Raw genomic sequence first — 163,565 nt, forward strand, 5'->3', positions numbered from 1 at the left:
GCGTTCCTGGACAGCTGGCGCTTCGTGCGCAATGCCCAGCCGGCGCAAGCAGAGATCCTGTCAGTCCGCTACGTCTACAAAAGCCGCACCGACTCCACCACCAAGCGCACCGTGGAAAACGGCGACTACTATCCCACTGTCCTCTACCAGGACGCGGCTGGCGACTGGTGGCAGGCAGAGACGCATCTGCCGGTGTTCTTCACCCCCGAAGTGGGCCAGACATTCGAAATCCTTTATCACGAGGAGAACCGCGGCTGGGTGCAGGAGCGGCACGGCTTTTTCACCACCTGGATGGTGCCGCTGATTATGGCTGGGCTGGGCATTGCCGGTGCCTTTGGAATGCGGTTTGCCCTGCGGTCGATGTCACGCGCCGATGCCAAGCGGCTGGCGGCCAAAGGCGGCTCAAGCTGACCGGCTCCCCCTTCAGTGTGAAGCAAGGCCAGGATGCCGCCGTGCTTCGCCAGCGCCCGCCTGCGAACGAATCTTGATTGCCGGCCCGTGCGGATGTATCTGACAGCCATGACCCTCGTATTGGCGCAAAAGATCGAACTGCAAGACCGCGCGCGGCTGCGCGAGCGGTTCTTTGGCGCCGCCCGCACGGTCCTGGCGCGCCTATAAGGTGCTTGCCCAGCCCAAAGCCAGCATACCCAATACATTACGGGAGAGGACCCATGTCCCCCAAGACACTCTATGACAAGATCTGGGATGCGCATGTTGCGCATGAAGCAGAGGACGGCACCTGCCTGCTCTATATCGACCGCCACCTGGTCCATGAAGTGACCAGCCCGCAGGCTTTTGAAGGCCTGCGCATGGCCGGCCGCAAGGTGCACGCGCCCGAGAAGACCATCGCCGTGCCGGACCACAACGTGCCGACCACGCTCGACCGCGCCAAGGGCATCGAGAACGAGGAAAGCCGCATCCAGGTCGAAGCGCTCGACAAGAACGCCAAGGAATTCGGCGTGCATTACTACCCGGTGGATGACATCCGCCAGGGCATCGTGCACATCGTCGGCCCGGAACAGGGCTGGACCCTGCCCGGCATGACTGTGGTCTGCGGCGACAGCCACACCGCCACCCACGGCGCGTTCGGCGCGCTGGCGCATGGCATCGGCACCTCGGAGGTGGAGCACGTGCTGGCCACCCAGACGCTGATCCAGAAGAAGTCCAAGAACATGAAGGTGGAGATCACCGGCAAGCTGAAGCCGGGTGTCACCGCCAAGGACATCACCCTGGCAGTGATCGGCGAGACCGGCACCGCCGGCGGCACCGGCTATGTCATCGAATACTGCGGCGAAGCGATCCGCGATCTGTCGATGGAAGGCCGGATGACCGTCTGCAACATGGCAATCGAAGGCGGCGCCCGCGCCGGTCTGATCGCGCCGGACGAAACCACCTTTGAATACGTCAAAGGCCGCCCGCACGCTCCGAAAGGCGCCCAGTGGGAAGCCGCGCTGAACTGGTGGAAGACCCTCTTCACCGACGAAGGCGCGCATTTCGACAAGGTCGTCACCCTGAAGGGCGAGGACATCGAGCCGGTCGTGACCTGGGGCACCTCGCCCGAGGACGTGCTGCCGATCACCGGTGTGGTGCCGAACCCAGAGGATTTCTCTGGTGGCAAGATCGAGGCGGCCCGCCGCTCGATCGAGTACATGGGCCTCACCCCCGGCCAGAAGCTGACTGACATCGAGATCGACACCGTGTTCATCGGCTCCTGCACTAACGGCCGTATCGAAGACCTGCGCGCCGTGGCCGAGGTTGTGAAGGGCAAGAAGATCAAGGACGGCATGCGCGCCATGATCGTTCCGGGTTCCGGCCTGGTCCGCGCTCAGGCAGAAGAAGAAGGCCTGGCCGAGATCTTTGAGGCTGCCGGTTTCGAGTGGCGCCTTGCAGGCTGCTCGATGTGCCTGGCGATGAACCCCGACCAGCTGGCCCCGGAGGAGCGTTGCGCCGCAACCTCGAACCGCAACTTCGAAGGCCGCCAGGGCTACAAGGGCCGCACCCATCTGGTGTCGCCTGCGATGGCCGCTGCCGCAGCACTGACCGGCCGGCTGACGGATGTGCGTGAGCTGATCTGAGCCTGAGGGGCCAACGATGCCGTCCAGCCCTTCCCTTCCCGCAGTCGCAAGCCTGTGGATCGGTGACAGCCTGAACTGGCTGCACGAACTGTCCTTGGCCAGTTTCGTGCAGCGCGGCCATGAGGTTGTGCTGTTCCACACCGGGCCTTCGGCACCGCCGGTTCCGGCGGGTGTCCGCACCTGTCCGGCGGCGGAAATCTGGGACCCTGCCAAGGCAGGGCACGGGGAAGCGCCGGCCTCGATGCTGTCGGATCTGTTCCGTCTTTACCTGCTGAAGCAGACGGACATGATCTGGATCGACACCGATATGCTCTGCTGCCGGCCGTTGCCGGACGCGGACTATCACGTCGGTTATGAGCCGACACGGTCGATCAATGGCGCGGTGCTGCGGCTGCCGAAAGGCTCCGCAACGCTGAACCATCTGCTGGACTGGTTCGAGGACCCGGAGTTCGTGCCGCCCTGGCTGGGCCGCAAGATCCGCAAGGAAGTGGAAGCCGCGCCGCCCGGCAAGCGCCTGCTGACAGCCTTTGAGCTGCAGCGCCCGTCGCTTGGCCCCAGGGCGCTGGACTACACGCTGAACCTGACCGGAGAGGTCGAACACGTGCGCGAGCCGGACGTGTTCTACCCGATCCGCGGGGTTCTGACCGACGTGCTGTTCAGCGGCAGCTGCCAGGAAGACGGCTGGCTGACCGAAAACACACTGGCCGTTCATCTCTATGCATCCATGGTGCGCCGCTACCACAAGGCGCACCGGCCCGAAAAACACAGCTTCATCGCACGCCACGCGCAGGAGATCGGCTTCGATCTCAGTGGTTTGAAGCACCAGAAACAAGGAAACGAGTAATGGAAAAGTTCCAGAAACTGCAGGGTATCGCCGCCCCGATGCCGCTGGTGAACATCGACACCGACATGATCATCCCCAAGGTGTTCCTGAAATCCATCCAGCGCACCGGCTTCGGCAAGAACCTGTTCGACGAGATGCGTTATAACCGCGACGGCACCGAGATCGAGGATTTCGTGCTGAACAAACCGCAGTACCGCAACGCCGAGATCCTGGTGGCGGGCGACAACTTCGGCTGCGGCTCCAGCCGTGAGCACGCGCCCTGGGCGATTGCCGATTTCGGCATCAAGTGCATCATCTCCACCTCTTTCGCCGACATCTTCTTCAACAACAGCTTCAAGAACGGCATCCTGCCGATCGTGCTGCCGCAGGAGCAGGTCGACATCCTGATGGCCGACGCGGAAAAGGGCGAAAACGCCCGCATGACCGTCGACCTGGAAGCGCAGGAGATCACCACCTCCGACGGCGAAGTGATCCCGTTCGAAGTGGACGCATTCAAGAAGCACTGCCTGCTGAACGGCCTCGATGACATCGGCCTGACCATGGAAAAGGCCGACTCGATCAAGACTTTCGAGGACAAGGCTGCGCAGGAACGCCCCTGGGTCTGATCCCGGCCTCAGCTGAAACACCTGGAAACCGCCCTGCCCGGGGCGGTTTTCTTTTTGCCCGCCAGATTCGCGCCGCATTTCCGCCGCAATTGCCCGACCTCTGCTGGCTTGTACGCTCGGCAGGTGGACACACACCATCTGGTACAAGCCGTACCAACCCCCTCAAATCCAACCGAAAGGCTGATGCATTCCGGCACCAGTCCGGCCCTGAAAATGGCCCCGCCCCTGCCGCAGCCACTTGAGCGGAAAGCCGCCAGCCTGCCACAATGGGGCAAAAATGAGGCAGAGCACCCCGGACCACTTCGCGGGGGGCTTCAAATCCGGACCCAAGAGGCAAAACGCCCGTGCCGGTTTGAAGGGAATGAATAACGTGTTTGCACGCATCACAGGCGCGGCGTTCCGCGGCATACTGGTGGCCATGCTGTTTGCGATGCCGACGCTGATTCTGCCGGCATCCGCCACCGATTCGCCAGAGATCATCCTGTTTTTCGCGCTCCTGGGCTCAGCCCTGGCGTTCAGCGAATACGCCTCGCATTTCCCCAGCTTCGTCGAATTCCGCAATGCCCCGCCCATCAACCGGATGCGCTTTGCAGCGGCAGCGGCCACCGTTGGCGCGCTCAGCCTGCTGGCGGCGCATCCGCAGGCCCCGACCGGACTGACGGCCCTGGTGCAGCGGCTGGGAAGCTGGCTGGGCGGCCAGCTCGATTTTGCCTACTCTCCAGTGCAGCTGACAGTACTGATGATGCCGCCGCAGGTGCCGGAAACTGTGGTGCTGATGGTGCGGGATGCTGCCGGGCTCGCCAGTGCGGTTGCGGCAATCGCAATTGCAGTCTTTGCGCTCGTCATCCGGGTCGGCCACTGGCCGGTGGGCAGCGGCGCCTTCAACGTCTGGGTCAACCTGCCGCTGTTTGATCCCACCACCGGCGGCGACGTCGTGCAGCGGCTGCAGCGCGACGGGCGCGTCAACATCATTGGCGGCGTACTGCTGCCCTTTGCCCTGCCTGCCGCGGTCAAGCTGGCTTCAGGCCAGGTGGACTCGGGCATGCTGGCCGCGCCGCATATGCTGATCTGGGTGATAAGCGCCTGGGCGCTGGTGCCTGCCTCGATGATCATGCGGGGCATGGCAATGCTGCGGATCGCCGGTCTGATCGCACAGAAACGCCGTGCCGCCTGTGTTGATCCTGACGAGGCCCTGCAAACCGCATGAGGAGGCTGGCAGCAGGTCTCCTCATGATCCTTGCCGCCGGAGCGGGCTGGGCAGAGACGCTGCGCATTGCCACCTTCAACACGGAACTGTCGCGTGACGGGCCAGGCCTGTTGCTGCGCGATATCATCCGCGACGGCGACCCTCAGGTTACCGCTGTGGTGCAGGTGATCGCCGCCGCGCAGCCGGATGTGCTGGCGCTGCAAGGCATCGACTGGGACTACGAAGGCCAGGCGCTGGCGGCGCTGTCCGCGCGGCTGGCGGATCATGGGCTGGATTACCCCTACCGCGTTGCACTGCAGCCCAATTCCGGCCTGCCGCCCCCTGCCCCGCTGGACATGGATGGCAATGGCAAAGCCGGTGAGCCGCGCGACAACCAGGGCTATGGCCGGTTCCGCGGCCAGGGCGGCATCGCGCTGCTGTCCCGGCTGTCGGTAGATCATGACGGCATCCGCGACTTTTCTGCTCTGCTGTGGAAGGATCTGGCGGGTGCCCTGCTGCCGCAGCACCCGGATGGCAGCCCCTTTCCCTCCGCCGAAGCGCAGGCCGCGCAACGCTTGTCCGCTACAGCTCATTGGCTGGTGCCGCTGCTTCTGCCGGATGGCAGCCGCCTGAACGTGATGACCTTCCATGCCACACCGCCGCTGTTCGATGGGCCGGAAGACCGCAACGGCAGGCGTAATCACGACGAAATCCGCCTGTGGCAGCTGCTGCTGGATGGCGTATTTGGCGCGGCACCCGAACCCCCCTTTGTCATTGCGGGCGACGCCAATCTCGACCCGGAGCGCGGCGAAGGGCGCAGTGAAGCGATCCGCAGCCTGCTGGCGGACCCGCGACTGCAGGATCCTCTGCCGCAGAACCCCGAAGCAGGCACCGCAACGGTGGAATGGCAAAGCGCGGACCGCATGCGGGTGGACTATGTGCTGCCCTCTGCCGGGCTGACCGTGACCGGCCGCGGCGTGGCCTGGCCGGACGGCCCGGATGCCCCTGCAGCAACCGCCAGCCGCCACCGGCTGGTCTGGGTGGATTTGCTGCTGGACTGACCCCATCGCCACAACTTCGTTACGCGGGCGAATCCTCATCTTTCCCCTTTATTTCCAAGGGCTGTTATTGACCCTGCCCCGCTGTCCCGCTACGCCCTTGCCAGCTGTTTTTAGGAGGATCCCCATGCCCAACCCATCGATTCTGATTCTGCCCGGCGACGGGATCGGCCCCGAAGTCATGACCGAGGTGCGCAAGATCATCACCTGGTTCGGCGACAAGCGCGGCCTGCAGTTCGATGTGAGCGAGGATCTGGTCGGTGGCGCGGCCTATGACAAGCACGGCAAACCGCTGGCAGACGAGACCATGGCCAAGGCCCAGGACGTCGACGCGGTTCTGCTCGGCGCCGTTGGCGGCCCGGCTTATGACGATCTGGACTTCTCTGTAAAGCCCGAGCGCGGCCTGCTGCGCCTGCGCAAGGAAATGGATCTCTACTCCAACCTGCGCCCGGCCCAGTGTTTTGACGCGCTGGCGGATTTCTCCTCGCTGAAGAAGGACATCGTCGCCGGCCTCGACATCATGATCGTGCGCGAGCTGACCTCCGGCGTCTACTTCGGCGAGCCGCGCGGCATCTTCGAGGAAGGCAACGAGCGCGTCGGCATCAACACCCAGCGTTATACCGAGAGCGAGATCGAGCGCGCAGCCCGTTCCGCGTTCGAGCTGGCGATGCGCCGCAACAAGAAGGTCTGCTCGATGGAGAAGGCCAACGTGATGGAATCCGGCATCCTGTGGCGCGAGGTGGTGACCCGCGTTGCCGCCGATTACCCCGAGGTCGAGCTGAGCCACATGTACGCCGACAACGGCGCCATGCAGCTGGTGCGCGCACCCAAGCAGTTCGACGTCATTCTGACCGACAACCTGTTCGGCGACATCCTGTCCGACTGTGCCGCGATGCTGACCGGTTCGCTGGGCATGCTGCCCTCCGCGTCTCTCGGCGCGCCGATGGAAAACGGCCGCCCCAAGGCGCTTTATGAACCCGTGCACGGCTCTGCGCCGGACATCGCGGGCCAAGGCAAGGCCAACCCGATCGCCTGCATCCTGAGCTTTGCCATGGCGCTGCGCTACAGCTTCGATCAGGGCGCCGAGGCTGACCGGCTGGAAGCCGCGGTCGAGAAGGTTCTGGCCGACGGCGTGCGCACAGCGGACCTGCTGGCCAGCGAAGGCGTGGAGCCGGTCTCCACCAGCCAGATGGGCGACGCAGTGATTGCTGCGCTGGACGCAAGCCTCTGATTTTCATCCGCTAATCCGCGGCAAACCAAAGCCCCGCCCGGTCTCCGGCGCGGGGCTTTTTTGTGGATTTCCGAACCCGGCCAAAGACGCAAAAAAGATTTCCCGAAAACCGCATCTTTCTGTGGAATCGCCCTTGTCAAACCCCGCGCCCTGAGCTATTTCGCCCTCCACGGTCGGAGTGTAGCTCAGCCTGGTAGAGCACTGTCTTCGGGAGGCAGGGGTCGGAGGTTCGAATCCTCTCACTCCGACCAATAAAACAAGGCGCCCTAGGGCGCCTTTTTTGTTTTTGTAGACCTACCTGCAACGATATTCGCAACGTTTCGAATGGCATCTGTGCGCAGTTTGTTCGCAGCTTGTTAGATTCGCGCGGAACGAATCCACTTCAAATTCCCAGGTCCATGATCCCGGCGGCGTTCTTAAGCGCATCTGGACTGTAGGAGCGATAGACATTCTCAAGCGTCTCGCGTGAGGTAGAGAAATAGGCAGTGGCATCCTCCAGCGTCATGCCGCGCATGAAGGCCCAGGTCACGGCGGTATGCTTCAGAGTGTGCGGTGTAACATCTTCAAGTTCAGCGCGCCTCGCAGCAGCGCGAAATGCCTTGTCGATACGGTCGATCGGTGCACCCTTGAAGGACACTACGTGGCTCCCCTCCGGCGCCCAGGACTTCATCTCTTCCAGGAGAGTAGTCGGCACCCTCACCACGCCCTTACGCTTCTTGGTTTCGGCTTCCGCCTTTCCGAGGAAATGGATCACGCCGTTTTCGAGATCGACCCAGCCGCTATCGAGCGAAGGCATCCATTTCAGCCGTGTGATCGCGGTTTTCCGGCGTCCAGTGTAAAGTGCGATCTTGATGAACCGCCGCACATGGGGTGCGGAAACCACCAGCAGGCGCTGCACCTCTTCCTCGGTCAGCCAGCGGTCTTTCGGGGCACCTTTTTCCGGCAGGGTCACGATCGGTGCGTGCGTAATCTTGCGCGACGCCGCTGCGTATTTCAAAGCAGCATTCAGCGTGCCCATTTCGCGCCGCACTGTTGAAGGCGCACACTTTCTCCAAACGGCGTAACCATTACACCTGTCGACGTCGATCTCAGACACCTTCAGATCGCCCCAATAGGGCGAGAGGGCCTGAATAGAATAGACCAGACGCTCCTTGTCACCAACCGTCTTCACCTTGGCCTCACCATAGTGCACCAGGATCTCTCCGACAGTTATGTCACGCGGCTCGTAAACACGATTATCCTGCCGTTTCTTCTGTGCGATGTAATCGCTCAGGGCTTCTTCTGCCTCCTTATGAAATCCATCACCGAAACCTGTCCGGATCTGCTGTCCTCCATCGAGGATGATCCAGGCGCCATCGTCTTTGCGCTGGAAAAGGCGGGCTGGTTTTCGTTTGCGTGGCATGTCGATATGAACCTCTCAAGTTCGTCGCGTGTCATGTAGTAGCGCTGGCCGATCTTGGTCGCGTTGATTTTGCCGTGGTGGATCATCGTGCGCACTGTCCTGGGCTTGACAGTGCTGTGAAGAGCTGACGCAAAGTCCTCGATGGTCAGCAGTGCTTCATTGGGGTTCATTATGTTCTCCTCAGGGGAGGAAAGTTCATCAATGGTGTCTGGATATGGACGGCGCGGATACTCATCTTTGGAACTGCTCCAGTTTTTTGTCTAACAGATCAGTTTATAGCGATTGCGAAGCCGGATGCGCTTTGGATTCGGAGGAAAAATCGCAACCACATGAAATTAAATAAAAAAATGTTCCGCAAAGTCAGCAATCCCCCGACACCAAGACCTTGACATAGCTGTTCTCGGAGGTGCTTCTGCCGCCCAGCTTGGCCTGTCTCGCAGAAGGCGGATGGTGCGTGTCTCGTGTTTGCGGCCGCCCTGCAACGGGCCGAGGTTTGGTTGGCGGTATTGGCGCTAGCGCACAGTGTTGGCAGCAACCTGGTGCGTGCATACAGATGGACCGACGTGGTCGAGAAGCGGCGCGTTAAAGTTGAAGACCTTCGGTTATCCGGTTATCCGGTTTCTAGCTACTTTAGTGCCTCACCACTTCGAACCCGTTTCGTAGGATAGCAGGAACAACGGGTTTCTGCTCACACATTCCAAGATACAGCCCACCGTTTTCAATCTTCTACTTCAAGAAACACATTTGGTGGGTTTAGTAGAAATCTTCTTTTCTATTGCCGTGCTCCATGTGCCAACATATTTCATCTAAATACCCTTGCCGCGTCGCAGATTTATACGCTGCTTGCGCATTGCGCTTAAATTCCGTTCGAGTCTTATAGTTCAAAGCTTCTTCATGAAGGTCGTCCAGCGTCCACTTTTTCTGCGGAGGGTGCATGTGAGCACACACTTCATCGAGAAGTCCGTTTCTCATAGCTGCCCTGTAGGCCCTAGTATTCCCTCTTTTGAATGCGTTCCGCGTATCGAATTGCGAGGAAGCATCTAACAACTTTTCGATGGTCCACTTAACCGTCAAAAATTCATCTCCTTTAGTTTCCCTTAATGAAGAAGATTTTCTTTCTAGACCAGGCTCTGAAACAATGTGCCTATTTGGTCTTAACCCGCCCCCCTCGTGGCCCTCTGCGCCCTCCGGAAAAAGTGCCGAGTCGCCTGCTCTCGCGCCTCGCTATCGCTGAGCACGATACTCTTCATCTCGTTGTCCTTCTGGAACAGTCGGATCATGCCCTGCAGGAACGCCTGTGAGAACGCGGTGTAAACCACGTCTGCCGGATTGTTTTGGATCATTTGCATCATGTCACCATCGAGGATCTCGCGGTTCACCTGCTCGAAGCGTAGAAAGTCTTCCTGGGTGAATTGGGTTCCGTGGCGCTCATTAAAGGAGTCGATGATTTCTGACAGCGAGCGCTGCTCTTCCTCGGTGTAGCTGTTGGCGCCGAACTCAGTGATCGGCTGCAGCTTGCTGGTGTCCTCGCCGGTCAGCGAAGCCGATCCGGCGCTGGTCTGGTCGACCCGGAACGCCTTGAGGTCGAGCATGTCCTCGGTGATGTCGATCTCACCCGGGCGTTCGCGCGAGGGTAACAGTCGCGACAGCCAGGAGACGTAGGTATAGAGCTTCTCCAGTCCGGTATCCTCCAACCGGATGATCTGTGCCACGAAGCTGTAGAAGCGCATGAAGCTCTTCAGGAGCTGCCGGAACTCCTCTTGGCTGGCCTCATCCTCGTCCAGCTCGAACCGCTTCACTGCCTGACGCACGAGGCCTTCCAGGCGGATCCGGTCCTGGCTTGTCAGGTTGCCGACGAAGAAGATTTCAGCGAAGGCCTCGACCTCGGCAGGGTCGATGTAAGCCGCCGCCTCGATCCGCTGTGCCAGGTCATAAATCTGGTTGGGGTCGGACCGGCTTTCCAACTCAGTGACCGCGAAGAAAGGCGCGAAGGCGGTTTTGATGTCGTCCGCGGTGTTGCGGAAGTCGAGAACGAAGGTCTTGTCTTTACCAGCCCTAGTTCGGTTCAAGCGCGACAGGGTCTGCACCGCCTGTAGCCCATCGAGCTTACGATCGACATACATAGCGCAGAGCTTTGGCTGGTCAAATCCGGTCTGGTATTTTTCGGCCACTACCAGGATCTGGAACTCAGATCCGTCAAAGCGATTGGGCAACTCGGTCTCGGGGAATCCGTTAGCCTCTGCCTCTGTCCAGGAGACGCCATCGACCTCCAACACATCCGAGAAGGCAACCAGGGCCTTCAGGTCGGTGTAACCCTGCTTCCCGATGTAACGACCCAGCCCTTGCCAATAGCGCAGTGCGTGCTCACGGCTCTGTGTCACCACCATCGCCTTGGCCTGGCCGTTCAGTTCCTTCTGCACATGGGTCCGGAAGTGCTCGACGATGATCTCGACCTTCTGATCGATCGCCGTCGGGTGCAACGAGGCGTAGCGCGCCACTTGGCGCTGAGCGCGGCGGCTCTCAAAGTCTGGGTCGTCCTCGATGGCCTTCTCCAGCTCGCAGTAGGCCTCGTAGGTCATGTAATTCTGCAGCACGTCGAGGATGAAGCCTTCCTCGATCGCCTGGCGCATTGAGTAGAGGTGGAACGGGTGCGGCAGGCCATCCGGGCCAGTCACACCGAACCGCTCCAGGGTGACGTTCCTGGGCGTCGCGGTGAAGGCCAGGAAGCTGATATTCGGCTGCGGCCCTCTCGCGCGCTGGTATTCGAGGATCTTGTCCTCGACATCATCGCTGCCGCCCTCTTCCCGGGTCAGCGCGTCGCTCATCGCCTGGGCGGATTTGCCCGACTGCGAGGAATGGGCCTCGTCGATGATCACGGCAAAACGACGGTCGCCCTGGCCGGAGAGTTCCTTCAGGTGTTCGGTGCCGAATTTTTGGATCGTGGTGATGATGATCCGAGCGCCGGATTTGATCGCCTCCTTGAGGTCGCGGGATGTGCCGTCAATCTTCTTCACCACGCCCTTGGTTTTCTCGAAGGCGGCGACGGTGGCTTGCAGCTGGCGGTCCAGAACGATCCGGTCGGTGACGATGATCGCGGTGTCGAAGACAGGCTTGTCGGCCTCGTCATGCAGGTTGATGATTTGGTGCGCGGTCCAAGCGATGGTGTTCGACTTGCCCGAGCCCGCCGAATGCTGGATCAGGTAGTTCTTGCCGGCCCCATATGATTTGGCATCGGCAAGGATCTTGCGCACCGCATCCATCTGCTGGAACCGGGGGAAAATCATCACCTCGCGCCCGTCGCCCTTCTCCAAGTGGATGAAACGACCGATCAGTTCGAGCCAGACCGCACGCGAGAAAATCGCCTTGTCTCGGGGTTGGTCGGCATAGAGATAGGCGATGGGAAATTCGCCTTCGATGTCCGGGTTGCCGGCCCCACCGTCGGCACCGCGGTTGAAGGGCAGAAAGAACGTCTTGCCGTTCATCAGCCGCGTTGTCATTGACACCAACGTCTGATCCAGCGCGAAATGCACCAGCGCACCGCGCTTGAAGGTCAACAGCGGCTCTCCGCTTGGCGAGCGGTCCATGCGATACTGCTTCTCTGAATTGCGGATGTTCTGGCCGGTGAGCGTGTTCTTCACCTCCAGCGTTGCCACCGGCAGCCCGTTCACGAACAGCACGATGTCGATAGCGTTTTCGTTCTTCGTCGAATACCGCACCTGGCGCATAACAGACAGGATGTTGGCCTCGTAGGCGCTCAACAGCTCAGCGTTCAGGCCCGAAGCGGGGCGGAAATAGCAGAGCGAGAAGTGAATGTTCGGCACTAGCTTGATGCCCTCGCGTAGCACCTCCAGAGTGCCTCGGGCAGCCAGAGCCTGTTCCAGCCGCTTGAAGAACTCAGCCTCAGCACTGGCACTGTATTGCGCCTGCAGAGCCGCCCAGGCGTCTGGCTGGGTGGCCTTGATAAAATCGAGGACCAGGTCGCGATCCAGGGCTGACGGGCGGTCGTAGGCATCCGGTGAGCGCCCCACATAGCCCTGTCCGGAAACGAGCTGCGAGACGATCCGTTCTTCGACGACGATCTCCTTGTGGAGTGAGTGGGCTGAGTGGGTATCGGTCATCCCTGTCGGTCCTTCTCCACCTTCTCAAACTGTCTAAAATGAAATCCTAGAAACTCTGGCGCCAGCTTGTGGTCAACCTCCTTGCCCGACAACTTGGCATACCCTGTGTCCTTCAGATCGTCGGAGATGCGAACCTTCCCTGACCCAGGATGAATGGACCAAAGATAGGCGTCGAACAGCTTGTGGAGATCACTGCGCAAAAGGAGACCGTTGTCGGGCGCCTCGAACACCGGATCGCCGTTGTGTGGCACCACGTGGGCTGCCTCCAACGCCTCTGGCGCCGTGCTTCGCGAGATCACGCATCGACCACGATGGCGCTCCATCTGCGCCTCTCTGAAGCGCTGTTGATGTGGGCGAAGCTTTCGCAATCCTAGCCGTCGTTCTTCGGAGACAGCAAGAAGGTCTTCCGCGTGGCGCCTTATCGCAGCGTTCCGGCCATTAGTGTATTTTTGCTGCTCTTCCTCCGGGATCCGCGCCGAGCGCTCCTCGACCACTCGGATGAAATCGTCGTAGTCGGCATCCTCGATCAGATACACCTGGTAGTGCCGACGTGACCGGGCGTAGTCGAGCAGACGGGAGCCGGTTTCACCTTCTCCTAGATCGCGAAATCCGAATTTGCGAGGCAGGAGTTCGACATTGGTCAAAGGGACTGCCAAGTGCTCTCCGGTATCCTTCTGCTCGCCTGCGATCGCCCTGGCGGTCAGCCCCCAACCCCGGCCAAACTGGTCGTCTTCGTGTGTCCAGATCCAAAGCTCGTCACCGGACTGGATCTGTGGCGCTTCCTGACTGAGGCCGGGCTCGGCTCTGAGTGGCCCGGCGAGCGGAGTCAAAACGTCGCCTCCCTCCCATTCTTCGGCGTTGGCTGGCCGACAGATTTCACCTGGACAGTGCAGCACGCCGTTCACTTTTAGTAAGAACCGGTTCTTCAGTCGCCCCCTGAGAGCTTCCAATGTCTCTCCTTTGCGCTCTCGGTTTTCGCGCGTCCGTTCCGACATACCAGAAGACCGTCCTTCGTCAGAAGGAGACGAGGTATGTGTTTCGACGAGACTGATGAAGTCGGGATAGTCGTCGCCTTCGACCAAATAGGTTGTATGCTTACGGTAGGTTTTCAGGAAATCGAACAACCGGCTGCCACTGGGCTCTTGGCCCAGATCCTTGTAACCAAACGGGCGTGGAAAGAGTTCGGTGTTGCGCAGCGTAATATACAGCCTGTCACCTTCCACCCGCTGGGGTCCCGCAGTCGCCTTCGCGGTTATGCCCCGGCCATCGCCGTATTCTTTCGCTTCATGTGCCCACAGCCACAACTCATCACCTTCGGAGATCGGTGGTGCGTTCTGGATTTTCCCCTCCCTGGCCAGCGCCGGGGCACGCGTGTGTATGCACAGTTCACCTCCGACCCACTGCTCTAGGTTCTGTGGCCGGCACACGCCGTTCGGAAAGGCTATCGCGCCATTGGTCTTGATCACATATCGCTTCATCCACCCACCTCCTCCTCGATCCGGTCGAGCGTGCCGTCGGTTGCACCCTGGTTGCCGTAGGTGATCACGTCGATCTGGCCGGTGACGGCGGCGGTGATCAGGGCCGCGCGGTATTCTCGGAGGCGTTCAATGGAGACCAACGTTTTGTGACATATTGAGCCGGATTTCTTGTGCTCCTCTTCGATCCGGTCAACAATCTGTGCTTGCTGCGCCAGGGGAGGAACGGGAAATTGCATAGAAAACAGCTGGTCTGACCGTAGCTTCTTCGTTCCATGCGCGGCCTCTTCCACAAATGACATAAGCACGGAGTTGAAGCCTTGAAGCATCCTTTGAAGATATTTTCCGCTGACGGCTTTCTCGTTCGGGACGAGGGCCTTCATATCTTGGTTGATCGTCGCATCAACCAAGAGACGGCACACGGGAACAGTCCGAGCGAGTATCATCCCGCGCACCACAATCAACACCGCTTCGCTAGGGACACGTGATAGAGCTGACCCTGCGATGGCAGCATTCGAGACATGGTCAGGCACGTCAGCTATTTCATCAGTCTTCATGTCTTTAGGAGAGACCCAAGGAATTTCACCCTCCCAAAATTCTTCGCGGTCCTTTAAAGGCGTAGCTCCTCCAATTACTGAAACAAGGTGTTTTAGTGGGATCATGTGCCACCCCGCCGGCAGGTCATTAAGCCACCTTTGATCATCAGATCGAACGACCTTCGCACCACCAAGAACTGCTTCTTGCAATGCCGCCAAATTTCGATTTTTTGTCACCTCCACTAACCGCTGCTTCTTCTCGATGAGCTGGTCGATGCGGGCGGTCTCGCGGTCGAGGAAATCCGCAGTTGCCTTTTGGGTGGCTAGATCCGGCAGTATGACGGGGATCGTCCTCAGCGCATCGTGCTCCAGGTCCCATTGGTTCACCCTGACGCCTTTCGAAATTCGCTGATAGAGAGCGATGTAGGGCTGGCTCCGCAACAGGTAGTGAAGGAACTGATCGTGCTCTTCGCTGAGTGGATGATATACGTAGTATGCTGGACTCACGATGCCTTGGTGCCTAGAAACCGCTATCGAACCCTGCCACGCTTTCATCTTGTTTGTTACGAGCGAGCCTTCGAGAACGCGTTGATAGCTCGAAAGGTCTTCAGACTCCTTGTTGAAGTTGTCATCGCGAGAAGATTTGGGCACGACACCGTGATCTCTGTAGACGGAGAGCAATTCCTCATCGGGAAAACCGGTTTCTTTGACACGCCGGAACAGTGACCAAAATGGGATTGTGTTCCAGCCTTTCGGTGCTGTGATACCCAAAGCAAATTCCGAAGAGATCATGGCGCCACCCTCCAAGCCGTGCGCGTGCGCCAGTCCTTCGGGAAGCCCATGCTGGCTGGATCGGCCAGGAGGCAGCCGTCGATCAGAGCGACGAGCCGCTTCTTCCATTCGTTCCCCGGCGCAATGATCGACAACAGGTAGTCGAGCATGACCAGGGTGTTGTGTAGCTGGCGCTCGTCTGAATCTCGCATAGCGACAGGTAGCTTCCCTGGGGATCTCGGAACGGTCATCGTCAAAGTGAAGCGTTTATTCCACAGTCTTCCGTGGTGCGCGCAGATGTTGCGAACATGGCTAATATGATGCGCAAATGAACACAGGGCTTTCTCATCGAGACCGAATGGCTTTGCAATGGCCTGGCGATCTGCACGCAGCTTGAGATTGCTGATCCATTTCGAGAGCCTGCCACACGAAATGATCTCAGCGGTCATCCAAATGGGTGGCAAATGCGGGTTGGTGTATTTGTTTCGATAGTGCTCGGCGAATGTGTCGCGCGATTGCTCAAAGTCGTCGGTCAAGCTCGCCACATCCTTCGCATGGAAATCTCTGCGCTGATACAAACCTTGGTCCAAGTATCCATGTGGCTCGTATTTCATCGCCATGTGGTGCGCCCAAAGAGCTCTTAGTGCCACCTCTACGCGCTCGATCGCGTCCAGCACCAAGAGACGCAGTTCGCGATCGAAGATATAAAGCGTTAGGACATCCTCAAAGCTGGTTCCTGCCCGGAATGCGTGGTCGCCATCTTCTTCTGCGGGCACCTCGAACGGCAGCCAATAGGCGCGCAGTCGGTAGTAAGAAATGAAGTTTAGATAGTGACCGGCGCGCGATTCGTCGTCCACGGACATGCCACGACGCTTCAACAACTTGATTTGATCTGGGATTGAGGTGGAGGCTTTTTCGAACTTCATGCAGCGACGCCTCGCTGCAAATTCGACGCCCTAAAAACAAGTAACCCGCCGGGGTGCGCAGTGCGGAACCGAGGTTCCGTCCGAGGCGTGGCGGGTCTTGTTGCAAAAAGATATAGGGCGAGTTTCCTACCAAAGCAATAAGAAACCAAACGGGCGAGTGAGGAAATCATTCGACTACCTCCTTCAGCAACCCGGCGATCTCGGCCTCCAGCGCCTTCAGCTCGGCGTCGATCTCCTCCAGCGGCCGGGGCGGGACGTAGGTGTAGAAATAGCGATTGAAGTTGATCTCGTAGCCCACGCGGCCGACCTTACCGTCGGTGGCGTCGCAATGGCTCTTATCCACCCAGGCATCAGGCACGAAAGGCGTGACCTCGCGCGCTACATAGTCCCGCCAGTCCTCACCCAGCGGCACCAGTTCATGATCGCGCAGACTGGTGTCTGGTTCTGGGTTGCCGTCCTTATCGCGACAGATCGCGGCCTCATCGTCACGTTCACCCAGGGTCGCAATGATCGCCTTGATCACTGGCGCACCGATCTTGACACCTTCGGCCTTCAGGGCGACCTTGAGCGCCTTCAGAAAGGCCTCACGGTCCATCCAGGCGCCTACCCCTATCAGGGCGGCCAGAGCGGCCCTGATAGCCTCCTGCGCGACTGTATCGAGCCTCTGAACCGGCTTGGCCTCGAACACAGCCTCCAGCGCCTCCTCGGTCACCTCTAAACGCAGTTTCAATGGCCGCTCGACCCGGATCTCGCGATAGCCGAAGTCGGTGGTGTCGAAGATCTTGGACACATCCTCCCAGCCGGAGTTGCCGTTCAGCATGTCGTGGTAGATCTCGGCAATTTCGCGCGTGGCGTCCTCGGGGATCTCGCGGCGCTTGGAGCCGAGCGACTTGCGCATCGAGCGCCAAAACCGCTCGCCACTGGCGTCGATCAGCTGCACCTTGCCCTGGCGTGCGATGTCCTTGCGATTGGTCAGGAGCCAGACATAGGTCTGGATGCCGGTGTTGTAGAAGAGGTCTGTCGGCAGGGCGATGATCGCTTCGACCCAGTCGTTCTCTAGCATCCAGCGGCGGACCTCGCTCTCGCCCGATCCCGCACCGCCTGTGAAGAGTGGCGAGCCGTTCATGACGATGCCGATACGCGAGCCCTGGAGGTCGTCGCGCATCTTGGAAATCATGTGCTGCAGGAATAGGAGCTGGCCATCCGAGATGCGCGGCAGCCCGGCGCCGAAGCGACCGTCATAGCCCAGCGTCGCGGCCTCTTCCTTGATCGGGTCCTGGTATTTCTTCCAATCCACGCCATAGGGCGGATTCGAAAGCATGTAGTGAAACTGCTTACCTTTGTGCGCATCCTGGGTGAGCGTGTTGCCGAAGGCGATATTCTCGGGATCATGGCCGGTGACCAGCATGTCGGATTTGCAGATCGCAAAGGATTCCGGGTTCAGCTCCTGACCGAACAGTTCCACCCGGATGCCGGGGTTGAGCTGCTTCATCTCCTCCTCTGTGATCGCCAGCATACCACCAGTGCCGCAGGCTGGGTCGTAAACCTGCCGGATCACACCTGCGCCAGTCAGCGCGTCGGCATCGTTGACGAGGAGAAGCGAGACGATCAGCCGGATCACCTCGCGTGGGGTGAAGTGTTCCCCTGCTGTCTCATTGGAGATTTCCGAGAAGCGCCGGATGAGATCCTCGAAGAGGTAGCCCATCTCTATATTACTGACGTGGTCCGGATGCAGATCGACCTGAGAAAAGCGCTCAAACACCTGCCAGAGGATACCGGCGTCGTTCAGGCGCTTGAGTTGGTCCGTGAACAGGAATTTGTCGAGGAAGATGTCGCGGACGTTGGGCGAGAACTTCGTAATGAAGTCCGTGAGGTTCTTGTGGATGTCACTCGCCTGCTGTTGCCGCATCGTCGCGAAAGTGAAGCGGCTGGTGTTGTAGGCGCTGATACCATCGCCACTGGCCGCATAGAGGATCTGCGACCGGGCGATCTCGTCCATGTCGTCCGGGAGAGTGTCAGCGAGGGAGAGCACGGCATCCTTGGTCGGCGCCAGGATGCAATCGAGACGACGCAACACCACGAAAGGCAGCACGACCTTACCGTATTCGGACTGCTTGAAATCGCCCCGGAGAAGTTCGGCAATCGACCAGACGAAACTGCCCAAACTCTTGACGTCGTTATTGCTCATCACTGCCTCAAATTGTTTTCCCGCATAGGATGTTATGGCGAGGCCGCGAGCGCAAGCACGATTGCAGCGAATGCGCGTCAGAACTTCCCGAATCCCGGATGATCCTTGTAGACGTCCGCGACAGGTGTGTCTTCGCCAAGTGCCACTTCATGAACGGCGCCACCACCCTGGTCGTTCGCCGGTCTCGCCTGGGACGCATCCCACGCCCAGTTCGGCGCAATGACGACCGGTTCCTCTTCCATCTCCTTGCGAAGCAAAAGTTCCTCTTCCGCACGTTTGAGAGGTTTCCGGATGCTGCCTTCCGTCCAGGGACGGCGCTCGTCACGTTTCTCGCTTTTGAGATTATGAGGTCCGGAGCGGTTCACCAGTTCCACCTTCTCCCGAGGGGTCATCTTCTCCCAGCCGGGCGTGCGTTCGATAAAATCTGCGAGTTCCTGTGCTTTACGGTCAGCTCTCGCCGCATTGGAGATCGCCCCCTTGCGCTGTGCAAAAGGAAGGTTGGTCCTGTTCCCCAGCTTGACACCACGCTTTTTCGCGCGCGCCATGCCGTCGCGCGCCCGACCAGCAATTTCGTCACGATCACGCTGTGCGTCGTGGAGTAGACGTTCGAGGCTCTTGCGCCCTACACGGCGACGTTCTGCGATGGAGATCACCGACACGTTGCTTTCAAAAATGTCTTCCAACACGGCCGGGTGACGTGCGAGGCGATCTACACTGGGCACTAGGATCGCTGCGTTCTTCTCCTTGGCGATCCGGAGCGCGCGCCGCAGCCCAGGACGATACAGATGACCCTGAGCACCGGCAGCAGAGCAATCGTCTTCTTCGATCGTCAACCGGTTCAACTTCTTCTCATCACAGAAACCACGCACCACATAGGCCTGCTCTTCCAAACTACCACCTTCCTGTGCCTGTCTAGGGGTAGAAACACGGATGTAACCAACAACGTCCTGCAAGGGGTGTCTTCTTCTTGTGTGTTTGTATTTTGTGATGGGCGTAAAGGCCTTATATTGTTACGCATATCATGTGTTCACTACTAAAGCATAGAAATTAGTAGTGAGCGGCGATCTAAGCAATGCAAATGAACTCTGGAGGCGACGGCAAGGTAGGTTGTTCGCCCCACATCAGCGCTGCGCCAGGCGAGCTATGGCGCTCTCAGGCAGCGTCCGTGTCTGTTTTCAACACCTGACAGCGCTGACGCCAAAGGCCCGCCCTGAGCGCCCTCAGAGAGCCTCCAGACAGCAAGACCTCATCCCTGCAGGACTGTCAGAATACGTTCAAGCTCGGAGACTGAGGCGATCCGGAAGCAGATCAGGTCCGCGTTTTCCAACTCGCGCATCGACTTCAGGGCCGAGTGGCGCCCATAGATCGGTTTTCCGTTTGAGCCCTTATTGGCGAACAGCGCTGAGGCTGGTGATGATTGGAAATGCAGCCCCGGCTCAGCAATCAGACCGAGGGCACGCTTGTGCGCCACCCAGAAGTTGACTGGGGTCTTCGGCCCTTTTTCAAACATCACCTCGACCCTGTCGCCATTCTTGCAGCGCAACAGATACCGCGCCGCGAGTTTTCCCTGGTGGCCCGAAGGGTGCTCGATCGCAACCGCTTCAAGACGCTCCAGGCATGCCTTCTTCAACTCTTCCCGATCCATCATGCTGGCTCCCGTTCAGTAAGCGACAACAGTCGTTGTCGGACAAGCCGTTCCCGGCCACGCACGAACTCGGGTAGCATGGAGGCAGTCCAAAGATCCGGCGCGTGCTCAATCAAGTGTCGGTCGCGGTATGCATCACTGCGGCCGGTGATCCATGACTCGAACGGCAGATCGCCTTTCTCGATATTCTCCTGAGCCGGCAGCAGTTGCAGATTGCCAAGTAAATCGACGGAACCAGTGATTTCCCGGATGCGATGTTCGGGCAGATTCATCCCCATCAGAATGCGACGCGCGGCCCTGGCCTTGGGGATGATGTGATCGACATGGTAGATCGTGCCACCCCAATCGAGATCATCGTATAACAGCGACAGGGCGAGGAAGATCTTGGGTTTGCCATATTTCAACTCCAGCAGATCCTCGACGCCACGCTCGTCCAGCTTGGTCATGCGTCCGCCGATCGCCAGCGAGTGATAGAGCTGTTCCTCCGGGAAGTTGCGACTTACATGGCTCGCATCCTTCAATGTCGTGCGCGCGATGGAAATGGTCCTGTCTGATGTTCCGGCGAACACGCCCATCAGCAGGCTGTTGAGAAGCCAGCGCTGAACGGCCCGGGCGTTCTGTCGGTCGAACTCTGACGAACCTCGCAATGTCACGCCCGGCGCGTGGAACAGATACCAGGTGATCGGCAGCACGGCATTCAACGAGGTGAGGTTTTCCGCCGAGATGCCCAATCCGTTCAGGAAACGGAAAGTCCGCTCGATCGCATCCCTGACGGTCGGCCATTTCTGCTCGATCTCGGCGATCGATTGCGTCGTGAAGTTGGACACGTTGTATTTCACGTCGTAGCCACACAGAACGAGGCAGGCCTTCAACACGAAGTCCTTGGTGATCTTGTTGTCGGCGCCAAGGCCATTGTTGATGTGGTCGACAAATCCGAACACCACATCTCGGGCCGAACCGCTTTGCCATTTCGACGTGATCATCGACATCATGAGATCGGACTTCGACAGCTTGGTCCCGCCATCATTGGCACGCACGAAGATGTCCAGAACGCGATCAACGGAGAGGCTGGCCTCAGTGTAGTAGTTGATCACCTCTTCAGCCCAGATGACCTCATGAAGGCGCCGCAGTGTCGTTGTAATGAGCTCGCGCTCAAAGGCAGTCACCCCATGGTGCAGCTTCGCGACTGTATCCTCGATCAGATTGTTCAGTTGCTCTTCTGTGCGATAGTTCAGCATGTCGCCCAGCCGAAACCAATGCCGCCGATAGTCGTTGCGCGGCGGCACCGCATGAAAGCGCAGGCCGTAGCTGACACCAAGATCCGCGCCTTCCTCCTCGTAGTCACCTGAAGGATCCTGAAGCAGGTCCAGGTAAAGGGTCTTTTCCGTCCATGCATCTGCGCTGGAGCGCCGTTTGTATTTCGCCTTCTCGGAAAAGGTGCCGCGAAGAGCGATCAGCAGCGATGTGATGCGTTGCTGACCATCCAGCACCAGCGTGACGTCCCGGCCATCGGCGGAAGCAGTCGGGTTCAGCATCCCCGGCTTCCAGTTCTCGATGAAGTTGTAGATCTTCAACTCCCGCTTAAGGTCATCATCGACGGCCCAGAACATGAAGGAGCTGATCGGGTAGCCCTTCATCAGCGAGTCGACTAGGGTGATGACCTGGTCCGCAGCCCAGACATAGGGCCGCTGGATGGCTGGTAGGAAATACCGGCTGTTCACGTCAGCGAGAAGGTCACCGATCGTGATGGTGGCGTAGCTCATGGATCACCTGTTGTTGTCGCTGCTTCGACTACCGTGCGAGGGAAGTCGGAGGCAGCACGTGGGAAATTGGATTGATGTGAAATGCCGGATGTGGGGGATTACCAGCCCCAGGCAGGAGCCGTGAGGCAACTAAGTGTTTTCATTTACTCGATATTTCCTTCGTTCGGATTCGTTCTTTTCGAGCAACTAGAACAACTGTTCGTGGCGGCATGTCAACCCATGCGGGATGGCTATCCGCATGGATCGGCAGAACGAACACCTTGTGGCAGCTTTCGCAGCCGCGCTCGTGGAGCAGCGCGAAAAAGCACGCCTGACGCAGGAAGAGCTTGCCGAACGAGCCGATGTTTCGGCGCGCTTCATCTCGTTTCTGGAAACCGGCCGCCGACAACCATCGCTCTCGGCCTTGCACGCCCTAAGCAAGGGCCTGGACATGAGCATGTTGGACCTGGTTGCCGAGGTGGAGCGTCAGTTGAAGCAGATACCGGATAGTAGCCAAACCGGTGTTGATAACGATTAGTGCCCCGATTGATCGGAATGCGGTGTAAATGACGTGGCCGCTTGGCTTAGGAACATGCAGACTGCCCGGATGAAGCTACGAAACAGGGTCGCAGCCAATATTCGAGATATTCGCTCGACCAAGGCGCTGAACCAAGAAGCAGCCGCGCGCATCGCACATGTTGACCGTGCGCATGTCGGCAAGATCGAGAATGCACGACATGCCGCTTCACTTGCCACTCTCGAAGGAATCGCAAACGCGCTGGACGTGGATCCAACGAAGTTATTCGGGCCCCGCGAATGCGAAAAAGTATTAGCGAAGAGGGATGACCCAAACTTTCGCCCGTCCCAGTCCGGTCAGGCAACCACAACAACCGCAAAGCAACGTGAAGAGACGTGCGGCAACGGGAGGTTTCATTTGTCCGGATGTGGCGGAGCCAGAACGCACCCCCGCTGAAGCCCCGGTAGAAAGGCGAAAGGGCGCACGGCCAGCCTCGTGGCAAAAGCTGGCGGCGCGCCCCTTGCGGCTCAACGAGCTAGTTCCGAGCTTAGATGATAGCGAGGACCCGGACTTCCTTGATCAGGACCCCAACCTGGTATTCGACCTCGTCGCCGACCTGGGCATCGATCAGAGCCTGGCCGAGAGGTGTGCGAACCCCGACCTGGCCGTTCTCGAGATCATTACCCTCCTTAACGAGGGTGAAGGCGAGCTTGCGTCCCTCCTCGGAGAGGTTCTCGATCCTGACGTAGCTGCCGAGACCGATCGTGGGGACCGCGGTTTCGAGCACCACGCGAGTCGCGGTAGAGGTCTCCCGCTTGACGACCAGGTCGTCGGGGGCCGCGTCGCTCCCTGCATCCTCCTCAGCTTCGCCCTGCGCACGGCTGCAGAGCTCGCCCTGGAAGGAGTTCCCCTGTGCTGCCCTTCTCAGGGAAGGGCTCGGGGCCACGGCGCATTCGGGCTCCTCCGCGATCCGGGTCAGAAAGGCGACCGGGCTGTCTTCCTCGACCTGGTTTCTGGGGGGGCCGGATGCCTTTGCGCGCTCGAGCGCGGCATCGATTGCCTCGCGCAGGCGCTCGACTTGGGTGCGGGGGTCGTTGAACCAATCCGTCGACCAGATCCGGTGGAAGTGCCAGCCGAGATCCTCGAGAACCTCCTGACGAAGCCGGTCGCGATCACGGCTCGACTTGGAGGAGTGGTAGCTCGCGCCGTCGCATTCGACGCCGAGGATGTAGCCGTAGGGCCAATCCGGGTGGCGCACGCCGATATCGATCCGGTAGCCGGCGGCGCCGACCTGGGGCACCGCCTCGCAGCCCATCGCCTCGATCTGCTTGGCCACGTAGTCCTCGAAGGGGCTTTCGGTCTCACCGCCGCTCTGCGCGCGGTCCGGCACCCGGCCCGAGCCGCAATATTCGAGCCAGGCCCGGAACATGTGCACGCCGCGGTTCTTGCTCTCGTCGACGAGGATGTCGGTGGGTTTGAGCGAGGTGAAGGTCACGATCTTCCGCTTGGCCCGGGTGAAGAGCACGTTGAGGCGGCGATGGCCGTGGCTCGAGTTGATCGGGCCGAAGCGCTGGTGCGGGCGTCCGCCCGCCTTCTCGGCTCCGTAGAGCGTCGAGATGAACATTACGTCGCGCTCGTCACCCTGGATCGTCTCGAGGTTCTTGACGAAGAATTCCTCGAGCGCATCGTTGCGCTCCTCCCAGTTACGGACGTAGTCCTCGACATGCTGGTTGCGTTCGCGCTCCCGCTCGAACTCCTCGAGAATGAGCTCCTTCTGGTCGGTGTTCATCGTGCAGACGCCGAGCGAGAGGTCGGGATATTCCCGCATGTGGCGGAGCACAGCGGCAACCACCGCGCGTGCCTCCGTCTCGTTGGTCTTGCCGCGATAGGTCCCGCCGGTCTCGACGAGGTGGACACCGAACTCGGAATCGTCCTCCCTGGCGGACGGGAAGATCGTGAGCTTGCCATCATACATCCACTCGTTCGAGAATGCGATCAGGGCTGAGTGGCGCGAGCGGTAGTGCCAGCGCAGCTGGCGCACCGGCCGGAAAGTCATGTTCGCCATGTCGAGGATGCTCTCGCTGTCCTCGCGCAGGTCCTCATCGGTATCGGAATCGTCCAGCATCTTCTTGAAGAAGCTGGTCGGCGGCAACTGCTTGGTGTCGCCCACGACGACCGCCTGGCGGCCGCGGCTGAGCGCGCCGACGGCGTTCTCGGGCGTCATCTGGGAGGCCTCGTCGATCACCACGAGATCGAAGGCCAGCCCGTCATGGAGATACTGTGCTACCGCGAGCGGCGACATCATCCAGCAGGGCTTGAGCTCGAGAAGCGCCCGGCCAGCACGCCGAGTGAGGTCCCGCACACCGATGCGGTTCCGCTTCTTTCCCATTTCATTGCGGATAAGGCTCATGTCGCTAAACTTCGACTTCAGACCGACATTGGTGCCGCCAGGTGGCCGGGCGTCGGCGATAAGCTGGTTGCGCACGACCCCGCGCGACATCGCGATGAGCTCCCGGTCCTTCTCTGCGATCTCCGCCCGAATACGGTCGAAATCCTCACCGTCATAGCCTTGCAAGCGGTCGGCATCGATCTCGAAGGCGCGATCGGCCATCGCCTTGGCGATGATGGCCCGCGCGATCGGCCCTAGGCGTTCGGGGTCGAATGTGTCGCCCTCGTGGAGAACCCAGTCGACGAGCGTGCCGAAACCGTGCTCGCGCAGCGTTTCTTCACTCCGGCGCAGTCGAGCGCGCTCCATCAGCGAGGACGGGTCGCTCGCCGCGTGCCGGAGGTCGTCGGTGCGAGCCGCGAGCACAGCGGCTCCCCTTGCTTCCTCGGGCAGATCGAGAAGCTCGCCGAAGGTGGCGGCCTCAGCCGAGATCGCCTCATGCCGCTCCCTGAACTCGACCAGCGCGTCAAGAAGGGTCAGAGCCCTTCCGGACTTCAGAATCGAGATCGCCAGGGCCGGATCGGGCGCCGCGACAAGCGTCTCGGCGAGACTGCATTCCAGCGTGAGCGTGTCGGTCTGGGTGCTCACGCCCCGGAACCGGTCGCCAATGATCGTCGATGCCGACGAGGCCTCAATCGCCTCGGTCAGTTCGCTCTCGCGGCGCTTGCGCTTGAGCGTCTCGTCGATTTCGTCGAGCGGGACACTCAAGCGCTGCCCGAAGAGAGCGATATGACCCTTGGCCTCCTCGAGCCGCGTCTTCTCGAGATCGAGCGCCTCCCGCAGCGACGCCTCCTCACGCTCGAGCTCTTCGAGGGATTGCTCAGGCACGTGAACGAGTGCCGCGAGGTCTTCGAGATCCGCGATGTCGCCGCCCTCGAGCGTAGCACGCAGCATCTCGTCCTGCCCGGCGATTTCCGCGCAGGTGGTATAAAAGCTCGCGATCTCTGAAATCGTTGCAGGCACAGTCGCCATGCCGCGGAAATGCTCGCCGAATGCTACCTTGAGCGCGTCATCGGCTTCGAACGCCCGGCGTTTCTCGAGCCAGTCGGCATATGTCCGCAGTCGGTCGGCCATGGTCTCCCGCGTTTCGCCCGCCTGTCCGCCGAGCGTGCCGACGTAGACGTTACGAGCGCTCTTGTAGTCGCTCGACATGAACCGGAACATGCCGGCATCGGCGATCCTGCGCGCCGCCTGCAACAAGCTGGCGGGATCATGTTTGTCGGCCTGGGGCAGAGCCTGTCGGATACGGCCGAGTGCCTCCGAAAGCTCTGCGTGCCGCTTCTGGAACCGCGCCGCCGCGGTGCCGACTTGGCGCATGGGATCGGTCTTGCGCAGTGCCAAGACGGCGTCGGGGGCATCGAGGATGCGCGCCACGTCCGCCTTGAGCTCGGAGAGAGGCTTCTGCGTGCTCTCGGCCCAGTTCGCCGGAAGAGCGCGTGCGGCATCGAGCGCCTTCTCTGTCCAGGCAAGCCTGTTTTCGCACTGGGCGATGCGCTCGCGATGGGCGGCCGGGTCGAGGATGTCGCCGTTCCGGGATGCGAACTCTCTCGCCTCGGAGAGGCGGCCGTCGAGATTCCAGCCCTCAGGGTCGGGCAGCGCGCGCGCCAGCCGTGCCAGGACCGTCTGGCGCTCCTGGACCTGGCCGCAGAGGTCTCGCACAGCGCGCCGACGGCCCGGGTCGGAGAGGGTCTCCACGAGGGCCGGATCGAGAGCATCGCCATGTTCGGTCATCGCGGTGAGCAGAACCTCGAGGCCAGCGAGATCGACCTCGAAGACGGAGGCGCCGAGAAGCGGCGCGAGCTCCGAGACGCGTGCATTGCGCTCGAAAGTATCGAGATCGTCGGCGAGGTGACCCGCGCGGTCGCAGGTGTCCTCCGCGTCGTCGCGGCTGAGGATAGCGGCCCGGGCGTCGAGCCAGAGCGCTGGCATGCGGTTGATCTTGCCGAGCCGCTCGGAAAAGGCTTTGGCATCGGCGACGAGGGCGTCGATCCGTGCCGGGCCGAGGGCTTCCGGGGAGGCGAGCCGGATGCGGCGCACTTCGCGCGGGATCTGCTCGCGGATCTCGCTCGTGGCGATGCCGTGACCGATGACGTCGTAGACGGAATATCCCGAGGTGCCGAAATCGGCGCCGAGGGCATCGAGGTAGTCTTGCAGGGACTGCCGGCGGCGCTCAAGCGCATCCTGGCGGCTGGCGAAGTTGCGGCGGACGCGGTCGTCGGGTCGCTCGATCCCCAGCCGTTCCTCGAGACTCTGGTAGACTTTGTCGCGTGTGCCGCGCCCCGCTTGGAGGGGCAGGATGAACTCGCCGAGTTCGACGGCCTCGAGGCGGTTACGGACGACATCAAGCGCGGTGAGCTTCTCGGCGACGAAGAGGACCTTCTTGCCGCCGGCCAGCGCCGCGGCGATCAGGTTCACGATGGTCTGGCTCTTGCCCGACCCCGGCGGCCCCTCGATGCTGAGGTGCTCACCGTTGGCTACGTCGACGAGTGCCGAGAACTGGGAAGCGTCGGCGTCCATCACCAGGTGCGGCACCTTGCGGGCGACCTCCAGGGTATCGGTGCCGTAGACCTCAGCATAGGTGCTCTCGCCGGAGCCCGTTGTGACTAGGAGAGACTTTACAATCGGATTCTCGGCCAGCGGCCGCGTCGTCGGGTCGAGGTCGTGATACATGGCAATCTTCGAGGACGGAAAGATGCCAAAGGCGACTTCGCGACGAACCTTCCAGTCCCACCCCTTAGGCGCAGCCTCGGCGACCTCGGCGAAATAATCCTCGATTGAACCGGATTCGTAACCCGGAAGCTCGAGACGGTGCTCGGCGGAGAGCTTCTGCTTGAGCGTGGTGTTGACGAGAACGCGGCCTTCGCCACAGATCTTGAATTGTGCGCCCTGCGGCGATTTTTTCCTCTCGATCCGGATCTCGAGAAGGAGGAGGGGGCTGACGTATTTTTCCCGCTCGCCCGAGTTTTTCCATTCGAGGAAACCGAATGCAGCGTGGAGCACGTTGACACCGGTTTCCCGTTCGAAACCACGCCCCTTTTCAAGCAATCCCTTCGCAACGCGGCTGAGCTTGTCGGGAAGCATCAGCGTCTGGATATCGGTGTCGTTGTGCCGCCCATCTTCGTGTTCGTCTTCGGGATAGGGGAGCGCGAAACCCGGCGAGATGCCGTGGGCCCGCGCATGTTCCGCGAGTGAGGGGCTTTCCTTCGTCTGCCGCTCAGGCAGGCCGAGGACCGCGCGCACACGGTCCTTGAGGGCGCGCTCGATCTTCAGTTCCTTCTCGGCATAGGACTTCGTTTCGGGGTCAAGCGCCTCAAGCTCGTCCAGGTAGGTCTGGTCCTCGTTCCGCGCAAGGTGCAACGCGTCAAGGAACTCGTCGGTCTGTTCGTCAGGCAGCTCCTCCTCGAGCGGCGGCAGCGAAACGAGGCGCATGGCCGTGCCGTTGGTAAGGTTGAAACGGAGTATATCAGGCAACTCGTCGACGACGCGGAGAACATTCGTCGAGTTCGGCTTGAACTTGATGTTGATGAGTGGATTGCTGCGGGAGGAGTCCAGCAGACGTTTTCGAAGTTCCTCCAGGCGATCCGCGGCGAGCTGGATGGTCTCGGGACTGGAAAGCGGGTCATAGGAAGTTTCAGTATAACTTGTGTCTGGCATGTATCCTCCGCATGACTTTCCGGTTGATCCGGGCGTCGCCATTTCGCCTCAACCTATGGCACAAAATTTCCGGCGACAATGCTCTCGTGATACCGGACGCCGGTGAGGCGATAACGGAAGGCAATCTCGAAAACGCACGAGCTCTAAGTCAAATTCTTTGCGTTCTTGGGCGAGACGAACGACGTCACTGCGTTTCTTTTCAAACCGGGATCGGCAGTTCATGTTCTTCCCGGAAAAGCCACGGAGAGCCGGTCATGGCAGAGGCACGGAACGAGCCATTCAATGGGGGCATTTCCTTCTGAGAGAGTATGGCGTGACGGGAGAGGCGACGACCGTGTCGGTCCTGATCACACTGCTCCAGCCGCAGCCGTGGGACTGGGCGCAGGCACCGAGTTGGATGCCGGACTCGAGGAATGGATGATCTGTAGTGGTTCAGACTTGCTAAGGCGCTCGCTGAAAGTGCGACGATTGTCATAGCCCCCCCGTTTAGCAAGAAGCACTAGATGCCAGCTAAAGAGACGCTGAGCGATTATGGCACCCCGTGAATTGGTATGGGAGCTTCCGAGGTCAGGATGCTGGCGGCCCCAGAAAGCATCCCCCTCAAGAACATCGAAATTTTCTAGGACTTCGAGTTCTCCATTGTTATGTGCGGTGGCTCCTACCGGGATACAGATCCATTCCTCACCGCGGATCAGACCATTCCGTATGTCGGCAGCGACTGCAGTGCGTCCTCTTCGTCATTTCTGATAATCTCGCGTGCCCGTTTCACCGGAATCCGTGAACGGGAGACAGTCCATTCCTTGCCATGGAGGGTCCGGAGGCCTTTCTCATTCAGGAGCCTAGCGACCTGCGCGTAGGTGGGGGCGAAAGGATCATCAAGGCCACGCAGCACATCTGCGATCCGGCGGACATGCTCACAGGCATTGTTGGAATTTGCGGCAACTCCAAGCGGCTGGGCATCTGTGAGGATCTCAGGATTGCCGAACACGGCTCCTTCTGCACGTTTTCTATCCATACCCTTCTTTGTCGCCCGGGAGATCTCCCCCGCGACCCGTTCATCATGAGCATGGATTGCAGCACGTGAAGCTTCAGCCATCATGTTCAATTTCTTCACGCAGATGACCCTGTCGAGATCCGAAAGCACGGTCCGCAGCTGGTCTTCAAACCCGGCAAACCGAGACAGGCGATCCCAGTCCCAAACGAAAAGATCCGCACCTGCACGAACTGCGAGATCAAGCGCGTTTTTCAATCCCTTACGGCTGTGAAAGCTCTTCTTGCCCACACCAGAGGCGACATCTTCGAAGATCTCGACCAAAGTGTAACCTGCGTGCTCGGCAAAGGTCCGGATAGCAGCCTTCTGGGCCTCCAGGCTGATACCGCTCTCTCCCTGGCCGACCGTGGAAACACGGACATAGCCGACCGCCAACTTTCCGAGATCCATCTTCCTGTTCACCACGTCGTCCACCTTCCTGCTCATATGCTTCCTCGTCCTCCTGTGCTGTAGGTTCATGTAGCTGTATGTAGATATAGCAAGGTAGCTACTGGGATGACGTGAATACCTATCCGATCCCCCCAAGGAAGTCGCACAGCGGCCAGACCGGTGTGACTTCCAAGGGGTGTTGGGTGAAAGGCGAGCGGTGGCGTAAGCTGCGGTAGCAACGGGAGGATGCGCCCCTAGGGCGGAGAGGGCGCAATCGCAGTGGCGCGCCGCCAATGCTCCTCTGGACGATTATGCCAACAGCCACATCCAGCGCCAATCAACGAAGTGGATACCACCCAATTACATGTCCGCAATCGTGAACCGCTGCACCCCGAACTGACTCTTCACTGGTCTACTACCTTGCCGGTATGTCCATGCGTTCTCAGGCGCGTTGTGCACGTCTCTGAGCGTGATCCTCATTCTTTTGCAGATCGATACTCATCGCCCGATGTTCGAGTGACCTGCGCGTGTCTCTGCCACTTGGTAAGAATGTGGCGACATGCAAGGACCATGTTCCTCAGCATAAAAGGGTTCTAGCGACCTTACCGTTCTTCGGGTTTCCGGAAGCACCTTGTTTTATTGGGCTTGTCAGCCGCCAAGGTTTACATTCAGTCCGAAAAAACGAGATTTCGGCCCAGATTTGTCAACTTAAGGTAAACATAGAGACAACCTTTCGGCCTGAAACAGAGAGAGTTCGAGGTCCACAGGTTGACATGGTGCCTGCTCGGGGCCGGTTTATGTCAACCTTTGTCAACCTAGATGGAAACCCTAAACAGGGATCCGGCGAGGCGCGCCTGTCGAGCCATTCCTTGTCGGCATTCCAATGTTACTTCCTTCCCATCCTCTCCAAGACGCACACGGCCTCTTCAATGGGGGCACAGGTCAGAGCATGACCTATCCGAAATCCAAGTCCAGATCAGCTCCACCACAACGTCAACCTGATGGGACAAGGCGTAATAATCCACCCGTGGCGTTGCCGGTTTGTTACAGCAGTTCCCCGACACGGGCCCAGAAGCCCGACTTCCGAAAATGCCGGGTGCGCAGGTCGGCTAGATAATCGTCATGCGGAGAAACGACGCCATAATCCTCAATCCGCGCTGCCAACTCGACACAGTCAACCAGGTGACGGGCGGCGTGCTTGTAGCGGCTGGATCGGGCATCGTTCAGGGTAAAATCGATCATCGCGCGTAACAGGCACGTTGCTGCCAGCGGGTGGCGCTCGGATAATGCATCGGCCGCCGGGGAAAGGTATTCGTAGTGATTGCCGTCGAGCTCCTCAGACCGCTCCAGGATCAGCGCCGCCGCCCGGTCGTGGGCTGGCCATTGAATCAGGAAGCTCAGCGCGAGCAGCAGATCGGGATGGCGCCCGGCGTGGTCCAGCGCCCGGTCCTCGGCCTCGACATCCTCGAAGTCCGGCAGACGTTTTAAAAAGGCGCGCAGGTCATCCGTCGAGAGTTGGCGTTCGAATTCCGACCAGCGCTGTTCCTGTGCTTCCTCGCCCCGGCCGAGCCCCTCAAGCACTTCAAGCCGAGTGTGGTGCCAGTCCTGCGGCACCCAGCGTCGACCATCGGTTTCGGCTGCCTCCAATATTTCGAGTGCCTCTTCAGCCCGGTCCGCCGCCAGGAGCCGGGTCGCGATGCTGGCTGCGATCCCTGGAAGCCGACGGGTCTTGGCGTCGTAACGGGCTAAGTAAGCGTCCACATCGCCTTGGGCGTCGGCGATGTCCCTCAGCGCCATATCGACCGTGCTCTTGCGCGACGTTTCGGCGATTTCCCGGGCGTAGACCGGCCCGTCCGATCCCCAGCCAATGATGTCTTCCTCGTCCTTGGCGGGCTGGGTAACCGGAGCTTGGTCCAGGGCCTCGACAAGAGTCTTCAAGTGGGCCAGCCCGGTCTCCCCCAGCACCGGAACCAGGGTGGCGATCAGATCGTCATACTGGCCGTAGCCATTGTCCTGCAGAGCGGTGAACATCCGGTCTGCCAGTATGTCCGGGGCGGGTGACGCGGCAGCAGCGATCTCTGCGAGATTCTCCACGGCCGTGTGGAACACATGGATCACCGTGCCGCTGGAATCGTCGCACCGACCAAAGACCGGATTGGCCAGCGCCAAGAACCGCCACATGAGGTCGAGCGCTTCCGCCGGATCGTCCAGCATCACCTTCTCGACGATGGCGTGTCTCTGGGCATCAAGATCCTTGATCAGGGCACGCCGCTTGCGCCAATCGACAAAACTCTGCGCCCGCCCGATCTGAGTGATCCGCTTGCGGATCTCGCGCGCGGCTTCCTTCGGGCTGAACGTGCCTGCCAGCTCCAGACGCAGTCGGCGTTTGGCGGTGGCATCACCGGAGCTAATCTCGATCAGAAGTTCGGCCAACCGCGCCGCTCCGAGCGTTTCGAGGTTCTTCGCGTTCAGCGTCTTCTTTGATGCCATGCTCTCCTGGCTCCCTGCCTTGCCGCCGCCTGGAACTCTCTTTGAACTACGAGGGCGCGACAAGGCCAAATCACGCTATGCGCGGCCATGCCGGTCGGCCCGGCGACTGCTCCTACGCAAAACGCGCCGCAGAAGCTGCACATGGCGCAAGGTGGGAGCCGGGTCGCTGCCGACGCTCAAATCGCGCAGGAAGCGCAGCCAGGCGCGCTCGTTGGTTGTCAGGGCAATCTGCTCGTTCATCATGCCGGCCTCCCGAAGATTTTCCGGATTGTCGTCTGTGACCTGCAGGTTAGCCGAGGATCGCTATTGCCGGAGGCGCTCCGGATCTCCCGGAGCCAGCCGCGCTCGTTCCTAGTCACGGGCTCACCGAACACTTCCGTGACTGCCTCAGCGGCCGTCCGGCCAATCGCCTGCTCCAAGGCGAGCTGCATCACGAATGCAGGATCCGCTTCCAGCGCAAGTGCCAGAGTCGGCACGCGATCCAACGCCACCTTGGAGCGGCCCTGCTTGATCATCGTGATCATGTTCTGGTTCACGTATCCAGCCTGCACGGCGATCTCTGCCTGACTTTTCTTCGATTTCAGTTCCAGAACCCGGCGTTCTACATAGTTTGCCAGCCGGGTATCTTCATGCGGTTTCCTATTCATCGCTACCCTCTCAGAAGTGACGCAGCATGCGCTGCATGTCTTCGATATAGCGACAGTGAATGTGGGGATGTGTGGCGGGACAAAGGTTACTGTCTCCGCCAAGTTTCCAGCGGAATGTCGATCATAGTCGGCGCACGAGCAGAAAAAATTCTTCCTAGTTGATGATCTTTAGGAGTCCCCTCCGGGCTGCAGCGGTGCTTTGCGGATTGATGCAGCCCGCCTCAATACCACCTCTTGCTAACAACCGGCCTTAGTGACACTGTCGCCCGGTTTTTTTATGGTGCGAGAGGTTAGGAGATGGTCCCCCGGAACAGGTTCGTGGAACTCCTGCGTGATCGCCAAGTCACGCAACTCCTGCATTTCACACAGGTGTCGAACCTCCCCAGCATTCTAGAACATGGTCTGGTTCCGCGATCGATCCTTGATGACAACAAGGTTAATTACGCTTGGAGTGATCCTTGGCGGCTCGACGATCAGCTGAACTCAATCAGTTTATCGGTCACCTGCTTCAACTGGAAAATGTTCAGCGCAGTTCGCAAGCGGATAAACCATGCCGATTGGGCCGTTCTGGCGATCGACGCGATGATCCTGCCTGGAGCAAAGTGCCGGTTCTACGCCCGAAATGCCGCCTCAGGCGAATATACTCGCTCGAACAAGAGTTATCGAAGTGTATTCGCCTTTGAGGAGATGTTTGAGGATCGCAGCCCCTACGGGTCATTCAAAGGTAGCTCATACCGCACGGAGAGTAACCTCCAGAGCAACATGACGACAAATCCCCAAGCGGAGATCCTCTATGAAGGGGTCATACCGATCCACTCCATAACAGAAGCCTGGGTCGAGGACGAGACGCTCGGCACGGAATTGGACCGTTACTTTGTCAAAGAGGTCGGTCACGAGATTGACGTGCTGATCGGACCTTTTGAGCCCCGTCACTCAAACCGATATACGAGTTGGGGCTGACTTCAGGCCTCCACATCACGCCTGTTTTCGACTCCATCTCTCAGAGCTTTACAGGTTGGTAGTCCGGGGGCTGGCCCCGTCCGGCGACGAGCTTAAGTCTAGGGGCATGCTTGCTGGCAGGGCCTCTACCGCTAGCCAGACAACACTTGTCCGCAATGAACCGCGACGTTAGACGACGGGCTGCATTCCTGATCGAGGCGCCCGCCCAGGGCCGACCGGACAAACTGCGTGATGATTACGAAGATGCACTCTCTCGTGGTCCGAAGTGGCGCTCGAGGATCGAGACCAACCTGAGCCGCATACCGGGGTCACAGCGCGTGCTGGATGCTGTCCGCTCTGATTGAGGCGAATAAGGGTCCGCAAAGAAACCGCAATGTTATTCCGGAACTGACGGCCACTGAAACACAATGGCCGACGCCCAAAGCCCTTATTTCTTGGGTTTTCATCCTGGGCACTCGCCTTCGGGAGGCAGGGGTCGGAGGTTCGAATCCTCTCACTCCGACCAATAAAACAAGGCGCCTCAGGGCGCCTTTTTTGTTGTCTGGGCCATGATGCCCGCCGCCGGGGCATTACACGGCACAGGCCGGGTTCCGGGCTATCACAATCATCCCGGCGCTGGACCGCTCTTGCCTTCCGGCAGATGCAGCCGGATGCCCAGGCTGAAACCTTCCGGCGGTTTGTCCAGAATAGACAGCCTGCCCCCCATCAGATCCGCCAGCTCGTAACAGATCGACAACCCCAGGCCGGAACCGCCCGCGTGCTGGGACACAGCACTATCGAGCTGAGTGAACCTTTCGAACACCCGGCCGCGGTCTTCTGCGGCGATGCCGGGGCCAGTGTCCAGAACGGTGATGCTGACAGGCAAATCCGCCGCCGCATCCTGTTCCAGCGAGATGCAGACACTGCCCCCGGAGGAAAACTTCACCGCATTGTCGATCAGGTTGTTCACCACCTGGGTGACTTTCGGCAGGTCAAGCACCAGCTGGTCCGGCAGATCATCCGCCGAGGACACCCAGGTCCGCAGGGGTTTGCCATAGCGGATGGCAGAGGCTTGCAACGCCTCCCGCCATTGCGCCACCAGATCCGCGCTCCCCTCAGGTCTAGGAGTATACTCCATCGCGTCAGAGTCGATGCGCGCCGTTTCCAGCACATTGACCAGCTGGGACATCAGCATTTCGGCGGCCCGGTGTCCGACATCCGCCCGTTCCCGGGTTTTCTCAGAAGCCGTTTCATCAGTCTTGATCAGGTGCAGCAAGCCGAGGATCACATTCAGCGGCGTGCGGATCTCGTGGCTCATGGTTGCAAGAAAGGCCGTGCGGGCCTCGACGGCAGTGTTCGCGCGTGTCACCTCTGCGGCCAGACCGGTAATCGCCGCCGCAAGCTCCGCTTCCCGGGCCTTCAGCGCGGTGAGGTCATTGTGCGCCCCCAGCATGCGAACCGGCTTGCCCGCCGCGTCCCGGATCGCCAGACCGCGGCAGCGCACGGTCACCATATGACCATCAGCATGCCGGTAGCGGACAATCTGGTCATAGGGGTGGCCCGGGTCCTCCAGGTGCTTGTGGAAGTTATCCAGCGCCAGTGCCAGGTCGTCTGGATGAATCAGGTCCTGCCATTCGGAAGCAAAATGCTGCTTTGCCTTCGGGTCCAGTCCGAACAGGCGCCAGAATTCCGGACTCATCCATTCGTGTTCAGGGTTTTCCAGATCCCAGTACCAAAGCCCGTCCAGCGACCCGATCTGCAGGAAGTCAAAAATGGCGTCATCGCTTTTGACGAGATCGTACAGCTCGCGTTTGAGGTAATGCATTTCCGCCTGCCCTTCCGGCCATGAAGCCCTGCAGCGCCATGACGCGCCACCCTAAGCAATGGCAGATTCACCGGTCGCTTTCCAGTTCAATCAGCAGGCGAGTGGCCGGCGGCACGGCCCGCCTCAGGCCGCTTTCATCGCTGAGCGTTTCAGCTGCTTCCACAGCACATCCAGCGTCTGCTTGGTGCTGCGCGGGTCGCGGTACAGGCGGATTTCCAGATCGGTGCCCAGCCGTTCGTCCACAATAGCAAACCGGCCGGAGGCGATTTCCTCTCGGCACAGGCTGAGGGGCAGCCAGCCCATGCCGAACCCCTCCTGGATCATCGCCTTGACGCTGTTGGCCAGTGCGTTCTGATTGACGACAAATACCTTCTGCCCGGGCAGCAGCTGGGTAAGGGCAAATTCCTGCACCGAGCGCAGCGCCGACACCGCGCCATAGGACAGCAGCGGCACCGCATCCTTGCTGCCGGTCTTGAAGGCAAACTCTGCCGCGCCGTCCGGGGTGGTGCGGGAGACCGGCACATAACGGTCGGTGGACAGCGTCAGGTATTCGAAATTGGCAACCTCCAGCGGCCCCAGGAAATCCATCGACGGGTGCCAGTAAGTCAGGATCACATCGCAATAGCCCTGCTGCAGCGCGCTGACGAACTGGTCGGCGGCCCAGGAAGTGGAATTGAGGTCAGTGTCGACCCCGCCCTCGCTGGCGAGCGGCGCAATCAAAGCCTTGTAGTGGGTCATGTAGAGCGACTGCGAGGCGGCAAAGCGGATCACATTCTCGCCCGCCGCGTCGATGGTCTGGCAGCGTTCGATGGTCTCCTCGTAGGTGCGCAGCATGATGCGCGACTGCGACAGGAACACTTCCCCGGCCGGCGTCAGAGTCAGCGGCAGAGTCTCGCGGTTGATCAGCCGCACGCCGATCTCATTCTCCAGCGCCCGGATCCGGCGCGAAAAGGCCGGCTGGCTAACATTGCGCTCTTCGGCCGCGCGCGAGAAGTTCTTGCACGCGACCAAAGCCTCGAAGTCCTTGAGCCAGATGATATCCAACTGGGCGTCCCGTCTTAACCGGCGGCCACCGCATCCAGCCTGTCTTCTTCGACGGCATGGCACGCAACCATGCTGCCGTCGGGCTGGTGAATGGCCTTGGGCTTTTCACTCTTGCATCGTGCGTCCGCAAAGGCGCAGCGGCTTTGGAACGGGCAGCCTTTCGGCAGGTTAATCGGCGTCGGGATCTCGCCCTTGAGGCGGATGTGGTTCGGCCGGTCGTCCTTCAGCTGCGGCACCGCGGACAGCAAGGCCCGAGTATAAGGGTGTTTGGGGTTGGAGAACAATGTCGCGGTGTCCGCAACCTCGCAAACCGACCCAAGGTAAAGAACCGCGACGCGGGTGCCGAAATGCTCCACAACGCTCAGATCGTGGGTGATGAACAGATAGGTGAGGCCGCGGCTTTCCTTGGCTTCCAGCATCAGGTTCAGCACCTGCGCCTGGATCGACACGTCCAGCGCGCTGATCGGCTCATCCGCGATGATGAACTCCGGATCCACTGTCAGCGCGCGGGCGATGGCGATCCGCTGGCGCTGGCCGCCGGAGAATTCGTGCGGGTAGCGCTTGGCCCAGCTGGGGTCGACGCCCACCGACAGCATCACCTCGGTCACCTTGTCGCGCACCTCCGCCGCCGAGGCGCTGGGATAGTGGTGGCGCACCGGCTCCTCCAGCGCCTGCCGGATGGTCATGCGCGGGTTGAGCGAGGCATAGGGGTTCTGGAAGATCATCTGGATCTTCTTGCGCAGCGGCTGCATGCCGCCGCGCGACAGGTTGTCGATGCGCTGGCCGCCATAGTGGATTTCTCCTGCCGTCGGGGTCAGCAGCCCGGCCACCAGCCGCGCCACGGTGGACTTGCCGCAGCCCGACTCGCCCACCACGCACAGCGCCTCGCCCTTGCGGGCCTCCAGCGAGATGTTGTTCACCGCATGGACCGAGCGGCTCTCGCGCACGATCTTGCCCTTCCTGAACTTCAGGGTTTCCAGAAAACCGTGGTCGAGATCGAACCGTTTTTCCAGATTCCGGATCTCCAGCAGCGGGCGGCCTGTCTTTGCGTCGCTCATGCCCGTGCCTCCTGACGGTCTTCATCGCTGTGCAAGCGCTGCACCTCGTGGCAGGCCACTGCGACCTCGCCGTATTGCACGATTTCCGGCACCCGGCTGCGGCACAGGTCCGTGGCGTATTTGCAGCGCGGGTTGAAGGCGCAGCCAGCGGGTATGCTGGCCAGGCCAGGCATATTGCCCGGGATCTGCTTCAGCCGCTGGCCCGGCACCGTCTGCTGCGGCAGCGCGTTGATCAGGCCCTGGGTATAGGGGTGCTGCGGGTCGTTGATGATCTCGCGGGTGCGCCCGGATTCGATGATCCGGCCCGCATACATCACCAGCGTGCGCTCGGTCATCTGGCTGACCACGCCCAGGTCGTGGGTGATCAGGATCAGCCCCACCTGGTTGGACTGGCACAGCTCCAGCATCAGCTCCATGATGTCGGCCTGGATGGTCACATCCAGCGCGGTGGTCGGCTCATCCGCGATGATCAGCTGCGGATCAAGCAGCAGCGCAATCGCGATGATGATCCGCTGCCGCATGCCGCCCGACAGCTCGTGCGGGTATTGTTCCAGCCGCTCCTCCGGCGACGGGATATAGACCTCGCGCAGCTTGACGATGGCGATCTGGCGCGCCTCCTCGCGGCTCAGCTTGCGGTGCGCCATCAGCGTCTCGATCATCTGCTGGCCGATGGTCAGCACCGGGTTCAGCGTCACCATCGGATCCTGGAAGATCATCGCCATCCGGTTGCCGCGCAGATTGCGCAGGCGCTTGTCATTCATCTGAACGACGTCTTCGCCCTCGAACAGGATCTTGCCGCTGTCGATGTAGCCAGGACGGCTAAGGAGATTCATCAGCGAAAACCCGGTGATCGACTTGCCGGCGCCGCTTTCGCCGACGATGCCAAGGCGCTCGCCCTTGGCCAGGTCGAAGGAAATGCCGTTGAGGGCAGTGACCGTCTGGTCGCGCATGGCGAATTTGACGGTGAGGTCGCGAACGGAAAGAAGGCTCATCGCGTTACCCCTTGTAGAGTTTCGGGTTCAGGACGTCACGCATCCAGTCGCCCAGCAGGTTGATGACAAGAACCAGCACCACCAGCACCACGCCGGGAATGGCGGTGATCCACCAACTGCCGGAGAAGATGTAGTCGAAGCCGGAAGAGATCAGCGAGCCCAGCGACGGCTGGCTCGGCGGCATGCCCAGGCCCAGGAAGCTGAGCGACGCCTCGGAGATGATCGCGTTGGCGACCTGCACGGTGGAGATCACAAAGATCGGCGACAGCGAGTTCGGCAGGATGTGCCGCACCATGATCCGCATGGGGCCGAAACCCAGCACCCGGGCGCTGTCGACATATTCCTTCTTCTTTTCGGCCAGCACAGTGGCGCGGACAGTGCGGGCGTATTGCGGCCATTCCGCCACCCCGATCACTGCGATCAGGAACACCACCGCATATTTGTTGAAGGTGTCGGTTCCGAACATCGCCTGCGTCACCGCCAGGAAGATGATCGCCACCATCAGGGTCGAGAACGACAGCTGGATGTCAGCAAGCCGCATCAGCAGGCTGTCCAGGCGGCCGCCCACGTAACCGGCGATCAGACCGATGGAAATGCCCAGGAAGGCTTGCAGCGCTACGGCGCAAATGCCGATCAGCAGCGACAGGCGGGTCCCGTACAGGATGGTGGACCACAGGTCGCGGCCCTGGTCGTCGGTACCCAGCACAAACTCCGGCAGCGAGCCGCTTACCCAGGCAGGCGGGTATTCCGAGTTCATGATGTCGATCTGCGCCGGATCATAGGGATCATAAGGCGCGATCACCGGCGCCAGGAAGGAGGCGAGTGCGATCAGCAGGAACACGATCATGCTCACCACCGCCACCGGATTGCGGCGGAAGCTGTAGCCCATGTTGGAGTTCCAGATCTTGGACCAGCGCGAGGGTTCGGATTTCGGGTTCAGCGTTTCGGTGCTCATGCGCCCATCCTCGCAATATTCACGGTCGGGTTCACCAGCCCGTAGATCAGGTCGACGATGGTGTTGGTGACCACGAAGATGAAGCCGACAACAATCAGGTAGGCCACGATCAGCGGGGTATCGACGCGGTTCACCGCCTCAAGGAACATGAAGCCCATGCCCGGCCACTGGAACACCGTCTCGGTCAGGATGGTGTAGGCGACCATGGTGCCGATCTGCACACCGCCCACGGTGATCACCGGCAGCAGCGTGTTCTTGAGCGCATGCACAAAATAGATGCGCCACGGGTTGATGCCCTTGGCCTTGGCGTATTTGACGTATTCGGACTGCAGCACTTCCATCATCTCGGCCCGGATCAGGCGGACAAACAGCGGCAGCATGATGGAGGCCAGCGCGATCGAGGGCAGGATGATATGCATCCAGCCGTCGGCAGTGGCAAAATTGGTCTCCCAATAGCCCCAGACATGCACGGTGTCGCCGCGCCCGTAGGAGGGGAACCAGCCGTATTCCACCGAGAACACAAAGATCATCAGGATGGCGGTCAGGAACACCGGGATCGAGATGCCGACAATCGACAGGCCCATGATGATGCGGCTCAGGATGCTGTCCGGCTTGATCGCGGTATAGACACCCAGCGGCACCGAGAAGCCGACGATGATCAGCGTGGCGCCGAACACCAGCTCCAGCGTCGCGGGCAGCTTCTTCAGGATCACGTCCAGCGCCGGCTCCTTGAAGAAATAGGAGGTGCCCAGATCGCCCTGCAGCGCATTGCCTGCAAACCGCAGATATTGCGTCACGAAGCTGTCGTTCAGCCCCATTTCGTCGCGCAGCTGCTGGCGCACTTCTTCCGAGACCGACTGCCCGACCAGCTCGCGCAGCGGGTCGCCCAAGTTGCCCTGGATGGCAAAGGCAATCAGCGAGATGACGAACATCACGGCAATCGCCTGAATGACTCGCTTCGCGAGATAGGCAAACATCGTCCTGACCTTTGTAGAGTTTAATGACAGCGCAGGCTTGTGCGTCCTGGCGGGGGCGCGGATCCTGCAGGTGCAGCCTTGGCGGCCGCTTGTTATTCAAAAGGTCCGGGCCGGCCGGGGGAGACCGGCCCGGGTTTTTCAGTGCTTAGCTGCCGGTCTCGACAACCAGGTCACCGAAGTAGGGGAAGTTCAGCGCGTTCACGATGTCCGCCGAGTTCATGCCGGACTTGGAACCCCATGCCAGGTTCTGCCAGTGCAGCGGGATAAAGGCCGCTTCATCATACAGGATGCCTTCCAGCTTCTGCAGCATTTCCGCACGCTTGGCCGGATCGGTTTCCGCGTTGGCCTGGTTCATCAGCGCGTCGGCTTCCTCGTTGCAGTAGTTGCCCGAGTTATACTGGCCGTTGCCGGTTGCTTCATCCGGGCAGGCGGTCAGGAACTGGTGGAAGTTGGCGGAGTCCTCGGTGTCCGCATGCCAGCCGATCATCATCATATCCGCTGCGCGCTCGTCGAAAGTCGGCCAGTACTGCGCCTTGGGCATGGTCTGCAGGTCAACCTTGATGTTGATCTGCGCCAGCATCGAAGCCACCGCCTGGGCGATCTTGTCGTCGTTCACATAGCGGTTGTTCGGCGCCATCATGGTGATCGAGAAGCCGTCGGCATAGCCTGCCTCAGCCATCAGCGCCTTGGCTTTCTCCAGGTCGAAGCGCGGGGCCAGGGCTTCGTTGTAACCCAGGTAGCCGGCCGGGCTGGCCTGTGCGCCCACGGTGCCAAAGCCGCGCATGATGCGGTCAACGATGCCTGCGTTGTTGACAGCATAGTCGATTGCCTGGCGGACACGGGCGTCCTTGAAGGCTTCGACACGGTTCTGGTTCATCTGGAAGGTGATGATACGGGTGCCGGGCATGGTGATCAGATCAACGCCCTCGGCCTCTTCCACGCGCTTCAGGTCGGTCGGCGGAACCGGCGCGATAAAGTCCACATCGCCGGACAGCAGGGCCGCCACGCGGGTCGGGTCTTCCTTGATCGGGGTCAGAACGATCTTGTCGACATTGCCTGCATCGGCGTCCCAGTAGCCGTCGAAACGGTCGAACACGACGCGCACGCCCTGCTCACGCTCGGAAACCACAAACGGGCCGGTGCCGGAAATGTTGCGAGAGGCAAAGCTGTCACCGTGCTTGACGATCTCGGACTTGTCTTTGCCGTCCTCGGTGGTGCCGGTGTAGAACGCGCTGTCCATCGGGAAGATGTAGGTCGCGGTGTGCAGGACCAGCGGATAGGGCTCCGCGGTCTTGAGATCGAAGGTCATGTCGTCAACGACTTCGACATCGGTGAACGGTGCGAAGATCGCCTTGAAGTCGTCGCTTGCCTTCAGACGGTCAAAGGTCCAGTCGACATCCTTGGCAGTCAGCGCGTTGCCGCTGTGGAAGGTGACGCCGCTGCGCAGCTTGAAGCGCATGGTGGTGTCGTCGATCTGTTCCCAGCTTTCGGCCAGGCGCGGTTCGAACTGCAGGTCCTTGGTCCAGCGCACCAGCGGGTCAAAGACCATGTGCGACAGCTGCAGCGTGCCGCCGGACAGCTGTTCATGCGGATCCAGCGACACCGGGTCGGCGTCATAGGCAACCCGCACGGTGGTTTCGGCATAGGCAACCGGTGCCATCGCCACCACTGCAGCAGCCGCCAGGCTTCTGACAAATTTCGTCATTAGGCATACTCCCCTGTGATTATGCCGCAAACGCTAGCCTGCGGTGCGCGAACTGTGAAATGCCGATATCGCATAGGGTATGCAGGAAGCACATCGGAGCCATGCACTATTGGAATATCCCTATCCACCCAAAGGCTTAGACTTCAGCCTTACCCCCATGCACACAACCGCCGCGTGCCAGCCTTCCCAAGGGCACACCTCTGCCTCGGCGGAAGCAGGCCGCTGCCGGACGCGCACAAGACCTCTCCCGCAGGCGTGCATTTCAGAGATGTTCGGGCCGCCGCGGCTTCAGAGCCCGGCAATCACATCCGGACTACGCCGGGCGGCTCAGGCAGGTTTCCATTTCCGCCTGCATGCTCTCGATGGAGCTGCACAGCTGGGCAGTGAACGCCTTGGAGGTCAGCGATTGCGTTGCATAGCCCGGGGTCAGAATCGACACACCCGTTCCGATTCGCGGGCGGAACCGGCGAATCGCTAAATCGGCCGTGGTCTGGCGCTGCTGCAGGCAGCTGTAGGCGGTGATCATGTCGCAGATCATGTAGCACATGCCAGCCGCAACAAACTGCAGGCCGGGCGCCCAGGTGCGCAGCTCCAGCCGTTTCCGGAACCGGCAGCCGCTCCTTTGAAACGCAGCCTCTGTCCGGGCCGTCAGCGGGTGCTGATCGAACAGCACCGCCATCGGCTGCCCGTCCAGATCCTGCGGCGTGATCTCCCCAGCCGCCGCCAGCGGGTCGCTGGCGGGCATCACGCAGACGCATTCGAGATCGAAATCCATCTGCCGGACAGACGGGCGCGGCGCCGGTGTTTCGGCAAAGCCGATGTCGAATTGCTGCGAGGCAATCAGATCCTCGATCACATCCGAAGACCGCATGATTAGGGAGACCTCAAGCTCATCCTTGCCTTGCAGAAAATCCGTTAGAATCCGCGGCATAAACAGCCCGGCCGCCGCCGGGTGGCAGGCGACACGCAGCTTGCCGGCCTCGTGGCTGCGGATCTTGCTCACCGTGCGCTCGATCCGCTCGATGCGCTCCAGCACGGTTTCGCACTCCTCGAGAAAGAACTGCGCTTCCGGCGTCGGGATCAGCTTGCCTTGCTCGCGCACAAACAGGCGGAACCCCAGTTCACCCTCCAGCGTCGAGATCATCGTGCTGACCGCGGGCTGGGTGCGCCCGACGGTGCGCGCGGCCTGCGAGATGGAGCCGCTGCGCATGACCTCGCGGAAGGTGAATATCTGGCGGATCGAGAAGTTCATAGCACGGGTATTAAAGCAATTGATGGAGTCACAGATATTTTCAAATTGATCTTATGCCCTTTGTCCAGCCAAATCCGCCAAACCCGGTGAGGGGACGCCGGAAGGAGGACCGATGGACACATTCTCGAAATACTTGCTGACCGGGCTGATCTGTCTGGTGGCCCTGGGCCAGTTCGTCCAGGTGGTCACCCGCTATCTTTTGCAGATCCCGGTGATGGGGCTGGAGGAGACCATGCTCTACCCGACCATCTGGCTCTATATCCTCGGCGCAGTGAATGCCTCGCGCGAGGATACCCACATCCGCGCCAACGTGCTGGAGATCGCCATCAAGACAGAGCGCGGCCACACCGTGCTGGCGGTCATCGGTGAAATCATCAGCCTGACCGTCGGCCTGTGGCTGCTGAGCTGGGCCTGGGAATACACCCTCTATGCCTGGCGGGTCTGGAAAGAGAGCCCGACGCTCTACCTGCCCACATTCTATTCCGAAGCAGCACTGGTGGCCGGGCTGGCCCTGATGATGCTCTACACCGCGGTGCACCTGCTGCGCCACGTCAATGCCCTGCGCCCCGGAGCCGCAAAATGATCGAGATCGCCCTTCTTGCCATCACCGTCCTGGTGCTGACGCTGACCCTTGGCGTGCCGCTGCCCTACTGCTTCGGCGCCGCCCTGATGATCATGTATTTCCTCGGCGATGTGACCATGAAAGGCATGATGCTGTGGGGATCCCAGCAACTGGGCAACCCGGTGCTGCTGGCCATTCCGCTGTTCGTCCTGGCGGGCACCATCATGTCAGCCAGCGGTATCGCCGCCTCGCTTTTGAACTTCGTCAATGCCTTCATCGGCCACATCCGCGGCGGCCTGGGCGTTGTGGCGGCGGTCAGCTGCGCCATCATCGGCGCGATCTCCGGCTCCGGCCTGACCGGCATCGCCGCCATCGGCCCGTTGCTGATCCCCGAGATGGAAAAGCGCGGCTACCCTCGGGAATACGCCACCGCGCTGATTGCTAACTCCTCGATCCTGGGCCTGCTGATCCCGCCGTCGGTCACCATGATCGTCTATGGCTGGGTCACCGACACCTCGATCCTCGCCTGCTTCCTGGCGACCCTGGGACCGGGCCTGCTGATCATGTTCAACTTCTCGGCCATGAACCTGTGGATGAGCCGCAAGTTCAACCTGGTGCTGGATGACGCGCCCGGCTTCTCGCAGCTGGCAGGCGATGTGGCGAAGAAGGGCTTCAACGCCACCCCGGCGCTACTGATGCCGGTGATCATCCTGGGCGGCATCTACGGCGGCATCATGACCCCGACCGAAGCCGCGGCCCTGTCGGTGATCTATGCGCTGCCGGTCGGCTTCTTCATCTACAAGGGCCTCAAGTGGAACAGCTTCCTCGAGGCGGGCAAGGAAGCCGCGACCGCCGTGGGCGCGATCATGGTGATGATCCTGTTCTCGCTGATCCTCAGCCAGATGTTCGTCTATGAAGCGATCCCGCAAAAGATGGTCAGCGCGATCTTCGAGATCACCGAGAACAAGGTGCTGCTGCTGATCTTCATCAACATCCTGCTGTTCCTGGTCGGCATGGTCGTGAACGACGTCACCGCCATCATCCTGATCGCGCCGCTGCTGCTGCCGCTGATGCAGGCAATCGGCGTCACCCCGGTGCAGTTCGCCGCAATCATGGGCGTGAACACCGCGATGGGCGGCGTCACCCCGCCCTATGCCTCGATCCTCTACCTTGGCGCGCGGATCGGCAACGTGAAGGTCACCAAGGTGATCCCGCCCGCGATGATCCTGATCCTGACAGGCTATGTGCCGGTGGTCTTCCTGACCTCGCTATGGCCCGACCTGTCGCTCTTTCTGCCGCGTTTCTTCGGCTACTGAACACACCTGACACCTTAAGGAGGAGACTACCCATGAAACACTTTCTGACCGGCACCGCTGCTGCTGCCCTGATGTCGCTGGCGGGCCTCGCATCGGCCGCAGACCTGAAGATGAGCCACGTGCGCCCCCAGGACACCACCATCGACAAAGAGCTGCGCGCCTTCGCAGCCCAAGTGGATGAGACCACTGGCGGCGATGTGTCGATCAACATCTTCCCGGCTTCCGCCCTGGGCGATTACACCACCGTGCAGGAACGCATCAGCGTCGGCGCCATCGACATGGCGACCCAGCCCGCCGCGGCCGCCGCGGACCGCCGGATGCAGATCAGCTCGTTCCCCTATCTGGCCAACAACTGGGCCGAGGCGCGCGCGATTTATGGTCCGGACGGCCCGGTGCGCAACGTGATGGCAGAGCTTTACGCCGAGCAGGACATCACCATGCTGGCAGCCTATCCGGTGTATTTCGGCGGCGTCTCGCTGAACACCGATCCGGTCAACCTGGGCGACCCGTCGCAGGCAAACGGCATCAAGGTCCGTGTGCCCGGCATCAAGAGCTTCCAGCTGACTGGCGAGGCACTGGGCTACATCCCCTCGCCGATCCCCTTCTCTGAAGCCTTCACCGCGATCCAGACCGGCGTGGTTGACGGTGTGATCGGCTCCGGCGCCGAAGGCTACTACGCCTCGTTCCGCGATGTGACCAAGGCCTATGTGCCCGCCAACACCCACTTTGAAGTCTGGTACATGATCATCTCCAACGGTTCGCTGGCCGAGCTGGATGCAGAGGACCAGGAGGCGCTGAAAGCGGCCGCGGCTGACTTCGAGGCGCAGCGCTGGACCGTCGCAGAAGAGGACCAGGGCAAATGGGAACAGCGTCTGGCCGACGACCTGGGCGCCAAGGTCATCGCACTGAGTGATGAGGAACTGGGCGCGATGGCTGCAAAGGTGCGCAGCGACGTCTGGCCGGTGGTTCTGGAAGACGTTGGCGCCGATTGGGGCCAGGGCATTCTTGACCAGATCGGCAAGTAATCCCGCATCCAAGACAGGGGCGGCCGCGTGCCGCCCCGCAACCGCAGCAAACCCCGGAGAAACGGCAGGATGGAAGCAGACTATGCAGTGATCGGCGGCGGCGTTGTCGGCCTCTCCGTGGCCTGGGGGCTGCTCAGGCGCGGCAAGCGCGTCACGGTTCTGGACGGCGACGACGGATCGTTCCGGGCCAGCCGCGGCAACTTCGGCCTGGTCTGGGTCCAGTCCAAGGGCATGAAACAGCCGCGCTATGCCAGCTGGAGTCAGCAGTCCGCGGCCGCCTGGGCAGGTTTTGCCGCTGAGCTGGAAGACGGCACCGGCCGCTCCGTCGGGCTGCAACAGAACGGCGGCTATGACCTGCATTTCTCCGAAGAGACGCTTTACGCCACCGTCGCGCAATACGACGCGCTGAAGGACAAGCTGGGCGGCAACTACCCTTACGAGGTTCTGGGCCGCAACGCGCTGAGCCGCGAGGAGCCGCATATCGGGCCCAAGGTGACCGGCGCGATCCTGCATCACCAGGACGGCCACGCAAACCCGCTGCGCCTGCTGGTTTCGCTGGCAGAGGATGTCCGGCGGCTGGGCGGCAAAGTCCTGAACGGCAAAACAGTCACCGCGGTTGCCAAACCGGATGCTTTCACCGTCCACTGCAGCGACGGCACTGTGGTCACGGCTGACAGGGTTGTGCTGTCCGCGGGCCTCGGCGCGATGGAGCTTGGCCCCAAGCTGGGCTTCAAGGCGCCGGTGCGGCCGCAGCGCGGCCAGGTGCTGATTACCGAGAAGCTGCCGAAACTGATCAACCGCCCCTCGCTGATTGCCCGTCAGGTGGATGAGGGCGGCATTCAGATCGGCGCCACCAACGAAGAGGTCGGGCTGGACGACGGTGTGACGCAGCCGGGCCTGTCAGGTTTGGCTGCCGAGGCCATCGCGGCCTATCCGGCTCTGGCCAAGGCGCAGCTGGTGCGCAGCTGGGGCGCGCTGCGCATCCTGTCGCCCGACGGCCTGCCGATCTATCAGGAAAGCCCGGAAATGCCGGGCGCCTACCTTGTCACCTGCCACAGCGGCATCACCCTGGCCGCGGCCCACGCGCTGTTCCTGCCGGACTGGCTGGAAGGCACCGCGGCCGCCCCTGATCTGGAGGTGTTCAGTGAAGACCGATTCCCCGTTTCTTGAGCTGGAGGACGGCGCCCCCCGCGTACGGGTCTGGTTCGACGGCCAGCCGCTGGACCTGCCCGCAGGCGCCAACCTGGCCGCCGCGCTGCTGACCGCCGGCGTGCAGGTGTTCCGCCACACGCCGGTTTCCGGCGCGCCGCGGGCGCCGTTCTGCATGATGGGCGCCTGTTTCGAATGCCTGGTGGAGACCGGCGGCCGCGTGCAGCAGGCCTGCATGCTGGAAGTGGAAGACGGTATGCGGATTGACCGCCCGCATGAAACGGAGGCTGGCAATGCAACGGTGTGATCTGGCCATCATCGGCGCCGGTCCTGCCGGCATGGCCGCGGCCGCCGAAGCCGCGCGGGCCGGCCTTAGCGTGGCGCTTCTGGACGAGCAGACCCGTCCCGGCGGGCAGATTTACCGCGACGTGGACCGCGCCACCGGTCCGCGCGGTGCCATCCTTGGCCAGGAGTACCTGCATGGTATGACCCTGACGGAAGGCCTTCACCAGGCAGGGATCAGCCATCTGTCCGGCGCCGTTGTCTGGGCCATTGAGGGCAGTTTCCGCATCTCCTTCACCCGCAATGGCCGCGGCGAGCAGGTGGAGGCCGAGCGGGTGATCCTGGCAACCGGCGCGCTGGAGCGCCCGATGCCCATCCCCGGCTGGACCCTGCCCGGAGTAATGACCGCAGGCGCCGCGCAGATCCTGCTGAAGCAGTCCGGCGTGCTGCCGCGCCGCGCGGTGCTCGCCGGGAGCGGGCCGCTGCTCTATCTGATCGCGGCGCAGATGGTGCGCGCCGGCACGCCGCCGCTGGCACTGATCGAAACCCAGACCGCGGCCAGCCCGCTGGCAGCTGGCCGCCACCTGCCCGGAGCGCTGCGCGGCTGGCGCTACCTGGCCAAGGGAATGAAGATGCTGGCGGAGATCAAGCACGCCGGCGTGCCCCGTTATACCGGTGCAACCGGGCTCGCAGTGGCGGGCAGCACCCGGGCCGAAGCGGTGACCTTCCGCAGCAAGGGGCGGGATCACCGCATCGCCTGCGACACCGTCCTGCTGCATCACGGGGTGGTGCCGAACACCCAAGCCGCCCGTTCGATCGGTGTGCCGCATGTCTGGTCTCAGGCGCAGCAGTGTTTTGTGCCCGAAACCGGCAGATGGGGCGAAACCGCCAAGGACGGCGTCCTGATCGCCGGGGACGGCGCTGGCATCAGCGGCGCCATAGCCGCTGAATATGCCGGCCGCATCGCTGCGCTGAAAGCGGCAGAGGAGCTGGGCCGGATCACCGCGCCGGAGCGCGACCGCCTGGCCGCCCCGCTGTTCAGCCGGCGCAGCCGGGAAACCGCCGTGCGGCCGTTTCTGGATGCGGCCTACCCGCCCTACGGCGCAGCTCTGCGGCCCGCGGACAGCACCATCGTCTGCCGCTGCGAGGAAGTCACCGCGGGTGACATCCGCAGCTATGCCAAGCTCGGCTGCCTCGGCCCGAACCAGGCCAAAGCTTTCGGGCGGGCCGGCATGGGTCCCTGCCAGGGCCGCTATTGCGGGCTGACGGTGACTGCGCTTCTGGCCGCAGCCAATGGGCAGACCCCGGACGAAACCGGCTATTACCGGATCCGACCGCCGATTAAGCCCGTGACACTGGGTGAACTGGCCGCGATGGACGCCCCATCTGCCAATGCTGCTGAATAGGAGAACATAATGATCGAACGGATCGACACCGGCACCCGCATGAGCAAGATCGTGAAACACAACGGCGTGGCCTATCTCTGCGGCCAGGTTGGTGACGGGGCAGATGTGACCGCGCAGACCCGCGACTGCCTGTCCCGGGTCGAGGCGTTGCTGGAAAAGGCCGGGTCCTCACCGCAGCAGATCCTGCAGGCGGTTGTCTGGCTCGCCGACATGGAGGACTTCGCCGAGATGAACGCGGTCTGGGACGCCTGGGTGCCGCAAGGCCACGCCCCGGCCCGGGCCTGCGGCGAAGCCAGACTCGCCCGGCCGGACCTGAAGGTGGAAATCATCGTGACGGCTGCCTGCGGCTAAGCGATCCCTGCGGCCCCTGCTGACTCAGTTTGCGAATGCGCTCGGAAGCGCGGGCTGGAGATCCCCCCGGCCCTCGCATCGGCGGCCTGCTGTCCCCTGCTGCCCGTCGCCGCAGCAGGCCGAACAGCCGTTCAGGCGCATTGCCCTGACGCAGCAGGGAAAGCGCCCGCATCAGGCAGAACACCCTGGCATCCGATCGTGCTGCCATCGCTTTGTTACCTCCAGGGGATGGCACGAAAGAGTCATCTCAAGATTAATTTGAGTATCAGCTTCAATTCTTGCGGAAAGAGTGTTTCGCGCCCGCAGCTAACTTCCGCTTCCCATCCAACGTATTGGTACAGGTGCGGGCAATCAGCAGTTCTGATTACGTCCGTTTTGGCCCTCGAGCGGCCGAATCGAATGCGGTGTCCAAGCTAGGCAGCGATGGCAGCAAAGGGTTCGATCCGCCGGTCCGCTGCATCGGGCACGAGTGGCTGCGCAGGGAACAGCCGTCTTTCGCCGCGCCGGAAACGAACTCATCCTGTTCGGGTCACAGCGCCAATTGGCTGCGCGGGGACAAACGGCAGCTTTCCGCACTTGCAGTTCTTGCCACACCCGTTTTGCAAGGCGGCAAAGGGGGCGTTCGAACCGGCCCCCCGCCGGCTCCTCAGTCTTGCTCCCGCGCTCAGGCTGGATGGCAGATGGTATTTGGAGCAGCCCAGACGCTGCCCCACATCTACCCGTTCTCATGGGTGCATGGCACGTCAGCCTGCAATCAGATACAGGCCGCTAACGATGGCGAACAGCAGCACCGCAACTCTCAGGCCAGGACCGCCGATCCGGCTGTGTGTCATCCGAGAAAGCGCGCTGCCCAGCATGACGGCAGGGAACAGGTACACTGCGGCCAGCAGCTGCACGGTTTCCATCCGTCCGGCAAGGGCGAGGATGATCAGGGAAATCACTTCACCAGCGAGGAAGCAAATCGCCACGGTCGAGCGCAGCACCGGGGCCGCAGCGTGCTGGTAGAGCAACGCCAGCGGCGGGCCACCGATCCCAGTGGAGGTTTCGGTAACCCCGGTGAAGAGACCAACGCCCAAAGCCGCCGGGCGGGTGGGGTCAAAGCGCGGCGCAAGAAGCGCGGCCCCAGCGGCGATAATGGTGAACCAGCCGACCGCCAGGTCAAGCTGCCGTCCGCTCAGCACCACCAGCAGCCAGAGCCCCGCAAAAGTCCCGGCGAACCGGCCCAGCGTGATCCAGCCGGCGCCGTTCCAGTCGACCTCTTCACGCTCGCGCCAAGCCACGTGGCTGTTGAGCGGCAGCATCAGGATCAGCAGCGTGACCGGCAGCAGCGAGGGCTCCACCAGTCCCAGGACCGGTGCCACGATCAGCGCAAAGCCGATACCCAGCGCGCCCTGGATGAAGGCCGCGGCAAATACCACGGCCGACAGGATCAGCATAACCTCGAAAGTCACTTTGGTTCTGCCTGTTCCTGCAGCGCACGCGCCCTGTGGCTGGAAGAGACCGGATGGACGCGCTGGATGCCTGCGCCGTCGATGGCAGCGTCAGACAGCGCGCGTACCTCGGCCATCAGCGCCTTGGCGTTCCAGTCCAGCGGCCAGCCTTGCCAGAGCCGCAGCGCGCCTTGCGTGAAGACCGCATCGATCTGGTCCCGGCTGCCATAGCGGACCAGTTCCCAGATCAGGTCGTGCGAGGGGGTGAACTCCGGCCGGTCGAGATCGACGAGGAGGAAGTCCGCCGCCAGCCCCGGTGCGATATCGCCCGTGACCGCGCCCAGCCCCGCCGCATCTGCGGCGCGGGCGGTGGCGGCGTCGAGCCAGAGCCAGCCGCCGCCGCAGGAGCTGTCGCCGGTGGCGAGGCCAAATCCCGCCCGCTGCAGGCTTTCGCCCGCATCCATCAGGCGGAACCCGTCGGCGCGGGTGCCGTCGGTGCCCAGGCCAAAGCGGATGCCAAGCGCCTCCATCTGCAGGGCGGGCGCTATCGCGTTGCCCTTCCAGACGCTGGCGACGGGGTTGTAGGCCACCGCCGTGCCGCTGTCGCGCAACAGGTTCAGCTCCTGCGGGGTGACAAGGGTGGAATGGGCGATCAGCACATGCGGCCCCAATGCGCCGATGGACGCGAGATGCTCCAGCGGACGCTGGCCGCGCGCCACAAGCGAGCGCTCCACGGCCACCAGATGCTCGTTCACGTGGGATTGGAACACCACGCTCGCTTCGGCGGACAGGCTTGAAACGCTGGCCAGCATGCCGTCGGTGGCGGCTTCGGGAATAGAGACCGCCAGCGAGGGATGGATCAGCGGATCGCTTTCCCAGGCTGCCAGATGCTGCTCCGCACGGGCCAGGATGGTGGTCTGATCCTCCACATTGGCGGTGCCGCCCAAGTCATTGCAGATGTAGCCGACCACGCTGCGCAGGCCCGTCTCCCGGGCTGCGGACGCCAGGGCGCCGATGCAGCCGTCCGATCGGGTGCCGGCATCCACCGCTGTGGTGAACCCGCCGCGGAGACACTCCAGCGCTGCCAGCTTGGCCGAAAGATAGACCAAGCGTTCATTCAGGCTGGCTTCCAGCGGCACCCATATGCGGCGGAAGATCTCCGAAGGCTCGCCAAAAACCAGCGACTTGCCCAGCGACTGGGTCAGATGGGTGTGGGTGTCGATAAATCCCGGCATCATCAGGTGATCCGGCAGGCGCAGCGGGTCCAGCTCGGGGTGCCGGGCGCAAAGCGCCTCGGCGTTGTCGATGTCCTGGAAGCGGCCCTCGCGGACGAGAACGCCCAGGCCGGTCCGGCACTCCCCCTGATGGAGGAGCTTTCCGGGCAGAAGGAGGAGGTCGCCGCCGGCGGCGAGGCGGTTCTTGAGGGCGGTCATTTGCTTGCCTCCGCTTCGACGGTGATGGCTTCGGGTTCACCGGGGCGGTCTGTGCGCCCCACGTGCACAAAAAGCGCATTCACCACCGCGGCCGTGATCGTGCCCATGGCCAGACCGTTGCCAAGGATCATCTGCGACCACTTCGGAAACTGGCTGTAGAGATCCGGGATCAGGGTCGGCAGCAACCCCATGGTGAGCGCGGCGGCGAGCGTGTACATGTTGCCGTGGTCGCGCAGGTCGACGCGGCGCAGCATATCGATGCCGATCACCCCGATAATGGCAAAAACGATGACTGCGGTGCCGCCCACGACCGGGCCGGGCAAGGCAGAGGCCAGACGGCTGACCGGTGCAAAGATGGCAATCAGGATCAGGATCACGCCGGCAGCAGCGGTCACATAACGCGATTTCACGTTGGTGGCGCGCACGATACCGATGTTTTCGCCGGAGGTGATGATCAGCGAGGTGCCGAACAGGCCGCCGATCAGCGAGGTGATGGCGTCCCCACGGATGGTGGCCGGAACGATGTTCTGCGCATTGCCGCTGCGGCCAGCGATCTCGGCGGTGGCCAGCGTCTGGCCGGTGGCTTCGGCCATGGAGATAATCGAGAAGATGATCAGCGGCAGCGAGGCGAAGATGTCGAACTTGGGCATACCGTAAGGCAGAAGCTGCGGCACCGCGATGACCGGACCAGTGAACAGGCCGGTGATCTGCGCCTCACCGACGGTGAGCGCGATCAGCGTACCGCCGACGAGACCCAGCATGACAGCCAGCCGTTGCAGCGTACCTGAGAGAAAGCGGGCGCAGAGAATGGTCAGCAGTATGGTCGCGCCTGCAAGTGCGATCTTGATCGGATCGGCAAAGCCTTCCGTGCCCGGCTTGCCGGTGATGGTGCCGCCGAAGATCTTCACCAGCTTGACCGACACCAGCAGCAGCATGGTGCCCACCACGATCGGCGGGAAGAACACGATCAACCGTCTGAAGACTGGCAGCGCGGCGAAGTAGAACAGCGCCGTCATGATCACCGCCCCCACCGCGGTCTGCACGTCCGTCTGCACGGCGATTGCCATGAAGATGAAGATCGGCGCCCCGCCAGGCACCATGATGAAGGGCAGTCGGGCGCCAAAGCCGCGCGGGCCGAAGCTTTGCAGCAGCGTGCCGAAGCCGCAGACCAGGAAAGTGGCGCTGATCAGCGCAACCGTCAGGGCCTCGTCGAAGTTGAGGGCGCGCGACACCAGGAACACCGCGGTGATCGGCGACGCTGCCATCACCAGCACATGTTGCAGCCCGTAAACGGCAAGACTGCGCGGCGGCAGCATTTCATCCGCGGGGTCGCGGGTATGCGTTTGCGTGTCTGTTGACATTGTTTTCCTCCCTTAAGGGCCCGCCATCCCACGGGCAAAACCGGAACAAACCGTAAGAAAATGACATGCAAACCGATTTGCATGATTGTTTGGCTTAGCACGGAAATTGATTCGTGCAAACCGATTTGCTAAACAGTTTGCGCCGGCCTGGCCGGGCACAAGGATGAGGCAGCGATGAAGAAACCGACAATTAGCGATCTAGCGCAGGCGGCGGGCGTTTCGAAAACCACAGTTTCCCATGCCTTTAGCGGGCGCCGCCATGTGGACCCTGAAACCCGGGAACGCATCGAGAAAATCGCTCAGGAGATCGGCTACAGGCCGAACCGCGCAGCGCAACATCTGCGCACCGGGCGGACCGGGATGATCGCGCTTGCGTCGTCGATGCCCTTTTCGGTCGCGGCAGGTCCATCGCGGCTCGGCTTTCTGATGGAGATCGCGGCCACCGCGGCAGTGGCATCATTGACCCGGAACATGGCACTTTGCCTGATCCCGCCGTTTCAGTCCGGGACACAGCTGGATGCTATCACACCGGATGGCGTTATCCTGGTCGAACCCTTCCAGGATGATCCGCTGGTGCAGTATTTCACAGGCCTTGGGGTGCCAGTTGTATCTGTAGGATGCGTGCCCGGACGTGAGGACATTCCGCACGTCGATCTGAACTCCGGCGCGACCGCCCGGATGGTGCTGGAGCACTTGCGCGCCTCTGGTGCGTCCCGCATCGGTCTGGTCACAGGCGCGCAGCGGCGCAACTCCTACCTTGAAACGGAGGCTACCTACCGGATGTTTTGCGTTGAGACGGGCATCGAGCCTGCCTGCCTGCAGCTGGACGAAACCGGAGGCGAGGATCTTGCCTCAGAAGCCGTCGCCGGCTTTCTGTCCCGCCGCGGAGACCTTGACGCACTGTATGTGCCTGTAGACGCCTTCGCCTCCGGCGCAGTCACCGCAGCGGCAGCCAAAGGTCTGAAAATCCCGCAAAACATCAGGCTCGCAACCCGCTACGACGGGCTGCGAGCCAAGCTCTCCCAGCCCCCCCTGACCGCCGTGGAATTGCATCTGGAGGCCATTGCCGACCAAGCCGTCGGGTTACTGATGTCTGCAATTGACGGTGGAATTGCCGAGCCTGTCAGTGCGCCGCAACCACAATTGGTGCTGCGTGAGTCCACAGCGGGCTGAGCAGGGCACTTCCATGGCAGCTTAACACATGGCTGATGGCAGTCTGCTTTTCAAAGCGCCTTTACAGCCTGCCCCTCAGCGAAAGAACCTGCGTCCCTGCGGTCGGAAAAGTCATTCGTTGCCATGGGCCCTTCGCACTAAACATTAGGATCTTCTCGTAACAGCCCCGGATTGTCTCGCTTGAAAGCCGGGGGCCATCTGAAAGTATTGTGACTGTTCGGATTGGATGCAGCACTCAGCAGATTGGACACTCTGACGGCTTACGCTGCATTCGTTCTGTACGGCCGGTCCAGGATGACCAAATTCCGAGACTTCAACTCGTGCCCTGGCTCTACCCTGATGCCGACTGAACCTGCATCAGCATGGAAACAGGATCGCACCCAAGCGCAAATCAGTTGGCGGGCAAGCTTCGCAGCACGCCAATTTTTACAAAAATTTCAATGAATAATGGCGGAGACGATGGGAGACGATCCCACTTTCAATGATCTCAATAATTTCAACGACTTATCTCCCAATGGTGGTACATTCGCGGGTCAAAGCCGACATGTACCACATCTGTAGGGGTAAGTGGCGGCTGCCGTGATCTGTGGTCAAAGCCGAGGAACCGATGTGATGAAACCACGAATGACTGTGTCGTCGTCCACCTTTATTCGGCAAACAACTTCGAACCGCTCACCAGGTTTGTTGCTCGCTTTGATGAACTTCACCGCATCATTTTGTTCATCTGCTTCCGGTGGGGTGCAAAAAGCCCAAACGTCTTCGATGTAGAAAGGAACTTCTGCCGGGTAACCAAAATAGCGGCGGGTTTCTCTTTCATTCGGCACGTCGACTAAAATAGCCCTCATGCCGTTCTTGTATGAGATCGAGAAGGCACCCGGCGGCATCTCAGGTCGCGTGTGTAAATCTGCTCGGTAATAGTCGTATGCAACATAGCCAATAAGCGCGACCACAGCCGCAATCAAGGCTCTGCCAATCCATTTCCACATAAGATTACCCTTAGAGTTGTGTCGGCACAGAAACAGACAAAAGAAGTGGATGTCAAATCCATAGATCACACTTTGGACCGGCCACAGCTTCTAACTCGGTGGCAATCACCGCAGCTGGGTTGAGTTTATTGGAAAGCGTAAGGAACTCTTCCCCTCTATCAAATGAACTGAGGCAGCCGCGAAAGGAACAGATGAGAGGAAGAACGCGATATCAACCTTTCTGCAGGTGCGAGAGATTGACGACCTAGCAATGCCGAGCTTCCACACATTCTCGATCGGCCTGACCCCATAGTATTCCACAGCCTCCGCCTCGCCTACTTCACCTACTGACGCTCCCATGGAAGTTTGTCTCGTACTCGGTAAACACAGGGAGACAGCGGCCACGTGTTCCCGCAGCAGGCGGTTGCTTAGCCCACTGCTTGGAGCCTCTCCAAGACCCTCTTGACCTGTGACGCCTGCCACCTGCCACCACGGGCTGTAGGGACACCCGAAGCGTTGAGGGCTTCAGCGATCTGGCGCAGCGATGCCCCCTGCGCTCTGAGGGGCTGAACAGTCTGGGCCACCTTCTCTGCCCTGGCCCTGGCATTCGCCTTCACCACCTCGTTGCGCTTCATGGTCTTGTCGCGGAGACCGCCCAGCTTCACGCCCTTGGCCTTAGCCTCGGCCAGTGCTGCCTTGGTCCGTGCGGAAATGAACTCTCGCTCCTGCTCAGCCAGAGCGGCGTAGATGTGGAGCTGGAACTTATCGGCGGAGGGCATCGAGGCCACCCGCAGCTTCACCTTGGGGTCATCCATCAGGGTGGCGATGAAGGACACCTTGCGGCTGAGGCGGTCCAGCTTGGCAACCAGCAGCTCGGCCCCGGTCTTCCTGACCAGCTCCAGCGCCGCTGCAAGCTGTGGCCTTTCATCGTGCTTGCCGCTCAGATGGTCCTCGAACTCCCCGATCACCTCGTATGGCTCTTCGGAGAAGTTCTCCAGGAACAGTGCAATGTCCCGGTGCTGCGCTTCCAGGCCAAGGCCGGACTTCCCCTGCTCCTCAGTGCTGACGCGGCGGTAGATGACATAGCGCTTCATGTGGTCGTCCCTCCCTCAATCCGACTTAGGGACGCCTATCACCATCGTGTTGCAATCGTCAAGGTTGGTTGTGTGTGTTACGGATGGAGCGGATAGACGCACCAGATTTAAGTGCTGGCGCAGAGGGCAGCCGCTTGTTCCGGGGGGTATGGGGTGTGTCAGAGTGCGGGTAGGCGAAGAAATAAACCACTGTGGTTCGAAGTTTTTCCCTAAACCGTGAAGAAACCCATGTCCTCAATATCCAACGTGGAACATACAAGAAGGAGCAGTTCATGCCACCAGAACAAGACACCATCAAGATCAAGACGGGACCCCTGCAAGGTGAGGCCACTGGCAAGCATGGCATTGTGGCCCTGGTCGTGATCGTCATCGTGATCTTCGTCCCCCTGTGGGATGGTATCGGACGGTTGTGGGGCGCAAAGTGAAGAACGCCCCTATGGGGGAGATTACGCTTCCATGTGATATTGGTGAGGCGCTCAGATATTTGCAGTGTGAAACTTCTTGCGTCAGAACGGCAGGTCGTCGCCCTCGATTTCGGCCTGCGTCATCTTCCGGTATCCGAGGGCGTCTGCCGCAATCTCGAACCTGCTGCGCCCCATGACCTCCTCCACGACCTCAAGAGCCATATCCGGGTCTCTTTGGGCTGCGAGAGACAAGTGAGCGCGTATCTGCTCAAGGAGCTTGGCCCGCATAGCCACGCGTCGTTCTTCTCGCTGGGCCTCGTCCCATTCACCGGCGTTACCCTTATCCATAACCATGGCCATGCCCCAGGTGTCCGGCAGTGCTTCACCTGCCTGTTCCAGTCTTCTCATCGTCGATCTCATGTTTCTCACCTGACGCAAGCTGACAGGTCCTTCGGCTATCCGCTTCGCAGTCAGCTCGGGGTAGTCCCGCACCATCCTCCAGGCCCAGTTTGATTTCTCCTCCTGGGTCATCTGGAGCCTTTGCTTCCCGTTGTCGGACATGGCCAGGAACTGGGCGTTCTCCTCGGGGCCGCTGTGGATCACCACAGGCACACCCTTCGTCCAGTTGGCCCTCCTGTAGGCTTCGAGACGGTGGTGGCCGTCCACGACAATGAGCTGCCCCCTGTCGTCTACCCAGGCTGTGAGAGGGTCGAGGGTTTCACCTCGGCTCAGGACATGCACAAGCGCTTCGGCGTGTGCGTTATCCAACTTCACGGTGCGGTGCTGGAACAGGTCTGGGTCAGCTTCGAGCTTGTTGAGCGGGACACGCGTGTGGCGGGGCTTCTCATCACCTTTGTTTCTGCGGGTCATTCGGCTCCTCCGCTGAGAAGCGGCAGGGTGCAAATACACCCCCCAAGGCTTGCACCCCCTGCTACGCCCGCGCTGTGGCTATCCCAGGGGCTATGACGCCCTTGCGTACTGTTCATCATGTCTGTGTTCTCTTGTTTCTGCTGGTTCCATTGTGCTGGTCCCGGCGTCGGCCCTGCCTCAGGCTCCTTGAAGCGTCATCGCCCCATCATCGAGAACCCAAGGCAGAAGCCGCAGGACCAGCAGAAGACCTGCCTGCGCGTGGTGCCACAGCCGTCGCCGTGAGCGCATGGGGGCAGGTTCTTCAATGGTGGCACCAAATAGATGGTGGAACCCAATGGCACTGGAGGCATCAGCTTCGTCCAGAGGACACCGCCTGCATACAGGCGAGGTGCCTTTCCCCCTCCTCCTAGAACCTGTCCAAGTACCCTTGTCCCTTGAACTCTTCCCAGATTGCCGCCTGACCCTCGCGGAGATGTCGCTCCTCCAATCCGTGGTCATAGATGTCAGCCGCGTCCTGCTTGCCCTGCCAACCGCCAAGCTCCCGAATGCGATCCTCAGCGACGCCTGCACGGCGGGCAGTGGTGCGCCATGTGTGCCGGAACGAATGGAGAGCCAGCCTCCCATCGCTTTCCTTGCCCAGCACCTCACGCCGATAGCGGGTGAACCACTGCGAGACCGAGTTTGCTTTCCCAGTGGACGGCTTCAGCGGCCAGTCGGGGAACAGCCGCCGTTCCCCTTCAGGAGTTTCTTTCTGGCTCTCAGTCACGGTAGTCACACGCTGGGCCAGCAGCTTCTGGCATTCTTCGACCACCGGGATGAACCGCCGGGCATTTTGGGTCTTCCCTTTAGGGATGTCGAAACCCGAACCATCGAGGCGAACATGCCGAAGTTGCAAGGCACCGATCTCGTCAGCCCTACAGCCCGTCGCCAGAGCTAGGCGCATGATGTCACCCTGACGGCTCCCCCACACGGAGAAGCCCTCCAGAAGTTTTCCGACCTCGTTTGCCGTAAACGCCTCGCGCCCCTCGTCCCTCTTTGCGGCCTTCTTCTTCGGAGTACCAGCGGCCTCGGCCTCCCACGGGTTACGAATAGGCTTGCCACTCCGGGACTGCAGGTATCGCTTGTCGGTGATTGCCCACGCCCACAGCCCTTTGAGCAGGGTCATGTGCTTGTTCACTGTCGCAGGCTGAAGACCCACGATCACTGGCAGGTAGTGCATTTTGAAGTCAAACGCCTTCTTCGGTGTCACATCTTGCAGCGTAGGCTGGTCACCGCCCAAGAAGGCAATCAGGTGCTTGATGGTGGACTGGACGTTTAAGGCAGTGGTTCGAGCAAGCGGGTCAAAACCGTAGGGGTTCCCTTCGCTTCGCTCCTCCAGATACAACTCCACTGCTTTGCTGATAGCGACCGCCCCCCGGAAGACTACCGCAGCGAACCGTTCAACTTCCTCCTTGTGACCTGCTCGCGCAGCTCGATCCAGTTCGTTGGTTAGGACGTGATCCACTCCATCAAGGTCATCGGTAGTCGCTCTCAGGTCTTGCCACTCCAACGCGCTGTCGTGCGACAGGTCCAAGATACGCCCAGCGCCGCGATGGCCTTTGGCTCGCCTCATCTCGTCCTCGAGCTGACGCACCTGCCCCAAGCAGGTATCGCGCTGCCGCAGTGCCTCAGCATGGACCCTCGTGCCTAGCCCAAGCTTGATTTCCTTGCCGAACGGCTTGCCCGTCCACGGGTTCTTCGTCCCGACCAAGACGTCGGGCGTGATCATCCTGAAGGTGTAGCCTCTGCCACGCGGCTTCATCAGATGCCGCATGTCAGGCTTCCCCACTAGGGGTGAAGTGATTGGGTTGCTCATGTGGTCCATCATGTACCTCAGGGGCAAACGGACCACAGTCATTTTCCACCTGAAAAATCAAACACTTAGGTGTGATGGCGGAGACGATGGGATTCGAACCCACGAAACCTTGCGGTTTACTCCCTTAGCAGGGGAGCGCCTTCGACCACTCGGCCACGTCTCCGTTGACCCGTCTATCAGCGCAAGCACACGGAATGCAAGGTGAAATTTCGCTTTTTCTGACAAAACGCACCGGCGGCCCCAACCACTTGAAATAGAGCCGAAAGGTCAGGAATTTTGATGGCTGCGGGCGAGATTTGATCGTCGCCCTAAGCATGTATTTCCTGATCGCCCGCCTGCCTTCAGATCACCGCGAGGCGCTAACCTCGGTGCTCAATCTCCTGAACATGCCCTGAGCGCCAGTCCACATCGTGACAGGATTCCGCGTTTCGTTACACGAACCAACCTCCTCCTGAGAAATAAGGTCTGACTATGTGCATCAACCATCAAACGTCACAGTCGGCAGATGAAAGGCGCGTGTCCTTGAAAGGGCAAGCAATGGTGCTGAACACCGATTTGCGGGACCCGCGATCAGAGGTTGCCAGGAGCTGACTGCAGAGTGCGGATCCCTACCGCTTTCCCAGCAAGCGCAGGTCACTTGCACGCCTGCTGCCGACCGCCCAGCAGGGCAGACGGGGCGATTGGTGTCGTCAGGCCTTCAGCCGCCAGGCGTCTTCTGCAGGCAGCTCCGTGCCATCCCAATCCGGTTCCGGCGCAGCTGCTGCATTGGTGCGGAAGGCGGCAAGCGCGCCAGCCATGGCCCGCGCCTCCTTGGACAGCCCCTGGCTGGAGGAAGTGACCTCCTCGAACAAACCTGCGTTGCGGGTTGTGGCGTCGTCCAGATTGGCCATCGCCGAGTTAATTTCCTGCAGGCTGCCGGATTGTTCCGACGACGCTTGGGAAATGGATTTCATCAGGTCGGCCGCGCTGGCAACGGACTCGGAGATTTCACCGATCGCCGCGCGGGTCTGCTCGACCAGGTCGGCGCCCAGCTCGACATTTTGACCGGCTTCATCGACCAAGGCGGCAATTTCCGTCGCCGCTTCCTTGGAACGGTGCGCCAGAGTACGGACCTCGGAAGCAACAACCGCGAAACCCTTGCCGACGGTGCCTGCGCGCGCGGCCTCTACGCCGGCGTTCAGTGCCAGCAGGTTGGTCTGCTGGGCGATCGCCTCGATCATGCCGATGATGCGGGAGATCTTCTCGGAGCTTTCCTTGATCGCCTCCATGGCGCCATAGGTCCGCTTCACCACCTCGATGCTGCCGGTTGCGTTGCGGCGGGCAGCTTCGACAGAAGCCGAGGCTTCGCTCGAGGCTTGGGCGGTGCCAGCGATCGACACCGAGAGCTGGTTCACCGCAGCGGCGGTGCCGGCCAGGGTTTGCGCAGTGCGCTCAGAGCGTTCCGACAGATCGTGGGAGGCGGTGGAAATTTCGGCGCTTACTCCGGCAATGGACTGGCCATTGGCGCTGAGGCTGCGGACCGAGGCTTCGAGCTTTTCCAGCGCCGCGTTGAAATCGTCGCGCAGTTTGGCATAACCCTCGCCCATCTCCTCGTGGATGCGGATGGTCAGGTCGCCCTGGGACAGCCGCTCCAACCCGTCGCCGATGGCGGTCACAGCGGCAGTCTGTTCGGCCAGCCGGGCATTGCGCTCCTCTGCCGAGGCCGCCTCGACCTCCGCCTTTTCCACCAGCCCGTCGCGGAACACCGCCAGAGCCATTGCTATCCGGCGGATTTCGTCGCTGGAGCGGTCGTAGCCTTCGACCGGGCGCAGGTTGCCTGCCGCCAGCCGCTCCGTTGTGCCGCTGATATCCGCCAGCGGGCGCAGGATCAGGATCCGGGTCAGGATCAGAGCCGCCACGAATACCCCGGCAGAGACTGCAGCCAAAATCTGCAGCTGCCGCTGGGCCGCTGTCACATCAACCGCCAGCCCGTTTGCAATCGAGGCGATTTCCAGCTGGCTTTCGTTGCCAAGCGCTGTTGCGCGGCGGGCAAATTGCAGAACCGCTTCCACCGTGGCCTCGGATGCGAACGCCGCTTCGGCCGCCGCCTCCAGCGATGCAACCTTGAATACCGGCAGACCCTGGGTGGGGTCGGCCAGCGCAATCATGCCCTCCAGCTCCTGCGCAAAAACACCGCCGCCGAACCCGGTGTAGCCCTGAAGTGCAGCCGCCGCTTCCTGCAGCGGCGCTGCAGCGGCCTTGGCGGCCTCAATGCTATGGGCTGCAGCCACGTCCAGCGCGGCAACCTGGAATGCGCTGATCCAACCGTTGATCTCCAGCAGCCGAAGCAGCACGCCAACCTGATTATCGAGAAGCCCTTGAATCGCAGTGCGGTTGTCCGCGCTTGCCTGGGTCGCAGCCACCGACAGGGTGAACACCATCCGCTCCATTGCCTGGGTCAGCGGGCGGACGCTGGCATTGCGGGCGCTCAGCACTTCTTTACGGCTGTCCTTCAGCTCTTTGCGGCTGGCCGTCAGGGTATAACGGAACAGCTCAACCCCTTCGGTCACTTTCTTGGCGCGGAACGCGTCTAGACCCAGTTCCTCAAGCCGGCCCATCACTGGCTCCAGCCGTTTCAGGGCGTCCTTGGCCATCTTCTTGAGCGCCCGCTTGGTCGGCACATCGCGCACATGACCCAAGGCTAGCGCGGCGCCGGACAGGATGCTGATGTCGGCACGCGCCTCCAGCAGGGTCTGCAGGCTGCCGAACTGCTGGTCCACCAGATTGTTCAGAACCTCATCAACCTGGATGATTGTCTCCTCTCCACCGCCCATCAGGCTGTCGCGCGCCTCAGCTGCCACCTGCACGAGCTGTTCCTGCACCGCCTGGCTGAGGGTCTGCAGGTCGGCTGTCTGGGTGTCGATCCAGGCTTGGTTACGGAACGCGGCCTGGCGCGCGGCTATCAGATTGCTGAGCCGGTCGGAGGCTGCCTCAGCCTCAGGCGCGAACTGGGCCTGTTCCGCGGCCGGAAGTTCCGACACGCTTCCTTCGAGCCTCGCAACCGCTGCTTCGGCGGTTTGCTCCGCCGCGGCCAGTTCCTCAACCGAACTGGCCTGCAGAACGCCGATCATCGCGTTCTTGGCCTGGCTTGCGGCGTTGACCATATGGCTGCTGAGCTCGAGCTGCGGGACCTTTTCGCCGGTCAGAACCTCCATCTGGCGACCGGCCTGGGCGAATACCAAGGTGACAAGAGTGCCGCCAACTGCCGCCGTCGCACCCATCGCCATCAGGATCAGGGTGATCTTGGCACCGATACTGGAGAACAGCCGGAACCTGCGTTTCGCTGGAAGGTCTTTCTTCGAACTCATTCTTTCACCCAAGTCTTCTGCCCTATTTCCGCGCCCGGACCGGGCGCAATACCGACCCGGCTGCCGGCGCAGACAGCCCAGGCAATTCAAGTGGTGCCGCCTCCGTTCATGCGCAAGAAAGGCCGCTTCTCACTTACAGAAGGGCCGCAACACGTAAAAAAAGGATGAGAGCGCCGCAGAATTTGCTGCGGATTTTAGCGAACCGCTTGCGCAAGAAATCGGAGCCGCAGGCCCGGCCTGCGGCTCCTATCCGGCGGTCGCCCAGCGCTACCGAACTGCGGGCAGGTCCGTCAGGGATTACTCAGGCACACCGGCCTGCCGCAGGGCGCTGGCCCATTCCTGGCCTGCCGGGCTCATCGCGGCCGGGTTGTCGCGCTGGAACTGCGAAAGGCAGAATTCCGGCGCCGCCTCCAGCAGCTTCCGGACGGTACTGCGCGCCTCTGCGTCCTGGCCCGACATCTGCAGCGCAATCGCTTTGGAACGCAGCGGGACCGGAAACGCGCCCTTGGCCTGCAGCGAACGGTTGGCCAGCTCAATGGCGCGGCCATAGTTGCGCGCCGACAGGTTCGCCAGCGCCGACAGCGCGTCGAAGTAATAGCACTGCGGCCCAAGCGGGGTCAGCCGCCGGGCGGCATCGGTCATCTGCACCGCCTCATCAGCCATGTCCTGGTAGGCCAGCGTAGCGCCTTTCAGCAGCAGCGCCAGCGCCTCGTTCGGATTGTCGCGCAGCGCTAGATCATAGGCGTCCAGAGCCTGGTCGAAACGGAAAGTCAGATGGCTGGAAATCAGCCCCTTCAGAGTGTGGGCCAGGGAAAATCCTGGCGCGGCCTCGATCGCGGCCTCAGCCATCTGGCAGGCGAGGCGGCAGTCATCCTCGCGGTTGCGGGACAGGCCCCGCTCGACCCGCATCACATGCCAGAACCCCATCCAGGTCAGCGGCAGCGCGTGGCCCGGCTCACGCTCCAGCAGATGCGTCAGGATGCTGTAGGCCTGCTGGAATTTCTGCACGTCCATTTCCTGCATCAGGGATATTGACGCCATCAGAAGGGTGTGGCTTTCCAAATCCCGCAGAGGTTTGAAATCCGCCAGCCGCACGGCCTCCCCTGCGGCGGTCTGGCCGATTTGCAGAGTGGCGTTGCGCAAGACAGAGCTGCGGCCCTCCATCAGATTGTCCAGGGAGCCTTCGAAGCTGCGCGACCAGATCACCTTTTCCCGCAACGCATCATGCAGGTCTATCTCGGCATGGAAACGGCCGCCGCCGCAGGTGACGGTCCCAGACACCAGATAGTCTGCACCGGCTACCGAGGAGACCTCAGCCGGACGGACGGTTTCGGCTTTGAACTGGCGGGAAGCCATGTAGGAGGTGACGGAGAACGCCCAGCTGCGCGACAGATAGCGGGACAGTTCCTCTGATATCAGCGAACCCAGCGGCGCCGTTGCCTCCCCAGGGGAGCGGTGCGCGAAGGGCAGCACCGCAATGGAGGGCAGCAGCCCGTCCAGGATCACCCGGCCCGGCGGCGTGCCTGCCCGGGGGGCCGGGGCTGCAGGCCTGCGCGAGAGGTCAGCCCGCGCCTCCTCCAGCCAGGCGTTGAACACGGCTTCATGCGGCAGCTCAAACCCTTCCATGAAAACCGCGGAGCCGGTGCCGCTGTCCAGGTCGACCCGGGTCAGGTCAAGGATAACCCGCTCCCGGTTGGCATAGAGAAGGCTGGCGGCGTCCGGCCCCAAGTGCCGCCGCAGTGTCGACAGGGCGGTGCGCAGGCTGGCCTTGGCCTGCTCCGGCTGCGCCAGGCACCACAGTGTTTTTTCCAGAAAGGCCCGTGTCCGGATGCCGCCCTCGGCTGTGGACAGCAGCGCCATCAGCGCCTGGTGCTTGGCCCCAAGCTGCACGCCCTTTCCATCCGCTTGAAACACGCCAAAGGCACCAAACCGGCGGATCTTAAGAAAAACTGTCATCTGCAACCCCACTTTACGCTTGTTATATTCGTTATTAAACCATCGTTATTATGCACACCTATAGGTTGTTATGCAATTACAGATTGATTCAATTTGCAGGTACAGCCGCGAGGATGCAGCGCAGAGCGGGCATCAATCAAGGAATTTAAGCATTAATAACAATATACTGGATGGTTGAGAACGAGATTTACCAACGCTCTCCGCCGCCGCAAAACCATTTCTCAAACTGCAATAATGCAATAAATTACACGTAAAAAGAGCAATAAGCTCACGTCAAACCTGCCTGTCGCCTGGTAACAAAACCCGAAACTTTCAGGCGACCCGAAAATGGCGGCCGGGCCTGATGGTCCGGAACGGGCGCCTGGCTATGCCAGCCCTTGCTCCATGCAAGCAACGCGCAACGCGGCGCAGAACCGCGCCGCGGCAGCCGATTGCTGGTGCTCCAGCCGAACACACAGACCGACGGGACCAAGGGTGCTGCCGGTGTCCAGTGGAAGCACAGCCATCGAGCCCGCATCGAGGTCCGGCCGCACCACGCCCTGGCTGATGAACCAGATGGCCCTATGCGCCAGCACAAAGCGGCGCCCGAAACTGGAAGACACGGTTTCGACCGGAAACCGGGGCAGTGCCAGCCCCTGTTCCAGGAACATCCGCTCCACCAGCGGCCGGATGACAGAGCCCTCGGACGGCATCAGAACCGGGTGGTCCTCAAAGGCCGCGGGCGGCATCCGGACGACGCCGGCCAGCGGGTGATCCCGAGCGGCGACGGCAACCACCCGCTCCCGGTAGAGCGGGTCGAACCCGATCCCGGCCATGGTTTCCGGCGCAGGCATCCGCCCCACCACCACATCCAGCTTGCCCCGGCGCAGCTGGTCGATCAGGTACTGGTTGTCACCGGACATCACCATGAACCGGCCTGGCGTGCCGTTTCTACGCAACTCTGCCAGCGTGTCCGGCACCAGATCCGCCGCCGCGGTGGGCAAGGCGCCGATGGCAACCATAGGCCCGTCGGCCTCGTCCAGGCCGCGCAGCAGCGCCACCCCGTCGCGGGCCAGCGCCAGGCTGCGTCCGGCATGGTCGCGGAACAGCTCCCCATAGCTGCTGAGCCGGATGCCGCGGCCCTGCTTTTCCACCAGCGGCTTGCCGCAGACCGCCTCCAGCTCGCGCAGCGCCCGGGTGACCGCAGGCTGGGTCATGCCCAGCGCTTCTGCGGCCTGGGTGACACTCATCTTGCGGGCCACTTCGACGAAGACCTCCAGATGGCGCAGCTTCAAAGATGACGAAAGTCGCATATCGCATTGGTTATTGGTTCATGCCTGATTGAGGATTATACAGATCACTTGCGGTATGCGATACTCCTTCGGAACAGGGAGGCTGGAATGACGCAAGACCGTTACGACCGCGGCATGCAGGTGCGCCGCCAGGTGCTGGGCGATACCCATGTGGACCGGGTGGAGGCTGCCAAGACCGCGCTGGACCAGCCGTTTCAGGATCTGATCACCGAAGGCGCCTGGGGCACGGTCTGGGCCTCGGACCGGATCTCGTTGCGGGAACGTTCAATGCTGACGCTGGCGCTGCTGGCGGCCACCGGCAATTTTGACGAGATCCCGATGCATATCCGCGCCACCGCCCGCACCGGCGCCAGCCGGAAAGACGTGCTGGAGGCCTTCCAGCATGTAGCCATCTATGCCGGGGTGCCGCGGGCCAACCGCGCGCTGAAACTGGCCAAACAGACCTATGCCGAAATGGAAAGCGAGGGAGGGGAAACCCCATGACCAAGCCACCGCAGCCAGGGGAGTTCTATCAGAGGGACCGGCGCTGGCATCCGCCCGCGCTGTCGCGGGATTACAAGACCTCGGTCGCCCGCTCGCCGCAGTTCCCGCTGATCAGCCTGGAAAACACCGCCAGCGAGATCACCGGGCCGGTGTTCGGCCACAACGACATCAGTGCCACCGACAACGACCTGCTGACGAATTTCGCCCAGCCCGGCGAAAACCCGATCGGCGAGCGGATCATCGTGCATGGCCGGGTGCTGGATGAAAATGCGCGGCCTGTCCCTAACACGCTGGTGGAGATCTGGCAGGCCAATGCCTCCGGCCGCTACCGGCACAAGAAGGACACTTACCTCGGCGCGCTGGACCCAAATTTCGGCGGCTGCGGCCGGACCCTGACGGATGAGAGCGGCTATTACTATTTCCGCACCGTGAAACCCGGTGCCTACCCCTGGCGCAACTGGGTGAACGACTGGCGGCCCGCGCATATCCATGTCTCGGTCTTTGGCACCGGTTTTGCGCAGCGGCTGATTACCCAGCTGTATTTCGAGGGTGACCCGCTGATTGCGCGCTGCCCGATCGTAAACACCATCCCGGACCCGGAGGCGGTGGAAATGCTGATTGCCCGGCTCGACATGAACGCCACCATTCCGCTGGACACCATCGCCTATCGCTTTGACATCGTGCTGCGCGGGCGGCGGTCTACCCTGTTTGAAAACCGGCTGGAGGGGAACTGATGCGCCAGAAGCTGGAGTACCTGAAGGAGACCCCCTCGCAGACCGCAGGGCCCTATGTCCATATCGGCCTGGCCCCCGGCGCGGCGGGGTTTGAGATCTACGATCAGGAGCTCGGCTGGGACATTGCCGGGCCCAACGCCAGGGGCGAACGCATCCGGGTCGAAGGCATAGTGACTGACGGCACCGGTTCGCCGGTCAAGGACGTGCTGCTGGAGGCCTGGCAGGCCAATGCGGACGGCATCTATGCCCACCCGGAGCATCCAGGCGAGGTGGAGGACGGTTTTCGCGGCTGGGGCCGGGTGATCACCGATTTCGAAACCGGCGAATGGGGATTTGACACGGTGAAGCCCGGGCCGGTGATGGGCCGCAACGGGCAGATGATGGCCCCCCATATCAACCTGTGGATCGTGGCGCGCGGCATCAACGTGGGGCTGAACACGCGGATCTACTTTGAGGATGAAGCCGCGGCCAATGCTGCCGACCCGGTGCTGAATGTGATAGAGTGGGAGCGCCGCCGCGCCACCCTGATCGCCAGGCGCGAGCTGCGGGAGGCTGTGGTCGGTTACCGGTTCGACATCCGCCTGCAGGGCGAAGATGAAACCGTGTTTTTCGACATCTGAAGGGGAATTCCATGAACAAACCCTGCATCATCTGCGTGGCCATCACCGGCTCGGTCCCGACCAAGGAAAATAACCCGGCGGTGCCTGTCACCATCGCGGAACAGATCGAAAGCACCCAGGAGGCGTTCGAGGCCGGCGCCGCGATTGCCCATTGCCACGTGCGCAATGACGACCAGACGCCGACCTCGGATCCGGAAAGGTTCGCGCGGCTGATGGAAGGCTTGCAAAAGCACTGCCCCGGCATGATCATCCAGCTGTCGACCGGCGGCCGCTCCGGCGCGGGCCGTGAACGCGGCGGCATGCTGCCGCTCAAGCCCGACATGGCGTCGCTGTCGGTTGGGTCCAACAATTTCCCTACACGGGTCTATGAGAACTCCCCGGACCTGGTGGACTGGCTGGCCTCGGAGATGCGCACCTATGAGGTAAAGCCGGAGATCGAGGCCTTTGACCTGTCGCACATCCACCAGGCGGTGAAAATGAACCGCGAGGGGCGCATCCCCGGCACGCTTTATGTGCAGTTCGTGATGGGGGTAAAAAACGCGATGCCGGTCGACAAAGATGTGTTCGATTACTACGTCAAGACCATGCAGCGGCTGGCGCCGGAGGCCCAGTGGTGCGGCGCCGGTGTCGGGCCGGGGCAGATCCTGGTCAACGAATGGTCGATCGCCGCGGGCGGCCATACCCGCACCGGGCTGGAGGACAACATGCGGCTGGACCGGGACACCCTGGCACCCTCCAACGCCGCGCTGGTGAAACGGGCGGTAGAGCTGTGTGAAAAATACGAGCGCCCCGTCGCCACCTGGCAGCAGGCCCGCGAGATCCTGGAGCTGCGCCCCGCCTGAGGCCGCAAGGCGGCCCGTCAGGGCCGCCGCGGGCGCGGGAGCGCCCCGCTCTCTTTGCTGGTCAGATCATCCCTCGCCAGACAGGTCTTTGAGGATCGGGCAGTCCGGGCGGCTGTCGCCCGCGCAGCTGTTGACCAGCTCGCCAAGCGTGTCGTGCATCGCCTGAAGATCTGCGATCTTCTCCTCGATCTTGGCCAGATGTTCCTGCGCCAGCTGTTTCACATCAGCACTAGCGCGGCTTTCGTCCTCGTAAAGCGCCATCAGGGTACGGCAGTCCTCGATGGTGAAGCCCAGCGCCCGGGCGCGGCCCAGGAAGGCCAGCTTGTGCAGGTCGGTCTCGGCAAAGCAGCGGTAGCCGTTGGCGCTGCGGTGCGGCTTGATCAGGCCGATGTCCTCGTAATAGCGGATCGTCTTGGCCGGAAGCCCTGAGCGGCTGGAAACGTCCCCGATGTTCATGCGCGCGCCTCCTGCTTGCTATCCGCCTTGGGTGCCTGTGCGGCCTGATCCTCATCTATGGCTGGTTTCAGGCGGCGCAAGCGCAGCGCGTTCGACAGCACAAAGACGCTCGACAGCGCCATGGCGCCTGCCGCCAGCGCAGGCGACAGCAGCGGGCCGCCAAAGGGATAGAGCAGGCCCGCCGCCACCGGGATCAGCAGCACGTTGTAGCCAAAGGCCCAGCCCAGGTTCTGGCGGATGTTGCGCATGGTGGCACGGCTGACGGTCAGCGCGTTGACCACTCCGCGCAGATCGCCGGAGACCAGCACCACATCCGCGGCCTCGATCGCCACGTCGGTGCCGGTGCCGATGGCGATGCCCGCATCCGCCGCCGCCAGCGCCGGGGCGTCATTGATGCCATCGCCGACGAAGGCCAGCGTGCCATGTTCCGCCTGCAGCTCCTGCAGCGCCTTTACCTTGTCCGCAGGCAGGCATTCGGCCTTAACCGCGTCAATGCCCAGCCGCCTGGCAATCGCCTGCGCCGTCGCGGCCGCATCGCCGGTGATCATGGCCACCTTCAACCCCTGCTCATGGAACGCCTTGATCGCTGCCGGGGTGCCCGGCTTGATCGGGTCCGCCACCGCAATCACCGCCGCAAGCCGGCCGTCAACGGCAGCATAGAGCGGGGTTTCACCGCGTTCAGCCAGCCGCGCGCCTTCCGCCTCCAGCGCGCCAAGAGCAATGCCTTCGCGCGCCATCAGACGGGCGGCACCGGCCAGCACCACGCGGCCTTCGACCTCTGCCCGCAGGCCGTAGCCCGGGATCGCCTCAAAGGCTTCAGCCTTGGGCAGCCCCTTCCCTGCCGCCGCCGTGATGGCCCGGGCAATCGGGTGTTCGGACTGCGCCTCGGCGGCGCCGACTAGGCGCAGCACCTCTTCGCGGGTGAAGCCATCGGCGCAGATCAATTCGGTCAGCGCCGGGCTGCCCTCGGTCAATGTGCCTGTCTTGTCGAGCGCCACCACCTCGACCTCCTGCAGCCGCTGCAGCGCGTCGCCCTTGCGGAACAGCACCCCCATCTGGGCAGCACGGCCGATACCCACCATGATCGAGGTCGGCGTTGCCAGCCCCATGGCGCAGGGGCAGGCGATGATCAGCACCGAGACGCCGGCCACCAGTGCCAGCGGCAGCGACGGCGCCGGGCCGAACAGCGACCAGGCCAGCACGGTCAGCGCAGCCACCGCAATGACGGCAGGCACGAACCACAGGGTGATCCGGTCGACCAGCCCCTGCACCGGCAGCTTGGCGCCCTGCGCCTGCTCCACCACGCGGATGATCTGCGCCAGCACGGTGTCGCGCCCCACACGGGTTGCGCGGAATTCCAGCGCGGCGTTGCCGTTGATGGTGCCCGCCGTCACCTCATCGCCGCGGGACTTGGCAACCGGCACCGGCTCGCCGGAAATCATGCTTTCGTCGACGTAGGAGCTGCCTAAGGTGATCTCGCCGTCCACTGCGATCCGCTCGCCCGGACGGACCCGGATCAGGTCGCCGGTGCCGATCTCCTCCACCGGGGTTTCGATAGCATCGCCGCCGGAGACCACCATGGCGGTCTTGGGCTGCAATCCCGCCAGCTTGTGAATCGCGGCGCCGGTGCGGCCCTTGGCACGGGCCTCCAGGAAGCGGCCCGTGAGGATCAGCACCACGATGACCGCTGCGGCCTCGTAATAGACATTGGCGGTGCCTGCGGGCAGCAGCCGGGGTGCGAAGGTGGAGATCACAGAAAATCCATAGGCAGCGGAAGTCCCCAGGGCCACCAGTGCGTTCATATCGGGTGCACCACGGAACAGCGCCGGGAAGCCACTGGTATAGAACTGCCGCCCTGGTCCCGCCAGTACAGCGGTGGCCAGAGCGAACTGCAGCAAGTAGCTGTTCTGCATGCCAATATTTTCCGCCACCCAGTGGTGCAGCGCCGGGATCACATGGCCGCCCATCTCGATCAGGAACACCGGCAGCGTCAGCAACGCGGCGATCATCACCTGATGGCCCAATGCGGAGATCTCATCCGCCTTGCGCCGGCTGGCTTGTTCTGCCTCATCCTCCGCCGCGCCGCTGAGGCGGGCAGGATAGCCGGTCTCTGTCACTGTGCGGGCCAAATCCGCGGCCCGGGCCATGCCTGTCAGGTAGCGGATCTGCGCAGTTTCATTGGCTAGGTTTACGCTGGCCGACAGCACCCCCGGCACCGCCAGCAGCGCCTTTTCCACCCGGCCAACGCAGGAGGCGCAGCTCATGCCGCTGATCACCAGCGAGGCCTGCGATTCCGCGGCCGGATACCCGGCAGCGGCCAGGGTGCCGGTCAGATCCGTCAGAGGCACCCCCGCCGCGGCCTCCACCTGACCGGTGGCATTGGCCAGATTGACAGAAGCCGCTTGAACGCCTTCGACCCCCGCCAGGGCGCGCTCAGCCCGGCCGGCGCAGCCTGCGCATCTGAGGCCGGTGATCTGCAAGGAAATTTGGGTCGTATCTGACATCGGAATTCCGCCGGAATCTGTTCCTTTGACAGTGGATATGAGGGTTCCAGCGAGGGGAAGGTCAAGGGGTGGCAGCGAAATTCCTTCCCGAAACTGGAAGCCTGAAGGCAAGCTGCTGGAAATCGGAGGATTTTCATTGTGCCGGGATGGCGCGGACCGCCGTTCAGCTGTCGCATTCGGGGCAAAGCCCGGCAGCCCACCCCTGATAGGGTGCCGAGGCAAAGCTTGCGCGTGCCAGCCCCCAAATGTAACGCTGGGTCCGTCAGACCCGCGGCCCGCCGCAGGCACAGAATTCACCCGGGCTCGCCAATCAGGGCCCGAACCCGCAGATAGAACGAAGGACCAGTCGCATGATCAAGACCCGCGCTGCCGTTGCGGTTGCCCCCGGCAAACCGCTGGAAATCATGGAAGTGAACCTGGAAGGCCCGAAGGCGGGCGAGGTTCTGGTGGAAATCAAGGCAACCGGCCTGTGCCACACCGACGAATTCACCCGCTCCGGCGACGACCCGGAAGGCATCTTCCCGGCGATCCTGGGCCATGAGGGCGCAGGCGTCGTGGTCGAGGTTGGCGAAGGCGTCACCTCGCTGAAGCCGGGCGACCACGTGATCCCGCTCTACACGCCTGAGTGCCGCGAGTGCGACTACTGCCTCAACCCCAAGACCAACCTGTGCCAGGCGATCCGCTCGACCCAAGGCCAGGGCCTGCTGCCCGACGGCACCACCCGCTTCTCGATGCTGGACGGCACCCCGATCCACCACTACATGGGCTGCTCGACCTTCGCCAACCACACCGTGGTGCCGGAAATCGCGCTGGCGAAGATCCGTGAGGACGCGCCCTTCGACAAGGTCTGCTACATCGGCTGCGGCGTCACCACCGGCATCGGCGCTGTGATCAACACCGCCAAGGTGGAAATCGGCTCCCGCGCGGTTGTGTTCGGCCTCGGCGGCATCGGCCTCAACGTGATCCAGGGCCTGCGGCTGGCCGGTGCCGACCAGATCGTCGGCGTCGACCTGAACCCGGGCAAGGTGGAGATGGCCAAGCATTTCGGCATGACCGATTTCGTCAACCCGGCGGAGGTCGAGGGCGACCTGGTGGCGCATCTGGTGGAGCTCACCGGCGGCGGCGCGGATTACACATTTGACGCCACCGGCAACGTGCAGGTGATGCGCACCGCGCTGGAATGCGCGCACAAGGGCTGGGGTGAATCGATCATCATCGGCGTGGCGCCGGCGGGGGCCGAGATTTCCACCCGCCCGTTCCAGCTGGTCACCGGCCGCAGCTGGCGCGGCACCGCCTTCGGCGGCGCGAGCGGCAGAACCGACGTGCCGAAGATCGTCGACTGGTACATGGACGGCAAGATCGAGATTGACCCGATGATCACCCACAAGCTGACGCTGGATCAGATCAACGAAGGCTTTGACCTGATGCACGAAGGCAAATCGATCCGCGCCGTGGTGGAATTCTGATCCCGGGATTCATGTGAAACACGGAAAACGCAGGCCCTTGGCCTGCGTTTTCTTTTTTGCTGGTGAGACGGAACAGCCCTGCTGTCAGCTTTCGGTTGTCGCCTCCACCGCGTCCAGCCTGACGTCGTAACCCCAGAGCCGGCGCAGGTGCTTCAACACCTCTTCCTGGTCATCCTCGTCCAGATGGATGCCGTCGCGCACGGTGTGGGTCAGCTTCAGCTCCCGGTCGCCGCGCAGGTCGGCATCGGTGACCTGAATGTCCGGCTCCAGATAGGCAAGGTCGTACTGTTTCGCCAGGTCGCGGCGGATCGCCTTGTAACCGGCCCGGTTGTGGATCTGGCTGACTACCAGATTGGGCAGCTCCGCGTCATTGGTCAGGGTGAACAGCTTGAACTTGCGGATCAGGTTCGGCGACAGGAACTGCTGGATGAAGCTCTCATCGCGGTAGTTCGCCCAGGCATCCCGCAGCACCCCGCGCCAGTCCGGATTGCCGGCGAAATCCGGGAACCACTCGCGGTCTTCATCGGTCGGATTCTGGCAGATGCGTCGGATGTCTTGCATCATCGCAAAGCCCAGCGCATAGGGGTTGATGCCAGAATAGCGCGGATCGTCATATTCAGGCTGCATCACCACATTGGTGTGGCTGTGCAGCATTTCCATATAGGCGCCTTGCGTGATCTGGCCCTGCTCGTAGAGCTTGTTGATGATGTAATAGTGCACAAAGGTCGCGCAGCCTTCGTTCATCACCTTGGTCTGTTTCTGCGGGTACAGATACTGCGCCAGCATCCGCACGATGCGCAGGATCTCGCATTGCCAGGGCTCCAGCACCGGACTGTGCTTCTCCAGGAAGTACAAGATGTTTTCCTGCGGCAGGTTCATCATCTTGCGCCGCGCGCTGTAGTCGGCGTCCTCCACCAGCTCCAGCTTGTCCCGGCCCAGCGTCGAGTCGGTCCAGATGTCCAGCACGCTATGGCCGCTTTCGTAGCCCTCCCGCACCTTCTGCATCGCCACCAGCTCCTCGCTGGTGGGCTTGGGCGGGCGGCCGTACCGGAACACCCCTTGGGATTGCAGCGCATGGGCGGCGTCCAGCACCTCTTCCACGGCCATCGGGCCATAGCGCTCCTCGCAGGCGGCAATGTAGTTTTTGGCAAAGGCTAGGTAATCATGGATGCCCGCGGCATCTGTCCATTGCTGGAACAGATAATTGTTCTTGAAGAAATGATTATGACCAAAGGCCGCATGCGCCATTACCAGCGTCTGCATCGCCATGGTGTTTTCTTCCATGTTGTAGCTGATGCAGGGGTTGGAGTTGATGACAATTTCGTAGGCCAGCCCCTGGCGCCCGGTGCGATAGAGCGCCTCGTCGCGGGCGAAATGCTTGCCGAAGGACCAGTGCTGGTACATCAGCGGCAGGCCGACGCAGGAATAGGCGTCCAGCATCTGCTCGGCCGAGATGATCTCGATCTGATTGGGATAGACGTCCAGCCCAAGATCTTCGAGCGCGATCTCCTCGATCGCGTCGCGCGCCTTTTCCATCAGTTCAAAAGTCCACTCAGGCCCGTCAAACAGCGGCTCGCGCGCCTTTTCAGCTGCCTGCATACTGCGCCCCTTTCACCTTGGGGAGGAAGAACTCCCGGAAAATCGGATAGATATGACCCGGCTGCGAGACCCGCTGCATTTCGAAATGCTGCGCCTGCGCTTTTACCTCTCGGTAGTTCTGCCACAGGTCTTCGCCTGCTTCAGGATTGTTCAGCAGCATCTCCGCCGCCTCATCGACGATTTCCACATAAGCGTAGAACTGGCTGACCGGCAGCAGGTCGTTCAAAAGCAGGTTTTTGCAGCGCACCGAGTCATTGCCGAAGTTTTCGCCGTCCGAGGCCTGGGCGCCGTAGATGTTCCACTCATCCGGCGGATAACGCTCCTCGATGATCTCCTTCATCTTCTCCAGCGCGGTGGAGACGATGGTTCCGCCGGTTTCGCGGGCATAGAAGAAAGTTTCCTCATCCACTTCCTGGGCGTGGTGAGTATGGCGCACGAACACCAGCTCGGTATGCTCATAGCAGCGTTCCAAGAACAGATGCAGCAGCAGGAAGAAACGTTTGGCCAAATCCTTCTCGCGCTCCTGCATGGAACCGGAGACGTCCATCAGGCAGAACACCACTGCGCGGGAGTTGCGGATCTTTTCCGGCACGAAAGTGTCATAGCGCAGATCCAGCGGATCGATGTAGCCAACCACCTTGCGCTTGCGGATGATGCCCTCCAGCCGCTTCTTCAGCGACTCCAGGAATTCCTCCTGCGGCGGGGTGCGCTCATCCAGCGCTTCCAGCTCCGCAATCTGCTCTTCCAGCTCGCGCTGAGATTTGGTGGTCGGGCGCTGCAGGGCGATGCGGCGGCCCAGCGAATTGCGCATGGTGCGCACGAGGTTCAGGTTGTTGGGCGTGCCCGCGGTGGTCAGGCCAGCGCGGCGGGTGCCAATGGTTTCGGTTTCCACAGTGGCCTTTTCCACCAGGTCCGGCAGCTCCAATCCCTCAAACAGGATTTCCAGGTATTCCTCCTGGGTCAGGGTGAAGGAAAACTCATCCTCGCCATCGCCGTCCTCGGAGGCCTTGCGGCCGCCCTGCCCGGTGCCGCCCTGCGGCCGTTTGATGGTGTCGCCGACAACAAATTCCTTGTTGCCGGGCAGCACGTGGCGGCGCAGCCCCCCCTTGGAGGAATGAAAGAACCGCGGTTCCTTCAGCCCCCGTGACGGGATCGTGACCTTTTCGCCTTCGTCCGGGACACCGCTTCCGCCTTGGATCGACTTCCCCCGGACCGACTGATCGACGCGCTCCTTAATATTCTCCCGGGCCCGCCGCAGGAACCGCTGGCGGTTCCCGAGGCTCTTGCCCTTCGGATTGGCGCGCCTGTCGATGAAATGATGCATGTTCCACAGCGCTCCTCTTTAGCCCGCCTTGTTGACGCGCATGTACCATTCGACCAGGCGCCGCACCTGGCGGTCGGTATAGCCGTGGCCGCGCATCCGCTCGACGAACTCCTGGTGCTTGCTTTCGGTCTTGCTGTCCTTCTTGGATCCGAAGGAGATCACCGGCAGCAGTTCCTCCACCTGGCTGAACATGTGCTTCTCAATCACATCGCGCAGCTTCTCGTAGGAATTCCAGGCCGGGTTGGAGCCGGTGTTGGCACGGTGGCGCAGGGCGAATTTGACCACCTCATTGCGGAAGTCCTTGGGATTCGCGATGCCGACCGGCTTCTCGATTTTCGAAAGCTCCGCATCCAGAACCTCGCGGTTGTAGAGCTGGCCGGTATCCGGATCCTTGTAGTCCTGCTCCTCGATCCAGGCATCGGCGTAGGAGATATAACGGTCGAATACATTCTGGCCGTATTCGGTATAACTTTCGAGGTACGCCTTTTGGATCTCGTTACCGATGAACTCCTCATAGCGCGGCGCCAGCTCGGTCTTGATGAACTCCAGATACTTCTGTTCTGTCTCCTGCGGGAACTGCTCGCGCTTGATCATCTGCTCCAGCACATACATCAGATGCACCGGGTCCGCCGCCACCTCGTTGGTGTCAAAATTGAAGGTGGTGGACAGAACCTTGAAGGCGAAGCGGGTGGAGATGCCGTTCATCCCCTCGTCTACACCGGCGCGGTCCTGGTATTCCTGCACCGTCTTGGCCTTGGGGTCGGTGTCTTTCAGGCTTTCGCCGTCATAGACCCGCATCTTGGAATAGAGGTTGGAGTTTTCATGCGGCTTCAGGCGGGTCAGCACCGAGAAGCGGCTGAGAATCTTCAGCGTTTCCGGCGCGCAGGGCGCATTGCGCAGCTCGCTGTTCTCGATCAGCTTTTCATAAATTGAAGTTTCATCGGAGACCCGCAGGCAGTAGGGCACCTTGATGATCGACACCCGGTCGATGAAAGCCTCGTTGTTCTTGTTGTTCTTGAAGGACTGCCACTCGGACTCATTCGAGTGCGCCAGGATCAGGCCGCTGAAGGGGATGGCGCCGAAGCTTTCGGTGCCCATGTAGTTGCCTTCCTGGGTCGCCGTCAGCAGCGGGTGCAGCATCTTGATCGGCGCCTTGAACATCTCGACGAATTCCAAGATGCCCTGGGTCGACCGGTTCAGGCCGCCGGAGAAGCTGTAGGCATCCGGGTTGTCCTGGCTGAAATGCTCCAGCTGGCGGATGTCGACCTTACCCACAAGAGTGGAGATGTCCTGGTTGTTCTCATCGCCCGGCTCGACCTTGGCCACACAGATGCGGCGCAGGCGCGACGGGTACAGGCGGACAACCGTGAACTTGTTGATATCGCCATCGAATTCATCCAGCCGCTGCACCGCCCAAGGCGACATCAGACCTGGCAGCCGGTGCTGGGCAATGCCGTATTCCTCTTCAAGCACCTTGCCCATGCGGACCGGGTCAAAGAGGCCCAGCGGGCTTTCGAAGATCGGCGAGATCTGATTGCCGGCTTTCAGCACATAGATCGGCTGATCCTCGACCAGACGCTTCAGGCGTTCCGCCAGGGAAGACTTGCCGCCGCCGACCGGGCCAAGCAGGTAGAGGATCTGCTTGCGCTCCTCCAACCCTTGCGCCGCGTGGCGGAAGTAGCCAACGATCCGTTCGATCGTGTCTTCCATGCCGTAGAAATCGTGGAAGGCGCTGTAGCGCTTGATCGTGCGGTTCTGAAAGATCGGACCGAGCCGGGAGTCCTTGGAGGTGTCAACCAGCTCTTCCTGGCCGATTGCCTTCAGCATCCTCTCGGCGACGTTTGCGTACAGGCTTGGATCGTCACGGCAGGCGTTCAAATAGTCCTGCAGCGGCATCTCCTGCTCGCGCGTTTCGCCGTACTGCTCTGCAAAAAGTTCGGCAATGTCTTTCATCTTGGATCAAGCCTCCTGGTTAACTCGCGCCGTTCCTCCTGGCGTTTAAGATCGCGCGCAGACAGAGAGCCCAGCACGTGGGCATGGATGTCCGCGTCAGTGTTGAGTTCTGATTTCTGCTCGGCGCCGCTACTGGCGTCATACGTCCGGCTGGCCGCTCTTGGCGGCGGCCTGCGCCCGGAAACCAGGGCTATCGGCGTCGTGTTACTTACTCTCGAGCTTACACCAATTACGAACTTCTTACTATCTGAAAGTGGTGTACTTTTAATTAATTGCCAGAAACTTTTGCGGGAAATTTTCTTCACATCGCGGCGATCACCATAGCCGCACCGCCCTTCTGCATCGCGGCATTTCAAGGGCTTCAGCATCAAACCAACCGCGAAACCAAAACTTCACAGGCAGCTTTCTTCTATCCCCGCCGCCCCCGCGCGGACGCTTTGCTGAGCGGGCTCTCCCGCGCGCGCTCCACAGGGCCGCCGGGTGAGGTTGCGGCAGACGCAGCATCACAGCCCCATAAAAAGCCTTAGAAAATCTGCGGCAACCAGGACACGGTTAGTAACAAAATTACCTCAAATGCGGCGCTCACATACTGGACAGGACAGCTAAAATTGTCACATTGTGGCCTCAAAATGGCCGCAAAAGACGGCCGCTGGGCAAAATACAGGCAACGAAACCATACGCCGATGGCCGAATTCCGGGCCGCGGCACATTATAGATGGGCGGTAAATTTATGAGCACGGTCGCATATATCACCCGCGATATGGCGGGCACTACGCAGCATGGAAATTTTTCCGAAGGCACCCCGGCGCGTATTGATGCAAGCCACTCCAAGGACATTTCACTCAATCTCAGCCCAGCTGACGTCGAGAGCTATTCCCGGCAAGGCAGCAACCTGCACATCACCCTGGCAAACGGCCAGGAGCTGGTGCTGGAAAATTACTATTCCTTTGGCGCAACAGGCGGCAAGAACCTGTTCCTGAGCCAGGAAGGCCAGTTCATCGAAGTGGTGCTGGAGGACAAGTCCGGCGGTATGCTGTTTGCCACTTACGAGCCGCTCGACCTGGCCGGCAAGTGGAGCGCCTATGACGAGATGGTGTTTCTCGACGTCGACCGGATCGAACCGGTTGTGGCACCGCTGGCTGCGCCCCTGTTCGGCGGCCTGGGCGCGGCTGGAGCCGCAGCGGGCGTCGTCGGTGCCGCGGCGATTGCCACCGGCGGCAGCGGGGATGGCGACGGCGGCGGTGGCGGCGGTAGCAGCGGCAACAATGGCAATACCTTTGTGACCATCGACAGCGGGCTGGCAGGCGGAGACGATACGATCAGTGCAGCCGAAGCAGCGGCCGGAGTGACCCTGACCGGCACCGCTGAGGCGGGTTCCACAGTGGAAGTCACTTTTCAGGGTGTGACCCGCACCGTGACAGCCACCGATGAAGGAACCTGGAGCGCGGACTTCGCCTCTTCGGAAGTAACCGGCGGCGAGTACGACGCGCCGATCAGCGTCACATCGACGAACGCTTCTGGCGACACGGCAACAGCCGCCTCCACCATCCGCATCGACACCGAAACCGCGGTTGCGATTGATGATGGCCAGGCCGGCGGCGATGACATGATCAATGGCGCAGAGGCCGCGGGCGGGGTGACCCTGACCGGCACCGCCGAAGCCGGGGCAACCGTGGAAGTGACTTTCCAGGGGGTGACCCGCACGGTGACCGCCACCGACGGCGGCACCTGGAGCGCCGATTTTGCCGCCTCGGAAATCCTGTCTGGCGAATACGATGCAGAAGTGACGGCCACGGCAACCGACGCCTTTGGCAACACCGAAACGGCCACCGGCACGATCCGGGTGGACACCACCACCACCGTAGACATCGATTCCGGCCAGTCGGGCGGCGACGACATCGTCAACAACGCCGAAGCCGCAGCAGGCCTGACACTCACCGGCACCGGAGAGGCCGGCGCGACAGTCAGCGTCACAGTTGAAGGCGTCACCCGGACTGCCACGGTGGATTCCGATGGCAATTGGGCGGCAGAGTTCGAAGCGGGCTCCCTGCCCGCCGGTGAATATGACACAACGATCAGCGTCACCTCGACTGACGAAGCGGGCAATACCGCAACCGCCACGGCGGATCTGCATGTGGACACGCTGGTCGATCCGCTCACCGTGGAAACCGCAAGCGTCGAGGGCGATGGCATCGTCAACGCAAGCGAGCGCAGCGACGGGGTCACCCTGACCGGCACCGTGGAGCCGGGCTCAACCGTGGTGGTGCAGCTGGGCGATGCCACCGAAACTGCGGCCGTGGACGCTGACGGCAACTGGAGCGTGGACTTTGCCGCCTCTGGCATTGCCGAGGGCAGCTATGAGGCGGACATCACCGTCACCGCCACCGACGCTGTCGGCAACACCTCGGAAATCACCGACACATTGACTATCGACACTGAAGTTGTGCCGTTCGAAGCGGACAGCATTGCCGATGATGACATCGTCAACATCGCCGAGCGCGCAGCTGGGCTGACCCTGACCGGCACAGTGGAGGCCGGCTCAACGGTCGACATCACCATCGAAGGCGTGACCCGGGCCGCAACCGTCGATGCCGACGGCAACTGGAGCGTGGAGTTCGACGCGGACGACCTGCCGGAGGGCACCTACAGCAGCCAGGCAGAGATCACCGCGACCGACCCGGCTGGCAATACCGCGACCCTGACTGAGACCTTTGAGGTCGATACCGAATACGATGCGCCGAATGTTGGCAGCGTCATCAGCACCGGTTCCGGCGTCACAGGTTTCTTCAGCGACAACTACGAGGACAGCGACACCACCCATGAGCTGACCAGCGGCGGCGCGGTGGAGGATGTCACCGGCACTGAAACAGACCTCGGCGGCGGCAGCACTTTCTTCAGTTTCGACGAAACGGTGCCGGACGGATCGCATCTGGTGGTCAACCGCGTTGATGATGCAGGCAACAGCTCTGGCACCATGATTGTGTTCGAAGATGGCGCCGATGCCACGGTGCTGGATCACGCAGGCCTGTCGCAGTTCAACATCGACGAGCTGAACCTGGTACACGCGGACAATGTCGATCTGACTCTGACCGAAGCCGATATCAACGCGCTGTCCGGCAACGCTGACACACTGACGGTGCATGGCGGCTCGGACGACACGCTGACCATCACCGGCGCAACGGCCAGCGGCACCCAGACGGTCGACGGCGAGACCTACGACGTTTACACCCTGGGCGACGACGGCACCACGATCCTGGTCGATGAAGACGTCAACACCGTGATCTGATCTACCGGCCCGGTGGCTTCTGCTGCCGGGCCCAAAATATCAAAAGCCTGGAACAAAAGGGCAAAGGGCAAAGGGCAAAGGGCAGGATGCAACCGGGACGCTTTCTTTGCGCCATCGCAACGATGTGCAGCCTTTCGGCCTGCGCACCGGAACCCTTTGGCGATGCGGAAGCCAGCGGCCCGCACGGCAATTTCACACAAACGGGCGAGACCACCTCCGAAGTGATCAGCGCCCTGATGGAGCGCCGCTCGCTGCTAGCGGAGGACAGCGCCTACGGGCAGGTGGCCGCAGCCGCCATTGCCGCCTCCTCCCGCGCAGCCGAGGCAGAACTGATCAGCGCCAAGCTGCGGGCGGAGGCTGCGTCCAAGAATTGGTTTCCGACGCTGGGTCCTTCTGTCAGCCTGACTGACCTGGGCGATCTGGTGGCCGGGCTGCTGATCGAGCAGGTGCTGTTCGACAACGGCCGCCGCAAGGCAGAGCGCGAGTTTGCCGCCGCCGATGTGGAGGTCGCCGCCGTAAGCCTGTCGCAGGACATGAACAGCCGGGTGGAAATCGCCGTCGGGCTTTATGCCGCTGCCCTGCGCGGCGATGAGAAGGCTGCCTATGGCGACCGCGCACTGCGCCGGATGCAAGAGTTCCGCCGCATCGTGCAGGGCCGGGTCGATGGCGGCGTCTCCGACCGCGCCGACCTCAATGTGGTGGACAGCAAGATCAGCGGCATCCGCACCGCTACCGCCACTGCCCGGGACGCCGCTGCCACCGCACGCGCTGAGTTGCAGGCGATGACAGGGCAGGCTTTCGGCCAGAAGCCTTCGCATCTGTCTATCAGCACACCGCCCGAACAGGGGCAATTCCTGTCCGTGCTCAAGGCTGAAGCCGAAGCGGAGCGCACCATTGCCCAGGCCAAGTCCGGCCGCGCCGGGCTGCTGCCGCAAATCTCCGCCGCAGGCAATGTGACCACTGACGGCTCTGGCGCCGGGATCACCCTGGGGGTTGGCCAGCCGCTGGGGCTGGGCACGCCAGCCGCCATCCAGGCGCTTGAGGCCTCCAAAGAGGCCGCGACGCGCCAAGTCGGCGAAGCAGAAGAGGCCGCCCGCCGCGCCTACAGCCGCCAGGTGCAGCAGATTGCGTCGTACCAGCGGCAGGAGGGCGAGACCGCCGTGCTGGTGCGCCGCAGCCGCGAGACCTACGAGCTGTTCCTGAAGCAGTTCGAGGCGGGCCAGCGTCCGGTGATGGAGGTTATCCAGGTCTATGAGGAACTGGTGCGCCGCGAGCAGGCCCATATCGACGCGAAATACGAGGTGGTGCTGATCCAGCTGGCACTGGCACGCGACCTTGGGCTTCTGGCTGATGGGGACAAGATTTGACCGACACCACGCAAAAGCCGCCCAGCCCGATGCCCGCCGCCGGCAAGAAGCCGGTGCTGCGGGCCGTGCCTGTTTCCGGCCCGCAGGCCGCACCGCAAGGCAGGATGCAGCCAGCCAACACCCCTGCCCCGGCACCCAGCCCTAGTGCCAAGCTGAAGCCAAAGACAAGCAACCGGCCCAAGCCCCAGGATCCCCAGCCCGAAGTCGGCTCGCTGCTGGAAGGGGCGGCAGCCCGCATCCAGCACCGGGCCAGCCTGATTGCGACCCTTGCTGCGCTGAAGGGCAGCGAGGTGGCGGTCAGCGACGTCGCAGCCTTCCTGTGGAAGGAAACGCCGGGGGACCTGTCTCTCCACACGCTGACCAAGGCGCTGCAATCTACCGGGTTGCAGCCCAAGGTGCTGGAAAAACAAAACCTTGCCCCAGCTTTGTGGCCCGCGCTAGCGATCATGTCCGGCGGCCAGTGCGTGCTGGTGCTGGGCCAGGCCGACGATGTGCTGACCATCTATGACACTTCCTGCCCGGATAACCGCACCGAGGTGCCGCTGACGGAATTCAGCCCTTACTTCACCGGCACCGTGCTGTCGGCCCGCCCCTCGCTCAGCCAAATGGCGGCCAAGCACACACCGCAGATCGACCCCGGGCACTGGTTCTGGAGCGAGTTCCCGAAGTACCGCCGCCAGGTGGGCGAGATCATGCTGGGCTCGCTGGTGGCCAATATTCTGGCCGTCTCCGTCGCGCTGTTCTCCTTGCAGGTCTATGACCGGGTGGTGCCGCATCAGTCGCACGCCACCCTGTGGGTGCTGGCGGTGGGGGCCTTTCTGGCGATTGCGCTGGAGGCGATGCTGAAACTGGCCCGTGCCCGGCTGACCGATGCGGCCGGCCGCCAGATTGAGCTGTCAGTGCAGCACAACCTGATGCGCCGCCTGATCGGTATGCGCTCCGACAAGAAACCGCTGCCGCCCTCCGGCCTGTTTGCAGCGATGCGAGATTTCGGCTCGGTGCGGGAGTTTTTCACTTCCTCCACCATCTCGACGCTGGCGGACATCCCCTTTATCGCGGTGTTCCTGCTGCTGGTGGCTTCGATTGCCGGGCCGGTTGTCTGGGTGATCATCGCAGGCGGCATCCTGATGCTTCTGCCTGCCTATTTCATGCAGAAGAAGATGATCGCCTATACCCGCCAGACGCAAGGAGCGAACGCCAAGGCCGGGCGGCTGCTGCATGAGGTTGTGACCGAGCTCGACACAGTAAAGACCCAGCGCGGCGAGGAGCGCGTGCTGCGGTTGTGGGATGAGCTGAACACGCTGTCGTCGCACTCCGCGACCGAACAGCGCAAGCTTTCCAGCGCCCTTACCTACTGGTCGCAGGGGGTGCAGCAGGCGACCTATATCACCGCAGTGGTGCTGGGCACGCTCCTGGTATTCGCCGGTGAATTCACCGTCGGCACCATCATCGCAACCGGCATCCTGACCAGCCGGACACTGGCGCCGCTAACGCAGTTTGCCGCCACGCTGGCACGCTGGAGCAACGTAAAGGCGGCGCTGGAAGGGCTGGATGCCATTGCCCAGGCGCCGCAGGAGAAAGAGAAAGAACGCACCTACCTGCGCCGCCAGAAGATCGAAGGCCGGTTTGAGCTGCGCGAGATCCTATTCCGCTATGAGGATGACGCGGCACCGACGCTGGATGTGCAGGCGGTGGCGGTAACTCCGGGCCAGCGGGTTGCCGTGCTGGGCGTCAACGGCTCTGGTAAATCCACCCTGCTTAAGCTGCTGTCCGGCCTCTATGCCCCCGACCGGGGCCGCATCCTGCTGGACGGAACCGACATGGCGCAGATCGACCCGCGCGACCTGCGCGCGAATATCGGCTACCTCAGCCAGGACGTGCGGCTGTTTGCCGGCTCCTTGCGCGACAACCTGAACCTCAACCAACTGGAGCGTGACGACGACCGGCTGATGGAGGCGCTGGAGTTTGCCGGCCTCGGCGCCCATGTCCGCAACCACCACAAGGGTCTGGACCTGGAGATCAGCGACGGCGGCCATGGCCTATCGATCGGGCAGCGCCAGTCGATCGGCTGGGCGCGGCTGTGGCTGCAAAATCCCTCTGTCGTGCTGCTGGATGAACCCACCGCGGCGCTGGACCAGACGCTGGAACGCACTCTGGTCAGCCGCCTGGAAAGCTGGCTGGAGGGACGCACCGCGGTGATCGCCACCCACCGGATGCCGATCCTGTCGCTAACCAACCGCACCCTGATCCTGCAGTCGGGCCGGATGGTCGTGGATGGCCCGCGCGACCAGGTTCTGGCGCATCTGGCCGCAGGAGAGGGCAAATGACCATGGCGCTTCAAGATCCCTACGGCGATGCGCAGACGCCGCGCAGCGCCAGCCGTATCATCTATCTGGCGCTGGCCGCCGTGCTCACCTTCCTGATCTGGGCCGCCTTTGCCTCCATCGACGAGATCGTGCGCGGCGAGGGCCAGGTGGTCTCCTCCTCGCGTGCGCAGATCGTTCAAAACCTTGAGGGCGGCATCCTGGCGGAACTGCATGTGCGTCAGGGCGATATTGTCACCGCAGGGCAGGTGCTCGCCAAGCTGCAGGACACCAAGTTCCGCACTGCTGCGGATGAGCTGCAAAACCAGATCGATGCGCTGGAGATCCGGCGCCACCGGCTGGAAGCGCAAATGAAGGGCGCCTTTGAATTCGCCGTGCCGGACATGCTGGCACAGCGCTCCCCCGGCATCCTGGCTTCCGAGCGCGGCTTGCTTACCGCGCGGCAAACGGACTTTGCAAGCCGCCGCGACAGCGCCCGGCAAGTCATGGATCAGCTGAATGCGGAGCTCGCCAATATGGAGAAGCTCTTCAAGCAGAAGATCGTGGCGCTGATTGAAGTGAACAAGGTCCGCAAGGCGGCCACCGACGCCCGCGCGAAATATAACGAAATCGGAACCCAGGCGGAACTGGAGCAGGCCGAAGAATACGCCCAGACCCTGCGGGAGATCACCACCCTGCGGCAGGAGCAGCGGCTGGCGGTGGACCAGCTGAACCGTACCATCATCACCTCCCCCATGGCGGGGATCGTGAACAGCCTGGCCGTGACCACCATCGGTGGCGTGATCCGCCCCGGCGAGGAGATCCTGGAGATTATCCCGCTGGGTGAAGAGTTGTTTGTCGAGGCGCGGGTGAAGCCGGAAGACATCGCCAGTGTGCAGCCTGGCCAGGACGCCACCATTAAGCTCTCGGCCTATGACTATACCATCTACGGCTCGCTGCGCGGCAAGGTGGATTTCGTCTCGGCCGATACCTTCGAGGATGAGCGCAACCCGCGCGCCGAGCCCTACTACCGGGTAACGGTGCGGGTAGACAAATCCGGTTTCACCGAACGCCAGCAGTCGATCGAGATCCGCCCCGGCATGCGGGCCACGGCTGAACTTCAGACCGGTTCCAAGACTGTGCTGCAATATCTGCTGAAACCGCTCTACAAATCCCGCGAGGCGCTGCGCGAGCCCTAAAGAAGCAAGAGGCCGCTCCAGTCCGGAACGGCCCCTCGGCTTTGACATGCGGAAAACGGCGGATCAGCCGGCCCGGCGGATCAGATCGCTGAGCGTCGCATCCAGAGCGGTGCCGATCGACACCCGGCGGCTGCCCATGGCAGCCTTGGCTGAAATCACCGAAACAAGCCGCGGCGCCTGGCCTGGGCGCAGTTCCAGCACCGGCGATCCCGAGGCCCCGAAGTCCACCAGGCAGGACATCACCAGGGTGCGGCTTTTGCGGGCGAGAACGCTGCAAGAGCGTTTCAGCCTGGGCCGTGTCGCGTGATGCTGCGTATAAGACAGCACATCCAGGGTATCGCCCCTCTCGGCCCCCCAATCCATCGCCAGCGGCGCTATCTGGCGGCTGCTGATCGGCCGGTCCAAGCGCAGAACCGCCAGATCGCTGCCGACCTGATGGGCGCCGGACGGGCGGTATTGATATTGCGGATGCAAAACAGCTTTCGCCACTTGCCGCAGCGCAACAGCCCGGCGCCCGGACAGTCCGGCCTCAAACCAGATGCTCTGCGGATCAACCCTGGCGCCTGTCCTGGGATCGAACAGACAATGCGCGGCAGTCAGCACCAGATTGGGTGCAACCAGCGCTCCGGTGCACATGTTTTTGTTGGCAATGTTCAGCCGTCCGACGGCTTCCAGCCCCTGTATCGTTTCGGCGCGTGCCTGCGGCTCATCCGCAGCCGCGCCTATAGGCATGCCCAGGGACAGGCATGCCGCAATTGCAGCAATAGTCAGTCTCATAACCCACTCCAGCTTCCCACATGGGCATCGTCATTCAGGCGTGCGGCTGGAATGAGACCCAAAGTTGCCGGGCTGAGACCAAAAGGTGGACAGAATACGGCAGTGTTAACAATTCTCTAACCCCCCGGTTATTGATGCTTAACCATGGCAAAAAAGCCTGCCGCTTGGCCAGGAAAAGTAAACAAACCGTAAATATTTTTCCAACCCGCGAACAACAAAAGAGAACTTTGGTTTCAATTTCAGGCAGAATCCCGATTTGGAGGCTCCGGTCTGTCGCGATTCGAAGCCATCCAGGCCGCAAAAGGTTAACGAATCCAACCCGTCCTGCCGGAGCGCTTGCCTGCAGCTGTTAACCAGCCCTGCACTCCTGATCAGGCCAATTCCTTAACGCGGGTTTAGCCAACGGCCGCCCAGACAGGACACCGCCGCCGGAAGATTACAATCAATATGAGATTTTTTTCGGGCACCGGCCCATCATTAACGGATCGCAAATCAATCTGACGTTGTATCAGGCAGAATCTCATTTTTCCGTCCGCAGCACCTGAGCGGCGGATGCCTGCCGGAGGTATTAAGGTGAAAATGTTCCGCAACCTGAAATTGGCACACAAACTGCCCCTGCTGGTCGTCGGCACTGCTCTGACGGTAACCATCGTCCTGATTTCCTTCAGCAGCAGCTATTTCCGCCGCAGCGTTGTTCATGATGCCGGGGTTGTCCTGCAGTCCCTGATCGGCGACCGCGAAGCGGCGCTGGAAGCCTATTTGAAGTCAATCGAAGCCGCAGTCCTGACGGTTTCTTCTGTTCCTTCTACCGCCAAGGCGATGAAAGATATGGGTGTAACCTGGGACAGCCGCGGCGGCAGCGGGCAGAAAGAGGTCAGCAATCTGTCGATGTTTGCCTCAGCAGCCTCTCCTTATGACATCCACTTCGAACGCAACCACCCGGCCTTCGAAAAGATGATGGAGCGGCTGGGCTTTTACGATATTTTCCTGATCTCCCCTGAGGGCGACGTGATCTTCTCCGTCGCCAAGGAAGCAGACTACGCCTCCAGCCTCACAGCCGGGCCTTATAAGGAGTCTGGTCTGGCGCAAGCTTTCCGCCTGGCCGCGGAGGGAGAGAAGGAACACGTCTATTTCTCCGACATAGCACCCTATGCACCCAGTGCGGACGCTCCCGCAGCCTTTGCGGCAACCCGTATCCTGGACAGCGGCGGACGCTACATCGGCGTCTTTGCACTGCAGGTTGCAATCGACGAAATCGCTGCGATCACCTCCAGTTTCGAAGGCGATCTGAAGACGCTTGACGTGTACCTTGCCGGGCAGGACCTCAAGGCCCGCACTCCCTCGCGTCTCGAAGGTGGCCATGGGCTGCTGGACGACTTGCCGGCGCTGCCTCATATCCAACGTGCCTTTGCTTCCCTTTCGGTCTCGTCAAGTGAGGCGCCGGCGAACACTGATGCCACCTTCTACCCATCCGTCATCAAGGACAACGGGCGCGAAGTCACAGCAGTTTCTGCGCCTGTCAGTTTCCGCAATGTGCAGTGGGCATTGGTCGCAGAGCTTGACCGGACAGAGGTTCTGGCTCCGGCCACGTCCCAGAGGCAGATCATGATCCTGATCTCCTTGGTCTGCGCAGCGCTGGTCTCTTTCTTCGGCTGGCTGTTTGCGCGGTCGATCACCAGGCCGATCGACCGGATCTGCACCGACATGGAGGCGGTGTCCTCCGGCGATCTCGATACCGAGGTGGAGGCGGCAAGCCGCACCGACGAAATCGGCAAGATCGGCAGGACCCTGGTCTCCATGCAGGACGACCTGAAGCTGGCCCGCGCCGCCGAGGAGGAGCGCGCCGAGATGCAGCGCCAGCAGCAGCAGGTGGTCGAAAGCCTGAGCGCCGGCCTGGTGCAGCTCGCCGACGGCGATTTCTCGCAGCCGATCACCTCTGCCTTCCCGGAGGAATACGAGCAGCTGCGGCAGAACTTCAACAGCACCGTCAGCAACCTCAGCGGCACCGTGCAGCAGGTGATCGAGGCCTCCGGCAGCATCCGCAACGGCGCCGCCGAGATCAGCCAGGCCTCCGACGACCTGTCGCACCGCACCGAAAGCCAGGCGGCGACGCTGGAGCAGACCGCCGCGGCGCTGGATGAGCTGACGGCATCGGTGAAATCCGCCGCCGACGGCGCCCGCAGCGTCGAGGCGACCATGGCCGCGGCCCGCACCGAGGCGGAAAACAACCGCGAAGTGGTGCAGAGCGCGGTCTCGGCGATGACCGAGATTGAGCAGTCCTCGAACCACATCAGCCAGATCATTTCGGTGATCGACGACATCGCCTTCCAGACCAACCTGCTGGCGCTCAATGCGGGCGTCGAGGCAGCGCGGGCGGGCGAGGCCGGCAAGGGCTTTGCGGTGGTCGCCAGCGAGGTGCGGGCGCTGGCGCAGCGCTCCTCGGACGCGGCGATGGAGATCAAGACGCTGATCTCCGACAGCTCCAAACAGGTGGAGCGCGGCGTCGACCTGGTCGGCAAGGCGGGCGAGGCGCTGCAGAGCATCGTCGAGCAGGTGACCCATATCTCGCAGCTGGTCTCCGGCATTGCCGAAGGCGCGGCGGAGCAGTCCACCGGCCTCAACGAGATCAACACCGGCGTCACCCAGCTGGATCAGGTGACCCAGCAGAACGCGGCGATGGTCGAGGAAGCCACCGCGGCGGGCCACATGCTGAACACCGACGCGGGCAAGCTGGCCGAGCTGGTGGCGCATTTCCGGGTCTCCGGCGGCACCCTGTCCGCCCGCCCGGCGCCGGCAGCAGCCCCCGCCCCGGCGGCCAAGCCGGCGCCCTCGGCGCATGGCGGGGGCAACTGGGAGATCGAGGCCAGCCCGGCGCCTGCGGCCAGCAGCGGCAATGCCGCCCGCGATCTCTGGCAGGACTTCTGAACACTCACCGGAGGCGCCGCGGAAAACGGCGGCGCCTTCAGACCGTGCCCCGCGGCGGCAGGAATGCCGCCACAAAGGAATGGCGCCAGGCTCCCGCAAATATCGCAGCACACCGCCCGCTTGCTGCCCGGTTCCGCGGCAGCTGCCTTGGTCGCGCTCCCTATGGAAGCCGCATCGCGCGGCACCAAATTGCTGCAATCAGCCTCTAATTTTCGGCAAACTTGGAACGCCTTAGACACCGATCCAAGTGGCGGCCGGCACCGTGAAGCTTCCGGGAAATTACAGAGGCTTGCGTGTCAGCAGCGCAAAATCCTCCGGCCCCTTCGCGCAACTCAGTTTTCATTAATGATATCCCCTCAGATAATAAATCAATGCGCGTATCGGCCTAAATAATTCTGCCCTTGCGTGTCTTGCTTCGGATGCCTCCATTCCAGGAGCCGTGCCAATTCAAAGGGGTAACAGGATGAGTAACAATCGTTTTCCAGAAGCGGCTGCAACGCCCTTTTTGCAGCCCGTGATCCTCAACATCCTTTCAGTGGATGATGACGAGATAGACAGGCTGCGCCTGAAGAAGCTGTGCCGCAAGGCTGGAATGGAGGCCGAGTTCTTTGAGGCCGCCAATCTGGGTGAAATGCGCAGGCTTCTGGACAAGGAACGGTTCGACCTGGTGTTTCTGGACCACAACCTGGGCATGGACACCGGCCTGGATGCCCTGAAGCTGCTTATGGCCCACGAAGAACAGGTGCAGGCGGTTCCGATCATGCTGACAAGCGTCACCAGCTATCAGACCGCCGTCAACGCCATGCGCCGCGGTTGCGCCGACTATATCGTCAAGGAAGAGCTGTCCGTGGACGCGCTGATCAAGTCGATTGCCTCTGCGATCGAACGGCGGGCGCTTTACGGCCAGCTGTCCAGCGCGCGGGCGTCGGAGAAGGAGCTGAAACGGATCTTCCAGCGCTTCATCGTCGGCTGCGGTCCGGACCTGCGGCTGCTGCTGAGCCGCACACTGGCAGGTGTCCGGGTCGTAAAATCGCAGGCACGGCAGGATGAGGGAATATCGCCTTCCGTGCTGTCGGATGTGACGATGCTCGAACGCAGCTGTAAGGATCTGGTGGCGTTCATGGATGATCTAGATAGCGTGATCGAAGACACCCGCGAAGTGACCGCCCGGGTTTCCCCGAACCTGCTGCAGTAGCGGCCCGGCCGGGTTCTGCCCATGGCCGCCGGAAACGGCAGAACCAGCATCCGTGCCATGCAGCACCGAACCAGCCGGCAGAAAGGAGTTTGAAGATTATGCAGAATACCCGAACCGCCAGCCGGTCGGCCTTGAACATCATTCTTGTGGAAGACGATGACGGCGACGCCAAAGCCCTGAACCGGGCCTTTGAACGGGCCAGAATTGCCAATCCGGTCACCCGGTTTGTGGACGGTGTTGAGGCGCTGGCTTATCTGCGGGGCGAAATGAGCCAGGTGCCTCCGCCTCATTTCGTGGTGCTGAGCGACATTAATATGCCGCGCAAGAACGGAATTGAGCTGCTGCGCGAAATCCGCGCCGATCCGGTACTGCACAACATACTGTTCATTGTGCTGACTACCTCGGACGACGAGCGGGACATCTCCGAAGCTTATGCCAACAATGTTGCGGGCTACATTCTGAAATCCAAGGCAGGCGAGATGTTTGCCGACCTCATGTCAACGCTCGACAACTACTGGCGCATTGTCGAGCTGCCCGAAATTCACATCAAACAGGTGACTGATGGCAGCACTCAACATCCTGCTCATTGACGATGACGGCGGCGACGGGAAGCTGATGCTCCGGCTGCTGAAGCAGCACCATCCGGACGCCAGGATCAGTGAGGCCGACAGCGGTGAAAGTGCGCTTGGCTTTGCCGGGTCTCCTGCGGACATCATCTTTCTGGATCACTTGCTGCCCGATGGCACCGGGCTCGACCTGATCACCCGGCTCAAGGAGGCCTGGCCGCAGGCCGTGCTGTTCATGACAACTGGCCACGGGGACGAGGAGATTGCCAAAAGCGTCATCCTGGCTGGGGCCAGCGATTACATCCCCAAGTCGGCTCTGAGCGCGGAGGCGCTGAAGCGGATGATTGCAAACGGTCTGAAAGTCGCTGACATGCGCTGGCGGATTCAGGAGCAGCAAAACGAGCTCCGGCTGTTTTCGGACGTGCTGGTCCACGACATCCGGGCCCCGCTGCGGGCCATCAAATTCCTGAGCGACCAGATCCAGGAGGAATATGAGGAGGGCGACCTGGAGGAGGTTTCCCGGCAATTCGATCTGATGAAAAAGTCGGTGAACAAAACGTCCGAGCTGATTGAACGGCTGGCAAGCCATATCAACCCGCACAGCGACGGCCGGGCGGAGCGTGTCTCTGTCGACAGCCTGTTCGACAGCTTGCGCGCGGTTCTGGCGCAGGATCTGGCGGAATCCGGTGCCCGGATCGACTGGCAGTCCGGCGGGCTGAGTGTGCTGTGCTTCCCGCCCGATATCGTCCAGCTGCTGCAGAATTTGATCAGTAATGCCATCAAGTACAGCGGCGGCGGGATCCCAGAAATCTCTGTGACCGCCGAACCTGCCCAGTCTGGGGTGATGATTTCTGTTGCCGACAATGGCATTGGAGTGCCGCCGGAGTACCGGGAGAAGATCTTCGAGCCCTTCAAGCGGCTGCAGCGTGGCAGCGAGCAGCCGGGCACCGGTCTGGGCTTGGCGACCTGCGCCAAAATCGCCAAACGCCACAAAGGCCTGATCTGGTGCGATCCGCAAACGAAAACCGGCACCACGATCCGGTTCACGATCAGCCTGGACCCGCTGCCTGCCCGCGAGACAGCCTGAAGGCGCGTGCTGTCATGGGCGGAATGCTTTCGTCATTCCAGCCTTGCGGAATATCACTGAAGCGACCTATCCGCTGGAGGTGTTGCCTGCCTCATCTGCCGCCGGGACGTAAGTGATCTAAGAACCCAGTGCACCTGGGCTATTGGGGAATATGCGCGGCTGCACACTTCGACATGGGTGCGGCCACCGTCGCTGCCCTTCACGCTGACAGGCCTTGCGCAGACGCTACCCTTCCAACGAGACCCAAAGCACACGGGCGTCTTCCGCACTGACGGAGACGCAACCATGGCCCATGCCGCTGTCGTAATAGACGGAATCCCCAGCCCCCATGCGCAACGGCCGGTAGTGCTCGGTGTAGAGGATCAGTTCACCGCTCAGCACGAACATGAACTCCTCCCCTTGGTGGCGCACCCAATTGTCGAACTCGGTCACATCGCGCGCCTTGATGGTGCTGATATAAGGCACCATGCGCTTGCTGGTCAGTTCGCTGCACAACAGCTCGTGATCATAGGTCGAGGTTTCCTTATGCTCGCCTGCCCCTGTGCGGGTGAAATCCCTGCGCCCGGTCACGCCGCTTTGGCTGGACTGCACAAACAGCTGCGGTGTTTCCAGTTCCAGCGTCTGCATCAGGCGGCGGATGATCTCGAAACTGGGCCGGGTCTGGTTGTTCTCGATCTTGGACAAAGTAGACCTGCCGATGGCCGCAGCCTTGGCCGCTTCCTCCAGCGTCAGCCCCTTTTCCTTGCGGGCATCCCGAATCATTTTACCCAGCACTTCCCCGTCCGGGGCTTCTACCACATCGGGGCCGAGCCCTGTTTCTTCTGAGGGAATTGGTTCCATTTCTGCGAATTCTCCTGATCCGCAAACAGCTTAGCTTTGATGTATCTGCGGGTCAAAATTTCCAGGACCGTACTTTTTGTTTGCAATAGGGAAAAAGTTTCCTATAGGAGACGCAACGTCGTATACGACTGAATACGTGCCGGTCCTGAACCGCTTTTCAGAGGAGAAACCACATGAGCGCATATGATCTGATCGTGATCGGAGCTGGCCCGGGCGGTTATGTCGCAGCAATCCGCGCCGCGCAGCTGGGCATGAAGGTGGCCTGCGTCGAAGGCCGCGGCTCCCTTGGCGGCACCTGCCTCAACGTCGGCTGCATCCCCTCCAAGGCGCTGCTGACCTCCTCCAGCAAATATGCCGAACTGTCCCATCTGGCCGCGCATGGCATCGCTGTTGAGGGTGCCAGCCTGGACCTGGGCGCGCTGATGGCGCGCAAAGACAAGATCGTTGGCGACCTAACCAAGGGTATCGCCTTCCTGTTCAAGAAAAACGGTGTCGACCACATCGAAGGTTGGGCCAGCTTTCCAGCACCTGGCCAAGTCAAGGTGGGTGACGACAGCTACACCGCGAAGAACATTTTGATTGCCACCGGATCGGAACCCGCCACCCTCCCAGGAGTGGAGATCGACGAGGTGGACGTGCTGAGCAGCACCGGCGCGCTGGCCCTCAAAGCCGCGCCAAAGCATCTGGTGGTGATCGGCGCTGGCGTGATCGGGCTTGAACTCGGTCAGGTTTGGTCACGCCTCGGATCCAAGGTGACGGTAGTGGAATACCTCGACCGTATCCTGCCCGGCATCGACGGCGAGATCGCCAAACTGTCCCAGCGGGCGCTGAGCAAGCGCGGGCTGAAGTTCCAGTTGGGCCGCGCGCTGAAGGCCATTGAAACGGGCGAAAACGGCCTGACCCTGACGCTGGACCGCGTGGGCAAGGACAAGGAAGAGCAGATCGAGGCCGACAAGGTGCTGGTCGCCATCGGGCGCCGCCCGGTCACCCGCGGCCTGGGTCTGGAAGACCTGGGCGTCTCCATCAACACCCGCGGCTTCATCGAGGTGGATGAAACCTTCCAGACCTCCGTCCCCGGTATCTTTGCAATCGGCGACTGCGTGCCTGGCCCGATGCTGGCCCACAAAGCCGAGGAAGACGGTGTTGCCTGCGTCGAGATCATGGCAGGCGAGCATGGCCATGTGGATTACAACACCGTCCCCGGCGTGGTTTACACCGACCCGGAGGTCGCGTCTGTTGGCCAGACCGAGGAAGCATTGAAAGAGGCCGGCGCCGAGTACATAACCGGCAAGTTTGCCTTCATGGCAAACTCCCGTGCCCGCTCCACCGGTGAAACCGACGGTGCGGTGAAGGTACTGGCTACGCCGGAGGGCAAGATCCTCGGCGCCCATATCTGCGGCGCGCATGGCGGCGACCTGATCGCTGAGCTGGTTCTGGCGATGACCAAAGGCGCCACCGTTGAGGAGGTGGCCCGCACCTGCCACGCGCACCCAGCGATGGGCGAGGCGGTCAAGGAAGCCTGCCTCGACGCGCTTGGCCGCGCCATTCACGCCTGATCCGGAGATCCGCCAGATGACGATCCAGCTGCGCCCCCGCCACCCGGAAAAGGCCCACAAAGCCGACAGCGCTGTTCCGCGCAAACCCAAGTGGATCCGCAAGAAAAAGATCGAGAGCGCGGAGTATTACGAAACACGCAAGCTGATGCGGGAGCACGATCTGGCAACCGTCTGCGAAGAGGCCGCCTGCCCCAACATCGGCGAGTGCTGGTCGAAGCGCCACGCCACCATGATGATCATGGGCGAGATCTGCACCCGCGGCTGCTCTTTCTGCAACGTGACCACCGGCAAGCCGGACACTCTGGATGCGTTTGAGCCGGGCCGGGTGGCAGCGGCGGTCAAGAAGCTGGGCCTGCGCCATATTGTGATCACCTCCGTAGACCGCGATGATCTGGCGGACGGCGGCGCGGAACACATTGCCCAGACCATCCGCGCCACCCGCCACCAGAATCCTGGCACCACCATTGAGGTGCTGACTCCGGATTTCCTGGGCAAGGGTGCGGCGGCTGATGCGGTGTTTGAGGCTGCCCCCGACGTTTTCAACCACAACCTGGAAACCGTGCCGCGGCTCTACCCGCGTGTGCGCCCCGGCGCGCGCTACTACACCTCGCTGCGGCTGCTGGATGACGCCAAGCGCGCCAACCCGCAATTGTTCACCAAGTCCGGCATCATGGTCGGCCTGGGCGAGACTTTGGACGACGTGCGCCAGGTGATGGACGACCTGCGCGCAGCCCAGGTCGATTTCCTGACCGTAGGCCAGTACCTGCAGCCCACCCCCAAACACCACCCGATCGACCGCTTCTGGTCGCCGGAGGAGTTTGCGCAGCTGGAACAGATCGCGCGCTCCAAGGGCTTTTTGCATGTGTCAGCGACACCGCTGACCCGCTCTTCGTTCCACGCGGATGAAGATTTTGCCGCCCTGAAAGAGGCCCGTCAGATGGCTTTGGCAAAGGGCATTTAACCTTAACGCAAGCGGGAGGAGACCCATGGAAGCGTTAAATTCAATCGTAGGAGCCGTAAACGGCGTGGTTTGGGGGCCGATGATGCTGGTCCTCATTCTCGGCGTCGGCTTCTTCCTTCAGGTTGGTCTGAAATTCATGCCGATCCGGAAACTGGGCATGGGCTTTGGCCTGATGTTCAAAGGCCGTGAAGGCACCGGCGAAGGCCAAATCACTCCGTTCAACGCGCTGATGACCGCGCTGTCGGCCACCATCGGCACCGGCAACATCGCAGGTGTTGCCACCGCTGTGTTCCTTGGCGGCCCCGGCGCGCTGTTCTGGATGTGGATGACCGCGCTGGTCGGCATGGCCACCAAGTATTCCGAGGCCGTCTGCGCTGTAAAATACCGTGAGCGCGACGAAGAAGGCAACTATGTCGGCGGCCCGATGTATTACATCAAGAACGGCCTCGGCGCGAAATGGGCCTGGCTGGGCGTTGCCTTTGCCGTGTTTGGCTCCATCGCAGCCTTTGGCATCGGCAACGGTGTGCAGGCGAATGGCGTAGCACAGGTCCTGGAAACCAACTTCGGCTTCAACACCTCCATCACCGGCGTTGTTCTGATGGTGCTGACCGGCGCCGTGATCCTGGGCGGCATCACCCGCATTGGCGCGGTGGCTGGTAAGCTGGTTCCGTTCATGGCGGTCAGCTACATCATCGCCGGCCTGATCGTCCTGGTCATCAACGCAGACGCCATCGGCACCGCGTTCAGCCTGGTGTTCACCCATGCCTTCACCCCCTCCGCAGCCGAAGGCGGCTTTGCCGGTGCGGCGGTCTGGGCCGCGATCCGCTTTGGTGTGGCCCGCGGTGTGTTCTCGAACGAGGCCGGCCTGGGTTCCGCGCCAATCGCGCACGCGGCGGCTGAGACCAAAGGCCCGGTCAACCAGGGCCTGATCGCCATGCTGGGCACCTTCATCGACACAATCATCGTCTGCTCGATCACCGGCCTGGCGATCATCGCCTCCGGCGCCTGGACCTCGGGAGAATCCGGTGCGGCGCTGACCTCGCTGGCGTTCGAAACTTCACTGCCAGGCTTTGGCGGCTACCTGATCGCCATTGCGCTGTCGATCTTTGCCTTCACCACCATCCTCGGTTGGTCCTATTATGGCGAGAAGTGCATGGAGTTCCTGTTCGGTGTGAAGGTCATGCTGCCCTACCGCATCCTGTGGATCATCGCGATCTATTTCGGTGCCACCGCCGACCTGGGCTTCATCTGGCTGCTGGCTGACACACTGAACGCTATGATGGCCATCCCGAACCTGATCGCCCTGGCACTGCTGAGCCCAATCGTCTTCAAGGTGACGAAAGAGTTCTTTGCCACTGGCGGCAAATCTGAAGAAGCCGGCCAGGCTGCCGAATAAGCTCTCCGGGAGGGCGCACCCCGCGCCCTCCCCCACCCCGAAACCATAATAATTCAAAGGCTGCACAGGATGACCGACGCACCCAAACGCACCCCGCTTTATGACCTGCACGTCGAGCTAGGCGGTAAGATGGTCGATTTCGCCGGCTGGGAAATGCCGGTCCAGTACCCCATGGGCATCATGGGCGAGCACAAGCAGTGCCGTGAAAAGGCTGCACTGTTTGACGTCTCTCACATGGGCCAGGTGATCCTGCGCGGCGACAATGTGGGCGAGAAGCTGGAAGCGCTCTGCCCGCAGGCCTATGCCACCCTGAAAGAAGGTAAAGCGCGCTACGGCTTCTTCACCAACGAGGCCGGCGGCATCATGGATGACCTGATCGTCTCCAATGCAGGCGACCACTACTTCGTGGTGGTGAATGCAGCCCTGCGCCATCAAGACATCCCTCACATGCAGGCCAACCTGGACGGCGTCGATGTTACTGAGATCTTCGACCGCGCGCTGGTTGCCGTGCAGGGCCCCAAGGCCGAGGACGTTGTGGGCGAACTGTGCCCTACCGCCCGTGAGCTGAAGTTCATGGAAACCACCATTGCCGAGATCGGCGGTGTCGAATGCCGCATCTCGCGCCTGGGCTACACCGGCGAGGACGGCTACGAGATCTCGATCCCGGAAACCGACGCGATCCGCGTGTCGAAGCTGTTCCTGGCCCATGACGACTGCGAGCCCGCAGGCCTGGGTGCCCGCGACAGCCTGCGCCTGGAGGCAGGCCTCTGCCTCTATGGCAACGACATCGACCAGTCGACCTCGCCGATCGAGGCATCTTTGTCTTGGGCGATCCAGAAACGCCGCAAGGAAGAAGGCGGCTTCCCCGGTGCCGCCCGTATCCAGAAAGAGCTGGCCGAAGGCGCCGCAAAGAAACTGGTCGGCATCAAGCCCGAAGGCCGCGCCCCCGCCCGCCAAGGCGTTGAAATCCAAAGCGAAAGCGGCGATACTCTGGGCGCCATCACCTCGGGCAGCTTCGGCCCCACCGTCGGCGGCCCGGTCGCCATGGGCTATGTTGCGGCAGATCAAGGCGCCGTCGGCACCAAGGTGAACCTCATCATCCGCGGCAAGGCGCAGCCGGCTGAAATTGTCGCCCTGCCCTTCGTTACTCAGAACTACAAACGCTAAGACATCATCAGGAGAGTCGAAAATGGCCACCTATTACTCTGAAGAGCATGAATGGATCACCGTCGAAGGTGACGTGGCAACTCTGGGCATCACCCAGCACGCTGCCGACCAGCTGGGCGAAGTTGTCTTCGTCGAGCAGCGTGAAGCGGGGGAAGAGTTCGAAAAAGGCGGCGAGATCGGAGTCATCGAGTCGGTGAAGGCCGCCTCCGAAATCTACGCGCCCCTGGACGGTGAAGTGGTTGAGGTGAACGAAACCCTGGCCGACAACCCCGGCGCCCTGAACGAAAGCCCGGAAGGCGACGCCTGGATCTACAAGATCAAGATCTCCGACGCCTCCCAGCTGGAAGATCTGATGGATCTGGACGGCTACAAAGCCCTGATCGGCTAAGCACCCCTTCCCCGCCGGAACTGCCCGGCGGGGTCCATTGCCCCAGACAAGGACCCATGTAATGGCCTTCAAACTTACCGATTACGAAGCCTATGACTTCGCCAACCGGCGCCATATCGGCCCGTCTCCGACCGAGATGCGGGATATGCTGCAGGTGATCGGCTTCAAGACCCTGGACGAGCTGATCGACGCGACCGTGCCGCCCGCCATCCGCCAGAAAGAGGCGCTGGACTGGGGCCCGGCGATGACCGAGCGTGACGCCCTCTTCCACATGAAGCAGGTGGCCTCCAGGAACAAGGTGCTGACCTCGCTGATCGGCCAGGGCTACTATGGCACCACCACCCCGGCGCCGATCCTGCGTAACATCCTGGAAAACCCGGCCTGGTACACCGCCTATACCCCCTATCAGCCCGAAATTTCCCAGGGCCGTCTTGAGGCGCTGCTGAACTTCCAGACCATGGTCAGCGACCTGACCGGCCTGGACATCGCCAACGCTTCGCTGCTCGATGAAGCCACCGCCGCTGCCGAAGCCATGGCAATGGCGCACCGCGGCTCGCGCTCTAAGGCGAACAACGCAGCCTTCTTCGTCGACAAGAACTGCCACCCGCAGACCGTTGCCGTAATCCAGACCCGTGCAGAGCCCCTGGGTATCGACGTTGTGGTTGCGGATCCCGACGATCTGGATCCGGGCGCAGTCTTCGGCGCGATCTTCCAGTACCCCGGCACCTACGGCCATGTGCGCGATTTCACCAAGGAAATTGAAGCCATTCATGAGCACAAGGGCATCGCCGTTGTGGCCGCCGACATCCTGGCGCTGGCGCTACTGAAGTCGCCCGGCGAGATGGGCGCGGACATCGCCATCGGCTCCACCCAGCGCTTTGGCGTTCCGATGGGATTTGGCGGCCCGCACGCTGCCTATATGGCAACCACCGACAAGCTGAAGCGCGCCATGCCCGGCCGCATCATCGGCGTGTCGGTCGATGCCCGCGGCAACAAGGCCTACCGCTTGGCGCTGCAGACCCGCGAACAGCACATCCGCCGCGAGAAAGCCAACTCCAACGTCTGTACCGCACAGGCGCTGCTGGCTGTCATCGCGTCGATGTACGCGGTCTACCACGGCCCCGACGGCATCAAGGCAATTGCCCAGTCGGTGCACCGCAAGACCTCGCGCCTGGCCGCCGGGTTGGAAGAGCACGGCTTCAAGGTGCAGCCGGAAGTCTTCTTCGACACCATCACCGTCGAGGTCGGTCCGCTGCAGAAAACCGTCATGGAAGCAGCGGTTGCCCGCGGCGTGAACCTGCGCAAGATCGGCGACAGCCACATCGGCATCTCGCTGGACGAGCAGACCCGCCCGGAAACCATCGAAGCGGTCTGGGGTGCCTTCGGCATCGAGAAGAAAGACGACAGCGTCAAGAACCGCGCCTACCGCCTGCCCGACTATGCGCTGCGTGAAAGCGAGTATCTGACTCACCCGATCTTCCACAAGAACCGGGCCGAGGCAGAGATCACCCGCTACATGCGCCGCCTGGCCGACCGCGATCTGGCGCTGGACCGTGCAATGATCCCGCTGGGGTCCTGCACCATGAAGCTGAACGCGACCATCGAGATGATCCCGGTCACCTGGCCGGAATTCGGCAACCTGCACCCCTTCTGCCCGGAAGACCAGGCGCAGGGCTACCACCAGATGATCGCCGATCTGAACGACAAGCTCTGCCAGATCACCGGCTATGACGCGATCTCCCAGCAGCCGAACTCCGGTGCGCAGGGCGAATACGCAGGCCTCTTGACCATCCGCAACTACCACGCGGCCCGGGGCGAAGCGCACCGCAATATCTGCCTGATCCCGACCTCCGCGCACGGCACCAACCCGGCGTCGGCACAGATGGTGGGCTACAAGGTGGTTCCGGTGAAATCGGACGACAGCGGCAACATCGACGTCGCCGACTTCCGCGCCAAAGCCGAGGAGCATTCCGCGAACCTCGCGGCCTGCATGATCACCTACCCGTCGACCCACGGCGTGTTCGAGGAAACCGTGCAGGAAGTCTGCCAGATCACCCATGATCACGGCGGCCAGGTCTATATCGACGGCGCCAACATGAACGCCATGGTGGGCCTGGCCCAGCCGGGCAAGATCGGTGGCGACGTTTCGCACCTGAACCTGCACAAGACCTTCTGCATTCCGCATGGCGGCGGCGGCCCCGGCATGGGTCCGATCGGCGTCAAGGCGCACCTGGAAGAGCACCTGCCCGGCCACCCGGAATACGGCACTGCAGTGGGTCCGGTTTCGGCGGCTCCGTTCGGCTCCCCCTCGATCCTGCCGGTCAGCTGGGCTTACTGCCTGCTGATGGGCGGCGAAGGCCTGACCCAGGCGACCAAGGTTGCGATCCTGAACGCGAACTACATCGCGGCGCGTCTGAAAGAGGCTTACAAGATCCTCTACACCTCGGAAACGGGCCGTGTGGCGCATGAATGCATCCTGGACACCCGTCCGCTGGATGACGAAGGCAACGTCACCGTTGACGACATCGCCAAGCGCCTGGTCGACTCGGGCTTCCATGCCCCGACCATGTCTTGGCCGGTGGCCGGCACGCTGATGGTGGAGCCGACCGAGTCCGAGCCCAAGGACGAGCTGGACCGCTTCTGCGATGCCATGCTGTCGATCCGTCAGGAGGCTCAGGACATCATCGAGGGCAAGATCGATGCGCAGAACAACCCGCTCAAGCACGCGCCGCACACGGTGCGCGACCTGGTCGGCGAATGGGACCGTCCCTACAGCCGCGAGCAGGCCTGCTTCCCGCCGGGCAACCTCGGCGTCGACAAATACTGGCCGGTGGTGAACCGGGTGGACAACGCCTATGGCGACCGTCACCTGGTCTGCACCTGCCCGCCGATGTCGGACTACGAAGAAGAGTAAGCCCAGGACTTCCTGGCTTACTGCCCCGCCGGTGCGTCCGGCGGGGCATCCCCGCAGCCCCTCCTGTAACGCTGCATCCCTGCATGTCCCGCTCAGAGGAGAGAATGATGTCCCGTCTCGAACCGCTGACCGTGCCAGCTTCCCGGCAAACCGCTGACAGCGCGGCCCTGGCCCGCTTCCACGATGTCGAAATCATTCTGCCGCAGCCGGACTCGCCCGCCGCGGCCCAGATGATCTGCGAAGTCTTCCGCGCCGCCAACGATCTGTTCCCCGACAGCGGCTACCGCACCGCCGTGCGCAACCTGGCATCGCAGATGCGCACTGTGCCGGAAGACTGGAACCCTAAAACCGTGATCTTCCTCGGCGGCATTTCCAGCCGCTGGCCGCTGAACTCCGGCGAAAAAGCCAGCCTGCAACGGATCTGCCGCCAGGCGCAGCGCTGTCTGTTCGCCGGCAGCGCCATTTTCCTGCTGCCGGAAACCGGCCTGAACGCCGCGGTAAAGACTGCGGTGCATACGAATTTTGCCGCCGTAGCGGAAGAGGAGCAGATGATCTGCGCCCCGGCTGGCACCCTGACCACCACGTCGGGCCGCATCAGCACCGCCGTCAGCAGCTTTGCCGCCCTGCGGCTGCTGGCCAATTTCCTGCGCGCCGACCGCGGCGCCTTCATTGCAGATGCGGTCTGCGATTATCTGGGCCTCGCCTTTGGCCCCGCCTCGGAACAGTCGAAGGTCTCTTTGCAGCTGCGCCAGACCGCCGGCGGCGACGCGCTGGTAGTCAAGATCCTCGACCTAATGCAACAGAACCTGGAAGAGCCCCTGTTGATCCGCGATATCGCCCAGCAGGCCGGAGTGTCGCCGCGCAAACTGGAGCGCCGCTTCCAGCAGAAGGCGCAGACCAGCCCGCTGGCGGCCTACCGCAAGCTTCGGATTGAGAAGGCGCGCCAGCTTTTACTGCACACCACTCTGCCGCTGGCCGAGATTGTGGCCGCCACCGGCTTCGGATCCCGCAGCAGCCTGACGGAATGGTTCAAGCGCGAGTACAAGACCAGTCCGCAGGCCTTCCGCAAGCAGTATTATGCGGACCGCCATCCGGCTGGCTCGCTGGCCTGACAGCAGCCGGTTCAGGCAACGCAAAAGGCGGCCCCTTCGGGCCGCCTTTGTTGTGTCAGGGCGGTGCGGTTCAGTTTCCGGAACCGCTGTCCTCACCGTCGCCCGACAGGGCGTTCGGGTCAAAGACGTTGCCGAAGCCGGAGCTATTGCCCTGCGGCTCCTGCTCTGCTTCAGATTCTGCCTCACCCTCGCCCGACAGGCTGCCCGGGGCAAACACTCCGCCAAAGCCGGAGTTGTTGCCGGAGCCTGCTGTCGGAGCGGTCTGGGCCGGGGCGGCCTCACCCTGTTCTTCCAGTTGCTGCTGGCGGCGCAGTTCGCGCTGGCGGCGCAGCTCCTTGATCCGCTCCTCGGTCTCCAGGCGCTTCTGCTCCTGCACATTGGCGATACACTGCTGCGGGCTGTAGACCGTCGCGGTACCGACAACTGCCACCGTCGCACAGGCCACAACCACCAGTGCCACCGCCGCCACATTGGAGCTGAGGAAGCCCGGCAGCCGCAGCTTGCCGCTTTCCAGCTCTTCCACGGTTGCTTTCTTGCGCGCCTCGGCAACCAGCTGCTTGCGGCGGATGCTGGCCTCGTTGAACAACGCCGCAAACACCGTCAGCACCACGATGATAAAGGCCAGGGCCGAAATCGCCGGAGTGATGCCATAGCGGACCTTTTGCGCCAGTTCGATGGTGAGCGTCGGATACTCGCCGAAGGTGAAAGTGGTGGTGTTGTAGTTCTCGAAGCTCGCGAGGAACGCCAGCACCGCAGCCGAGGCAATCGCAGGCCGCATGAACGGCAGCAGCACCTTTCGGAAGGCCTGGGCATGGGTCGCGCCAAGGTCCAGCGCAGCCTCTGTCAGCGCGATGTCATAACGCTGGAGACGCGCCACCAGCACCAGCATGCAGTAGCTGGCGATGAAGGTAGACTGGCCGATGATGGTCAGGAACAGCCCATTGGACAGGAAGCTGTCGGCACCAAGGCCCAGCATCCGGTTAATCCGGTCCCAGAACACCAGGGTCGAGATCCCCAGCACCACACCGGGGATGAGGATCGGCGCGATGATGATGGTATAATAGGTCGCGCGCAGCTTGGGCCAGATCTGGGTGAGCATCAGCGCCCCCGCCAGGCCCATCGCCACCGACAAGACCACCGTGCCCGCCCCCACCAGGATCGAGTTCCAGATGCCGTTCAGAATCCGCTCGTCCTGGAAAAGGGCCGAGAACCATTCAAACGTCAGGCACTCCCAGGGAGTCATCCGCGGGAAAGAGGGTGAGTTGAAGGCGGTTGCCGACATGATCACCAAGGGGCCCAGCAGATAGGCAAAGAAGATCGCCAGATAAACCCAGAGGCTCAGGCGCATAAAGGTGAAGTTCTTCATTTGCCGATATCCCCCATGTTCACCTTGAACAGGCGCATGACGGCCAGCACCAAGAGAATGCAGGTGACCAGCAGCACCACCGCATAGGCTGCGCCCTGCGGCCAGTCTGAGTTGTCATTGAACTGCTGGTAGATCAGCTGAGTGAACCACAGGGACGAAGGCCCGCCGAGGATCTGCGGCGCTGCCAGGGCACCGGCCGACAGCATGAACACCATGGTGCAGCCCGAGGAGATCCCAGGCTTGGCATAGGGAATGACCACCCGCCGGTGGATCATCGGCCAGCTTGCCCCCATGTCCCGAGCGGCCTCGATCTGGTTGCGGTCCAGGCTCTCGATCACGTTGTAGATCGGGAAGATCATTAGCAGGATGTAGGCATACCCAAGGCCCGCATAGAGCGCGATGTCGTTGCGGATGAAGTCGAAGGGCGTGTCGAATATCCCCAGCCCCACCAGCATATTGTTCAGCACCCCGGTCTCGCCAAAGATGATACGCAGCGCAAAGGCCCGCAGAATCTCGTTGATCCAGTAGGGGATGATCAGCATCAGCGCGAAGATGCGGATGTGATTGCCCTTGGTCTGGGCAAGGTAATAGGCGATGGGATAACACAGGATCAGGTTGAAGATGGTGACGCAGACCGCCGCCACCAGGGTGCGGAAGAACACCTTGAGGTCGACCGCGTTATAGTCCTGGCTGCCGCCCTCGGGGCCGTAGATCAGGTACTTATAATTCTCCAGCGTGTAGACATCCTTGGGCCCGCCGATCTCCGGCGGCGGCAGGTTGGGCCGGAACGAGAAGTCGAGCATCGACAGCTGCGGCAGGATGATGAGGCCGATGGTCCAGAACAGGACCAGCCCCAGCATCAGGCTGCCCATGCCGGTGCCGTTGCGTTTGAAAAACTCCCTCAGGAAGCTTGGCATGGCTTGGGCCTCCTTATTCCGCGGCCAGCTCACCCGCGGGCACGATGACGGCGTTGTTCGCCTCGTATTCCAGGGTGATGTTCTGGCCGGTATGGTCCTCGAAAGACTGGCCCAGGTTCGGGATAGAGACCTTCAGCTCCTTGCCGCCCTCGCCCTCCATGAAGATGTTGAAGACATTGCCTTCGAACTCTTCGTGGTTGACCTTGGCCGTCACGAAATGATCGCCAGAGGCACCCTGAGGTGCCAGAGCAAAGGCCTCGGGGCGGATGAACATCATCGCCTCGTCGCCTTCCTTCATTTTGCCCTGGTTGGCGGTGGAGATCCGGGCCACCAATTCGCCCGAACGGTTGGTCGCGATCAGCGCCTCATTGCCCATGACACGCTTGACGCGGCCGCGGAAGACATTGTTTTCGCCAACAAAGGAGGCGGCAAAGGCGGTGGAGGGATCGTTGTAGATGGTCTTGCCATCGGCGATCTGGTCGATCACGCCCGCCTTCATCACCGCGATGCTGTCGGACATGGTCAGCGCCTCGCCCTGGTCATGGGTGATGTAGATGAAGGTGATGCCGACCCGCTGCTGGATCTCGCGCAGCTCGGTCCGCATGTGCTGGCGCAGCTTGAGGTCCAGCGCCGACAGCGGCTCATCCAGCAAGAGCACATCCGGCTCGGCGCAAAGCGCCCGCGCGATCGCCACCCGCTGGCGCTGGCCGCCAGACAGCTCGCTCGGCAGCTTGTCGCCCTGGCCGGGCAGCGCGATCATGTCCAACAGTTCATCGGCGCGCTTCCTGCGCTCCTTGGCCGAGGCGCCCTTGATCTCCATCGAGAAGGTGATGTTCTCCCAGATCTTCATCAGCGGGAACAGCGCCAGGTTCTGAAAGATCAGCGCCGTGGGGCGCTTGTTCGGCCCGATCCCCTTCATGTCGTTGCCACCGATCAGCACCTTGCCGTCGCTTGGCTCCAGAAAGCCCGAAACCGTGCGCAGAATCGTCGTCTTGCCGCAGCCCGACGGGCCCAGGAAGGAGAAGAAATCCCCCCCATTGATGTTCACATTGGCATCGCGCACGGCGACAAAGTCACCGAAGCGGATCCAGAGGTTCTCGAGATCAACGCCGACCCCAGCACTCATTTGGCTTCTCCCTAGGGTACAGGTCCCCATTCCGGTGGCATGCCACCGGCCCCGCTAGGCCTGCTTCCTATTTCTATTCGTATGTGATTGCGCCGGACGGCACATGACTGGCCCCCGGAAAAATCCCGGGGGCCAAGTGTTTCAGGCGCTTAGGCTTCAAGCGCTCTTGAATTTGTTGACGAACTCAGTGCGCACGTCGGCATACCAGGGCGCCTCGGCCGGCCAGGGGTTCAGGTTGGCCAGTGAATTGCCAGGATAGGCCTCTGCAAAGTTTTTCTTGTAGACATCTCCCGAGAAGCTGTCGGCACCCAGCACCGGCGAATTGTAGCCGTGGCTGTCAATCGCTTTGCCTGCCGGCTCCTGCTCGTAGGCATAGGAGATGAAGGCGTAGACCTGCTCTTCGTTCTGCGCACCCACTGGCATCGACATGCCGTCGACCCAGGCCATTGCCCCTTCGACCGGCGCTTGGTAATGCACCGGCTCGCCGGCGGATTTCAGGGCCAGCGGCGGGCCGTCCCAGGTCTGGCCGACCACCACGCCTTCGTTCAGCAGGCCGTTCTTCTGAGTGTCAGCATCGTTCCAGATCAGCTTGATCCGGTCCTTGCGCGCCACGCACCAGTCGGTGACCTGGCCCCAGACCTTGCGCATAGTTTCCTCGTCGTCATAGGCGGCCCAGATCGAACCCGGCTCCATTTCGCCCGAGGCTTCCATATAAAGGCCTGCACCCAGCATCATCGAATGTGCCCGGCCCATGGTTTTGCCGGCATTCTCTTCCGACCAGACATCGCCATAAGACGGCGCATCACCTTCCGGCAGCCACAAGTCGGTGCGGTAAGCGATGCCCTCGGTGCCCCAGATGTGCGGCAGCCAGTGCACGCCTGCACCGCCGAAGTTCCAGGCATCGGTGCCGATCTTGGCCATCGCCGGGTTCACTGCGTCGATGTTGACCTTGCTCATGTCGAAAGGCTTCAGCAGTTCCAGCGGCCCCCACTGCAGCGAGCGGTTGTTGGTCGGCGAAACGATGTCAAAGCCCTGGCCTTTGGTGGCCTTCATCTTGTTGATGATTTCTTCGTTCGACCCGATGCCGGTGTAGTTTACCTTGATGCCGGTCTTGGCTTCAAAGCCCGAAATGAACTCCGGTGGCAGATAGTCCGACCACATCAGGATGTTGATCTCGCCCGAAGACGCCAGCGCGCTTTTCGAGTAGAGCGGCGCCGCCAGTGCAGCGGCGCCGGCACTCTTCAAAATGCTCCGCCGCGTCAGCTTACCAGTGTTTGTCATTGATCCAATTCTCCCTTTGGACTGCAAATTGTTATTCTTGTTGTTTCAACGGTGAAACCTTGCGAAGGCTTGCCCGCATCCAACAGTGACAGTTTTAGAAAACGATAAGACCAGATTACCCATCAACCTGCGCAACATGGTGCCAGTTTTGGCACAGTTTGAGAACTCCCGCGACAAAATGCGATGAGAAACTATTCCTTTAGCAGCACTGTGCGCGCAGCGGCGCGGGCCGTCAACGCTCCTGCGCCTCCAGCCGGCACAAAGCTGTAACGTCAGGCAGGTAAAACATCGTGACTCAGCTGGGTGTTAACAGACGCCCCCGCAGGTAAAGGCGCATCGGGCGGCCGCCGTTGCCGTTGTTGCTCCTGCTGCCGCGCGTTCCAGCGGCATCCTCGCAATTGGCTCAATCGCGCTTTCGATTTTTTGCGAAATGCATTCCTCCGTCTTGCCGCCGCTGCCATCCCGCCGCTTAGTCAATAGGGAACTGTCAGGAGGCCCGTTTCATGAAATCGCGCACCAAGGTTGTGGTCATTGGCGGCGGCATTGCCGGCTGTTCCACCCTCTACCACCTCACCCAGGAAGGCTGGAGCGACGTCGTTCTGGTAGAACGCAACGAATTGACCAGCGGTACCACCTGGCACTCGGCAGCGCAGGTCACGAACTTCGGCATGAACCAGACCATGGTCGGTTTGAAAAGCCATTCTATCGCGCTCTACAAAAAGCTGGCTGAAAACCCTGAATATCCGATCAACTACCATCACGGCGATGGCGGCATCAGGCTCGCCGACACGCCGGAGCAGATGCAGGGATACCGCCACTTCGCCTCGATGGCGCGCGGCATGGAGGTGCATTTTGAGGTGATCGACGCGGCAGAATGCGCCCGCCGTCACCCGCTGATTTCAACGGACAATCTGGTGGGTGGTTTGTGGGACCCGCTGGATGGCGACATCGACCCGGCACAGCTGTGCCAAGCGCTGGCCTATCACGCGCGCAAGGCGGGCTCCGAAGTCTATCGCAACACGCCGGTCACTGCCCTCACCCAGCACAAGGACGACACCTGGACCGTGCACACGGAACACGGGGACATCGACTGCGATATCGTGGTGAACGCCTGCGGTTACCGGGTGAATGAGGTCGGCGCGATGATGGGTGTGCACCACCCGGTCGCCTCGATGGAGCACCAGTATTTCCTGACCGAAGACATCCAGAGCATCATCGACGCAGGCCGCCGGATGCCGCTGATCCGCTGCCCAATCTCCGACTACTACTGCCGTCAGGAAAAGAACGGGCTGCTGATCGGCTTCTACGAGCAGGACTGCAAGACCTGGGGCATGGACGGGATCGACCCGAACTTTGTGAACGCCCTTTGCCCCGATGACCTCGAACGGGTGATGGACGTGCTGGAAGGCGCGTTCGAGAGGATGCCCGCGCTGCGCGAAACCGGCATCCGCTCGATTGTGAATGGGCCCATCACCTATACCATCGACGGCGCGCCTCTGATCGGCCCGATCCCGGGCAAGCGCAACGCTTTCTGCGCCATCGGCTTGCGCGCAGGCCTGGGAGAAGGCGGCGGCCACGGCTGGCTCTTGGCGCAGATGATCGTGCATGGCGAGGCCTGCTATGACACCTGGTGCGTCGACCCTCGCCGCTTCACCACCCACACCAACGTGGAGTTAACTGCGCTGAAGGCCATCGAGGACTACCAGAACGAATTCCGCTTCCACTTCCCGTATGAGCACCGTCCGGCGGGCCGCCCGGCCAAGACCACGCCGCTGACGCCGGTGCTGGCGGCAGAAGGCGCCGAGTTTACAGTTGTTAACGGCTGGGAGCGTGTGGAGTACATCAAGCCATCGCCAGAGTTCCATCCTTCGCTCAGCTTCACCTTCGACGAGGCCTTCGACGTGGTCGCGGCGGAAGTGAAGAACGTGCAGGAGAACGTAGGCCTGACCGAGGTCAACGGTTTCAACCGGTTTGAAATCACCGGCGCCGACCGCCACAGCTTCCTTGATCGCATGTTCTGCGGCACCGTCACCAAACGCGCAAACCGCGTGGGTCTTGGATACCTGCTGAACCACCATGGCATGATCAAGTGTGAGGCCACCGTGGCCAACCTCCCCGCCTCGGACCGCGGGCCGGAACGGGTCTGGTACGGCTCGGCCGCCGCCAGCGAATTCCACGACATGGACTGGCTGCAAGGCCAGATCCGCGCGGATGAGGACGTTCAGGTCCGCCCCCTCACCAATGACCAAACCATTCTGGTCCTGGCCGGTCCCCGGGCTCGGGACGTGCTTTCTGTCTGCGCCCGGGGCGATTGGTCGGCTGAGGCCTTCCCCTGGCTGTCGGTACGCGAATGCTTCATTGGCTTTGCCCCGGCCACGGTGATGGGCGTCAGCTTCTCTGGCGAGCTGGCGTATGAGATCCACGTCCCCAACGCCTCGCTCTACGCCGCCTATCTGGCACTGCGGAAGGCCGGTGAGGGGCACGGGCTCAAACTCTTCGGCGCCCGCGCGGTCGAATCGATGCGGATGGAGAAAGGCTTCCTGCACTGGAAGGCCGACCTGATCACCGAGTTCGATCCGTTCGAGACTGGGCTGGACCGGTTCGTGAAGCTTGAAAAGGGCGACTTCATCGGCCGCGACGCTCTGCTGAAACGCCAGCCCGAAGGCGCCCGCAAGAAGCTGGTGACGCTGCAGATCGACGCCACCCACGCCCCAGCCCACGGCGGTGCCTCACTGATGCAAGGCGACAAGGTTGTAGGCACCGTGACCTCGGGCGATTGGGGCCACCGGGTGGACAAGAACCTGGCCTATGCCTTTGTGGAGTCGGAGCTGGCGGCGGAGGGCAGCACCATGCAGCTCGACCTCTGCGGCGATCTGGTTGGTGCAACGGTCATCGCCCCCTCTCCCTATGATCCCGGCTTCGACCGCATCCGCGGCTGAGCTCTTCCCTAACAACAAAACGCCCGGGGCCTTCCCCGGGCGTTTTCTTCGCTTAACTCACCGTCTTCCTTGCGAAACTAAGCGTCAGATCAGCTGCGGCCCTTCCACGGCACCAGCCAGTTCTCGGCCTTGCGCATCAGGATGTCGATGCCATAGCCGATGATGCCGATCAGCACGATGCCCATGATCACGATATCGGTCAGCTGGAACTTGGACGCGGCAATGATCATCATTCCCGCGCCCTTTTGCGCGGCAACCAGCTCGGCAGCCACAACCGTGCCCCAGCAGACGCCCATTGCAACCCGCGCGCCGGTGAAGATTTCCGGTAGCGAGTTCGGCACGATGACATGGCGCATGATCTGCCACTTGGAGGCGCCCAACGAATAGGCCGCGTGGATTTTCGAGATGTTCACCCCGGACACCCCGGCCCGCGCCGCAATCGTCATGATCCAGAGCGCCGCCAGGAAGAGCAGAACGATTTTGCCGGTCTCCCAGATGCCAAACCAGATGATGACCAGCGGGATCAGCGCCAAAGGCGGCACCGGACGCATGAACTCGACAATCGGATCGAACCAGCCGCGGAACCAGCCGCTGAGGCCCATTGCATAGCCGAGCGGAATCCCGACGATGGCACCGGTCACAAAGCCCGCCACAACGCGCAAAAGCGACCAGCCAAGGTGCTGCCACAGCGAGAAGTTCTGATAGCCCTCATTGGCGATCTCAAAGAACCGAGACACCACGGTTTCCGGGGCCGGCAGCCAGATCGGGTTCATTTGCATGCCGCTGTCCGGGGTAAAGCTGATTGCGCCCTTTCCGGTCAGCGTCACGGTGCCGTCTCCTGTGTCGACCGCGCCGCCAATCGCAATCGGCTCACCATTGATCGCCACGATCTTTGCGCCGTCCCGGCGTTTGGCCTCGTCATTCTTGTCAAACAGCAGCGTGGTAGACCGCCCGGCCTGTGCTGCCAGCGCATCATTCGAGGCAAAGCCGCTGCCGCCCTCGACTTCGAACTTCTGGACATCTTCGCCAAATCCGAAAACCCGCACAGTGACATCTGCGTCATCCGTGGCGCCATCGGCGTCTTCCAGCGTGTAGGTGAAGGTGGTCTCGCCGGTGAACGGCCCTGGCACGTGGATCGGGAACAGTTTGGAGCCTGTGAAAGCCGCCCAGATCACAAAGATCACCAGAACCGAGATGATCGAAGCTGCCCGGTCCGGGCTCACGGCGCTTTCGTCGCCGAAGGTTACGGTCTTGAGGCTGGTGAAATCCTGACGCGACTGCATCCCCTTGCGGATGATCTGCACTAGGAAGAAGGCGCCGGCAAACAGCGCGATATAGAACAGAAGAACGCTCATGCCACTTGCTCCGTCCGGCCCATGATCTCCTCTTCCATCTCCCAGATCATCGAGAGGATCTCATCGCGGGTTTCGGCAAAGCCTTCAGATTTCTTGACGTCGCGCAGGTCGGCATTCACGCCGCGCTCTGCAAAGGGCAGGTTGTATTCGCGGTGGATACGGCCGGGCCGCGGCGCCATCACGATCAGCCGCTCGCCCAGAAGCAACGCCTCCTCAACGGAGTGGGTGATCAGGATGATAGTCTTGCCGGTCTCTTTCCAAAGCTTCAGCACCAAGCCCTGCATCTTCTCGCGCGTCAGCGCATCCAGCGCGCCCAGCGGTTCGTCCATCAGGATCACGTCCGGCTCATTGGCCAGGCAGCGGGCCAGTGCCACACGCTGCTGCATGCCGCCCGACAGCTCATAGACCGCCTTTTCCTTGAAGTCCTGAAGGCCAACAATTTCCAGCAGATGGTTGGAAATTTTCTCCCGCTCTGCCCGGCCCATGCCCTTCATCCGGGGGCCGAATTCGACATTGTCGCGCACGTTCATCCATTCGAAAAGCGCGCCTTTCTGGAAGACCATGCCGCGCTCGGCGTCAGGGCCGGTCACCACATGGCCATTTAGCTCCACCTTGCCTTCGGTAGGAGCCAGAAACCCGGCGAGGATGTTCAGCAACGTGGTCTTGCCGCAGCCTGACGGGCCCAGCACCGACAGCAACTCCCCCGCCTGCAAATTCAAAGAAACGTCTTTCAGCGCCTGAACCGAACTGCCGTTGGGCAGGTCAAAACGCATGGAGACACTCTTGATGTCCAGTCCCGACATCGCTTCCCCTTCCTGTTAGCACCCGTTTGCAGCCGGCCTGCAACGGCGGATGCGGACGGCCCGGAATCCGGGCCGCCCGTCTTTGCCAGTTCGTTCTGGCTCAGTTCAACGCAGCTGCCAGCGGTCCGCTGTCCACAGCGCCGTCATAGGAATCCAGCGCAGCCTCGATGCTTCCTGCGTTCACGAACACATCCGCCACGCCTTTCATGAAGCTCTGAGCGCCGCCGCCCAGCCATTTCTCGGACAGCTGGTCCTCAGCGGAGGGGAAGCTGAAGGTGGCGATTGTGGCCTCGGCATCGGCCAGATCCATACCCGCATCCTTGGCAATTACCGGCAGCATCTCGTCCTTGCTTTCGCCCGCATTCCACATTGCGTTGGCATCTGCGGTCACCTTCAGGAATTTGCTCAGAAGGGCGCCCTCATCGGCGATAAAGCCCGCCGGCGCGCTGGTCACGTCGAACACCAGAATGCCCAGCTCTTCCTTCTCGGCGCCTGTCAGCAGCACATTGCCGTGCTCCAGCATCCGCCGCAGCGCACCGCCCCAGCCGCAGACCATATCCAGGTTGCCCTGGGCAAATGCCGCCGCACCATCCGCAGGTGCCATGTCGACGATCTCCATCGAGCCGACATCAACACCGAAATGCGCCATCTGCGACAGGAAGCCGTAATGCGCAGCGGTGCCGATCGGCACACCCACTTTCTTGCCAGTCAGCTCGCCGGCGTTGTCCTTGTCGATTTCCAGCGCTTCAGCCACCACGCAGTTGTCGTTGTCGGAGTAGCTGACCGCCACATCCACCGTCTGGATGTCCTGGCCGGCAGAGGTCGCAACCACAAAGGGCGGCACACCTTGGCTTACCGCAATCTGCACATCGCCCGAGGCCATTGCCGCAGACATCGCTGTACCGGTGTCAAAGGAGACCCAGTTGATCTTGACTCCCATTTCTTCTTCGTAAGTGCCATTGGCCTTGGCAAACTGGAACGGCATCGGCCATTCCAGGAAATAGGCCACTGTGATTTCATCCAGGGCCGAGGCCTGTGTCGCTGAAAGCGCAGCAGCGGCTGCGCAGGCTGTTGAAAGCAGATACTTTTTGATCATATTAATCGTTCTCCCAGTTGTCACGCCTGGCTCGTTCTATGCGGGCCTTAAGGCTCTGATTTTTGCACGGCAAACCTTATCCGGGAAGAGAATTCGCTGTAGAATAAAATTACTCCTGCAGAGAAAGTAAAACTCAGTTTCGATTTTATCGCATGTATTGGCGCATTTCTGTGGATAGCATATGCAAACCGCTAGGGAGGGCCGAAAATGCAAAAGACGCTGAGTCTGCGCTGGCTGGAAGTTTTCCAGCTGATCTCGAAGTCCGGGTCGATACAAAAGGTCGCGGCGGAAACCGGGCTCTCGATCAGTACTGTGTCCAACCATCTTCGCAGTCTTGAAAACGCGCTTGGCGTAGACTTGGTGGACCACACCCGGCGCCCGATGGGGTTGACCCCCGCAGGGGTGGTCTTTGCCCGTTATGTCTACGACGGACTGATGACGCTAAGGCGCGGCGAGGCGGAAATGCGTTCCGGCAGCTGGCAGCATGCTACCGACCTGCGCATGGCGCTGCTGGATGATTTTGACAATGAGGTCGGCCCGGAACTGTTCCAGTTCCTCTCCACTGCTCTGCCGCGCTGCAGTTTCCGGCACTACACCCGCCCCAGCCACGAGATCATCGAAAAGCTGCAGGCGCAGAAGCTGGACGCAGGCGTTGCCACCCGCCCGTCAGGGCTGCTGCCCGATCTGATCGAATACCCGCTGATGCGCGACCCGTTCATTCTAGTGGTGCCGGCAGGCTACACAGGCAGCGTCGATGAACTGACCAAACACGGAGCACCGTTGCCCTTCTTACGCTATTCCCGCGATCACACCATCGGCAAGCAGATCGAGACCCAGCTGACCCGGCTCAAAATCGCGCTGGCCAACAGGTTTGAGCTGGAATGCAACCAGTCGATCATCGGCCTAGTGTCCGAGGGAAGCGGCTGGACCGTCACCACCGCCGCCAGCTACCACCGCGCCCAGCGCTTCCACGAAAAAGTCAAAGTGGTGCGCTTCCCGGGGAAAAGCTTTGCCCGAACAGTGTCTCTGTTCACCACCAGCGTCTATCCCGCTGCCACGTCGCAGCTGATTCACGAGGCCCTGCAGAAGTCCCTGCGGCATCACTTTACCGACCCGATCATCCAGCGCTTTCCTTGGCTGGGCGAGGAATTCCGGACTCTGCCCTCAGGCGCAGGCTGACCGCTAGGGCAATTAGAAACAAACATCCGTGTTTTTCGAAACCCTTGGGTCGCGGCTTGACCGTCCGGCCCGCCAGCCGCTGTCTTAGGCGCAAACCGCGCCGTGCGCTTCCCGCGCATCCGGCAGCTGTTCGAGGAGCTTGGACCCATGGCAATCACCTATCTGAAACAGGCACCGGCGCGCCCCGCCGCTGAAAGCAGCGACATCCGTGACACAGTCGCCGTGATGCTCGCCAACATCCAGCGCGAAGGCGAGGAAGCGGTACGCCGCTATGCGGAAAAGCTGGACGGCTGGACCGGCCCGATCGTGGTGACAGACGCCCAGCGCCGGGCCGCCTGCAACCGGGTTTCGCAGCAGACCAAGGAAGACATCCGGTTCGCACACGCCAATATCCGCCGCTTTGCCGAGGCGCAAAAGGCCACGATGGGTGAATGCGAAGTGGAAGTGATCCCCGGCCTGATCGCGGGCCAGAAGCAGATTCCGGTGTCCAGTGCCGGCTGCTATGTGCCGGGCGGCCGCTACAGTCATATCGCCAGCGCGCTGATGACTATCACCACCGCCAAGGTGGCCGGCGTGCCCCATATCACCGCGGTCTCCCCGCCGCGCCCCGGCAGCGGCATTCCCGACGCCATCATCTATGCCATGGACCTGTGCGGTGCCGACTTGATCCTGAACCTGGGTGGGGTGCAGGGCATTGCCGCCATGGCCCAGGGCCTTTTCAGCGCCCAGCCAGCCGACATCCTGGTCGGGCCTGGCAACTCCTATGTGGCAGAGGCCAAGCGGATGCTGTTCGGCGAGGTCGGCATCGACATGTTTGCAGGCCCCACCGACTCTCTGGTCATCGCCGACCACACCGCCGATGTGGAAACCGTCGCCTGGGATCTGGTCAGCCAGGCCGAACACGGCGCCGACAGTCCGGTCTGGCTGGTCACCACCAGCGAGAGCTTGGCCAAGGGCGTCATGGCCCGCGCGCAGGCGCTGATTGACCGGCTACCGGAACCCAACCTCTCTGCCGCCCACCGCGCTTGGCACGAACGCGCTGAGGTGGTTCTCTGCGGCAGCCGGGAAGAAGCCGCTCTGGTGGCTGACCGCTACGCCCCCGAACATCTGCAGGTGCAGGCCGAGGATCTCGACTGGTGGCTGAACCGTCTCACCGCCTATGGCTCGCTGTTTCTGGGCAAGGAGACCACAGTGTCCTTCGGCGACAAGACCTCAGGCCCCAACCACGTGCTGCCCACCAGCGGTGCTGCGCGCTATACCGGCGGGCTGTCGGTGCACAAGTTCACAAAGACCGTCACTTGGCAGCGCTGCAACACCGCTGCCTCGCATGAGCTGGCCCAGCGCACAGCCCGCATCAGCCGGATGGAAGGGATGGAAGGCCACGCTATCGCCGCTGAGATGCGGCTTCAGCCGGAGACCGCCTGAGGCAATACGTCGAACCGCTCAGGACGGCGTCTCCAGCCTTTGGTCCAGATCAACCGGCCCCAGCACTGCATCATCGGGAATCCCCTCGAACCCGGCGACAGAGCCACCATAGCGCTCAGCAAACCGCGCGGCGTCCTCAGGCGAAGCAAAGGGGACGACTTCCGGCGCCCCCATGCCGCCGGCGACGTTGGAGCCGACCACGAAATGCGCCTGCCTGGCTTCGATCCAATTCTTGGTGCCAGGATGTTCCCAGCTTGGTGCCGCGCCCATGTCGCTCACGTAGATGGCGGTGATTTCCGCATCGCGCTCCGGGCTTTTCACGTAGGCCGCCAGATCGCGCACCTGGGCAAAGAACAGCGGTGCCGGGAAGCCGTCCAGATGGATCTGCCCCTTCGGGCCGCCATGTTCAGCGACATTCATCTGGCAGAAGTAACTGAGCGCCACTTCGGTCAGCTCCACCGGCGCAGGCGGCGCCTTGGCCTCCTCCTCCTGGCAGGCAGACAGCACCAATGCGGCAGCAAGGATCAGGCGTTTCATGGCTCCACCCTCCGGAATGCGGCGCAGGCCAGCAGGAATCCCAGCGCAGGCCACAGCAGGAGCGACAGCGGAGCGGCCCAGCTTGGCAACGCACTGGCTGCCCCTGCCATGCCGCTGGACAAGGCCACACTTTCCGAGGCCGCTACATTCCACAGCCGGAACGCATCCGCCGGGTTCGCAACCATCACCCACGGGAAAATCTTCTGGGTGAATACCCCGCCGCTGTCCATCACTACGGCCCCAAGCAGGCCAAGGTCATAGAGCACCACAAACACCAGCCATACGCCTGCCGAAAGGCCGGCCGCGGCCGTGGCTCCGCTGGAGAGCGCCGACAAAGCATAGCCCAGCACCAGGAACACCGCGCCCAACAGGATTGAGGTCAGCACCAGCCGCCCCAGCGCCAGCAGGCTCTCGGGACCGGCGCCGCCAAACCAGGCGGCCACGGCTCCGGCTGCGCCAAAACCGATGCACATGGCGACAGCCAAGGCGGCCAGATGCGCCATCAGCTTGCCCAAGAGAATCTCGGCCCGTCCCGCCGGATAGGCCAGGAGCAGGGCAAGGCTGCCCCGATCCCGGTCGCCCGCCACCGCGTCAAACCCCATCATCAGCGCCAGAAGCGGCGCCAGGTAGACCGACAGGGTAGTCATCGAGGCGACCGAGACCGTCAGCATGTCCACCCCCAGCGTCCCCGTCGGCGCGGATCCGGCAAAGGACAGCGCCAGCGCAAACGCCAGCATGATCAGCGTCGCCATTACCAGCCAGCGGTTGCGGCCCAGGATCAGCATCTCGGCACGAGCAATGGCAAAGGCACGTCTCATTTTCGGTCCTCCCCTGAATAATGGCGATAGAGGTCTTCCAGCCGCGGCGGCACCATGTCGATGTCAGCAACGGCGTCACCCATAGCTGCGATCTTGCGCAGCTCGGCCATCTTGTCTTGCGGCGAGCAAAGGATCTCAACCGAGGCACCGTTGATCCGCCGCCCGCCGGTTTCAACAGCAATCCGGTCGGCGTGCGCGCCGCTGGCCTGGACCCTCAGCTTGACCGGCAGCCCGGCCTGGGCCGACAGGCCGGCCAGCGTGTCATCCGCCACCTTCACGCCCTTGCGCAGGATGGCGATGCGATCAGTGCGCGCCTCCACCTCTGTCAGCGCGTGGGAGGCGATCAGCACCGCCGCGCCCTGTTCGGCCAGTTCATTGATGATGGCGTAAAGGTCTTGGCGCGAGATCGGGTCCAGCCCGCTGGTAGGTTCATCCAGCAGCGCCAGCTTCGGGCGGCCCAGCAGCACCTGCGCCAGCCCCAGCCGCTGCCGCATCCCCTTGGAATAAGCGCCGATACGGCGGTGCATTGCCTCGCCCAGCCCGACCCGTTCCAAGAGGCCTTCGATGTCCGCGCGCTCACCCGCAAGGCGGGCAAACAGCGCCAGCTGTTCATGCCCCGTCAGAGCCGGGTGAAAGCTGACTGCCTCCGGCAGAAACGCGGTGGCGCCGCGCGCCGCGGCACTGCCGGGGGCTGCCCCGCAGATGCGGATGCTGCCGCCCTCATGCCGGATCAGGCCCAGCACCGCCTTGATCATTGTCGACTTGCCCGCGCCGTTGTGGCCCAAGAGCGCCAGCCGCTCGCCCGGCGCGATGTCCAGGTCGACGCCATGCAGCACCTGTGTCCTGCCGCGGAACTTGTCCAGCGCGCGGATTTGCAGCGGGCTGATTGCGTTATCCATCTTGTTCAACCTTTCTGGCGGCCCCGGGCCGCTCTGGCCGCATCAGCGGGTGGCTGTCGATCACCCCGCCGGGCAGCAGCGCGGGAAACGCCGACTGCGACCAGCGCACCAGCTGCACCGCGGGCGATCCCATCAGCAGCTTCGCCGCCGGCTGGGTCCACAGCACGTGGTCCATGCTGTCATTCGGACGGTAGGGCGCATCGGAGATGCCATCCCCGTCCACATCAAAACCTGCGAAATCGGACCAGTAGTTGCCCTGGCCTTCCTCGCTCCATTCCACCCATTTTGTGGAGACAAACTTCACCTGATGCCGGTTGCCGACAAAGGCATTGCCAACCATCCGGTTGCCATCGCTGCCCGCGGTGAAATGAATCCCGATGCCGCAGCCCTCGAACCAGTTGCCCGAGAAATCATTCTTGTGTGCGTTATAGAGGAAGGTGCATTTGTCCTTGGCGCCCTTCACATAGTTGCCGCGCACCTCGCCCTGGTTGGCATAGTTCAGCATCACCCCGTGATCGCGGTCATTCAGCGAGACATTCCCGGTCACCTTGACCCGTTTCGAGAACATCACCGCATAGCCCAGGTGATTGCCGATCGAGACGTTGCCCGACACCTCGGAATTGTCGGCATACATGTAATGCACGGCAAAACGCAGGTCGCGGAAAGTGTTGTTGATGAAGCTGTTCTTCTTGGAACTGTTCACAAAGATCCCGTCGCGGCCAAAGCGGATGTCATTGCCGTCCACCACCGCGCCCGGCGCGTTCCAGACATAGACCCCGTTGCCGCGGGCATTCATGTGCCGGTCCAGACGCCCTTCGATCCGGTTGCCCTGCACCAGGCTTTTCCGGGCGCCGTGAATATCCACGCCGTACAGGTTGCCCAGCAGCACGTTGTTCAGGATCTGCGACGCCTTTGCGGTCTTGGTCAGCTTAATGCCGCTGTCGATCTCCTGATGCGAGGAGCCGGAGCCAACAACGGTCAGGTTCTGAACGGTTACGCCCGGCCCGGTCACGGTGATCACCGATCCCTTGCCCTGCCCGTCCAGTGTGGCGTGGCCCTGCCCGTCCAGAATGACAGGCCGGTCCAGCACCAGGGTTTCGGCATAGTCGCCAGGGGCGAGGCGGAGGGTGTCGCCATCCGCCGCCTGCGCCAGTGTTTCAGAAATGGCCCCTGCCCGGTTGGGGACATCCCAATCCGCCGCCCAGGCGGGCGCCAGGCCGGCAAGGGCCGTAACCAGGGATATGGGCAGGAGCCGTTTCATGGTTACGCGCTCCGCGGCTCGACCAGCATCCGGCCGCGCATTTCCATGTGAAGCGCGTGGCAGAACCACTGGCAGTAGTACCAATGCACGCCCGGACGTTCGGCGATGAACGTGACCGAGGCGGTTGCCAGCGGCCCGACCTCCATTGCGATACCGAAGTTCGACAGGCAGAAGCCGTGGGTCAGGTCGTCAATATCATCCAGGTTGGTGACATAGACGGTGACTTCGTCGCCCTGCTTGACGGTGAACTTCTCAAGGCTGAAGTTCGGCGCCTGGCTGGACATGTAGACCCTTACCTTGTCGCCGTCGCGCACGATGGTGTCTTGATAGTCGTCCAGATCGACGCCATCCGCCTCTGCCTGCTTACGCGCGTCTTCCCACATCGGGTCGTTGCGGTCCCAGACGCTGGCCGGGTTCACCTTGGAGCGGTGCACGATGATGGAGTCATGCGGCTCGGCAAAGGTCGGGCCGTCGTGCACCACCTTCATCTTGTCGCCGGAGATGTCGATCAGCTGCTCGTTCTCGGGCTTCAGCGGACCGACGTTCAGGAACCGGTCCTTGGAAAACTTGTTCATCGAGATCAGCCACTTGCCGTCCGCCTCGGCGGTTTCGCCCATGGAGGTGGAGTTGTGGCCCGGCTGATACTGCACATCGACCTTGTCCATGATCGGGTCCACATCGGCGCCCGCAAAGGCCTCGATCGCTTTGGCGATGTCCCATTTCACCACCTGGCTGTCCAGGAACAGGGTGGTGTAGGCATAGCCGCGGTTGTCGAATGCGGTGTGGAGCGGCCCCAGGCCCAGCTGCGGTTCCGCCACAATGGCCGAGCGCGGGTCGGCATCCGCATCAAACAGCGCGTCCAGCTTCTCGACATCGATCACCGAGACGGTCGGCGACAGCTTGCCGTTTACGCAGACGTGTTTTTTGTCCGGTGCGGTGTTGATGCCGTGCGGCGAGTTCGGGATCGGAATGTAGCGGGTCAGCTTGCCTGGCGCGCCCTTGCGGCCGTCAACCACCTTGGCGCCGTTCAGCTCCTCATACTCGCCTGCCTCAATCGCTGCCTCGATGGCTGCGATGTTGAAGACAACCACGTGGTCCAGCTCGTTCTCGGTCATCTCGGCAAGGGTCATGCCCATTTCCGAGTTGTAAGAGGTCGAGTAGGCGTATTTGCCCTGATAGTCACAGTCGGTGTTGTCCAGGTTGCCCGAGACGATCACCTGCCAGGCGACTTCCATGGTGTCGCCGTCGATAGCGGAGAAGATGTTCACGTATTGCGACGGATCATCCAGGATCTGGCCGTCGTTGACCAGCGGTGCCTCGTGCTCGCCGTTGGCAAAGACATAGCCGGTGCGCGGGAACTTCTGCGGACGCAGGCCGTGGATGTCTTTGGCGTTCGGGATCTCGATGATCTTGTCGCACTTCATCACGTCGCAGCGCACGCGGGCGACGCGGGTGTTGGCCTTGTCGTTCATGAACAGGTAGCGGCCGTCATAAGTGCCGTCGGTGAACGACATATGCGGGTGGTGCAGGTCGCCGTTATCGTAGGTTTCTTTGCCGTTTGCGGCCAGGAATTCCTTGGTGTCCGGCAGCAGGCCCTCGGTCAGGATCTTCTTGGACTCGTTGGTCTGGCCCCAGCCGGTGGCCGAGCAGCGGTTGAACACCGGGATCCGCATCAGCTCACGCATCGACGGCACGCCCAGAATGCGCAGCTCGCCGGTCTGGCCCGAGGACCAGAAACCATAATATTCATCCAGCTCGCCCGGCTCCAGATTGACGCCCGCGGCCTGGGCCGGCTTAGCACCCAGCAGAGTGGAACCGGCGCCGGTGGCCGCCAGTACGGCACCGGAGGCAGTGGCCCCCAGAAGGCCGCGGCGGGTGACGGGCAGTTTGTTTTTCAGGTCTTCAGACATGATGTCCTCCTTCAGGAAACTTTGATCCTGTTCGCGTTGGGGTGATTGGCAGGCGGGCGGCCCAGAGTGACGTCCGGGGCCGGGCTGCCGGTCTTGGCCCGGCGTTTCAGCTGTTTGATGACAACCGGGCATTTGGCTTCGGATTGATACAAAACCTGGCAATGCAGGCAGTTCACGCATTCGTTCGGGTTGATCTCACCTGTCGGGTGGATGGCCTGAACTGGGCACTCGTTGGCGCAGGTCTGGCAGGGGCTGCCGCATTCCTTGTAGCGGCGCAGCCAGTCAAACATGCGCACCCGGGCCGGGATCGCCAGCGCGGCGCCCAGCGGACACAGGTAGCGGCAATAGAACCGTTCAATGAACAGCCCGGCCAGCAGCAGCACCACAGCAAAGACCACAAACGGCCAGTCGCGCATGAACTTCAGGATGATCGCGGTCTTGAACGGCTCCACCTCGGCAAAGGTCTCCGCCAGCGGGATCGAGACCATCGAGATGCCGAACAGACCAAGGAAGATCATGTATTTTGCAGGCCACAGACGCTCATGCAGGCCCCACGGCAGGGTGATCTGCGGCACCTTGAAGGCACGGGCGATCTTGTTGGTCAGCTCCTGCAAGGCACCAAACGGGCACAGCCAGCCGCAATAGGCTCCCCGGCCCCAAAACAGCAGTGCTGCGGCAACAGCAAACCATTGGATGAAGACCAGCGGATCCAGCAGGAAGGCATCCCAGGAGAAACCGCTGCGCAAGGACCCAGCCAGCGCCATCAGGTTCACCACGCTCAGCTGTGCATTGGCGTACCAGCCCAGGAACACCAGGGTGACGGTCAGGTATCCGACGCGGAACCAGTAGAAAGTGCGCGCATTCACGGTCGCCTGGAACTGGAAGAAAAACACCCCCGTCAGCACCAGCAGCATCACGCCCAGCACACCGATCTCGACGGTGCGGTCCTTCCAGATCCGCTGCCACAGGGCGGCCTTGGCGGCAGCCTCGCCGGTATCGTCCTCCACCACTTTGGGCGCAGGTGCGGCGGGCAGAAGGTACTGCTCCGGCAGCTTGTAGCCCAGGTCAAAAGTCAGGAACGCCCGCTCCAGCGCGCCCACGGACCGCTGCACCAAGAGCTGCAGGCGGAACGGCTCAGCCGGATCGAATTCCGCATCCGCCGGGATTTTGAACAGGTCCAGCTCACCGAAGCTGGGGCTATCCGCAGTGGCCAGCTCGCCCAGCCGCTTGTGCTGGCGGTCGAAGAAGCGCACCGAAGCATCGCCTTGGATCAGCTGGATGCGGTCAAAGATACCGCCTCGGACATAGCCGGAGCCCTTGAAGCTGTAGCTGCCCCGTCCTAGCACCAGAATGGCGTGCTCGCCCTTGTCCAGCCAGGCCTTGAGGTTCTGGTACTCCGCTTCGCCCAGCAGCGACTTGCCAATCGAGGGCACGGAAACCAGCGCCATTTGCATGTCGATGAAGGTCTCATCCGGCGCGCCGCGCTCACGCCGCCGGATCGCACGCTGATCGCCGGTGGCTTCAAATGCCGCGTTGATCTGGCCAACGTCCAGCGTCATCCGCCGCACAGAGCCGTCGCCCGCCAAGTTGGTCCAATCCGCAACCTCCTCGCGGGCCATGTCGACCTCGCGCTTCGGCCCGTCCGGCTGCACCGGAGACAGCCCGCCCAGCCCCAGCGCGCGGGCCACTTTTATGCCGGCCCGGACCAAGCTGTCGTCGATAACCATGATGGTCACCGTCGCACCCGAGATGATGTCGAGATCATGAGCATCGCCGCCTGCCGCCGCTTCGGCCTTCAGGTCCAGCCCGGCATAGCTTTCGGTCAGCTTGACCATCTTGGAATTGGGGATGCCGATCAGCACGATGGGTTCGGAGTGCTTGACCAGCTTCACGCCCGTCAGCACCGCATTGGTGTCAATCGCCGCTACTACATGGATCGGCTTGCCGCTGTATCCGGTGGTGCCGACAAAATCGGAGGTCAGGAAGGCATAGGCGACCGTTTCGCCTGCCTTCAGCACCGGCGCCACCGGCACATCGCTGCGCACTGGGCCGAACGCCTCGGCGCCGGGCACCAGATCACCGGGAGTCAGTTCTGTCAGGAAGGAGTCGAGGCTGTCTGCCTCAGCCGCCGCGGCAAAAAGGGCGGCGAATGTCATCACAAGGGCTGTCAGCCAGCCCCGGAAGGCGCGTGTCAGAACCATGGCGCCTCTCCTTTGTCTTGAGTGGCTGCCACGGACGCGCGGAATGCGCGTTCGGATTCTATCTCTGTCACCAGCGGAGGCCCGCGGCCGTCATGCCAGTATTGCGCAGGATTCGGCTGCACCGCGGTTCCTGCAGGCAATAGCACGGTGCAATCTGCCGCCCTGCTGATGCCGGATGGCTGCAGGCTTACCGGCCCTGCCCCATTCTCTGCAGCGCAGAGGGCGCATGTACTGCACTTGGGGCAATCCTGCTTTTCTTCGCTGCCCTCGGCAGCGACTTGAATCTCCACCACGCCGAATTCGCCGCAAATCTCGATCCACTCGCCACCAGCTGCGGCCTGCCCCGCACCAGGGAAGGCCACCTGCAGCACCAGCATGAAAACCGCGCACATTCCCGCCAGCCGCCGGGCAAACCCGGCGCGACAAGCAGAAGATGTGAAAAGGGTGCGCGGCATCTGTTACAAGATTCTCTTGCTGTATTCGCCGCCGACACTAGAGGGAACGTCAGTGCCGTTATTTGATGTATGTCAGATAAACCTGATTTTTCTGAACGTTCTCCGGCCGCCCTTAGAACAGACTAACCCTCCGGCATTTCAGCCTTTCTCAAGCCGCCGGAAGGCCAGGGCAATCACGCCGGCAATCGCCATATAGACCAGCGCCAGCAGCAACAGCGGTTCATAGACGATGAACGTATCGGCCCGCACGCGCGAAGATACCGCATAGATTTCCATCACCGTGATCGTCGCCACCAGCGGCGTCGCCTTCAGCTGCAGGATGGTCTCGCCGCCCAGGGTCGGCAGCACGTTGCGCACAGCCTGCGGCAGCCAGATCCGGCGGAACATGGTGAAGCGCGGCATGCCAAAGGATTTCGCGGCTTCCAGCTGCCCCTTGGCCACGCCGGAAAACGCGCCCCGCATAACCTCCCCCTCATAGCCCGCATAAGACAGGGTCAGCGCCAGCACCGCGTAGGGCCAGGCCTGACGCAGATAGGGCCACAGTTCAGAGGAGCGGATCCAAGGAAACTGCGGAAACAGCGAGCCCAGCCCGTAATAGAGCAGCCAGATTTGCAGCAGCAGCGGCGTGCCGCGGATGATAGTGCAGAAAGTGCGCGCCGGGATCGACAGGTACCAAGGGCCAACCGCCTGCGCCAATCCCAGTGGCACAGCCAGCAGGAAGCCCAGAAAGGTCGAGACCGCCAGGATCCAGATCGTGGCCCACAGCCCCTCCAGCGCCAGGGGCGCGTATTTCGGGATCCAGTCCCAGCGCAGCGCAAAGGCGCACCACATCACCAGCGCCGCAAAGACCAGCATCATCACGATGCGGTGAGGCTGCATCAGGTCCTTCAGGCTGATCATCGCGCGCTCCCCTTCAGCGAGGGCTGGCCGCGCCGTGCCCATTTTTCAACCCGTGCAAAGACCGCACCGGAGCACAAAGTCACCACCAGATACAGAAATCCCGCCGCCAGGAAGAAGGTGAAATAGGCCCGCGTGCTGCTCGCCGCCTGACGGGTTTCCAGGGTCAGCTCATTAAAGCCGACCACCGCCAGCAGCGCCGTGTCCTTGGTGGCAATCAGCCACAGGTTCGCCAGCCCCGGCACCGCAAAGCTCATCATCGCCGGGATCGTCACCCGCCGCATGATCATGAAGGCGGGCATGCCATAGGATTTCGCCGCCTCGATCTGACCCACAGGCACCGCCTTGATAGCACCGCGCAGCACTTCGGTGGCATAGGCTCCTTGCACCACACCCAGCACCCAGATTCCGGCCGCAACGCCGTTGATTTCGATCCGGCCGCCGCCCATCGCCTCAGAGATCTTGTTGATGATATCGCTGCCCACGTAGTAGAGGATCAGGATCAGCACCAATTCCGGCACTGCCCGGATCACCGTGGTGTAAATGGCGAGAAGATCACGCGTGACCTTCCCGCCGTAGAGTTTGCCATAGGCTCCGAACAGCCCGATCACCAGCCCCAGCCCAAAAGCGCCAAAGGCGATCTGCAGGGAGTTGGCAAGCCCGCGCAGCAGGTTGCCCCCCCAGCCCGACAGCGACAGCAGCTCCGCGCTGGCGCCGAGGCCCAGCAGTTCGAACAGTCCGGTCACGTCAGCGCCTTAGTAGATGCTGGTGGTGAAATATTTGGCAGTGATCTTCTCGTGGGTGCCGTCGGCCAGAATCGCCGCGATACCCTTGTTCAGCGCCTCGCGCAGCGCGTCGTCACCCTTGCGCACCCCAGCACCCACACCGCGGCCCAGGATCGCCGGGTCATCCGCCACCGCGCCCTTGATCTCGCAGCAGCCGCCGGTGTCGGATCCGACGAAATCCGCCATTGCGATGCTGTCCGCCTGTGTCGCGTCGATACGTCCCGCAAACAGATCCTGGTTGGCCTCATCCTGGGTCTGGTAAACCTTCAGCTCGGCATCCTTGAAGTATTCCTGCGCATAGGCTTGGTGGATGGTCGAGGCCTGGATGCCGACAATCTTGCCCGCCAGAGATTCCGGCGTCGGCGCAATGTCCATCGACTTGTCCGCCACGATCACCGCCGGGGTGTTGTAATAGGGATCAGAGAAATCGATTGTCTTCATCCGCTCCTCGGTGATCGACATAGAGGCCATGATGGCGTCGATCTGCTGGCCGGTCAGCGACGGAATGATGCCGTCCCAGGCCACCGGCGTGATCACGCAGTCCAGTTCAGCCGCGGCGCAGACGGCGCCAATCACCTCGACCTCCCAGCCGACCCAGTTGCCGGAGCTGTCGAGCGACGCAAACGGCGGATAGGGTTCGGCAGCGATGCCGATTTTCACCTGTTCAGCAGCAGCCGCGCCAGCGGACAGAGCGGCAGCCGCGGTTGCCGCGGCAAGCAATGCTTTCAATTTCATCTTCTTCTCCCAGTTGGTTTTTATTTTGGTGGTAGTGGATCAGGCGACCGAGCTCAGGAATTGCTTCAGCCGGTCTGATTGCGGATTGCCAAAGACCTCGGCAGGCGGCCCCTGCTCTTCGATGCGGCCCTGGTAAAGGTAGACAACGTGGTTTGCGACTTCGCGCGCGAATTTCATCTCATGGGTCACCAGCAGCATGGTGCGCCCCTCGGCGGCCAGGTCGCGGATCACCGTCAGCACCTCGCCTACCAGTTCCGGGTCCAGCGCCGAGGTCGGTTCGTCAAACAGCATCGCCGACGGGTCTACCGCCAGCGCCCGCGCAATCGCCGCCCGCTGCTGCTGCCCGCCGGACAGATAGGCAGGATAGGTGTCCTCCTTGCCGCCCAGCCCCACCCGGTTCAGCAGTTCGTGCGCCCGCGCGACGGCCTCGGCCTTGGGCACCTTTAGCACATGCACCGGCACCTCGATCACGTTTTCCAGCAGCGTTCGATGGGTCCACAGGTTGAACTGCTGGAAAACCATCGCCAGCTTGGTCCGGATGCGTTCGATCTGCTTCTGGTTTGCCGGGCTGCCATCACCTCGCATCACCACTTCCTCGCCGCCGATCACGATCTTGCCCGAGCTCGGTGTCTCCAGGAAATTGATGCAGCGCAGCATGGTGGATTTGCCGGACCCGGAGCCGCCGATGATCGCCACCACATCCCCCTGATGCGCGGTCAGATCAACACCCTTCAGCACTTCCAGATTGCCGAACGACTTGTGCAGATCCTCGACCCGGATCGCCTCCCGGCGCGTATCGGTTTCCGGAGCTGATGCGGCTGCTGCGGCTGTGTCCATCTTTGCGTCTTCCCGAATTTTCCGATTGCAGTAAGCCGCGACTCGAGTAATTATGCAAGTGTATAATTTCTCCGCCAGCACAAAAACAGGAGCTGAGGTGACCGACGAGCGCCGCAAATTCAAACGCGAATCCGCCGAAGCCCGGAAGGAAGCGCTGATTCTCGCCACGCTGGAACTGGTGGCGGAGAACGGTGTGCGCGGTGCTACGGTGCGGGGCATTGCCGAGCGCGCCGACGTCACCCAGGGGCTGATCCGGCATTACTTCAGCTCCAAGGAAGAGCTGATCATCGCCGCCTACGAGCACCACATGACCGCCATGACCGATCAGACATTTGCCCCCGCGGCGGGGGTGGACGGTACAGCACTGGCTAGGCTCACCGCCTTTGTGAATGCCTCGCTGACGCCGCCGGTTGTGGATCCGCGGTCCATCGCGCTTTGGGCCAGTTTCCTCAACAAGGTGCAGCAGGACCCGCAGATGAAGGCCACGCACGAACGCACCTATGCCTATTTCCGCGACTTTCTGGAGGGGCTGATCGCCGCCGCGCTGGAAGAAGCCGGCCGCCCCGCCGCTCCTGCCCGGCTGCGCCAACTGGCGATTGCCTGCAATGCGGTGATCGACGGGCTGTGGCTGGAGGGCGGCGCCCTTCCGGACGCCTTTGCGCCGGGTGAACTGGCAGACATCGGACGGCAGTCGGTTGCCGCAATCACAGGTTTGAATTTGGAGCAGGAGGCTGAAAAGACATGAGGCTGACAGCAATCACTGAACGGCTGGCCGGACTGGGCGGCGGCAAATGGGAAGTGCACGCAAAGGCCCGGCAGATGGCCGCAGCCGGTGCCGACCTGGTGGAGATGACCATCGGCGAGCCGGACGTCCCGACCCCGCCGGAGCTGGTGGAAGCCGCCGCGCAGGCGATGCACGCAGGCCGCACCGGCTATTCCGACGGCCGCGGCGAGGCGCATCTGCGTGCCGCATTGGCTGAATCCTACAGCACCAGCCGCGGGCGGGATTTCGGGCCGGAAAATTTCCTCTGCTTCCCCGGCACCCAGACCGCGCTGTACGCAGTGCTGCAGGGCGTTGCCGAACCCGGTACCGAAGTGCTGGTAGGCGATCCGATGTATGCCACCTACGAGGGCGTGATCCGCGCCTCTGGAGCGGATATGGTGCCGGTACCACTGCGCCCGGAAGCCGGGTTCCGGATGCAGGCCAACGATATTGCCGCCCGCATCACCCCGCGCAGCCGCGCCATCCTGCTCACCACCCCGCACAACCCGACCGGCGCCATCCTGACGCCGCAGGACCTGCGGGAAATCGGCGAGCTCGCAGTGCAGCATGACCTCTGGATCATCTCCGACGAGGTCTATGAGCACTTGGTGTTTGAGGGTGCGGAATTTGTCTCGCCGCTCTCCGATCCAGCACTGGCCGACCGGGTCATCGCGGTCTCCTCGATCTCCAAGTCCCACGCCGCACCGGGTTTCCGCAGCGGCTGGTGCGCCGGGCCAGAGGCCTTCTGCTCCGCCCTGCTGCCGGTCTCGGAAACCATGCTGTTCGGCAACCAGCCCTTCATCGCCGACATGACCGAAAGGGCGGTGCACGAGGGTTCCTCTGTCGCCGCAGGCATGACCGCCCGATTTGCCGCCCGCGCTGCCCTGCTGGAACAGCGCCTGCATGGCGAGACCCGGCTGCACGTCCACCGCCCCGAGGCAGGCATGTTTGCCCTGATTGAGGTATCCTCAACCGGAATGGACGGCGACGTCTATGCCTGGGACATGCTGAACAGCGGCGTTGCCGTTATGCCCGGCTCCGCCTTCGGCGAAGGCCTCAAGGACTGGGTGCGCGTTGCCCTGACAATTGATGACACCAGCTTTGCGACCGCCCTCGACCGGATCGTGGCGCACGCGAACCCCAAGGCACGAGGCGCAGCATGACCCGCAAGACAGTTGGCGAAGCCCTGGTCGCTGGGCTGAAGGCACGCGGCGTTTCCTGCGTGTTCGGCATCCCCGGCGTGCACACGGTAGAGCTTTACCGCGGCCTGGCTGCCTCCGGCATCCGCCACGTCACTCCCCGTCACGAGCAGGGCGCAGGTTTCATGGCCGACGGCTATGCAAGGGTCTCTGGCCAGCCGGGTGTGGCATTTGTCATCACCGGCCCCGGCCTCACCAACACGCTGACCCCGATGGCCCAGGCCCGCGCGGATTCGGTGCCGATGCTGGTGGTGTCCGGCGTCAATGCCAGCGGCACCTTGGGCAAGGGCCACGGCCACCTGCATGAGCTGCCGGATCAGCACGCGCTGGCGAAAACCGTGGCACTGATCTCGGCACACGTTGCACAGCCAGAAGAGCTGGAGGCCGCGCTGGACCGCGCCTTTGCCCCCTTCTCCGCCGGCCGTCCAGGTCCCACACACGTCCAGATCCCGCTGGACGTGGCAGGCACCACCTCCCAGAACGGCCCCGAAGTTTCGGTCCCCGCCCAGCCGCCGCTCGACCCGGCTCAGATCTCTGTAGCGGCAGGCCGGCTTTCTGCGGCAAGCAAAGTGGTGATCCTTGGCGGCGGCGGTGCCAAAGGCGCTGGCAGGGACTTGCAAGCACTTTCCGAACGCCTCGACGCGCCGGTGGTGCAGACAGTCAACGCCCGCGGGTTGATGCACGGTCACCCGCTGACCGTCCCCGCCAGCCCCAGCCTTCGGGCTGTGCGCGCGCTGATCGGCGACGCCGATTGCGTTCTGGCGCTGGGGACGGAGCTGGGGCCGACCGACTACGACATGTACGCCACTGGCAGCATGCCAGCCATGGCCGGGCTGATCCGGGTCGACATCTGCCAGGACCAACTGGCCCGCCGCGAAACGGAGCTCGCCATCCACAGCCGGGCGGAGGACGCCATCTCCGCCCTGCTCGCTGCCCTGCCCGCACACCAGAAGCATAGCCGGGGCGCGGCGCGCGCTGAGCACACACGCGCTGCTGCCTTTGAAGAGATCGGAGCGGACTACCGTGCCCAGGTCGAGGTGCTGAACGCCATGCGCGCCGCAGTACCAAATGCTCTAATGGTGGGAGATTCCACTCAGCCGATTTATGCCGGCAACCTCTACTACGACCACGACCGCCCCGGCGGCTGGTTCAATGCCGCCACCGGCTACGGCGCGCTCGGCTACGGCATCCCCGCAGCCATCGGCGCAGCAATTGCAGCCCCCGACACCCCGGTGATCTGCATCGCGGGCGACGGCGGCGCCCAATTCTCCCTGCCGGAGATCATGGCCGCCGTGGACGAAAACCTGCCCATCACCTTCATGATCTGGAACAACCGCGGCTACGGCGAAATTGCCAATTCGATGCAGGACGTCGGCGTCCCCGTCGTGGGCTGCGATCCCACCCCGCCGGAGTTCGGCCCCGTAGCCGCCTCTTTTGGAATTCCTTACTCCCGCGTGCCGATGGAGCCTCAGGCAGTTGCCGCCGCACTGCGGGAAACCAGCAAAAGCGGCACACCCTCCATCCTCGAAATCGACATCACCGGACCCGCTCCGGACCAGGAGTAACCCCTATGCGAAACCCCACCTTTGAATTCACCCGCGCCATCACCCGCCGCCCCGCCTCAACCATCGCTGCCGGCCTGCGCGCCGAGGACGTCGGCAACCCCAACCTCAGCAGCATGCTGCAGGCCCACGCCGCCTATGCCGCCGCACTGCGCAGCACCGGCGCCGAGGTGATCGAGCTGGAGCCGCTGGAGGCCTTCCCCGACGCCCAGTTTGTCGAGGACACTGCCCTCTGCCTGCCGCAGGGCGCCATCCTGATGCGCCCCGGCGCGCCGTCGCGGCTGGGCGAGGTTGCGGAAATGGCTCCCACCCTGCGCGCCTGCTACGACGACGTCCGCGAAATCACCGGCCCCGGCCATATCGAAGGCGGCGACATCCTGGTGACCGGCAAGGAGATCCTGGTCGGCCGTTCCGACCGCACGGATGCCGCCGGCGTTGCCGAATTGGCGGAGATCGCTGCTGAATGGGGCCACTCCCTGCGTGAGGTTTTCACCCCAGAGGGCGTGTTGCATTTCAAAACTGACTGCTCACTGATGGACGCCGAGACAATCCTGTCAACCAAACGTCTTGACGCCTCCGGCTGTTTCGAAGGCTACCGGGTGCTGCATGTGGCCGAGGGCGAGGAAGCCGCTGCCAACGCCATTCGCTTCAACAATCTGGTGCTGATGGCCGCCGGCTTCCCCCGTACCGCCGAAATGCTGGACAAGGCCGGATACCAGATCGTCGAGATCGACAACACTGACTGCGCCAAACTGGACGGCGGCATGTCCTGCCTGTCGCTGCGGTTCTGATTCCCCGGCAAGACCCGTTTACCTGTTCCCGAAGACTCCCGCGGCCGGAAAGACCAAACCAAGCCGCTGAGTGAAGAACGGGCAAAACAAAATAATCCGCCCCTCTTCTTTGGATCAGGACTCATTTACCATATGCTACCAGGGCTGCGAGTCTGACTAGACCACGCGATCGCGGTACTTGTTCAAGATCGCAGATATCGCTGCCTTGGTTTCCGGCGGAAGCGCGGGCTGTTCCAGCTCTGCCAGCATCTCCTTGATGTCATCGTCAATGCGCGCCAGCAGGTCCTGATCCGCAAGCCCGGCGTTGCTGAGGGGAATGTTCGGGCCGAAATAGCGGGAGTTCCAGACCTGCGTCCGGCAGTTGTCGACGGTGTGCTGATGGGCGAGGAAATTGCCGGTGGGGCCGACCTCACGGATCAGGTCGACGGCCATCTGATCGGCCGAGATTTCCAGGCCCTGCCACATCTTGCGCAGCAACCCCGCAAGGTCGTCGCACAGCAGCAGGGCATGCAGCGAATAAGTGAGGCCCTGGTCGAGCGAACCCATGTAATCGATCGTGGCCGGGCGGTTGTAGAACATCTGCGTCATGTTCGAGGAGATCTCCCAGACTGCATCCTGATTGAAACGGCGGGCAACGGAACAGCCGCCGATCCCTGTCAGTGACGGAAACCCCAGCGAGCGGCGCACCTGGCACATCGCCATGTCGCCGACGGATGTCTGGGAAAAACTGCCGATGGCGCCGGTGGCCGGCTCCATGAAATTCACGTCAGAGCTGCCCACGCAGAAACTGCCCTCGGCAGCCAGCTGTCCAAGGACGATGGCAGCAAAGTCCGTCATCAGTGCATGGGTGATACAGCCGGCCAGGGTGATGGGCGACGACGCACCGCCAATCGGCAGGGTGCCGACACTCACCGGGATGCCCGCCCGGGCGGCGGTAATGATCTGGTCCGAATGGATCCGCGCAAGGTTCACCGGCAGTGGGGTGATCAGATGCAGGAAATATGACTTCTGCCGGAGCGCCTGGTGCGATCCGCGCAGCGCGGCCGCCATCTCTATCACCGCATCCAGCGAGGAGGGGTGTTCGCAAAGGTATTCCAGCGGCTTGGTGGTGTTTTCCATAAGGCAGGCAAATTCGTCGATCTCGCCGAACTGGTTCGACTTTTCGACGTTCTTCACTGCAATGCAAACGCCGTCGACATGCGGCAGTTTGTCTGCAACCCGGGTGATCAGGGCCAGGTCCTCGCGGGTCGAGGGGCGCGGCTCGCCGGTTTCCTCGTCATAGACTGCGATGCAAGTCATGCCGGGCATGAACCAGGTGTGATCGCAGTCAATTGAAATGGGGTTTTCGCCGTTGCGATCCCATAGCGTGGCGGAGCGGGCGGCGGTTTCCAGCGCCCTGCGGGTGACGGTCTCCGGGATCGTTACGATGCCCTCATCCGACAGCGTGCAGCCGGCACCGCGCAACAGGGTGTCCGCTTCGCCGCCAGGTTCGAACACCACGCCGGAGGTGGCCAGCAACTCAATCGCCGTGTCCACGACTCGGTCCACCTGCGCCTGCGTAAGCGGCGCGTAGGCAGGCGTGGCCAGCGAGTGCGGGCCCTTGCTGACAGGTGCTGCAACGGAGGCGGCGTGTCTTCTGCGGCTTCTGGCGCGGCGCATTTGCTTCTCCTCTCGATGTTTGAGTGATCGCTCAAACTTGATGCCAGTTCCCTGTCTTGTCCAGCCGTGAATTCAGTTTCCTGCAAAATTTTTTATTTGAGCGCTCAAATAAACTGTGCTACTTTTTCTTGCCAGAGGGAAGGAGACCCAGATGAAGGACGACGTGCTGTTTCAGTCTGATCCCAGGGCGGGCCGTACCGGATTGCCCGCGTGGAGTTATACCAATCCTGAGCTTCTGGAGGAGGAAAAGGAGCTTCTGTTCCGGCGGCACTGGCAATTGGTTTGCCATGTGAACGATGTGCCGGAGCCCGGCGATTTCATGGCCGCGGATTTCACCGGCGAGCGGGCCCTGGTGGTGCGGGGAAAAGACGGCCAGGTGCGCGCCTTTCACAACCTGTGCCGCCACCGCGGCAGCCGTGTCGTGGCGGAGGACAAGGGCCATTGCAAGAACGCCATTATCTGCCCCTTCCACGGCTGGGCCTTCAATCTGGACGGCACGCTGCGCGGAGCGGCACGGCCGGAGACGCTGCCGGAGCTGGATCCGGTGGAATGGGGCCTGAAGCCGGTGGAGATGGACATCTGGCACGGGTTTGTCTTTGTCCGCTTCAAGCCAGGGCCGCAGCCCGCAGTGTCCGAGGTAATGGCGCAATTCGAGGAAGAGGTAGGTCCCTACGGTCTGGCGGATCTTGTGCCGGACGGCAACGGGATCGGCACCACGGAGATTGCCGCCAACTGGAAATGCGTCCGCGACGTGGACAACGAGGGCTACCATGTGCCGCTGGCGCACCCCGGCTTGCATGACTTGTTTGGCAGCAACTATGACGACCAGCCCTTCAGCCATGGCGCCGCGCGGTCCTTTGGCGGCTTCCGCCCCGGTGACGGGCGGATGTGGAGCGTACGCAATTACAAGAAACTGCTGCCTAGGACCGAGGGGCTGGACGATGAGCATCAGGCAGCCTGGCTCTATTTGGGACTGTTCCCCAACCTGGTGTTCGGTATTTACCCGGACTCGGTGATCTTCTACCACGAGTTCCCGGTGGAAAACGGCCGCACCATTCAGCGCGCCGCCTGCTACAAGCGCCGGGCAGAGGACCGGCAGCTGCGCGCCGCACGCTATCTTAGCGGACGGATCGACCGGATCACCTCGAAGGAGGATGAGCAGCTGATCGAATGGTGCTGGGAGGCGGCCTTCTCCAGCGGCTATGATGGCGTGATCCTGTCGGATCTGGAGCACGGCGTGCGCAGCTACCATGATGAGCTGCGCAAGCTGTTCCCGATTCTGGAACAGGATGAGCCGGAGCCAAGCCAGCTGAAGGTCCGTAATGCTGAATTGCTTGCGCAGCTTGACAAGGCATGAATGAAGGGCGCCGCCAATTGTTTGGCGGCGCCCTGACAACGGGGCAGGAGGATCCAGGAATGTTAACAGGAGAGAGGCGTCAGGGCCTCGCTTTGATCAGCCCGACATTGCTCTATTCGCTGCTGATGCTGGCCGCACCGCTGGTGATGGTGCTGACCTTCAGCTTCTGGACCCAGAACTACCTGGAGCTAGACACCACGCTGACGCTGGACAACTACCGGGAAGCTTGGAGCAAGCCTATCTACAGCACCTTGATTTTCCGCTCGTTGAAGATCTCGCTGATCGTCACGTTCGTGACCGTGGTTCTGGCCTTTCCGATTGCCTATTACCTGTCCTTCCACGTCAAACAGCGTAAAGCGCTGTGGCTGTTCCTGATCACCGTGCCGTTCTGGACCAGTTATCTGCTGCGGGTGTTTCTGTGGAAGGTGATCCTGGGCTACAACGGCGTGCTCAATACCGCGCTGAAGGGACTGGGCTTCATCGAAGAGCCACTGACCTTTCTGCTGTACAACGCCAACGCGGTGGTGCTGACGCTGGCCCATGCCTGGGCGCCGTTCGCGATCCTCCCGATCTTCGTGGCGCTTGAGAAAATCGACCGCTCGCTGCTGGAGGCCGCCGAGGATCTGGGCGACGGGCCGGTGCGGCGGTTCTTCCGGATCACCCTGCCGCTGGCGATGCCCGGCGTGATTGCTTCCACCTTGATCGTATTGATCCCGACCGTGGGCGACTTCATCACCCCGAAGCTGGTTGGAGGCACTGATGGGCTGATGATCGCCAACATGATCCAGATCCAGTTCGGCAAGGCAAACAACGCGCCGCTGGGCGCTGCGCTGGCGCTGTCCTCGATGCTGATCGTCGCCGGGATCAGTGCGGTCATCTTCCTGCTTGGCAAACGGTTTGGAGGCAAAGTTCAATGAAGTCCGCTCTGAAGGCTTTTCCGTCCAAATGGCTGGCCGTCTACGCGGTTGCCTACATGGTATTCCTTTATGCGCCGGTGATCCTGCTGCCAGTGTTCGCCTTCAATGATGCCACGGTCATCTCGTTTCCGCTGACCGGCTTCACAGCGAAGTGGTTCGAAGTGCTATGGCAGACCGAAGCGTTGCATGGGGCAGTGCGCAATTCGCTAATTGTCGGCCTTTCCTCGGCGGTGCTGAGCACCGTGCTGGGGGCTTGCGCTGCGCGGGCGGCTGCCCGCTACCGGTTTCCGCTCAAGCGCGGCATCATGAGCTTTATCATGCTGCCGCTGGTACTGCCGGAAATCATCGTGGCGGTAGCGCTGCTGGTGCTGCTGATGCAGTTGGGCATGCCGCTGTCTCTGGTGACCGTGGTTCTGGGTCACGTGCTGATCTGCACGCCGTTTTCCATTGCGATCCTCAGCTCGGCTTTCACGGGGCTGGACCAAAGCCTCGAGGAAGCGTCGTTTGACCTTGGGGAAACCCGCTGGGGCACATTCCGGCGCGTGATCCTGCCTTTGGTGATGCCGGGGGTGGTGTCCAGCCTGCTGATCACCTTCACCATTTCCCTGGATGAATTCATCATCGCCTTCTTCCTGACCGGGACCGAGGTCACCCTTCCGGTCTACATTTGGAGCCAGTTGCGCTTCCCTGGAAAGCTGCCGTCGGTGATGGCGCTGGGAACGATCCTGCTGGCCCTGTCCGTCCTGCTCCTGATCCTGGCCGAGTGGTTCCGCCGCCGCGCCGCGCGGAAACAGGGTATCGAAGCTTCAGCCACCGGAGGATTTGCCTGACATGGCCAGCCCATCTCCCAAGCCCATCATCGACCTTGCAGGCGTCACCAAGACCTTCGGAAGCTTCCAGGCTTTGAAAGGTATCGATGCAACCATCAACGAGGGCGAGTTCTTCTCGCTGCTGGGGCCCTCGGGCTGCGGCAAGACAACCCTGCTGCGGATGATCGCCGGGTTCGAGACACCGACGGGTGGCACCATCGTGATCGCAGGCCAGGACATGGCAGGCGTCCCCGCCAACCGGCGCCCCACCAATATGGTGTTTCAGTCCTATGCGATCTTTCCGCATCTCAGCGTGGCAGAAAACGTCGGCTACGGACTGAAGACCCGCAGGCTGCCCAAGGCGGAGATCGCGCGGGAAGTGGAACTGGCGCTGCAAATGGTGGATCTGGGCGGGCTGGGGTCCCGTGCTGCACATGAGCTGTCGGGCGGTCAACGTCAGCGGGTTGCGCTGGCGCGGGCGCTGGTGATGAAGCCTAAGGTGGTGCTGCTGGACGAACCCTTGTCGGCGCTCGACAAGAAGCTGCGCGACCAGATGCAGGTGGAGCTGCGCCAGCTGCAGCAGCGGCTCGGCATCACCTTCATCCTGGTGACCCACGACCAGGAGGAGGCGCTGACCATGTCGGACCGGATTGCAGTAATGTTCGATGGCCGGATTGCACAGCTCGCCACGCCCGAGGAACTGTACCGCCGCCCGATCGACAAACGCGTGGCTTCCTTCATCGGGGTGATGAATTTCCTTGACGCCCGCGCCAAGGGCGGCATGAACGGCCACCTGGCGCTGGACATCCCGGCGCTCGGCAATATCGAACTGCCGTCGGCGCAGGTCCCCGAGGGGCTGGATTTGCGGAAATTGGAAACTATCGGCATCCGTCCGGAAATGCTGACCATCCTGTTTGACGGCAGCGAGCAGACCGAACAGGTCGCGACGGGCACGGTGACCGGCACCGCCTACTATGGCGACATGACCTATTACAGCGTGCGCCTGCCCGGCCACGGCGAAGATGTGACAATCTCAATGCGCAACACCGCCGGCCGGTCCATTGTGCCGCCCGGCAGCGAGGTGCCGGTGGGCTGGGGTGCGGACTCCATCGTACTGTTCCAGTAAGGCAGGACCCTTACCCCCTGCCCCTTCAACCTGGCCGACAACAGCAAGAAAGCACCCCGCCAATCGGCGGGGCGCTCTACTTCAGGAATACCCGCCCGGGATCAGAAACCGGCCTTGATCAGCTCGAATTCAGCAATCATTTTCTCGCGCAATTCAGACGGCACCGGCGCCTGCCACAGGGTTTTGGTCTTCAGGTCTTCGCTGATCTGCAGACCCATTGCGGCCAGGTCTTCGGTGTTCATTTCAGCCATAGCCTTGGCATTTCCGTGACCATACCCCCAGCTGTTCACGAGATAATTGGCCGTCTTCGGGTCCAGCCAGGCATTGATGAAGTCATAGAATTTGTCTTCAGAGCCAGGCGCATCGGCAAGCTTTGCATAGCCGCAGACCCAGCTGGACGCGCCTTCTGCGGTGTCGCGCTTGATCGCAATCGGATGGCCTTCATAGCTCATCGTCGAGTAGGTCTCGTTCCAGGCCCAGGCCAGGTAGACTTCGCCGCTTTGCATCAGCTGCGCCAGCGAGGCGCCGTCGGACCAGTAGGTGCGCACGTTCTTATGAACCGCGCGCAGGAAATCCGAGGCCGCCTGGAACTGTGCGTCCGTGGCATTGGTCCAGTCCTTGACCCCGGTGGCCAGGAAACCCAGCGCGTAGGCGTCGTCGACATTGTCCCCTATCGAGATCCGCCCCTGGTGCTTGGGATCCGCAAAGGCCTGCAAGCTGGCGACATCCGCATCGCTTAGGTGCTCCGTGTGATAGGTGACGGCCGTGTTGCCCCAGTCGGCCGGGATAAAGTAGTTTTGCCCGTCTTTGGTATAGGCCTCGATGTCGCGGAAGCTCGGCTCCAGCTCATCCCAGCGCTCGATCCGGGCGGTGTCGAGCGGTGCCAGTAGCCCGGCCTCGATCCATTTCGGCACCGATTGCGAGCATGGGTGCACAACATCGGCGCGGAACCCCGAACGCAGTTTCTGAAAGGCTTCTTCCTCATCCCCGAAGAAAGCGAATGTCGGTCCGTCCCCATGCTCTGCGATATAGTTAGAGAAGAACTCAGGATCCTCGTAGCCGGCCCAGTCGAAAACCGTCAGGTCCGCATCAGCAGCCAGGCCTGCACCTGCCTGAAGCGACAGAACCATGCCAAGCGCAGTGGCTGTTTTCAAAATATTCATGAAAGTCTCCCTGTTGCCGCGGCCCTGTTTTCCCGCCTTTTGCCCTCTCCGGCACGGTCCCGGCCGTGGTAGGAAAAGGTTAGGAGGGAAACCGGCTTGACACAAGAATTATTTGAGCGCTCAATCAAAGTATGAAACGGAAACTGCCTACCGAAGGGTAATGACTGATGCGCGATCCCCGCCATGACATCCTGTTCCAGCCGCTGAAAATCGGTCCCGTGGAAACCAAGAACCGGTTTTACCAAGTACCCCATTGCGCGGGCATGGGCTGGCGGCGGCCGCAAACAGTTGCCGCCATGCGCGGGATGAAGGCGGAAGGCGGCTGGGGGGTGGTGAATACCGAGTTCTGCTCGATCCACCCAACCTCGGACAACGACTATTACCCCTATGCTGCGCTGTGGGATAAGGACGACATCCGCGCCAACCGTCTGATGACCAATGCGGTGCATGAACATGGTGCGCTGGCCGGGGTGGAGCTGTGGATCGGCGGCGGCATGGTAACCAATTTCGGCACCCGCCTGGCACCCTTGGGCATGCGCAACCGGCCGCAGACGGACGCCACCGTGCTGCACCCTGGGCAGGCGCGAAAGATCGACCGCGAGGACATCCGCAACATCCGCAAATGGCACCGCGACGCCGCGCTGCGGGCGGTCGAGGCCGGGTTTGACATCGTTTATGTCTACGCCACCCATGGCTATCTCCTGTCGGAGTTCCTCGACCCGGTCAACAACACCCGCAGCGATGAATACGGCGGCAGCCTGGAAAACCGGGTGCGGCTGGTGCGCGAGCTGATCGAGGAAACCAAAGAGGCCGTCGGCCACAAATGCGCCGTCGCCACCCGCTTCAGCGTCGGGCTTGGGGATGCGGAAAGTTATGACGCCTTTGCCATGCTGGCGGATCTGCCGGACCTTTGGGATCTGGTGGTGCCGGATTATGGCGTCGAGATGGGGGCGAGCCGGTTTGTGAAAGAGGCGTCATTCACTGATTGCATCGCGCACGCGAAATCATTGACCTGCAAGCCTGTCGTGGCGGTGGGACGGTACACCTCGCCCGACACCATGGCGCAGGTGATCCGCCAGGACGGGCAGGACCTGATCGGCGCGGCGCGGCCCTCCATTGCAGATCCATTTCTACCCAAGAAGATCGAAGAGGGGCGCAGCGAGGACATCCGCGAATGCATCGGCTGCAACATCTGCTACGCGCACGACTCGCTGGGGGTGCCGCTGCGCTGCACCCAGAACCCGACCATGGGTGAGGAATGGCGCCACGGCTGGCATCCGGAGAAATCCGGGCGCAGCGAAAGGCCGGAAAAGGTGCTGGTCGTCGGCGCAGGCCCCGCCGGGCTGGAGGCCGCCCGGGTGCTAGGCGAACGCGGCCATTCGGTGATGCTGGCAGAGGCCAGCCGGACCCTGGGCGGGCGTGTCACCCGAGAATCCCGGCTGCCGGGGATGAGCGAATGGGCCCGTGTGCGCGACTGGCGCGTCGGGCAGATCGACAAGCTGCCCAATGTGGAGGTCTACCCCGAAAGCCCGCTGGACGCCTATGATGTGCTGGATCTCGGCGTTGCCCATGTGATTGCTGCCACTGGCGCGGTCTGGGCAACGGATACCATCGGGCGCCACTCCGACACAGGCCTGGAGGAAGAAATGCCCGGCATGATCGTGTCTGCTGAAACTGTGCTGAACGGCGATCCGCTCAAAGCTGATCATGTGGTGATCTATGACGACGACCATTACTACCTCGGCTCGGTGCTGGCGCTGCAACTGCGCAAGGAGGGGCACCGGGTCACCCTGGTGACGCCCGCAGGCCGCCCCTGCGACTGGGGACAGTGGACCACGGAGGTCTACCAGTCGAACGCTGCCCTGATCGAGGCAGGGGTCGCAGTGGTGCCCAACCGGATGCTGATTGCCGCGCAGAACGGCGAAGCTGTTCTGTCCTGCATGTTCTCGGGCGCCCGCAGCACCTTTGCCTGCGACGCCATCATCCCCCTCACCCGGCGTCTGCCGGTTCTGGGGCTATACGACGGGCTGAAGGCGATGGGAGACGGGCTGCAGGAGGCCGGTATTAAATCGGTGGCCCGGATCGGCGATGCCGAAGCTCCGAATATCATCGCCGCCGCCGTGCAATGCGGCTACCGCGCGGCGATGGAGCTGGGCCAGGATATTGATATTGCCAAGAAATACGGACGGCGGGAGCATACCGTGTAAGGGAGAAGCCCTCAAAAAATACCGGTTTCGCGGCAGTGTCCGCGGAACTGGAAAATTTTCCATAGTGAACTGGGAGAGGAGTGGCACACCGCTTGTTGTGCGGTGTGTGGCGGCGGCCGCATGCCCGGCGGCAGGGCAGCGCCAGAAACAAAAAGGGCGGGCACCGGAACCCCCTTGGCGCCCGCCAGTTCGGGAAGGGTGACGGGAGCCTGTGCCCCCCTCCAGCCTCACGCTGCCAGCTGTGCCTCCACCCGCTGGATGGCACGCTCCAGGATATCGAACATCTCGTCGATTTGCTCGAGGGTGATGATCAGCGGTGGCGAGAACACTGCCATGTTGATCAGCGGGCGGACGATTAAGCCCATCTCCTCGCAGGCGGCATCAATCATCGAGCCGAGCTTGCGTTCGGCTTCCAGATCCTCGGCCTGGCACTCGATACAGCCCAGCAGGCCCTCGCCGCGGGCGTCACCAACAATATCGAACCTCATCAGATCGCGCAGGCGCGCCTGGAAATGCGGTGTGACAGCGCGGACATGCTCCAGAATGCCTTCGCGCTTGATGATCTCAATGTTCTTCAGCGCCGCAATGCAGGACACCGGATGGCCCGAATAGGTATACCCGTTGGTGTAGGAGGAGGAGGTGCCCAGATGGCTCATCTGCTCCATCACCCGGTCGGAGATGATACAGGCCCCCAGCGGCAGGTAGCCGGAAGTCAGCCCCTTGGCGCAGGTGATCATGTCTGGCTGGATGCCAAAGACCTCCTCGGAGGCGAACCAGTGGCCGAGGCGGCCGAAGCCGGTCACCACCTCATCGGAGATATAGAGGATGTCATTGGCCCGGCACAGCTCCCAGGTGCGCTTGTGGTAACCGGGCGCGGGCACGATAACCCCGCCCGAGGACAGGATCGGCTCAGCGATGAAGGCACCGATATTGTCCGCGCCGATCTCCGCAATGGCAGCCTCCAGATCCGCGACCTTGGCATCGCACCAGTCCGCGACGCTCATGCCTGCGGGGCGGCGGTACGGGTTCACGTCGGGCAGGAAATGCACCAGCCGGGTCTCGAAATCGAAATGGCTCTGGTCGCGCTCCTTACCGGTCACCGAATGGGCCAGGTAGGTCGAGCCGTGGTAGCCCTTCTCGCGGGCGATGATCTTCTTCTTGTCCGGCTGGCCGCGGCGGTTGTTCATGTACTGCATGGTGCGCAGCGCGGTATCCACCGCGGTCGAGCCGCCGGTGGTGAAGAAGACATTGTTCAGGTCTCCCGGCGCCATTTCGGCGATCTTCTTGGCCAGCACTGCCGAGGGCTCGGTGGTGTTGGTGAAGGGGGAGGTATAGGGCAGCTTCATCACCTGCGCGGCGATGGCATCGGCCATTTCCCGGCTGCCATAGCCGATCTGGGTGCACCACATGCCGCCCGGCCCGTCGATGTAGCGCTTGCCGGCAGCGTCCCACAGGTGGATGCCGTCGGCGCTCTCCATCAGCATGTTGTCGTAGCCGCGCCAGTCGTCCATGGCCATCCAGGGGTGCAGCTGATGGGTGCGGTCCCATTCATGCAGGGTGTCCGGGCTTGGTTCATTTGCGAAGCTGTTAGGGGTCATCTTGGTCATAGCGGTACCTGTTACGGATTAGAACGGGCGCGGCGGGGTTGCCCGCGCGCGGCTGTTGATAAAGAAGGGCTTGTCTTCAATGGTGACCGGCACCAGCCGCTTGTTCCAATGGCCTTCCTCGTTGACATAGATTTCGGCCCACAGGTCATCGGTGATGCCGTCGCCAAACGGCGCCTTGAACTCGGCCAGCGCAATGTTGCGCTTGGTGGTGGGGGACCAGACGCCAGAGGTCACATGCCCCACCTCTTTCTTTTTCTTGTGGTATATCAGCGCGCCATCCGCCGACTTGAAGCCGCCGATCTCGATCTTGCGCAGGTGGTAGCGCAGGCCGTTCTTTTGCTGGTCCAGCAGCGCCCGGCGGCCGTTGAAGTGGCCCTTTCTGAAATCCACCATCTTGCCGAACCCCAGCTCCAGCGGGCTGCGGCCGCGGCCCAGCCGCATGGCCGTGTGCACCGGCTGGAAGTCGAAGCCCGCGGCGATGAACCCGGCCTCGATCCGGCAGATGTTGAGCGCGTCGAACCCGATCGCCTTCAGCCCCCAGGGGCCGCCTGCCGTCCAAAGCCGATCCCACAGCTCCAGCGCCTTGCCGTTCTGCACCCACAGCTCATAACCCAGATCGCCGGTGAAGCCAGTGCGCGAAACCCACAGATCCGGCTCTATCTCGCGCCAGTCAAAGGGTTTCATCTCCGCGACTGCCTGCAGGCCCGCGTCCTGCAGCAGCGAGAACGACGTGGGGCCTTGCAGCGACAGCGCCGCAATCTCATGGCTCTCGTCTGTGATCTCCGCGTCAAAGCCCCAGGCGGTGTCCAGCAGCCACGTGTACATCGGCTCCTGGCAGCACAGGCGGAAGTCCGTCTCTGAGAAGCGGAACAGGGTGCCGTCGTCGATCACCATGCCTTCTTCATCGCACCACAGGACATATCCGACCCGCCCGTCACGCAGCTTGGCGGCATCGCGCGTCACCAGCCGGTTCACCACCCGCAGCGCATCCGGCCCGGCGATGCGGTACTTGTGCATGGGTGAAATGTCGAACAGGGTGGCCTGATTGCGGATCGCGAAATACTCGAACTCCACCGTGTCCAGCATCGCGGGTGAGACATATCCGGCCCAATTGGTCCAGCTCTTGGCCGTGCTGAGCGCTTGCAGCCGAGGCTGGAACGGGGTTTCAATCAGGCCGATGGGTACATGTTTGGTCATCAGAGAACCCCGTCTTTCAGCAGTTGCATGGCGCTGTTGCGGCCGGCCAGCCCGGTCACGTCGCCGCCCGGATGGGCCCCTGCGCCGCAGAGGTAATAGCCCTCGGGGCCGAAGCGGTAATGCGCCATACCGTTGGCGGGCCGCACCGTCAGGATCTGGTCGACGCCCATTTCCGCATGGTGCCAGTGGCCGCCCGGCGCACCGGTCCGCGCCTCGATGCAGGCAGGGCTGAGCACTTGACTTTCCGTGACCAGTGCACCGATGCCCGGCGCATATTTCTCCAGCGTTGCGATTGTGACGGCTGCCAGCCGTTCACGGGCGGCCTCATCCCAGCCACCCTCCAGCCCGTAGGGAACGGAGCTGACCACAGCCGACAGCACGTGCTGCCCGCCGCCCGCCACTTCTGGATCTGTCAGGCTCGGAATGACGGCCTCGATCACCGGGTTTGCGGGCATTTCGCCGTATTTCGCCGGGTTGAAGGCGCGCTCCACATAGGTGGCGCTGGGGGCAATCAGCAGCCGGCCTGCCGCCAGTTCCAGGCGGAGCCCGGTAAATTCGGGCGCCGCGCTCAGAACCAGATTCACCTTGGCGGCGGCGCCCTTGCAGCGCTGGTTTCGCATCCGCCGCACCGCTTCCACGTCGTAATGCTCCGTACCCGCCAGCATCATCGCGGGCATCGGTCCGGTGTTGCTCAGTACCGCCCGGGCGGAAAGCACGGTGCCGTCCTCCAGCACCACGCCTGCAGCGCGGTCGTTTTCGGTCAATACCCGGGCCACGCCGGTACCGGTGCGGATTTCGGCCCCGGCGGCACGGGCTGCCGCCTCAAACGCTGCCGCAACCGCGCCCATGCCGCCCATCGGCAGCTGCGCGCCGCCGCCCTGCCCCAGCCGGTACATCAGTGTGAACACGGTCCCGGGCGAGCGCGGCCCTGCAAAGGCGCCGCGCACCGCATCCGCCGCCAGCGCGCCCGCCAGCGGTCCGTCCTCGAGGTCGTCCAGGATCAGGTCATAGGCGTTTGACAGCAGCACGCGGAGAAACTCGCGCATGTCCTTCTTGCCCATCCGCTTCAGATCCAGCCCCAGCTTGGCCAGCCCGGCAAGCTCCGTCAGAGTGCCCAGGCTGGCCAGCCCGTCCTCAAGCGAGGGCGGGGACTTGGTTGAAAGCTGCCCCAGCAGCCCGGCAAACAGCGTCAGGCGGCGCATCATTTCGTCAAAGGCTGCGGCCTCCGCGTGAGGCCGGCCGTCTGCCAGCTCCGCCCTGCCGCTGCGGATCACAGTATGATTGCCGTCTTGCGACAGCGAAACGGCGGGCAGGTCCCGCACCTCCAGCGGAACTTTTGCGGTGCCAAGGCCCAGTTCCCTCTTCACCTTGGGATGCAGGTTATACAGCAGATGCGCGATTTCCGGCGCCTGTACCCCGTTTGCAAGTGTGGTGTTGCAGGCCATGCCGCCGACGGTTGCGTTCTTCTCGATCACGCAGACGGATTTGCCCTTGCGGGCCAGTGTCGCAGCAGCGGCAAGCCCGTTGTGGCCGGCGCCGATGACTATTGCGTCGTAGGTTGCTGTGGTCATCATTCGCTCCTCAGGCCGCATAACCGGTCATATTGCCGCCCCGGCCGATGTTGCGCAGGATTTCCCGGGCCGCGTTTGCGCCCGGCGCCGCCATCACCCCACCGCCCGGATGGGCGGAAGAGCCGACGATGTACATGCCGTCAATTGGAGTGTCGTATTGCGCGTAGCCCGGCACCGGGCGGTTGAAGAGCAGCTGGTCAAAGGTCAGCTCGCCCTGGAAGATGTTGCCTTCGGTCAGGCCCACTTCCTGCTCGATGTCCCAGGGCGTGCGAACCTCTGCATGCACGGTCTTGCTGCGGATGTCAGGACAAGCCTGCTCCAGCTTATCAAAGACGCAATCAGCAAAGGCGCCGCGGGTCTGGCCGTTCCAGTTGGTGCCCGTGCGCACGCCGCCGACCTCTAGGTCATAGGGCGCGTACTGCACAAAGACGGTCATCATGTGCTTGCCCGGCGGCGCCATGGTCGGGTCGATCTGGCTAGGGATCAGCATGTCGAAGTACGGATTCTGCGACCAGCGCCCCTCCTTCCAGTCGTCATAGGCGCGCTCCAGCTCGTTCAGGCTTTCGGCGCAATGCAGATCGCCGCGCAGGAAGGGAGCGCCTTTGGGTGCGGCGGGGAAATCCGGCAGCGCATCCAGCGCGATGTTCAACTTGCCCGAGGAGCCGCGTATCTTGAACCGCTTGACCGCCTTCACGAAGTCGCCAGGCAGGTGCCGCTCGCCGGTATGCTGCAGGAAAGTGCGTTTCACATCCATGTTGGAGGCAACGATGGGCGCGTGGTATTCGTCGCCGTTGTCCAGCGCCACCCCGGTCACCCGGCCATTGCTCACCAGAAAACGGTCGACGCCGGAGCCGGTGGCAATTGTGCCGCCCGCCTCCTCGAAACAGGCCCCCAGCGCGTTGGAGATCGCCCCCATGCCGCCGCGGGCAAAGCCCCAGGCCCCGATCGCGCCGTCGACATCGCCCATGTAGTGATGCAACAGCACATAGGCCGTGCCCGGCGAATAGACCCCCAGCCCGGTACCGATGATCCCGGCCCCGGCAATATGCGCCTTGATCAGGTCATTTTCGAAATGCTCGTCCAGAAAATCGCCGATCGACATCGACCAGAAGCGCAGCGTCTCGCCCAGCTCCTTCTTGCCCAGCCCGTGCGCCTGTTTGATCAGGAACAAGAGTTCGCCGATGTCGCGCGGTTTCAGTGAGGTCGGGTCCGGTGCATTGCGCAGCAGGAAGGGCCGGATGAAGCGGCACTGGCGTATTACCGTCTGGCTGAAGCGGTCATAGGCATCCGCATCATGGGCGCTGTGGCGGGAGACTTCCCGGCGCAGTGCGTCATGGTCGGACATATAGGCAAAGTAATCACCATCGCGGCTGAAGCTAGCGCCGCCTTCGTAGGGGATCACCTGCAGCCCGTACTTCGGCAGCTCCAGGTCGCGCACGATTTCGCGGCGCAGCAGCGAACAGACATAGGAGCAGTTTGAGTAAGTCCAACCCTCGTGCAGCGACCGGCTCACCGCTGCACCGCCGATCCAGTCATTCTTTTCCACCACCAGAACCTTCAGCCCGGCTTTGGCCAGGTAGCAAGCCGCAGTCAGCCCATTGTGCCCGGCCCCCGCCACGATGGCGTCATATCTGTCGTGCTGCCCCATGAATCTCTCCTGGTCCGGCTGCTGTTGCTAGGAGCCTAGTGGAGAAGATTTTTCTGGTAAAGTTTTTTTGAGCGCTCAAATAAAAATAATCAAGCTGACAGGCGCAGCGAATTATGGAACAAGGAGGAAAATTGAAGCTTGGATTTGTCATGGTGGCATCGCAGGGCAGCGGCAGGAAGCCGCGCAAGGAACGCAAGGAAAACGCCGACATGCGGCGGCGGCAGATTCTGGATGCAACGCTGAAATCAATTGTTGCCAACGGCTTGGCCAAGACGACGCTGGCTACCGTGGCCAATGAGGCCGGGCTGTCCCAAGGCGTTGCCGTCTTCTACTTCAAGTCCAAGACCGGCATTCTGACTGAGGCGCTGCGGGATCAGTACCAGACGTATGAGGCGCACTGGCAGGCGGCGCTGGACAAGGCGCCCGGGGATCCCGCGGCCCGGCTGCGCACGATCATCGAGGCGGATTTCAGCCCCAAGATTTGCAACCCCAGCGCGCTCGCCATCTGGTTTGCATTCTTCGGAGAGCAAAATTTCGTCCCGCAGTATGCCGAGATTACCAGCGAGTATGAGGAGATACGGTCCAAGATGCTCAGCAGAATCTGCCACCAGCTTGCACCGGACAATCCTGGCAAGGCGGAAATGGCAGGAGGCTGGATTGACTCGCTGACTGACGGCTACTGGCAAAAGCTGCACCTGTTTCCGCACATTTACAGCCGCGAAGGGGCGCTGGAGCAAACGCTGCATTTCCTGCAAACACTGTTTCCCGGCCATGCGGAGGCGTTTCAGGTAAAAGCTGGCGGTTGAGCCAGTTAAAAGCCCTGCAAGCCTCTCAAATTACAAGCAGGGCAATCGAAGAATGAGCGTTTGCGGCTGATTGACGGATCCTGCGTTCGTCTCCGGCACAGATATTGCAGCCGCGTCCGATGCCACTAATAAGGTCGGCAATCTGACGGAAATTTCAGTTTTTCATGGCATTCGGCAGTTTGAGTCGGACGGCACATAACTCTTCCATCCAGGTTCTTCTAAGCCAATGATATTGGTACAGAATGAATTCCGCTGTGCCGGCCCAGGCGGCACAGCGGAGAATGCTTCAGATGCCGCTTTGAGACAATCTGGCCTCGTCTGCCCGCGATGCGCGGATGCTGTCGCGCAGGATTGCCTTGATCAGGGCAATGCACATCAGCGCCATCACCAGCGAGAACGGCAGGGCGCCGATCACCATCGCGGTCTGGATCGCCTTCAGCCCGCCAACCAGCAGAAGCGCTGCGACCACCAGGCCCAGGGCCACGCCCCAGAAGACGATATGCGGGCGCGCCTTGGGGCCTTCGTCGCCGGCCGCGTTGATGGTGTTCACGATCAGCACGGCCGAATCCGCCGAAGTGACCAGATAGGTCATCAGCAGAACCACGATCACCACTGCCATCATCCAGCCCAGCACATCGCCGAGCATGAAGTTGGTCATGGCGAAAATCTTGTCGCCGTCCGATGCGCCGAAGATCACGCCATCGGCGCCGCCGGTCATTTCCAGGTCAATGGCTGTGCCGCCGGCAAAGGCAAACCAGACGAAGCACATGATGGCCGGCACGATCACCGCGCCCAGGACAAACTCGCGGATGGTGCGGCCGCGCGAGATCCGGGCCAGGAACAGGCCGACAAAGGGGGCAAAGGCTACCCACCAGGCCCAGTAGAACACCGACCAGCCGCCCTGCCAGCCTTCCAGCTTGTCTGCAGCGCCGCCGCTGCCGTCGCCGCGGTAGACGGTAAACAGCATCTCCGGCAGGGCCATGACGTATTCCCACAGCCCGACAAACAGGGCTCGGATGCCAAAGCCGGTGGCCCCGAACAGCAGGAAGAAGGCTAGCAGTAAGATCGAAAGCCCCATGTTGAGGTTCGACAGCCATTTGATCCCTTTGCCGACCCCGGAGAGTGCGGAGAGGGTGGAAGCGCCCATGATGATCAGCAGCGCAACGATAATGCCGGTCACCGAGGCGGTGCCCTCATCGTTCAGCAGCCAGCCGCCGACGCCGATCCGCGCCATGCCGGCCACGAATTGCTCGACCCCGAAGCCAAGCGTCTGGGCAACGCCCAGGATGGTGGCAATCACAGCAACAATGTCGATCAGATGCCCGGTCCAGCCCGACAGGCGGCTGCCGAACAGCGGCGTCAGCGAGGAACGGATGGTCAGCGGCAGCCCGCGGCGGTAGGCAAAGAACCCCAGCGCCAGCCCGGCAATCGCATAAGAGGCCCAGGCCGAGAAGCCCCAGTGCAGATAGGACCATTTATAAGCGTTGAGCACATTGTCGGCACCCGCAGCGGTGGCCAGCCCTTGGATCACGTCCGGATTGTTCTGAAAGTGATAGACCGGCTCAGCCACCGCCCAGGTCAGCATGCCGACCCCGATCCCGGCGCCGAACATCATCGAGAACCAGGAGAAATTCGAAAACTCAGGCACGTCGCCGTCCTGCCCGATCTTCAACCGGCCGGCAGCGGGCCACAGCGCCAGGCCGATGCAGACCAGCACAAAAGCGGCCATCACATAGATGTACCAGGAGGCGAAGTGGGACAGGATGAAGCTGTTGAAACCCGACAATACCGATCCAGCGTTCTCCGGGAAGGCCACAGCCCAAAGAACCAGCCCGCCAACCGCAAGCTTGCCGGTGACGGTCACGTCCACGCTGAAACCCGAATAGAAGCCCTTGTCGGCCGTTTTGATTGGAAGATCCCGCAATGGCTCTTCCAGGATCCGGTTTCCGTTAGACATATTTCATCCTCCTTGCTGGTATCATTTTTTTGATTTTGGGGAAGCGGGGGGGCGTCTGGCCGTGAAGGCGGCCTTCTTCAGGCCGCCCTGCTGGTGGTATGTCAGGCGTCGAGCGCCACTGCGCCCTTGGGCCAGCTGCAACAGGCCAGCACATAGCCGGCCTCGGCTTCGCCCGGCTGCAGCCCGCCCATGTCCTGCATTTCGACCTGGCCCTGAGTCAGCACCACCTTGCAGTTGCCGCAGACCCCCTGCTGGCAGGCGGAATCAATCCAGACACCGGCGTTCAGCGCCGCTTCCAGCAGCGTTTCGCCCTCGGCGCAGTGGCCGCTCTTGCCGCTCAGCGAAAAGAACACTTCGCCGCCGGTGCCGGTGGCTTCCTCGATGGTGATCTTCTCGCCAAAGCTTTCTTCGTGAACCGCGGCAAACGGGATTTCGCCGGCAACCGCACGGGCCGCTTTCATAAACCCCTCCGGGCCGCACATGAAGATGCTGCGCTCGGCGTGGTCCGGTACCAGCCGCTGCATCAGCCCTGCCGATATCTGCCCGGTTTCGCCGTCAAAGGCGGGATCATCCGCCGAATCCACCACCAGATGCACGGTCACGTTCCGGAACCGCTTGCCCAGGAACTCCAGCTGGTCGCGGAAAATGATGTCTTTCGGGGAGCGGGCGAAATGCACAAAGACCACATCCTTGGGAAGGGTCACATCGGTGATGTACTGAAGCATCGACATCACCGGGGTGACACCGGAGCCGCCCGACAGCAGCAGAGGCTTTTCGCAGGGGATATCGATCCAGTTGAAGCTGCCGGTAATGTCGGCAATTTCGATTTCGGCACCGGGCCGGACCTCATCGTTCAGGTAGTTCGACACCAGCCCGCCCGGCACCCGCTTGACGGTGACCTGGATATTGTGCGGGCGGGTCGGGGTGGAGGAGATCGAATAGGCGCGCACATGGGTTTTGCCGCCGATCCGGAAACTGAAGGTCACGTACTGCCCCGGCTTGAAATCAAAGCTGCGGCTCTGGGTGTCCTCGAAGACAAAGGTCTTGCTGTCGTGCGTCTCTTCGATCACGGCCTTGCAGATCAGCGTTGCCGGCCCGCCCGAATAGCAGGGCTGAGAGTTTGCTGAGCTCAGGGAAAACGGGCTTTCGGTAGCGATGAGCATGGTACGGGGACCTCCACGATTGAATTCGTGGGAAGATACCCGGCACCCGTCCCGGAAAAATGCATCAGAAATGCCTCTTTAATCGAAATTGTCGATGGTACGTGTCTGAATCAACTTCTGAAAGAGTGAGATAGCCTGCGCTGCAAGCGGATCATGGCGTTTGCGGCTGTGGACGATGGAGTAAAGCGGCTGCGGTATGACCGGCGCCCCTTCGACCAGCTGCAGGCCGGGGACGGTTTCCATCAGGCCGGGCACAGACAAGCTGGGCAGATAGGCGGTGCCGCCATCTGCTTTCAAGAAGTCCACCGCCAGATCATCGCTGCCAACCACCGTCTGGACATGCACCAGATTCGGAAACAGTTCATCGTGCTGGCGGTCGAAATAGGAGGTGTAGGCCACCTTGATATAGCGGGTCCAATCCACCTCGAGGAACCTGCTGCAATCGGTTGACAGCATCACATAGTTTTCCGAGCCGAACTCGGCCACATGCACGTCCGGGTACTGCTGCGGTGCGAACACGATTCCGATGTCTGCTTCTCCCGTCAGAATATCACGCTGAATTTGCTGTGAAAAATTCGCCTCAAGATAGAGGTCCAGTTTCGGCACCTGCGCCCGGATCTGCTTGGCCCAGTCCACCAGAACGGATTGCGCCAGGCTGAACTGGACCGAAACCCTGAGCCGCGGGCGGCTGAGCCCCGGCCCCGCCGAAACATCGCGCTTGGCGAGGCTCCATGCCGCCAGCAACGACCGGCAATGTGTTTCGAACCGCCGCCCCGCGGCAGTCGGATCAGCCCCGCCGCGGCCGCGTTCGAAAAGGCGTGTGCCCAGTTCGTCCTCCAGCTGCCGGATCCGGGCGCTGACGGTGGACTGGGTGACATTCAGCCTCTCGGCGGTGCGGTTGAAGTTCCGGGTTTCCAGAACATCCATGTAGGTGAGAAGCAGCTGCCGGTTCATTCAATCATTATTTCCGATTAAAAGAGGTATATCAATTGCATTTATTCGCCGATCCCCGGTTCTTATCAAGGCCGCGCAGACATTGCCCACAGCCCGTCCGGCTTGGACAAGCGAGAGGAGAAGCGCATGTTTATTGTCGATTGCGACTGCCACAACTACTGGTGCAGCGCCACGGTCCTGGAACCGTATATGGAAGGCCTTTTCAAGGACATGTTCGTCCGCGGCGAGCGCACCGGCCCGCGCGGCGCCTTCCCGCACGGCCACCGCCCCTGGTTCCATCCCGAAGGCTTTGCCCGCCATGACGTCAACCCGGTCGAGGAAGACGACAACTACCTGATCATGAAGGAAAAGCACCTCGACAAATACAATATCGACGTGGCGATCCTGACCGGCGACGAGCCGATCGAAGCCTCCACTCTGGCCAACCCCCATTACGCCAACGCGCTGTGCAAGGCCTACAACGACTACATGATCGACTATTGGCTGCCCAAGGACGACCGATTCTGGGGCTCGATCGTGGTGGCACCCCAGGACCCGCATCTGGCCGCTGCCGAAATCCGCCGCGTGGGCAGCCATCCGCGCATCGTGCAGGTGCTGGTCAGCCACGGCGCCGCGCGCCCCTACGGCGACCCGTTCTACCACCCGATCTATGAAGCCTGCGCCGAGATGGGCCTGCCGTTTGCCATGCACCTGGGCGGCCAGGGCGGCATCAACTCGACCCCGATCGGGGCCGGCCCCTCGACCTTCTTCTGGGAAACCCACGCCATCCTGCCGCAGACTGCGATGACCCATATGGCGAGCCTGATCGCCAATGGCGTGTTCGAGAAATGGCCGTCCCTGAAGGTGGTTGTGATCGAATGCGGCGTTGCTTGGGTGCCGTCGGTGCTGTGGCGGCTGGACGCAAACTACAAGGCACTGCGCAAGGAAACGCCGTGGCTCAAGCGGCTGCCGTCGGAATACTTCAAGGACCACTTCCGCTTCTCGACCCAGCCGCTGGAGCAGCCGGAGAACATCCAGCACCTGTGGGCGACGCTGGAAGCGATGGACGGCGAGAACACCCTGATGTTCGCCTCGGACTACCCGCATTGGGACTATGACGACGTGAACAAGCTGCATGTGCCGCCGGCATGGCGCGAGAAGATCTTCGGCCTTAACGCGCTGGACGTCTACACCCGCCTGCCGCGCCCGGCAGCGCAGGCCGCTGAATAAGGAGACCCTGACATGACTACCAAGCATTTTGCCTGCAAGGCAGACGAGGTTCCGCAGGGCGCGGCCAAGATCGTCACCGTCTCCAACATGCCGATCGGCGTGTTCCGGCTGGAGGACGGCTTCCATGCGCTGCTGAACATCTGCCCGCACAAGGGTGCGGCGCTGTGCGAAGGGCCGGTCTGCGGCACCACCAAGGAAACCGATTCAACCGAGTTCGTCTATGACCGCGCGGGCGAGATCGTCCGCTGCGCCTGGCACGGCTGGGAGTTCGACATCCGCTCGGGCGAGTTCCTGGTGGACCCCTCGGTGAAGACCCGCCGTTTCGACGTCTCCGTCGAAGGCGGCGACCTCTACGTCCACATCTGACCATCAGGAGCGCCAGCATGACGCAATACCCGTGCCAGCCCGAAGCCTCCCACTATATCGGCGGGGCCTACCTGGAAGACGCCGCTGGCGCTCCGTTCGACTGCATCAACCCGGCAACGGGTGAAGTGATCGCCCGTTTGAATGGCGCCTCCCCGTCCATAATCGAACGGGCTGTGGCCTGCGCACGCGATGCGCAGGCCATTTGGGCCGCGACGCCGCCCGCCGAACGCGGCCGCGTGCTGCGCCGGGCCGCGGATATCATCCGGGCCCGGAACGAAGAACTGTCGGTTCTGGAAACCCTGAATACCGGCAAGCCAATTTCCGAAACCCGGGTGGCTGATGCCGCGAGCGGCGCCGACTGCCTGGAGTATTTCGGCTGCCAGGCCGCCACATTGACTGCCGACCACATCCCGCTGGGCGGCGACTGGGCCTATACGCTGCGCGAACCGCTGGGCGTCTGCCTCGGCATCGGCGCCTGGAACTATCCGATCCAGATTGCCTGCTGGAAGGCCGCCCCGGCGCTGGCCTGCGGCAACGCGATGATCTTCAAGCCCTCCGAACTCACGCCGCTGACCGCGCTGAAACTGGCGGAAATCCTGACTAAGGCCGGCGCCCCGCCGGGCCTGTTCAATGTGGTGCAAGGTCAGCGCGACACCGGCGCCGCGCTGACCACCCACCCCGGTATCGACAAGGTGTCGCTCACCGGCTCGGTGCCCACCGGCCGGGCGGTGGCCGCGGCCGCCGCTGGGCAGATGAAGCACATCACCATGGAGCTTGGCGGTAAATCCCCGCTGCTGGTCTTTGATGACGCCGACATCGACAGCGCTGTGTCGGGCGCCATTCTCGGCAATTTCTATTCCACCGGCCAGATCTGCTCCAACGCCACCCGCGTGTTCGTGCAGAAGGGAATCAAGGAGGCTTTCCTGGCCCGCCTCGCCGAACGTACTGCAAAGATTCGGATCGGCGACCCGATGGATCCCGGCACGCAGATTGGACCACTGGTAAGCGCCGCGCAGGCCGACAAGGTGAACAGCTACATCACTGCCGCCGAGGGCGAGGGCGCCACCCGCGTCACCCTGCCGCTGCCGCTGCCCGAAGGCCCGGCCTGGGTCAGCCCGGTGGTTTTTGCCGACGTGATCGACGGCATGGCCATCGCCCGCGAAGAAATTTTCGGCCCGGTGATGTCGGTGCTGGATTTCGACAGTGAAGATGAGGCTGTGGCCCGCGCCAACAGCACCGAGTTCGGCCTTGCTGCCGGGGTTTTCACCCGTGATCTCGCCCGCGGCCACCGTGTTGTGTCGCGCCTCAAGGCGGGCACCTGCTGGATCAATGCCTATAACCTGACTCCAATCGAAATGCCCTTCGGGGGTGTCGGCCAATCCGGCATCGGGCGGGAAAACGCCCGTGCGGCGATCGAGCACTTCAGTCAGCTGAAGTCCGTTTACGTTGCCATGTCTCCCTTCGAAAACGACTACTGAGCAGAGACTGCAATGCTGGCACAGCTGAACCGCGCCGCCTTCGGGCGGCCCTCTCCCCTGTTGTCGTATACCCGCTCCCTCTACCCCGGCGTCGCGCTGGCGGCGGTGATCGGGCTGGCGGCGCTGTTCCTGTCGGAGCATTACAGCGCGCCGGTCATGCTGCTGGCACTGCTGATCGGCATGGTCTTCAACCCGCTGGCCGAGGAGGCGGCTGTGGCACCGGGCATCACCTTCTCTTCCAAACCGCTGCTGCGCGCCGGGGTGGCCCTGCTGGGGGTGCGGGTCAGCCTGAGCGATATCGCCTCTCTCGGCGTGGCGGGCTTTGGCGCCATTGCCGGGCTTCTGGGCGGCACCATCCTGCTGGGCCTGCTGCTGTCGCGCCGGGATTGGCAATCCGGCGTTCTGACCGGCGGCGCGGTGGCAATCTGCGGCGCTTCGGCGGCGCTGGCGATTTCGGCCTGCCTTCCTAAGAGCAAGGCATTGGAGCAGGAGACGCTGTTCACGGTGGTCGCGGTCACCGCCCTGTCGACGCTGGCGATGATCGTCTATCCGGTAGCGCTGGTGCAGTTTGGCTTCAGCGAGGCGCAAACGGCCTTTGTCCTGGGGGCCTCAATCCATGACGTCGCACAGGTCGTCGGTGCCGGGCTGACGGTTTCGGAAGAAACTGCGGAATTGGCCACTTTGGTAAAAATGGTCCGGGTCAGCCTGCTGCCGCTTGTGCTCTGCGTTCTGATCCTGACCGTCTCGGCAGCGGGCAAACGGGACAGGACGCAAAAGATCCCGGTGCCCGGGTTCCTGATTGTCTTCTTTGCCCTTGCCATTCTGGCTAACGCTCGGGTGCTAAACGAGGAAATGGCAGATTTTGCCGCGGGCGCGTCCAAATGGCTGCTGATCATTGCGATTTCGGCTCTCGGCGCCAAGACTTCGCTGCGCAGCCTTGCCAGCGCAGGCGGCGCAAAGGTGATCCGGATCGGCGGGCTGACACTGGCGCTGTTGGCAGCTTCTGCCCTATGCGCCTGCTTTCTGCCCGGTCTTTTCTGATCTTTCTGCGGCTCGCAACATTTCTGCTTGGTTCGGTCCGCATCCACGGTCAGGACTGAGGCTTGGCGGATCAGGATACTGTTCGTGCAGGCGCCTTCCGCATTGGATGAGCCAGGGCAAAGATCTCCTCCACCGGCGGAAGGCCAAAGATACGGTCAGGATATTGCGCCACCAGCCCGCCGAAACGGCTTTGCGCGCCGGCGCGCAGCCCGTCATGGTCAACACCGGGAATGATGCCTCCTGCATCAAGATGCGGCCGTCGACCACAACCGTCCGCACGTCGCGGCCGGAGCCGTTCAGGAGAGCTCTCTGGACTGGATCAATGACCTGCCCGATGGCCGGATCATCCAGGCCAATGACGGTGATGTCCGCCCGCGCCCCGGGGGAGCCTGATCTGACTGGTCCGGTTTGATTGTTAATGCATGGCTGGCCTTTGGCCCATCGGGACGATGGTTTCTGAGCAATTTGCCGAAGATCGACTGGCCGCTCGGAGACCGGGTATACGATTCCGACCGGTTCAGAGAAGCGTTGAAAGACAAAGGGATACGCGCGTGATCCCGGGCCGGCAGCAGCGCAAGATCACAGTTCGATAGTAAAAGCTCCGCCAAAAGCGGCTCAATCGGGCCGAAACCATGTTCGGCAGGCTCAAGGACTAGCGGCGTGCGGCAACCCGCTACGGCAGACACCCCAAGGTCTTCGTCTCCGCCATCGCACTCGCAGCACTGTTATCTACAAGCTTGGAAACACAATGTGTCCAGAGCCCAGGTCAACTGTTCTGGCTTTCGCAGGCTCATTTGGATGACAGAAACATGATTGGCAGCAACGGTGCTTGTTGGCCCCCGACGCGCCCCGGATACCCGTGTGTCCTAAACCCGTACGAGTTCCCGGTCCTTCAAGTGATACTCTTTAGGGGCAACCTGTGCGCGGAACTCCGGGTCGTGGCTGACCAGCAGGATCGCCTGGTCCAACCCCTTCAGGATTTCTGTCAGCCGCGCGTAGTTGCTTGGGTCCAGCGCGTTCGTCGGCTCATCAAGAATGAGCACGTCCGGCTCCATGGCCAGCACCGTGGCCAGTGTCACCAGCCGTTTCTCGCCACCCGACAGCTTGTGAGTGACCCGGTCGCGCAGGTGCATCAGCCCCAGGCGGGACAGCACAGCGTCAACGATGGCCAGGGCCTCCTGCTTGGACTTGCCCAGGTTCAGCGGGCCGAAGGCCACATCCTCGGCCACTGTCGGGCAGAAAAGCTGGTCATCGGCGTCCTGAAAGACAAAACCTACGCGGCGGCGCATCTCATGAAAATCCGCTTCGCTGCTGCAAGGTTTTCCAAATGCCGCGACGGTACCGCTGGCCGGGGCAATCAGCCCCATGATGATTTTCAGGAGCGTCGATTTTCCGGCTCCGTTCGGTCCGACGATCGACAGCCGCTCCCCCGCGTTTAGCTGCATCGACACGCCTTCCAGAACCGGGTCCAGCCCCGGATAGGCAAAGTGGATGTTGTTCAGATCAAGAAGCAGCATAGATGGCCTCGGCCCAGATCAGGGCAGCAAGAGCGGCGGTAAGAGCCGCGGCAAACAACAGGTCGGACCTGCCCAGGCGGAAGTCTTCCAGCAGGATGATGCGGCCGGAGAACCCCCGGCACTTCATCGCTGCCAGAATGCGTTCCGACCGCTCGATGGCGCGCACCAGCATCATACCCACCAGATAGCCGTAGCTGCGGTAGGTGTGCCAGTTTGTTCCGGGGCGGAAACCGCGCAGTTTCATCGACGTGCGCAGACGCTGGTATTCCTCGCGCAGGACATCGATGTAGCGGATGGTGAACATCATCAGATGCACCAGCCGTTCCGGCGTCTTGAGGGCAAACAGCGCATGCCCCATGGTCACGGGTTCCATAGACCCAACCAGCGTCATGACCGCCAGGATGACGGCATTTGCAGTCAGGGCAATCTCGGCCGCGCGCCGCAGGCCTTCCCAGCTTGCTTCCAGCCCCCAAACGGAAAAGACCGGTGTGCCGGGTATGGTGAACGGCAGCAGCACCAGCATGAAGATGATGAAACTGTCCATCATCGCCATCCGTTTCAGCGTTTTCCGGGGCGGCAGGCCGGAGTAGGCCAGCAGCCACATCGACAGGCCAAGCGCGGCCGACAGCACCCAAAGATTGCTGAGGGAGACCACCACCACAGCATAGACCGCGGTCATCACGATGCGCATCCGAGGATCAAGCGTGGTAACTTTGGCCCGGAAGGCGCCGATGCCGCTGAGCGGTTTTTCGTCGCCAGTCAGAACATAGGTCATTCGATGCTGCCGATCTTGCGCCGTGCGGCGATGTAGAAGCCCAGCCCGAACAGGCCAAAGATGTAGCCGATGCCGCCAAGCACCGACTGAAAATCCGACTTGTTCTTGAACGCGGTCAGCTCCTGCCGGAGCGGGCGCAATTCATTGCGCATCATGGCGGCAAGCTCAGCGCGGGCTTGGTCGGACAGGCCTGCAGCCGTGGCAGCCGACGGGATTGCAGCGGTGCTGGCCGCTGCAGGCGCCGCTGCGCTCGGGCTTTGCCCCATGATCTGTGCGACCTCTGCGGCGTCCATGATTGCCTCGGCGACATGGCCGGCGCCAAGGTCGCCGCGAAAGATATGCGTCACTGGCTCTGACGGGGTGAACAGAAAGAAACCGTCGGTGTCTGTCCTGGTTTCGCCCAGTTTGCCGCCAGCTTGGTCAAAAACCTCTATCAGCAAGTCCGGCGCCATTTCACCATTGGAAAAGCCAACCTCGCCCTCAATGTCCGATCCCGAGGGAAACACAGCGGAAATCACGTTGTGCGCCAATGCCGGCAGCGGCGCCAGCAGGGCGAGGATCAAAACGCAGGAGCGGATCATGCCAAGCTTCCTTTCGTGTCACCAAACAGCTCGGGCTTGACCCGCCGGGCCAGGAAAATGGCGGCGCCGGTCAGCAGCGCTTCGATGACCATCACCGGGATGTGGGAAAAAAACACAAGCTTGGCTGCCAGGATAAATTCATCGCCTGACAGCATCAGAGAAACTGCGACAGCGAGGGTCGTGGCAGCAATCGCTGCGCCGCCGCCGATGCCGCCCCAGATCGCTCCCTGCAGGGGAGAGCCGCGCGCCACCAGCGGCCGGAACATCAGCCCAACGAGAACTGCAGGCAATGCGATATTGACGGCGTTAACACCCAGGACAGTCAGTCCGCCAAAGCCAAAGAACACCGCTTGCAGCAGCAGGCCGACAAACAGGGCCGGAAACGCGGCCCAGCCCAGGACAAGCCCCGCCAGCCCGTTCAGGATCAGGTGAACCGAACTGGGGCCGATCGGGACATGGATCAGCGAGGCCACAAAGAAACTGGCCGACAGAACCCCCGCCGCCGGAATTCGCTCCAGCGGCAGGCTGCGCAGACCCATCGCAATACCGCCGACGGCGGCAACCGCGCCGCCGATCACAACCGGGTTCGACAGTGCGCCGTCTACGATATGCATCGGTCTACTTTCACTTGAGCTCTTCAGCACGGATCCACAGCACAGCATCCTGGCTGAGTTCCTTGCCGTCGTGCTCGGTCGCCGGACCGGAACCCAAGGCCGCAAAGCCCCAGTAGCCTGCCTTCGGAATGCCGAAGGAGAACACGCCGTTCTGGTCGGCGATGGCAACAATCGCGCCGCCCGGCATTTCACCCACGGAGGGGCTGGTGGTGGAGAATTTCTCCAGGTCCGGTTCAGCCGCCATGAATTCGACTTCGATTTCGGCACCGGGAACCGGCTTGCCGTCTGCCAGAACCTGACCGGAGAAGGTGGAGCCGACGATCACGTTGTAGGGCTTGTTCAGCGGCAGGATCTCGGTGGCCAGGCCCACCGGCTGGTCCCAGTCGGTGGGCAGAGTATTCCGGTTCAGCACCACCTTGGAGATCTGCTGGATGTAAATGTCTTCGCTTTCCTCGTAATAGGGCGAGGGCACGGTCACCACGACATAGTCGCCGGAGCGTTTCACCGGCACGGACGCCTTGTAGGCCGAAGCTTCGTTCTCAGCACCCTTGAAGGTGGCGGGCTCCAGGCGGTCCGACAGGTCGGTCTTTTCGCCCTTGTGGATCATGAAGAATTCTTCCGGCGTGCCCATGTCCATGGCGTGGCCATTGGACATCGGATGCCAGAAGACCAGGCCCATCGGCACGTCGCCCGGCTTCTCGATCAGCGCGCTTTCGGTGTAGTTCAGCTGGAAATGCGCCGACGCGGCGGCCGGCAGGGAAACGGCCAGGGCTGCGGCCAGATAGTTCAGTTTCATTTCGTCCTCATTCGACGACGCAGGCACACCTGCAATCAGGAATGAACAACGGGGAGTAGCGGCACGGAAACGCCTGAACGGCACACGCGCCAGACGCGCACCCCGGCGTCCGGTGGAAAAGGGCAGAACCCCCGCAAGCGGAGCCTCAGTCCTCGCGTCCGGCAGGTCTCCTGACTCGCGGGTCCTGGTTCGGCTGGCCTTCCCGGGGATGTTCCCAGTGGCGTTTTCAGCGTCACTCACCGCTCACAGTTGCGGGGGCAGTCACGGATTTGGTCCCTTTTGGGTACGCCGCACCGTGTTCCCTATTTCTTCCGCTGCGCATTGAAACACTCGCGGAACCGGTCACCTTGGCTGAATGACAAAACGGAATTTCCGAGTCAAGAGAATCGTCTTCAGGACATCAGCGGGTTTGGCGTGGAAGATTTTGGCTGCGGCTGCGCTGCGCTGATCAACAGACGGGCATGTTTCGATCAAAGGATCAAGCAATGGCCGCTGCCTTTCGCAACTTGTTGAGTGCTTTATCAATCGTCATCACACAAAACATGGCAAAGCGGCTTTGGCGTTATGGATGCCAGCCCGGGACCATTTGTACTCAGGTGGCGAATTCTCCCGCTTGACAGAATGAGTTCAGTTTGCCTAAGTCCCGGCCATTCTGGTCCGGCTGGGAGACCACCCGGTTAAAAGGGAACACGGTGAGGTGTAGCCAACAGGCGCCGAATCCGTGACTGCCCCCGCAACTGTGAGCGGAGAGCAATGCTGCGATATGCCACTGCCCCGAGGGGCGGGAAGGCGCGGCAAAGCCTCGACCCGCGAGTCAGGAGACCTGCCAGGATGATCACCCTGTCCGGGTGCGGGGCGCGCCAAGGACAACGGACTTCCGTAGTGGTGGCAGTTTTCACCGTCTGCGGGGGCAATGCCTTCCAAAGACCCAAATTTTGAACGTGCTGCCCGGCATGGGCAGCCGCTTGGCCTGTGCTTGCTGCGCGGGCCGGGAGGAATGGAATATGCGCAAGGCAAGCCTGTCCCTGGCCGCGGCCCTGGCCGCCGCACCTGTAATCGCAACCGCCCAGGATGACGAGGTCACCGATCTGGGAGAGATCATCGTCTCCGGCGGCTTTACGCCGGTCGAGGCCCAGAAGTACGGCCGCTCAGCCACTGTCGTAACCAGCGAAGAAATCGAGAAACGCGGCATCACAACCGTTCAGGACGCGCTGCGTTCAGTGCCCGGCCTGATGGTGAGCGGCTCCGGCGACAGCTTTACCCAGGTCCGCATCCGCGGCGCAGAAGCCAATCACACGCTGATCCTGATCGACGGCGTCGAAGCCTCGGGCGGTGACAGCGAGTACATTCTGTCCGGCCTGGACACTGCCAATATCGAGCGGATCGAAGTCCTGCGCGGCCCGCAATCGGTGTTCTACGGCTCCAACGCTTCGGCCGGTGTGATCAACATCATCACCAAGTCCGGCGGCATCGGCACGGAATACGGCGGCAGCGTGGAAGCGGGGTCCGACGGCTACCGGGCCTCGGCCCGGGTTTCGTCGCGGACCGAACGCGGCGGTATCGCCTTCAGCTTCGCCCATGACAATGACGACGGCTATGACACCTCGGGCGATGGCGGTGAAGAAGACGGCATCCGCCGCAATACACTGCAACTGAAAGGCGACTATCTGGTTACCGACCGGCTGAAGCTTGGCTTCAACTTCCGCACCTCGGATGAACGCTATGACAGCGACCGCACCTCCTTCACCGCAACGGATGCGGCCAGCTATTGGAGTGCCCCATCTGAATTGGCCCACCGTTATGTTTAGGAAACGGAGGACTGAGAATGGCGAACAAGCGACACAAGCCTGAGGAAATAGTTCAGAAGCTGCGGCAGGTTGATGTGCTTGTCGGCCA

General features: G+C 62.1%; 130 protein-coding genes, 2 tRNA genes, 2 pseudogenes and 2 riboswitches (1 of these 136 only partly in view). Of the genes and pseudogenes, 60 read left to right on the forward strand and 74 right to left on the reverse strand.

The genetic code is table 11. The features are described 5' to 3' along the window. The 9 genes from AB1A62_RS06150 to AB1A62_RS06190 all read left to right on the forward strand — a co-directional run. Positions 1-411, forward strand: partial view of a DUF3592 domain-containing protein gene (locus AB1A62_RS06150; RefSeq protein ID WP_366660646.1) — the 3' portion only. Its footprint begins 84 nt before the window's first position; 411 of the gene's 495 nt are visible here — the last part of the coding sequence; its start codon lies beyond the left edge, outside the window; the stop codon is at positions 409-411. Positions 412-519: 108 nt separating this feature from the next. After that, entirely contained in the window at positions 520-618 is a 99-nt protein-coding gene (locus tag AB1A62_RS06155; RefSeq protein ID WP_226429013.1) for an isopropylmalate isomerase, read from the forward strand. Positions 619-671: 53 nt separating this feature from the next. After that, a complete protein-coding gene (gene leuC / locus AB1A62_RS06160) occupies positions 672-2,075 on the forward strand; it encodes a 3-isopropylmalate dehydratase large subunit (protein ID WP_366660647.1) in 1,404 nt (467 codons plus the stop codon). Positions 2,076-2,091: 16 nt separating this feature from the next. After that, positions 2,092-2,919 carry a hypothetical protein gene (locus AB1A62_RS06165; protein ID WP_366660648.1) on the forward strand — a complete coding sequence of 276 codons (828 nt, stop codon included), beginning with the start codon at positions 2,092-2,094 and terminating at the stop codon, positions 2,917-2,919. After that, complete coding sequence (gene leuD / locus AB1A62_RS06170; RefSeq protein WP_366660649.1) at positions 2,919-3,524, forward strand: 3-isopropylmalate dehydratase small subunit; 606 nt, start codon at positions 2,919-2,921, stop codon at positions 3,522-3,524. The genes AB1A62_RS06165 and leuD overlap by 1 nt, the downstream gene beginning before the upstream one ends. A 370-nt stretch (positions 3,525-3,894) precedes the next feature. Next, a complete protein-coding gene (locus tag AB1A62_RS06175; protein WP_366660650.1) occupies positions 3,895-4,731 on the forward strand; it encodes a hypothetical protein in 837 nt (278 codons plus the stop codon). Beyond that, the gene (locus tag AB1A62_RS06180; RefSeq protein ID WP_366660651.1) at positions 4,728-5,771 is read left to right on the forward strand and encodes an endonuclease/exonuclease/phosphatase family protein; all 1,044 of its coding nucleotides are present in this window, start codon (positions 4,728-4,730) and stop codon (positions 5,769-5,771) included. The genes AB1A62_RS06175 and AB1A62_RS06180 overlap by 4 nt, the downstream gene beginning before the upstream one ends. Before the next feature lie 124 nt (positions 5,772-5,895). Beyond that, on the forward strand, positions 5,896-6,999 hold the full coding sequence (leuB, locus tag AB1A62_RS06185) for a 3-isopropylmalate dehydrogenase (protein WP_366660652.1): 1,104 nt from the start codon (positions 5,896-5,898) through the stop codon (positions 6,997-6,999). Positions 7,000-7,173: 174 nt separating this feature from the next. Continuing rightward, positions 7,174-7,250 (forward strand) — tRNA-Pro (locus tag AB1A62_RS06190). A 131-nt stretch (positions 7,251-7,381) separates the two neighbouring features. On the opposite strand, the gene AB1A62_RS06195 is transcribed toward AB1A62_RS06190, so the two are convergent. The 10 genes and pseudogenes from AB1A62_RS06195 to AB1A62_RS06240 all read right to left on the reverse strand — a co-directional run bounded on the left by AB1A62_RS06195 (position 7,382) and on the right by AB1A62_RS06240 (position 21,823). Next, entirely contained in the window at positions 7,382-8,401 is a 1,020-nt protein-coding gene (locus AB1A62_RS06195; RefSeq protein WP_366660653.1) for a tyrosine-type recombinase/integrase, read from the reverse strand. Positions 8,402-8,460: 59 nt separating this feature from the next. Then, positions 8,461-8,571, reverse strand: a pseudogene (locus AB1A62_RS06200) (hypothetical protein); the annotation flags it as partial. 984 nt (positions 8,572-9,555) lie between these two features. Then, a complete protein-coding gene (locus tag AB1A62_RS06205; protein ID WP_366660654.1) occupies positions 9,556-12,222 on the reverse strand; it encodes a DEAD/DEAH box helicase family protein in 2,667 nt (888 codons plus the stop codon). 293 nt (positions 12,223-12,515) lie between these two features. Beyond that, positions 12,516-13,997, reverse strand: a complete 1,482-nt coding sequence (locus tag AB1A62_RS06210; protein WP_366660655.1) for an HNH endonuclease signature motif containing protein — start codon at positions 13,995-13,997, stop codon at positions 12,516-12,518. Next, a complete protein-coding gene (locus AB1A62_RS06215; protein ID WP_366660656.1) occupies positions 13,994-15,322 on the reverse strand; it encodes a restriction endonuclease subunit S in 1,329 nt (442 codons plus the stop codon). The genes AB1A62_RS06210 and AB1A62_RS06215 overlap by 4 nt, the downstream gene beginning before the upstream one ends. Next, entirely contained in the window at positions 15,319-16,227 is a 909-nt protein-coding gene (locus AB1A62_RS06220) for an Abi family protein (RefSeq protein ID WP_366660657.1), read from the reverse strand. Before AB1A62_RS06220 ends, AB1A62_RS06215 begins: the two co-directional genes overlap by 4 nt. Positions 16,228-16,393: 166 nt before the next feature. Continuing rightward, a complete protein-coding gene (locus tag AB1A62_RS06225) occupies positions 16,394-18,415 on the reverse strand; it encodes a class I SAM-dependent DNA methyltransferase (protein ID WP_366660658.1) in 2,022 nt (673 codons plus the stop codon). A 77-nt stretch (positions 18,416-18,492) separates the two neighbouring features. Continuing rightward, entirely contained in the window at positions 18,493-19,368 is an 876-nt protein-coding gene (locus AB1A62_RS06230; RefSeq protein WP_366660659.1) for a recombinase family protein, read from the reverse strand. A 293-nt stretch (positions 19,369-19,661) separates the two neighbouring features. Next, positions 19,662-20,063, reverse strand: coding sequence for a hypothetical protein (locus AB1A62_RS06235; protein ID WP_366660660.1), 402 nt, complete (start codon positions 20,061-20,063; stop codon positions 19,662-19,664). Continuing rightward, positions 20,060-21,823 (reverse strand): DUF262 domain-containing protein, encoded by a 1,764-nt coding sequence (locus tag AB1A62_RS06240; protein ID WP_366660661.1) that lies wholly within the window; start codon positions 21,821-21,823, stop codon positions 20,060-20,062. The genes AB1A62_RS06235 and AB1A62_RS06240 overlap by 4 nt, the downstream gene beginning before the upstream one ends. Positions 21,824-22,061: 238 nt before the next feature. Here AB1A62_RS06240 and AB1A62_RS06245 point away from each other — a divergent pair, with 238 nt between their 5' ends. Continuing rightward, positions 22,062-22,340 carry a helix-turn-helix transcriptional regulator gene (locus AB1A62_RS06245; RefSeq protein ID WP_366660662.1) on the forward strand — a complete coding sequence of 93 codons (279 nt, stop codon included), beginning with the start codon at positions 22,062-22,064 and terminating at the stop codon, positions 22,338-22,340. Between the two features lie 69 nt (positions 22,341-22,409). Beyond that, the gene (locus AB1A62_RS06250) at positions 22,410-22,775 is read left to right on the forward strand and encodes a helix-turn-helix transcriptional regulator (protein WP_366660777.1); all 366 of its coding nucleotides are present in this window, start codon (positions 22,410-22,412) and stop codon (positions 22,773-22,775) included. 91 nt (positions 22,776-22,866) lie between these two features. On the opposite strand, the gene AB1A62_RS06255 is transcribed toward AB1A62_RS06250, so the two are convergent. The 5 genes from AB1A62_RS06255 to AB1A62_RS06275 all read right to left on the reverse strand — a co-directional run bounded on the left by AB1A62_RS06255 (position 22,867) and on the right by AB1A62_RS06275 (position 32,976). Next, positions 22,867-28,419, reverse strand: a complete 5,553-nt coding sequence (locus tag AB1A62_RS06255; RefSeq protein ID WP_366660663.1) for a DUF4011 domain-containing protein — start codon at positions 28,417-28,419, stop codon at positions 22,867-22,869. Positions 28,420-29,110: 691 nt separating this feature from the next. After that, a complete protein-coding gene (locus tag AB1A62_RS06260) occupies positions 29,111-29,884 on the reverse strand; it encodes a recombinase family protein (RefSeq protein WP_366660664.1) in 774 nt (257 codons plus the stop codon). Between the two features lie 999 nt (positions 29,885-30,883). Then, positions 30,884-32,329 (reverse strand): DUF6880 family protein, encoded by a 1,446-nt coding sequence (locus AB1A62_RS06265; RefSeq protein ID WP_366660665.1) that lies wholly within the window; start codon positions 32,327-32,329, stop codon positions 30,884-30,886. A 75-nt stretch (positions 32,330-32,404) separates the two neighbouring features. After that, positions 32,405-32,572 carry a hypothetical protein gene (locus AB1A62_RS06270; RefSeq protein ID WP_366660666.1) on the reverse strand — a complete coding sequence of 56 codons (168 nt, stop codon included), beginning with the start codon at positions 32,570-32,572 and terminating at the stop codon, positions 32,405-32,407. Next, positions 32,569-32,976: an XRE family transcriptional regulator gene (locus AB1A62_RS06275; protein WP_366660667.1), complete on the reverse strand. Its 408-nt coding sequence runs from the start codon at positions 32,974-32,976 to the stop codon at positions 32,569-32,571. The genes AB1A62_RS06270 and AB1A62_RS06275 overlap by 4 nt, the downstream gene beginning before the upstream one ends. Positions 32,977-33,294: 318 nt before the next feature. On the opposite strand from AB1A62_RS06275, the gene AB1A62_RS06280 reads away from it, so the two are divergent. Then, positions 33,295-33,936, forward strand: a complete 642-nt coding sequence (locus AB1A62_RS06280; protein ID WP_366660668.1) for a DarT ssDNA thymidine ADP-ribosyltransferase family protein — start codon at positions 33,295-33,297, stop codon at positions 33,934-33,936. A gap of 604 nt (positions 33,937-34,540) precedes the next feature. On the opposite strand, the gene AB1A62_RS06285 is transcribed toward AB1A62_RS06280, so the two are convergent. The 8 genes from AB1A62_RS06285 to AB1A62_RS06320 form a co-directional block, all read right to left on the reverse strand. After that, complete coding sequence (locus tag AB1A62_RS06285) at positions 34,541-35,740, reverse strand: ATP-binding protein (protein ID WP_366660669.1); 1,200 nt, start codon at positions 35,738-35,740, stop codon at positions 34,541-34,543. Positions 35,741-35,863: 123 nt separating this feature from the next. Then, positions 35,864-36,784, reverse strand: a complete 921-nt coding sequence (locus AB1A62_RS06290; protein ID WP_366660670.1) for a LysR family transcriptional regulator — start codon at positions 36,782-36,784, stop codon at positions 35,864-35,866. Positions 36,785-36,798: 14 nt separating this feature from the next. Then, a complete protein-coding gene (locus tag AB1A62_RS06295; protein ID WP_366660672.1) occupies positions 36,799-37,842 on the reverse strand; it encodes an oligopeptide/dipeptide ABC transporter ATP-binding protein in 1,044 nt (347 codons plus the stop codon). Then, entirely contained in the window at positions 37,839-38,834 is a 996-nt protein-coding gene (locus AB1A62_RS06300; protein ID WP_366660674.1) for an ABC transporter ATP-binding protein, read from the reverse strand. The genes AB1A62_RS06295 and AB1A62_RS06300 overlap by 4 nt, the downstream gene beginning before the upstream one ends. 4 nt (positions 38,835-38,838) lie before the next feature. Continuing rightward, the gene (locus AB1A62_RS06305) at positions 38,839-39,789 is read right to left on the reverse strand and encodes an ABC transporter permease (protein WP_366660675.1); all 951 of its coding nucleotides are present in this window, start codon (positions 39,787-39,789) and stop codon (positions 38,839-38,841) included. Further along, positions 39,786-40,766, reverse strand: coding sequence for an ABC transporter permease (locus tag AB1A62_RS06310; protein WP_366660676.1), 981 nt, complete (start codon positions 40,764-40,766; stop codon positions 39,786-39,788). The genes AB1A62_RS06305 and AB1A62_RS06310 overlap by 4 nt, the downstream gene beginning before the upstream one ends. Before the next feature lie 145 nt (positions 40,767-40,911). Further along, complete coding sequence (locus tag AB1A62_RS06315; protein WP_366660677.1) at positions 40,912-42,471, reverse strand: ABC transporter substrate-binding protein; 1,560 nt, start codon at positions 42,469-42,471, stop codon at positions 40,912-40,914. 313 nt (positions 42,472-42,784) lie between these two features. Next, on the reverse strand, positions 42,785-43,723 hold the full coding sequence (locus AB1A62_RS06320; protein ID WP_366660678.1) for a LysR substrate-binding domain-containing protein: 939 nt from the start codon (positions 43,721-43,723) through the stop codon (positions 42,785-42,787). A gap of 112 nt (positions 43,724-43,835) precedes the next feature. Between AB1A62_RS06320 and AB1A62_RS06325 the strand changes: the two genes are divergently transcribed. From AB1A62_RS06325 to AB1A62_RS06355, 7 genes are all read left to right on the forward strand, one after another. Then, positions 43,836-44,306 (forward strand): TRAP transporter small permease subunit, encoded by a 471-nt coding sequence (locus AB1A62_RS06325; protein ID WP_366660679.1) that lies wholly within the window; start codon positions 43,836-43,838, stop codon positions 44,304-44,306. Continuing rightward, a complete protein-coding gene (locus AB1A62_RS06330; protein WP_366660680.1) occupies positions 44,303-45,601 on the forward strand; it encodes a TRAP transporter large permease in 1,299 nt (432 codons plus the stop codon). Before AB1A62_RS06325 ends, AB1A62_RS06330 begins: the two co-directional genes overlap by 4 nt. A 32-nt stretch (positions 45,602-45,633) precedes the next feature. Beyond that, on the forward strand, positions 45,634-46,626 hold the full coding sequence (dctP, locus tag AB1A62_RS06335; protein ID WP_366660681.1) for a TRAP transporter substrate-binding protein DctP: 993 nt from the start codon (positions 45,634-45,636) through the stop codon (positions 46,624-46,626). Positions 46,627-46,695: 69 nt separating this feature from the next. After that, a complete protein-coding gene (locus tag AB1A62_RS06340; RefSeq protein ID WP_366660682.1) occupies positions 46,696-47,796 on the forward strand; it encodes an FAD-dependent oxidoreductase in 1,101 nt (366 codons plus the stop codon). Next, positions 47,771-48,082 (forward strand): (2Fe-2S)-binding protein, encoded by a 312-nt coding sequence (locus AB1A62_RS06345; protein ID WP_366660683.1) that lies wholly within the window; start codon positions 47,771-47,773, stop codon positions 48,080-48,082. The genes AB1A62_RS06340 and AB1A62_RS06345 overlap by 26 nt, the downstream gene beginning before the upstream one ends. Further along, positions 48,069-49,463, forward strand: coding sequence for an FAD/NAD(P)-binding oxidoreductase (locus tag AB1A62_RS06350; protein WP_366660684.1), 1,395 nt, complete (start codon positions 48,069-48,071; stop codon positions 49,461-49,463). Before AB1A62_RS06345 ends, AB1A62_RS06350 begins: the two co-directional genes overlap by 14 nt. A 9-nt stretch (positions 49,464-49,472) precedes the next feature. After that, positions 49,473-49,814 (forward strand): RidA family protein, encoded by a 342-nt coding sequence (locus tag AB1A62_RS06355; protein WP_366660685.1) that lies wholly within the window; start codon positions 49,473-49,475, stop codon positions 49,812-49,814. A gap of 743 nt (positions 49,815-50,557) precedes the next feature. On the opposite strand, the gene AB1A62_RS06360 is transcribed toward AB1A62_RS06355, so the two are convergent. From AB1A62_RS06360 to AB1A62_RS06370, 3 genes are read right to left on the reverse strand one after another with little or no spacing between them, the layout of a single operon-like run. Then, positions 50,558-51,265: a sulfite exporter TauE/SafE family protein gene (locus AB1A62_RS06360; RefSeq protein ID WP_366660686.1), complete on the reverse strand. Its 708-nt coding sequence runs from the start codon at positions 51,263-51,265 to the stop codon at positions 50,558-50,560. Further along, positions 51,262-52,677 (reverse strand): amidohydrolase family protein, encoded by a 1,416-nt coding sequence (locus AB1A62_RS06365; protein WP_366660687.1) that lies wholly within the window; start codon positions 52,675-52,677, stop codon positions 51,262-51,264. Before AB1A62_RS06365 ends, AB1A62_RS06360 begins: the two co-directional genes overlap by 4 nt. Beyond that, positions 52,674-54,038 (reverse strand): uracil-xanthine permease family protein, encoded by a 1,365-nt coding sequence (locus tag AB1A62_RS06370; protein ID WP_366660688.1) that lies wholly within the window; start codon positions 54,036-54,038, stop codon positions 52,674-52,676. Before AB1A62_RS06370 ends, AB1A62_RS06365 begins: the two co-directional genes overlap by 4 nt. A 174-nt stretch (positions 54,039-54,212) precedes the next feature. Here AB1A62_RS06370 and AB1A62_RS06375 point away from each other — a divergent pair, with 174 nt between their 5' ends. Continuing rightward, the gene (locus AB1A62_RS06375; RefSeq protein WP_366660689.1) at positions 54,213-55,211 is read left to right on the forward strand and encodes a LacI family DNA-binding transcriptional regulator; all 999 of its coding nucleotides are present in this window, start codon (positions 54,213-54,215) and stop codon (positions 55,209-55,211) included. Between the two features lie 590 nt (positions 55,212-55,801). Here AB1A62_RS06375 and AB1A62_RS06380 read toward each other — a convergent pair. Together AB1A62_RS06380 and AB1A62_RS06385 are read right to left on the reverse strand one after the other, a co-directional pair. Beyond that, entirely contained in the window at positions 55,802-56,266 is a 465-nt protein-coding gene (locus tag AB1A62_RS06380) for a hypothetical protein (RefSeq protein ID WP_366660690.1), read from the reverse strand. 338 nt (positions 56,267-56,604) lie between these two features. Continuing rightward, positions 56,605-57,270 (reverse strand): recombinase family protein, encoded by a 666-nt coding sequence (locus tag AB1A62_RS06385; RefSeq protein ID WP_366660691.1) that lies wholly within the window; start codon positions 57,268-57,270, stop codon positions 56,605-56,607. 272 nt (positions 57,271-57,542) lie between these two features. Here AB1A62_RS06385 and AB1A62_RS06390 point away from each other — a divergent pair, with 272 nt between their 5' ends. After that, entirely contained in the window at positions 57,543-57,695 is a 153-nt protein-coding gene (locus AB1A62_RS06390; RefSeq protein WP_366660692.1) for a hypothetical protein, read from the forward strand. Between the two features lie 81 nt (positions 57,696-57,776). On the opposite strand, the gene AB1A62_RS06395 is transcribed toward AB1A62_RS06390, so the two are convergent. The 6 genes from AB1A62_RS06395 to pcaQ all read right to left on the reverse strand — a co-directional run bounded on the left by AB1A62_RS06395 (position 57,777) and on the right by pcaQ (position 66,994). Continuing rightward, positions 57,777-58,544: a ParB N-terminal domain-containing protein gene (locus tag AB1A62_RS06395; protein WP_366660693.1), complete on the reverse strand. Its 768-nt coding sequence runs from the start codon at positions 58,542-58,544 to the stop codon at positions 57,777-57,779. Between the two features lie 406 nt (positions 58,545-58,950). Next, positions 58,951-60,357, reverse strand: a complete 1,407-nt coding sequence (locus tag AB1A62_RS06400) for a tyrosine-type recombinase/integrase (RefSeq protein WP_366660694.1) — start codon at positions 60,355-60,357, stop codon at positions 58,951-58,953. A gap of 117 nt (positions 60,358-60,474) precedes the next feature. After that, positions 60,475-60,562: transfer RNA gene (locus tag AB1A62_RS06405), tRNA-Ser, on the reverse strand. 526 nt (positions 60,563-61,088) lie between these two features. Further along, positions 61,089-63,746 carry a methyl-accepting chemotaxis protein gene (locus AB1A62_RS06410; protein WP_366660695.1) on the reverse strand — a complete coding sequence of 886 codons (2,658 nt, stop codon included), beginning with the start codon at positions 63,744-63,746 and terminating at the stop codon, positions 61,089-61,091. Between the two features lie 297 nt (positions 63,747-64,043). Next, entirely contained in the window at positions 64,044-65,702 is a 1,659-nt protein-coding gene (locus AB1A62_RS06415) for a transcriptional regulator (RefSeq protein ID WP_366660696.1), read from the reverse strand. Between the two features lie 365 nt (positions 65,703-66,067). Beyond that, a complete protein-coding gene (pcaQ, locus tag AB1A62_RS06420; RefSeq protein ID WP_366660697.1) occupies positions 66,068-66,994 on the reverse strand; it encodes a pca operon transcription factor PcaQ in 927 nt (308 codons plus the stop codon). A gap of 87 nt (positions 66,995-67,081) precedes the next feature. Here pcaQ and pcaC point away from each other — a divergent pair, with 87 nt between their 5' ends. From pcaC to AB1A62_RS06440, 4 genes are read left to right on the forward strand one after another with little or no spacing between them, the layout of a single operon-like run. Beyond that, on the forward strand, positions 67,082-67,477 hold the full coding sequence (gene pcaC / locus AB1A62_RS06425) for a 4-carboxymuconolactone decarboxylase (protein ID WP_366660698.1): 396 nt from the start codon (positions 67,082-67,084) through the stop codon (positions 67,475-67,477). Beyond that, a complete protein-coding gene (gene pcaH, locus AB1A62_RS06430; RefSeq protein ID WP_366660699.1) occupies positions 67,474-68,211 on the forward strand; it encodes a protocatechuate 3,4-dioxygenase subunit beta in 738 nt (245 codons plus the stop codon). Before pcaC ends, pcaH begins: the two co-directional genes overlap by 4 nt. After that, on the forward strand, positions 68,211-68,831 hold the full coding sequence (gene pcaG, locus AB1A62_RS06435; protein WP_366660700.1) for a protocatechuate 3,4-dioxygenase subunit alpha: 621 nt from the start codon (positions 68,211-68,213) through the stop codon (positions 68,829-68,831). Before pcaH ends, pcaG begins: the two co-directional genes overlap by 1 nt. 11 nt (positions 68,832-68,842) lie before the next feature. After that, the gene (locus tag AB1A62_RS06440; protein WP_366660701.1) at positions 68,843-69,673 is read left to right on the forward strand and encodes a 3-keto-5-aminohexanoate cleavage protein; all 831 of its coding nucleotides are present in this window, start codon (positions 68,843-68,845) and stop codon (positions 69,671-69,673) included. 66 nt (positions 69,674-69,739) lie between these two features. Here AB1A62_RS06440 and cueR read toward each other — a convergent pair whose 3' ends face one another. Together cueR and AB1A62_RS06450 are read right to left on the reverse strand one after the other, a co-directional pair. After that, positions 69,740-70,129: a Cu(I)-responsive transcriptional regulator gene (gene cueR / locus AB1A62_RS06445; protein WP_039181103.1), complete on the reverse strand. Its 390-nt coding sequence runs from the start codon at positions 70,127-70,129 to the stop codon at positions 69,740-69,742. Next, on the reverse strand, positions 70,126-72,633 hold the full coding sequence (locus tag AB1A62_RS06450; RefSeq protein WP_366660702.1) for a heavy metal translocating P-type ATPase: 2,508 nt from the start codon (positions 72,631-72,633) through the stop codon (positions 70,126-70,128). Before AB1A62_RS06450 ends, cueR begins: the two co-directional genes overlap by 4 nt. 353 nt (positions 72,634-72,986) lie before the next feature. On the opposite strand from AB1A62_RS06450, the gene AB1A62_RS06455 reads away from it, so the two are divergent. After that, on the forward strand, positions 72,987-74,099 hold the full coding sequence (locus AB1A62_RS06455; protein WP_366660778.1) for an S-(hydroxymethyl)glutathione dehydrogenase/class III alcohol dehydrogenase: 1,113 nt from the start codon (positions 72,987-72,989) through the stop codon (positions 74,097-74,099). A gap of 84 nt (positions 74,100-74,183) precedes the next feature. Here the strand turns inward: AB1A62_RS06455 and AB1A62_RS06460 are convergent, their stop codons facing one another. From AB1A62_RS06460 to AB1A62_RS06475, 4 genes are read right to left on the reverse strand one after another with little or no spacing between them, the layout of a single operon-like run. Next, positions 74,184-75,698: a SpoVR family protein gene (locus AB1A62_RS06460; protein ID WP_366660703.1), complete on the reverse strand. Its 1,515-nt coding sequence runs from the start codon at positions 75,696-75,698 to the stop codon at positions 74,184-74,186. Then, entirely contained in the window at positions 75,685-77,022 is a 1,338-nt protein-coding gene (locus tag AB1A62_RS06465) for a YeaH/YhbH family protein (RefSeq protein WP_366660704.1), read from the reverse strand. Before AB1A62_RS06465 ends, AB1A62_RS06460 begins: the two co-directional genes overlap by 14 nt. An 18-nt stretch (positions 77,023-77,040) precedes the next feature. Then, positions 77,041-78,975, reverse strand: coding sequence for a PrkA family serine protein kinase (locus AB1A62_RS06470; RefSeq protein WP_366660705.1), 1,935 nt, complete (start codon positions 78,973-78,975; stop codon positions 77,041-77,043). Next, positions 78,972-79,343: a hypothetical protein gene (locus tag AB1A62_RS06475; protein WP_366660706.1), complete on the reverse strand. Its 372-nt coding sequence runs from the start codon at positions 79,341-79,343 to the stop codon at positions 78,972-78,974. Before AB1A62_RS06475 ends, AB1A62_RS06470 begins: the two co-directional genes overlap by 4 nt. Positions 79,344-79,705: 362 nt before the next feature. Between AB1A62_RS06475 and AB1A62_RS06480 the strand changes: the two genes are divergently transcribed. From AB1A62_RS06480 to AB1A62_RS06495, 4 genes are all read left to right on the forward strand, one after another. Further along, on the forward strand, positions 79,706-82,261 hold the full coding sequence (locus AB1A62_RS06480) for an Ig-like domain-containing protein (protein ID WP_366660707.1): 2,556 nt from the start codon (positions 79,706-79,708) through the stop codon (positions 82,259-82,261). An 86-nt stretch (positions 82,262-82,347) separates the two neighbouring features. After that, complete coding sequence (locus AB1A62_RS06485; RefSeq protein WP_366660708.1) at positions 82,348-83,628, forward strand: TolC family protein; 1,281 nt, start codon at positions 82,348-82,350, stop codon at positions 83,626-83,628. Positions 83,629-83,657: 29 nt separating this feature from the next. Continuing rightward, on the forward strand, positions 83,658-85,955 hold the full coding sequence (locus tag AB1A62_RS06490; RefSeq protein WP_366660779.1) for a type I secretion system permease/ATPase: 2,298 nt from the start codon (positions 83,658-83,660) through the stop codon (positions 85,953-85,955). Beyond that, positions 85,952-87,130, forward strand: coding sequence for an HlyD family type I secretion periplasmic adaptor subunit (locus AB1A62_RS06495; RefSeq protein ID WP_366660709.1), 1,179 nt, complete (start codon positions 85,952-85,954; stop codon positions 87,128-87,130). Before AB1A62_RS06490 ends, AB1A62_RS06495 begins: the two co-directional genes overlap by 4 nt. Before the next feature lie 63 nt (positions 87,131-87,193). Here the strand turns inward: AB1A62_RS06495 and AB1A62_RS06500 are convergent, their stop codons facing one another. Further along, entirely contained in the window at positions 87,194-87,907 is a 714-nt protein-coding gene (locus AB1A62_RS06500; protein WP_366660711.1) for a trypsin-like serine protease, read from the reverse strand. A gap of 579 nt (positions 87,908-88,486) precedes the next feature. On the opposite strand from AB1A62_RS06500, the gene AB1A62_RS06505 reads away from it, so the two are divergent. The 4 genes from AB1A62_RS06505 (at position 88,487) to AB1A62_RS06520 (ending at position 93,680) form a co-directional block, all read left to right on the forward strand. Further along, a complete protein-coding gene (locus AB1A62_RS06505) occupies positions 88,487-90,832 on the forward strand; it encodes a methyl-accepting chemotaxis protein (protein WP_366660780.1) in 2,346 nt (781 codons plus the stop codon). Positions 90,833-91,346: 514 nt separating this feature from the next. After that, positions 91,347-92,027, forward strand: coding sequence for a response regulator (locus AB1A62_RS06510; protein WP_366660712.1), 681 nt, complete (start codon positions 91,347-91,349; stop codon positions 92,025-92,027). 98 nt (positions 92,028-92,125) lie between these two features. Then, positions 92,126-92,617: a response regulator gene (locus AB1A62_RS06515; RefSeq protein ID WP_366660714.1), complete on the forward strand. Its 492-nt coding sequence runs from the start codon at positions 92,126-92,128 to the stop codon at positions 92,615-92,617. Continuing rightward, on the forward strand, positions 92,589-93,680 hold the full coding sequence (locus AB1A62_RS06520) for a HAMP domain-containing sensor histidine kinase (protein WP_366660715.1): 1,092 nt from the start codon (positions 92,589-92,591) through the stop codon (positions 93,678-93,680). Before AB1A62_RS06515 ends, AB1A62_RS06520 begins: the two co-directional genes overlap by 29 nt. Before the next feature lie 225 nt (positions 93,681-93,905). On the opposite strand, the gene AB1A62_RS06525 is transcribed toward AB1A62_RS06520, so the two are convergent. Then, positions 93,906-94,520 carry an XRE family transcriptional regulator gene (locus AB1A62_RS06525; RefSeq protein WP_366660716.1) on the reverse strand — a complete coding sequence of 205 codons (615 nt, stop codon included), beginning with the start codon at positions 94,518-94,520 and terminating at the stop codon, positions 93,906-93,908. Positions 94,521-94,693: 173 nt separating this feature from the next. On the opposite strand from AB1A62_RS06525, the gene lpdA reads away from it, so the two are divergent. The 7 genes from lpdA (at position 94,694) to AB1A62_RS06560 (ending at position 104,014) form a co-directional block, all read left to right on the forward strand. Beyond that, entirely contained in the window at positions 94,694-96,076 is a 1,383-nt protein-coding gene (gene lpdA, locus AB1A62_RS06530) for a dihydrolipoyl dehydrogenase (protein WP_366660717.1), read from the forward strand. Positions 96,077-96,092: 16 nt separating this feature from the next. Then, the gene (gene lipA / locus AB1A62_RS06535; RefSeq protein WP_366660718.1) at positions 96,093-97,037 is read left to right on the forward strand and encodes a lipoyl synthase; all 945 of its coding nucleotides are present in this window, start codon (positions 96,093-96,095) and stop codon (positions 97,035-97,037) included. 25 nt (positions 97,038-97,062) lie between these two features. Further along, the gene (locus tag AB1A62_RS06540; RefSeq protein WP_366660719.1) at positions 97,063-98,433 is read left to right on the forward strand and encodes a sodium:alanine symporter family protein; all 1,371 of its coding nucleotides are present in this window, start codon (positions 97,063-97,065) and stop codon (positions 98,431-98,433) included. Between the two features lie 69 nt (positions 98,434-98,502). Beyond that, on the forward strand, positions 98,503-99,600 hold the full coding sequence (gene gcvT / locus AB1A62_RS06545) for a glycine cleavage system aminomethyltransferase GcvT (RefSeq protein ID WP_366660720.1): 1,098 nt from the start codon (positions 98,503-98,505) through the stop codon (positions 99,598-99,600). Positions 99,601-99,622: 22 nt separating this feature from the next. Then, positions 99,623-99,988, forward strand: a complete 366-nt coding sequence (gene gcvH / locus AB1A62_RS06550; protein ID WP_366660721.1) for a glycine cleavage system protein GcvH — start codon at positions 99,623-99,625, stop codon at positions 99,986-99,988. A gap of 61 nt (positions 99,989-100,049) precedes the next feature. Then, on the forward strand, positions 100,050-102,902 hold the full coding sequence (gene gcvP, locus AB1A62_RS06555; RefSeq protein WP_366660722.1) for an aminomethyl-transferring glycine dehydrogenase: 2,853 nt from the start codon (positions 100,050-100,052) through the stop codon (positions 102,900-102,902). 107 nt (positions 102,903-103,009) lie between these two features. Continuing rightward, a complete protein-coding gene (locus AB1A62_RS06560; protein WP_366660723.1) occupies positions 103,010-104,014 on the forward strand; it encodes a helix-turn-helix domain-containing protein in 1,005 nt (334 codons plus the stop codon). A gap of 70 nt (positions 104,015-104,084) precedes the next feature. On the opposite strand, the gene AB1A62_RS06565 is transcribed toward AB1A62_RS06560, so the two are convergent. The 4 genes from AB1A62_RS06565 to AB1A62_RS06580 all read right to left on the reverse strand — a co-directional run bounded on the left by AB1A62_RS06565 (position 104,085) and on the right by AB1A62_RS06580 (position 108,704). Next, positions 104,085-105,380: an ABC transporter permease gene (locus tag AB1A62_RS06565; protein ID WP_366660724.1), complete on the reverse strand. Its 1,296-nt coding sequence runs from the start codon at positions 105,378-105,380 to the stop codon at positions 104,085-104,087. Next, positions 105,377-106,297 carry an ABC transporter permease gene (locus tag AB1A62_RS06570; RefSeq protein ID WP_366660725.1) on the reverse strand — a complete coding sequence of 307 codons (921 nt, stop codon included), beginning with the start codon at positions 106,295-106,297 and terminating at the stop codon, positions 105,377-105,379. The genes AB1A62_RS06565 and AB1A62_RS06570 overlap by 4 nt, the downstream gene beginning before the upstream one ends. A 13-nt stretch (positions 106,298-106,310) precedes the next feature. Next, entirely contained in the window at positions 106,311-107,423 is a 1,113-nt protein-coding gene (locus AB1A62_RS06575) for an ABC transporter ATP-binding protein (protein WP_366660726.1), read from the reverse strand. 156 nt (positions 107,424-107,579) lie between these two features. Further along, positions 107,580-108,704: an extracellular solute-binding protein gene (locus tag AB1A62_RS06580; RefSeq protein ID WP_366660727.1), complete on the reverse strand. Its 1,125-nt coding sequence runs from the start codon at positions 108,702-108,704 to the stop codon at positions 107,580-107,582. Between the two features lie 503 nt (positions 108,705-109,207). Between AB1A62_RS06580 and AB1A62_RS06585 the strand changes: the two genes are divergently transcribed. Then, on the forward strand, positions 109,208-111,643 hold the full coding sequence (locus AB1A62_RS06585; protein WP_366660728.1) for an FAD-dependent oxidoreductase: 2,436 nt from the start codon (positions 109,208-109,210) through the stop codon (positions 111,641-111,643). 89 nt (positions 111,644-111,732) lie between these two features. Here AB1A62_RS06585 and AB1A62_RS06590 read toward each other — a convergent pair whose 3' ends face one another. The 3 genes from AB1A62_RS06590 to AB1A62_RS06600 all read right to left on the reverse strand — a co-directional run bounded on the left by AB1A62_RS06590 (position 111,733) and on the right by AB1A62_RS06600 (position 114,897). Then, positions 111,733-112,998, reverse strand: a complete 1,266-nt coding sequence (locus tag AB1A62_RS06590) for an ABC transporter permease subunit (protein ID WP_366660729.1) — start codon at positions 112,996-112,998, stop codon at positions 111,733-111,735. Further along, positions 112,995-113,801: an ABC transporter ATP-binding protein gene (locus AB1A62_RS06595; protein ID WP_366660730.1), complete on the reverse strand. Its 807-nt coding sequence runs from the start codon at positions 113,799-113,801 to the stop codon at positions 112,995-112,997. Before AB1A62_RS06595 ends, AB1A62_RS06590 begins: the two co-directional genes overlap by 4 nt. A 100-nt stretch (positions 113,802-113,901) precedes the next feature. After that, on the reverse strand, positions 113,902-114,897 hold the full coding sequence (locus tag AB1A62_RS06600) for an ABC transporter substrate-binding protein (protein WP_366660731.1): 996 nt from the start codon (positions 114,895-114,897) through the stop codon (positions 113,902-113,904). 207 nt (positions 114,898-115,104) lie between these two features. Between AB1A62_RS06600 and AB1A62_RS06605 the strand changes: the two genes are divergently transcribed. Together AB1A62_RS06605 and hisD are read left to right on the forward strand one after the other, a co-directional pair. After that, positions 115,105-116,076, forward strand: coding sequence for a LysR family transcriptional regulator (locus AB1A62_RS06605; RefSeq protein ID WP_366660732.1), 972 nt, complete (start codon positions 115,105-115,107; stop codon positions 116,074-116,076). A 147-nt stretch (positions 116,077-116,223) separates the two neighbouring features. Further along, entirely contained in the window at positions 116,224-117,501 is a 1,278-nt protein-coding gene (gene hisD, locus AB1A62_RS06610) for a histidinol dehydrogenase (RefSeq protein ID WP_366660733.1), read from the forward strand. Positions 117,502-117,519: 18 nt separating this feature from the next. On the opposite strand, the gene AB1A62_RS06615 is transcribed toward hisD, so the two are convergent. The 11 genes from AB1A62_RS06615 to AB1A62_RS06665 all read right to left on the reverse strand — a co-directional run bounded on the left by AB1A62_RS06615 (position 117,520) and on the right by AB1A62_RS06665 (position 128,836). Next, complete coding sequence (locus AB1A62_RS06615; protein WP_366660734.1) at positions 117,520-118,038, reverse strand: nitrous oxide reductase accessory protein NosL; 519 nt, start codon at positions 118,036-118,038, stop codon at positions 117,520-117,522. Further along, positions 118,035-118,856: an ABC transporter permease subunit gene (locus tag AB1A62_RS06620; protein WP_366660735.1), complete on the reverse strand. Its 822-nt coding sequence runs from the start codon at positions 118,854-118,856 to the stop codon at positions 118,035-118,037. Before AB1A62_RS06620 ends, AB1A62_RS06615 begins: the two co-directional genes overlap by 4 nt. After that, entirely contained in the window at positions 118,853-119,755 is a 903-nt protein-coding gene (locus tag AB1A62_RS06625; protein WP_366660736.1) for an ABC transporter ATP-binding protein, read from the reverse strand. The genes AB1A62_RS06620 and AB1A62_RS06625 overlap by 4 nt, the downstream gene beginning before the upstream one ends. After that, positions 119,748-121,016, reverse strand: coding sequence for a nitrous oxide reductase family maturation protein NosD (locus AB1A62_RS06630; RefSeq protein ID WP_366660737.1), 1,269 nt, complete (start codon positions 121,014-121,016; stop codon positions 119,748-119,750). Before AB1A62_RS06630 ends, AB1A62_RS06625 begins: the two co-directional genes overlap by 8 nt. A gap of 2 nt (positions 121,017-121,018) precedes the next feature. After that, a complete protein-coding gene (gene nosZ, locus AB1A62_RS06635) occupies positions 121,019-122,926 on the reverse strand; it encodes a TAT-dependent nitrous-oxide reductase (protein WP_366660738.1) in 1,908 nt (635 codons plus the stop codon). Between the two features lie 11 nt (positions 122,927-122,937). After that, positions 122,938-125,127 carry a 4Fe-4S binding protein gene (locus AB1A62_RS06640; protein WP_366660739.1) on the reverse strand — a complete coding sequence of 730 codons (2,190 nt, stop codon included), beginning with the start codon at positions 125,125-125,127 and terminating at the stop codon, positions 122,938-122,940. Beyond that, positions 125,118-125,504: a hypothetical protein gene (locus AB1A62_RS06645; protein ID WP_366660740.1), complete on the reverse strand. Its 387-nt coding sequence runs from the start codon at positions 125,502-125,504 to the stop codon at positions 125,118-125,120. The genes AB1A62_RS06640 and AB1A62_RS06645 overlap by 10 nt, the downstream gene beginning before the upstream one ends. 216 nt (positions 125,505-125,720) lie before the next feature. Beyond that, on the reverse strand, positions 125,721-126,482 hold the full coding sequence (locus AB1A62_RS06650) for an ABC transporter permease (RefSeq protein ID WP_366660741.1): 762 nt from the start codon (positions 126,480-126,482) through the stop codon (positions 125,721-125,723). Next, on the reverse strand, positions 126,479-127,225 hold the full coding sequence (locus tag AB1A62_RS06655) for an ABC transporter permease subunit (RefSeq protein WP_366660742.1): 747 nt from the start codon (positions 127,223-127,225) through the stop codon (positions 126,479-126,481). The genes AB1A62_RS06650 and AB1A62_RS06655 overlap by 4 nt, the downstream gene beginning before the upstream one ends. Positions 127,226-127,234: 9 nt before the next feature. After that, the gene (locus tag AB1A62_RS06660) at positions 127,235-127,999 is read right to left on the reverse strand and encodes a transporter substrate-binding domain-containing protein (RefSeq protein ID WP_366660743.1); all 765 of its coding nucleotides are present in this window, start codon (positions 127,997-127,999) and stop codon (positions 127,235-127,237) included. Between the two features lie 39 nt (positions 128,000-128,038). Beyond that, entirely contained in the window at positions 128,039-128,836 is a 798-nt protein-coding gene (locus AB1A62_RS06665) for an ATP-binding cassette domain-containing protein (protein ID WP_366660744.1), read from the reverse strand. 97 nt (positions 128,837-128,933) lie between these two features. Between AB1A62_RS06665 and AB1A62_RS06670 the strand changes: the two genes are divergently transcribed. From AB1A62_RS06670 to AB1A62_RS06685, 4 genes are read left to right on the forward strand one after another with little or no spacing between them, the layout of a single operon-like run. Continuing rightward, positions 128,934-129,581 carry a TetR family transcriptional regulator C-terminal domain-containing protein gene (locus AB1A62_RS06670; protein WP_366660745.1) on the forward strand — a complete coding sequence of 216 codons (648 nt, stop codon included), beginning with the start codon at positions 128,934-128,936 and terminating at the stop codon, positions 129,579-129,581. After that, on the forward strand, positions 129,578-130,762 hold the full coding sequence (locus AB1A62_RS06675; protein WP_366660746.1) for a pyridoxal phosphate-dependent aminotransferase: 1,185 nt from the start codon (positions 129,578-129,580) through the stop codon (positions 130,760-130,762). Before AB1A62_RS06670 ends, AB1A62_RS06675 begins: the two co-directional genes overlap by 4 nt. After that, positions 130,759-132,363 carry a 5-guanidino-2-oxopentanoate decarboxylase gene (locus AB1A62_RS06680; RefSeq protein WP_366660747.1) on the forward strand — a complete coding sequence of 535 codons (1,605 nt, stop codon included), beginning with the start codon at positions 130,759-130,761 and terminating at the stop codon, positions 132,361-132,363. Before AB1A62_RS06675 ends, AB1A62_RS06680 begins: the two co-directional genes overlap by 4 nt. A gap of 5 nt (positions 132,364-132,368) precedes the next feature. Continuing rightward, positions 132,369-133,151, forward strand: coding sequence for an arginine deiminase family protein (locus AB1A62_RS06685; protein WP_366660748.1), 783 nt, complete (start codon positions 132,369-132,371; stop codon positions 133,149-133,151). 156 nt (positions 133,152-133,307) lie between these two features. Here AB1A62_RS06685 and AB1A62_RS06690 read toward each other — a convergent pair whose 3' ends face one another. Further along, a complete protein-coding gene (locus AB1A62_RS06690) occupies positions 133,308-134,810 on the reverse strand; it encodes a trimethylamine methyltransferase family protein (protein ID WP_366660749.1) in 1,503 nt (500 codons plus the stop codon). 151 nt (positions 134,811-134,961) lie between these two features. Here AB1A62_RS06690 and AB1A62_RS06695 point away from each other — a divergent pair, with 151 nt between their 5' ends. Genes AB1A62_RS06695 through AB1A62_RS06710 form a run of 4 tightly spaced genes read left to right on the forward strand, consistent with a single transcriptional unit; the run spans position 134,962 to position 139,019 of the window. Continuing rightward, positions 134,962-136,167 carry an aromatic ring-hydroxylating dioxygenase subunit alpha gene (locus tag AB1A62_RS06695; RefSeq protein WP_366660750.1) on the forward strand — a complete coding sequence of 402 codons (1,206 nt, stop codon included), beginning with the start codon at positions 134,962-134,964 and terminating at the stop codon, positions 136,165-136,167. Between the two features lie 59 nt (positions 136,168-136,226). Further along, entirely contained in the window at positions 136,227-137,084 is an 858-nt protein-coding gene (locus AB1A62_RS06700) for an ABC transporter permease (protein ID WP_366660751.1), read from the forward strand. Continuing rightward, a complete protein-coding gene (locus AB1A62_RS06705; RefSeq protein ID WP_366660752.1) occupies positions 137,081-137,914 on the forward strand; it encodes an ABC transporter permease in 834 nt (277 codons plus the stop codon). The genes AB1A62_RS06700 and AB1A62_RS06705 overlap by 4 nt, the downstream gene beginning before the upstream one ends. Before the next feature lies 1 nt (position 137,915). Next, positions 137,916-139,019 carry an ABC transporter ATP-binding protein gene (locus AB1A62_RS06710; protein WP_366660753.1) on the forward strand — a complete coding sequence of 368 codons (1,104 nt, stop codon included), beginning with the start codon at positions 137,916-137,918 and terminating at the stop codon, positions 139,017-139,019. A 101-nt stretch (positions 139,020-139,120) separates the two neighbouring features. On the opposite strand, the gene AB1A62_RS06715 is transcribed toward AB1A62_RS06710, so the two are convergent. Further along, entirely contained in the window at positions 139,121-140,182 is a 1,062-nt protein-coding gene (locus AB1A62_RS06715; RefSeq protein ID WP_366660754.1) for an extracellular solute-binding protein, read from the reverse strand. Positions 140,183-140,349: 167 nt separating this feature from the next. On the opposite strand from AB1A62_RS06715, the gene AB1A62_RS06720 reads away from it, so the two are divergent. Further along, complete coding sequence (locus tag AB1A62_RS06720; RefSeq protein WP_366660755.1) at positions 140,350-142,389, forward strand: NAD(P)-binding protein; 2,040 nt, start codon at positions 140,350-140,352, stop codon at positions 142,387-142,389. A gap of 227 nt (positions 142,390-142,616) precedes the next feature. Here AB1A62_RS06720 and AB1A62_RS06725 read toward each other — a convergent pair whose 3' ends face one another. Genes AB1A62_RS06725 through AB1A62_RS06740 form a run of 4 tightly spaced genes read right to left on the reverse strand, consistent with a single transcriptional unit; the run spans position 142,617 to position 148,412 of the window. Then, a complete protein-coding gene (locus AB1A62_RS06725; RefSeq protein ID WP_366660756.1) occupies positions 142,617-143,996 on the reverse strand; it encodes an aminotransferase in 1,380 nt (459 codons plus the stop codon). 18 nt (positions 143,997-144,014) lie between these two features. Beyond that, the gene (locus AB1A62_RS06730) at positions 144,015-145,193 is read right to left on the reverse strand and encodes an aminomethyltransferase family protein (RefSeq protein WP_366660757.1); all 1,179 of its coding nucleotides are present in this window, start codon (positions 145,191-145,193) and stop codon (positions 144,015-144,017) included. Further along, a complete protein-coding gene (locus AB1A62_RS06735; RefSeq protein WP_366660758.1) occupies positions 145,193-146,764 on the reverse strand; it encodes an NAD(P)/FAD-dependent oxidoreductase in 1,572 nt (523 codons plus the stop codon). Before AB1A62_RS06735 ends, AB1A62_RS06730 begins: the two co-directional genes overlap by 1 nt. Positions 146,765-146,774: 10 nt before the next feature. Then, positions 146,775-148,412 carry an NAD(P)/FAD-dependent oxidoreductase gene (locus AB1A62_RS06740; RefSeq protein WP_366660759.1) on the reverse strand — a complete coding sequence of 546 codons (1,638 nt, stop codon included), beginning with the start codon at positions 148,410-148,412 and terminating at the stop codon, positions 146,775-146,777. 149 nt (positions 148,413-148,561) lie between these two features. Between AB1A62_RS06740 and AB1A62_RS06745 the strand changes: the two genes are divergently transcribed. Then, positions 148,562-149,218: a TetR family transcriptional regulator C-terminal domain-containing protein gene (locus AB1A62_RS06745; RefSeq protein WP_366660760.1), complete on the forward strand. Its 657-nt coding sequence runs from the start codon at positions 148,562-148,564 to the stop codon at positions 149,216-149,218. A 286-nt stretch (positions 149,219-149,504) separates the two neighbouring features. Here AB1A62_RS06745 and AB1A62_RS06750 read toward each other — a convergent pair whose 3' ends face one another. The 3 genes from AB1A62_RS06750 to AB1A62_RS06760 all read right to left on the reverse strand — a co-directional run bounded on the left by AB1A62_RS06750 (position 149,505) and on the right by AB1A62_RS06760 (position 153,292). Beyond that, positions 149,505-151,175: a BCCT family transporter gene (locus tag AB1A62_RS06750; protein ID WP_366660761.1), complete on the reverse strand. Its 1,671-nt coding sequence runs from the start codon at positions 151,173-151,175 to the stop codon at positions 149,505-149,507. Between the two features lie 101 nt (positions 151,176-151,276). Then, entirely contained in the window at positions 151,277-152,338 is a 1,062-nt protein-coding gene (locus AB1A62_RS06755) for a hybrid-cluster NAD(P)-dependent oxidoreductase (RefSeq protein ID WP_366660762.1), read from the reverse strand. 78 nt (positions 152,339-152,416) lie between these two features. Next, complete coding sequence (locus AB1A62_RS06760) at positions 152,417-153,292, reverse strand: LysR family transcriptional regulator (protein ID WP_366660763.1); 876 nt, start codon at positions 153,290-153,292, stop codon at positions 152,417-152,419. Positions 153,293-153,418: 126 nt separating this feature from the next. On the opposite strand from AB1A62_RS06760, the gene AB1A62_RS06765 reads away from it, so the two are divergent. The 5 genes and pseudogenes from AB1A62_RS06765 to AB1A62_RS06785 form a co-directional block, all read left to right on the forward strand. Further along, positions 153,419-154,501: an amidohydrolase family protein gene (locus AB1A62_RS06765; protein ID WP_366660764.1), complete on the forward strand. Its 1,083-nt coding sequence runs from the start codon at positions 153,419-153,421 to the stop codon at positions 154,499-154,501. A 12-nt stretch (positions 154,502-154,513) separates the two neighbouring features. After that, entirely contained in the window at positions 154,514-154,867 is a 354-nt protein-coding gene (locus AB1A62_RS06770; protein ID WP_366660765.1) for a Rieske (2Fe-2S) protein, read from the forward strand. 17 nt (positions 154,868-154,884) lie between these two features. After that, positions 154,885-156,345 carry a betaine-aldehyde dehydrogenase gene (gene betB / locus AB1A62_RS06775; RefSeq protein ID WP_366660766.1) on the forward strand — a complete coding sequence of 487 codons (1,461 nt, stop codon included), beginning with the start codon at positions 154,885-154,887 and terminating at the stop codon, positions 156,343-156,345. Between the two features lie 12 nt (positions 156,346-156,357). After that, positions 156,358-157,386, forward strand: coding sequence for a putative sulfate exporter family transporter (locus tag AB1A62_RS06780; protein WP_366660767.1), 1,029 nt, complete (start codon positions 156,358-156,360; stop codon positions 157,384-157,386). 456 nt (positions 157,387-157,842) lie between these two features. Further along, positions 157,843-158,114, forward strand: a pseudogene (locus tag AB1A62_RS06785) (transposase); the annotation flags it as partial. Positions 158,115-158,252: 138 nt separating this feature from the next. On the opposite strand, the gene AB1A62_RS06790 reads toward AB1A62_RS06785, so the two are convergent. From AB1A62_RS06790 to AB1A62_RS06810, 5 genes are read right to left on the reverse strand one after another with little or no spacing between them, the layout of a single operon-like run. Continuing rightward, the gene (locus AB1A62_RS06790; protein WP_366660768.1) at positions 158,253-158,903 is read right to left on the reverse strand and encodes an ABC transporter ATP-binding protein; all 651 of its coding nucleotides are present in this window, start codon (positions 158,901-158,903) and stop codon (positions 158,253-158,255) included. Continuing rightward, the gene (cbiQ, locus tag AB1A62_RS06795) at positions 158,890-159,678 is read right to left on the reverse strand and encodes a cobalt ECF transporter T component CbiQ (protein ID WP_366660769.1); all 789 of its coding nucleotides are present in this window, start codon (positions 159,676-159,678) and stop codon (positions 158,890-158,892) included. The genes AB1A62_RS06790 and cbiQ overlap by 14 nt, the downstream gene beginning before the upstream one ends. Further along, positions 159,675-160,259 (reverse strand): cobalt ABC transporter permease, encoded by a 585-nt coding sequence (locus tag AB1A62_RS06800; RefSeq protein ID WP_366660770.1) that lies wholly within the window; start codon positions 160,257-160,259, stop codon positions 159,675-159,677. Before AB1A62_RS06800 ends, cbiQ begins: the two co-directional genes overlap by 4 nt. Next, positions 160,256-160,873 carry a cobalt transporter CbiM gene (cbiM, locus tag AB1A62_RS06805; protein WP_366660771.1) on the reverse strand — a complete coding sequence of 206 codons (618 nt, stop codon included), beginning with the start codon at positions 160,871-160,873 and terminating at the stop codon, positions 160,256-160,258. The genes AB1A62_RS06800 and cbiM overlap by 4 nt, the downstream gene beginning before the upstream one ends. Before the next feature lie 10 nt (positions 160,874-160,883). Continuing rightward, positions 160,884-161,669 carry a DUF4198 domain-containing protein gene (locus AB1A62_RS06810; RefSeq protein WP_366660772.1) on the reverse strand — a complete coding sequence of 262 codons (786 nt, stop codon included), beginning with the start codon at positions 161,667-161,669 and terminating at the stop codon, positions 160,884-160,886. Between the two features lie 142 nt (positions 161,670-161,811). Further along, positions 161,812-162,027: riboswitch (cobalamin riboswitch) on the reverse strand. 278 nt (positions 162,028-162,305) lie between these two features. Then, a riboswitch (cobalamin riboswitch) is annotated at positions 162,306-162,515 on the forward strand. Positions 162,516-162,673: 158 nt separating this feature from the next. Here AB1A62_RS06810 and AB1A62_RS06815 point away from each other — a divergent pair. Next, entirely contained in the window at positions 162,674-163,477 is an 804-nt protein-coding gene (locus tag AB1A62_RS06815) for a TonB-dependent receptor plug domain-containing protein (RefSeq protein WP_366660773.1), read from the forward strand. Positions 163,478-163,565 lie beyond the last annotated feature (88 nt).

The sequence above is a fragment of the Leisingera sp. JC11 genome (assembly GCF_040704725.1).
GTDB lineage: Bacteria > Pseudomonadota > Alphaproteobacteria > Rhodobacterales > Rhodobacteraceae > Leisingera.

Coding starts and splice junctions, on each gene's coding strand:
- AB1A62_RS06480 (WP_366660707.1), top strand. CDS start 79,706: ATGAGCACGGTCGCATATATCACCCGCGATATGGCGGGCACTACGCAG.
- AB1A62_RS06330 (WP_366660680.1), top strand. CDS start 44,303: ATGATCGAGATCGCCCTTCTTGCCATCACCGTCCTGGTGCTGACGCTG.
- AB1A62_RS06750 (WP_366660761.1), bottom strand. CDS start 151,175: ATGTCTAACGGAAACCGGATCCTGGAAGAGCCATTGCGGGATCTTCCA.
- AB1A62_RS06600 (WP_366660731.1), bottom strand. CDS start 114,897: ATGATCAAAAAGTATCTGCTTTCAACAGCCTGCGCAGCCGCTGCTGCG.
- AB1A62_RS06715 (WP_366660754.1), bottom strand. CDS start 140,182: ATGAATATTTTGAAAACAGCCACTGCGCTTGGCATGGTTCTGTCGCTT.
- AB1A62_RS06650 (WP_366660741.1), bottom strand. CDS start 126,482: ATGATCAGCCTGAAGGACCTGATGCAGCCTCACCGCATCGTGATGATG.
- AB1A62_RS06630 (WP_366660737.1), bottom strand. CDS start 121,016: ATGAAACGGCTCCTGCCCATATCCCTGGTTACGGCCCTTGCCGGCCTG.
- AB1A62_RS06810 (WP_366660772.1), bottom strand. CDS start 161,669: ATGAAACTGAACTATCTGGCCGCAGCCCTGGCCGTTTCCCTGCCGGCC.
- AB1A62_RS06220 (WP_366660657.1), bottom strand. CDS start 16,227: ATGAAGTTCGAAAAAGCCTCCACCTCAATCCCAGATCAAATCAAGTTG.
- AB1A62_RS06725 (WP_366660756.1), bottom strand. CDS start 143,996: ATGACCAAGATGACCCCTAACAGCTTCGCAAATGAACCAAGCCCGGAC.
- AB1A62_RS06560 (WP_366660723.1), top strand. CDS start 103,010: ATGTCCCGTCTCGAACCGCTGACCGTGCCAGCTTCCCGGCAAACCGCT.
- AB1A62_RS06815 (WP_366660773.1), top strand. CDS start 162,674: ATGCGCAAGGCAAGCCTGTCCCTGGCCGCGGCCCTGGCCGCCGCACCT.
- AB1A62_RS06415 (WP_366660696.1), bottom strand. CDS start 65,702: ATGACAGTTTTTCTTAAGATCCGCCGGTTTGGTGCCTTTGGCGTGTTT.
- AB1A62_RS06585 (WP_366660728.1), top strand. CDS start 109,208: ATGAAATCGCGCACCAAGGTTGTGGTCATTGGCGGCGGCATTGCCGGC.
- AB1A62_RS06580 (WP_366660727.1), bottom strand. CDS start 108,704: ATGACAAACACTGGTAAGCTGACGCGGCGGAGCATTTTGAAGAGTGCC.
- AB1A62_RS06385 (WP_366660691.1), bottom strand. CDS start 57,270: ATGAAGCGCTATGTCATCTACCGCCGCGTCAGCACTGAGGAGCAGGGG.
- cbiQ (WP_366660769.1), bottom strand. CDS start 159,678: ATGACCTATGTTCTGACTGGCGACGAAAAACCGCTCAGCGGCATCGGC.
- AB1A62_RS06780 (WP_366660767.1), top strand. CDS start 156,358: ATGCTGGCACAGCTGAACCGCGCCGCCTTCGGGCGGCCCTCTCCCCTG.
- AB1A62_RS06215 (WP_366660656.1), bottom strand. CDS start 15,322: ATGATCTCTTCGGAATTTGCTTTGGGTATCACAGCACCGAAAGGCTGG.
- lpdA (WP_366660717.1), top strand. CDS start 94,694: ATGAGCGCATATGATCTGATCGTGATCGGAGCTGGCCCGGGCGGTTAT.
- AB1A62_RS06570 (WP_366660725.1), bottom strand. CDS start 106,297: ATGCCAAGCTTCCTGAGGGAGTTTTTCAAACGCAACGGCACCGGCATG.
- AB1A62_RS06760 (WP_366660763.1), bottom strand. CDS start 153,292: ATGAACCGGCAGCTGCTTCTCACCTACATGGATGTTCTGGAAACCCGG.
- pcaC (WP_366660698.1), top strand. CDS start 67,082: ATGACGCAAGACCGTTACGACCGCGGCATGCAGGTGCGCCGCCAGGTG.
- gcvH (WP_366660721.1), top strand. CDS start 99,623: ATGGCCACCTATTACTCTGAAGAGCATGAATGGATCACCGTCGAAGGT.
- AB1A62_RS06410 (WP_366660695.1), bottom strand. CDS start 63,746: ATGAGTTCGAAGAAAGACCTTCCAGCGAAACGCAGGTTCCGGCTGTTC.
- AB1A62_RS06390 (WP_366660692.1), top strand. CDS start 57,543: ATGCCACCAGAACAAGACACCATCAAGATCAAGACGGGACCCCTGCAA.
- AB1A62_RS06210 (WP_366660655.1), bottom strand. CDS start 13,997: ATGAAGCGATATGTGATCAAGACCAATGGCGCGATAGCCTTTCCGAAC.
- AB1A62_RS06645 (WP_366660740.1), bottom strand. CDS start 125,504: ATGCTGGTGCTGCAGGTGGCCTTCCCTGGTGCGGGGCAGGCCGCAGCT.
- AB1A62_RS06525 (WP_366660716.1), bottom strand. CDS start 94,520: ATGGAACCAATTCCCTCAGAAGAAACAGGGCTCGGCCCCGATGTGGTA.
- AB1A62_RS06275 (WP_366660667.1), bottom strand. CDS start 32,976: ATGAATAGGAAACCGCATGAAGATACCCGGCTGGCAAACTATGTAGAA.
- AB1A62_RS06285 (WP_366660669.1), bottom strand. CDS start 35,740: ATGCATTACCTCAAACGCGAGCTGTACGATCTCGTCAAAAGCGATGAC.
- AB1A62_RS06685 (WP_366660748.1), top strand. CDS start 132,369: ATGCGAAACCCCACCTTTGAATTCACCCGCGCCATCACCCGCCGCCCC.
- leuD (WP_366660649.1), top strand. CDS start 2,919: ATGGAAAAGTTCCAGAAACTGCAGGGTATCGCCGCCCCGATGCCGCTG.
- AB1A62_RS06705 (WP_366660752.1), top strand. CDS start 137,081: ATGAAGTCCGCTCTGAAGGCTTTTCCGTCCAAATGGCTGGCCGTCTAC.
- AB1A62_RS06460 (WP_366660703.1), bottom strand. CDS start 75,698: ATGCAGGCAGCTGAAAAGGCGCGCGAGCCGCTGTTTGACGGGCCTGAG.
- AB1A62_RS06370 (WP_366660688.1), bottom strand. CDS start 54,038: ATGTCAACAGACACGCAAACGCATACCCGCGACCCCGCGGATGAAATG.
- AB1A62_RS06255 (WP_366660663.1), bottom strand. CDS start 28,419: ATGCCAGACACAAGTTATACTGAAACTTCCTATGACCCGCTTTCCAGT.
- AB1A62_RS06295 (WP_366660672.1), bottom strand. CDS start 37,842: ATGAGCGACGCAAAGACAGGCCGCCCGCTGCTGGAGATCCGGAATCTG.
- AB1A62_RS06515 (WP_366660714.1), top strand. CDS start 92,126: ATGCAGAATACCCGAACCGCCAGCCGGTCGGCCTTGAACATCATTCTT.
- AB1A62_RS06265 (WP_366660665.1), bottom strand. CDS start 32,329: ATGGCATCAAAGAAGACGCTGAACGCGAAGAACCTCGAAACGCTCGGA.
- AB1A62_RS06690 (WP_366660749.1), bottom strand. CDS start 134,810: ATGCGCCGCGCCAGAAGCCGCAGAAGACACGCCGCCTCCGTTGCAGCA.
- leuB (WP_366660652.1), top strand. CDS start 5,896: ATGCCCAACCCATCGATTCTGATTCTGCCCGGCGACGGGATCGGCCCC.
- leuC (WP_366660647.1), top strand. CDS start 672: ATGTCCCCCAAGACACTCTATGACAAGATCTGGGATGCGCATGTTGCG.
- AB1A62_RS06505 (WP_366660780.1), top strand. CDS start 88,487: ATGTTCCGCAACCTGAAATTGGCACACAAACTGCCCCTGCTGGTCGTC.
- AB1A62_RS06315 (WP_366660677.1), bottom strand. CDS start 42,471: ATGACGAAATTTGTCAGAAGCCTGGCGGCTGCTGCAGTGGTGGCGATG.
- AB1A62_RS06615 (WP_366660734.1), bottom strand. CDS start 118,038: ATGAAACGCCTGATCCTTGCTGCCGCATTGGTGCTGTCTGCCTGCCAG.
- AB1A62_RS06625 (WP_366660736.1), bottom strand. CDS start 119,755: ATGGATAACGCAATCAGCCCGCTGCAAATCCGCGCGCTGGACAAGTTC.
- AB1A62_RS06165 (WP_366660648.1), top strand. CDS start 2,092: ATGCCGTCCAGCCCTTCCCTTCCCGCAGTCGCAAGCCTGTGGATCGGT.
- AB1A62_RS06365 (WP_366660687.1), bottom strand. CDS start 52,677: ATGACCGCCCTCAAGAACCGCCTCGCCGCCGGCGGCGACCTCCTCCTT.
- AB1A62_RS06640 (WP_366660739.1), bottom strand. CDS start 125,127: ATGGTTCTGACACGCGCCTTCCGGGGCTGGCTGACAGCCCTTGTGATG.
- gcvT (WP_366660720.1), top strand. CDS start 98,503: ATGACCGACGCACCCAAACGCACCCCGCTTTATGACCTGCACGTCGAG.
- AB1A62_RS06500 (WP_366660711.1), bottom strand. CDS start 87,907: ATGAGACTGACTATTGCTGCAATTGCGGCATGCCTGTCCCTGGGCATG.
- AB1A62_RS06465 (WP_366660704.1), bottom strand. CDS start 77,022: ATGCATCATTTCATCGACAGGCGCGCCAATCCGAAGGGCAAGAGCCTC.
- AB1A62_RS06400 (WP_366660694.1), bottom strand. CDS start 60,357: ATGCGGCATCTGATGAAGCCGCGTGGCAGAGGCTACACCTTCAGGATG.
- AB1A62_RS06225 (WP_366660658.1), bottom strand. CDS start 18,415: ATGAGCAATAACGACGTCAAGAGTTTGGGCAGTTTCGTCTGGTCGATT.
- AB1A62_RS06475 (WP_366660706.1), bottom strand. CDS start 79,343: ATGCTGAAGCCCTTGAAATGCCGCGATGCAGAAGGGCGGTGCGGCTAT.
- AB1A62_RS06740 (WP_366660759.1), bottom strand. CDS start 148,412: ATGGGGCAGCACGACAGATATGACGCCATCGTGGCGGGGGCCGGGCAC.
- pcaH (WP_366660699.1), top strand. CDS start 67,474: ATGACCAAGCCACCGCAGCCAGGGGAGTTCTATCAGAGGGACCGGCGC.
- AB1A62_RS06395 (WP_366660693.1), bottom strand. CDS start 58,544: ATGACCCGCAGAAACAAAGGTGATGAGAAGCCCCGCCACACGCGTGTC.
- AB1A62_RS06710 (WP_366660753.1), top strand. CDS start 137,916: ATGGCCAGCCCATCTCCCAAGCCCATCATCGACCTTGCAGGCGTCACC.
- AB1A62_RS06300 (WP_366660674.1), bottom strand. CDS start 38,834: ATGAGCCTTCTTTCCGTTCGCGACCTCACCGTCAAATTCGCCATGCGC.
- cbiM (WP_366660771.1), bottom strand. CDS start 160,873: ATGCATATCGTAGACGGCGCACTGTCGAACCCGGTTGTGATCGGCGGC.
- AB1A62_RS06245 (WP_366660662.1), top strand. CDS start 22,062: ATGGATCGGCAGAACGAACACCTTGTGGCAGCTTTCGCAGCCGCGCTC.
- AB1A62_RS06490 (WP_366660779.1), top strand. CDS start 83,658: ATGCCCGCCGCCGGCAAGAAGCCGGTGCTGCGGGCCGTGCCTGTTTCC.
- AB1A62_RS06765 (WP_366660764.1), top strand. CDS start 153,419: ATGTTTATTGTCGATTGCGACTGCCACAACTACTGGTGCAGCGCCACG.
- AB1A62_RS06440 (WP_366660701.1), top strand. CDS start 68,843: ATGAACAAACCCTGCATCATCTGCGTGGCCATCACCGGCTCGGTCCCG.
- dctP (WP_366660681.1), top strand. CDS start 45,634: ATGAAACACTTTCTGACCGGCACCGCTGCTGCTGCCCTGATGTCGCTG.
- AB1A62_RS06565 (WP_366660724.1), bottom strand. CDS start 105,380: ATGAAGAACTTCACCTTTATGCGCCTGAGCCTCTGGGTTTATCTGGCG.
- pcaQ (WP_366660697.1), bottom strand. CDS start 66,994: ATGCGACTTTCGTCATCTTTGAAGCTGCGCCATCTGGAGGTCTTCGTC.
- nosZ (WP_366660738.1), bottom strand. CDS start 122,926: ATGTCTGAAGACCTGAAAAACAAACTGCCCGTCACCCGCCGCGGCCTT.
- AB1A62_RS06665 (WP_366660744.1), bottom strand. CDS start 128,836: ATGGACACAGCCGCAGCAGCCGCATCAGCTCCGGAAACCGATACGCGC.
- AB1A62_RS06240 (WP_366660661.1), bottom strand. CDS start 21,823: ATGAGCTACGCCACCATCACGATCGGTGACCTTCTCGCTGACGTGAAC.
- AB1A62_RS06250 (WP_366660777.1), top strand. CDS start 22,410: ATGAAGCTACGAAACAGGGTCGCAGCCAATATTCGAGATATTCGCTCG.
- AB1A62_RS06770 (WP_366660765.1), top strand. CDS start 154,514: ATGACTACCAAGCATTTTGCCTGCAAGGCAGACGAGGTTCCGCAGGGC.
- AB1A62_RS06485 (WP_366660708.1), top strand. CDS start 82,348: ATGCAACCGGGACGCTTTCTTTGCGCCATCGCAACGATGTGCAGCCTT.
- AB1A62_RS06730 (WP_366660757.1), bottom strand. CDS start 145,193: ATGACCAAACATGTACCCATCGGCCTGATTGAAACCCCGTTCCAGCCT.
- AB1A62_RS06595 (WP_366660730.1), bottom strand. CDS start 113,801: ATGTCGGGACTGGACATCAAGAGTGTCTCCATGCGTTTTGACCTGCCC.
- AB1A62_RS06355 (WP_366660685.1), top strand. CDS start 49,473: ATGATCGAACGGATCGACACCGGCACCCGCATGAGCAAGATCGTGAAA.
- gcvP (WP_366660722.1), top strand. CDS start 100,050: ATGGCCTTCAAACTTACCGATTACGAAGCCTATGACTTCGCCAACCGG.
- AB1A62_RS06790 (WP_366660768.1), bottom strand. CDS start 158,903: ATGCTGCTTCTTGATCTGAACAACATCCACTTTGCCTATCCGGGGCTG.
- AB1A62_RS06680 (WP_366660747.1), top strand. CDS start 130,759: ATGACCCGCAAGACAGTTGGCGAAGCCCTGGTCGCTGGGCTGAAGGCA.
- AB1A62_RS06320 (WP_366660678.1), bottom strand. CDS start 43,723: ATGAACTTCTCGATCCGCCAGATATTCACCTTCCGCGAGGTCATGCGC.
- AB1A62_RS06270 (WP_366660666.1), bottom strand. CDS start 32,572: ATGATGAACGAGCAGATTGCCCTGACAACCAACGAGCGCGCCTGGCTG.
- AB1A62_RS06620 (WP_366660735.1), bottom strand. CDS start 118,856: ATGAGACGTGCCTTTGCCATTGCTCGTGCCGAGATGCTGATCCTGGGC.
- AB1A62_RS06350 (WP_366660684.1), top strand. CDS start 48,069: ATGCAACGGTGTGATCTGGCCATCATCGGCGCCGGTCCTGCCGGCATG.
- AB1A62_RS06590 (WP_366660729.1), bottom strand. CDS start 112,998: ATGAGCGTTCTTCTGTTCTATATCGCGCTGTTTGCCGGCGCCTTCTTC.
- AB1A62_RS06155 (WP_226429013.1), top strand. CDS start 520: ATGACCCTCGTATTGGCGCAAAAGATCGAACTGCAAGACCGCGCGCGG.
- AB1A62_RS06310 (WP_366660676.1), bottom strand. CDS start 40,766: ATGTTTGCCTATCTCGCGAAGCGAGTCATTCAGGCGATTGCCGTGATG.
- cueR (WP_039181103.1), bottom strand. CDS start 70,129: ATGAACATCGGGGACGTTTCCAGCCGCTCAGGGCTTCCGGCCAAGACG.
- AB1A62_RS06520 (WP_366660715.1), top strand. CDS start 92,589: ATGGCAGCACTCAACATCCTGCTCATTGACGATGACGGCGGCGACGGG.
- AB1A62_RS06340 (WP_366660682.1), top strand. CDS start 46,696: ATGGAAGCAGACTATGCAGTGATCGGCGGCGGCGTTGTCGGCCTCTCC.
- AB1A62_RS06450 (WP_366660702.1), bottom strand. CDS start 72,633: ATGTCAGATACGACCCAAATTTCCTTGCAGATCACCGGCCTCAGATGC.
- AB1A62_RS06735 (WP_366660758.1), bottom strand. CDS start 146,764: ATGACCACAGCAACCTACGACGCAATAGTCATCGGCGCCGGCCACAAC.
- AB1A62_RS06720 (WP_366660755.1), top strand. CDS start 140,350: ATGCGCGATCCCCGCCATGACATCCTGTTCCAGCCGCTGAAAATCGGT.
- AB1A62_RS06605 (WP_366660732.1), top strand. CDS start 115,105: ATGCAAAAGACGCTGAGTCTGCGCTGGCTGGAAGTTTTCCAGCTGATC.
- AB1A62_RS06700 (WP_366660751.1), top strand. CDS start 136,227: ATGTTAACAGGAGAGAGGCGTCAGGGCCTCGCTTTGATCAGCCCGACA.
- AB1A62_RS06375 (WP_366660689.1), top strand. CDS start 54,213: ATGAAGAAACCGACAATTAGCGATCTAGCGCAGGCGGCGGGCGTTTCG.
- AB1A62_RS06745 (WP_366660760.1), top strand. CDS start 148,562: ATGGTGGCATCGCAGGGCAGCGGCAGGAAGCCGCGCAAGGAACGCAAG.
- AB1A62_RS06575 (WP_366660726.1), bottom strand. CDS start 107,423: ATGAGTGCTGGGGTCGGCGTTGATCTCGAGAACCTCTGGATCCGCTTC.
- AB1A62_RS06660 (WP_366660743.1), bottom strand. CDS start 127,999: ATGAAATTGAAAGCATTGCTTGCCGCGGCAACCGCGGCTGCCGCTCTG.
- lipA (WP_366660718.1), top strand. CDS start 96,093: ATGACGATCCAGCTGCGCCCCCGCCACCCGGAAAAGGCCCACAAAGCC.
- AB1A62_RS06495 (WP_366660709.1), top strand. CDS start 85,952: ATGACCATGGCGCTTCAAGATCCCTACGGCGATGCGCAGACGCCGCGC.
- AB1A62_RS06235 (WP_366660660.1), bottom strand. CDS start 20,063: ATGATGGATCGGGAAGAGTTGAAGAAGGCATGCCTGGAGCGTCTTGAA.
- hisD (WP_366660733.1), top strand. CDS start 116,224: ATGGCAATCACCTATCTGAAACAGGCACCGGCGCGCCCCGCCGCTGAA.
- AB1A62_RS06800 (WP_366660770.1), bottom strand. CDS start 160,259: ATGATCCGCTCCTGCGTTTTGATCCTCGCCCTGCTGGCGCCGCTGCCG.
- pcaG (WP_366660700.1), top strand. CDS start 68,211: ATGCGCCAGAAGCTGGAGTACCTGAAGGAGACCCCCTCGCAGACCGCA.
- AB1A62_RS06470 (WP_366660705.1), bottom strand. CDS start 78,975: ATGAAAGACATTGCCGAACTTTTTGCAGAGCAGTACGGCGAAACGCGC.
- AB1A62_RS06305 (WP_366660675.1), bottom strand. CDS start 39,789: ATGAGCACCGAAACGCTGAACCCGAAATCCGAACCCTCGCGCTGGTCC.
- AB1A62_RS06675 (WP_366660746.1), top strand. CDS start 129,578: ATGAGGCTGACAGCAATCACTGAACGGCTGGCCGGACTGGGCGGCGGC.
- AB1A62_RS06195 (WP_366660653.1), bottom strand. CDS start 8,401: ATGCCACGCAAACGAAAACCAGCCCGCCTTTTCCAGCGCAAAGACGAT.
- AB1A62_RS06540 (WP_366660719.1), top strand. CDS start 97,063: ATGGAAGCGTTAAATTCAATCGTAGGAGCCGTAAACGGCGTGGTTTGG.
- AB1A62_RS06695 (WP_366660750.1), top strand. CDS start 134,962: ATGAAGGACGACGTGCTGTTTCAGTCTGATCCCAGGGCGGGCCGTACC.
- AB1A62_RS06325 (WP_366660679.1), top strand. CDS start 43,836: ATGGACACATTCTCGAAATACTTGCTGACCGGGCTGATCTGTCTGGTG.
- AB1A62_RS06180 (WP_366660651.1), top strand. CDS start 4,728: ATGAGGAGGCTGGCAGCAGGTCTCCTCATGATCCTTGCCGCCGGAGCG.
- betB (WP_366660766.1), top strand. CDS start 154,885: ATGACGCAATACCCGTGCCAGCCCGAAGCCTCCCACTATATCGGCGGG.
- AB1A62_RS06755 (WP_366660762.1), bottom strand. CDS start 152,338: ATGCTCATCGCTACCGAAAGCCCGTTTTCCCTGAGCTCAGCAAACTCT.